Source organism: Bacillus sp. FSL P4-0334, from assembly GCF_038004825.1.
GTDB classification, from domain to species: Bacteria; Bacillota; Bacilli; order Bacillales; family Bacillaceae; genus Bacillus; species Bacillus velezensis.
Genome location: NZ_JBBORX010000001.1, coordinates 519,045 through 746,460 on the forward strand (window position 1 = coordinate 519,045; position 227,416 = coordinate 746,460).

A 227,416-nucleotide genomic window follows, 5' to 3' on the forward strand; every position below is an offset into this window, starting at 1 on the left:
CAGCATCGGCATTTTGGCGCTTCCCCATTTACTGATGATGAGATCGGGAAGCAGCGGATGGATTTCCATTCTGCTTACCGGATTGCTCGTCCAGCTTACATTCAGCCTGTATATGATATTATTTCACCGGTTTCCGAAGCTGAACCTGTACGAAATGCTGGAGGAGGTGTTCGGAACACTTACCGGCAAAGGGGTGCAGGTGCTGTATATTTTATATTTCGCGTTTCTCTGCACGCTCATTCTTTCTGTATTTACACGGATATTGGATATCTGGGTGCTCCCGCAGACTCCGAATTGGGTGATCAGCTTAATGCTGATCCTCGGTTCTGTCTATATCGCCCAGGCTCCGCTGAATGCGATCGCCAGGTTCAGCTTTATTTTAACGCCGTTTTTGCTGCTGATCTCTCTGCCGCTTTTATACACGCTGGGAAAAGCCGATATCACATACATTATGCCGATTTTTCACGGAACCGCAAAAGACATGCTTACCGGGGTGCAGCAAACACTTGTCAGCATTACCGGCTTTCAGGCGGCGCTCGTGATCGGGCCCCTAATCAACTGCACCGTCAGCCAGCGCTACAAAATACTGACGATTTCAAACATCATGATTATCCTTTATTACCTGTATATCACCCTTACTTGCTTTGTCACAATCAGCCCCGAAGAAATAAAAATGATCCCGGAGCCTGTGCTGTACCTGTTAAAAACCGTTTCATTCAGAATTATCGAACGGACGGATCTGCTCTTTTTGACGTTTTGGTTCGTGACCGTCTTTTCAACGCTGGCCAACGTGTTTTACTTGGCAAGCACCGGCATTGCCAAGCTGTTCAATCAAAAAGATCACAGCCGGTTTGTTTATCCGCTGGCCCTGCTCGTCTTCCTTCTGTCTATTTGGGCCACAAGCACAGATAAAACGATACAGCAGCTGGATCAGTTTTTCCGCATTTCCGATATTGTGTTTGTGTATTTGTTTCCGTTGTTTATGGTATTGATTGTCCTTGTACGTAAAAAGGGTGTCCGCCATGCGCATTAAAAAAGCGGTTCTTATCAGTCTCATGTGCGCAAGCCTGACACTTGCGGGCTGCTGGGATCAAAATTTGCTGAAAGATATTTCTCTCGTGCTGACCGCAAGCCTTGATGTTGATCATGACGGTAAAAATAAAATCGGCATCACCTATCGGAAGGTTCAGTCCTCCCAGGCGGAACAGGAAACGGGCGGCTCATTCATTACGACGGTGCTCAGCGCTTCCGGGCACACCATCCGTGAAGCGCGGTTTCAATTGGATAAGCTTGTCGATCAGCGCATTGACACGTCCAAGCAAAGAGTCTTATTAATCGGTGAGAAAATGGCGGAAAAACCGCTTTTTCCTTATCTCGATGTCTTTTACAGAGATCCGAAAAGCCCGCTTCTCGCTCATCCGGCGGTTGTAAAAGACGGCGAGGCGATTGAAGTGCTGAAGCTGATCGTCCGGCAGAAATTGATCGTCAGCAAGTATTTAACGAATTTATTAACAAGCGCTAATGCGGAATCAAATATCAGCATGGAGAATTTGCAATCCATCCGTTCAAGCATGCTGACGGCTGATAAGGATTTCGCCCTTCCTTATTTATCGATTAACGGACAGACGATAAAGGTAGAGGGTTCTGCCCTGTTCAGCGGCCAGCGGAAAGTGACTGAGGTGCTCGGTCAGGATTCGACCCTCCTGACCCTTTTAAGCGGGCAATTTAATAAATCGGCTAATATTAATCTGAAGCTATGGGACAAATACAAAATGGATATTGAAAATTATCTTTCTCTCGGCATCACGGATGCCACGCGAAAGATTGTATTTATAGATACAGATCCGCAGCATATAAAAGTGAAAATCCGTTTAAAACTGAATGCACGCGTCTTGGAATATCCAAAGGACAAGCTGAATTCTTATACGGCAATCGACCAAATAAACAAACAAGCCTCAGCAAATTTGAACAGCCAGGCCAGATCGGTGATCAGCCATATTCAGGAGCACAACTCGGATATCCTCGGCATCGGCCGGAAATATCAAACCCATTATTATGAGCGGGGCAAGCGGCTCAATTGGCGTGGGGTCTATCCTTCCATCGAGATAATCCCTGATATCAAAGTGAATATCTCACAAATCGGCATCGTGAACTAAAAGAGACCCCGGTCTCTTTTTTTGTTGCCAACCGAAATGATTCGTGTTACTCTTTTTATGTAAACGGTTACATAATTGAAGGAGGAGTGTTTGTTGGCAACGATTAAAGATGTCGCAGGCGCTGCCGGCGTCTCTGTTGCCACGGTTTCACGTGTCCTCAATGACAACGGCTACGTGCATGAAGATACACGAACGAAGGTCATGCTTGCCATGGAGAAGCTGAATTATTATCCGAATGAAGTTGCCCGCTCTCTTTATAAAAGAGAATCCAGACTGGTCGGGCTTTTGCTTCCGGATATTACGAATCCCTTTTTCCCTCAGCTTGCCCGCGGCGCTGAAGACGAGTTGCAGCGGGAAGGATACCGGCTGATCATCGGCAACAGCGATGAAGAATTGGAAAAAGAACTCGACTACCTGCAAACATTTAAACAAAATCAAGTTGCCGGTATTTTGGCGGCCACCCATTACCCCGACCTTCCCGAATACAGCGGCAGCCTTTACCCGGTCGTATTTCTGGACCGGACAAAAGAAGGCGCCCCATCCGTATTCAGTGACGGGCGGGCAGGCGGAAAACGGGCGGCTGAGGAAATGCTTCGCGGCAAAAGCACAAGCATCACGCTTGTCAAAGGCCCAGCCCACCTTCCGACCGCTCAGGAACGTTTTAACGGCGCACTTGATGTGCTGCAAAAAGCGAACGCGCAGTTCAATGTCATCTCCGCCGCTTCATTTTCCATCAAGGATGCCGCCATTTTAGCAGAAGAATTGTTTGCAGCATACCCTGAAACCGACGGAGTCATTGCCAGCAACGACATTGCGGCGGCTGCCGTCCTCCATGAGGCGCTGCGGCTCGGCAAAAAAGTTCCGGAGGAGATTCAGATCATCGGATACGACGATATTCCGCAGAGCAGGCTTTTGTTTCCGCCGCTTTCAACCATCCGCCAGCCTGCATATGAGATGGGAAAACAAGCGGCAAACCTGCTGCTGCAATTGATAAAGAAAGAACCGCCGAAAGAGACGGCCATTCAAATGCCCGTGACTTACATAAGAAGACAAACGACGAGAAAGGATGATCAACATGAGTGAAATTTGTGTTATCGGAAGCTGTTCTATGGATCTGGTCGTTACATCTGAACGGCGTCCGAAAGCCGGAGAAACCGTACTGGGCACAGACTTTCAAACCGTGCCCGGAGGAAAAGGCGCAAATCAGGCCGTAGCCGCTTCCCGCCTGGGCGCAAACGTATATATGGTAGGAAAAGCAGGCAATGACAGCTACGGAAAAGCGATTATTGAAAACCTGAAGGCAAACGGTGTCAATACGGACTATATGGAAACGGTTACACATAAAAAAAGCGGAACGGCTCATATTGTGCTCGCAGAAGGAGACAACAGCATCGTCGTCGTAAAAGGCGCAAACGATGACATCTCCCCCGATTATGCCAAAAGTGCGCTAGCAAAACTTCCCGGCATTGATATCGTGCTGATCCAGCAGGAGATTCCTGAAGAAACCGTTGAAGCAGTGTGCAGCTACTGCCGCGCGCAGCAAATTCCGGTTATCCTGAATCCCGCGCCGGCCCGGCCGCTGAAACAATCGACGATTGAGGACGCCGCATATCTTACGCCGAACGAACATGAAGCATCCATTTTATTTCCTGACCGGACGAAAGAAGAAGCGCTCGCCGGCTATCCCGGCAAACTGTTCATTACCGAAGGAAAACAAGGCGTGCGCTACTCAGACGGCACCGCGGAACGGCTTGTTCCCGCCTTCCCTGCAGAAGCGGTCGACACGACGGGAGCCGGCGATACCTTTAATGCGGCACTTGCCGTCGCACTCGCGGAAGGACGGGACATTGAGCAAGCGCTCCTGTTTGCCAACCGCGCCGCCTCCCTGTCCGTGCAGCACTTCGGCGCCCAAGGCGGGATGCCGGCCAGAAAAGAAGTTGAGGAGCTGCTGTCATGAAAAAACACGGAATGTTAAACAGCCACATTGCCAAAGTATTAGCTGATCTCGGGCATACAGACCTCATCGCAATCGCCGATGCGGGTCTCCCCGTCCCTGACGGTGTCCCTAAAATTGATTTGTCCTTAACGGCGGGCGTTCCCGCCTTTCGGGACGTGACCAGCCTGGTAGCCGGGGAGATGGCAGTCGAAAAGGTGATCGCCGCTTCCGAGATCAAAGACGCAAATCCTGAGAATGCAAGTTTCATAGAAAGCCATTTCTCAGCGCAGACGATCGAGTACATGTCCCATGAGGAATTCAAACGGCTCACACAGAAAGCAAAAGCCGTCATCCGAACGGGTGAAATGACACCATACGCCAACTGCATCCTGCAGGCGGGTGTGATTTTCTAGAAAGAAGGGATCCAGCATGCACATCGGCATGACAGACATTCATAAAGCATTCGGCAAAAACCAAGTGCTCTCCGGCGTCTCATTTGAGCTTCTGCCGGGAGAAATCCACGCTTTAATGGGAGAAAACGGAGCGGGCAAATCGACGTTAATGAATCTGCTCACCGGGCTCTACCGGCTCGACAAGGGAAACATTACGATAAACGGAACAAATATGAGCTTCTCCAATCCAAAGGAAGCCGAAAAGCACGGAATTGCCTTTATCCATCAGGAACTGAATATATGGCCGGACATGACGGTGCTTGAAAACCTTTTTATCGGCAAAGAGCTGACGACGGCGTTCGGCGTTTTGGAAACGAAGAAAATGAAAGCGCTAGCAAAATTACAGCTTGAAAAACTGGGAGTCTCTCTTCCTCTTGACCGGGAAGCCGGACAATGTTCCGTCGGACAGCAGCAGATGATTGAGATTGCCAAAGCGCTGATGACAAACGCCGAAGTCATTATTATGGACGAACCGACCGCGGCGCTGACCGAACGGGAAATCAGCAAACTATTTGACGTGATGACGGCGTTAAAGCGGGACGGCGTATCCATCGTCTATATTTCGCACCGAATGGAAGAGATATTTTCGATTTGCGACCGGATCACCATTATGCGGGACGGCCTCACTGTCGATACGGCGCATATGAAAGACACTAATTTTGATGAAGTGGTCAAAAAAATGGTCGGGCGGGAGCTGACCGATCGGTATCCGACTCGCACGCCGTCACTCGGCGATAAGGTGCTCGAAGTGAAAAACGCCTCAAAAAAAGGAAGCTTTTCACAGATCAGTTTCCATGTGAGCGCCGGAGAAATCCTCGGCGTTTCCGGCTTAATGGGTGCCGGACGGACAGAAATCATGAGGGCGCTGTTCGGAATTGACAGGCTCGATTCCGGAGAGATCTGGATTTCCGGCCGAAAAACCGGCATTCGGGGTCCGTACGATGCCATCCGCAAGGGACTCGGCCTGATTACGGAGAACCGCAAAGATGAAGGGCTGCTGCTGGATACGTCCATTCGTGAAAATATCTCATTGCCGAACCTGACCAGCTTCTCTCCGAAAGGCATCATTGACCGAAAACGCGAGGCGGAGTTCGTTGAGCTGCTCATCAAGCGTCTGACCATTAAGACCGCATCTCCGGAAACCGCCGCCCGGCATTTATCAGGAGGAAATCAGCAAAAAGTCGTCATCGCCAAATGGATCGGAATCAGCCCGAAAGTTCTCATCCTTGATGAACCGACAAGAGGCGTCGACGTAGGCGCGAAAAGGGAAATCTATTCATTAATGAATGAACTGACCGATCGCGGAGTCGCCATCATCATGGTGTCTTCCGAGCTGCCGGAAATTCTCGGCATGAGTGACAGAATCATCGTCGTCCACGAAGGGCGCATCAGCGGAGAAATCAATGCGGCCGGCGCAACACAAGAACACATCATGACACTTGCCACGGGAGGGCAGCAGTATGAAAACTGAACCAATGACATCAACTGAACAAAAGCGATTTTCCATTCACACCTTTACGCAAAAACTCGGTCCGTTTCTCGGCTTACTGATTCTTGTGCTGATCGTTTCCGTTTTAAACCCGAGTTTTCTTGAACCCCTCAATATTCTCAACCTTCTTCGGCAGGTTGCGATTAACGCTCTGATTGCATTCGGAATGACGTTTGTCATTTTAACGGGAGGCATTGATCTCTCTGTCGGAGCCATCCTCGCCTTATCGAGCGCATTGGTCGCAGGTATGATGGTCTCAGGCATCGACCCGATCTTAGCCGTCATCATCGGCTGCGTAATCGGCGCCGTACTCGGCATGATAAACGGATTATTAATCACAAAAGGAAAAATGGCGCCGTTCATCGCCACTTTGGCGACAATGACCGTCTTTCGCGGACTGACCCTCGTCTATACGGACGGAAATCCGATTACGGGGCTCGGTTCAAGTTACGCATTTCAATTATTCGGGCGCGGTTATTTTCTCGGCATTCCCGTACCTGCCATTACGATGCTGATTGCATTTGCGGCCCTGTGGGTTCTTCTGCATAAAACACCGTTCGGCCGCCGGACATACGCCATCGGCGGCAATGAGAAAGCGGCGCTGATATCGGGAATCAAAGTGCCCCGCATCAAGATCATGATCTATTCTCTGACAGGTTTATTATCGGCGCTGGCGGGAGCGATTCTGACATCACGCTTAAATTCCGCACAGCCGACGGCCGGGGAATCATACGAGCTGGACGCCATCGCAGCGGTCGTTCTCGGCGGAACGAGCCTGTCCGGCGGTCGAGGGCGCATCATCGGTACGCTGATCGGGGTTTTGATTATCGGTACGCTGAACAACGGCTTGAACCTTCTCGGCGTATCATCTTTTTATCAGCTCGTCGTCAAAGGAATCGTCATTTTAATCGCGGTGCTGCTGGACCGCAAAAAATCGGCATAGTAGGAGGACCATTATGAAGAAAGCCATCATCACGATCGCGGCATTATCACTGTTTTTGCTGTCCGCCTGTTCACTTGAACCGCCACAATGGGCAAAACCGTCAAACACAAAACATAAAAAAGAATTCACTATCGGGCTCTCCGTCTCCACATTGAACAATCCGTTCTTCGTTTCATTAAAAGAAGGCGTTGTAAAGGAAGCCAAAAAACGGGGCATGAAGGTCATTATTGTCGATGCTCAAAATGATTCATCTAAACAGTCAAATGACGTAGAAGATTTGATCCAGCAGGGAGTCGATGCGCTGCTGATCAACCCGACCGATTCATCAGCGATTTCAACAGCCGTCGAATCGGCAAATTCCCTCGGCATTCCCGTCATTGCGCTTGATCGTTCAGCCGAACACGGCAAAGTCGAAACGCTTGTCGCCTCTGACAATGTCAAAGGAGGAGAAATGGCGGCTGACTACCTCGCCGATCAGCTCGGAAAAGGCGCCAAAGTAGCGGAATTGCAAGGGGTGCCGGGCGCATCCGCAACACGGGAACGCGGAACGGGCTTTCATCATATTGCCGACAAAAAGCTGGATGTCGTAACAAAGCAAGCGGCGGATTTTGACCGTACAAAAGGATTGACCGTCATGGAAAACCTGCTGCAGGGACATCCGGATATTAAAGCCGTGTTCGCCCATAATGATGAAATGGCACTCGGCGCGCTCGAAGCGATTAACAGCTCGGGCAAACACATTTGGGTCGTCGGTTTCGACGGAAATAAAGATGCGATTTCTTCCATTAAAAACGGAAAGCTGACAGCCACGGTCGCCCAGCAGCCGGAGCTGATCGGAAAACTGGCGGCCGAAGCGGCGGAGCAGGTGCTCAAAGGAGAAAAAGTCAAAAAAACCATTTCCGCTCCATTGAAACTTCAAACACAAAAATAACCGGCCGATGTTTAGACTTCCGGTAAAACGTGAAAGGATGAAGTAAAAGGAGAGATACAGATGAAGAAAACAGCCAAAGCGGCATCCATTCTGACCCTTGCAGCGGGAATAACAGCGGCTTCAGCTGCCGGAATAACGCCTCTTCCCGAGACACACGCGCAAGAAGCGGTCAAAATTGACGATCTGTACAGCTACCCGCTTGACTCTTATCTCGTTTCCGCGGAAGCATTGAACGTCAGAACAAAAGCATCAGCAGCCAGTCCGAGAGCTGATACCCTTCATTTAGGCGACAGCTTAAAGATCGTTTCATTCCAGAACGCTGACTGGGCTAAAGTACATTATAAAAACGGAAAAACAGGATTTGTATCTACTCATTATATTGTTAAAGAAGCAACAACCGTAAAAACGACGGAAAAAACAAAAGTATATACAGACAAACAAGCGGTCAAAGCTTCCCTTGCTAAAAACACGAGCGTTTCTTTCCTCGGATGGAAAAAGACAGCCGGCGGCGGCATTGACTTCGGCTGGGCGCTTGTCGATTACGGGGGCGCAACGGGATATATCAGCACAAAAGATCTGCAAAAACTGACATAATATCAAAACGGATTTCGCAAATTCAGCGCGAAATCCGTTTTTTCTTTCTTGAGCAGTCAGAAACGTCTAAGGTTCGAAATATTTCTCAGGAAATATTGTCGGATGAAGATGAATGCATACGACTCTAAAATGGCTTCTTTATGTAATCCGCCAGGCGTTTTGCATTGTCACGGATAGCCGCAGCATCGGCGCTGCTTACCCCGTACATCGCGAAAGCCGGCAAATAGGTCATACCCGTAAAATTAGCCATTGCCTGAAACGGCCTTAAGAGCTCGCTCAGTGAAAAATGGTTGGACCCGCCTGCCTGATATGCATCCTCTCCGGCACCTACGGAAACAGCCAGCAGCAATTCTTTGCCGTGCAGCGCCTTTCCTTTGGAGCCGTAAGCCCAGCCATACGCCAGCACATGATCCATCCATGTTTTTAAAAGCGGAGGCGCACTATACCAGTACAGCGGGAATTGAAATACGATCCGGTCATACTGTTCACACAGCTGCCGTTCCTTTTCCGCATCTATTTTCCCGTCCGGATATTCTTTATAAAGCTCACGGACCGTACTTTCATCATGATTTTTTAATTCTTCTGTCCACGCCTTATTGACCGCTGAGTTGTCCATGTCAGGATGAACCGCTAATACCAATACTTTCACAGCTACCACACCTTTCCCTTTTGACTGTATTTTACCTAATCTTTGCCGGTTCAGCCAAATAAAAAGAAAGCCCCCGAGAAAAAATGGGGCTTTCTTTTTATTTTATTCCGGGCTTCCTTCGGTTGTTTCGATATCCTTCGCAAAATTCGGATTATCTAAATTTGCGTTGAAAAAGTCCGCCGTATTCGGAAGCTTGAGGTTCATATTCATTTTTTGAGAAATGGTCACTTTACAATCTTTAATGACATAGTCAAACACGTGTCCGCCGGAATTGCGTCCTTCATCAATGAAGTGCAGGTGATATCCGGAAACAGCAATGCCGTTTGCGTAACCCGGCGTCCAGAAGCCGGCGATTGTACCCTGAATGTCGTCAAAGTTGAACACAGGCTGTGTTTTCACCGCTTCGATCATCGGAACGTACGGTTTCTCCTGGCGTTCTACCGTTCTTGTCTGCACCTTTTTAAATACGCCGTCTAAACGGATCGCATAAAATAAGTTTTTACTAGGCAGAAGGCTGGCGATTTCCTGCTCGAATTCTTCACGGGTCATTTCGCCGTCGATCGTATGCGTCATATCCGGCGTGAAAAATGTGAATGAGCAGAATGGTGACAGGTCTCCGCCTTTAACAGGCGTAGCCGTTCCGTCGCCGCGAAGACGGTAAAATTCTCCGTCAAATCCGATTAATTCGCCGTCCAGTTTATTGAACGTGCCGATTCCGAAATCACCGAACTTCGGAATGTCAGCCATATCAAAATCTCCGTCATATACTCCGTCCAGCAGAGATGTCATTGTTGAGACTTGATAGATCTGATCCTCAGGTGAGCCTTTTTCTCCGCGGCTCATCATATGGATGTCACTTGCGTTTTTCATATTCCCTTCACTCCTTTTAAATTGGGCTGTTTTAGAAAACAGGTCATGGTGCGCAGAGTGCTAGAGAGCTTTTGCTTTCATTTTTTCTTTGAATTGCTTCGGAAGCATGTCGCTTGATAAATGGACATTGTCACTGTAATCGACAGGAATGTCAATGATGACAGGGCCTTCTGTGTTCAAGCCTTTTTGCAGCACGTCTGCCAGCTGTTCCGGTGACTCAACGCGCAAGCCGGTGGCGCCGAAGCTTTCTGCATATTTTACGATGTCAATGTTTCCGAAATCTACGCATGATGTACGGTTATATTTTTTCATTTGCTGGAATGCGACCATATCATATGTGCTGTCATTCCATACAAGGTGAACGATCGGCGCTTTTAAGCGGACTGCCGTTTCCAATTCCATTGCAGAGAACAGGAATCCTCCGTCTCCTGAAACGGATACGACTTTTTCACCCGGATTCACCAATGTGGCGGCAATCGCCCAAGGAAGCGCTACGCCCAATGTCTGCATGCCGTTGCTGATCAACAGTTTCAGCGGCTCATAAGCGCGGAAGTAGCGGGACATCCAGATCGCGTGAGAACCGATATCGCAAGTGACGGTTACGTCGTCATCAATTGCATTGCGCAGTTCTTGGACGATTTGCAGAGGATGCACTCTGTCGGATTTATGGTCGCTTGGCGCCTTCTCGCTGTCTGTGAGCATCTGTTTTAATTCGCTCAGCACTTCTTGTTCACGGCTGCCCATATCAAATGTCACAGCGTCGTGTTCAATTTGTTTAATCGTAGCGGCGATATCGCCTAATAATTCTAATTCCGGCTGATAGGCATGATCGATATCGGCCTGGATTTCGTCAAGATGGATAATAGCACGGTCACCGTTTACGTTCCAGAACTTCGGATCGTATTCAATCGGATCATAACCGATCGTTAATACGACATCCGCCTGTTCAAGCAGAAGATCGCCCGGCTGGTTGCGGAACAGTCCGATCCGGCCGAAATATTGGTCTTCCAGCTCTCTGGACAATGTGCCGGCCCCTTGGTACGTTTCTACGAAAGGCAGTTTTGTTTTGGCAAGCAGTTTGCGGATTTGTTTTACCGCCTCCGGTCTTCCGCCTTTCATGCCGACTAACAGAACGGGAAGTTTCGCCGTCTGGATTTTCGCGATAGCCGCGCTGACCGCTTCTTCCGGTGCAGGGCCTTGTTTCGGCGCCGGCACGCTGCGTACGTTTTTCACATTTGTGATTTCATTCACAACATCCTGCGGAAAGCTCACGAAAGCCGCGCCTGCCTGACCTGCTGACGCTGCCCTGAAGGCGTTTGTTACCGCTTCTGGTATATTCCCTGTTTCCTGTACTTCTACACTGTATTTTGTAATCGGCTGAAATAGCGCCGCATTGTCCAATGATTGGTGTGTCCGTTTTAACCGGTCTGCGCGAATTACGTTACCCGCCAGCGCCACTACCGGATCACCTTCTGTATTAGCCGTTAACAAGCCGGTCGCCAAGTTGGATGCCCCCGGGCCTGAAGTAACGAGACAAACGCCTGGTTTTCCAGTCAGTCTTCCGACAGCCGCAGCCATAAATGCAGCGTTCTGTTCGTGACGGCATAAAACCAGTTCAGGTCCTTTATCTTTTAACGCATCAAATACTGCATCAATTTTTGCACCCGGAATGCCAAAAACATGTGTGACACCTTGCTCCACTAAGCAATCAACAACAAGCTCCGCCCCCCGATTTTTTCCAGAGGTTTTTAGTTCATTTGTTGCTTTTGCCAACACCCTCACTCCTTATTATGCATATTAAATATAAAATTTTAAGTAATTTGTGATATTATTCACTATACACTCTTTGGAAATTGACCTCCAATATCAATTCGCCGTATGATTAATATGTTTCACGAATAATTAACAAAGAGAAAGGAATGGATAAGGATGGAGCTTCGCCATCTTCAATACTTTATTGCCGTTGCCGAAGAACTTCATTTCGGCAAAGCTGCGCTTCGGTTAAATATGACACAGCCGCCTCTCAGCCAGCAGATCAAACAGCTTGAGAAGGAAGTCGGCGTGACCTTATTAAAGCGCACGAAACGGGTTGTAGAGCTTTCAGCTGCCGGAGAAAGTTTTTTAAAACACAGCAGAAACGCGATCGAAGAAATAGACAAAGCGATTGAAATGGCGCAGAGAACGGCGCGGGGAGAGCTCGGCCGCCTTGTCGTCGGTTTTGTCGGCTCGGCCACATATGAATTTCTGCCGCCGATCATTCGGGAATTCCGCGAAAAATTCCCCTCCGTCAAGCTTGATCTGCGTGAAATTTCTTCTTTCAGACAGCAGGAAGAACTTCTGAAGGGGAACATTGATATCGGCATCCTTCATCCGCCTTTACAGCATTCCGCGTTACATATGGAAAAGGTGCAGAGCAGTCCGTGCATTCTGGCTTTGCCGAAGCAGCACCCGCTTACCGCTAAACAGACAATCGACATTCAGGATTTAAAAAATGAACCGATTATCACACTGTCGAAAGAAACATGGCCGACTTTATACCTAGAGTTTGTAAACTACTGCGAGCAGGCGGGCTTCAAACCGAAAATCGTTCAGGAAGCGACGGAGTATCAAATGGTGATCGGATTGGTTAGTGCCGGCATCGGTGTGACCTTCGTGCCTTCTTCTGCTAAAAAGCTGTTTAATCTCGAAGTCGCCTACCGCGGCATTAATCAGGTGCAGCTCACGGCCGAATGGGTCATTGCCTACCGCAAGGATAATCAAAATCCGATCCTGAAACATTTTCTGGATATTATGAATAAACGCCAGGCTTTATTGCAGGCGGATAAGGAAAATGCATAAAAAAGAGGGCCGCCGAAAGCAGCCTCTTTTTTTTGTGCTTTTATGGATTTTTACTAAATTGGTAGAAACGCTCAGTACACCTTACGACCTGTACCCGTATACATACAGTACAACTGATCAGGAGGGATAAAAATAACGGGGCGGCAATGACCCATCTAAAAGGAGGCAGAACACATTACACATATTACCGTCATTTTGACCCTGATTTCTTTCTTTGTGACCATTATTTTTATATTTTGGAGACCCGGGGGATTAAATGAAGCCGTTCCGGCGTCGCTGGGCGCCATTCTCGTTTTGTTATGCGGAACCGTTTCCTTTCATGATTTGGGGGATATAGGGTCAAAAGTCACCGGAGCCTCAATAACCATTATCTCCACAATGATTATGGCGATCGCGCTGGAAAGCTTCGGTTTTTTTAACTGGGCGGCGGCCAAACTGCTTCACCGCGCCAAGGGATCGGGCATCCGGCTTTTTTGGCTGACCAACCTGCTCTGTTTTTCAATGACGCTCTTTCTGAATAATGACGGCAGCGTCTTAATCACCACTCCTATTTTACTATTGGTCTTACAATATCTCGGACTTAAAAGACATCAGAAAACACCGTATTTAATAAGCGGCGTATTAATTGCGACGGCGGCAAGCACCCCGATCGGCGTCAGTAATATCGTCAATTTAATTTCTCTCAAAATGATAGGCATGGACCTTTATTTGTACACCAATATGATGTTTATCCCCGGCACGCTGGGACTGGTGTTTATGGCCTTTCTGCTGTTTGCCGTTTTTTACCGCCGTTTGCCGAAACAGCTCCCCGATATTCCGGTTCATTTTGACTCGCTGGAACATAAACGATATCATCCGCTTCAGCCTCCGCCAGACCCGACCCAAAACAGCCGTACGAACATCATGTTTTGTGTTTTGGCATTTGTATTGTTCGTCCGGATCAGTCTGTTTGCAGCTTCTTACAACGGCATATCCGTTTCGCTCGTGGCTGTCATCAGTTCAGTCATCCTGCTTGGCTGGAGATGGTTTTATTTAAAAATCGGACCGGCAGATTTATTAAGGAAAGCGCCTTGGCATATCTTTATTTTTGCCTTCACGATGTACATTATCATCTACGGACTGCATAATATCGGACTGACGGCGCTGCTTGTTCAGTCTATTGAGCCTTATGTCTCACAAAGCATTGCCCACGCTGCATCTATTATGGGCATTGCTACATCCGTCCTCTCTAATTTGTTCAATAACCATCCCGCCTTAATGATCAGCACTTTGACCTTAACTGAAATGTCCATCGACCCATTAACCGTAAAAATCATTTATCTGGCTAATATTATCGGCAGTGATATCGGATCATTGCTTCTGCCGATCGGGACATTAGCCACGCTGATCTGGATGCATATCATCAGACAGCACGGCGAAAAAGTTTCTTGGTCAGAATATATCAAAACGACCATTATCGTTGTCCCTCTCACTGTCGTGTTTACCATTACCGTTTTATATGTTTGGATCAGTTGGATTTACCTTTAGCTCCCATGAAAAAAAACTGCCTGCTGTATAAGAGAGGCAGTTTTATCATTTATGGCAGGTGCATGGTTTTTAAATGATTCAATTTCCAAAAAACAGTATCGCCGTCTGCATTGGTCAATTCAAGAATATTATCTGAGACATCCTGCAACAGCCCCACTTTATTCGGTATATCTCCTAAATCCAGAATAATCAGCTTCCCGATATATCTTTTTAATTGTTCCTCAAAATTCCGGACAAGGGGCACATTAGCGGGAACAACCGGCAGCTCTGAACTGTTTAATGTATACGGCGTCTGCTCATCGGAATAGGGTGTCAGCCATTTCAAATGATGCATCGAGATGAAAAGAGTCTTATAAACCGGAGAGAAGAAAACAAAATAATCATTTAAAACACTTGTCACATACCCATGAATGGAACGGTCTCCCGTAACAAATATTTCTGTGAATCTGCCTTTTATATGCTGGAGGGTATTCCGGTAAGAAAAGGAATGTTCCTGTTTTTCGGGATGCGGACTTTTTTTTCTTGCGTACGGTTCTTTATTCTCTTCGTCCGGGAGCGTCAATGTCATCCTCTGAAGATGCAGCAGCGGAATATAAAGAAACGTCCGGCCGTCATGAATCACAATGATATCCTGACCGATATCCAAAAGAGTTCCTGAAAATGTCGTATTCCCCGATATCTCAATATCGACTTGTTTATCCAGAAATCTGCTTAATCCAGCCATTTCATTCCCCCCTCTCCCGCGTTTACGGACAATCTTTCCAATCATTTACGGCCGTGTTTCCACCGATAATCTATTGTCCTTAATACAGTGGCGTAGCTATAAGAGTTCTCTTCCTCCCGTTTTGAGGATCGAACGGATCTTGATGATCTTTTCGACTTTTTAGAGGAAGTACGCTGCTCTTCGCGTGATTCTTCTTCATGCGGCTTTTCTTCTTCGGCGCTCTCTTTCTCACCTTTATTCTCGTCGTCTTTATTCTCCTCTTTTTTAGCTGCTCCTTTTGCCCCTTCGCTGATGCTCTTGATATGAAAAGGATAGATCCGCAGCACTTCTTTATCCTTCACAAGAGTGTAGTGGCCGTCGGAATTATCCACAAGTATACCTTCAACGGCTTCAGGACCTCCGCGGTTGATGGATACCCATTTGTGGATCAGGCGTTTAAATATGCCGTGAAAATCATCAGCCATTTCAAATTCCGGGCGCTCCTCCTCTTGGCCGTCCTCTTCTTGTTCCGCGCTGATGCTTTTGACATGGTCGGCGTTAAAATATACAATTCCGTCATCTTCTGTTTCCAGCACGAGAAAATCATCCCCTGTTTCGTGAAGCTTTCCTCTTTTCGATTCCGGACCTCCCTGATTCAATTGCACCGTGCGATTGGTCATCCGGCTGATCAGGTCTTGAAAATCATCAGCTTTTTCACATTCTGCCGCTTCGGCCGGCGATACGGTTTCACTCGTATTTTCCGTCACACTTTTCACGTGTTTCCATTGATAATAAACGATTTTATTATCAACCTGAAGAGCGATATAATCCGATTGAATGTCTGCTAATCTCCCTGTCTTGGACTCCGGGCCTCCCCGGTAGACAGTAATCACTTTTCCTTCCATTGCATGCAAAAAGTTGTCATCAGACCGCTGCCGCTTCGTATTGCGTTTCATCTATTGTCCTCCTAGTCATTTTTCTCATAATGTAAAAAGCATAATGCATATATACGTATCACGATTATTTTCGGGAACTGATTCACCAGCCTATTTGTAAAAAATCTTTCTTCATTTCCAAATCAGATATTCCACCGCTCTAACTCACTGCTGATGAAGGCTGACCGCTCCTTAATGTATTCGCAAATCACTTCAGGCTCCCGGTCAAAGCAATCAATCTCTTCTTTCTTATATGGATCCTTCGCGACATGCGGCCTGATCTGCTCATACAGTGACATGACCTTCGGCTTCATATGTTCAATAGTAAACCGGGTCTGAAGCGTCTCTTCCAAAAGCCGTTTGTACGCTTTGCGGAAATACGGTTCATCCAGAAGCCTTGCAGTCAAGGTATTAAACCCTTGTATTCTGACATAATCGGCCTCCATCCGATCACCATGAATGTCTCTTCCCCACGTCGCATCGTAATCCCACGGAATGACTTCAAAAAGTCCCGTTTCATGATTCCGGTACAAAGCGTAATTATGAACAAATCCATCGTAGTTTGAGGTAAACACGATGCCCGCAAGCCACCGCAAATACTTATCGGCGTCCAAGTGTTTGACGATCTCCCCCTTGAACTCTGACTTCGGCACGGTATTAATTTTATAGATCATATCCTGCAAGTATAAATCGTCTTCTTTCGTTCCCGTTTTCTTTTCATAACCAAGTTCGAGCGATGTTTTCGTATCCCGCTCCAGATCACTGACGAGGGAGAAATTGGCGTCGTCATCAACCGCGTAAAAAACAGCGCCGTCCGCCAAATTCCGTTTCGCCAGAAAATATTCATCCACTGACTCCAGCTCAAGATACACCCCCTCATGTCTGCCATTGATTTGCAGGGTTACGAAATTCGCCTTTGGTGACAGCGTCCCAAGCTCCGCGAAGAAATCGAGAGACAGCTTATTCCGCATCATCGACGGATCTTTGTATTCAGCGTTTAAATGTATCTCTTTCGCCCTGCGAAATGTTTTCGGCGAATAAAAAGCGATATGATACGATTTTTTCTTAAAATCTCTTATATGAGAGCCGCGGTACGCCAGATCAATGTCAAGCCGTTTTTGATTCACTCTCAGCACCGCGGGCACCGGATCATCATCCCAAATGTCTTTTTTCAGCTCCATTAAGTCTTTCGGGTGAATAAACAGCTGGTATAGAGGCAATGTTGATTGGTCTTTCATCGGTAAACCTCCCTGTATTAATTTAGGCTGTGCTTTTTATATAAAACTCAGCGAATCACACATACACTTTTTTCATTCATGCGTACTATGTGGTAGTAAGGATCGCATCCTTAAAACATATATCATGAGGAGGTTTCAAAATGGGCCACTATTCCCATTCTGATATCGAAGAAGCAGTAAAGTCCGCAAGCACCGAGGGATTGGAAGATTATTTGTACCAAGAACCAAAAAGCAGTAAGAAGAGAAAATCTCGCAAGCATAAAAAATCCCGTTCTCACAAAAAATCTCGCAGCCATAAAAAATCGTGCCGCTCTCACAAAAAATCTCGCAGCCATAAAAAATCGTGCCGCTCTCACAAAAAATCTCGCAGCCATAAAAAATCCCGTTCTCACAAAAAATCTCGCAGTCATAAAAAATCCCGTTCTCACAAAAAATCTCGCAGCCATAAAAAATCCCGTTCTCACAAAAAATCTCGCAGCCATAAAAAATCCCGCTCTCACAAAAAATCTCGCAGCCGTAAAAAATCATGCCGGTCTCACAAAAAATCTCGCAGCCACAAGAAATCATGCCGCCGCAAGAAAAAACGCACGCAGAAAAAACCTTATCGTCCTCATAAAAAAGACCCTTGCAAAAAAGACGATTACTGCAGCAAAACAGAGTACTGGAAAGACGGGAACATCTGGGTTGTAAAGAAAAACTACAAGTAACACCATTCGTAAATAGGCTGCCGGCTAAACGGAAGCCTTTTTCCTCAATCAGATATATGCCACGTGATAAGATATGCAGCCGGTTTTCTTTTGTTGTGTTTCCGAATTTTCTTTCTGTATAATCAGGTCATACGATAAAGAAAGGCGGCCGAAATCATGCATATCTTACGAGCAGACGAACTGAACGCAAAAGACACTTACAAATTGCTTTCGGGCACAGTTGTTCCCCGGCCGATCGCATTTGTCACTACGCGGTCATCCATCAACGGCGCCGTAAACGCGGCGCCCTTCAGTTTCTATAACGTTGTCTCCGCAGAACCGCCGCTTCTGGCCATCTCAGTCAGCCGCGCGGACGGTCGGCAGAAAGACACCGCGAGAAACGCAATCGCTCATCGGGAATTCGTGGTGCACGTCAGTGATGAGTCCATTATTGAAGACATTAACAAAACGGCGGCAAGGCTTGATCCTGATGTCAGTGAACTTGGCATGACAGACCTTTCTGTGACAGACAGCGCTTGCATCAGCGTTCCCGGTATAAAAGAAGCAAAAGTGAGGTTTGAATGTATACTCGAACGCCATCTTCCGTTCCAAAATGACAGCGGAGAAACGACGACAGACCTCATCATCGGCAGAGTCGTTTGTTTTCATTTGAATGACCAAGTATATGACGCCGATAAAGGCTACATACGGACAGATGAGCTGAAGCCTGCGGCAAGGCTCGCGGGGAATGAATACGCCAGACTCGGGAAGACATATACGCTTGTCCGCCCGACCTGAAGCAGGGACCATTATAATAGAAGAAACTAGTCAAAAAGACCCCTTTCGTAAGGGGTCTTTTTTGAGTCTTTTACCATGTAACTCAGCCTAATGTCTTATAGAATGCCGAAACTTACAAGGCCCTCACCCGTATGAAACGAGTGACACATTTTTAGGAGGCATACGATGGATTTCATTCAGTTACTGATTTTTTCAGCCGTATTTATTTTGCTGAGCCTTATGTTTCAAGTATTTGCCGTCAAAGTTCTCAATATCGATTAATCGAAATCACACTGCTTATTACGGGCATCGCAGCGGTGACTTTTTTCAATGAAATGTACGTATTTGCGGGAGTTGTTTCTATTTTGCTGCAGCGGCTTAATGGAATGGCGGCACCGGCGGGAGGAAAAGCAATATGTGTACGATTCGTTTTACGCGGGTCTTTCTGCCGCGCTTGGCGTGCTTATTTTTTTCATCAGTCAGCGTAGCTCTATACTCCTGTGGCCGCTCCGTCGCCGCGCGGGTCGGCCCCTCCTTGGAGAAAGCCTTCTTCATCAATGACGATCGCTGCCGCATGGCCCATAAGCCCGTCAAAATCACCAACGGTCTCGACGCGGTGGCCGCTCTGCCTTAGGGCTTCTCTCGTTTCAGGGCTGATTCTGCTTTCAACCCTCAGCCCTTCATACTCCTCTCCCCATGTCCGTCCCCAGACCCAGCGCGGCTCATTGATTGCCTGCTGGGGGTCCATTTTGTAATCAATGATGCGCGTAATCATCGCTGTCTGAGTTTGCGGCTGGCCTTCTCCTCCCTGGGTTCCGTACAGGATGTGAGGCTTTCCTTCTTTACAGGCCATCGCCGGCATGAGGGTGTGGAACGTCCGCTTGCCGGGTTCAAGTGTATTGACATGGGATTCGTCCAGCGAAAAAAATGACCCGCGGTTTTGCAGCAGAATGCCCGTCTCTCCCGCTGTAACGGCAGATCCGAACTCGAAATAGAGGCTCTGAATAAAGGAAACGGCATTTCCTTCCGCATCTCTGACGGCGGCATAAGCTGTGTCGCTTCCGACCGGCCGGCTTACCGCCGGCGCAGCCACGTTACCGATTTCTTCCGCAAGCTGCTTTGCATACCGTTTATCAAGCAGCCGATCCAGCGGAATATGAGAAAATGCCGGATCAGTCAACACTTCATTCCGGTGCAGAAAACTCTTCTTCAGCGCCTCGATGAGCAGATGATAATAGTCAAAGGAACCGTGTTCGATCTGAGAAAAATCATAGTTTTCCAATATATTGAGCGTCATTAAGCCTGTAAAACCCTGTGAATTCGGCGGAGCCTGATAGATTTTGCACCCGCGGTAATCGGAGGATACCGGGTTCGTCCACTCGCCGCGGTGGGCTTTAAAGTCATCAAGTGTCAGACGGCTGCCGTTGTTTTGCAGAAAGGATGTGATGCGTTGAGCGAGGTCTCCTTCATAAAAAGCGCTTCTGCCTTTCTCGGCAAGCTGCTCCAAGCTGGCCGCCAGATCCTTTTGGACAAACCGTTCACCGGGCATGGGCGCTTTTTTGTTTCTCGTAAAAATGGCCGAGGTGTAAGGCATCGAGGCTAAAAGAGCGAGATTGCGTTCTGTGTGGGCGCATTGGTCGGCGGACACCGGAAATCCGTTTGCCGCATAATCAAGAGCTGGCTTCAGCACCTCAGCGAGCGAATGACGCCCGTACGCCGAAAGCACGGCATCCCAGCTGTCCGCCATTCCTGGAACGGTAATGGCGCTTTCTGTCCCGCGCAGAGGGATCGCTTCTCTGCCCCGATACAAGTCTCTCGTCACATGCTTCCCTGAACGGCCGCTCCCGTTATAAGCTTTGATTCGTCCCGTTTCTTTATGGTAAGTGAGCCAAAATGAATCCCCGCCAAGGCCCGTCATATGCGGATACACGACTGCCAGACAGGCGCTGACCGCCACTGCCGCGTCAAACGCGTTTCCGCCCTTTTCCAGAATGCCGGCCCCCGCCTGAGAAGCGAGATAATGCGGACTGACGACCATTTGTTTCGTTCCGATGGTTGAAGTATTCATGGCAAGCCCCTTTACAAATTTTCTCAATTATAAAAAGCGGCTTCGCGGCCATCCACATTCCTGAAAGAAAATCTCACACACTATTTACTTTTCGATAAGAAATAATTCTAAGTCATTACGTATCGAAAACAATAAAAAATTTCTGCCTTCATACCGTAATGTTTCATGATACAATAATGTCTACCAAATGAAGGAAGGTGAAGCGGGTTGGAACATGAATACAGCATTCCGAATCTTGTCCTTGATGAAACGGATAAACAGATTCTTTCGATTTTGCACGAGGAAGGGAGGATTTCCTATACAGACGTAGGAAAGCGGGTTAACCTGTCGCGAGTGGCGGTTCAGCACCGCATTCAGCATTTACTGGATGCCGGTGTGATTGAAAAATTCACCGCTGTCATCAACCCGGCGAAAATCGGCCGTCATGTGTCCGTGTTTTTTAATGTGGAGGTGGAGCCGCAGTATTTGGAGGAAACCGCATTAAAGCTTGAAAAGGAACCGGCCGTGACAAGCCTTTATCATATGACCGGACCGAGCAAGCTGCATATGCACGGCATTTTCGCAAATGATCAGGAGATGGAAGAGTTTTTGACAAAACGGCTCTATACGCAAAAAGGCGTCGTCAGCGTCGACTGCCAAATGCTGATTAAACGGTATAAAAGCAGAACGGGCATGAAGCTGTAAGGAGGACATAGCCATGAGACATCCCTATTGGGACATTACGGCGGCGATGGTCCGAACGGGCATTCTCGGATTCGGGGGCGGCCCGTCGGTGATCCCGCTCATCCGCCATGAAGCCGTCAATAAATACAAATGGATAGATGATGATGAATTCGGAGAAATATTAGCGATCGCAAATGCGCTTCCCGGACCGATTGCCACAAAAATGGCCGCGTATCTGGGCTTTAAGCTGAAAGGCACGTTAGGCGCAATCTTGGCAACCCTCGCCCACATTCTGCCTACATGCCTTGCTATGGTAGGCTTGTTTGCGGCTGTCAATGTCTTAAGCCACTCAGCAATTGTTGCCGGCATGATTGGCGCCGTAACACCGGTAATCGCCGTCATGCTCGGCATTATGGCGTACGAGTTTGGCCAAAAAGCGCTTAAAGGTTTCGGCTGGGTCACGGGCATCCTATTTTTTATCATCGCTTTTATCGGCCTGCAAACGCTGCAGATCAATCCCGGCTTTGTCATTATCATTTTCTTAGCGTACGGCGCGTTTCATTTTAAATTGAAAGATAAAATCACAAATAAACGTTCAAAAGATAAAGGAATGTCGGCCTCATGATCATGATTTATGTATTTATGGCGTTTTTTGTCGCAAACGTACTCGGATATGGAGGCGGACCGGCGTCGATCCCGCTGATGTTTGAAGAAGTCGTCAACAGATACAGCTGGCTCTCAAACGATCAATTCTCAAATATGCTCGCACTTGCGAACGCATTGCCAGGCCCGATCGCCACCAAAATCGCGGCGTATGTCGGCTACAGCGCAGGCGGGTGGCCCGGGTTCCTGATTGCGCTGATCGCCACCGTCGTACCGTCGGCGCTCGCATTGATCGTCCTCTTGCGCATCATTCAGCGCTTCCGCCAATCTCCCGTCATCAAAGGTATGACGCTGTCCGTCCAGCCTGTCATCGCCGTCATGATGCTCATTCTTACCTGGCAAATCGGCGCAGACGGCATCAAAGCGATCGGCTGGGTTCAAGCGATAGTGATTGCGGGGATTTCCCTCCTTGCCTTGACAAAATTCAAGATGCATCCGGCCTTCCTGATTATCGCGGCGTTTTTGTATGGAGGTCTTGTGGTTCCTCATTTATAAAGAAAAGCACCTGGATAGGTGCTTTTTGTTTCAGTCCCGATATGTTGTTCGATATAGATAACTGTTTCTTCGTCTATGCTTCTTACATGTGGTTCCTGTCATCCTCCCAGATGGCCTGATCAATAAAAAACATTTGCAGCCTCCCGGACTGCAAGTGTTACACGTGATTTTTCCGATAAAACGTTCGCAAAACATGCGTTTCAAGGTCAGCCAGACGGACAGGGATCGGCAGCCTGCTGTCTCGATTGATCATTTTCATTGTGATCTGATAGCTGATTTCTAAATCAATGTTATGTCCGCAAGACAAGAAGATAGGCTTCACGTCCCGCCGTGTCCGAAGCGCCCGGCCATATACCTCGCCGTCAATGAGAATATCGGTGTAGGCGCCGACTTCATTTTCGGGCATCTCAAAATCGCATCCTTTGATTTTGAGATAGGTTTTCGCAATCCCAATTGTAGGCTTACCCAGAAAAAAAGCCGCATGGGTGGCAACGCCCATATGATTGTAGTGCAGATACCCGTTGCCATCAAACAAAAACACATCCGGCTCCGCCTCCAGCTTTTCGGCCGCTTCAATGATCAGCGGCAGCTCGCGAAACGCAAGAAAACCGGACACATACGGCACGCTGATTTTCCCCATGCTGTGCACTTTTTCAATCACTTCTTTTGTATCAGCGTCAATCACGATGATACTGCATACGCCGTACGGTTCCCCGTCCTGCTCCCAATAAGCGAGGTCGACGCCTGCGCATGTGTTGACGGAGTCTGGATGGATGACGGGGGATAGGTTGATTTTATGTATTAGGGATTGTTGTGTTCGAATAAAATCCGATTCATCATTTAGATCAAAATCGTGAATTTGATGTATTTTCATTTCATTGGTTTTCCTCATTTTCATTTCTAAAATCGTCTTTTCAGTTCAAGTTCTTCATTTCGATATACAACGCAATAAAACTTCCATAAGGATAATCTCCATCCCAGCCACATGGAAAATAGCCCGCTTTATAAATTTTGAAAAGTTTTTCAAAAATTGTCTGTTTTCCCGTTTACTGCTCTATTTATTGCACAATTATTTAGATCTGCTACGATCTCTTCAAGAAAAGTATTAAATTCAGTCGTAGCACTTCTGACATTTTCCGAAAAAATTTTCAGAAGCATGTCTAGGTTTTGTGGTTTTTGATCATCGTTTAATTCATAAAATTTTCCCCATACCTCACTCATCTCGTTTTCTTTTATATCTTTCCACGCATATTCATCTTCACCAATTACATCTTCGTAAGCATAGTACTTAGCTTTTTCTTCATCATTAATAATTTTAGTAAAATAAGAGATATCATGTGATGCAACTGCTTTAAAGGTTTTGGAAAAATTAATAACTTCTTTTACCTGATTATGATAATGTCCGTATTTCATTACTTTATACACCTTTCCTAAGTACAACCGTAGGGTTACCAACTCTCCGGTAACCGGAACGCAGCCTAAAGCCAAATAAATTATTCAGAATTTACAAAACAGAAAACAACAATTCACCTATGAAAAAACCTTGAAAGGCTTCAGCAGCCATCAAGTTTAATTAATTTTTCTAACCATTCCCTCTTATAAGTCTAATCCTCAATTAAATCAAGATAATATTTATCATTTTTCATAAGTTCTATTAAAAACTCTTCTAATGAATCTGCAATTTTTATATCATCGTAATATATTGAATTGTTTTGTTCATTGCCTAATGCAATTAACAATAAAGCACTTTCATTCGCTTCAAAAAAAATCAATTTATCTTCTTCAAGTTCCTCATAAACTTCTATATCTGGATAAAACTCAAAGTCATTAACTTTTAATCTTGCATCTCTAATTGAAGCGGGTCCAAGAATGCGATTAATATTATATTCTGATTTTTTCAGAAAGCCGTATCCAACCTCAAGAAGAAACTGTCTCAAATCATAAGGTAACCTTAATCCTAACTTATTTTCTACTTCTAAAATTTCATTCTCACTTACTGGATAAAATGTATTTTCTTTGTAAGTTTTAACAAAATCATATTTCACAATTATTTACCTCCTTTGAGTGGGAGAGTTTTTCTCCTGTGACGGGGTTCATAGCCCAACAGACATTTAAGTCATTTTAAACAGAAAATAACAATTCATTCGTAAAAAACCTTGAAAGGCTTCACTAGCCAATCAAGGTCAATTAATTCTTCTAACTATCCCATTTTTAAGTACCATTAAATTTATAAGTTTTTGGTAACAGTATGACACCATTTATATGTCGTGACAACTACTACGTTAAAACTTACGAGTTTGTACGAGTTCGTTAGTTTCATATACATTCCATGTGTTTATCTTCATCACCCAGTAAAAAGTGATCTCGCCTAAGCTCGTACTTCGTTTTCTATTCTATCATTGCACACAGTACTCCATGATGTTACAACCATCAATGAGTTTTTACTTTTAGCAGCCTATTTTAAATTGCAACATCCTGATAACCTACTTCAATTATTTTTTCATTTAATAGACGAAGCCCTAATCCATTTTCTGTATCCCATGAACAGTTAAATGTCATTCCAATATCTCGTCCTTCAAAAATATCCGCATATGGAACAACAATTCCATCTAAAGTTATCATTTCTAGTATTTGATCAGGTGTTTCAATTAATGGATAATTTTCATTTAATTCAATATCATAACCCAGTTCATGTCCTTCTGTTTGTAATAGTCTAATATTGATTGCAATAATTTTGGCTGTAAATCCTCCCAATTCTGCATTAATGCTTGATATGCCATATACTGTTCTTCATCAAACTCCCCATCTTCTTCACCATCTATCATCAAAGAGATCTCAGATTCTTTTCCAAAAAAACGAATAATGGTACCCTTAACCCAACCATACTCATATTCAAGTTCACCAAAAATTGGATCGTTTATAGCCATTTTATATCTCCCCTTTTTGTTTATTAGCAAACCCTCCAGGTTTAAAAGCTCCTGCGTTTATTTCTCCTACACCACCAAGGTGTCCGAATTCACTATTTATTTTTGTTGGCACAAGTTGCATTGTTTTAACATCATTTAATTCATGCCATGTTAATTTATTTTTTTCTCGATATTTTTTTATATCTCTTGCACTAATTTTACCAGATTCCATCCCAAATTGACTTGCTAACTCAGGTGATCCATTAATTTGGTCAGCTAATTTTTGATCTGATTGAACAAAATTAGCTCGTCTGACTTTCCCCCCATAAGTTCCTTTTCCTCCAAGCATATAGTTGATTTCAACTTGTGCTTTTGCTATTGGTGAAAAATCAGGAACTCCATTTTTATATTGAATACCTTTTATACCAGCCTCATCTAATATGCTTTTCAATTTAGGGTCTGGTGGAGGTTTAAGCGTACTTAAAGATTCTCCCCTAATTCCTTCAAATTCAATCTTTGGATTGATCTGTGCAGGTGTTTGATTAATCCTTGATTCATACGATAGGGTATACATTTTAAAGTTATTTGTACGCACTCTATAATTTGGTAAAACATCATATAAGGCTTATAAGGATCACCTCTACTCTCTAAATAGAAAACAGTTTATTCGGCACTCACCCCCACTAAAAAAGCCTTAAAAGAAAATAAAAATCTTTTAAGGCTTTTCATTACTAGAGGTTATTGATTTTGTCTTTATAAACTTTTAAAATTGTTGTGTTTAAATCACTGATTTCTGAGAAATGCCATTCAAACGTCGTTAGAATTCTATGAAGTTCAAATAACATTTTCTCTATTTCATCACCATCGTTCTTATCCAATGAACCAAAATTGTTTAGTATAATATCTAAATCTCTAGTTAACACCCTAAAATCCTCAAGGTTCTCGTACTGTTCATCTAAATCTTCTTTATTTACAATATTAATACTTGAATTAAGTTTATCTAGTATGTCCAATATTCCTTCTAACTTTTTATCCATATAAATTCCTCCACTATTATTTCCAACCCTTAACTACTCGTCCAAGTGCTTTCTTAGTCTTGTCAGGGTTTAAAGTACCATCTAAATTCAATACGTATTTCACATTTCCCGTCTTATCTATTACTTCTAAATGGTCTTTGTGTAATGCGTCAAGATAAACTCCATAACCCTTTTTCAGATATTGGTTATCAGTTTTCTTTTCCACCTTATAAATTGATTGTCCATCGTACTTTACTTTTGATTTTGATAAGGAATTACTTATTTTTTCCAAATTCCATATCAAAAAACTCATTCATATTTGAAACAGGTTTAACAATACCCTTAATACCTTTACCACTACCAGCCATCTTCACAATCCCAAGATCTTTCACAGCTTTGGTTTTCACATCAGCATGAATCATAAAACGGTTCAGCGCATTATGCAGAAGAATCAGTGGCAATGCCGGGTTAAGGTGAAAAAGCGCAAGAAGAATGGGCAGCCATATGCCGTGGCCGAGAATATATTAGATCGAAACTTTCAGTATGATCGCCCTCTGGAAAAGCTAGTAACGGATATCACATATTTGCCTTATGGGCAGAAACAATTGTACCTTTCCAGTATATTGGATTTATACAATGGAGAAGTGATTGCTTTTACGATTGGCGATAGACAGGACACAGACTTTGTCTTACACACACTTGATCAGCTGCCCGCACTGCCAGAGAACTGTGTGTTACATAGTGACCAAGGTTCTGTTTATACATCTTATGAGTATCAGAAAGCTGTTAAAACAAAAGGCATTACCATGAGCATGTCCCGCAAAGGGACGCCCGCTGATAATGCCTCCATCGAATCGTTTCATTCCTCACTAAAGTCTGAAACGTTCTATCTTAACATTGATCGAACTACGACGGCCATCGTAGAACGCACTGCCATAGAATACATTCATTATTATAACAATATTCGTATTCAAACGAAACTAAACAGCCAATCGCCGATACAATATCGGCAATTGGCTGTATGAAGGTGTTTTGATCCCTGTCTCAAAAACAGGGGTCAGTCCCAATATAACTACTTGCTTTTTTAGTTAAATTTTATTACTAAAGTTAATTTCTTTTACAAGGATAGCTTCGTTTCCGTACTCTTCAATGTCGGCCTTTAGCCAACCGCTTTCCTCTTCTCTATATTTATGAAATCTAAGTGTCGCAAAACCTTCATCAATACTTATAATTACAACAAATTTATGCTCAGGAAATTTTTCTTTTAAATATTGTTCCCAACCGTCTACTACCTGAAACGCATAAAGTGAAATCTCTTCATCAGACAAATCACTGCAGTCTAAATAATCGTTTATGCGGAGCTCATTACACGATGCTTCATACCCCGTTTTATCCCCGTACATTTTCAAAATTCTATTCCAATTTATCGTTGTATTATCAGTTAACTCATACTCTAGATCTAGAATATAGCAATCGTCTACTTTAACTATATTAGGTGAAATAATATCCTTTAATTTAGATAGGTCAACTTTATTTGCATTACTCCGATCTTCAAGTCGTTCTTTTAGTCTTTTCATATTTTTATTTGTATATTCCATATATAATCTTCACTCCTATACTAAAATACAGGATCTTCACCTAAAAATTTCAATCCCTTATTTATAGCTTTCTGAACACTCTTGTCTTTAAGTACTTTTTGAATTTTGCTAGGTGCATCTTCACCTGTTTTTTGGTCATAAAACTTTTTTGTTTCTACATCAAAATACCATTTTTTATTATTTGGCTCGTGATAGTGAATTTGACCTTCTCTTTGTCCTGGATTTGGGTTTTCAATGTCTATTCTTTCTGTCTTCCCATTTTGCCATGTTGTCTTACTTGCAATTTGAGTTCCATTTTGACCGAAAAGTTTCTTACTATTCCCGCTGCCACTACCCGCCATCTTCACAATCCCAAGATCTTTCACAGCAGTCGTTTTCACATCAGCATGAATGATTGGGAAAGTTGCGCCATCCGGTGTGACAGTCTTGTGGACACGAATTTTTACATTCGTCGGTACTTTGAATTCTTTTACTTGGTCTAGAATCTTTTTCCCTTTTTCAACTTTTGATGCTTGTGGCGATTTTGCAAGCGGTATGCCTTTGTTTACATGCTTCGCCAATGCACCGGCTCCAACCAAACTCAGCGTAGCTTCCAGCGCCCCTTGCTTCCGCTTCTCCTCGGACACTTTGTTTCCGAACATATCCCGGCCTGTGACGGCTTCGGTGAATCCGTTTGAGGCGACAAGGCCGTATGTGCCCATTTCTGTCATTTTGAGAATGTCTAAGGATTTTCCGGTTTTATAGGCATCTAAAGCATGTTCTGCGGCAATGACGGTTTTCCCGGTTTTGTAAATGGCTTTTCCCCCTTTGAAAGCGCGGCCCGCCCAGCCGACGACCGGTATGAATCCGGCGGCGGCCATCGCTCCTGCTGTGACGCGTTCTGCGGTGGAGAGCTTTTCTCCGGTCACCGGATCAACGCCTTCGGCTGCTCTTTTATAATCATAATAGCCGGTGACTTCGCCGGTAAAGTTGCAGATTCCGTCCCATGTTTTTTCGTACCATGGTTTATTGGCTTCTTCTTCAGCCTTTTCCTGAAGCCGTCTTGCTTCGGCCTGCTGGGCTTTTGCGTCAATATAGTCCGTTCCCTGTTTTTCTGTCGCCGTGACGCTTTTGTAGATTTCATTGCTGTGGAAGGCTTTTTTGTCATAGTACATAGGGGATGCGCTTTTCCCGTTGCTGGTGGCCTGCATGAGAACAGAATATTTGCTGAGCACTGCGTTGTCCAGAGATTCTAAGTTTTGATATTCAGCAGTCAGGGATTCATCAAGCGTATCGACTGCCGTGATTGTGTCACGTCTGGTTTTCTGGGCATCGCCCATTTTATCAGCGTAATCATCCAGCGTATATGTGTCGAGATGAATAATATCGCTGATGCCTGACAAAATTGAATCGATTTCTGCTTTATGAGCGGAGACAATCTCTGAAGCTTTCAAATCCGCGTTGGGCAGCTCATGCTCCAAAAATGAAGTCTCCACATATGTATCGCTGAGTTCTTGATCTTTAATGTCACCTGAAATGCCATTTAAAAACGCAATTTGAGCAGAGACAAGCGTCAGCCAGCTGTCGGCGATTTCCGCTTGTCCCTGAAAAAAATCTTTTATATTGTCTGCGCCTTTCCCTTTCAAAGCATCACCCAGATCGGCCACGCCTTGAAAGGCTTGTTTGAGCGCACGCAGCTGCTCTTCAAGGGCTTCGTATTGTTTCTTTCTCTTATCTGCTTCGTCCGTTAACGATTGTGATTCAAACACTTTGCTCATCGGCAAGTCCTTTCTTTCGTTATTTTACGGCGATCGCCTCGTCCTGTTCTTTCAATGAATCTACGTTGTCTTTAACGTCCGCGATATTCTTATGAACGGCCTGCTTGTATTCGCTGATCATCGATACAAGCTTTGCCTCGCGGGATTGGTACTTGGAGGTATAGTCGAGCTTGTTTTTTCCGTTTGAACCGGCGTTCCCGATCGAAACAGCCTCCAAAGCGCTGCTGACGGATTCAAGCTGCTTCATGACGGTTCCGTATTTGAGTTTTATTTCTGCCATTAAAACCAACTCCAGCTTCTTTTGATTGATTGTATTTTTTCTCCGACCGTGTCAAGGGCTTCTTCTCCCAGCGTCAGCAGGTGCTCTGCCTCTCTCGCGATGCTTCTGGCGGCAAGGAGCCCTCCTTTTTCAATTTCAAGCTGTGTCATCTTTAAGCCGATTCGGTAAATATAACCGTCGTATTTGTCTGTGACGATTCTGTATGCTTCTGTATGGGCCTGATCGCGCCGGTCATCAAATTCTTCAGCAAAAGTGCCGGTCCAATGATGGTCCAGGTGCGGCCTGAGGATGTCCCTGATTTCAGATACGCCCTCTTCCTGCAGAGATTCTATCTCTCTTTTCGCTTCTTTTAATTTATCAATTTGGTGTTCAACCTCGCCCAGTTTATGGCTGATCGTGCTGTTAATATGGCTTAATGTGCTTGAATGGCTCATCTGTTTTCACCTCGTCTTACGCAAAAAGTCGTACAAAAAGCACAGACTTTTCCATACTATATTTCCATATATTATATTTTAAAATAGACAGAAAGCAGCTTAAATAGGTTAAATGGCTTATTTTCAACAGCCGAGATGCTCATCATTAACGCCAAAAGACTCACATAAACGGCATATCCATTCATCGATCTCCTCTATGTATCCATGATAAATTCCCTAAAAAAAAGGAGACAGTGATTAACCGTCTCCTTTGCCTTGTATCATGATCATCATACTGTCGTTAACTGCAGTCCCAGTTGTACAAAACGTTTGAGAAATCTTTTTTCTTCAAATCTTCCGGTCTGATAAAGAAATTGGCGATTCCCACATCTCCCCACATCGAATCAATGTCATCATCTGAATCAATTTGCAAAAGCAGAATCGTATGGTTTTGATGGGAGTAAGACCGCGGATCTTCCTGGGTGAAGGACGCATAGCCGCCGATTTTATGGCCGAATGCGTTCGCCGTATATTCGTCATACACCTCATCGTCAAACTGCTCGAAATAGTCAAAGGCATCCATCCCGGCATACTGCCCGAATTGAAAATCAGACGGGAGCACCCATTCAGCAGACAGCTCAGGGGTGATCAGCGCTTCGGATTGAATCGGAAAATCGTACTCCTCTTCAACCTGAACGAAAGAAAAATCATCCATGAGCTCCGCTTCTTCTGCTGTCACATGTTCAAAATATTTGACGCAGAAACCCGTTTGCGCGCACCCGTCGTCAAAATTCAGACCGTATACGTCATCACTGACCGATATGTAAAACTGAAGAATGCCGGTGTCCGGAAAATCAGGAAGTCTGGGCATATCCGCAAAATTGATTTGAGCGAGAAGCTTCATCGGCCTGCCGCTTTCATCTTTAGGATATGGTTCATGTTTCGGAAAATAGGGGTCTCCTGCAATTTTACTGTCATACCGTCCCGTTTCAGCTTTTTTGACGTGCAGTTTGATAAAAGGCCGTGCTGACGTTTCCAGCAGACCGCGGGATGATTCCATTTGCTTCGGCAATTTCCATGTTTTTTCCACGATAAATATCTCCTTCGTCTCTAAAGATTGTATGATAAAAGGCCGGCGCGGTCCGCCGGCCTTTCAAGTGACAGAATCAGTCTGAGGCACGACGGCTCTTCTTCCGATTGAGATATATTCCACGCCCGCCTGTTCCGCTTCCTCAAGCGAGTGGCAGTTTCTCCCGTCGAAAATAACCGGGGTTTCCATCAGCTCTTTGTACGCTTCAAGCGGGAAGTGTTTAATTTGTTCCCAATCTGTCAGAATCAGGACGGCATCCGCTCCCCTTACGGCTTCTTCTATGGACTCCCGATAGGAAACCGCAGCCGGAAGCAGTCCGGAAGCCCGGAATGAAGCGATCGGATCGTACGCTGTCATCCGGGCGTCAAGAGCCGCCAGACGATCCGCAATGACAATGGACGGCGCGTCCCGCATATCATCTGTATTCGGCTTAAAAGACAGCCCTAATAACGCGATGGTCTTCCCCGTCACACCACCGAGCCTGTTCAGCACTTTATCAACCAGCATGGACTGCTGGTTATTGTTGACTTTAATGACGGACTTCAGCAATTCAAAATCATGCTCCACATGTCCCGCGATCTGCACGAGGGCGTTTGTATCCTTCGGAAAACAGGAACCGCCGTAACCGATGCCGGCTCTTAAGAATTGATTGCCGATCCGTTTATCCAATCCCATTCCGTGTGCGACTGATTCCACATCCGCACCGACTTTTTCACATATATGAGAAATTTCATTAATAAAACTGATTTTCGCCGCTAAAAATGCGTTTGACGCATATTTGATCATCTCAGCGCTTCTGATGTCCGTATGATATACCGGAATCGCAAGCGGCGCGAAAACCCGGTCAAGCGTTTCCCGCGTCTGCCGGTCTTCAGCCCCGATCACGATGCGGTCTCCGTGAAAGGTATCGTGAATTGCCGAACCTTCACGGAGAAATTCCGGGTTCGAGGCGATTGAAATGTTCACGTCCGCTTTCAGCCGTGAATGAATAACTTCGCTGATCCTGTCATTCGTTCCCACGGGAACCGTGCTTTTTGTCACGACGATCGCATCTTTACAAATATGTTCGGCAATCCGTTCGGCGACATTTTCAATATAAGTAAGGTTTGCGTGCCCGTCTTCTTTTTGCGGTGTTCCGACCGCTATAAAAATAACGTCCGCTTCCGCAAGCCCTTTTTCGTAGCTCGTTTCAAATGCCAGCCGATGCCGGCCGATATTTCGTTTCATCATATCTTCAAGGCCCGGTTCAAAGATAGGGGACAATCCCTTTCTCATCTGCTCAACCTTACGTTCATCAATATCTATGCATGTTACGTCATGGCCGATTTCTGAAAGAGACACTCCTGTCACAAGACCGACGTAGCCTGTTCCGATCACTGTTATTTTCATCGTGTTCCCCCAACCGTTTAGAAATTGCTGCTGGGCAGCTTACCGTTATTATCATATGATCCCGGCACCGGCTGAATGCCGGAAGCCTGAGGTCATGATAGGAAAAAACGGCGCCGGCCGCTGATAATAGCATAAGCATAAAAGAATCATCTTGCAAAACAGCCGCTTACGCTTCATTTAAACGGGATGGAGACGACGATTAAAAAAGACCCCAGCGCTTACGGCGGGCCACAGGCAGCGGAGGTTCCTTATAAACGGCTTTGTTTTCAGCGAGAAGCGCCGCATTTTCCGTGAGCATGTAAATCAGCTCCGCCCCTGCTTCTTTTTTCAGAACGCCGAGCGCCTCCTGATAATAAAAATTTCTCGGTCCGAGATTATGGGCGTCAGATGCGAGAAAGTGGATCAAATTCGCTTCAATCAGCTGCAGCGAAAAGGATTTCGCTTTCCGCCCGAATGCTCCGGCAATGCAGCCGGCCGTCACTTGGGCGACCGCGCCTTTCTTCACAAGACTGTATAGGACGGAAGGGTTTTCGCGAATTTCCCTGTTCCGCTCCGGATGGGCGATGACGGGGACATATCCGTTCAGCTGCAGTTCATAAAACAGCCTTTCAGCGTAGGCCGGGACATGATCCGCCGGAAATTCCGCCAGCACATACTTTGTATTATGGAGCGGGACAAGCGAGCCGCTTTGAAGACCTGCCAGCAGATCTCCGTCTGTTCTGATTTCCTGGCCGGGCAGAACAGTCAGCGGAATGCCTTCCTTGTTCAAACGTTTGTTTAACAGGCTGACCGCTTCGTTGACCGTATGCCGGTCCGTGTCATAGCGGTATTTCACATGATGCGGCGTCGCGATGATCGTATCAATCCCCTGTCTGACCGCTTCTCTCGCCATCTTCAGGCTTTCTGTATCATCCGCCGCGCCGTCGTCTATGGAAGGAAGGATGTGACAATGGATATCTATCATATTTCAATCCCTCCTTAAAAAGAATGGACCGCGCCCATTATGACATTATTGTCCGTAATAGGCGTAGTCCGAGTGTTTCGTTTGTTTCTTCCCGTTCATCACGGCCCCAAGGAGCTTGCACGGGCAGTAATCGAGCGCTTCTTTCGCCTTGGCCGCTTTTTCCTTGTCCGTTTTCCCGCTTGAGATCACCATAATGGCCCCGTCAGTGTAGCTGCCTAATATTTTCGTATCGGCTACGGCCAAAACGGGAGGCGTATCCAAAATCACCTTATCATAAACTTCGGCGGCTTCTGACAGAAGATCTTTCATGGCACCCGTCGATAAAAGCTCCGCCGGATTGGGCGGGATCGGCCCGCTCGTTAAAATATCCAGGTTTGCTTCATCAGCCGGCAGGACGGCTTTCTGAAACGGCATCTGTTTTAACAGCAGTGACGTTAATCCGGTTCCGTTATCCAATTTGAAGGTGAAATGAACCGTCGGTTTGCGCAGATCCGCATCAATTAAAAGCACTTTTTTCCCCTGCTGTGCAAATACGACGGCAAGGTTGGCCGCGGTTGTCGATTTTCCTTCTTCCGGACCGGCGGATGTGATCAAAAGGGACTTCACCTCCGTATCAACGGAAGAAAATTCAATGTTTGTGCGGATCGTGCGATATTGTTCTGAGTTGATGGATTTCGGCTCAGACATCGCAATCACGCTTCGTTTTCCGGGTTTGTCTTTTTTACGCGTCAACATGTCCGCCCCCCGCTTGTTTGGTTTCCGCCATCCTCAAGTTTTTGGCAACGCTGTCTTTAGTACTGATTGAAGTAACCGTTCCCAGGATCGGGATGCCGAGCAGCGATTCCAGCTGTTCTTCCGATTTGATCGTATTATCCAGATGTTCCAGCAAAAAGGCGAGACCGATTCCGCCCAAAAGTCCGGCGGCAAACGCAATCGCGATGTTCAGCTTACGGTTAGGCTCTGCCGGTGACTGGCTGTCCGCCGCTTCGGCCTTTGAAAGGATGCTGACATTATCCACGTTCATAATGGCAGTGATCTTGTCCTGAAAAACGGCTGCAACCGCATTTGCCATAACGGCCGCCCGCTTAGCATCCGTATCCCTCACGGCAATCGTCACGACTTGTGAATCCTGCTCGCTGGATACCGTAATTTTCGATTCCAGCTCTTTCGAAGTCATGGACAGATGCAGCTGTTTAATCACTTCGTCAAGGATGACCGGGCTTTTGATGATGACATTATACGTGTTGATTAATTGGAGGTTGGTTTGAACGTCATTGAATTGGACTTCTTTTTGATTGTTTTTGGATTGGCTGACCAAAATTTGAGTTGAGTTTTCATAGACCGGCGTAAGAGCGAAGAAACTGATGAGTCCGCCTGCGGCAGATGCCGCCGCGGTAATAATAAGTATAAACAGCAGACGCTTTCTCAGTATTGCGAATATTTCCTTTATGCTTGTAGATTCTCCCATATAACCTCCATATCACTTTCCGCGTATTCCCATTCCCTCCAATGATCTTTTCCAATTACGATTATACAGTTTTAAACTGTCATTTCTAACCTTTTCAAATGACAAAATTCGACAAAAATAGACAATCACTTCAATCTGTTTTATTTTTGTAAGCGCTTTAAATACTGGTGTCACAGGAAGATTAAAAAATCCCGCGGCCAAGAGCCTGCGGGATTTTATGTTGCATATCCATTTTTAATATAAGAAATCAAATTCTCAAGCATTTCTTTTGTGGTCATCTCAGAGGACTGCTCACCAATGTCGTGCGCATGCATTAAAATCTTCAGAAACTCCTCTTGATCTAACTTCGTTTTCTTCATCATTCGTTTCCTTTCGGCTTCCATTAAATTGAAAACAAGATTATTATATGCTGTCGGGTGCTGTTTTGCAATCTCTAATACATCATTCGACACATTCGGGTTTTTATGTCCTTTTTTAGGAAAAACTTTTTCCGGGCCATGTGTTGCGATATAATAGAGGAATTGGAATCTTTTTATTTTGTGACTCGTTAGGAGCGATAATCATGCTTCAGGATATGATTGCTAAAGAAGATGTGCTCGCAGCGGCTGAACAGCTTAAAGAACTTCTTCCTTACAATGAAGACAATGTTCAGCTGATGAAGAAAGCACTCATTTTATATCGGCAGGATTCCGTCTATCGTATACAGGTTCAAACCCCGACAGAGATTTCCGCATATGTGCAGGATGTTGTGCCTGTAAGGGTCACGCTGAACTTATTTTTCATGGTGAAAAGCGGCTGCGCATGCCCGTCTGAGGCGATCTGCCGCCACGTGCTGGCCGTTTTTCTTTACGTATATGCCCAATTCGAGCGGGTCGGTACCTTTACCGAACATTGGCTGGAAAGAGAAAAGCTTGAGGAAAGCAGGGAGCTTGTCCGCCGGCAGTTTCAGGAAAAAGTGCTGCCGAATGAAGAGTCGCTGTCAAGCTGGCTCGCTTTTTTTGATTCGGAATTCTCGCTGTGGGAGGCGCGGACGCCGGCCGGAAGCCAGACGATGCAGGGCCTTTATTACGGCTATCTGTCAGCGCTCAAAAAACACGCCCCGAAAAAACCCGAGCTTAAAAGCTTATATCAGATTCATTCGGCGCTTGCCGTCTGGCTTCACATGTTCACTTTGATTGAGTCAGGCAGATTGGATGCCGAAAAAGATTATTACAGCATCAATCCATACGTGGAACAGCTGATGGATACGATTTATTCCTCCATTGACAGACTGAAAACGTACGCTTTGTCTTTTTCACTCGATCCCTTTTTAGACCGGACGCCCCCGGTGCTCCGCAGACTGCTTGTGAAAGAAGAGCTTTTTCAATACGAACGCCTCCGGGTATTCGGTGAGATGTGGAGCGCGCTTTTGAACCGGCCGAAATGGGTTGCGCGTGAACAGGAGATTCTCGAACAGGAAAGCGGGCGCCGTTTTTCGCCGGAAGTGCGGTTCGGACGGCTTCATCTGGCCTTTTTGCAAAAAAATGATGAAGCGGTCTTCCAAGATATGTCCCGCTTCCCTCCTGAAGCGCTGCCGTATACCTTTCAATGGCTCGGTGAACTCACCGCGAAAAAAGACTGGAAACGGCTGAAAGCTTGGTATGGCCGGATCGAACCGCTTGCCGTGAACTATACGAAGCTTGATAAGCCGTTTAAAGAAATGCGCGACATCATCGGAGAGCTGTTTGCGCTATTGGCGGATTATGCGCGGCACTCACGGGATGATCAGCTGTTTGAACGGTTTGCTTCCGGCTGCCTTCCCTATACCTTTACCGAATACAGCCAGTACCTGTACGAAAAACGGCGGTACGCGGAGTGGGTGGAGATTCACAGCCTCGTCGGTTTTTCCGTCTGGGAAATCGAAAAGGACATCCTAAAGGAAATTGCCGCCAGTGATCCGGAAGCGCTCATCCCCTCCTATCACCGGGCGGCGGCCTTTTTTATCGACCAAAAAAACCGCAGCGCCTATAAAGAGGCTGCGCGCCATCTGAAAAAACTGCGGACGCTTTATAAAAAGGCAAAGAAACAGCAGGTATGGGAGCGGTATATCAGCCGGCTGAGCGCAAGCTACAAGAGGCTGCGCGCCCTTCAAGAAGAATTGCAGAAAGGAAAGTTGATTGATGGCGAGTCTTAAGGAAATTTTCATTCATGTAGAACAAATGGAAGATTGGACATTTACGCTGTCAAGCCATAATGAGAAGGAGCAGCCGCTTACTCTCAGTCAGATGAAGACTCATTTGTTCCAATGGCATGAGTCAACCTTTTACGGAACGTTTCTTGAAGACGTCAGCTTCATCGGCACCCCGGCCGTTCTGCTCAGCCCGTGGATGACCGTCGAGCTGCTCGGAAAAAACTCGTTCAATTCATTCAGCACCGTGCAGCTGACAAAGGAAACGGAACCGTTAATCGAAGCGGCTTCGACGATATACGAATTTATTGCCGACGGCGATTTTCTTCCGGATTATGAGGCTTGGCAAAATGGCGTCCTGCGCTTCAAAGACCGCGAGCTTTTGCTGGAAGGCTTTACGGCAGACTGGTTCTCAGCCGCGGTCCAGGACTACATTCAGTACAATGATGACCTGCTGGAAAAATGGCGGCGGATCGAAACCCGCTCGCCGGCCGTTCGAACGTTTAAAGGCTCCTTTTTGGATGAAGATGATTTTCTGGAGGGAATCGGCTGGCATGACGATCTGACGCCGTTTACCGTCGGGCTCCGATTAAACGAGCCTGATTTCGACGGTGACGACTGGAAAATCGAAATGTTTTTACGTGAGAAAAAAACCGGCTCCATCACCTTTTTTGACGGACTGAAGGGACTGAAAAAAGCGTGGCAGGCATACAGCGGAAAAATCGCGCGCGAACAGGACCGCTTCCGCAGAACGGTTCCCTGGCTTTCGTTTGATTCAGGAACGACGCTGATTTCTGAAGAAGAGGCTTGGATCTTCTTATCGGAAGCGAGTGAGACGCTTGTCGATATGGGTGTGGAGATTCTTCTCCCATCATGGTGGCAGATTGTCCGGGACAGCAATATGATGCTCAAGGCGAAAGTGTCATCCTCGCCGCGGGGCGAGTCCTTCGTCGGCATGAACGCTCTGCTTGATTTCAACTGGAGATTCGCCACAAACGGAATTGAGCTGACAGAGGATGAATTCAATGAGCTTGTCGCAAACAACAGACGTCTCGTCAACATCCGCGGCCAATGGGTGAAAATTGATCCTCAATTCATTAAACAAATGAAAAAACTGATGGAAAAAGCGGAATCTGAGGGCCTCCACATGTCCGACGTGCTGGCGCGCGAACTGATGGATCACGGGGAAAACGGTGCCGAGGACACGGACATCATTGACTCATCGGCATTTGCCGGGATCAAGATCGAATTATCAAAGCAGCTCAGAAGCCTGATCCGCAAACTGACGGATGCCCGGGATCTGCCGGAGCATGAAGTCAGCGCCGCGTTTCAGGGCCAGCTCCGCCCTTATCAGATGTACGGCATGAACTGGCTTCTGTTTTTACGGGAAAACGGCTTCGGCGCCTGTCTCGCAGATGACATGGGACTTGGAAAGACGATTCAGATGATCGCTTATTTTCTCCATGTGAAGGAAAGCGGCCGGCAAAAAGCGCCTGCCTTAATCATTGCGCCGACATCGGTGCTCGGCAACTGGCAGCGTGAGCTCCAGACCTTCGCGCCGCAGCTGAAGGCCGTGCTTCATTACGGCCCCCGCCGGCCGAAGGGGGAAGCATTTGTCCCGGCCTATCAGGACGCGGATGTCGTTCTTACTTCTTACGGCCTGTCGCACGCCGATCAGGAAGAGCTTTCTTCCGTGACATGGAGCACCATCTGCCTTGATGAAGCGCAAAATATTAAAAACGCGCATACGAAGCAGTCCCGCGCGATCAGAAAGCTGAAAGGCGTCCATCATATCGCGCTGAGCGGAACACCGATGGAAAACCGCCTGACAGAGCTTTGGTCGATCTTTGATTTTATGAACAAAGGCTATCTCGGCAGTCTGACCGGCTTTCATAAACGCTATGTGCTGCCGATTGAAAAAGACCGTGACGAAAAAAGAATCAACCAGCTTCAGCAGTTAATCCGGCCGTTTTTACTGCGCCGGACAAAACGGGATGAAGAAGTGGCGCTTAATCTTCCTGACAAGCTGGAACAAAAAGAGTTTATCCCGCTCTCAGCCGAACAGGCATCCCTTTATGAACAGCTTGTCAAAGATACATTTGAACATATGGCTTCTCTGACCGGGATGCAGCGGAAAGCGCTGATTCTGAGCATGCTCGGCCGCTTGAAGCAAATATGCGACCATCCTGCGCTCTATTTGAAGGAAGAACAGACAGAGCTGTTAAACGGGAGATCCGTCAAACTGGAAAAGCTGCTTGATTTAATGGCGGTGATCCGCGGACAAGGGGAAAGCTGCCTCATTTTCACCCAATACATTCAGATGGGCAATATGATGAAGCGCCTCCTGGAAAAAACATTCGGAGAACCGGTTCAGTTTTTAAACGGAAGCCTGTCCAAGCAGGAACGCGATTCTCTCGTCGAACGGTTCCAGAAGAAAGAATACCCGACGCTGATTTTGTCACTGAAAGCGGGCGGAACCGGCCTGAACCTGACGGCTGCCAATCATGTCATTCACTATGACAGATGGTGGAATCCGGCGGTGGAAAACCAGGCAACCGACCGCGCCTACCGAATCGGCCAGGAACGGTTCGTCCACGTTCACAAACTCATTACGACGGGAACGATTGAAGAAAAAATTGATGCCATGCTTGAAACGAAACAAACGCTGAACGATCAGATTATCCAAAGTGAAAATTGGATTACCGAGCTGTCATCCGCTGAGCTTGAAGAGCTATTCACCCTCAGCGCATCGGCGCAATCACATTAAACGCAAAAAGGCCGGCTCTCTCAGAAGAGCCGGTCTTTTATGTCGTCCTTACTGTTACGCCGCATTTGCCATGAATGCGTCACGCCAGTCATGAACAGTATCGCCATACCTTTCACAGTAAATTCCTGATCATATGCGCAACGCCGTTTTGATCATTTGTCAATGTAACGGCATCAGCGATCTCTTTAATATCTTCTCTCGCATTCCCCATCGCTATGCCTTTTCCGGCCGCCTGAAGCATTGAATAGTCATTTAAGCTGTCACCGACCGCGGCGGTTTCAGCCATCGGAATGCCGAGCTTTTGCGCCAGCCGTTTGAGCGCCTGCCCTTTAGAGGCGTTTCGAGACGCCAGTTCAAAGTTGTGATCGGCAGAGCTGACAAGGGTGAGATCTTTATGACCGCTGAATCGGTCCCAGCCCGCTTTCAGCTTCCGCTCATCAAACGAAAATCCGAGAATATTATAAAAATCCAGATGCTCTTCTTTCTCAAAGAGCTCACGGTATGAATGAATGTAAGCAAAGCCGGACTGGCTGTACTGCACTGAAGCCGCCTGTTCCAAAACGGAAAGATCGGTTTCCGGATTGGCGCTTTTCACCCGGTCCATTTCGATATCGAGCAGCTGCCTGCCGGTTTCAGGCGTATAGATGGCTTTGTTTGTAAACACCTCATAGTAATATTGATTCTCTTCAAGCCAGGACAAAATGCCGCGGGCTCTTGTTTCTTCAATCGCATCACAGTGGTACAGGCTGCCGTCAGGAGCATAAATGGCGGCTCCGTTTGCGCTGATGACCCACGTTTTTATGCCGAGCGGTTCGAATATGGAGTGCACGTCAAAATGCGCGCGTCCCGTGGAAACCACGATTTCAATTCCCGCTTGCCGGGCTTCCCTTAAAGCCCGCTCATTTTCATCGCTTACTTGATGACTGCTGTTCAGCAGTGTGCCGTCCAGATCTATGGCAATCAGTTTCACATGTCCTCATCCTCTTCTTCAGATTCAGTTACAAGCAATTCTACGCCGTGCCGGTCGAGCAGATCGCAAAAATCCTGATCAGGCAGCTGATCGGTAATCAGCAGGTCAACCTCGTGCAGGTCTGCATACTGGTAAAAACTCGTACGGCCAAGCTTGGAGTGATCGCTCAGCGCAATCACCTGTTCAGCCTGTCGGATCATTTTACGCTTTACCATGCCGTCTTCTTCATGCGGAATCGTCAGGCCGTTTTCCGAGATGCCGACAACGCCGATCAGCACCTTATCGGCGTGATAATCCCCCAGTTTTTCTACAACGGAAGCCCCGTATAAAAACCGATGTTCCTTCTGGAGCTTTCCGCCGAGCAGGTGAATATCAATTCCCTCTTTTGCGGAAAGGATATCGGCCTGATTGATCGAATTTGTAATAACAGTGCAGCCGGTGACATTTAAATGCTCCGCGCAGGCCTGCACGGTTGTCGAAGTGTCCAGGATGATCCGGTCTCCTTTATGGATCAGGGATGCGGCCAGCTTGCCGATTTTGTTTTTCTCTTCAGAAACAGTTTTCAGCCGGCCCGAATAGCCAGGAACCTCCTGATTCACCGACGGCAGAATCGCGCCGCCCCGTGTTCTGATAATGGCCCCGCGCTCTTTCAGCTTTACAAGGTCCCTTCTTGCGGTATCTCTTGAAATATGAAGCAGCGAACATATCTGTTCAGCGGTGATTCGCCGATGCTGTTTCAAATATTCCATTATCGCAATCAGTCTTTCTTCTTGATACACGTCCTCATTCCCTTTTTCGTCACTTATCTGTAAGTAATTATAAGTTTTTATCCCAATATATTCAATGTTTTTAAGCATTCATAAGCGAAATCACTTCTTTTTAACCATTTTTTAGCTCCCTCACAAAAAAACCAGTCTTTCGACTGGCGAGTGGGAAGGAGGTATTGCGGGGCCCGCTGAAAGGCGGGAAATCGAGGAAAAAAGAATGCTATTCAGCCAGCGGCTCTTTCCGTTTTTGATCCATAAACCGAACGGTATCAGCCATGACCTCGGTCACATAAACTTTTACGCCGTCTGTCTTTTCATAGCTTCTCGTCTGGATTCTGCCGCTTACACCGACCATTGACCCTTTTTGGCAGTACAATGCCGTATTTTCAGCGTTTTTTCTCCAGATGGTGCAGTTGACGAAGTCGGTTCCGGTTTCACCCGACGCGCTTTTAAAATTGCGGTTTACCGCCAACGTAATATGCGCGACGGGAATGCCCGCTGATGTAAAACGGAGCTCCGGGTCTTTCGTCAGCCGGCCGACAAGCATAACGTGGTTAAACAAGCCGTATCCTCCTCTCTTTTTCGAGGCTGGCTTCATTGTAGTACAAGGGCTCGTGAAAGCAAAAAGCGGAAAAAGCCGTTATTCGTTCAGGCTGCTCTTATGTTTTCGTTTTTCTTTCTGATAAAAAAAACTTTTGTTTTTGACCGCTTATGTAATATGTATTTTTGAGCAGCCGCGAGAAAAGTTTCGTTTTGAGCCAGTCTTTCTCAAACATGCGGACAAACTTTCCGCCATCCCATGCGAACCAGTAAAAACTCAGCTTTTTATCAGTCAGTGAAAGCTGAATTTTATACTGTTCCATGCGGTCTTTTGTTTCATATAAAAAGACGACATTTCCCCTTCTGTTAAGATGCACCTCACAATCTTCCTTTTTGCATACCAAGTAGGAATGATCGTCTTTTCGCCTTGAACCGTCTTCTATATAGATTTCCTTCAGGCGCAATTGATTCATAAGCATCTCTCCATGACCATATTCTTTTACATTATAATGAAAAAATAGAAATGATTAAATGTTGACCGCCTACAAAAATGATGAAGCATGTCTTACAGCATTTTCCCGGGAAAAATGATATGTGTTATAATAAATGAACGAAAAACATGGACAACAGGGGTGAAAATAAGAGATGAAAACCTTTAAACTGGTTGATCTGAATGTGGAACGTTTAGATAAAGACGATCAGCCAATTGAGCAGTTTCCCCTTTTAGACGGATTGATTATCAATAAAGAGGACGGAGAAAATCATTGGTTAATTGAAGCACTGGTCCCGGCCGAACACTTGTCTTTTTTTGACATGCTGATGAAAAGCCAGAAAGAAGCGAAGGTGTTTGTAACGATTACGAAAAAAAGCAACCGCCCCGCCCAGCTGACGGGAAGCATCAAAAATATCGTCGAGCTGGAAAGAAGTATACAAGTTTTAATTTACGGTCAAATGGTGTCTAGAAACCACCCCGGATCAGAAAGCATTCTGGAGTCGCTCGTGAAAGAAGGCTACTCGGGCAGCCGGCTGATTGAAGCGTTTAAACAAAAATTATAATCATATGAAAAAGGCCGGACGTTAATCATCCAGCCTTTTTTTGTGCCCTAGTCATTGTGAGGAGCCCGCTGTTTCAGCAGATCTCTGATTTCAGTCAGCAGTTCTGTCTGCTGATCTGTTTCCTTGGCTTCTTCAGCCTCTTCTTCTGCTTCTTTTTTACGTCTCAGCTTGCCTATTGTGCGGATCACGATAAAAATAGAAAATGAAATAATAAAGAAGTTCACAATCGTTTGAATGAAGCTTCCGTACTTGATATGAGCATCGCCGAATGTCACGGCCAGCCCTGAAAAGTCAAGACCGCCAAGAAGCAGGCCGACCAGCGGCATGATGATGTCTTCAACGAGCGACGTCACGATTTTGCCGAAAGCGCCGCCGATGACGACACCGATAGCCAGATCCATGATATTGCCCCGCATCGCAAAGCTTTTAAATTCTGACCACATCACATTCACCCCTTTCTATACAAAATGGGCTTTTTATAAGCCCATTTGTTTGCTTTTATTCTCCGAGCGCAAAGGTTAATTCAGCTTCACACACGAGCTCGCCGTCAACTTTGGCAACGCCTTTGCCGCGTCCGATCGTACCGCGCGCGCGGGTAATATCAACCTCAAGCTCCAGCTTGTCACCCGGTTTTACCTGCTTTTTGAAACGGCAGTTATCAATCCCCGCAAAAAATGCGAGTCTGCCCCGGTTTTCTTCTTTAATCAGCATCGCAACCGCTCCGACCTGCGCCAAAGCCTCTACGATTAATACGCCCGGCATAACAGGGTATTCAGGAAAATGGCCGTTGAAAAAATCTTCATTCGCCGTCACATTTTTATATCCCGCCGCCCGTTTTCCTTCTTCGACTTCCGTAATTCTGTCTACCAGAAGAAACGGATAGCGATGGGGAATAATTTCTTTAATTTGCTGAGTATCAAGCATTCTCTTGACATCTCCTTCATCGACAATAGTATGTATAGAAGGCATATGTGGCAACCAATCTGTACATTTGGAAGTATATTATGAATCAATTTCTTTTTCAACCGCGCTGTAAACTGTAACCAGCTGGCAATGAGCCTCGTCCATTAATGTGTTATGATAAATAAAGATTTTTACCCTATGCAAAGAGGTTGGAAGATGATTGCTAAGTTTACTGAAAAACGTACGCTGGTGATGCTGAATGAGTGGTATGACGCCATGGGAAAACGCCAATTCGATCTAGCCCGTTCCCTTCACGAACAAATCAATCAGCATCTCCCCAAATTACAAAAGAATGCAAAGCTCAAACTCAGATATCAGCTGTTTTTCGCACGGTTTCAGCTGCTGTTTGAGAAAAAAGACGGTCTGAATAAGCTGTTCTGCGAGCTGAAGCGGCGCAAAGATGAGATGGATCATGAATTAACTTATTATTTCTATTTTTTCAAAGGGTTATTCCATATGGTGAATGGCGCTCCGAACCGTGCTGTCTGCCGCTTTAAAGAAGCTGAACAGTACCTGCCGGCCATTCAGGACCGTTTCGAAGCCGCTGAATTTTATTATAAAACAGCGGGTGCATATTACATGATGAAGTCGCCTGCGCTCTCCATTCAATATGTCAATAAAGCGCTGGAAATCTATCAAGATGAAGCCGGCTACATCAAAAAAACGCTCAGCTGCCGGCTGCTTCTCGCCGTGAATTATATAGACGAGGCACGCTATGACGACGCAGAACAGCTCTTCAATGAATCCATAAAGATAACGGACCGGATCAATGACAATAACCTGCTGTGCCACGCCTATTATAATTTTGGTTTTTTAAAGACCGCCCAGAAAAAAGATAAAGAGGCCCTCCCTTTTTACAAAAAGGTATTGGGCAATCAGCGTTTCGAGAAAGAGTCTCCCGTTTCCTACCTGCATTGTGTGTACGAAGCGGTCAGAGCACTTTTTAAAACCGGCTCTGCCGCCGAAGGACAAACCGTGCTGCAGAAAGGTTTATACATATCTGAAAAAGTGCAGAACAAGATTATGAAATTGAAGCTGACCGCGCTCAACATACTGTACACCGCTCAGGAGGACCCGTACGACCGATTGCAGAAGCTCGTGCTGGAGCTGCAGAAAATTGAAGCGTGGGTGGATTTGGAAGTGCTGCTTCAGGATATTACTGATTACTACAAAAAAAAGGGCGATTTTGAGAAAGCCGCATTTTTTATCATGCGCGGCTGATCAAAACGCCCCTTCTTTTATCTGACTGAGTTGATTAAGCCCAGCATTTGGTCTCCCAATGTAATCGTGCGGCTGTTCAGCTGATAGGAACGCTGAGACACGATTAAGCCGGTCATTTCTTTTGACATATCGACATTTGAACCTTCAAGCGCGCCCTGCTCCATGCCGATTGCCTGCCGGTTTGCGCCGGTAAGCTCTTCAATCGCTGAAGCCCCCGCGCCGTTCACGGAAAACAGATTATCCCCTTCCGCATGAAGCGCCTGCGGATTATTGACATTGACGATGCCGAGATTAAACGTCTGCGAACGGGTTCCCGCCTGGTCTGAAGCCGTCAGCGTTCCGGTTTTGCTGATTTTCAGCTGAGTCAGCGAACTGTCAATTTGTATGGGCTGACCGTTCTCATCGAGAATGGGATTGCCTCCCGCTGTCATTAGCTGAAGCAGCCGGTCATTTCCGCCGGCCGGCTTGAGGGAAAGTGAGCCGTCCCTTGTATACACCCGCCGTCCGTCCGCTTCTGCCTGAAGATATTGATAAGGTGATGTGAACGCGATATCAAGGTCACGGTCGGTTTTTTTGATGCTTCCCTGCCCTGAGTCCAGCTGCGGAGTCATGACCGTTCCGGCGCCGAGACGCAGGCCGGGCGGCGTTTTCCGCATGTTCGGCGAATTTTCCTTTTTGTCATCTATATGGTCATACTGCTGTCTGATCAGCTCGGAAAAGCGGGAGTCCCTCGCTTTATAGCCTGTCGTATCACTGTTTGAAAGGTTGCTGCTGACTGTATCCATCTGCTGCTGAAGCTGATGTAAGGCTGTTGAAGCCGTCAGCATTGATCTGAGCATCATAATTGAATGTCCCCCATTTTGTTACACTTTGCCGATTTCATTTGCGGCTTTATCCATGCTTTTATCGTAAGCCTGAATGACTTTTTGATTGGCTTCAAATGATCTGTATGCTTCCGTCATTTCTGTATACGTGCTCGTCACGTCCACGTTCGAAAGCTCCGAGACGCCTTGCTTTAATGAATACGAGACTTGGGGATTCGCCGCCGCGCTCGGCAGTTCAGAGCCGTCGGCCGTGCTGTATAGGTCATTGCCGTCCCGTTTCAGATTGCGCACGTCTTCTTCCATTCTGATATCAATCTGCCCCGCCGGCCGGCCGTTTGTCGTGACCGTTCCGTTTTCTGATACGGTGAATTTTTCATTGTCGACTGTAATCGGCTGTCCGTTTGTTGATAACACAAGGTTTCCGTTTATCGTAAGCTGATTGTTTTCATTTAATGAGAAAGTGCTGCTTTTTGAATAGCGGACGCCGCCTGCGGTCTGCACGGGATAAAACAGCTCGGCGTTTTCATTCGTTTCGGCATTCTTGGGAACCTGATTCTCCATCAGCGCGATATCCGTCGGCTGATCGGTCGTTTTCAGGCTTCCCTGCGTAAACAACGGTTTCAGCTCCTGCATGTATACGCCTGTGTTGACGGAACCGATTTTCGTTTTTTTATCGCCTTCTATTCGGCTCAGAAGCATCTCGGGAAAGGCGCGGATTGAACCTTGATCCTCTTTGTACCCTGATGTATTCGCGTTTGCGATGTTATTTGACAGCATTTCCGTTCTTCTCTGCTGTGTAATCATTGCGGACGTTGCGGTATATAATCCTTTTAACAAGTCTTCCACCTCTGAAATAGCATTATTTCCAGTTGCCTCACCGGAACATTTGTTCTATAATGAAAATCAGCATTTTTCTTATTATCGGATTTACATTCCCGTTCGTGAAGGGTTTGACAGAAAAAAACCCCATTCTTTTTCAGAATGAGGTTTTATCATCAGCTCAGTTTGCGTTTTGGAAGCTTGTCCATGTTATCCAGCATGACGCCGGTTCCGACCGCAACACAATCCATCGGGTTCTCAGCAACAAGAACAGGCACCCTCAGCTCTTCGGCAAGAAGCTGGTCAAGCCCGTTTAACAGCGCTCCCCCGCCGGTAATGATAACGCCGCGGTCGATGATGTCAGCGGACAATTCAGGCGGTGTTCTTTCAAGAACCTGCTTGGCGGCCTGCACAATGACGGCAACTGATTCACGAAGGGCTTCTTCTACTTCTTTGCTGTTTACTGTAATCGTTCTCGGCAGACCGGAAACCATGTCACGGCCGCGGATGGTGATTTCTTCATGACGTGCGTCTGGGAAAACCGTTGCGACCTTCACCTTAATATCTTCAGCGGTACGTTCACCGATCAGCAGCTTATACTCGCGTTTGATATAATTTAAGATTTCCATGTCAAACTTGTCCCCAGCCATCTTAATAGAAGAGGAGGTGACAATATCGCCCATAGAAATAACTGCGATATCTGTCGTACCGCCTCCGATGTCAACAACCATGTTACCGCTCGGCTGGAAGATTTCCATACCCGCGCCGATAGCGGCAACTTTCGGTTCTTCTTCAAGGTACACATGCTTTCCGCCGCTTTTTTCAGCTGCTTCTTTAATCGCTTTTTGCTCAACGGATGTAATATTCGTCGGGCAGCAGATCAGCATGCGCGGTTTTGAGAAAAGTCCTTTTACATTCAGCTTATTAATGAAATGTTTCAGCATGGCTTCTGTTACTTCGAAGTCTGCGATTACGCCGTCTTTCAGCGGACGGATCGCAACAATATTCCCAGGTGTACGTCCAACCATTCGTCTGGCTTCTTCACCGACAGCCAGCACTTTGCCGCTGTTTTTATCAAGTGCCACAACGGAAGGCTCATTCAGAACAATTCCTTTTCCTTTTACATGGATCAGTACATTTGCAGTACCGAGGTCAATTCCAATATCCCTTGCAAACATCTATTTATATCCTCCTTGATATCTGTTTCACAGTAAAATATCCACATTGTGCCCTAATTATATATATTATCATAATTTATCAAAAAAAAGCTGCTGAACGATATAAGTTCTTGACAAAATTTTGCGGATATTCGCGAAACCGCCCGGGAGGAGAAAAAAGGGCCCGGCAGACGTCAGGCGCTACGGCTGCTGAACGGGCTCCCCTTCAAGAATTTCATCCTTCTTGTACTTTAGTTTCGTCGCCTCTCCCCCTCTTAAGTGTCTGATGGATTTATGATAATCGAGTATTTCTTTTACTTCATTCGCCAAGTCAGGATTGATTTCAGGCAGGCGCTCTGTCAGATCTTTGTGTACGGTACTTTTGGAAACACCAAACTCTTTCGCAATGACACGAACGGTTTTTTTCGTCTCCACGATATACTTGCCAATCTTGATTGTTCGCTCTTTGATGTAATCGTGCACACCACTCGACCTCCCCAGTTGGATGTGAGAAGTGTGAAATGAGATCCGTATTCTGTAACAGATTCACTGATGATGCAGCTTCTTCGTTGTCCGATTATATAAGAAGGTTTTAGAAATATGCCCACGATCCCTCACCTCAAACACTCTCTTTGATAGGTTTGTAACAGTGTATTAGCAATGAATTGGGAATATGCTAAAAACTCAATAAGGACAAGGGGCGGGTCATAATTTTCTGCTTTTTGATCGGGGGGTTTACATCCGCGCGATCCTGCTGTAGAATGAAACAGCACAATTAGTTACTTAGGTAAGTTTTTTGAAAAGGAGAACGGAAATGATCCACGTCAACAGACGCCTCATTCACCAAATCAATCAATGCGCCCGCCTGATTACGAAGAAAGCCAATGAACGGCTGGAACCATTCGGCCTGTACTCCTCTCAATGGTCAATCCTATATTGCTTAAAAACGATCGGACCGATGACCCAAAAAGAAATCTGGTCCTACCTGAACGTAGAGGCGCCGACCGTTACCAGAACGATCAAACGCCTTGAAGAAAACGGCTGGATTCAGCGGGAACAGGGAGAAGACAAGCGGGAAAAGCTCGTCGTCCTGACGAAGGAAGCTGAATTGAAATACGACAGCATCAATCAAGAGATGCTGAAGTTCGAGGAAGACATGCTTGCGGATTTCCAAGATGGAGATAAGGAAGCTTTTTCTGAGTTTCTGAATGTGTTTTTAACGAAATAGAAAAGAAAGGGAAGTGCTGTACTTTTGAGTAAATCTGACTCGATCTGGACCAAAGATTTTATTATGGTCGTACTCGTGAATTTATTTGTCTTTGTGTTCTTTTATACATTTTTGGCCGTGCTGCCTATCTATATGATTCAGGAGCTTGGCGGCAGTGAATCGCAAGGAGGGCTTTTGATCAGCCTGTTCCTGTTATCTGCTATTATCACCCGTCCTTTTTCAGGGGCGATTATTGAACGGTTCGGCAAGAAAAGAATGACGATTGTATCCTTGGCGCTGTTCGCCCTGTCTTCTTATTTGTATTTGCCGCTACACAATTTCTATCTGCTGCTCGGACTGCGTTTTTTCCAAGGCATCTGGTTCAGCATTTTAACGACGGTTACGGGCGCAATTGCCGCTGACATTATTCCCGCCAAGCGGCGCGGCGAGGGGCTCGGTTATTTTGCGATGTCTATGAACCTTGCCATGGCGATCGGTCCTTTTCTCGGGCTGAGTCTTGTGAAAGTCATTTCGTTCCCGGTTTTCTTTACGATTTTTGCCGTATTTGTTTCTTTAGGCTTGCTGATTGCTTTTATGATTCGTGTGCCGGATCAAAACAACAGCGGAACGACTGTCTTCCGTTTTTCTTTCTCCGACATGTTTGAAAAAGGCGCGCTTAAAATCGCGATTGTCGGGTTGTCCATTTCTTTCTGTTATTCAAGTGTGACTTCATATTTATCCGTTTATGCCAAGACGATCCACCTGTTAGATGTCAGCGGCTATTTCTTCGTCTGTTTCGCCGTGACGATGATGGCCGCCCGTCCTTTCACAGGAAAGCTGTTTGACAGAGTGGGGCCGGGAATCGTCATCTATCCGTCGATTATCGTGTTCTCCGCGGGGCTTTGCATGCTGGCGATGACAAACAGCGCCCTCATGCTTCTCTTGTCCGGTGCCGTAATCGGTCTCGGATACGGCTCTATCGTACCGTGTATGCAGACGCTGGCGATTCAGAACTCGCCCGGACACCGTTCAGGCTTTGCGACGGCTACCTTCTTCACTTTCTTTGACAGCGGGATTGCCGGCGGATCCTATGTATTCGGCCTCTTTGTCGCTTCGGCCGGATTCCATTCGATTTATCTGGCAGCGGGGCTGTTCGTCCTGATTGCTTTGCTCCTGTATGGCTGGAGCCAGAAAAAAAGAACGCCGCTTGAAGCGGACGGAAACGTTTCAATCGCAGACTGATATGACAAAAAGCCGGGGGCAGCCCCCGGCTTTTTTTATTCGGCCGCTCTTTCCCGCACGATTCGTCCCGCCGCTTTTACATAAGGAGGATGAATATACATAAGCGCCGTATAACCGAGACATGACAAAATGACACCCGCAAACCAGGAGATATCATAGATGCCGGCGAACGCCGGGACGTACATCCCGATTAAAGAAATAAACGCGCCGAGAAAAGTCGCGGCAAAGGCCCGGTAATTATAGCCTTTGTAATAAGTGTACTGTCCGGTTTCCGAATAAAGGTCTTCAACTGAGAGCTGCCTTTTTCTGATGATAAAATAATCAGCCATCATCACCCCGGCCACCGGTCCGAGCATCCCGCCGATGAGCCCGAGAAACGCATAAACATTCGTGGCGCTCTCCATCAGCTTCCACGGTATTGTGAACAGAGCCAAAACGGCGGCCAAATACCCTCCCCTCCTGAATGTAATATACTTCGGCAGGACATTCGCCAAGTCATAGGCCGGTGACACGATGTTTGCCGCCACGTTAACCGAGACGGCGGCGATGCAAAGTGTGATGACCGAAAGAGCGATAACGAAAGGATTATCAAACCGGGCCAAAATCTCCACCACATCCCAAATCGGTTCTCCGAATGCTACTTGTGATCCGGATGTCACCGTGATGCTTGCAAACGCGAACAGCGCAAACGTTCCCGGCAGCCCGTAAAACTGGCCGCGAATCTGTTCTTTTTGCGACGCGGCGAACCGGGTGAAGTCAGGGATATTCAGAATCAGCGTCGCCCATATTCCGATAATGCCCGTCACTCCGGCGGCAAACGGCCAAAACGTTTCAGAAAAGGTGTGGAACTTTCCCGGCTGTGAGTAAATCGGTCCGAGCCCGCCGGCAATATCTATCGCCCACCAGACCATGCCGCCGAAGACGAGATAAACAAGCGGGCCCGCCCACACTTCAAATTTTTTGATCGATTCCATGCCGTGCCGCAGCACAAGCAGATGAATGCCCCAAAAGAAAATGAACGACAGAAAACCCGGCAGATGAAGCCCGAGTATATTCCAATCTCCGCCGAGACTCCCCCAGCCCGGCCATATGTTCAAAAGCAGAATGTGCAAAGCCGTGCTCCCGGCAAATGTTTGAATTCCGAGCCACATGATGGCTGTAAACGCCCTGAGAAGCGCCGGAATGTTAGCCCCGTATATTCCGTAAGAAGCCCTGATAATGACCGGAAAAGGCAGTCCGTATTTCGTTCCGGCATGGCCGTTCAAGGCCAAAGCGGCGAACAAAATGAGTGACGCCGTCACGATAATGGCGAGCACCTGCCACGGAGAAAGACCGATCGCAATGAGCCCGCCCACAGTCGCGTAGGTCGGGATATTATGAATACAACCCATCCAGATGGATGCAAAATTCACCGCTTTCCATGTCCGTTCGCCGTCTTCTAAAGGCAGTAAATCTTTGTTGCTTAGCCGATCACTCGTTGTTTTTTTCATTTTCTCCCTCCCCTATGTGCGTTTTCCTTACATCACATGTGAAAAAATATAACTGAAAATTCCGTAAATAACATTGGTCGCTGTCGACAATAATCGTTTTGATTTTTGAGCACATTACACAAAAAAAGAGACGGGGAGAGCCCGTCTCTTTTTGTTGCGCCTGTTAAGAGGCTTTTTTGAGGAGAACCGAAAACCGGAACGCCATCAAAAGGCTTACAGCGCCGACAACGATAAGAATCGTCCCAAGCATATGAAAATGGCCGGCGGTAATTTCTTTTCCGAAAAGAATGCCCAAAATGACAGAAGACAAAATCGAACCGAGATACCGGCAGGTCTGAAACAGGCCGGACGTTGTTCCGACCATGTCGGCGGGGCTCGTAGTCAGCATGGCCGCCTGAAACGTGACATTTCCGAAGCCGTAGCCGACACCCAGCACGGACAGGATCAGTCCTTTTCCTATCATGGGCGCCTGAAGAAAGAAAAACGTTAACAGCACCGCCCCGATCGCGGTCAGGCAGGTTCCGGCAACAATCGGCTGAAGAAGCCCTTTCTTATCTATCCATTTTCCGGTCAGAGGCGACACCAGAATACTCATGCCCGACATAAACAGCATAATCAATCCGCTTGTCTGAACGGACAAATGCATTTCATCCTGAAAATAGCTCGGAAGCCCGAAAAAGATGCAGTAAAAGAATATATTCAGCAAAATAAATTGAATATACACCGACGATAGTTTCCGATGCGTTTTAAACAGCCTGACATCAATAAACGGCTTCTCTGTTTTCAGCTCGCGCCAGATAAACAGCCCGACAAACAAAAGCCCGAATACGCCTTCTGTATAGTGAGGCTTCGTACTGAAGGACAATAAAAACGACAGGAGAAGGATAATCGTCCCGGCAAACAGGAGTATCCCGATCGTATCAAGCTGGCGGAGCACGCCTTTCAAGCCGCCGATCTCGCGTTTTTCATCTTTCGGAAACATATACATTCCGAGAAAAAAGCTGAGAATGATAAACGGCAGATTGACGAAAAAGATCGCCGGCCACCCTCCCCAAACGATCAGAAAACCGCCGAGAGTCGGACCGAGCGCCGTCATGGCTGATGCAAAGATTGACAGGACGGCCAGCGCCGAAGCCTGCTTCTCCTGTATATTGGAACGGATCAATCCGACGCCGGACGGATATATCGCACTGCTTCCGATCGATTGAAAAAGACGCATGATCAGCAAAGTCATAAAAGTCGGCGCAAACGGCGCGCCGACCGCCGAGACAGCAACAAGCAGAAGCCCGATCAAAAACAGCTTCTTCCTGCCGAGCATATCACCGAGCTTCCCGGTAACAGGCTGCGTCACCGCGCTGGCCAGATAAAAGGACGATATCAGCCAGGACACCGTTGTAAACGACAGGTGAAATTCATGCTGAATACTGTGAAGCGCAAGAGAAATCATCGACGAGTTCAATGGGTTCAGCATCGTCCCCGAAGCCACGGCCGTCAAGAACAGGACGCGGCTTTTTTTGGAGATTGTCATTTTGTCTGTGCGATAAATTCTTCCGTCGTCCGGCTTCTGCCGATTTTCGGGAAGATAAACTTGAGTGTCGCTTCGTGCTGTTCATCGCTGAATGTCGCCATCGCGTCAGTTACGAAAACTTGCTGATACCCGAGCTGAAAAGCTTCTCGCGCCGTGCTTTCCACCCCGATGTTTGTCGCAATCCCGCATAACACAATCGTGTCGATTCCCCGTCTTCTGAGCTGAAGGTCCAGGTCCGTGCCGAAAAACGCGCCCCACTGCCGTTTTGTTACCGTATAATCGTTTTCTTTCACTCCGATGTCAGGCACAAATTCAGCCCAGTCCGCCGGCGGAGCCGAATGGCCCGCCACCTCTTCATCCGTCAGCGGCTTCAGCGCATCCGCTCCGTCATGAAAATCCACGTTCACAAAGCTGATAAATCCGCCTTTTTCCCGGAACACATCAATTAATTTTTTCGCGTTCGGCACAACGGTACCGCTTTTATCAATCGGCACAATGCCTTTTTGTAAATCAATAAGGACCAAAGCCGTTTTTTCAAATTGCAGATTTAATGATGTTGTCATAATGATTCCTCCTGATGCAGTTAGTGTTTCTCACCCCGTTTATTTTACTCTTTCCCGGACAGGATTTCTTCCGCCGTGCTCCGGCGCTCTTTTTATGGATATAAAGTCGCACGACACCCATTTGAAAAAGCAGCATTATGAACGCAAAAAACCATGTCAGAAAACCTTACACGAAAATGTTTTATCGTTCTTTTTTCTCTATAATAATGAATTAATCACAATTACATTCTGAATGATACGGAGGAATACAACATGCAGATGGGCGATACAGTATTTATGTTCTTTTGCGCTTTACTCGTGTGGCTGATGACCCCCGGGCTGGCTTTGTTTTACGGCGGAATGGTAAAAAGCAAAAACGTGCTCAGCACGGCGATGCACAGTTTTTCTTCCCTCGCCATCGTATCCGTCGTTTGGGTTTTGTACGGATATTCACTTGCTTTTGCCCCCGGCAATACATGGCTTGGCGGGATTGAATGGGCAGGGCTGAAGGGGGTCGGCTTTGAACCCGGAAGTTACAGTGATACGATCCCGCATTCATTGTTCATGATGTTCCAAATGACGTTTGCCGTACTGACAACGGCCATTATTTCCGGAGCATTTGCTGAACGCATGAGATTCAGTGCTTTTCTTGTATTTTCCTTTTTGTGGGCTTCCCTCGTATATACGCCCGTTGCGCACTGGGTATGGGGCGGCGGCTGGATCGGCCAAATGGGCGCTCTTGACTTCGCAGGCGGAAACGTCGTCCACATTTCTTCCGGAGTCGCTGGGCTTGTGCTGGCGATTGTGCTCGGGAAACGCAAGGACGGCACGGCGGCTTCGCCTCACAACTTAATTTACACGTTCTTGGGCGGAGCGCTCATCTGGTTCGGATGGTTCGGCTTCAATGTCGGAAGCGCCCTCACGCTTGACAGTATCGCGATGTTTGCCTTCATTAACACAAACACCGCGGCTGCAGCCGGAATTATCGGCTGGATTTTAATCGAATGGATGCTGAATAAAAAACCGACCATGCTGGGCGCTGTATCAGGCGCTATCGCCGGGCTTGTCGCCATTACGCCGGCTGCCGGGTTCGTTACGCCGTTCTCTTCCATCGTAATCGGTTTCATCGGCGGGCTTGTCTGCTTTTGGGGCGTTTATTGGCTCAAAAAGACTTTCGGTTATGATGATGCGCTTGACGCTTTCGGCCTGCATGGGATCGGCGGCACATGGGGCGGCATCGCGACCGGTTTATTCGCCACCACTTCCGTCAATGACGGCGGGGCAAACGGGCTGTTTTACGGCGATCCGGGACTGCTCTGGAAGCAGATTGCGGCCATTGCGGCAACCTATGTATTTGTATTTATTGTCACTTTCGTTATCATTAAAATTGTAGGTCTGTTCATTCCCCTTCGCGCCAGTGAAGAAGAAGAGTCACTTGGGCTTGATTTAACGATGCACGGGGAAAAAGCATATCAGGACTTATAAAGTGAGGAGTGGCTTAGATGAGCGGTCAAATGTTCAAGGTAGAAATCGTTACGCGTCCGGCTAAGTTTGAAACATTGAAACAGGAACTCGGTAAAATCGGAGTCACATCGCTGACCTTCTCCAACGTACACGGCTGCGGCCTTCAAAAAGCCCACACCGAACTGTACCGCGGAGTCAAAATTGAAAGCAATGTGTATGAACGGCTGAAAGTGGAAATCGTTGTCAGCAAGGTCCCCGTTGATCAAGTCGTGGAAACGGCGAAAAAAGTGCTGAAAACGGGAGAGCCCGGAGACGGCAAAATATTCGTCTATGAAATCGGAAACACGATTAATATCCGCACCGGAGAAGAAGGACCAGGAGCTTTATAAACAGGCAGAACGCCCGGAGACAGAAATGTCCCGGGCGTTTTTTCAGCTTCATTAAAAAGAAGAAACCTTTTTTTCATGCGGGACAGGCCGCTTATGCCGTACGGGTTGTTTTTTCGCATATGTACTGATATTGACCAGTATGCCGCACAAAAACAGCGTCATAATTAATGAAGAACCGCCGTAGCTGATAAACGGAAGCGGCACACCCGTAACCGGGAGAAGTCCGCTCATCGCTCCCAAATTCAATACAACCTGAAACATTAATTGAAACGTAATTCCGATGGCAAGAAGCTTCCCGAACGGGTCATCAGCCCGCACGGCCGTTTTTACGCCGAGAAGCATTAACGCAAAATATAATCCCAAAACGATCAGAACACCGAATATCCCCAGTTCTTCGCTGATCACGGCCATAATGAAATCGGTATGCGCCTCAGGCAGATAGTTCATTTTTTCAACACTGTTTCCAAGCCCTCTTCCGAAAAACCCGCCTCCGGAAATAGCAAAATAGGATTGAATCAGCTGATAGCCGTCCCCGTTCGCGTCACCAAACGGATTGGTAAAGGAAACGAGGCGCTTCACACGATAGGAAGCCGAAAATGCGAGATAAACAACCCCGGACACCGCCGTCGCGCCGAGCACGAACAGATGGCGCTTTTTCAAGCCGGCACATAATAAAATCGACCCGCACGCCGCCAGGATTAAGGAAGCCGTCCCTAAATCAGGCTCCGCCAATGTCAGCAGAAAAGCAGTTCCCAAAATCACTAAAGGCGGCAGAACCCCTTTCACAAATTGATGAATGTACGGCTGCTTTTTCGTATAAATCGAAGCGAAATACAAAATCATCGCGATCTTAGCCAATTCAGACGGCTGTACGACAAGCGGGCCCGCTCCCAGCCACCTGCGGGAAAAATTCCGCTCCAGCCCGATTCCCGGTATCAATACGAGCAGCAGCAATACCAGCGAACCGACCACAAACAGCGGTACAAGCCGCGCATACCGCTTATACGGCAGACAGGCGGCAAATAGAAATAAGCATAATCCGATCAGTAAAGAGGTACTTTGTTTATGGAAGAAATAGGATGGATCTCCATACCGCTGAGACCCCATCACATCACTGGCGCTGTACACCATTAACAAGCCGAATCCGCAAAGCAGCATAATGACAAACACAAGCGGCAGATCGGCGTTTTTCAAACGTTTCAGCAACGGACAAAACTCCTTCGGCTATTCTTTTCCCGCATACTTGACGCACAGTAATACAGTCACGTTTCATTCTGTTTACTTTTTTATGATTATTTTTAATACCAATTGTGTCTCATAGAAAAAAGCATTACACTGTTCATATAAAATAAAGATAAAAGGTGATATTTGTGAATTACGAACTATTTAAAGCGATCAATGGTTTGTCGCACCATAGTGCCATTCTCGACTCTATCATGGTATTTATTACGGAATACGCCATTTACGCCTACGCCCTTTTCCTGCTTGCCATGTGGCTGTTCGGAAGCACAAAAGGCAGACAAAACGCCCTGTACGCGGGCTTCACGGGTGTTGCAGCGCTTATCATCAACTACCTCATCACGAAAGTCTATGTCGAGCCGCGCCCCTTTGTCGAGCATACGGTTCATACGCTGATCCCCCATGCCGCGGATGCTTCATTTCCGAGTGACCATACGACAGGCGCTTTGGCGATTTCAATTGCGATTCTGTTCCGCAACAAAAAACTCGGCTGGCCGCTTGTGATTTTCGGCCTTTTGACCGGCTTCTCAAGAATTTGGGTCGGCCACCATTATCCGATCGATGTGCTCGGAAGCATTATCGTTTCCCTCATTGTCGGATTCCTGCTGTTCAGATTTTCAAATGTGCTTCGTCCGATTGTCGATCTGATCGTGCGAATCTATGAAAGTATCGTTCATAAAAGCAAATCGACAAACCATAATATATAAAAAAAAAAGCCGGCGTCTGTCACAGACTGCCGGTTTTTGTATGTTTGGCTGTGTGCTTTTTCCTTTGTAAAGCACAGAATGCGGCAATGCCGAGACTGTCAATCAGCACATCGCGGAGGCATCCGTTTCTGCCGAAAAAGAGCTGGACGATTTCTGTCAGGAAAGCGGCGGCCAATGCATACAGCACCGCCCTCTTCATGCGCCTGCGCTCCCTGAAAAACAAATAGGCGAGCACAAAAAATGAAAACGCGTGCCCGAGCTTTTGAATCGCCGCTTCCGGTATGGCGAGCTCCGCCATATCGAACACAAAGAAACCGGACACATCCGGATGCGGCGTGAAACGGAAGGACACCGTCTGCGACACAATCATATCGTGAAAGCTTTCCGTCAAAGCCGAAACGAAAACAAAGACGAGCCACCCGGCCGCCAGACATTTATTCATTCAGCATCTCCTTCGTTTTCTACTAGTATAAAGGCACATGCGGCAATATGAAAAGCGCCTATCAGAGCTGATAGGCGCTTTGGGATCAAGATTACTTGCCCGAATCTTTCATTGAGCCGTCATCTTTACCATCTGTCTTGTCTTTTGTGCCGTCCTCTTTGTCACCTGGTTTTTCTTCGGTTTCTTTTTTAGGCGTCACATCTTTTTTCTCGGAAGACTGCTGAATTGACCCTTCCGTTTCTTCTGTCACAGCGTTTTTCTCTTCAGCCGCCGCTTTTTCAATAGATGTTACCGGCTTGTCCATAAAATTGAGCGGGTTCATCGCTACGCCGTCCTTGCGGATTTCAAAGTGCACGTGATTTCCGCTTTCTTCACTGTAAAGGTTTTTTCCGGATTTACCGATGACCTGGTTCTGCTTTACTTTGTCGCCCTGATCGACGCTGACTTCAGATAAAGACTGATAGACAGTAGACAGGCCGTCTGAGTGTTCAATTTCAACCACATATCCCAGTACCGGGTCTTTAGCAGCTTTAACAACCGTACCGCTCAGAGAAGCAGAAACATCAAATGATTTTCCGTCTTTCTCAGCTAAGTCAATTCCTTTACTGAGGCTGTACGTGTTATTATAGTTAACAAGTGCTGCTTCTTTCTCTTTTTTTGCGGCATCAGTTTCATAAAACTTTTTCACAACAGAAACATTTTCAGAATGAGCAGCCGGCATTGCGACGTTTTCCATTGACTTGCCTACTTCGACGGCATCGTCTTTGCCGCTGTCATACGCGGAGTTTCCGCCGTTGTTCGTCAGATTGTCCTTCACATCATTCGAAACGGATTGATACCAAAGGACAGCTGTTAAAATGACGGCCGCACTGACTAAGTAGATTGCAGGGAATATCCAGCGTTTGCGAAAAAACCGCTGAAGTTTTTTGACTTGAGAAGTTTTCTTTTCTTCCTCTCTCATTTGTTCATCACCTCAGCAACATTCTGAACACTTTTCTGAAAATATATACACATCCATAAAAAACTTTTTTGGAAATAGTATGTGCAGATTGCACTTGATTATGTAATAAAATGTGAAGGGAGATCCCGGAATATGAATTTGACCCTGCGCAAAGCCGTATTGGAGGATTTAGATGCGGTGGTGGCCATATACAACTCGACGATTGCCTCACGAATGGTAACGGCTGATACGGAAGAAGTGACGCCCGAAGACCGGATGGATTGGTTTTTGCGGCACACGGACCGGCGCCCGCTGATGGTCGCGGAAGATGAGACCGGCAAAGTGGCGGCCTGGATCAGCTTTGAAACGTTTTACGGCCGTCCGGCCTATGACAAAACGGCGGAGATCAGCATCTATCTGCATCAGGATTGCCGCGGCAAAGGAGCAGGAAGCTTTCTGCTGAAAGAAGCCCTGGCACTAGCTCCGGCAATCGGCATCCGCAGCCTGATGGCTTTTATCTTCGGACATAATGTGCCGAGCATTAAGCTGTTTGAAAAATTCGGTTTTACCGAATGGGGCGTATTCCCGGGTATCGCCGAAATGGACGGAAAACGATATGACTTGAACATTTTAGGGAGAGAACTGTCATGATCACCATCGATAAAGATAAAGACAAAGACGAAAACCAGCCGCTCAATAAAAAAGCCCGTTCCCTTGCCGACATCGCCAAATGGGGAAAGATCACCGCCGTGTTTCTGATCATCACGGGCTCTCTTTCCGCTCTGTCAGCCATTGTGACACTGCTCGGAGCCATTCCGGGGGTTCTGCTCATCATTTCCGGCGTCATGCTGATGCGCTCGGCAAAAGCGGCTGCCGCCCTTCAGGAAGGACTAGAAGAAAACGCGGAAGAAAATATGCTTGCACATTACGCGTCATTTATCAAAATGCAGTTTTTTTACGCGGCATCCAGTGTGGTATTGGGCATTCTCGCTTTTATTTCAGTCGTCATCTTCGCTGTCATCGGAATTATCGCTTATCACAGCACTGATACGTATGACACGCCTGATTCATATTACTATGAGAACGACCCGGTGTTTGAATGACAAAAAGAGCTGATCGCGCGTCAGCTCTTTTTTAATAAAGCATTTCTTTTTTCCGGTCTTCTTCCGTTAAAAATTCAATAAAGCTCTTCATCGCAGACGGCTCCTCGGCAATCAGCCGGGTATAGGCGCTTTTCCGTTCCTCGGACAGAATGTCGCTTTTTCTGATTCTGTTCAGCATATAAAGGCGGATCGTTTTTTGCACCTGTTTCCGCTGATAGCCGGCTTCCTTAAAAAACGCAAGACCCAGAGCCGCAAGGAGGGCAAAAATGCCGGCCGATACGAGAGCTCCTCTCCCGGAAGGGGCCTGAATCAAAAGCGATGCCAGATGAAACAGACTAAAAGCGGCGAGCGGGAAAGCAAGAAAACGGTAAATGATGCTTTTTTTCATCAGCGGCGCGATGGCGATTTGTATTTTCTGAATTTCTTTTTTTATGAATCCCGGCAATTGTTCCGCATGCTCCAGCTTCATGCCCTCTCCCCTTTGCTGTCATTTTTGTCTTCTTTTTCATTTATGCATATTTTACCGCACCCGGAACTTTCTTTGAAAGAAAACTGCATTCATCTTTGATTCCGGCTCTTTATTCTTTCAAAATGTCAATGTTATAATTTGAAATGGGAATCAGATTGCTGCACTTGTCGGAATACTAATGGGCACAGTCTTGATAAATATGATATAGCGGGGTTGCAAAGTGAGCATTTCATTTATTTTATTCGGATTTTTTTTCGTTTTAAATATACTTTTGGCCGTCATCATGATTTTCAAAGAAAGACGCGATGCCAGCGCTTCATGGGCTTGGCTCTTGGTTCTTTTTTTTATTCCCATTTTAGGGTTTATTTTATACCTGTTATTCGGCCATAACCTGAGACGCAAGCATCTGTTTCAGTGGGAAGACCGTAAAAAAATCGGGATTGAAAAGCTGCTGAAGTCTCAGCTGAAGGATCTGAAGTCGAGGCAATTCCAATTTAACAACAGGGCGACTGTGGATAATAAAGACCTCATCTATATGCTTGTCATGAACAACCACGCAGTCTTTACAGAGGATAATTCGGTGGAGATTTTGACGGACGGGCGCGATAAGTTCAAACGCTTAATGAAGGACATTTCCAACGCAAAAGATCATATTCACCTTCAATACTATATTTATAAAGGTGATGAACTGGGAAAAAAATTGCGCGATGCTTTAGTGAAAAAAGCACGGGAAGGCGTAAAAGTCAGAGTGTTATATGATGAACTCGGTTCAAGATCACTCAGAAAAAAATTCTTCAAACCGCTGCGGGACGCCGGCGGCCATGTGGAAGTCTTTTTTCCTTCCAGGCTTCGTCCGATTAATTTGCGGCTCAATTACCGGAATCACCGCAAGCTCGTCATCATTGACGGCGAAACCGGCTATGTCGGCGGCTTTAACGTCGGAGATGAATATCTCGGCCTGAATCCGAAATTCGGCTACTGGCGCGATACGCACCTCAGGCTTCAAGGCACGGCGGTACACGCCATTCAGACACGGTTTATCCTCGATTGGAACCAAGCCTCCCATCATCATACGCTCACATACGTTCCGAATCATTTTCCGGAATGCGAGCCGAAGGGCAACGTCGGGATGCAGATTGTCACGAGCGGACCGGACTCAGAATGGGAACAAATTAAAAACGGCTATATCAAGATGATCTCAACGGCCAAACGGTCGATCCTGATTCAGACGCCTTACTTTATTCCTGACTCAAGTCTTTTAGATGCCCTCAGGATCGCCTGTCTGTCAGGCATCGACGTCAAAATCATGATTCCGAACAAGCCGGATCACGCTTTCGTTTACTGGGCGACTTTATCTTACATCGGCGATCTTTTGAAAGCCGGAGCCTCAGTCTACATTTACGATAACGGCTTTATTCATGCAAAAACGATTGTCGTCGATGATGAGACGGCTTCAGTCGGTACGGCGAATATCGACGTCAGAAGCTTCAGACTTAATTTTGAAGTCAACGCCTTTATTTATGACGTCACCATTGCGAAAAAACTCATTTCCTCATTTAAAGAAGATCTGCTCGTCTCCAGAAAATATACGTATGAAGAATATCAGGAGCGTTCGCTGTGGATCCGCATTAAAGAATCGATTTCAAGACTTCTTTCGCCGATTTTGTAATTCCCGGGGTGTTTTCTCGGGAATTTTCTGATATAAAAACGGACACGGCATGAAAAAACACATTTTATATTCAAAAGAATGACCGAATAGTGTATAAATGAAAAGTGAGTATTTTTTTGTAAAGGAGTGCCATAGTTTGAAACCTGAATCAGTGAATCGTTCGCTTATTTCTATTTCGAAATGGGGAAAAGCGACAGGTATTTTATTTATTATCGTGGGTGCGTTTGCGGCGCTGTCGGGCGCGTTTTTCTTTTTAATCGGAGCCATTCCCGGCGTTCTGCAGATCATTGCCGGCATTTTTCTGATGCGCTCGGCAAATGAAGCGGGACAGATGGCGGAGCAGTTCAATGAACTGACAGAGGAACATATGCTGGAGAATTATGCAAAGTTCGTGAAAATGCAGGGGATCTACCTGATTGTGACGGTCGGCTTGTCCGTTCTCGGTATCGTTCTCTTCATTGTCCTCATGACGCTCGGCATCGTGGACGGCGTGTTTAATAATATTGATGCCAATACATATTAAAAAGGAAAATCCCGGCGCATCCGCCCGGGATTTTTTCTTATTCCGCTTCTTCAATAACGGTAAAGCGTTCGTTTTTGTGCTTCGGATTTGCCAATACGGCGATGGCATAATGGCGCAGCTGATGCAGCTGTCTGCAAATATTCTTTCAGACATTCCGGCTTCAGCTCAAAAAAGTTTATTCAAATAAAGCTTTTCCTCAGAGTTTCAACTGAAATCACTCAATTGTTCGACTGTTCCTGATCAGGTTTAGAAGCAAGAATTGTGATTCTGCAAAATAAGGATAAAGGCCCTGATGGAACAAGACCACTTATCATACAGTTTTTTGGGTCTTTGTAATTAAATTACAATTGTTCTTAATATTCACTCATGTATTCATGCTATTATATTGAAAGGAACGATCAAAAGCGTTGGCGTTCGTTAAATATTTACGAGTGCTGCCTCATGTCAAAGTCAGAAAAAATAGTATAGGAGGTAACATATGTTTAAGTTTAAAAAGAAATTCTTAGTTGGATTAACGGCAGCTTTCATGAGTATCAGCATGTTTTCGGCAACCGCCTCTGCAGCTGGTACAGATTACTGGCAAAATTGGACTGATGGGGGCGGAACAGTAAACGCAGTCAATGGATCTGGCGGGAATTACAGTGTTAATTGGTCTAATACCGGAAATTTCGTTGTTGGTAAAGGCTGGACTACAGGCTCGCCATTTAGAACAATAAACTATAATGCCGGAGTCTGGGCGCCGAATGGCAATGGATATTTGACTTTATATGGCTGGACGAGAGCACCTCTCATCGAATATTATGTAGTGGATTCATGGGGTACTTACAGACCTACCGGAACGTATAAAGGGACTGTAAACAGTGATGGAGGTACATATGACATATATACAACGACACGTTATAATGCACCTTCCATTGATGGCGATAACACTACTTTTACGCAGTACTGGAGTGTTCGCCAGTCGAAGAGACCGACCGGAAGCAACGCTGCAATCACTTTCAGCAATCATGTTAACGCATGGAAGAGCCATGGAATGAATCTGGGCAGTAATTGGGCTTATCAAGTCTTAGCGACAGAAGGATATAAAAGCAGCGGAAGTTCTAATGTAACAGTGTGGTAACAGCTCATCTTTAATTAGGGGCAGCTAACGGGCTGCTGATCGTTCCTAGAGAAATTTTATAATGATTGTTAAGAGGCGAACGGTTTTGGCATTGCTGGAGGCAGGATATCATTTTTTGTTTAACTTGCTCACAGCTGACACCTTCACATAAGTCTTAAGCAAAATAAAAATATCCCGGTAACCACCTCCTTTAGTTTCGGAGGATTCTTCATTAAACAGATCGCAATCCCGCATCCAGGCTTGTCTGAATATGGAGCCAAAACCGTGATTTCCTCATTATAACTTGTAACCATTTTTGTTACACCTATAGCGGCATGAACCCATCTCTTTTTAACAAAAGAGATGATTCATTACATCATAAAGGGACTTGCTCGCAAGTTCATTCTCCATTGCCCGCTGTACGCTTCCGAACGTCTCATCGAGCGCGCGCTGAATATTTTTGCCGACCGGACAGTCGGGGTTCGGATTGTCGTGAACCGCAAAAAGCTCTTCCTTATTCTGCACCGCCCTGTAAACCTCTAAGAGGGTGATCTCCGACGGATCTTTTTTCAGGCTGGCTCCCGGAACACCCGCTCGGGATGTCAGAATACCCGCTTTTTTCAGCTGGCTGATCGTTCTCCGCACGACGACGGGATTAGTGTTTACGCTGCCCGCAATCATATCCGATGACGCCCGTTCATCCGTTGAGATCAGCGATAGAATGTGAATGGCCACAGCAAGACGGCTGTTAATCATGTTTTTCACCACCGTTGTAACCGCAATAGTTACATTTCATTTGTTTGTCAACTACTAATATACACTAAAACGGGCGGCAGGATGAAATCAAGTTGACAATAGAGGTGTAAACAGGCCGGCGGGAAACCGGCCGAAGAGGGATTAAAATAAGAAATAACGCTGTCCGAGCGGAACATAGCTGACGGGCTGGCATGCCAGCTCTTCTCCGTCGGCGAACACCTGATAGGTTTTCGGATCGACTTGTATATTCGGCATCGCGTCATTCAGCTTCATGTCGAGCTTACTCAGCTTACGGATATTCCGTACGGGAGAAATCATTTTTTCAAGGCCGAGCTTTTCCGGCACACCGTTTGCGATACCGGCCTGGGACATAAATGTAATAGAGGTATTTCGGTTTGCTTTACCGTATGATGCGTACATCTGCCGCATAAACACGGGCTCAGGCGTCGGAATGGAAGCATTCGGATCTCCCATCTGGGCGCGGGCGATCATGCCGCCTTTGAGCACAAGTTCAGGTTTGACGCCGAAGAAAACCGGGTCCCATAGTACAAGGTCGGCGAGCTTTCCTTTTTCAACGGAACCGACTTCATGGCTCAGGCCGTGAGTGACGGCCGGGTTGATCGTGTATTTGGCGATATAGCGTTTGGCGCGCACATTGTCATTGCCGTTTTCTCCTGATAGAGCGCCGCGCTGTTTTTTCATTTTATCGGCCACCTGCCATGTCCGGATAATCACTTCTCCCACCCTGCCCATCGCCTGCGAGTCAGATGACGTCATGCTGATCGCGCCGATATCGTGCAGAATATCCTCCGCCGCAATGGTGGCCGCTCTGATGCGTGAATGACTGAACGCCACGTCTTCAGGCACTTTTGAATCTAAATGATGGCAGACCATCATCATATCAAGATGCTCGTCCATCGTGTTGACGGTATACGGGATCGTCGGCGTCGTAGAGGACGGCAGGATATTGGCGTAAGATGCGAGTTTCATAATATCCGGTGCGTGGCCTCCGCCGGCTCCCTCTATGTGATATGTATGGATAACCCGGTCGCCGATCGCATCAAGCGTATTTTCTAAAAAGCCCGCTTCATTTATCGTGTCTGTATGGATTGCCACCTGAATGTCCGCCTCATCCGCCGCTTCCATGCAAGCTTTAATGGCGCTTGGCGTTGATCCCCAATCTTCATGCAGCTTCAGGCCGATCGCGCCTGCTTCCACCTGCTCGATCAGCGGCGCTTTATCGGATGCATTCCCTTTTCCTAAGAAACCGACGTTGATCGGAAACTCCTCGGCCGCTTCCAGCATTCTCGACATGTACCATGCACCGGATGTACAAGTCGTCGCTTTACTTCCCGTCGCAGGACCCGTTCCGCCGCCGAGAAGCGTGGTCACGCCTGAAGAAAGCGCGACTCCCATCTGCTGCGGGCAGATAAAGTGGATATGCGTATCCACCCCGCCGGCCGTTACGATTTTCCCTTCGCCGGAAATAACTTCTGTTCCGGCACCGATAATCATGTGCGGGTCCACCCCATCCATAATATCAGGGTTGCCGCTTTTTCCGACGCCGACAATCCGGCCGTCCTTCACCCCGATATCCGCCTTGACGATTCCGGTATAATCCAGGATAACCGCGTTTGTAATGACCAGATCAAGCGCTCCGTCTTTCCCGGTGATACGCCCGTTCTGCCCCATGCCGTCCCGGATTGTTTTCCCTCCGCCGAAAATCATTTCTTCACCGTAATTCGTGAAATCTTTTTCGACTTCAATCCATAAATCCGTATCTCCGAGTCTGACTTTGTCTCCCGTTGTCGGTCCGAACAGTTCTGCGTATTGCTCACGTGACATTTTCATCGGATCGCCTCCTCCATCCATCCGGCTTTTTTAAGATTTGACAGAGTCTTCTCTTTTCCCCGCTCATCCATATACGTATCGGCCATGCCGTTCAGACCTCTGACCGTTTTTCGCCCTCCGATTTCCACGAGCGTAACGGTTTTCTCTTCTCCCGGTTCAAAACGGACAGATGTGCCTGACGGGATATCAAGGCGCATGCCGATTGCTTTGTCCCGATTGAAGGAAAGGGCGCCGTTGGCTTCGGCAAAATGAAAATGCGATCCTACCTGCACTGACCGTGTTCCGTTATTGGTGACTGACACCTCCAGCGTCTTCCGGCCTTCGTTAATGGTGATGATCCCCCTTGCGACTTGAATCGCTCCCGGCTTCATGACTTCACCTCCGCTTTGATCGGCTGATGAACGGTGACAAGCTTAACCCCGTCCGGGAACGTCGCTTCCACCTGAATGCTGTCCAGCATTTCCGGAACGCCTTCCATAACATCTTTTTCCGTCAATACATTGCGGCCGGATTCCATCAGCTCAGCAACGCTTTTTCCGTCTCTCGCGCCTTCCATCAGATAACAGGTCAAATATGCGGCGGCTTCGGGATAATTCAGCAGAACGCCGCGCGCCTTCCGCTGCTTAGCGAGCTCTCCCGCCGTAAAAATAAGCAATTTTTCTTGTTCAACCGGTGTCAGTTTCATCTGTATTCCCCCTTAGTGATAGTCAAACACAATCCGCATGGTCATACCGAAACGATGCAGGCGGCCGTCACCCCCTTCACCTCATGAAATGTTAAGTGATAAAAGTTATTCGACGGTGAACGGCCCGATTCCTTTTGCAGAAATTACCGATTTCTCATTTTTTTCTTCAACAAACGTTTAATCAAATGTGAAGAAAGGTTACATTCTATGTGAATATTATAAAGAAATCGCCGGGGAATTTATAGAATATTTAAAAATTTAGTGAATATTAACCAAATGAACTGGAATTTTTGTCATTTCTCATAACAAAAAGCCCAAAATATTTTGGGCTTTTGCTGTGTTTCACTATCAAATTAATCATCACTGAGTTTATCTTTCGTTTTGCCGACACCCTTTTGCAGGCTGCCTTTCGCTTTGTCTTTTTTACCTTCCGCTTTTAAGTCGGACTTGTTTGCCATGTCGCCTGCTTTGTCCTTTGCTTCCCCTTTCATTTTGTTCATGCCGCCTTTTACTTTGTCTTTTAAACCGTTATCTTGACTCATGATCTCTTCAGCTCCTTTTTTGTTCTGTGTACTTGTTTTCTTCCCTTTCAGCCTGATAGCAAACATGTAAACTCTCAATTATTGATTTCACAGCGTTCCCCGTAGCGGAGCACTTTGTAAACAGCCAATCCGTCTGACAGCTTATTATCCCCGTATTGCACCGGCAGAAGCGCAAAGAAAACATAATAAGTTGAAAAATAGACAAATTGGTAAAAAAATAAGTTTGGCTCGAGGACATCTTTTATGATCAGCAGATTTATTAAAAAGATAGAAGCGAGATTAAACAGACAGCCTCCGGAATAGACGAGCGCGCTCGTCAGACGGTTATCTATCCGCAATTCGCCGAACTTGCAGAAAGAATCTATGAAGTAGATACGCCGAACCTGAATCGGCCCTACTTTTAAAAGACGTTTCCCCATTCCGATATCCAATGATGCCTTGCCTCCGAACAGCATGGCCATAAAGCTGTGTCCCGACACATGGATGACAGACACCATCGGCAGAATGATGAGAAATGATACGAAAAACTTTATCATATCATTGAATCCGAACAACAAATCCCTCCTTCCCATCATACTTTTTTCTCTCTTTTGCGATTTTTCCGTTTTTTTCTATGGTCAAACGTTATAATGTGCATAAAAAAATAACCATCTGCTGATCAGATGGTTAAGAAAATTATATATCGTATAAACATTGTTCTTTTTGAATGTTTTCTCTCATGCGAATCGCTTTTTCATAAAAATACGCCGCTTCTTTATATTGCTCATGTGCGCTTGTGTAAACGGCGGCCTCCAAGGCGAAATCTTCAATATACACATACAGCGATTTTTCATTCATATAGTCAAACACTTCATGGATTAAATCCATATTGAGTGACTCCAAATAAAGCGCTTGTAAAAACTTATACTTCTCTAAACTGAATCGATCGCCCCGTTCTTTCGCGATCATGACCCCTCTTTCATAATAGGTAAGGGCCGCTTGGTCATCATGCAGCCTGAAAAGGGTGTGCGTTAAGCTGAACAGCGCCTTCGGAAGCTGTTCAAGCTGATGCTCTTCAAAAACGGGAACCGCTTTTCTAAAGTACCGGGCCGCTTCATCCAGATCTCGCTTTTCAGAATAACAATTCCCCAGATTGTAAAGCGAAGACCCGATCAGGCGGGGCTGTCCTTCAAGCAAAGAAAGGCGGAGGGCTTCGTCTAAATGCTCAAGCGCTTTGTCGTAGTTTTTGCAGTCGATGTAGTTTCCTGAGATGACGAAATGGCATTGAATTCTCCGCACTCTGTAGAAATCGTGTTTCATATACGTATCCAGCGCCTGAATCCCGTGATTCATGGAAAAATGAGTCTGCTTCATGACATAAAACACTTCAGACATCTTGAAATGGAATTCCGCCCTCTCTATATCATCCTCGACAAATGAAAGGAGTTTTTCCGCTTTCCGGTAAAAAGAAATAGCCGCAACATAGTTATTGTGATCGAATTCATACATCCCTCTGAACAAATGGAAATAATACTCAGACAGTCCCGATATGCTGTCCGTGCTTTCGATCGTCTTTTGCAGCTCGCTGTACTGAATCTGTGATTGTTCGGTGCATTCCGGCTTGACGTAATCAAGCATAATATGATGGCGGTAGCTGATCAGCTGATAATATAACAGCAGCAGCTGGTCTTCCTCCATACGTTGTATATCCTCATCAATTTCCTCTTTCAGCTTTATGGCATCAGCCGCTTGAAACGCTAAAATGTGCTTGTACCATTTGTTGATCTTGACTCCAACTTGAGATGACGGAATCTCGTATGCGGTCATGCCCCTTTCACAACCTTTTCTAATTTCTATTGGTTATATTTTAACATATTGTATGGCTTTGGAATTGCATAACTTGATTGTCCTGCATCAAAATTCCTATCATATATTTCGGCTGTCATCGGTATTTTTTGAACAGACCGCTCTCATATTGTGAATAAAAAAGCCTGCCCTTGTCCGGGCAAGCTTTTCTTCATCCGCCTATATAAGACATTTCCACTTTCTTTTTTCCATCCGTTTTAGAAAGCGCGCGGTCAATTGAATACTGATCCGTGCGATTTCTCCAGACAGAAGCGATGGATTCCGTCAATTCATCATCGGTCAGACCGCCGCGCACGAGTTTCCGAACATCATAGCCGCTTGACGCAAACAGGCACGTAAACAGCTCGCCTCTCGCCGACAGGCGCGCTCTGTTGCAGGAGGCGCAGAATGCATCCGAGACGGAGGAAATCACGCCGATTTCGCCGGAACCGTCAAGATAGCGGAACCTGGAAGCGACCTCTCCTTTATAATTCGCTTCTATCGGCTCCGTCGGCATGTGCTGGTTGATCAGATCAATAATCTCTGCCTTCGTGATCACGTCTTTTTTATTCCATTGATTCGTATTGCCTACATCCATAAATTCAATAAACCGGAGAATATGACCCTTTTCTTTAAAATAGCGGGCCATCGGCAGGATATCTTTTTCATTGACGCCCTTTTGAACAACCATATTGATTTTCACACCGAGTCCGGCCGCTTTTGCCGCCTCAATGCCCTCAAGCACCTTGTTCACCGAAACCCCGCGGCCGTTAATGGCCTTAAACCGCTCATCCTCTAAAGAATCGAGGCTGACTGTCACGCGATGCAGCCCCGCCTGCTTCAGTTTTTCCGCATACACGGGAAGCAGAGAGCCGTTTGTCGTCATCGCGATATCTTTAAGTCCGGGGATGCGCGCAAGTTTTTTGATCAATTCAGGCATATCTTTTCTCATGAGCGGCTCTCCGCCCGTCAGCCTGATTTTTTCAACGCCGAAGCGGCCGACAAACAGCTTCGCAAGCCGCTCAAGCTCCTCGAAGGAGAGCAATTCCGTCTTTTGTAAAAATGGATAATCCGGTCCGAATAATTCGGCTGGCATACAGTACGTGCATCTGAAGTTGCAGCGGTCGGTTACAGAGATACGAAGATCCCTGAGCGGCCTTTCCCTTTTGTCTGTCACCCGGCGCGTTTCTGTATTCATAAGCCCAAGACCCCTTTCTATTGTTCAACCCGTTCAGGATGTGTGTATACGTTAAATGATCCGTTTCTGACAAAACCTATCGCGGTTATGTTCAGCTCTTCCGCCATTTGCAGCGCGAGCTCCGTCGGCGCCGATTTTGAAATGACAATCGACACGCCGATTTTTGCGGCTTTTAATAAAACCTCTGAGGAAATCCGGCCGCTGAAGACGATCAGCTTGTCACGGACCGGCATTCCGTTTTTCAAACAGCAGCCGTACAGCTTATCCAGCGCGTTGTGGCGCCCGATATCCGTCCTCATAAAGAGCAGCTTTTCCGTATCGCACAGCGCCGCATTATGGACGCCGCCCGTTTCCCGGAAGGTGCCGCTTCCTCTTTGCATCTCCTTCATCAGGCGAAGACACGTCTCAGGAGTTATAGTGATACGGCTGACGGCGGTTTTGGCCGTTTTCACATCCTGCTGAAAGTAAAAATGGCGGCCTTTCCCGCAGCATGAACCGATGACCCTCTTCGTATAGTCTTTTTGCTCAAGCACTCCGGGATTCGTCAGTTCAACATATGCAAACCCGAGACTTTCATCTATAGTAAAGCTTTTGATTTCTTTTTCAAAACGAATGACGCCTTCTGATGCGAGAAATCCGATGACGAGTTCCTCTAAATGGTCAGGCGTGCAGACGAGCGTAACAAATTCCTGCCCGTTCACCATGACGGTCAGCGGATACTCTGAAACCATCCGATCTGCCGTCTTTGTTAATACCCCTTTTTCATAGCGGTATATGTCTCTTACCGCTGTTGTTTTTTCATCCACTGTTTTCCCCTCCGCAGTATCCTTCTCTTTTATTCTTCCACAATCCCTGTATTTTGTCGAATTTGCGGTTTAAAAAAAGAGCCCTCTTAGGACTCTATGTTTCATTGCGATGATGTCTGCTCAGAATGGTGAATAAAATAACTGCGGCGATAATGGCCAATATACTGACGAATATGAAGGCGGCAAGCTTCAGAAAAATTCCCATCAGAACAAAAACGACTGCCGCCAGCACTAATATAATGCCTGCTCCTTTTAACAACAGCGTTCATCTCCTTTTATCCGTATCATTCCCGCGGTTCCGTTTTCTAAACAAAAAAGACGCCGCGCGGGCGTCCTTTTTTAACCTATTCTTTTGCTAAATCCTTTGCAGCGTCTTCCCAAGCCTGTTTGAACTCGTCCGCGCTGTCAGCTGAGACATATGTGCCGCCTCCCGCTTCCGCCGCTTTTTCAAGGCTTTCGCTTCCTTTCATGCCGAAGTTGAAGCCGATGATATTGACGATCGTGTTGACGTTCGCTTTACGGAGCTTTTGAATTTCGGCCTGAGGATTACCGCCGCATGTTTCTTCACCGTCTGTGATCAGATATACGACGTTTTTCCCCGCGGCGCCGGCCCGCTCAAATTCTTCACGCGTATCAGAGAGCGCTTTCGCTATCGGTGTCCAGCCGGTCGGTTTAATCTTGCTGAGTGATTGCTCAAATGGAGTCACGGCGTACGGCTGAAGGCCGTATAACGTTTCTGTCGCATTACATGATACGGCTTTGCCTGAGTTTTTATTATTGCCCTTATGCCCGAATACCCGAAGCATCAGATTCGTGTCTTCAGGAAGAACTTCCGCAAAAGAAGTGACAGACTCTTTCGCGACATCTATTTTACGCTCTCCCCCTGTTTTTTGTATCATGCTTCCGCTTGCGTCAAACAGCACGGCAACGTTTGTTTCTTCGTGCTTTTTCTCAGCTGCAAAAACAGGTGATCCGAGTGAAAGCGTCAAAAGACCGACAATCCCCGCAGTGAACATTTTTTTCATTTCCTTCATTCCTCTCCGTTTGTTTTTGGCCGATGGGCCCCCGGCTCTTCTCTATGCTAGATGACGAGTATGCAAAAAGATATAGGGCGGGATTCCTTTTGTATAAGCGGCGGTACGCCGTTAAAAATGAACAGAATTATGCGCATCATCCTAAAAAGATTGGATAAATGATGACAGATTTAATGCCTTTTTCGCCCTTTTTGTAATATAAGTCCGGAATCTGATTCTTTTTACAGTTTTCTCTTCATCTTTTCTTGAAATTTTTGTTAAATAAAAATAAAAAAAAGGGCCGATAAACGGCACCTTTTCTTATTCCGCTAATGAACTCGCTGCCATTGTAAAGATGCGGTTCATATCCTTTTGGCTGTGAGCTTCGTAATATTTTCCTCCGCCCGCTTTGGCAATCTCGTGAAGCTGGCCGTTGAAGCCTTCCTTAAAGTCAAAGCCGATCACGTTGACTTTAATATGCTGTTTACGAAGTTCTTTCGCTGTCTTAACAGGATCTCCTCCGCATGTCTCCTCGCCGTCCGTCAACAGGAAAACGGATTTACTGCCAAGTTTGTGCAAACCGGTAAAGGAAGCCTTCGCATCCTCTAATGCTTTTGCAATCGGTGTCCAGCCCGTAGGCCCGATTCCGTTAAGAGAGTTAAGGAAGCTCTGTCTGTCAAACCTTTGGAATCCGTACACACCGCGAATGGATTCACAAGATTGAACCTTTCCGGAGTTTTTATTATTGCCTTCCGAACCGAAAACCGTCATTCTGACCTGTGATTTAGATTTAATTTGATCCGCAAAACGGACAATTTCTTCTTTTGCCATGTTGTATTTAGAAACACCGTCAATCCGTTTTGCCATACTGCCGCTCGCATCAAGTAAAATGGCGGTATTGTTTTTAAATGAAAGAGTCTTCTCGTTTGCATTCTCGGCAGCAAAAGCAGGAGATGCAGCAGTCAGCATCAATCCGAGCATGAGTATGAGTGAAAATGTTTTTTTCATTGCTTTTTCCCCTTTTCAATAGATTTACGTTCAACGCCGAACAATATTTATCGTAAATGAGATGAAAAGGGAAATAAATAGGACGGCGTTCCTCATTATTTTTGCGTATATTCACATAGAAGCGGCATTTTTATCAGTGATTTACACCCGGCGCTCAGCCTTCAATCGACATTTGTCAGCCTTTAGGCTTTCGTTATATGAGTCTGTTGGTTGCTTTACCGTTTATGGAATAGTTTTCAAAAAAAACAGACGCTCATGAAAGCGTCTATTTTTTCGCCATATATTTGTTTAAAAATGAATCTGCTTCGGAAATGTCTACTCCCTGATAATAATGCTTGACGATGTCCGCCACTGATTTTCCCTGCTCCGCCATGTAATTGGCCCCGTACTGGCTCATGCCGACGCCGTGGCCGAATCCTTTTGTCGTAATGGTGATGCTGCCGCCGTTTCGTTTCCATTCAAAGTCGGCAGAACGGAGTCCGAGTTTTTCCCGGATGTCTCTTCCCTTCAGCTTTTTGCCGTTGATGACGGCCGTTGCCACTTGATGGCCCGGCGTTCTGGCTGTAATCTGTCCCACCGTGTTTTGTCCCGAGAGCTGTACGCCGAGCTTTTGCTGAAACTCCGGCACACTGAAGGTCTGGGTGGCAAGATATTTCGGCGATTGCTTATCCCACGGACTTTTCACGCTTTTTAAATAAGGAATGGCGCTTGTCCAATAGGCTTCCGCATTTTCCGTATACCCGTTGCTCGTAGAGAAGAAAGATGCCTCAATCGGCTTGTTATCGTACGTTAAAATCTTTCCTTGCGTGCCGGCCACCGCGTTTGTGATTTTCTTGAGGTTGTGTGCGTACTTAGAACCCCATTCTTTTTTCAGCTGGCTTTTGCTTTGATAGACTTGGAACATTTGCGTATCATCCACCAGTGATCCTTTCGGCGCCTGAACGGCTGAGTCAGCGACCATCAGTCTGACGATGAATGTACGGGCGGCGAGCGCCTGGGCTTTTAAGGCCTCCGGTTTAAAGTTTGCGGGCATTTCGGAAGCCACGACACCGATCACGTACTCTTCAAGCGGAATATTTTCTACAGAATGATTGGATGTCCGATAAACCGGAATGGATACAGGTGATTCTTTCAATGTTACTGCTCCTTTTGTTTCTCGTGTGGTGTGTGCTGTTTTGTGTCCGGGCTCTCTGTTTACGGCTGCTCCTTTTTCTGCCTGAAACGGAAGGACGAGAATGGTGGGGACTAGAAGAATAAGTATACACAGCCCGGATAGTAGAAATACAATCGGTTTCATATATCAGCTGCCTCCTGCTTGGGATTCGACTCTACTTCATCTTATGGGCAGGGACAAGCTAATATGACTTCCTTTTGGACAGAATCTTTATTCCATTTTTCACGCGAAAAACGTATTCTTTTTTGGAAATCAGAGCATAATAATGATGATAAACCATAAAAAAACAGTATGCCAGATTGACATACTGTTTTTACAGCCATTATGCGTTTAGGTCAGTTACGACTTCTTTGTTTTCTTGTTCAGCGGCCGTTTCATCAACGACACGCTCGATGTCAGCGCCGAGAGCCGCAAGTTTTTGATGGAAATTCACATAACCGCGATCCAAGTGCTTCAGTTCCGTGACGCGTGTATGACCTTCAGCCACTAATCCCGCAAGAATCAGCGCCGCGCCCGCACGCAGGTCCGTAGCGGCAACTTCTGCGCCTTGCAGCTGTACAGGACCGTTAATGATCACAGAACGTCCTTCAATTTTAATGTCGCCATTCATCCGGCGGAATTCTTCAGCATGCATAAAACGGTTTTCAAACACAGTTTCAGTAATCATGCTTGTTCCGCTCGCACGGAGAAGCAGCGCCATCATTTGCGACTGCATATCAGTCGGGAATCCTGGGTGAGGCATCGTTTTAATGTCGATCGGCTTCAGCTGGGCAGGACCGATGACACGAAGGCCTTCTCCTTCATCCGTAATTTTGACTCCCATTTCTTCCATCTTCGCAATTAAAGACGTAAGATGCTCTGGAACCGCACCTTTGACTAATACATTTCCTTCCGTGATCGCCGCAGCCACCATGAAAGTACCCGCTTCAATACGGTCAGGAATGATGTTGTGTCTTACGCCGTGAAGCTTCTCGACACCTTCAATTTTAATGGTGCCTGTGCCGGCTCCGCGGATTTTTCCGCCCATCGCATTGATATAGTTCGCTAAGTCAACGATTTCAGGCTCTTTTGCCACGTTTTCAAGCGTTGTTGTTCCTTCAGCTAAAGCAGCTGCCATAATCAAGTTTTCTGTCGCACCCACACTTGGGAAATCTAAATAGATTTTTGCGCCCTGCAGACGGCCTTCCACTTCTGCTTCAATAAAGCCGTTGCCTACTTTGATTTTTGCACCCATTGCTTCAAAGCCTTTTAAATGCTGATCAATCGGTCTTGAGCCGATTGCGCAGCCGCCCGGAAGCGCTACTCTTGAATGACCCGTACGGGCTAACAGAGGGCCCATAACAAGCACTGACGCGCGCATTTTGCGCACATATTCAAAAGGTGCTTCTGTTTCTAAAGCGTAAGAAGCGTTTACGGTAACTTCATTATTCTCAAAATGCACATCTGCTCCTAAATGACGCAACACTTCATTAATTGTATATACATCGGAGAGCGTAGGTACATCACATATTACGCTTTTTTCTTCACTTGCTAATAAAGATGCAGCGATAACTGGTAAAACGGCATTTTTTGCTCCTTCAACTTTCACTGTGCCGTTTAACTTCTGACCGCCGCGGACGATGATTTTTTCCAAGGTATTCCCCTCCGCGTCCCTATATTCTCTATATTAATATTCAGTCGTCACGATTGGTGTGCCAACCGTAACGGTATGTTTTTCGCCCATTCCCGCACTTCTAAGCGCAACTTGCACATTCATCTTATGTTTCGATGTCATGATGTAATCTGTCCACTTATATGTAAATGCAGAAACAGAAACGAAATGAGGCTCAACTACATGTTCAACTGGACTTGCTTCAAATTCTTTCATGAGCTGTTCTGCTTTTTTTTGCAAAACAATACTCATATTATCATTTAAATGACCCTTTAGACAAGTAAAAATAAATACTTTATTTTGAAATATGTCATGTGCCTGCCGTTCAAACTGTTCATATGTATCATTCCAGTTTTCCGGTTGCTCCGGGCTCATTTGCTCATATAATAAATACGAAGTTGGGTTCTGGTTTTTGAGGGTAGTGACGAGCTGCAGTTTAAAAGTTGTGTGATTTTTTTTGTCAGAATACGTGCCGACGGCCTTTACGATTTTATCTTCCCGCGCGGATTCCCAATGATATTGCGGATACTGCGTCTTCAGTTCTTTTACCTTGTCATCAAATTCACTCAGTGACAGGTTCAGATTTTTTTTCGCATGAAGCGTCCATTCATCTACAGTGACCTGTTGCCGCTCCATTCCTTCGGCAATCTGGGCAAGCGGAGACAGCTCACTTGCATGAATGGAATGAAATACCGCTATTAAGGCGCTTAAAAAAACAAAAAATAAGATGATGCGGCCTGCTCTTTTTTTCTTCATATCGATCTCTCCCCCTTACTCCCATTTTTGCCGGAGCCGGGGAAAGCAATACATGGAAAACTTCGTCAAAACTCGCCAAGCGGGTGAAGAAAAATTGGTTTCTCACCCAGCGATTCCCTTCATTTCAACAGACGAAACATCTTAAAATAAGTATGGAAGCTGTTTCGAATAGGTAAGATAATCTAAAAAGAAGTCAGCGACTGCCGTACCGATCGCAATGGTAAGAAGAATGATCAGCAGCCTCGCCTGCACTATTTTTCCTTTTCGGATCAGCGGATCAAAGTTGACGGCCTGAAGCGCCCACCATGTCACCGCAATGCATACTAGGTGAACCAGGATGCTGATTGCGGCCTGCTGCCCCAATACATTCACAAATTCCATCTCCTTTCATTTTTTCCGCCCCTCATATCCTCTCTTATTATATAAGAAGAAGAGAGAAAGATGATCATTTTTACATCAGAATTTTTATCCAAAATTAGGGGCAATCCCCGCTTAAATGTCCGTTCTCCGGCATGATATACTTTTTTGGAAAGGAGATGGGAATATGAATCATTCCTTTTTTCATCCGGAAAAGCAGTATGGAGAAACACTTCCCGTATTTGACCACGAGTGGGAAGCGATAGCATTCTACTATGATTATAGACAGTCTCAAACAGAGGAACTGAAAGAATTATGTCAGTTTTTCAACATTTCTCTTGATTATTCACGCGGCAGCCTGCTGGAAGTGGAAGCTCTTTACTTCCGCAGCATACAAGAGCTGCTTTTGGCGGATTGGAACCTGCCGATTGACGAATTTGAGAAAATGCTCAGTGTGTATGTCATCGATTGCGCCATCAGACACCATGACGATGCCGAATGGGTCGTCAAACCTTATCCGTATACGGACGGCGCCTATACGACGGGTGTGCGGAGAGGAAACAAAACGTGGCACACCGACAACTGCTGCGAACATTTATATCTGCAAAAAGAAGAGGATCATCCGCTTATCGGCGTCTATGAATCTCTTATGCGTTAATATAGAAAAAGAATCCTTCTCAGACAGCCGAGAAGGATTCTTTTTTAGTTTCCTGCAACATCCAATCTGTTTACAGCCCGCTGTAGCGCAAGCTCAGCCCGACGAATGTCAGTATCATCTGATCGTTTGTTCAAACGGTCTTCCGCCCGCTTTTTCGCAGCAAGGGCGCGCTCTTTATCAATGCTTTCCGCTGTTTCAGCGGCTTGTGCAAGGATAGTGACCTGATCAGGACGGACTTCTAAAAATCCGCCGCTGACAGCCGCCAATTCGGTCTGTCCGTCTTTTTTAAGGCGGACAGCGCCGATTTTAAGCGGAGCCACGGTCGGAATATGGCCAGGCAAGATACCGAGATCACCGCTCTCGGCTCTTACACTTACCATTTCAATATCAGCATCATATACTGGGCCGTCGGGAGTAACGATATTGACTTTAACGGTCTTCATGCTTTTACCCTCCTAGGACCAGATTAAACTTCTACACCCATCTCTTTTGCATTCTCAATGACTTCTTCAATGCGTCCCACAAGACGGAATGCATCTTCCGGAAGATGGTCATATTTACCGGAAAGGATTTCTTTAAAGCCTCGTACCGTTTCTTTAACAGGCACGTAAGAACCCTTTTGTCCCGTAAACTGCTCAGCTACGTGGAAGTTTTGAGAAAGGAAGAACTGGATACGGCGTGCGCGGTGAACGACAAGCTTGTCTTCTTCACCTAATTCGTCCATACCGAGAATCGCGATAATATCCTGAAGTTCTTTGTAACGCTGAAGCGTTGACTGGACTTCACGCGCCACCGCATAATGCTCTTCTCCGACAATTTCCGGAGCAAGCGCGCGGGAAGTGGAAGCCAGCGGATCAACCGCAGGGTAGATACCCATTTCAGTTAATTTACGCTCAAGGTTAGTCGTCGCATCCAAGTGAGCGAACGTTGTCGCCGGAGCCGGGTCAGTATAGTCATCGGCAGGCACGTAGATCGCCTGGATAGATGTAACTGAACCAACGTTTGTAGACGTAATACGCTCTTGAAGCTGACCCATTTCTGTCGCAAGCGTCGGCTGATAACCAACCGCAGAAGGCATACGGCCGAGAAGCGCGGAAACCTCTGAACCCGCTTGTGTGAAACGGAAAATGTTATCGATAAAGAACAGTACGTCCTGTCCTTGTTTATCACGGAAATGCTCAGCCATTGTAAGCCCCGTCAGTGCTACACGCATACGTGCGCCCGGCGGCTCGTTCATTTGTCCGAAGACCATGGCTGTTTTCTTGATAACGCCTGAATCGCTCATTTCGTAGAAAAGGTCGTTCCCTTCACGAGTACGCTCTCCTACACCGGCGAATACGGAAATACCGCCGTGCTCTTGCGCGATGTTGTTGATTAATTCCTGGATTAATACGGTTTTACCTACGCCGGCGCCGCCGAACAATCCGATTTTACCGCCCTTGATGTAAGGAGCGAGCAGGTCAACAACCTTAATTCCCGTTTCAAGAATTTCAACCTCAGTTGAAAGCTCATCGAATGAAGGAGCTGATCTGTGGATCGGGTCCTTTTGAGCATCCGCAGGCAGCGGTTCATTTAAATCAATTTTATCTCCCAGTACGTTAAATACGCGTCCGAGAGTCACATCACCGACAGGAACGGAAATCGGCGCACCTGTATCAACAGCTTCCATTCCGCGCTGAATTCCGTCCGTTGATGCCATGGCAATTGTACGGACTGTATCATCGCCTAAATGAAGAGCAACCTCTAGCGTTAGGTCGATGCCTACTTCATTTTCGCCTGTAGCTGGCTGTGAAACTTTAATCGCATTATAAATCGCAGGCAAGTGGCCGTCCTCGAAACGTACGTCGACAACCGGTCCAAGCACCTGACTTACGCGTCCTTTCTTCATCGCTATCCCTCCTGACAAAATCTTTCTATTCTAAAGCGGCTGCACCGCCGACAATTTCGGTAATTTCTTGTGTAATCGCCGCTTGACGCGCGCGGTTATATGAAAGCGAAAGTGAATCAATGAGTTCTTTCGCATTATCAGTCGCATTTTTCATTGCTGTCATTCTCGCAGCGTGTTCACTTGCTTTACTGTCAAGAAGCGCGCCGTAAATTAAGCTTTCCGCATATTGAGGAAGCAGCACTTCGAGCACCTCTTCTTCATCCGGTTCGAACTCGTAAGAAGCCGTGCGCTTCCCGCCGCTCGTTCCGAAATCCGTTAAAGGCAGCACTTTTTTCTCCGTCACTTCCTGTGAAATCGCACTGACGAAATGGTTATACACCAAATGCAGTTCATCAAAAGCGCCGTCGATAAACATTTGAACCGTCTGACGGGTCAAATCTTTAATCTGAGCAAAAGTGACCTCGTCGCCAAGCCCCACTAACTCAGACAAAATCGGCATTTCCCGTTTTTTGAAGAAATCGCGGCCGACTCTGCCGATTGCAATCACCGTGTATTCATCTTTAGACTGATGGCGTTCTTGAATGGTGCGGTAAGCGTTTCGCAAAACCGAACTGTTAAACGCACCCGCAAGCCCGCGGTCAGACGTAATGACGAGATACGCCGTCTTTTTCACTTCTCTTGAGACAAGCATCGGGTGTTTCGCGTTTTTCGCGCCTTTTCCGACGTTAAACACAACCTCCTGGATCTTATCCATATACGGAGCAAATGACTTCGCGTTGGTTTCCGCACGGTTCAGCTTCGCAGCGGATACCATCTGCATGGCTTTTGTAATCTGGCTTGTTTTTTTCGTTGACGTGATCCTTGACTTAATATCGCGTAATGAGGCCAAAGATTTCACCACCTTTATTCTTCATTTGCGTAAAAAGAGAGAAAAAGAGAACCTTTTTCTCTCATCTTCTAAGGGTTAGTTGCTTGGTGCAAATGTGCGTTTGAAGCCTTCGATTGCAGCTTTGAAGTCTTCATCAGCAGGAAGGTTTCCTGTTTTCGCAATGCCGTCAAGCAGATCTTTATGGTTTTGATCAAGGTACATGTAGTACTCTTCTTCAAAACGTCTGATATCCGCAACCGGAATATCATCAAGATATCCTTTTGTCAGCGCATAAAGAATGGCTACCTGTTTTTCAACCGGAAGCGGTTTATTCAAGTCTTGCTTCAGCACTTCAACTGTACGCGCACCGCGGTTCAGTTTCGCCTGAGTCGCCTGGTCAAGATCAGATCCGAATTGGGCGAACGCTTCAAGTTCACGGTATGAAGCCAGGTCAAGACGCAATGTTCCCGCTACCTTTTTCATCGCTTTGATTTGGGCTGATCCGCCGACACGGGATACGGATAATCCGGCATTGATCGCAGGACGCACGCCTGAGAAGAATAGGTCGGATTGAAGGAAAATCTGTCCGTCAGTAATGGAAATGACGTTTGTCGGGATATAAGCGGAGATATCTCCTGCTTGTGTTTCGACGAACGGCAGCGCCGTAATTGATCCTGCGCCTTTTGCGTCACTCAGCTTAGCTGCGCGCTCAAGCAGACGGGAGTGAAGATAGAATACATCCCCAGGGAATGCTTCACGGCCCGGCGGACGGCGAAGAAGCAATGACAGCTCACGGTAAGCGGCCGCTTGTTTGGATAAATCATCATATACGACGAGAACGTGCTTGCCGTTGTACATGAATTCTTCACCCATTGTCACCCCTGCATACGGTGCAAGGTACAGAAGCGGAGCCGGCTGTGAAGCGGACGCTGTCACGACAATCGTGTAATCAAGCGCGCCATGCTTACGAAGTGTTTCCACTACGCCGCGCACTGTAGATTCTTTTTGACCGATCGCTACGTACACACAGATCATGTCTTGATCTTTTTGGTTTAAGATTGTATCAATCGCAACAGATGTTTTACCTGTCTGACGGTCACCGATAATCAGCTCACGCTGTCCGCGGCCGATCGGAATTAACGCGTCGATCGCTTTGATACCCGTTTGCAGCGGCTCATGTACCGATTTACGGTCCATTACGCCTGGAGCCTGGCTTTCGATCGGACGTGTTTTGCTTGTCAGAATCGGACCCAGTCCGTCTACCGGCTGTCCGAGCGGGTTGACGATACGTCCGATTAATTCTTCACCTACAGGAACTTCCATGATGCGGCCCGTTCTTTTGACCTCATCACCTTCACGGATATCTCTGTAAGGTCCTAAGATAACGATACCTACGTTGGATTCTTCAAGGTTTTGAGCCATACCCAAAACGCCGTTTGAAAACTCAACAAGTTCACCGGCCATACAATTGTCAAGGCCGTGCACACGCGCAATACCGTCTCCGACTTGGATGACTGTACCTACGTCATGAACTTCAATTTCAGATTGGTAATTTTGAATTTGCTGCTTTATCAGCGTGCTAATCTCTTCAGCTTTGATGCTCACTTAGGTTTCACCCCTTCTATCGATTTCCTCCGGCAAGTTGACGTTCCATGCGCTCAAGCTTTCCGCTTACGCTTCCGTCATATATCCGGTTTCCAATGCGGACTTTAATGCCGCCTATTAAATCCGTCTGCACTTCATTTCTGATTCTGAGCGAAGCGATTCCGGCTTTTTTTGCAAACACTTGAGACAATGATAACATTTCCGCTTCTGACAGCGGTTTTACTGAATAAACAACCGCGTCCTCTGTCTGACGGGCCTGATTGGCAAGTTTGATAAACTCGTCTGTGAGATCAGGCACAATCGAAGACCGGCGGCGGTCAATCAGAAGAAAAATCGTATGCAGCACAGACTCAGACAGTGCGCCGAACGATTGCTGAATCAGCTCTTTTTTCTTAGCGGCCGATACCTTCGGATGGCTTAACACTTCCTGTAATCCGGCTTCGTTCCGGAACACTTCTTTTAGTACGGTAAGCTCTTCTTCGATTTCATTGATTTGAGAAGTCTCAACGGCAATGTCGAAAAGCGCTGACGCGTATCGTTTAGAGACAGCAGATCCACTCATCGGCTTTCTCCTACCTCTTTAAGATAGTCCTGAATCAGTTGTTCCTGGGCTTGTTCATCAAGCTCTTTTTCAATCACTTTCGATGCGATTAAGACAGAAAGTGATGCGACTTGCTCGCGAAGTGCGGAAACCGCTTGTTCTTTTTCTTTAACAATTTCGGTTCTCGCCGCTTCTTTCAATCTTTCAGACTCGGCGCGTGCAGCCTGGATAATGTCTTCCTTCTGCTTTTCACCCAGTTTTTTCGCATTTTCAATGAGTGATTGTGATTCCTGTTTCGCTTCTTTTAAAAGAACGCGCTGCTCTTCAATCAGCTTCTGCGCTTCTTTATTTCTTTCTTCAGCGGACGTAATTTCGCCGGCGATATGATCTTCACGCTGTTTCATTATATTTAATAGCGGTCCAAGAGCGAATTTCTTGAGAAGCGCTAATAAAACTAACATAGCTAACAATTGGAATAGGATATCTCCGCCGTTAAACGACAGTCCTAATTCAAGAGGTAATTGAGACATCTACTACGGCAACTCCCTTCTGCAGGTTTTCTCTGCTGATAAAAAGCCGTTTCGGGACGGCCTGCTTATCAGACATAAAGCAATGGCGAAGGTTCTCTTAGAGTGATCTTCGCCATTTTTAGTTCATATAAGGCTTTTTTGCTTAGCCAAAGAACGCTAAGAACGCGATAACGACAGCGATAATCGGAAGGGCCTCAACCAATGCGATACCCATGAACATAAGAGTTCTAAGTTCTTTTCCTGCTTCCGGCTGACGGGCGATTCCCTCTACCGTACGTGAAACGATCAGACCGTTACCAATACCTGCACCAAGTGCACCTAAACCGATTGCAATTGCAGCTGCTATTAAATTCATGAAAAAGTTCCTCCTTTAAAATGTTATCCGAATGGATATATGATTTTAATGATCATGACTGATTTTGTGTGACATGTACACCATCGTCAGCATCGTAAAGATAAATGCCTGGATGGTACCGATGAACAAGCTGAACGCCTGCCATGCAAGCATCGGAAGAATGGCTCCGACTGTGCCGACCAAACCGAGAAAGAAGCTGTTTGAGTAGAAATTCGTCGCCAGATTCGCAAGCAGGCCAAGAAGAATTTCCCCGGCGAAAATGTTACCGTAAAGACGAAGTCCGAGTGTCAGCGTATTCGCAAACTCCTCAATGATCTTCATCGGGAACATAAGCGGAACCGGTCTGAGGTAATCCTTAGAGTATTCCTTCAAACCTTTCATCTTCACGCCGTAATAGTGCGTTAACGACACAACCATAACGGCTAGAGTCAGAGTAATAGCCGGATCGGCCGTCGGTGATTTCCACCAAAGCTCGTGTCCGACCGTTACAGAAAACGGCAGCCCCAGCATATTTGATACAAATATGTACATCAGCAAGGTTACACCAAGCGCCAAGAAGTTAGCCCCTGTTTTTAAATCCATTGTACTGCCTATAATATTGCGGACAAAATCAACAATCCATTCCATGAAGTTCTGGGCTTTTCCCGGACGGATAGACAGCGTTCTCGTAGTGAGAATCGCAATCAGCAGCACAATCACACTTGCCACAGTAATCATCAGAATGTTTGTCAGATTAAAAGTAAGACCAAACAAATCAATAGTTCTGTAATCGTGATTCAATGGGTTTTCACCTCTCTTCCATTGATGAACGTTTGAGCTGAATAATGGAATCTATCATAATGACGGGATAAATTGTCATTAATCCAATAATCACACTTGCCACACTGACTTTATCGGGATATTTAAAGGCGACAGCCATCGCAAGTATCGCATTGCACCAACGCGCTGCGCTCCCGAGTGATCGTATGGACTTTCCTTTCGCCACGGCCTTGTCAAAAGCATTCATTCTTCTGGTCAAGAGCCACAAATTAAACAAACTGAAAACAGTTCCCAAAAAGAGGCCTAAAAAAACAGTTTTATACGCCGTAAGACCATATCCCAGCAAATAGATTGCTAAGATTACAAATACATATCTCCGTTGTCTGCTGAATGTAAGATTGGGATCGTCCATCAACTATCTGTCTCCTGATGAAAATGTAATATAATTCCTGGATACGGCAAAACATGCGGTTAACCCTTTGCAGAAGGCCTTTTTTTGTCCCGCAAAACGGCCTGTTCGAAAAAACCACTCATCCTCCTGATGCCACGGGATGCTGTTTCATTCGCTTAGATAAATCCTCATATAACGGGTTTTTTGGAGGATTTAAAATGAGGATGGATACTAGAAATGAAAGGAATGAAAACCTTCTCATAATACCCTCGTTTAGCATACAATAGCCCCTAACATGTGTCAATCTGTTTAAAGTTAAAAAACTTTTTATACCGGAAGCATACACAGAATGTTCACAATTTCACCTATAAATGTATGAACTCTTCCCATTCAGCAAATATCTGGATAAAAAAAGAAAACCCCTGAATGAGGTTTTCCGATTTATTTGGTTCCGTACAGTCTGTCACCCGCGTCACCGAGGCCCGGAACGATATAGCCTTTTTCATTCAGTTTTTCATCAAGGGCTGCGATGTAAATATCAACGTCAGAATGATGTTTCTGCAGCTCTTCCACGCCTTCCGGAGCCGCTACAAGACACATAAAACGAATGTTTCTCGCGCCGCGCTTTTTCAGGCTGTTTATCGCTTCCACCGCAGAGCCTCCCGTAGCAAGCATCGGATCCACGACAATAAATTCGCGTTCTTCTACATCAGAAGGAAGCTTGACATAGTATTCCACCGGTTTTAAGGTTTCCGGATCACGGTATAATCCGACATGTCCCACTTTAGCGGCCGGGATTAATTTCAGCATGCCGTCAACCATTCCGAGACCCGCTCTCAGGATCGGCACGATACCGAGTTTCTTCCCTGAAATCACTTTGGATGTCGCTGTTTGAACAGGTGTTTTCACTTCCACTTCTTTAAGAGGAAGATCACGTGTAATTTCAAACGCCATCAGTGATGCGACTTCGTCCACAAGGTCTCTGAAATCCTTTGTGCCTGTATTTTCATTCCGAATATATGTCAGCTTATGCTGGATTAAAGGATGATCAAATACGTAAACCTTTCCCATACTGTGTTCAGCTCCTTTTTTGTTGTCCGAGTGACTTTTTCACACTTCTATTGATTCTACAGAAAAAGACAAACAGTTTCAAGAAAATCATAAAAAAACCCGCCGGATTAAGGTTCCGGCGGGTTTCTTCCTTATTAATAGTCCAGTTCTTTATATAAAGGAAACTTTTCAGTCAAGGCAGATACGCGCTGTCTCGCTTCTTCAAGTTTTGCTTCGTCTTCATGATGTTTCAGCGCGAGGCCGATGATAGCGCCGACTTCTTCAAGCGCGTCACCGTCAAAGCCGCGGCTTGTCACAGCTGCCGTACCGAGACGGATTCCGCTTGTGACGAACGGTTTTTCCGGATCGTAAGGGATCGCGTTTTTATTAGATGTAATGCCGATTTCATCAAGAACGTGTTCAGCGACTTTTCCGGTCAGACCGAGAGAGCGGAGGTCGACAAGCACAAGGTGGTTATCCGTTCCGCCTGATACGAGCTGAATGCCCTCTTTGTTCAGAGACTCAGCCAGGCGCTTCGCGTTCGAGATGACGTTTTGCGCATATGTTTTGAAATCATCTTCAAGCACTTCTCCGAAAGAAACGGCTTTGGCCGCGATGACATGCATAAGCGGTCCGCCTTGGATTCCCGGGAAAATGGATTTATCAATCTTTTTGCCGAACTCTTCACGGCAAAGGATCATTCCTCCGCGGGGTCCGCGAAGTGTTTTGTGAGTCGTTGTCGTTACAAAGTCAGCGTAAGGAACCGGATTCGGATGAAGGCCGGCTGCGACAAGACCCGCGATATGCGCCATGTCGACCATGAAGTAAGCGCCGACTTCATCAGCGATTTCGCGGAATTTTTTAAAGTCGATCGTGCGGGGGTACGCGCTCGCTCCGGCAACGATCAGTTTCGGCTTATGCGCCAGCGCTTTTTCACGCACATCTTCATAATCTATATATTGCGTGTCTTTATCGACACCGTATTCTACAAAGTTGTATTGAACGCCGCTGAAATTAACCGGGCTTCCGTGTGTTAAGTGGCCGCCGTGGGAGAGGTTCATCCCGAGCACCGTGTCGCCGTGCTCTAAAATCGTGAAGTAAACAGCCATGTTCGCTTGAGCGCCTGAGTGCGGCTGAACGTTTACATGCTCAGCTCCGAAAATCTCTTTCGCGCGGTCGCGGGCGATGTCCTCAACGACATCAACATGCTCACAGCCGCCGTAGTAGCGTTTGCCGGGGTAGCCTTCAGCATATTTGTTTGTTAAAACAGAGCCTTGTGCTTCCATTACCGCTTCCGTCACGAAGTTTTCAGAAGCAATTAATTCGATCTTAGTCTGTTGACGCTTACGCTCATCTTTGATGGCGTTAAACACTTGTTTGTCTTGTACAGGTAAATGTTTCATCAGCGAGATCCTCTCCTATCCGTTTCCTGTTCTTTATTTTTACCACCCTTATTGTACATGGTTTTTCAGGTGAATGTAACAGCTTATTTAAAAAAATCACAAAATTTAATTAGAAAACACGAACATTATACAGGAAAAGCATTTTCATCATTCGCATTCATAAACGGCGCGAATTCCGCCTATCAGCTTCGGCCTTGTCCGGGCCATCGTCACATGTGCTTCTCCAAGCTCACGGCTTGATATCCGGACAGGGACGGCAACGGGTTTCAGATGCATGCCGATGAACGTATCGCCGATGTCGATCCCGGCGTCAGCCTGAATCGATTCGGCGAGCACGGGAGAACGCATCTGCCGGTATGCATAAGAGGCCATTGCTCCGCCCGCTTTCGGGACGGGGACGGCTGAAACAATGGGGAGCCTAAACCGCTCGGCCGTTTCCGCTTCAATGACAAGCGCCCTGTTTAAATGCTCGCAGCATTGAAAAGCAAGATGCACACCCGTTTTTTCCTTAAACCGGTTAAGTCCGCCGTATATCAATTCAGCCCAATCCCCGCTTCCGGCGGTGCCGATCCGGCTTCCGGCGGCTTCACTTGTACTGCACCCGATCACCAGCAGACTGCCGTCCGTCAGTCCTGCCTGCTCTTGAAACTCAGTCAGCATGTCCGTCCATTTTTGCTTCATCTCTTCCATTGTCCAGCACCTCTTACAGATTTTTTTCTTCGTAATCTGCGATTTTGCCGATCCGCCGTTCGTGGCGGCCGCCCGTAAATTCAGTCGTCAGCCAGACTTTTGCGATTTCGCGCGCCAGCCCCGGGCCGATGACGCGTTCGCCCATCGCAAGAACATTCGTGTCATTGTGTTCACGCGTCGCTTTTGCGCTGAAGGTGTCATGGGCAAGCGCACAGCGTATTCCCTTTACCTTATTTGCGGAGATGCTCATGCCGATGCCTGTGCCGCAAATTAAAATTCCCCTGTCAGCTTCGCCGTTCACCACTTTTTCCGCTACCGGAAAAGCGTAGTCTGAATAATCGACAGAGCCGGCGCCGCATTCACAGCCCATATCAATGTATTCAATCTGCAATTCATCCAAAAGACTTTTTATTTCTTCGCGGATATGGACGCCGCCGTGATCTGACGCAATAGCTACTTTCATTCATTTACCTCCTAGGTGTGGCTGGGCGAAGACAGCCCAGTGTGCTTGTCCTTTTTATTACGAAATCCGTTGATTTCATTCTACTCTTTCACATTCGTTTTGCAAATGACCTGTTTGCAGATTTTCTGACAGATTACTTGCTTTTTCCGCCAAGCAATTGATCAGCCAAAAGGGTCAGCAGCTCCTCCAGTTCGTCCCGCGTTTGTTTATAAACATCAAGCGGACCGCCGAACGGGTCAGAGATATCGCCGTTTTCTCCCGTTACGTATTCTTTAATGGTAAAGACTTTGCCCTGACTGTTTTGATATCGGCCTGCAATCAGCTGTTTGTGCTGTTCCGTCATCGCCAGCACCAGATCAGCCGTCTCGATATGTTCTTCCGATAAGGGAGATGAACTGTGATTGAGAGCGATCCGTTTTTCAAACAGCGCTTCCACGGCATGGGCTGACGCTTTTCCGTTCGGAGACGCGAATACGCCGGCCGAACTTACGCTGACGTCCAGCCCTTTCGTTTCTGCAATGGATTTAAAAAGAGCCTCAGCCATAGGACTGCGGCACGTATTGCCTGTACATACAAAGATTATTTTCATGTCCGTCACCTCTTACTGCCTATTATAAATGAAGAAAAAAGAAACGGCATCTTCGTTTCTTTTTTTACGTATCTTATATCGGTAAAAGCAGTTTCAGCCCGAATCCGATCAAAATGGCTCCGCCAAGCGCTTCGCTGTAGGAGCCGAGCCACGACTGCACCTTTCTTCCCGCCAAAAGGCCCGCCCATGTTAAAACGGTGCTGAAAACCCCGAACAGCGTAACGGCCAGAAACGGATTGGAACCGTTCATCCCGAGACTGAGCCCGACAGAAAAGCTGTCCAGACTGACACCGACCGCAAACAGCAACAGTCCCGAGCCTGCCGGAGATATGAGCGGCCCGTCTGATTGTTTAAACGCGGCGATGATCATCTGCACCCCTAAAATGAAAAGAAGAGATCCGCCGATGTAAACGGCGAGCATCCCCAGAAAACCGGACAGCAGATGCCCGGCCGCCATTCCCGCAAGCGGCATCATGACATGAAACAGCCCGATGACAACCCCTATATGAAAAATCTGTTTTTTCTTCAGCTGAATCATTCCCATTCCGAGCCCGACGGAAAAGGCATCCGTCCCCAAAGCAAATGCCATGATGCTTAAGGAGACAAGTTCCCCGATGAATAGATTCGACATGAAATAAAAACCCCCTTGGACGTGCCCGCTTGTTTAGCTTATGCATGTCCGATAAGGGGTAGAACAAGTTAATGGATAACGGTGCCGCCTGCGGCTTTCATCAGCCTGTTCATAATGGCAAGCCCCACTCCGGTATCCGGAAAGGACTCAGAAATAATCATGTCCACTTCCGCTTCATCAAAGCTGCGGAGCGCATCGTATAAGGCGGACGCCACTGTTTCAAGGTCGGCGCGTCTGCCGCAGACCTTGATATAATCAGCCTGGTAACTATCGGCGTTCTCTTCTGTTGTCAGAATGCCGATTCGTTTCCCCCGGCTTTTATATGCGTCTGCCAGTTCTTGAATTCTCCGGGCGCCGCCGTCGGCAATAGCCATCGGCGCAGAAGGCGCGTAATGTGTATATTTCATACCGGGAGAAATAGGAACTTCATCTTCTTCGGTCAGCCCTTTATCCACAAGAATCGGACCGGCGGCGGATTCAATCTGCTCTTTTGTCACGCCGCCCGGACGAAGCAGCACGGGCTGTTTCCCCGTACAGGACAGAACGGTTGATTCCACTCCGATTCCCGTCGCGCCGCCGTCCACAATGCCGGCAATGCGGCCGTTTAAATCATGAGCTACATGCTCGGCCTTCGTCGGGCTCGGTTTTCCTGATAAATTGGCGCTCGGCGCGGCGATCGGCAGTCCGGCCGAACTGATGAGGGCTAACGCTACCGGATGATCAGGCATTCTGACCGCTACCGTCTCAAGTCCCGCGGTGACACGGGGTGACAGCACACCGGGCTTACACGGCAGAACAAGGGTCAGCGCCCCCGGCCAGAATAGCTTCATAAGCTTTTTCGCCGTCTCAGGAATATGGCTGATAAAACGATCAAGCTGGCTGATATGGGATATATGCACAATCAGCGGGTTATCGCTCGGCCTTCCTTTCGCCTCATATATTTTCGTTACGGCTTCCGTATTTTCAGCGTTAGCGCCCAGTCCGTAAACGGTTTCTGTCGGAAAAGCCACAACCTCATTCTGCCGCAGCAATTCCGCGGCTTGTGTAATCTGGGGATCGGTTGTGGATAATTCTGCGGAACAATCCACAAACCATCTTCTTGTTTTCATGTATAACCAAACTCCTTATTTTAAAGCGGTAAAACTTTATTTTCTCTCGTGTATTCCTTTTGAAAGTATAAAAGATGTCCTTTAATAAAACAAGTGTTATCCACAAACTGTGGACAACACTTTTTAATAAGTGGATAACCTTGTGTATAAGTTAGATTAGGCAGAGGTTTTCACCATTAAAAACGAACCTTCTGTGCATAACGAGTTGCGGAAATGTTCGGACGTATACAGTTCATCAGGCGCATCGGCGCACGCTTCAAATCCCATCACATTCAGAAACTCAGCAGATGAGGGCTGATTGGCGACTAAGTAGACATCTTGAATCTCATGTTTTTTGCACAGCACATCCATACTTTGAAACAGTGTAACGATATGGCTTTGATTCAGCCTGTCCGACATGACGAGTGAACGGAGAAGCCCTTTTCCGCCGCTGAATTTTTCGATCCCGAGACAGGCGGCAATCATTTTTTCGCTGTCTTCCAGTACGATAAACCGGCTGATCTGCTGATCGATTTCCGCATGTGCCGTATCAGCCTTTTTCAAAAAGGCCTCCAGCGCCTCCGTATCTTGATCTCTTGCCACTCTCAGCTGATAAAACATATATTTCCCTCCGTTTCGATCAACTCTTTCTTCCAATCTATGAATCGAATCCGGATTTATGCCTTTTACTTCAGGAAAATAGATCTGAAATCCAATCGACGAGGAAAAACTTCACTTCGGTATCATCATCATCTTTATTTTCTTTCTTCGCTTTATCAGCCTTTGTTTTTACGTCATCCAGCACTTTTTTAGTCTGTTTCTGCGTTTCTTCCTGCTTCTGTCCGCCGTCTTCCTGATCTTTCACCGCTTCGCCGTTTGAGAAATCAAGGAAGCACAGCGGCGGAAACAAGACGCACCACCAGTTGGCGCCCTCGCCATTGCCGAGTGTAATTAAAATCGCTTCATATTTTCCGGCCGGATAGACCATATTGCCGTAAAGCTTTGTCGGAAACGAGATTTTATTGAATTGAACTGAAACGGATTGATGCGCACCCTTTTCTTTCATCGTTTGTTTGGCGATTTCTTTAATTTCAGGAAGCTTCGAACGAATGAGCCGCCGCGCTTCTTCAATGGAAGTGATATCTTTCACCCAGTCCGTAATTTGCTTGTTTACAGCATCTCTGATCTGGCGCTTGAGCTTTTGATCCTCATCGTTATCACTGTTGGCCAAAATTCTGAGCCGGATCGCTTCATCCGGTATGACGACGGGCTCATCGGCTGATGCCCGCGCCGTTTCTTCTTTTGTCAAACCCGCAAGCGCTCCTGATAATAAAAGAAAAATATATATGCAGATCATCATTGTCTGTTTCATCGGTCCCCACCGTTCCTCTCCGTGCTTTTTTTATCTAGTCCCATTATGGACATGACGGAAAAGGTTTAAACCGGCGGGAAGAAAAAAATCTAGCAAGCTGATAATCTGCATTGACAGATTCAAAATATGGTACGATATTATTTTGATAGGAGGTTTTCAGATGAAATATAATTACACCGTGCTGCTGTCGGCGGCATGTATGTCTGTCATTTATTCTATTTTGTATGTTCATCAATTCATTTTCGCGGCTTTCATTTCGATGGCGTTTTATTTTTTGTTTCCTTATTTGATTTTTGCGCTGCCGCTTCAATACTTTCTGAATAAAAAGCCGAAGAGATTTCATCCGCTGTATCTTCTTTATTATTTAGGGGTGTCATTCATTGCAAACGGGATCATCTTCGGTCTTTTGCAGCCGTCAGGCCAATCTCTGTTTTCTAATTCAGCCTTTTATATCTTTGCGGTTTTAACAGCCGTCGTCTATTGGGTATGGGATTCCGTATTGCTTCAAAGACAAAATCCGGCTACAGAAGCGTAATCAGCAGACAGCCGGCTGAAGGGAGAGCGGCGCAAAAGAAAACGGCGGCCATCTTTAAACGGGCGTGCCGTCCTTCTTCTGTTTCAGAATGATAATTGGCCCGCTGCTCCGCTCCGCTTACGGCCAACCCGGAAACGATGATCGCTGTGACGATAAGAACAGCCGTAACGGCGCCGAAAATGATGTCAACGCCAAACGGCAGAACAAACCCCGCCGCATAAGCTGCGGCGGCGAGTATACATCCGAAGGCGAACGCTTTTTTCAAGGCGGATGCCCCTTTCATTTTCTTTCCATTGTAACAAAAGCCCGCCGTGTGCGTCACCGGCGGGCTTTTTTCATGATGTGATGACCGCGGATACGGTTCTGTCTTTTCCGTTGATGTCCTGTACGACTTCCACTTCCGCATTCGGAAAGGAATGACGGAACAGGTCTTTCACGGCTTTCCCCTGATTATATCCGATTTCAAAGACGACAAGCGCTTTATCTTTCATGACAAGAGGCAGCTCCTCCATAAACCGCTTGTAGAATTTCAAACCGTCACCGCCGTCCGTAAGAGCATGAAGCGGCTCATGGAAACGGACGATATCCGACAAATCCGCCATTTCTTCTTCAGAAATATACGGCGGATTGGAAACAATAATATCCGCTTTTTTCCCTGATGAAATAAAAGGAGTTAACAGATCTCCCTGCAAAAAACAGACGTCCGCTCCGAGGTTTTGCGCATTTCTTTCCGCCACCTGCAGCGCTTCTTTTGAAATATCCGAAGCCGATACTGAAAAATGTCCGCATTCAAGCGCGAGCGTCACCGCAATGGCTCCGCTCCCCGTACCGATATCAATGACGTTCAGTCGTTCTGCCTCGGAAAATGCCCGCTTCTGTCTGTCCAGCAGATGAAAGACGACTTCTTCCGTTTCCGGACGCGGAATGAGAACATCGTCATTCACAAAAAATTCCCTGCCGTAAAACTGTTCTTTCCCGATAATATATTGAATCGGAATACCTTCTTTATGCATCTCCACGTGCCGTCTGAATCGATAAAGCTCGTCCTCGCCGACGGGCTCCTGCAGACTTGCGAGAAGTTTGCTCCGATCCATTCCGGTATCATTTAACAGCAGCAGCTCGGCCGCGTTTTTTTCTCTTCCCGCTTCGGTTAAATAAGAAGAAGCCCAGCTTAGGGCTTCAAAAACGGTCTTCATCTTAATTTTCCGCCTGCTGGAGCTTGCTTGACTGGTCTTCTACGATTAACGCTTCAACTACTTCATCAAGCTTGCCTTCCAGGATTTGATCCAGCTTTTGAATCGTCAGGCCGATGCGGTGATCCGTCACACGGTTTTGCGGGAAATTGTATGTGCGGATACGCTCGGAACGGTCGCCTGAACCGACGGCTGATTTACGGGTCTGATCATATTCAGCCTGAGCTTCCTGCTGGAATTTGTCATAGATTCTGGCGCGGAGCACCTTCATCGCTTTTTCTTTGTTTTTAATCTGAGATTTTTCATCCTGACAGGATACGACGACACCGGTCGGTAAATGCGTCAGGCGTACGGCCGACATCGTCGTGTTTACGCTTTGTCCGCCCGGTCCGCTTGATGCGAATGTATCGACGCGGATGTCTTTTTCGTGGATGTCCACTTCTACTTCTTCCGCTTCAGGAAGACACGCCACCGTCGCCGTGGATGTATGAATACGGCCGCCTGATTCCGTTTCCGGAACACGCTGTACGCGGTGCGCGCCATTTTCATACTTCAGCTTGGAGTATGCGCCTTTTCCCGTAATCATAAAGATGATTTCTTTGTAACCGCCTGTTCCGGTCACGTTTGCTTCCATGACTTCAGTCTTCCAGCCTTGGATTTCGGCATAACGGGAGTACATTCTGTAGAGATTTCCCGCAAACAGCGCGGCTTCTTCTCCTCCCGCTGCTCCGCGGATCTCCATGATTACGTTTTTGTCATCGTTCGGGTCTTTCGGGATGAGGAGCACTTTCAAACGCTCTGATAAGGTTTCCGTCTCTCCCTGCAGTTCGGAGATTTCTTCCTTCACCATTTCTCTCATATCGGCATCAAGCTTTTCCTCAAGCATCGCTTTCGCATCGGCAAGCTGTTCTGATGCGTCTCTGTATTGTCTATAGACTTCAACGGTTTCTTGTATATCAGATTGCTCTTTCGAATATTCTCTAAGCTTTTTCGGATCGTTGACCACTTCCGGATCACTTAAAAGCTCATTTAATTTTTCGTATCGTTGTTCAATTGACTGTAAACGGTCTAACACGGTCTTCACCTCTGTTTTCCTGTGCGTAACATTCTCATTATAGTATAGGGCTTATCGCCAGTCAAAAGCAATTCGCCTCTGTTATACTGAAGCAAAAAAGGAGGGGCGGATATGCTGAAATCCATCCACCATATAGCAATCATATGCTCTGATTATGAAAAGTCGAAAGCTTTTTACACCGAGATTCTCGGTTTCGGCATTATAAAAGAAACATACCGAAAGGAACGGGAATCTTATAAACTTGATCTTGCGCTGGACGGCGCGTACGCGATTGAATTGTTTTCCTTTCCCGATCCGCCCGAACGGCCGACCAGACCGGAAGCCGCGGGTCTCCGGCATCTCGCCTTCACCGTAAACGATCTTGAAGCAGCCGTCAGGGAGCTAAAGGAAAAGGGCGTCGGCACAGAACCGATCAGAACCGATCCGCTGACGGGGAAACGGTTTACCTTTTTCTTTGATCCCGACAAGCTTCCGCTTGAATTGTATGAAGCGTAAGTTTTTTGAAGAAATGCCGCTTTCTTTGGCGAATTCCTTCTTGTTTTGTCTAACATGAAGGGAACGCCGCCTCATGGTCGAATACCTAGCAAAAAGGAGGTATGTGATCATGAATACAAACATGGCCGCGAAAGAGCTCGGCGTCTCCGCAAAAACGGTGCAAAGGTGGGTCAAGCAGCTGAATCTTCCGGCTGAACGGAATGAGCTCGGACATTATTCCTTTACACCTGAGGATCTTGATGTGCTGAAATCGGTCAAACGGCAAATTTCTGAAGGCACTGCCCTTCTGGACGTTCAAGTGCCCCGGCAGCCGAAAAAACGGACGGGCTTCATTTTGCAGCGTCCGAAAATCAATGGCGGCGCTGAACAAAGATTGGCAGAGCTGGAGCGCAAACTGGACATTCTCACGAAAGAGAAACAAGGTGAGAGCCATCTGCTTTCAAGGATAGAGGAGCTTGAACGCCAGCTGAAACAAAAGGCGGATGAAGGGGTGTCTTATCAGCTTCTTCAGCACAGGCGGGAAATTGACGACCTCAATACCGAATTGCAGACATTGGCCTCCCGCATCCAGGAACTTGCCCAGACAGCTCCCCTCTCAGAAACAGCCGCTTCTTCAGAACATAAGAAACCCAGAAAAAAAACGAGATTTTCGCCTTTTAAATTTCAATTCTAATCAAAAAAGCTCCCTGAAACAGGGAGCTTTTCATTATGCAGTCAGCGCAATGATGATCGGCAGTGAGATGAGAGATAAAATCGCACTGATCACGAACGCGGACGCAGTTTCTTCCTCTTGTTTTTCGAAACGTGTGGCAATCATCGCCGCTACCGCAGATCCAGGGAATGCAACGAGCAATACCGCTTTAGTGATCTGGTCAGCCGGAAGTCCGACTGCAAGAGCGATCAAGTACATCAGCGCAGGCTGAACGGCAACTTTTAACAAAGCGATACCGAAAGCCGGCAGACTGAGCTTAATGTTGCGGATACCGACAGTTACACCGACGGCGAAGAGCGCAACACCTGATGTTGTGCTTCCGAGCTGATCAAGCATTTTTTCTCCCAAGCCAGGGAGTGTTACACCGCAGAGTACCAGAATGATACTGATAAGCGGTGCAGCCGCAAGCGGTTCGGAAAGACCGTGAAGAATAGACTTACCAGTCATTTTCCAGAAGTTCTCGTTTTCAGTGTCTTTTTTCTTAGATGACTCACCGACAGTAGCGATAATGATCGCAAGCGGGTCAAGTATGGCGTTAACCACGATACCCGTAACGGCGATAGGAATCGCTACTTCGCTTGCTCCGAATAAGCTTCCTAGTACGGGAATACCCATAAAAGCAAATGTCGGCTGTGCAGAGTTTAAAGAAAATACAGATGAATTCGTTAAATCATACTTGAAGATAAATTTGCAAACCAACAGAATGACGATAAAGAATCCGACAATCCCAATGATCAAAGCGACCATTAAAGGAACCTGTGATAAAAACGCACTTCTTGAAGTGGTTAAAATACTAGCGATAAAATGCGCCGGAAGCGCGTACTTCGTAACTAAGGTGCTTACCCCTTTTGCTGACTTCGCGTCATAACTTCCGAAGCGACCTGCGAACCATCCCAGCACGATCACGAAAAAGATCGGCGCCAGGAGGATTAAAATATCTAAGAAGCTCAAAATGTTCTCCTCCAAATCCTTAATGTCCGTATACTTTAGCCTTTACATAAAAGCTTTCCCTCGGACTGTAAAATTAATCGTAAAAATTATTTAGCGACAACTTGTTTATATTGCGGTTTCCACATTGCATCAAGAACGGCTTGTTCTACATTTTCAGGAATGCGGTTTGCCACGCCTTCTTTAATGGCAGTTTCCGCTACGGCGATCGCAACTTTAATTGAAACTTCTTGTAAGTCGCTCATGCTCGGCAGAAGGCCTGCACCCGGTGTTTCAAAATCAACGCTTTCTGCGATTGCGTCAGCAGTTGCCGCAAACATTGCAGGAGTAATCACTTTCGCTTCTACAACGATTGAACCGAGACCAAGTCCAGGGAACGCGAATGCGTTGTTAGATTGTCCGATTTCATGAGAAACGCCATTGTACTCTACATTGTCAAACGGGCTTCCTGTCGCCACAAGCACTTTGCCGTCAGTCCATTTGAAAAGATCGCTAGGAACGGCTTCAGCAAGCGGTGTCGGGTTAGACATCGGCATGATGACCGGACGCTCAACGTGTTTTGCCATTTCTTTGACGATTTCTTCACTGAACGCGCCGCTTTGGCCTGATGTACCGATTAAGATTGTCGGTTTCGCTTGACGGATCACTTCAATGAAAGGAATTTGTCCATTTTCATCGCGTTTCCAATCTTTAATTTCTTCAGCTGTGCGCAGGTACGGCTCTTGGAAATCAAGAATGTTTTCCATACCTTCAATTAACAAGCCTCTGTAGTCCATTGTGTAGAACGCTTTGTTGGCTTCTTCTTCAGAAAGACCGGCAAGCACCATAGTGTCGCGGATTTGGTCAGCGATTCCGATTCCGGCAGATCCCGCACCGAAGACAACCACACGCTGGTCTTTAATAGACGCGCCTGTTTTCTTCATAGCCGCAAGCACACCTGCAAGCGTAATCGCGCCTGTTCCTTGAATGTCATCATTGAATGTAAGAATTTCATGGTTGTATTTCTTCATGATATTGCGCGCGTTTTTGTTTCCAAGGTCTTCCCAGTGAAGAAGAGCTTTAGGGAAATATTTAAGCGCAGCTTTTACATAAGCGTCAACGAAAGCTTCGTAACGTTCGCCTTGGATACGTTCATGGCGGTTACCGATGTATAAAGGATCGTTCAGAAGTTTTTCATTGTTCGTACCGACGTCAAGAACGACAGGAATAACACGGCTTGGGTCAATACCGGCGGCAGCTGTGTATACCGCTAATTTACCGATGGCGATGTTGATACCGCCTACACCCCAGTCACCGATTCCGAGGATGCTTTCTGAGTCTGTCGCAACGATCAGATCAATATCTCCGGCAGTGGCATGAAGGTTTTCAAATGCCTCTTCAATCCCTTCCACGTTATCGATAGAAAGGTAAATCCCTTGAGGTCTTCTGTACTCATGGCTGTATTCTTGAATCGCTTCACCGACAGTCGGTGTGTAAACAACCGGCAGCATTTCACGAAGATGGTTTTGAAGCAATTTAAAGAAAAGAACTTCGTTACGGTTTTGCAAATCATTCAAATATACGTTTTGGCGAAGGCGGTCCGGCTGAGCTTGAAACTGCTCGTATGCGCGTTTTGCCTGCTCATCAAGAGACAGAATTGTCGGAGGAAGCAGCCCGTCTAATCCAAGGCTTTTTCTTTCTTCTGCTGAAAACGCAACACCTTTATTTAAAGTAGGGATAGATAGAACTTCTTTTCCTCTTAAAGTAGTTTCTAAGTTGCCTTCCTTCGTTACTTTAATATTATTCAAGAAAATCTCCTTCTTTCTTCAAATAGTTAACAAAGTTAAGTAATTACCCATTTTGGCTAGTGTGATCGCGATCTGCTATATCTTTTTTTGACAATTATTCGAACAATGTCTCATAACTATTTACATTACTTAGTCATTTTATGCCTGTAAAAATGAAAATTCAAGAGATGAAAATTACTTAATTTTTTCATACTCTTTTTTAAGTTATTTAACTACAATTTTTGAAAAAACGTCAAAAAAACACCGGATTTTTTACCGATGTTTTCATGAAAAGGGTTATTTATCAGTCTGTTTTTTTCGGCACTTCGTGATGATGTCTGCATCTCGCTTCGTATGACTCCGACGCGCCGACTAAAATGACCGGATCATCATAGGAAGCGGGCTTCCCGTCAATCAAACGCTGCGTACGGCTTGCCGGCGACCCGCAAACGGAGCAGACCGCCTGCAGCTTCATCACCGATTCGGCAACCGCCATCAGATTCGGCACCACGCCGAAAGGCTCTCCCCGGAAATCCATATCAAGTCCGGCCGCGATGACACGATAGCCTTTATCCGCAAGCGAGGATAAGTCGCCGATGATCGATTCGCCGAAAAACTGCACCTCATCTACCGCGATGACGTCCGTGCTTTCACTGATATGATCCCATATTTCAGCCGAAGACGAGATGACGTGGCTTGTCATGGATGTGCCGTTGTGAGAAACGACGGCCTCCTCACTGTAGCGATTATCAATGGCAGGTTTGAATACCTTAACCTCCTGCTTCGCATATGTCGCTCTTTTCACTCTGCGGATCAGCTCTTCTGATTTCCCAGAGAACATGCTGCCGCATATCAGCTCAAGCCATCCGCTTTGCTTCATTATGTACATAGGCTATCCGCTCCCCTTTTTTTCCTGTTTATGGGCATAAAAAACAGGCAAGAAGCAATTCTTGCCTGCCTGTAAAATCTATTATTACTTAAGACCGTATTTTTTGTTAAAGCGATCAACACGACCATCAGCAGAAGCGAATTTTTGACGTCCAGTGTAGAATGGGTGGCATTCAGAGCAAATCTCAACGCGTACCTCTTCTTTTACTGAGCCTGTTTCAAATTCATTTCCGCAAGCGCATTTAACTGTTGCTTTTTTGAAATTAGGATGAATTCCTGCTTTCATTGTATCCATCTCCTTCCGCCCTGAATCCCGTGTGGAAACAGAGTTATTATTCCGGAGTAATCCGGAACGCATATGAGAGAATTATATCAGTCATTTACTGCATTTGCAAATACATTTTTTATCAGCGGCGGGCTGATGATGAAAGGTTTGCCTGCTTCCATTCTTGGTTGATCAGATCAAAGAATTCCTGATTCGTTTTTGTTTTTTTCATTTTTCTCATAAACTTCTCTGCGAAGTCCGGAGAATCAGACATCGATTTGCGGATCGCCCATAGACGGTCAAGATGCTCTTTCGGCACGAGCAGCTCTTCCTTCCGTGTGCCGGAGCGGCGGATATCGATCGCCGGGAAAATCCGTCTTTCCGCAAGAGAACGGTCAAGGTGAAGCTCCATGTTGCCCGTTCCTTTAAACTCTTCATAGATGACGTCATCCATCCGGGAGCCCGTGTCTACGAGCGCCGTCGCCAAAATGGTCAGGCTGCCGCCCTCTTCAATGTTTCTCGCGGCACCGAAAAAGCGCTTCGGACGATGGAACGCAGCCGGGTCAATCCCGCCGGAAAGCGTACGTCCGCTTGGCGGGATAACGAGGTTGTAGGCCCGTGCCAGGCGGGTAATGCTGTCCATCAGAATGATAACGTCTTTTTTGTGTTCAACGAGACGCATCGCCCGTTCAAGCACAAGCTCCGCTACCTTAATGTGATTTTCCGGCACTTCATCGAACGTCGAGCTGACGACATCGCCCGCTACGGAACGTTCAATATCCGTTACTTCTTCCGGTCTTTCATCAATTAAGAGAACAATCAATTCAGCGTCAGGCTGATTTGTCGTAATGCTGTTAGCGATTTCTTTCAACAGCATGGTTTTACCGGCTTTCGGCGGCGCTACGATCAGACCGCGCTGGCCGAAACCGACGGGAGCCATCATATCGAGAATTCTTGTTGAGAGATAATTCGGTTTCGTCTCAAGCACCATTTGGCGGTCCGGATAAAGCGGAGTCAGCGCAGGAAAATGGACGCGCTCTTTCGCAGATTCCGGATCATCTCCATTTACCGCTTCAACGTGCAAAAGTCCGTAATAGCGTTCGTTTTCTTTCGGCGGACGCACCTTGCCGGATACTTTGTCACCGTTTCTTAAATCAAAGCGGCGGATCTGGGAAGCAGAAATGTAGATGTCTTCTGAGCTTGGCGAGTAATTAATCGGTCTGAGGAAGCCGAATCCTTCCGATTGGATGATTTCGAGCACGCCTTCCATAAACAGAAGATCCTCCTGCTCGGCGTTGGCTTTCAGAATGGCAAAGATTAATTCTTTTTTAGTCAGTTTGCTGTAGTAGGAGATTTTATAATGTCTGGCCAGTTCATATAGTTCTTTTAATTTCATATTTTCCAAAGAGGAAATAGATACGTCTTTCATAAAAACACCACGCTTTTCATAGTCAATGTATTGCTGTTTTCATTCAAATCGGCTGCTTCGCATGATTCCGCCAAAGCACATTCTTTTATAAAACGTTCAGGAACTTCTATCGGTAACACTTCCACCCATGATCGGCGCTTTTTTAAAAAAGGAATGTCTTAATGAGTTTTGAAGGAAGCGAGGACAAAAACTTGAGAAGATCAATATTTATATCGTCTGTATGCGGTAGAATTTGAAAATTTCCCAGTACTCAAAAGAAGGAATGACACAGAAAAATCGCAGCACTCTTTATTTTTACCTCATTTCAAAAAATTATTCAACTTAAATAATGCTTTGACATATAAATGATAGGGTTGACTCTTTATTGCAAAAGAAAAGCGGGACTTTCCGTCCCGCTTTTATCTATTTATGGCCGGATCACAAGATTTGGTTTTTTCTTCAGGCTGTGTCTTCCGTCAACGAATCGGACCGTTCCTGATTTCGCCCGGATGACCAGACTTTCAGTCGTGCCGACGGAGCCTTTGAACTGAACGCCTTTCAGCAGCTCTCCGTCCGTGACGCCCGTTGCGGCAAAAATGGCGTCATCCCCTCTCACAAGGTCCTCCATCCGGAGCACTTTGGATACATCAAGGCCCATTCGCTCACAGCGGGCTTGCTCTTCCGCACTTTGCGGCAGAAGCCTGCCGATGATTTCGCCGCCGAGCGCTTTTAACGCAACGGCAGACAGCACGCCTTCAGGAGCCCCGCCTGAACCGAAGAGAATGTCTACTCCCGTATGGTCAAAGGCCGTATTGATGGCGCCCGCGACATCACCGTCGTTGATCAGTTTGATTCTGGCGCCCGCCTCACGCAATTCAGAGATGATCTTTTCGTGTCTGTCACGATTTAAAATGGTTGCCACGACATCTTCAATGTCTTTGTTTTTCGCTTTCGCAACGGCTTTTAAGTTATCAATGACAGGCGCTTCAATATCGATGCAGCCTACCGCTTCGGGACCGACCGCGATTTTTTCCATATACATATCCGGGGCGTTCAGCAGTGTTCCATGGTCGGCGACCGCGATCACCGTCAGCGCATTCCAGCCGCCGCTCGCTACGATGTTTGTGCCTTCAAGAGGATCGACGGCGACATCGACGCGCGGGCCGTATCCGTTTCCGAGTTTTTCGCCGATGTAAAGCATCGGCGCTTCATCCATCTCGCCTTCCCCGATCACGACCGTGCCTTTCATCGGCACCGTGTCAAACACGTCACGCATTGCGCTTGTCGCCGCATCATCAGCTTCATCTTTTTTCCCGCGGCCCATCCATCTGGCAGATGCTAAAGCCGCCGCTTCAGTGACTCGAACCAATTCCATCGATAAGCTTCTTTCCATTTCAACACGATCTCCTCTCAAAAGTCCGCATTTCTATGAATTTTGGAGCTGTTCTATCTCTTCGTCCGTCAGCCTTTGCCGCCAGATTGTGGCGCCCAGACCTTCGAGTTTTTTCTCAAGATTGCTGTAGCCGCGGTCTAAATGCTCAAGACCGGTAATTTCGGTTACGCCGTCAGCCATGAGCCCGGCGACGACCAGACAAGCACCTGCACGCAGATCGCTCGCCTTTACTTTTGCGCCCTGAAGCTCGGCCGGACCTGTGATAATGGCCGATCTGCCTTCCACTTTCATGTTGGCCCCCATCCGTCTCAGCTCATCTATATGTTTAAATCGGGCCGAGTAGATGGTGTCGGTTACGACGCTCGTACCGCTGGCTCTCGTTAACAGAGATGTCATCGGCTGCTGAAGATCAGTCGGGAATCCCGGGTAAACAAGCGTTTTTACGTCGACCGGTTTTATCTGCTTCTGCCCGCCGAGCATAAGAAGCTGATCGTCACTCGTCTCAATGTGAAAACCCATTTCCCTGAGCTTCGCCGTTAATGACTCCAGGTGAGTCGGTATGACATTATCAATAATGACTTCTTTCCCCATCGCGGCGCCGGCGATCATAAAGGTGCCCGCCTCAATTCTGTCCGGAATGATCGTATGCCTGCATCCGTGCAGCTCTTTTACGCCGTCGATTCTGATTACATTGGTTCCCGCGCCTTTGATCTTTGCGCCCATGCTGGTGAGCAATGTGGCAACATCAATAATCTCAGGTTCCTTGGCGGCGTTTTCTATCACGGTTTTACCTTCAGCCAGTACAGCGGCAAGCATGATATTGATCGTCGCTCCGACGCTGACGACATCTAAATAAATCCGTGCGCCTCTCAGCCTTTCGGCGCGCAGATAAATCGCGCCTTGTTCATTGGTGACTTCCGCCCCAAGCGCTTCAAACCCTTTGATGTGCTGGTCAATCGGCCGCGGCCCGAGATGGCATCCGCCCGGCAGTCCGATGACCGCCTGTTTGAAGCGGCCCAGCATCGCGCCCATTAAGTAATAGGAAGCGCGGAGTTTTTTCACTTTGCCGTTGGGAAGCGGCATGCTGATCATCGGGGAAGGGTCGACGACCATTTCTCCTTTTTCAAAATGGACGTTTCCGCCGATTTCTTTCAGCAGGTCACGCAGCGTTTCAATATCTGAGATCTCCGGAAGCCCTTCGATCGTTACTTCGGAATTTGCCAGAATGGTTGCGGGTATCAATGCGACGGCGCTGTTTTTCGCGCCGCTGATATGTACGGTTCCGTTTAACGGATCGCCGCCGGCAATATTCAACTTTTCCATGATAGTCTCCTTCCATAAGAAGATAGCTGCGGAGCGTAAATAAAATGGCATTTTATTCTGTCTCTGCAAATAAAGCTCTTGTCCAAAATGTAGCCAATTCGAAGAGAAAGAATACAAGGACATTATAAAATAACAGGAAGAAAATAGCGAAGCTTTGCGGGGCATTTTTAACACAGGATGCACAGAGGCCCGCCGGGTTCACATTCCGGGGAAACACACTCTTCACTTTGATACTTAAGGCCCGCTGCCAAACAGGAAAACATAAGGGTGCGGCAAACGGATGCAACCGGTTTGCCGCCCTTTTCACCCTTATTTATTCCAGTCTGCCAAGAATTGCTCGATGCCTTTATCCGTTAACGGATGTTTCGCCAGCTGGTGAATGACTTTCAGCGGCATCGTACCGATATGTGCACCGCGTAAAGCGGCTTCAGTCACGTGCTGCGCATGACGGATGGAAGCTGCGATGATTTGTGTATCAATGTCATGAATGTCAAAAATCTGTCTTATTTCTGAAATCAGTTCAAGACCGTTATGGCCGATGTCATCCAGACGGCCTAAGAACGGAGATACATAAGTCGCCCCGGCTCTTGCCGCCAAAAGCGCCTGGTTGGCACTGAAGATGAGCGTTACGTTTGTTTTAATGTTCAGGTCGCTCAGCGCTTTTACGGCTTTTAACCCTTCAGACGTCATCGGTATTTTCACCGTGATATTCGGTGCGATTTTCGCAAGTTCTTTACCTTCTTCAATCATTTCTTCAGCATTCAGGGAAATGACTTCCGCGCTTACTGATCCGCTCACGACTTCCGTAATCTCACGAAGTCTGTCATGGAAAGACACGTCAGCTTCTTTCGCCACTAAACTAGGGTTTGTCGTAACTCCGGCAAGAACGCCAAGTTCATAAGCTTCTTTAATCTCGTCAATGTTTGCTGTATCAATGAAAAATAACATAAGGAAAGCCTCCCCAGTAATAAATTTTCAGAACTGTAAAACATGATTGCGCTTTCTAAAGGTAAGACATAAAACCGCCTGTCAATGCTGTCAGGCGGTTTATGGATGTTACATTGGATTAAGCTTGGTTTGAAGAACCGAACTCACGCATTTTGCCGATAACCGTTTCTTTGATCGCTTCACGAGCAGGTCCAAGATATTTACGAGGATCGTATTCGTTCGGCTTAGCTGCCAATGTTTCGCGGACAGCTTTTGCAGAAGAAATTTGGTTTTCAGTGTTTACGTTGATTTTAGCCGTACCAAGTGAGATTGATTTTTTAATGTCGGCAGTCGGAATTCCTGTACCGCCGTGAAGTACTAATGGAAGGCCGGTTGATTTGCCGATATCTTCCATTTCTTTGAAACCGAGGTTCGGTTCGCCTTTGTAAGGGCCGTGAACAGAACCCAGTGCAGGTGCAAGGCAGTCGATGCCAGTGCGCTCTACAAGTTCTTGACACTCTTTAGGGTCAGCATAGATTACGCCTTCAGCGATCACGTCATCTTCCTGTCCGCCTACAGTTCCAAGCTCAGCTTCAACTGAAACGCCGTGGAAATGAGCAAGCTCAACCACTTTAGCTGTAGTTGCTACGTTTTCCTCAAACGGGTGGTGAGATGCGTCGATCATTACAGAAGTGAAGCCTGCATGAATCGCTTTCGCACAAGATTCAAAGCTTGAACCGTGGTCTAAGTGAATGGCGACAGGAACTGTCACTTTGTATTCTTCCATAAGAGCTTTAACCATGGCAACCACTGTTTTGAAGCCGCCCATGTAGCGTCCCGCGCCTTCTGAAACACCAAGAATAACCGGGGATTTTTCCTCTTCTGCTGCTTGTAAAATAGCTTGAGTGAACTCAAGGTTATTTAAGTTAAATTGTCCAACAGCATATCCTTTTTCTTTAGCTGTATTCAACATTTCCGTCATTGAAACTAAAGGCATGTCGAAAGTCCTCCTTATGTAGCCTGATTTGCTTCTTCTCGAAAAAAGCTTTCCACCTATAGCATGACCATAAAAACCTGTCATATGTAAAACAACAGATCGCTTTTTCTCCATCTCTAGGATACCAACTTTTCGACAAATCGGCAACACAATGACATAATTGTTTCTAATTTTATTAATTCGATTTTAGAGGTAAATATTTTTTCACCGCGTCTCTGATCTCATCAATGTCAAAAGGTTTCGCAAAATGAGTCAGCGCTCCGAGCTCTTTTGATTCCTTAATCATATCGAGTTCTCCGTAAGCGGTCATGATAATGACGCGGATAGATTCGTCGATCATCTTCATGCGCTTGAGAATTTCGATTCCGTCCATGCCGGGGATTTTCATATCTAAAAGCACGAGATCGGGCCGTTCTTTCGTTACGATGTCCAGCGCCTGTATGCCGTTGGCGGCCTGAAACGTCTGGTACCCTTCTTTATGAAACACTTCATTGAGCAATATGCGTATACCGTATTGGTCATCTACGATTAAAATCTTTTCATTCATCATTTTACACCCCAATATTATCATTTTCGTCAAAAGGAAGCAGTTGTTTATGTATTCTGTTTGATTTTCACATTTCCTTTAATTATAATAGTCTACTTTCCGACATTTTCTGAGCATTTTCTCTTTTGTTGTATACTGTTCTTGTATGTGTAAAGGAGGTTTCACTCATGTTAAAGATATTTACGACGCAGCTTGCAGGCATTTTTTCCCGCATTCAGGATAAGGAATCCGAAGCAATAGAAGACGGCGCGCGCCTGCTGGCGCAGGCAGCCGTCAGCGGCCATACCATTTATTTATACGGCGCAAATGAGATGCAGGGCATTTTGTGCGAGGCGGAACTCGGCTCAGAACCGATGCCTTCCGTCAAAGCGTTTCCGGATACAGCTGATTCGATTACAGAAAGCGACAGGGTGCTGATGTTTTGTTCAGGTCCGGGCACGGCTGAAGAACAGGAGCTGGCAAAAAAGCTTTATGAAAAAGGGATCGGCCTCGTTGGCGTATCTCCTGTCATCAAAGATCAAACCGGGATTGAGGAATTTTGTGATGTTCATATTGACAGCAAATTAAAAATGCCGCTTCTGCCTGATGAAGACGGGACAAGATACGGCTTTCCTTCATTAATGACAGGCCTGTATGTCTATCACGCACTGTCCTTTACGTTAAAGGAAATGATGCAGGAATATGCCTGATGCAGAAAAAAGACTTGCCGCTTTTAAAGGAGGCAAGTCTTTTTTTATTACTTCTGTTCTGCAGCTTGTACGGAAGCGCCGATAAAGTCTTTGAATAAAGGCTGAGGTCTTGTCGGTCTTGATTTGAACTCAGGGTGGAACTGGCAAGCGACATACCAAGGATGGTCTTTAAGCTCGATGATTTCCACAAGACGGCCGTCAGGGCTTGTTCCTGAGAACACAAAACCGTTCTCTTCCATTTTCTGTCTGTATTCGTTGTTGAATTCATAACGGTGGCGGTGGCGTTCGTATACCACTTCATCCGCATACGCTTCGAAGGCTTTCGTGTCTTCCTGAAGCTTACAAGGGTACAGTCCGAGACGAAGCGTTCCTCCAAGATCCTCGACATCTTTTTGTTCTGGCAGAAGGTCGATGATCGGATAAGGAGTGGACGGATCGATCTCCGCAGAGTGAGCCCCTTCCAGACCTAATACGTTTCGCGCATATTCAATGGATGCAATCTGCATACCGAGGCAGATGCCGAAGAACGGAATTTTATTCTCACGCGCATACTTGGCGGCGATGATTTTCCCTTCTACGCCGCGGTCTCCGAAACCGCCGGGCACGATGATTCCGTCTGTGCCGCTAGTCAGCTCTTGAATATTGCTTTCTGTCACTTCTTCGGCGTTAATCCATTTGATCTTCACATCAGCGTCAAACGCATAGCCGGCGTGGCGCAGTGATTCAACGACTGAAATGTAAGCGTCCTGAAGCTCGACGTATTTACCGACGAGGCTGATTGTAATGGTTTTAGACAAGTTTTTCACTTTCGTGACAAGGTCTTTCCATTCCGTCATATCCGGGTCTTTGCATTCTAATTTCATATGATCGCAGACAAGCTTATCGAGTCCCTGCTCCTGAAGGTTAAGCGGGATGGAGTAAAGGTTGTCCGCATCTTCGCACTCGATGACCGCTTTCGTGTCAATATCGCAGAAGAGCGCGATTTTATCTTTCATATCTTGAGAAATCGGCATTTCCGTGCGCACGACGATGATATTAGGCTGAATACCGAGGCTTCTCAGCTCTTTTACGCTGTGCTGCGTCGGTTTTGTTTTCAGCTCGCCCGCCGCTTTGATGTACGGAACAAGCGTACAGTGAATGTACATCACGTTTTCGTGGCCGATGTCGCTTTTCATTTGACGGATGGCTTCAAGGAACGGAAGGGATTCGATGTCTCCCACTGTTCCGCCGATCTCAGTAATGACTACATCTGCGTTTGTTTCTTTGCCTGCACGGTACACGCGGTCTTTCAGTTCATTTGTGATGTGCGGAATGACCTGAACCGTTCCGCCGAGGTAGTCCCCGCGGCGCTCTTTTTTCAATACGGCGGAATAAATTTTACCGGTCGTCACGTTGCTGAATCTGTTCAGATTAATGTCAATGAACCGCTCATAATGCCCTAAGTCAAGGTCAGTCTCAGCGCCGTCATCGGTAACGAATACCTCACCGTGCTGGTACGGGCTCATCGTTCCCGGGTCAACGTTGATATAAGGGTCAAATTTTTGGATGGTGACGCTCATGCCTCTGTTTTTCAAAAGGCGGCCAAGTGACGCAGCCACAATTCCTTTTCCGAGTGATGATACAACTCCCCCGGTTACAAAAATATATTTCGTCATTTCGTTTGCTCCTCTCTTCGGTCTGCGCTACATTCCTTAAAATGTGCCGTTTTATAGAAAATCATTTCACTAAAAACAAATGATGTGTAAAAGAATTTGGGAGATGAAAATAAGAAAGCTCCCTTTCAATTTCTTGAAAGGGAGCGTAGCACTCTTATGAATTCTCTTCTTTTTGAAGAGCCCAAAATACATACTACATAGTTCGACAATGAAAGTCAAGATCGTTTTGCTGATATAAAATCAGTCTTTGCGATCCTCTTCCTCATCATCATAATCTTCCTCATCTTCTTCAATCATCTCGTCTTCGATCTCAAGCTCGTCGTCATCTTCTTCATCGATATCTTCGTCGTCAAAGCTGTCTGCTTCAAGGTCAATATCTTCTTCTATTTCATCGAGATCGATGTCATCTTCGTCAACTTCCTCGAATTCATCAAGGTCGAGATCTTCCTCAACGACTTTTTTCGCTTTTTTCTTTTTCGCTTTTACAGTCGGCTGTGTTTCTTCGTCCAGCTGATCGTACGGATACCAGCTGCGAAGCCCCCACGTCTGGTCTGACAGAGCAATAAAGCGGCCGTCAATGTTCAGGTCTGTATAAAATTGGGCGATACGGTCGCCCAGTTCCTCTTTCGTAACACCGAGCAAGGAGATCATTTCATTCAGCAGCTTCTGGAACGGAACCGGTTTTTTATGTTCTGAGAAAATTTCGTGAGCGATTTCAACTAAAGCCATCTGCTTCAGCTGTTCCTGAGAATATTGTTTGATACTCAAGGTCGGACACTCCCTTTCTATTACTTATATGTATCTGTTTCTATCCTATAATAAGAACGAATTTGTATTGTTTTGTTCATAAACCATACCTCTCATTATAAACAAATTAAAACAGAATATGCTACCCTTAACAGCGTAATTTAAGAAATTTTAGAGCTGTCCCTTCATAAATCGGCTGATGTGCGAAAACAAAGCCGCCGGCATATGCACCGGCGGCCCGCTTCTTTCTATAAAGACTCTTGTTTTTCGGCGCCGAATACAGACATGGCGAGCAATTCACTGACATCATAAGTGCCGATCGCGTCTTCGGCTTCTTTCGCTTTCGTACCGTCACCGAGCATGGTCAGACAGTAAGGACATCCGGAGCTGATGACCGTCGGACTGACAGAAAGCGCCTGCTCAGTCCGGGCCGTGTTGATTCTGGCCCCCGTTTCTTCTTCCATCCACATGAGCCCTCCCCCGGCGCCGCAGCACATCCCGTTTTCGCGGCTGCGCTCCATTTCCTTCAATTGAACGCCCGGAATGGCTTTTAAGATCGCTCTCGGCGGCTCATACACTTCATTGTATCTTCCTAAATAGCACGAGTCATGGAAGGTAATCGTTTCATTCACCGGGTGAAGCGGTTTTAGTCTTCCCTGTGACACAAGCTCGGCTAATAATTCAGTATGATGATAGACTTCGGCCCGGAATCCGAAATCAGGATATTCATTTTTGAACATATTATAAGCGTGCGGATCAATCGTGACGATTTTTTTGATCCCGTGTTTTTCAAATTCGCCGATGTTGTGTTCCGCCAGCTCTTGGAACAGAAACTCGTTGCCCAAACGGCGCGGCGTATCGCCTGAGTTTTTTTCCTTATTGCCGAGAATCGCAAAGGATACGCCCGCTTCATTAAGCAGCTTTGCAAATGAGACGGCAATCTTTTGGCTCCTGTTATCGTAGGAACCCATTGAGCCGACCCAAAACAAATAGTCGAACTCTTTGTCTTGTTTTTTCATTTCTTTCACTGTCGGAATCTCTGTATCAGCCTGCTCCCGCCAGTTCTCCCGCTCTTTCCGGTTTAAGCCCCACGGGTTTCCCTGTCTTTCAATGCTTGTCATGGCCCGCTGCGCGTCGCTGTCCATCTTCCCTTCTGTAAGCACAAGATAGCGGCGCAGATCGATAATTTTATCAACGTGTTCATTCATGACCGGACATTGATCTTCACAGTTGCGGCAAGTGGTGCACGCCCAAATCTCCTCTTCTGTGATGACCTCGCCGATTAAGCTCGGGTTGTAATCAATGGCTGCCGCCGCTTCACGCGATCCTCCCCCTGAGGAAGCCGCGGCGAGCTGATTCGCCTTCGTGTGCTGAAAAACGGGCGCGGGCACCCACGGAGATTTTGACGTCACGGCAGCGCCTTTTTCCGTCAAATGGTCTCTGAGCTTTAAAATGAGGTCCATCGGCGAGAGCATCTTGCCCGTACCGGAGGCCGGACACATATTTGTACAGCGGCCGCATTCGACGCAGGCGTAAAGGTCGACAAGCTGAGAGCGGCGGAAGTCTTCAATCTTTCCGACGCCGTAGCTTTCTTTCGTCTCATCGGTGAAATCGATTTTTTCCAGCTTTCCTTTTGAATCCAGCCTGCTGAGGAACACATTCGCCGGACCCGCAATTAAGTGCGCATGCTTTGATTGCGGCACGTACACTAAAAAGCTGAGCAAAAACAACAGATGAAGCCACCATGAAACATAAAACACGGCGGCGGCCGCCGGCGCTGAAAGACCGCCGAGCACAAACGCAATGGAGGAGGCGATCGGCTCCGTCCAAGACAGAGAATGATCGTGCCATAAAAGGTTCATGGCGTTCCCGAGAAGCACCGTCACCATCAGTCCGCCGATAAACAGCAGGACAAGCCCCGCTTTAAACCCGCGTTTCAGTCTGACGAGTTTTTCAATGTAGCGCCGGTAAAACGCCCAGACTACGGCGATTAAAATCAGAAACGTGACGATTTCCTGAAAAAAAGTAAACGCCGGATAAAGCGGACCGAACGGCAGATGGCGGTCAGGAAGCAGCCCTTTCAGAATAAAATCAATTGCGCCGAACTGAACGAGTATAAAACCGTAAAAAAACAGAACGTGGATGATGCCGCTCTTTTTATCTTTCAGCAGTTTTTTCTGTCCGAACACATTCACCCATATCTTCTGAAGACGTTCTTTCAGGCGTTTATCAAATTCTTCCCTTTGGCCGAGCTTAATATAAGCGATCCTCGTTCTGATCAGGTAAACGAATAAATAAACGGCGTAAGCGGTTACAGCTGAAAACAGCAGCGCGTTTACCATGAGAAATGCGTTCATCTTGTCTCCCCCTTTGTTCTGATACCCCTCTTCATTGTCATATCTTTACTTTATCATAAATAATGAATGAGTGTTCAGTCAATAATTAAATTCACATTCTCAGGGCACACTACGAATACTTCGGAAAGGAGCGTCGGTATGAAGGTCATTTTTGTGTTGCTTGTCATTTTTATCATATTGATCGCACTTATGCTGCTTGATATGCTGCTTGGCCGGGCGGCGTACAAAAAACAGGCGTATGAGCCCGTTTTTGACCCGAAAAAGAGTGATATCACACTCATTCACTGCGGCAGCGAGCTTGTGCGGCAGATGACGGCCGATATCCGCCAAGCCGTCTCTTCTATTCATATGATGTTTTTTATTATGAAGAACGACCAAGTCAGCCATGAGATGTTTCATTTATTGAAGGAAAAGGCCCAGGCCGGCGTCTCCGTATATCTATTGCTCGATTGGGCGGGCAGCCGCCAAGTGAAAAAGCCTTCCATTCAAACGATGAAAAAAGCCGGCGTTCACGTTCATTTTCTAAATAAACCGGCATTTCCGTTTCTATTTTTCAGGCTGCAAAAACGGAATCACCGGAAAGTGACCGTCATTGACGGCAAAATCGGCTATGTCGGCGGTTTTAATATCGCTGAAGAGTACCTCGGCAAAAAAGCGAAGTTCGGAAACTGGGAGGATTATCACCTGCGGATGACCGGCGAAGGCACGGCGGATCTTCAGACTCTTTTTGTAAGCGATCTGAAACGAAACACCGGAAAGGCACCCGGATCACCCGGGGTTTATCCCGCATTATCCGAAGGGAATATCTCTCATAGGACATATGCATCTGACGGTTTTTCGCTTGAATCGCATTATGAAAACTGCATCCGTAAGGCGGAGAAAAAAATCATTATCGGCACGCCTTATTATGTACCGAGCAAAAAGCTTCAGGAAGCGCTTATTTCAGCCTGCCGAAAAGGCGTCAAAGTCATCTTGATCGTGCCGATGAAGTCAGACCACCCGCTCGTTCGGGAAACAGCTTTTACCTATTATCCCGAGCTTCTGAAGGCCGGCTGCCTCATCTATCGGTATTATCAAGGCTTTTATCATGTCAAAGCTTTCATTATTGATGACCGCATCAGCATTATCGGCACGCCGAATTTTGATAAACGGAGTCTGTTCTGGAATGAAGAGGTGAATGTCATCATTCATGATGAAACCTTTACAAAGGAAGTGCTTTCAACCATAAAGCAGGACATTGAAAAATCCGAGCTTCTCACATTAGAAAAAGTGAAACAGCGCTCCGTCAGACAGCTTCCTGCAGAATGGCTGGGAAAGGCCATATCTTACTTTTTATAAAGGAGAAACCATATGCTGTTCAGATTCGGATTCGTCGCAAACGCCATGTGCCTTTGGGACGCGTCCCCCGCCAAAACCTTAACATATGCGCGCTATACCAAGCTTTCCCGCAGTGAGCGGAAAGACGCCCTGCTTTCTGTGACGAAAGCAAATCTTACCAATACACTGCGCACCATCCACTATGTGGTCGGCCACGGCATCCCGCTGTACAGGTTCTCAAGCTCGATTGTGCCGCTCGCCACCCATCCGGATGTGCTGTGGGATTTTGTCACGCCGTTTCGCCAGGAGTTTCGTGAGATCGGCGGGCTGGTCAGAAAATATGATCTCAGAACGAGCTTTCATCCGAACCAATTCACGCTTTTTACAAGCCCGAAACAGGAGATTACCGCAAATGCGGTCAAGGATATGGCCTATCATTATGACATGCTGGACGCAATGGGTATCGCGGACCGTTCCGTCATCAACATCCATGTCGGAGGCGCTTACGGTGACAAACAAAGCGCGCTTGGCCGTTTCCGCGTGAATCTGAAAGAACTTCCCGATGTCATCAAACAGCGGATGACTTTAGAAAACGATGATAAAACATATACGTCCGAGGAAACACTCAGTGTATGTGAACAAGAAGGCATTCCGTTTGTGTTTGATTATCACCATTTTTACGCCAATCCGACCGATGACGCTGATTTAGATGACATTCTTCCGCGGATGATCAAAACATGGCAGCGGATCGGCTTAAAGCCGAAGGTCCATCTCTCCTCGCCAAAATCAGAATCAGCCATACGCAGTCATGCGGACTATGTGGATGCGAATTTTATTCTGCCGGTGCTGGAGCGGTTCAGACAATGGGATACGGACATCGATTTTATGATTGAGGCGAAAGAGAAAGACCGGGCGCTGCTCCGGCTCGTCGAAGAATTAAGCGCCATCCGCGGAGTCAAACGCCTGGCGGGCGGAGTGCTGAAGTGGAAGGCATAACCAGGTTTATCACCCGTTTATATGGGGAATTTCCGAAATAACAGACCATCAGACGGAGGAGAAAACATATGAAAAACATTACATCTTTGAAAATAGCAGCTAAGAAGTTCACTTTACGAAACATGCTTCAGCTTTATCAGCTTTGCCACACAGGAGGCCACGAGCTGTATATCTACTCTAAAAAAACGATGTGCAAAATCAAAGATATCATTGAGCTGGAAACGTTCAGAATGGCCCATAAAGAACAAGAATATTTAATTGTAGTGGAAGGAAAGAAAGCGGTGCAGCTTGTTGACCGTTTCAAACATATCATCGAACCTGCGCAAAAAGAAGCCCATTAAATACGGACTACATAAAAAAAAGGATAGACAGGAGGCTGCCCGGCCCCTTTTGTCTATCCTTTTTCTTTTATTGATGTATCAGCTCGCCGAATTGGGCCTGATGAAGTCTCTGGTACATGCCGCCGGATGCCAGCAGTTCCTTATGATGACCTTGTTCAGCGATGCCATCTTTCGTGACGACGACGATCCGGTCCGCATCCTTAATCGTAGCCAGCCGATGGGCGATCACAAGCGTTGTGCGTCCTTCAGACAGCTCTTGCAGCGATTTTTGAATGGCGGCTTCCGTTTCTGTATCGAGGGCTGATGTAGCCTCGTCTAAAATTAAGATCGACGGGTTTTTCAAAAACATTCTGGCGATGGAAAGCCGCTGCTTCTGCCCGCCTGACAGCTTCACGCCGCGCTCGCCGATCACCGTGTTTAAACCGTCGGGATACCCGTTTACCAAGTCCTCTAAATGCGCCTGGCGGACGGCCTGCCAGATTTCTTCCTCAGACGCGTCGAGCCGCCCGTAAGCAATGTTTTCCCGCAATGTGCCGGAAAACAGAAAGACATCCTGCTGGACGACGCCGATTTGTCCGCGCAATGATGACAGCGTCATGTCCTTAATATCGATTCCGTCGATGGAAATCACGCCTTCAGACGGCTCATAAAAGCGCGGCAGCAGACTTGTCAGCGTTGATTTTCCCGCTCCCGAAGGCCCGACGAATGCGACTGTCTCCCCGGCATGAATGGACAAATTGATTCCCGACAGAACAGGACTGTTTTCTTCGTAACCGAACGACACACCATCATAACGGATATTCCCTTTTAAACCGGACACATGTCTCGCGTTCGGGGCGTCCTTGATATCAGGCTCCGTTTCCAGTATTTCTATAAAGCTTTTAAAACCGGCAATGCCTCTCGGATACATCTCAATAATCGCGTTGATTTTATCAATCGGACGGAACAGAACGTTCGTCAGCAGCACAAAAGCGACGAATTCCCCGTAAGATAACGATCCGCGGATCACGAACCATGTGCCGCACAATAAGACGAACAGCGTGACGAATCTTGTCAGCATGTAACTGATCGAGCCGTTTTTCGCCATGATTTTATATGACGTCAGCTTTGTTTTGCGGAAACGCTGATTGTTCACGTCAAACCGCTGCGTTTCAAACGCTTCATTGCTGAAAGCCTGAACAAGACGGATGCCGCCGATATTGTTTTCAACCCTCGCGCTGAAGTCTCCGACGTCTTTGTTCAGTTTTGTAAACGCAGAGGTCATTTTTTTATTGAAATACAAAGCAAGCCAAATGACGACCGGCATAATGATAAAAGTCAACAGCGCGAGCTGCCAGTTAATAAACAGCATCACACCGAACGCGCCCAAAATCGTCATGATCGCGATAAACAGGTCTTCAGGCCCGTGGTGGGCGGTTTCTCCGATATACATCAAATCATTGGTGAGCTTGGACATTAAACTGCCCGTTTTGTTGTTATCGTAAAATTTGAACGAAAGCTTTTGCAGATGGTCGAAAAGCTTTTTCCGCATATCGGTTTCAATGTTAATGCCGAGCATATGGCCCCAATACGTCACAACATACTGAAGTGCCGAGCTGAGGGCGTAGACCCCGAATAAAGCAGCGGAAGTCAAAATAATCAGACTCCAATCCCGCCCCGGAAGCAATGTATCGATAAAGTAATTGACAATCAGAGGAAAACTCAGCTCCATTAATCCGCCGGCGATGGCAGAAAAGAAGTCGAGAAAAAACAGCTTTTTGTACGGTTTATAATAAGAAAAAAATTGTCGCAGCACGATTCCGTCCTCCTTGTGCCTCGTTCTTAATGATAATATTTCTCAATTATACTATACACAAGGAGTTTTAAAAGCGTTTTTTATAACACGCCGGAAAATAACCGTGCGAAGGATTCCTTCGTTCTTTCCCATAATGTGCGCTTATAGAAACGGACGGGGCTGATTTTTTCAGACTCCTTCATATCCTCCAGATAATGCGCTTCAAGATCTTTGATCGCCTCTTGATCTGTAAAAAAGACATTGACTTCAAAGTTCAGCTGAAAGCTTCTCATGTCCATATTCGCCGTCCCGACAGAGGCGAGGTTTCCGTCAGTGATGAGCACCTTTTGATGCATAAAGCCTTTTTGATAAGAATAGACTTCGATTCCTTCGCGAAGAAGCTCGGGGAAATACGATCTCGTTGCGTACTGGGTTAAAAATCCGTCATTGGTTTCCGGCACCATGACACGCACCCGGACGCCTCTGGCAGCAGCCTCCTTTAGCGCTGTGCGGATCGGCTCATTCGGCACGAAATAAGGCGTCGCGATCCATACAGACGATTCGGCCGCCGCTATCATGGCATAATACAGATCGCTCATCCGCTCCTTCATATCGGGGCCTGTCGGCACGACTTGATAGACGCCGCCGCTTTCTGCCGCAACCGGGCGGGTATATGCTTTCCGATCAATCAGCACCTCATCCGAAACGTATTCCCAATCAAGCATAAAAATGCTGTGGAGCGTCTGAACGATTTCTCCTTCGACTTTCATATGAGTGTCCCGCCAAAAGCCGACATCTTGGTCTTTGCCGATATACTCCTTGCCGACATTCAGCCCGCCGACAAAACCGACTTTCCCGTCAACGATGACGATCTTGCGGTGATTTCTGAAATTGAATTTTTGGTTGAAAAAACCGTATTTCAGCGGCAGAAACGGGACGATGTTCACACCCGCGCGTTTCAGTTTTTTAATATCTTTTCCGGCCAGCTTCAGGCTGCCGGCCGCGTCGAACAAAAACCGCACTTCCACGCCTTGACGCGCCTTTTCCATCATAATGTCCATCATTTTGTGCCCGAGCATGTCTGATTTGAACATGTAATACTCAATATGTATAAATGAGGCGGCCTCCCGGAGCGCCTCAAACAGCTCCGGAAATGTTTCGTCCCCGTTTTTGAGCACCTTCAGCCTGCTTTTTGTATTGATATTCATATGGGACGCCTTGATTGAATATTGAAAGAAACGCTTCTGATTTCCTTTCAGCCCGGTCAGGTCGGGAGTTTGTTCCATATCAAATATCGTTCTCAGCTTTTCCCGGTTGTATGTCCGTTTCGACCTGAACAGCTTGCCTTTTTCATAAAGCTGGCCGGAAAAAAGGTAAAATAAGTACCCGGCGATCGGAAAAAACACAAGAATATGAATCCATAACAGCGTGTGCTGCGAGGTGCGGTTTTCAAGAATTAACGAATAGATGCTGAACAAAATAATGCTTGCATAGCAAAGCACCCCTCCGTAAAACTCAAGCCTGGAAACCGGAAAAAACCATATGACATATGCTCCCATAAGCATCATATATAAAAAGCAAAATTCCAGTCTCCTTTTCAGCATCCCGACTCTCTCCCATCTGATCCGATATCTCTGTATACCCTCTGTTTTCCGGCCTGTAAACATATGAAAAAGCCTCTCCGCATGAGCGGAAAGGCTTATGATGAAGCTTCCTGTGATTGGCCGGGTGTGATGTTCTGAAGCAATGCCGGATTGAGCGAGCAGCTGCCTTTGATTTTATTTTTGAAGATGCCGATGATCAGACCGGTGACCGCTATCGACACTAAGGAGAAGAGCCCTTTCAGCAACCCGACGGAAAAAATGCCGGCCAGCACGACGCCAAAATCGAAGAGGAAATTAACGGCACCCGGATTCCATCCGCAGCGCTTTTGCAGAAATAAAGCGAGGATATTGGCGCCGCCGAGCGATGCCTGATGATAAAACATGAGCGACAAGCCCAACCCGATCAGCGCCCCTCCGCAAATCGCCCCGGCAAGCGGTGAAACAGAGACCGGCGGCAGCCAGTGATCCGTGCCGGTAAACAGAGTCAGTACTGTGACTGCAAAAACGGTGGATAGAGTGAATTTGATTCCCATTCTGATGAGAGAAAATATATAAAACGGGATATTAATCAGAAAGAAGATAATCGCAAACGAGGAATGAAACAAGTATGACAGGCTTAGTGACAGTCCCGCTGTTCCGCCGGTTAATACATGAGAATGTCTGAGTGTCAGGACGCCGGCGCTTGTCATCAGACAGGCGGCTAAAATGAGGAAAATCCGCTTCATTCTTCACTCTCCTTTTGTTGCTGTTATTTCCAAATAAAACATAACAGGAATCCCGGCCGCCCAGCCATTACCTTGGCAGAAAATATCTTATGTTTTTATTTTTTCACCATAAAAAATCCCCCTCTTGCAGGGGGGATTTTTACGTGCGTTTCCGATAAACAACATAGCTGCGGGTCAAATACTTGAGGGGCAGGCTGAACACGTGAACCAATCTTGTAAACGGCCAGAGGATAAAAACGACGTACCCTATAATGATATGAAACTTAAACCATAGCGGGACACTTTCCATCAAAGAAGCGTCAGGCCGGAACAAAACAATTTCCCTGAACCACGGCCCGACTGTTGCCCTGTAATCAAATCCTTTCGAGTCAATGTTGAGGAACGTGGCCGCAACGCCCGACAGCATCATGAACAGCAGCAGAATAAGCGTCAAGATATCCGATGGCGAGCTGGTTTTGCGGATTCTTTTGTCAAACAGCCTTCTGTACGTCAGGATGACAAGTCCGGCACATGCAGCAATCCCCGCCGGCAGGCCTGCGCCGATCGCCATTTTGTGATACATATGCTCGGAAATGCCAAGGGAAGCATACACGCCTTCCGGGATCAGAATTCCCATGACATGTCCGCCGACAACGCACAGCAGTCCCCAATGAAAAAGTGTGCTGCCAGCGGCGAGTTTTTTCTTTTCTAACAGCTCGCTTGATTTCGCCGTCCAGCCGAATTGGTCATGCTGATAGCGGTAAATATGCCCGCCGATAAAGATCGTCAATACAATGTATGGCATAACGCCCCACAGGATCTGCCCGCTCATGCCTGAACAGCCCCTTCTTCAATGCTTTCACGCACATCGATGTTTTCCAGTGCGGCCTGCAGCACGTGCAGCAGCTCAGCATAGATGCTGTTATTTTTTTCGAGGCGGGAAGCCAGCTCCCTCACATTGGACAGGTATTTCTCAAACACGCTTCTCGCCGCTTCAATCTCCGCAACCGCGGCGAATTCCAGCATCAGCGGCAGGTAATCAGGCAGTTCTTTCTCTGTCGGCAGGAAACCGGATTGCTGGTAGGTGTTTTTTAAATGCAGCAATTCAATGCCGCGTTCCCTTTGTTCGCCTGAGTTAAAGTAGGTGACGTACATATTCGTTTTTTTTCCGAAATCGAACGTATACACATAGTGTTCAATCAGCGCTTGCGGAGAAAAGCCGGCTGCCGCCTCTAAAAAGTGCAGCAATTTCTCCCGGATTTGCCGGTTGGTGATGTCATGGATAAGAGCCTTCCAATCGGGAATCTCGGCTCTCCACTCTTCCTCCGGATATGAGAGAAGAACGGAAAGAGCGGAGAACGTCATTTGCCGGTCTGTGGTGTTCATGTTATTACACCTCATTTATGAAAAGTTAGAAACAAGAGCCCGGGCCGCCTGAAAATGATAAGCCGCAGCTCCCTTGTTCAGCATATAAATCTGACACTTCTTCTCGATGGCTGCTCGGGATCACAAAACGGTCATCATATTTGGCGATTGCCAGCAGCCGATACATGTCTTCAATTTGCTGTTCTGTTAAGCCGACACTGGAGACCAATGCCGGGTCGATGGATTTATTTGTCTGAACCGCCCTCATATACTGGCGCATGACAGACATTTTCTTTAACGTGGATCGAATATGATCCGTATCCCCCGCCGTTAACAGCTGCGCCAAATAGTCAATCGGAATTCTCATTTGGTCGATAGCCGGAAAAATCGCTTCCGCCGTTTGCCGGCTGCCTTTTCCTTCAAAGAGATTCATAATGGGGCTGAGCGGCGGAATGTACCACACCATCGGCAGCGTACGGTACTCAGGGTGAAGCGGAAGCGCAATCTTCCAGTCAATGATCATTTTATAGATCGGCGATTGCTGCGCAGCCTCTATCCATTCAGCCGGGATGCCTTGTTCTTTTGCCAGTTTGCCAATCTCAGGATCATTCGGATCAAGAAAAACGTCCAGTTGGGAATGGTAGAGATCCTTTTCATTTTCAACCGATGCCGCTTCCTCCACTTTGTCCGCGTCATACAGCATGACGCCGAGATAGCGGATTCTGCCGACACACGTTTCAGAGCAGATAGTCGGCAGCCCCGCCTCCAAGCGCGGAAAGCAGAGTGTGCATTTTTCCGCTTTGTTCGTTTGCCAGTTAAAATAGACTTTTTTATAAGGACAGGATGAGACGCAATATCTCCATGAACGGCATGCGTTTTGATCCACAAGCACAATGCCGTCCTCCTCACGTTTGTACATGGCGCCGGACGGACAGGATGAGACGCACGCCGGGTTGATGCAGTGTTCGCAAATACGCGGCAGATACATCATAAAGACTTCATCGAATTCTGTTTTGATCGATTCCTCCATCTTTTGTACGTTTGGATCTTCAAGACCCGTAATATGCCCGCCCGCGAGATCATCCTCCCAGTTCGGGCCCCATTCGATATTCATAAAATCCCCCGTCAAGGACGATTTCGGGCGCGCTACCGGCTGGTGTTTTTTCTGCGGGCTGTTTGTTAATGTTTCATAATCATAGTTCCAAGGTTCATAGTAGTCATCAATCGTCGGCTGGTTCGGGTTATAGAAAAGGCCTGCGAGCCGATTCGTTTTCGGGCCTGATTTCAGTTCAAGCTTTCCTTTTTTCAACGTCCAGCCGCCTTTATATTTGTCCTGGTCCTCCCATTGCTTCGGGTAGCCGATGCCCGGCTTTGTTTCTACATTATTGAAGTACATATATTCCGCACCGGAACGGTTTGTCCACGTGTTTTTGCAGGTGACGCTGCACGTGTGGCAGCCGATGCATTTATCCAAGTTCATGACCATCCCGATTTGCGCTTTAATCTTCAAGCCAATCAACCTCCTTCAGCTTGCGGATGACGACATTCAGATCGCGCTGATTCCCCGTCGGACCGTAATAGTTAAAGCCGTAACTGAGCTGTGCATAGCCCCCGATCATCTGGGTCGGCTTGACGTGAATCCTTGTCGGGCTGTTATGGGTGCCTCCGCGGTTATTCGTCAGTTTTGTGCCGGGCACATTGATGTGGCGGTCCTGGGCATGGTGCATAAACGCCATTCCTTTAGGAATCCGGTGAGACAAAACCGCTCTCGCGACGACAACGCCGTTTCGGTTGAAGCATTCAATCCAATCGTTGTCTTTGATATCCGTGTCCTCTGCGTCATCTTTATTCATCCACACAGTCGGCCCGCCGCGGAACAGCGTCAGCATCGGCAGAGAATCAAAATACATGCTGTGGACGGACCATTTATTATGCGGCGTCAAATAATTAAGAACGATTTCTTTGCCCTCTTGATCAGGCCGCTTGCTTAGGAACGGACGGTGCTGGAGGATCGGTTTAAATGTCGCCATCGTTTCACCGAATTCCATCATCAGTTCATGATCGACATAATAGGATTGTCTGCCTGTCAGCGTCCGCCACGGAATTAATTTTTCCACATTCGTCGTAAACGGCGAGTACCTGCGCCCTCCTTTTTCTGAACCGGTAAAGGCCGGAGAGGTGATGACCGTTTTCGGCTGGGCTGTAATTTGCTCGAACGTAAAGCATTCTTCCTCGCGCTCTTCCGCCAGGTCTTTCAGCTCCAGATTGGTAATGTTTTCAAGTGATTCCCATGCTTTCACGGCGACTTTTCCATTTGAGGTGGACGACAGGGTTAAAATCGCTTCCGCCGCCTGCTTCGCTTCACTTATATTCGGGCATCCTTTGGCAACGCTGTTTGAATCGGTTTCTCCCAGTCTCTGTTTGAGTGATTCATATTCATCCGCAATCGACCAGCTCATCCCTTTTGTTCCGCTCGGTTTTAAAGCCGTATTAGGGCCAAGCGCGGTCATTTTATGAAAAATGTGTTTGTAATCCCGTTCAACGACATGGATGTTCGGCATCGTTTTTCCCGGAATGGGTTCACATTCACCCTTGCTCCAGTCATTGATTTTGCCGAACGGCTGGGCCAATTCCTGCATCGTGTCGTGGAGGAGCGGCGTTGCGACTATCTCTTTTACCGGCTCCATATCGACTTCTTCCGCCAGATCGGAAACGGCTTTTGACAGCGCCTTAAAAATATCCCAGTCTGACTTCGATTCCCACGGCGCCGAGATGGCCGGAGCAAATGGATGAATAAACGGATGCATATCCGTGCTGCTGAGATCGTGTTTTTCATACCATGTCGCCGCCGGCAGCACGATATCGGAATACAGCGCCGTACCCGCCATTCGAAAATCAAGATTGATTAACAAGTCGAGCTTGCCTTCCGGCGCCTGCTCCCGCCATTTGATTTCTTTAGGGCGGATGCTGTCGCTGTCGTCATTCATCAGACCGTTCGTCGTCCCCAGCAGATGCTTGAGAAAATATTCATGCCCTTTCCCTGAGCTTGAGATCAGATTTGCCCGCCATACGAAGAGATTCCTTGGGAAATTCACTTCATTGTCAGGGTCTTCAATCGCGAATTTCAGTTTTTTTTCTTGAAGCCGTGAGGCCACGTACGCACCTACGTCTTCAGGTGTCGCCGCCCCCGCTTTCTCAGCTTCTTTGTACAGATCAATGCCGTTTTGATTGAATGTCGGGTAAGACGGAAGCCACCCTAATCGCGCCGCCAGCACATTGTAATCGGCGTGATGCTTGTAGCGGGATGACGCGGCGATCGGTGAAGCCAAGTCACTGATCGGCTGGTCTTCATAACGCCACTGGTCTGTCGCAAAGTAAAAAAATGAGGTGCCGTTTTGCAGCTTAGGCACGCCTTCCCAGTCCTTTGCGGTTGCAATCGTCTGCCACCCTTCAGCCGGACGGAGTTTTTCCTGCCCCACGTAATGGGCCCAGCCTCCGCCGTTTACGCCTTGGGCGCCTACGAGTAAAACAAGATTTAACACCGCACGGTAAATCGTGTCGGAGTTGAACCAGTGGTTAATGCCCGCCCCTACGATAATCATGGATCTGCCGTCTGTATCGATCGCATTTTGGGCAAACTCCCTGGCAATCTGTATAACGGCTTCTCTTTTAATTCCCGTAATCTTTTCCTGCCAGGCAGGTGTGAACGGACGGGGATCATCATAGGATGCGGCTGATTGTCCGCCGATGCCCCGGTTCACGCCGTAGTTGGCCAATATCAAGTCAAACACGGTCGTGACGTACGTCTCTTCACCGTTCAGGTCCAGTTTTTTAATAGGAAGATCCCGCTCAAGCACTTTGTTTCCGTCATCTGAAAAATACGGAATGCGCACTGAGCCGATTTCGTCCTCTATTCCGAGCACGGAGAGACGGGGCTCAATCTGTTCCCCGGTGTCTTCGTCGATCATGTGCAGATTCCATTTCTGCTGCCCGTCCCAGCGGGAGCCCATTGTGCCTTGCGGTATGGCAAACGCACCTGTCTGTTCATTCCAGACCGCCGGCTTCCACTGATCATTTTTTGTCTGCCGCCCGATGTCTTTTGCATGCAGAAACCGTCCCGCTGTATACACGCCGTTCTCTTTTGAAAGAGTGACGAAGAATGGAAAATCGGTGTATTGCTTCGCGTACTCAATAAAACGTTCAGTTTCTTGGTTCACGTAAAATTCCTGCAAAATGACGTGACCCATCGCCATCGCAAGCGCCCCGTCAGTCCCCTGGCGGATACTCAGCCAGTCATCTGCGAACTTTGAGGATTCCGCAAAATCGGGACTGATCGAAATGACTTTAGCGCCTTTATAGCGGGCTTCCGCCAGAAAGTGCGCATCAGGCGTTCTCGTTAACGGAACGTTGGAGCCCCATGTGATGATATAGCCTGAATTGTACCAATCACTGCTCTCCGGAACGTCCGTCTGGTCGCCCCAAATTTGCGGGGACGCCGGCGGAAGATCCGCATACCAGTCATAAAAACTGAGCATTGGGCCGCCGATTAACGACATGAATCGCGAACCTGATGCGTGGCTGATCATGGACATCGCCGGGATCGGAGAAAAACCGACATTCCGGTCAGGCCCGTATTTCATCACTGTATACAGCAGAGAGGCTGAAATCAGCTTCAGCACCTCCGGCCATTCCGCGCGGACAAAGCCGCCTTTCCCCCTTGCCTGTTTATAGGACTTCGCTTTTTCAGGGTTTTCAACGATCGATTTCCAGGCATCCAGCGGATTTTGATGCGCCTGCAATGCTTCCCGCCACAAATTGATCAGCACACCGCGCACATATGGATATTTCACACGGAGCGGGCTGTAGATGTACCAAGAAAAACTGGCCCCCCGCGGGCAGCCTCTCGGTTCGAAATCAGGCATATCCGGGCCTGTTGATGGATAATTCAAGTTTTGTCCTTCCCACGTGACAATTCCGTTTTTTACATAAATATTCCAGCTGCAAGAACCCGTGCAGTTGACGCCGTGGGTGGAGCGAACGACTTTGTCGTACTGCCATCTGTTTCTGTATACATTCTCCCAATCACGATCTTCGCTTGTCGTTTGGCTATGGTTATTTGAATGATGTTCGATAGGAGAAAAATAGTTTAATCTCCTGAGCAACGGACTCATTTTCTTTTTCTTCATGATCGTTCACTCCTTCCGAGTCAGGTGATGCTATGTACACTATAAACAGAGACGGCGCGTTTCCTTGTGAACTATGTCACACACTCTGCTTTTTTCACAAAACGTTCACACAGAGCAGCAGGAAGGATTTTCAAACGATATGGGGACGCCCGGCGTCATCAAAAAAAACCGGTTCTGTTTAAGAACCGGGTTCGGCGTTTTCATCCCGTGATGTATGCAGATACCGCAAAAACAACTGATAGGAACAGAAGACATTTTGCTGAAGCATCGCCAAAAAGTTCATTTGCAGCCGCGGATGGTAAGACATCATTTGCTTAAATACGGAATATGGAATATGGAGTACCAGGATATCCGGTGAGGCATTGACTGAGATAAAAGGCGATAAAGAGAGCCCGCCTTTTTCATCAATCGGAAACACATCGCCTTTTTCCCACAGCGCAACGGTTTGCGACCCTTCAGGGAGCCTGCTGTCCGTAAAACGGATATTGCCTTTTAATACAATATAAACGGATTGTGAATGAAGAAAGGATGGAGATTGGTCAGATGAGCCGCGGATAAACGTCCCGTTTTTCAGCAAGGTTTCGACAATGGACAGAGGCACTTCATTAAACATAGGAAGTTGTTTCAGAAATAATAAATAGTCACACTGATTCATAGGAAAGCCTCCTGTGCTAAGGATAGCTTTAGTGTAGCCCGATTGAGCCTGCACGGCAGTGATGTATTTCACAGCTTGTATGATAAAAGTCACTTATCAGGAGAGTGTATGTACTTATAATGAAATAAAAAGGAGGGTTTCGATGAAGGCGATGATTCCGAAGCAGCACGGCGCATGGGCGATGCTGCTGATTCCATTTTTACTCGGCATGATCAAGGGAGGCCCGGTTTTCTGGCATGTTCCGCTCTTTCTAGGCTGGCTGTTCCTTTACTTAGCGGTTTATCCCGTTTCGCTCGCTTTGAAAAAGAAACAGCTTCAGCCCTATCAAAAGTGGATATGGTATTACGGTTTTCCGGCCTGCTGCTTTTTGATCATTTCTGTCTATCATAAGCCGCAGCTCGTCTGGATCGGCGTTTTTTTATTGCCGCTGTTTCTCATACATACGCATTATGCCCGCCGAAAAAACGAACGGGCGCTCACGAATGATATTGCAGGTGTTCTGTTCTTTTGTTCAGGCGGGCTTGCGAGCTGCTGGCTGGGAACGGGAACCCTTGACGGCTGGGCCTGGTTTCTATTCTTGCAATCCGCTTTATTTTTTGTCGGGAGTTCTTTTTATGTGAAATCGGTCATACGGGAGAGAAAAAACAGAACCTTTGCATACTGGTCGTGGGGATATCACCTCTTGCTCCCCTTTTTATCGGCTCTTCTTGGGGCAGGCTGGGCGTTTCTCGCTTTTATCCCAAGCAGTCTGCGGGCCTGGTTTTTTCACGGAAGAGACTGGCCGGTGAAAACGCTCGGCATTCTGGAAATCGTAAATGCCGGCTTCTTTTTCGCCGTCATGTGTATATGTATCACAAGCTGAAAAACAAGGACACCGGCTGCCCTTGTTTTTTTCAGTCAATATTGCAGATCTCCAGCGGACAATTTTCACACTCGATCTCGCATCGTAAATAGTCCCGCTTGTGCAAAATAATTTTTCCGGTTTCGTCTATCGAAATAACCCCTTGTTTGCGGAGGTCTCCCAGCATGCGGTTGACGCTCTCCCTTGCCGCCGCGCAAAACTTGGCCAAATCCTGATTTGTCAGCACAATGTTAATCAGAATCCCGTCACTTCGTTCCACCCCGTAGCTGTTTGATAAGCGGATAAGGGTGGAATAGAGCGCCCCCTTTTTGCCGTGAAGAAGCAGGTCCCTGATCTTGGACTGGATTTTTCGAAGATGGGTGCTCATCCATTTCATAAATTCAAACGTCAAAACACCGTTTTGGATCAATTCCTTCTCCAGCTTGTTTTTATTAATGACGAGCACCTCGCCATCCTCTAACACTTTCGCACTGAGCATATATCTCGGCTCATCTGTGAATAGCGTCAATTCCCCGACAATATCGTTTTTTTGGCAGATTCTAAGCGTCAGGTCTTTTCCGTCAGATGTCAGCTTGCCGATTTCAATGAGTCCTGACTGAATCAGATAAAGCTCTTTTGCATCCATTCCTTCTTGAAACAAATAAGTGTGTTTTTTCATTTTCCTTTTCGTACTGATCGATTCCAGCAATTCATGCAGTTCGCGGGAAAGAAGTTCTTTATCAGATTTTCGGACAGAGAGAATATTCATGAGCTCACCTCGAAGAAAGTCACGTTGCGTATGTATATTGTAACGTGACTTGATTTGCACTCACCCAGAAAAAACTAACAATCTTGTGAATGGATCATTATGAATTGAGGCTCTGACTGTTTCTCTCCGTATGTGTTTTCATTCTTTCCTGCCAATACATCCAGATCACAAGAACAAAGCTGGCTAACGCGACCTCTGAAAGCGCCATAAACCCGATCGCGTATTGGCCTGTTGCCTGAAATACACTTGCCAGAATCAGCGGAGGGAAAAAACCGCCCAGTCCGCCCATAGCAGACACAATACCGTTGGCAATCCCCGCTTGCTTCGAAAAATAGAAAGGCACCAGTTTAAATACCGTCCCGTTTCCAATCCCTGAGCAGACTGCCACCGTCAGCGATCCAAACGCATAAAGGCCGATCGTCGGGGAGAATGACAGCATGACCCCTGACAGCGTAAGCCCTGCGAAAACGAACATCAGAATGCGGAGCGGGCTCAGTTTATCTGCAAGAAACCCTCCCACAGGCCTGAGCAGCGTAGAGACCGCAATAAAGCCGGCCGTCCGCAGACCGGCGTCCGCAGGGCTCAGCCCAAAATGCTCAACCAAAAAATTCGGAAGATAGATGGTAAAGGCGACAAAGGCGCCGAACGTAATAAAATAAAACAGGCTCAACATCCACAGCACATGATTTCGGTAAACGGCTTTCATTTGTGTCTTTATGGAAACTTTGACTTTCTTCTCATGCCGGTCGCCGAACAAAACGTGCAGTAATGCGAAAACAGCCAGCAAAACAAGATACATCTGCACGGTTGCTTTCCATCCCGCGGCTTGAGCGATAACCGGCGCCGCAAAGGTAGTAACGGCGGTCCCGATGTTTCCGGCACCGTAAATCCCATTGACGACTCCGTGCTTTTCTTTCGGATAATATTTCGGGAGGGACGTCACTCCGATGGAGAATACCGCTCCCCCGATCCCTAAGAAAAAGCCGCCCGCGATTAAATCAAATAAAGAATCCGCGATACTGATCCAAAATACAGGAAACAAAAGCAGGATGAAGCTGATCATAAACATCAGCCGCGCCCCGTACCTGTTCGTTAAATATCCTAAAGGAATACGGAGAAGCGATCCGAGAATAACGGGAATCGCCGTCACCAATGAAATTTCGCCTTTGCTTAAATGAATATCTGATGTCATTTGAGAAATGAGCGATGAAATCAGCACCCACACCATAAACCCTGCCACTAAGCTTAATGACTGCAACGATAATTGAATATGTTGACGATTGATCATTCGGCTTGCCCCTTTCACTGATTCAATATCAGTCTTATCATACAAAAACTCAGTGTGCGGGATTGTGAATTACATCACACGCTTTATATACAAAAAAAGAACAAAGCCCGAAGACTTTGTCCTTTGATCATCATTACATTTTTTCCGGAGCCGATACGCCGATCAGCTGAAGCGCATTGTTCAGCGTAATTTGCGTCGCCTTCATTAAAGCGAGACGCGCGCGGCTCTTCTCTTTATTTTCCGGATCGATGACTTTCTCCGCATTGTAGAAGCTGTGCAGAGCGGAAGCCAGATCATAAATATAGTTTGTGACACGGTGAGGAATGCGTTTTTCCGCCGCTTCTGCCACTGCCTCAGGGAAGCCGCCGATCGTTTTCAGCAGGTCATATTCTTTTTCTGATTGAATATGGCTGAAATCAAGATCTGCCGCCGGTTTAAGTCCCTGCTCCTCCCCTTGGCGAAGCATGCTGCAAATACGTGCATGTGCGTATTGTGCATAATACACAGGGTTTTCGTTAGATGTGGATACGGCAAGATCCAAGTCAAAATCCATGTGCGTATCAGCACTGCGCATCGCGAAGAAATAACGCACGGCATCCAAGCCGACTTCTTCAATCAAGTCGCGCATCGTTACGGCTTTCCCCGTACGTTTGCTCATCTTCATTTTTTCGCCGTTTTTGTATAAATGAACGAGCTGAATGATCTCAACTTCCAATGTGCCTTTCTTGTAACCGAGCGCTTCAATTGCCGCTTTCATACGCGGAATATACCCGTGGTGATCCGCGCCCCATACATTGATGAGCTTGTCGAATCCGCGGTCAAGTTTGTCTTTATGGTATGCGATATCCGGCAGCAAATAAGTGTATGAGCCGTCTTTTTTGATCAGCACACGGTCTTTATCGTCGCCGAACGTTGTGGAGCGGAACCATGTCGCGCCGTCCTCTTCGTATACATGGCCCTTTTCGCGAAGCGCCTCAAGCGCCTGATCAATTTTTCCGTTTTCGTACAGTGACGTTTCAGAATACCATACGTCAAACGGTACGCGGAAATTTTCCAGGTCGGAGCGAAGTTTATCAAGCTCGTACTTTAAGCCGTATTCACGGAAAAACGCCTGACGTTCGCTCTCCTCTTCATGTACGAAACGGTCGCCGAAATCTTCGGCAAGCTTTTTCCCGATGGCGATAATATCCTCGCCGCGGTAGCCGTCTTCCGGCATCGGTTTCTCGAGACCGAGCGCTTCAAAATAACGGACTTCAACGGAAAGCGCCAGGTTGTTAATCTGGTTGCCCGCATCATTAATATAGTACTCGCGGCTCACATCATAGCCCGCTTTAGAAAGAACGCTGCACAGCGCGTCACCTACCGCCGCGCCGCGCGCATGGCCTAAGTGAAGATCTCCCGTCGGGTTGGCTGATACGAATTCGACCTGAATCTTTTCGCCTTGTCCGATGTTTGTCTCTCCGTAATGTTCACCCGCTTCAAGCACGGACGGAATCAGTTTTGTTAAGTAGCTGTTGTTCATGTAAAAGTTGATAAAGCCAGGTCCCGCAATATCCATCTTTTCAATGGAAGCTTTGCCTTTATCAAATGACGCCACGATCTCCTCAGCGATTTGGCGCGGCGCTTTTTTTGCGATTCTCGCCAGCTGCATCGCCATGTTTGTGGAATAATCACCGTGTGTTTTTTCTTTCGGCGTTTCTAACAGTACGCTTGGAATCTGGCTTTCGTCCGCCAGGCCCGCTTTCAGAACGGCCGCTTTGATTTCTTCCTTCAGCACGTCCTTCATTTGTTCCGCAATGTTCATGCGTGAGTTCCTCCCTCATACGTGATCGTCATATTATGTAAATGCTGCTGCCCGTCTCCGACATGCATGTCATATGCGATGCTGATTCGGCCTTTTTCTTCACCGAGATCAGATTGAATCGATTTTGTGCTTGTTTCCAGCTCAAGCTCACCAAATGACATTTTATATTTCGCAATTGTGGAAGCTCCCGTTATGAAACGCTGATTCATTTTAACAGCGCCTGACCTCATGATCAGGACTTCGCCTTCGCTCACCTTCACAATCGTTTTTACTTTGCCTAGGTCGTGTTCTTCATAATAAGATAGATACACTTTTTGTTGTTTTACATAGTAAAATCCGGTAGTACGGAATTCGATGACTTCATCATTTCCGTCATCCTCGATCACAGACTTCACATGGAGTGTTATCGGTGTCTCTTGCTTCATTTTGACACGTCCTTTTCATCATTCCACTTTGACTTGAATAGTATAATCATTCAGCTTGTAAACTTCAACTGCTTCTATCTTACCATCATTGCTCATTAGATTTGAAGATAAACCTCATAAAAAGCAGTTCCTTATGAGAAGAGAAAATCATATCACTATGTCACCCAATCCGTAAAAAACATGACAGCAGCTTTTCAGAAACTCACACAGTCTCATCGAAGCTGCTGCGACTTCCGGCAACATAGATTGTGCAGCAGAAATGCCAACGATGTCAAAGCGCTGCGTGACAGCTATAAAAACGTCCGCCAAACACACGTGATTGCTGCTGTATTATGCCAAGTCATCATATTCGGCTGCGTGTTCGAAATCGTCAAAGCCGTCCCTTTCCGCTTTCACACGCCCCTTGCCGTATCAATGGGACTCGCGGTGTTACTGATTTTGTATTTATTGTATTTTATGCGGACGTACTTGCTGCAGCTTTTCCAGCATGTCAGCCTGTTCAAAAAAGGGCATGCGGGAGCGCTGACAGGAGCCGGGGTTTGGCGGATGCTCAGTTTCACCATAAGTGAACTGCTGTTTTTAATCATCCTGGCTGCCATCCAGCAGATCGGCTCATTTATTTATAAACGATTTTTTTATCGCAGCTCTGCTTCTCTCAACCTGTGAAATAAGCTACATCGCAATCGCTGACGGACCAGTCCCAACCGGAATCACCGTCATGGCTGTATAATCACTCGTGCGGTACACGGTTACGGTATTGTCGCCGGGCTGTGCTGCATAAATGTACTGATTATCAGGTGTTACGGCGAGGTCAAAGGCGCCGGGCAGAGACACGTTTGCAATGATCCTCTGTCCAGCCGTATTAACTACGTATAAGTTATTAATGAGAAACGGTTCACTATATGGCTCTAGAAAATAAGCCCTAGTGCTATCGCGAGAAAATACAATCGTCCTCAGCGTTTCAAATAAACGGTTGAAGTCGCCTCCCCTGCTTAATGGTGACAAACTGATCTCCGTTACACCTTTCGGCAGCAGCTCACCATTCAACACATACGCAAAATTTCCAGCGTAAGGAGTGGCAATTAAACTGGGAAATTCAAATGTATCTATGATACTTTCTACCAACTGCCCAGTATTTACATCATATTTATCAACCGACCAACTGCTTCCATTAGCGGTATAGACATACTGTCCATTCGGATCAAGAGCAAAGTCTAAAGCGCCGGGTATCGGAATGACATCAATGACCGATTGAGAGGCCATGTTGATCATATATATAGAGCCGGCGGCCATCACGTACGCGAACTCATCTGTTGAATCAAATTCAACCTTTCTCGGCCCTCCTCCAACAGTGATGGTATTTATGATGGTTAATGTTTTATTATCTAGCACTGAGACAAGGTTGGTATTCCCATGGAGGACATACGTGAAAGCTTTATCGAAAGTAACGCCTAGATTAGTTGGCACGTCAGAAAAAGGGATTGTTTTTACAACAGTGTTTAAATCTGAATCAATAACCGAAACCGTGCTGTCTCCTGAATTGGCTGTAAACACATACGATTGAGGGTCTGGCGGTGGCGGTAAAACAAGTGTCCCGGCCACCGTAAGCGGACTGCCGTAGAAAGGCGGTACAATGAGAAGATCTTCCACTGTTATTTGACTGAAATCAGGACAGCGGCCAGACTGCGCTGCATAATAAACAACTTGATCAATCTCTTCAGTATGAATCACAGAAACAGACCCGTCCCCTTGTCCATATTGATTTCGTACAGGCGACACACTGACAAGAAGCGTAACGGTCCCTTTTACTCTCACGGCATATCGAACACCGATATCTTCTGCTTCCGGCCCAGTCTGGATTAAGCAAGGCTCACTGATACATAATAAATGATCAGTACTCCATGTAACCGTCGCAGCTGCTTCGGCAGAATCAATGGTGAACCCATCGGGAATGTCAATCGGCACTTGAAACGGCGCTTCTCTGCTAATTTCCTCATCACAAAAACAGAAACAATTTTCCTGTAAAGCAGACAGATCATTCTTTTTCATGAATTCACGTCCTTTTAGAAATGTACAGCATGCAGTTGGTTAAATCACAATATCTCCCGGTGAAACCCCAAGAGATATCACAGTTTCCACAGAATAATCATCCGTGTTGTAAACAGTGATGTTCTGCTCTAAAAAATGAGCAGCATACAGAAATTCGCCATTCGGAGTAAACGCAAAGTCTCTTGCCGATTGCGGAACATTTCCTATAACGCCTGCACCATTCGGACTGACAGCATATAAATTGCCAGTGAAGCTGTCATGTAAATACACCTCTGATCCACTCGTAAACATTACATATTGGCCATCAGGCTCCAGCTCTTGGGTAATGCTGATCGTAAACGTATTTAAGTCAATAACCGTCAAATAATTGAATAAGAATTCTTGTTCTAAGACATACGCATACCGCTCCGGCCAATTTGTTTCTATGGATGATACGATAAGCTCTCGTTCAATCGTTCCTGTGACTTCACCGGTGAATAGGTCCACTTTTTGCACTAAACCAAAATCAAGAACATAGGCGAATAACCCATTGGGATCAATTGCAAAATCAAATCCTTCCACAGGAATCGACCTATCCACAGTTAACGTATCAATTCCAATCACATAAATCGCAGTATCGCCGAGAACATAAGCAAACTCATGATTTGGGATACATTTTATCGATCCAGGCGGCTGATCCAGCAGTATGGATGCTGTCACTGTTAAAGTGTCATAATCGATGACAGAAATCACATTATTGTTGAAGTGCAAAACAAACACAGCGCTTTTATCCGGAGTTATTTCAATACCTGTCGGCCGGTACGGTAGAGCAATCGTTGTCACAACAGTATGAGTGTTTGTATCAATCACAGAAACTGATTGATCATTTGGATTCGCTGTAAACGCATAAACGGGTTCCGGCTCAGGAACAAACACAATCGTGCCCGTCACCGATAAAGGACTGCCATAGAATGGCGGAACGACAATAAGGTTCTCGATCGTAATGTCACTGACATCCGGGCAATCATCGGGTTCATCAGAATAATAGACGACTTGGTCAATCTCTGCATTGCGGATGACAGAAACAGACCCGTTCCCTTGTCCATATTGATTTCGCACTGGTGAGACACTGACGAGAAGCGTAACAGTTCCCTGCAGGCGCACTGCGAATTGAACACCGATTTCATCAGGCTCTGGCCCCGTCTCAATGAAACAGCGTTCAATGACACAAGAAAGGCTGTCTGCATTCCACGTCACGTTTGCAACAGCTTCAGCCGGATCAACAACAAACCCCTCAGGCAATTCAATCGGCGCTTGAAACATCGCTTCACGGCTTGCTTCTTCCTCGCAAAAACATAAACATTCTTCTTGTGCGGCTCCTGCTTTTTCTTTAAAGGAAAGCTTGTTATTTCTCATATCTTCACTTCCTTTTCAGACATACACTGCTCACGCAGATACAACAGAATATGGGAAGGTGGATTTGTTTGCTTGTACAAATTGTGGGGATAATAGTGGATTTTTGAAATGATATCCGCAGACATGCGGTTTTAACGAAAGAAAACATTGCGGTATTTTTGCGCTATCCTTCCGAATGAAAATGATAAAATATGTCATATACATAACGTGGAAGGGAGGGATTGGGAATAGTGGCGAGTGTTTTATCATCTTCAGCGGTTGGAGAAAAAATCAACGAATGGTATATGTACATTCGAAGGTTCAGCATCCCGGACGCCGAGTACTTGCGGAGAGAAATCAAAGAAGAACTTGCAGGTCTGGAAGATGATCAGGATCTTCATCTATACTATTCTCTCATGGAATTCCGCCACAATCTGATGCTCGAATACCTCGAACCGCTGGAATCGCAGCGGATAGAAGAACAGCCGAGACTATCGGATCTGCTCGCGGATATTGATAAAAAGCAGGCCCGGCTGACCGGACGTCTTGATTATTATTTTAATTTCTTCCGGGGGATGTATGAGCTGGAATGCCGTGAATATCTTTCAGCGATTCAGTTTTTTAAGAAAGCTGAATATAAGCTTGATTTTGTCAAAGATTGTATCGAGAAAGCTGAATTTTATTTTAAGATGTCAGAGTCCTACTATTATATGAAACAGACATATTTTTCTATGGATTATGCCCGGCAGGCTTATGAAATTTATCATAAGCAGGAGGCATATAATATAAGGGTGCTTCAGTGCCATTCATTGTTCGCTACCAACTTTCTTGACTTAAAGCAATTTGATGAAGCAATTCAGCATTTTAAAAAGGCTTATGCCATGGCAGAGGCAGAACAGCAGCCACAATTAATGGGCCGGACTCTATATAATATCGGACTTTGTTTTAACAGCCAAGAAAATTACAAACCAGCCATTGATTACATAAAACGGGCAATAGCTGTTTTTGAAGATGGGAACATCATCACTTCTCTCCCGCAAGCCTATTTCTTAATCACACAAATACATTATAAAATCGGAAATATGGCCATAGCCAGACAATATCATGACAAAGGGGTATCTTATGCAGAGGAGGCAGAAGATTCCCTATATATAGTCGAGTATGAATTTTTGGAATCTTTGTATGTCGGTGAGCCTGATGAAGAAGCAATCATGGAATGTTTTGACTTTCTCAGAGATAAATCGATGTATGCTGATCTTGAAGATTTTGCCTTAGATGTGGCAAAATATTATCATGAAAGAGAAAATTTCGAGAAGGCTTCCGCATATTTTTTAAAGGTGGAAGAAACAAGACAGCAGATTCAAGGAGGTGTGAAGTTGTATGAAATTGAAGTATAAATTAGCACTTACTTGCTTGGCAATAAGCACTGTTTTTGTTTCAGCCGACATCGCAAGTGCACCGAAACATCAATTTGAAGTTGCTCAGCGCGGAATGATTTAAATGATGATTACTTTTAGGCTTGCAGGTTAAACTGCAAGCCGTTTTTTATATAAACAACTAATTTGCAAAAACAAAAAGTATACCTTAAAATTCAAATGTGTAAAAAGTATTTGACACATATACATATATTATTTAAAATAAATATATATAAATTTGAAAATTTAAAATAAAAACAAAAATATTTAAGGAGGGTTTTAGTGGATAACAATATTAAAAAACTTAGAACAGCAGCTGATATTTCACAAAATGATCTGGCTAAGCTCTGCAATGTGACCAGGCAAACCATCAATGCAATTGAAAATAATAAATATGACCCGACTTTAAGTCTGGCTTTTTCGATAGCTCACGCATTAAATACGGGAATAGATAAAGTATTCAACTATAACGCCAAAAAAAAGTAAGGGAGCGGTTCTTATGAAGAAAATGGATGAGATGCAAAAACACCAATCGGGTATAGCCGCCAGAATAGCATTTAGTTTTTATACTGTCGCTTTACTGATATGGTCATTAATAGATTATTTTAAAAACGGAAATACAGGATGGCAATTTCCAATACTTTTAATAGGCTGCGCGCTCTATTTATGGATTCAAGTTTATCATAATCGAAAAACAAGGTAACAATTCCAATACACTTCCGGAGGATTATACAGCAATGTACGAATATAAGTTCATAAAAGTAGAAGTAAACCGATGGAAAGGAAAGCCTAAAGAAGACTATAAAGAAATTATTGAAAAGTATTCTCAGCAAGGATGGAAGCTGGTTCAAATATTTGCTCCTCCTATTTCAGGTTATGGGGCAGCCGATTATTTTGATATTATTCTTGAAAAAAAAGTATAAATGTTTCAGTACAAAGAAAGCCGGATCATACATATGGTCCGGCTTTCTTTGTACTGAAATAAGCCAGCAGATACCTTAACGGATTTCACCTCTTAAATATTTTTTCGGAAATCCGCAATTCAAATAGCTTCCAATATATTTTATTATTTAACTTGCTGGGGATATTGAAAAAATTGGAGGAAAAAATGAGTCTACTTTTAAAAACACAAAATAGTAAAGCGATTTTTACATTAGTAGCATCAGGAATCATTGTTCTCGCTCTTTTCAGTATAAAACATAATCATTTAAGCATGGATGTCATCGATATTTTAAACAGAGCTGGAATAATAGCTCCTAGTTGGATTGTCAGTGCTATCACTGCAACGGGTTCAGTCCTGGCTATCATTACTGTTTTAGGATCTCTTGGTGCAGGCTTGCCATTAGCCGTTTTAGAACAATTGGCTGCAGCAAGCACAGCAGCAGCTTAATATAAAACATTAAATTCAATATCCCTGGCAGTCCCTTAAACGAATGGATGAAAATACTTTGTTTAAAAAGAACGTTTTAGTCAAATTGTACATACTCTGTCTGATCTTATTTTTAATTGCTTTATTTACAGCATATTTTTATACAGATCCCGCTTCAAATGTAAATAATCTAAATCGAAATATCCGTCCGGATTTTTTTCAGATTTTCTTTAATAATATTAAAGTAGCGAGTCTGCTTGTTTTTTTAGGCCCGTTGACGCTGTCACTTGGCACGATTGCAGTTTTAATTATTAATGGATTAATTTTAGGAAATGCCATAGGAAACATCAAAGACAATTTAAACCTTTTACTGCTTGTTATACCCCATGGAATAATTGAAGTCCCGGTATTGCTTCTTGCAGCTTCTGTAGGAATGAAATTAACTTTGGATTTATTACTCCTCAAAATAAATTTAAAATTCACTTTTAAATATATTGGTATTATATTTCTCGGTTTAATGATAGCAGCTATGTTAGAAACATTTCTTACACCTATCTTTATAAAAGGAGTCTCTTAGGATTATGCAAATTGAATTATCTTCATTTAAGGACCGAAACATTAATTTTTTGTCCTCATTTTTGTTTTATATTATCGGGTTAGCTTTTTATTTAAGTTCCCTATTACCTTTTATGAAAAGTTTAATTCCCAAAAACATCCCTATACAAGTTGTTGAGCAAGTAAAACATTTAGATTATATCATTGCGATAGCCGCACTGTTACTTTTAATGTTCGGGGTGATTTTTGAAGGATTTGTATTATTTCTCATTATAAATTTTCTTGGCGCTCAAATTAAGATTAAAACCTTTTATTCCCTATTTATGTTTTCTAACATCCCGGTCGCAATTAAGTTTTTTCTTATATCATTCAAAAACATTTTCGCAGAACATCCAAACACTAGTTTATTTTTCACAAGTAATCATTTGATTTTTTCTATCTTTGATTTGTTCAATATTGCATACTTATTTCTTTTGTTTATTCTTCTGAAATGGAGAACAAATTTGAACTACCTGACAATCTCAGTTTTTATTTTTACGGCATTCCTGTATAGAATGTTTTTTTAGCATATATAAATAAACCCCCTCAATAGGGGTTTTTCTTTCATTTCGTTCACTGTATACAATTCCTTTTATATGCTTCCGAAACAATACCGACTCTAGTACTCACATTCCACTTTTTACAGAGACCGGCTATGATATATTCGACATTACGCTGCGAGTAGTTTAATGACTTAGCGATCTCTTTATTAGGTTTTTCAGCAATTATCAGTTTAATTACTGAAATTTCAATCTTTTTTAATTCCAATTCATTTTCTACTGCTGTTTTCATTCTAACTTCCTTTCTAAAAATGTATTTACTAAATAATACCCTATTATATAATTTTTATCAATAACATCAATTATTAATGGTAAAATAATATGTTGCTTTTACTAACTTCTAAGTAGTTTATATACAATATAAAAATCCCCCGCATGTTTCAAGCGGGGGATTTTCTTTTATTTCACAAACCCAAGCAGCATTTCACGAATCATCTTGCTTGCCGTGTTTGCGGTTTGTTCTGAGTGGTCATAGACCGGCGCGACTTCTACGAGGTCAGCGCCTTTTACATTGACTTCTGAGCGCGCGATTTCATGGATGGACGCGAGCAATTCTTTAGACGTGATGCCTCCTGCGTCAACCGTGCCCGTTCCCGGCGCATGAGCGGGATCAAGAACGTCGATATCGATGGTGACATAAACAGGGCGTCCCGCAAGCTGCGGCAGCACTTTTTTCAGCGGCTCAAGCACTTCAAACTTAGAAATGTGCATGCCGTTTTCTTTCGCCCATTCAAATTCTTCCTTCATTCCGGAACGGATGCCGAATGAAAATACGTTTTGCGGCCCGATGAGCTCGGCCGCTTTGCGGATCGGAGTAGAGTGGGAAAGCGGTTCGCCTTCATAATCCGTGCGCAGGTCGGTGTGCGCGTCAAAATGAATGATGGCAAGGTCCGGAAATTTCTTATACATGGCTTTTATGACAGGCCATGATACAAGGTGCTCCCCTCCCATGCCGAGCGGGAACTTTCCTTTTTCTAAAATGCTGTCCACGTATTCTTCAATCATATCAAGGCTTCTTTGCGGATTGCCGAACGGAAGCGGAATATCGCCGGCGTCAAAGAAATTCAAATCAGCCAAGTCACGGTCGAGATACGGGCTGTATTCTTCAAGACCGATAGACACCTCGCGGATTCTCCCCGGGCCGAAACGCGAACCCGGACGGTAGCTGACCGTCCAATCCATCGGCATGCCGTAAAGGATGGCGTCCGCCTCTTTCCAGTCGGGGCGGCTTGCGATAAATACTTTTCCTGAATATGCTTCATCAAACCTCATGATAAAACCCTCGCTTTCCTGTAAAAAAGCGCAAGATTCGCTCCTGCGCCGTACGTTTTTATTTGATTAAGTCGCTCACAAATTTCGGAAGAACAAATGCCGCTTTGTGAAGCTCTTTCGTGTAATATTTCGTGTCGATGTCAAAGAAACGGCTGTCCTCCACTTCAAGCGGATCGTACTTTTTAGAACCGATCGTAAATGTCCACAAGCCGCTCGGGTACGTCGGGATATTAGCCGTATACAGGCGGGTGATCGGGAAGATTTCTTTCACGTCACGCTGTACGTTTGTAATCAGTTCCGGTGTAAACCACGGGTTGTCCGTCTGCGCGACGAAGATGCCGTCTTCTTTTAACGCCTTGGAAATTCCGGCATAGAAGCCTTTTGAGAACAGATTGACGGCCGGTCCGACCGGTTCTGTTGAATCAACCATGATGACGTCATACTCATTCTCTGATTTCGCAATGTGCATGAAACCGTCATCGACTCTCACGTCGACGCGCGGATCATCAAGCTTGCCCGCAATGGACGGAAGGAATTTTTTAGAGTATTCAATAACCTTGCCGTCAATGTCGACAAGCGTCGCTTTTTTTACGCTTGGGTGCTTCAGAATCTCTCTGATAACACCGCCGTCTCCGCCGCCGACAACGAGGACGTTTTCCGGATTCGGGTGCGTAAATAACGGGACGTGCGCAACCATTTCATGATAGACAAATTCGTCTTTTTCAGAAGTCATGACCATTCCGTCTAAGAACAGCATGTTGCCGAATTCTTCTGTCTCCACCATTTCCAGATGCTGAAATTCCGTCTGTTCCGTATGTAATGTTTGTTTCACCTTTAATGTAATGCCGAAATTCTTCGTCTGCTTCTCCGTATACCAAAGCTCGCTCAATTGTCATCTCCCTTTCAAGGCTTATTTCATTTATTGTAAGCGTCTGTATCGCTTTTATTCCGGTTAAAATCTCATTTTCACCTAAGGAAAAAGTATAGAGGATGGAGGGGAAAAAGTAAAGAAGTGTCCGGTTTGATATGTTTAAAAAACCCCCTTTTTTCACATAATAATAGAATCATGAAAAAGGGGGTCCCCAAAAGTGGATAAAGTATCTGGAAAACAGCTCAGAATCACATTCAAAATCATCCGTGCCTGCATCTTTCTGACACTGATCGGCGGAATGCTGGCCGGCGTCTGCTTCACATCCGTTCTTCTTGCAGCGAAATGGCAGGGGGCCCCCTCCGTCCGGGTTCCTCAGTCTACGATTCTTTATGCAAATGACGGCTCAAAGCTAGGTGAGACCGATTTCGGGGAAAAGCGCTACTGGGTCCGGTTAAAAGATATCAATCCGATAGCGGTGCAGGCCGCCATAGCGGTGGAGGATCAAAACTTTTACAATCACCACGGTTTTGATTACCGGCGGATGGCCGCCGCCGCGCTGGCTGACATAAAGGCAATGGCCAAGGTTCAGGGCGCAAGCACCATCACCCAGCAATACGCGAGAAATCTCTACCTTGAGCATGATAAGACATGGAAACGAAAATGGAACGAAGCATTTTACACGATCCGCCTTGAACAGAACTATTCTAAAAACGAGATTTTAGAAGGTTATGTAAATACGATATATTACGGCCACGGCGCATATGGAATTGAAGCCGCCTCGCGCCTGTATTTCGGCAAACACGCCAAAGATCTGAACGATGCGGAAGCCGTGCTTTTGGCGGGCATACCGAAAGGCCCGTCCGGCTATTCGCCATATGTCAGCGAAAATAAGGCCAAACAGCGCCAGGAAACCATTCTCCGAATGATGATCGGCCAAAAAATGATCTCAAAAGAAAAGGCGGAAAGGCTTAAGAAAACGCCGCTTGCCTATCAGCCGCTGAAAAACAGAACCGCGGCGAAAACGGCGCCTTATTTTTACGATGATGCGATGAAAGAACTCGAGAAAAAGCTCGGCATGACGCGCGAACAGCTGGCAACGAGCGGATTGCGTGTTTATACGACGCTTGATAAGCGCATGCAGCGGATTGCGGAAAACACTGTGGCACATACGATCCGTACCGGCTCTGACATTCAGGTCGGCTTTTCCGCGATTGATCCGGCAACAGGGCGCGTGCTTGCGCTTCTCGGCGGACGTGACTACGAAAAAAGCCCGTTTGACCGGGCGACACAGGCGAAACGGCAGCCCGCTTCCACGATCAAGCCGCTTTTGTACTACAAAGCGATTCAAAGCGGCTTTACACCGGTCACGCTGATGAAAAGCGAAGCCACAGAGTTCCAGATTGACGACAACGGAGATACTTATTCTCCAAGCAATTACAACGGCTACTACGCCAATAAACCGATTACGCTGCTTCAGGCGCTTGCGTTATCAGACAACATTTATGCCGTGAAGACCCATCTCTTTCTCGGCATGAATAAGCTCGTGTCGGCGGCAAAGGAATTCGGCATCAGCGAACATTTAAAGCCTCTTCCGTCTCTGGCGCTCGGAACTGAACCCGTGCGCCCGATTGAGATGGTTAATGCCTACGCGATGCTCGCAAACGGGGGAAAACAAATCACCCCTTCCTTTATCACAAAAGTGACGGATACCGCCGGCAACGTCTTGTATGAACAGCCGCGCGGACATCAGCAGACGCTTGATAAAAAAGCCGCTTTTGTGACGGCGAGCATGATGACGGGCATGTTTGATCAGGATTTAAACGGCTATACTTCCGTCACTGGACGCACCATTTCTGACCGGCTGACCCGAACCTATAGCGGTAAATCAGGCACGACGAGCGCAGACAGCTGGATGATCGGCTTTAATCCCGCTCTTGCCGCCGGTGTATGGACAGGCTATGACAAAAGCAGCACGATTGATTCAGTAGAGGAAAAAAGCTATGCGAAGACGATTTGGGCGGACTTTATGGAGAAGGCGCTCGAAGGAGAACCGGAAATAGCGCTTAAACCGCCGAAGGGCGTCACGGGCGTCTATATCGATCCCGCTTCCGGCTACACTTCGGGACCCGGCTGCGCCGCAAAGCATTATACGTATTTCATCGCAGGCACTGAGCCCGCGGATGTGTGCTACGGACCGGAACCTTCTAAAAAAGAAAAGGAACACGCCCCCGCCCGCAAAGAAGCTCCGCGCAAAAAATGGTGGGATAAGTGGCTCGGCAAAAAAGACTGAGCCCGGTGCATTGCGCGCCGGGCTTTAATCCGCGTCTTCCTCAAGCACCCACGGGAGCAAGAGTGAAAAGTCGAGATGGATAATAGGGTCAGGAAAACCCTTCGGTATAAAAAATGTTGTACTCGGCAATGAAAACGAAAAGCGGTTATCTCCCGCCCTCTCGATATGAAAATTCGGCCAGCCTTCCCTAAGCCTGCCGACAATCGGATAGCTGCCCGCATAATGATGCAGGCCGTTTTCCTTTCCATGCTCCCCCAAATCGTGACAGACAGCCGGACGAATCCCAAACTGCGTAAACAATCTTGTTTTCTCGGCGGGAAGGAGATTCACCGCCTCGGAAAAGTTCCGGCAGCTCCCGCAATCGCAGGGATCAGGCCATGATTTTTCATATTGTTTTCTCGTTTCCTCCGCATCTGCTTCAATGACCCATGGCCCGATTTCAAAGACGGTGAACATGATGAAACCTCCGCGTAAACATGAAAAACCCCGAGTCTTGGTTCGGCTCGGGACTTTCCATGTCCTGATTCTGTATCAACAGTTTACTCAGTACAATTGCAAAATAGTGCAAATATTTATAAAGTTCACAAAAAGTTCACAAATTATTTTTCTTCCGGAAGCAGTCCTGTTTTCAATTCATCGGATGAACGTTCCCAGAGCCCTTGGTCATGCTTCTGCAGAAATTCAGCAAGCACCTGCTTTGAGCTGGCGTCCATTTTGTCCACGATAATGCAGCGCTTCATTGATTTATCCATTAAATTCACATGCTCCGGCAATGACTTATAGCCTCTGCGGATACTTCTGTCCACGGTCATTTCACAAGCCGTCACACCCGCGTAATAAGGGCCTTCTTCTTTTCTGTCGATGGTGACCCACACGAGCCAGTACGGTTTTCCGTTCGGCACTTCATCTTTGTTCGGCAGGAATTTGATGCCTTTTTCAACGACACTGCGGGCATGCATGGCGCCGATGTCAACGAAGGCTTCCTTCTCTTCCACATCGACAAATACCGGAGAAATATTGTCAAGGCTCAGCGCCCCGGCGCCAAAACCGCCATGTCCGTCGGTCGGATCACTTTTAATAATATTAAATCCGATTGTTTTCTTCTTTTTTTCTTCCATGAAAATACCCTCCTACAAAAGCGGTTGAAATATAATGGCAAATACCTTGAGAATCCAGTCTCTCCCCTCGCTTAACAGCGGCCACACGACATAGGAGCCGACCGGTGTCACAAACAGCACGAGAAACACGATAATCCCGTAGCTCTCAAACTGAGTCATTTTGGCGCGCACCCGCGGCGGCACGAGATCCTCAATAATCCGGTAGCCGTCAAGCGGAGGAAGCGGCAGCAGGTTGAATAAACACAGCGCGAGATTCAGCTGAATCCAAATAGAGAAAAAGCGGTCAAGCCCCATGCTGAATGCAGAAAGCAGCTCCATTCCGTAAGCATGCATCAACACTAGCAAAAAGAAACCGATAAAGGCAAGAAGCAGGTTGCTTACAGGCCCGGCGACGGAAACCAGCACTCCCGCCAGCCGCGGTCTTTTAAAGGCGCGGCGGTTCACCGGCACCGGACGGGCCCAGCCGAAACCCGCGACCAAAATTAGAATCGTTCCGAAAACATCAAGATGTTTAATCGGATTGAGCGTTAATCTGCCCTGCCTCGCCGCGGTATCGTCTCCGAACCGATACGCGACATACGCGTGCGCCAGTTCATGCATCGTAAATGCCACAATCAGCGTAATCACGACATAGGGCATAAGCTCCAGCGGATAATATAAAAATCTGTCCAAATGTAAAAATCCCCTTTTTTAAAAAATGCAAGATTGTCCTTCATTCAGTATACTATAAGTGACCTCTCTTCCAAAGTGAGGAAACGATAAAGGAGGATCAGCACCATGCCGCTCGTAACCGTTAAAATGCTTGAAGGCCGCACAGATGAACAAAAACGGAATCTGGTTGAAAAAGTGACAGAAGCCGTAAAAGAAACGACAGGCGCAGCCGAAGAAAAGATCATTGTCATGATTGAAGAAATGAGAAAGGATCATTACGCCGTCGCCGGCAAACGGATCAGCGATACGGAGTAATCCTTGATAATGGCCGGCGCTGCTATGTCAGGCCGGCTTATTTCATTACTTTTTCAACGAGGCTGAAAAAGGTATTCTTTTCTTCTTCTGTCAATGCTTCGAACAGCTCGTCAATGAGCATCTGCCGGTTTTCAATCATTTGCATGGCCGCCATTTTTCCCGATTCGGAAAGCGTCATCCATACCGTGCGTCGGTCTTCGTTATTTCTCGACCTTTCCACGAAACCCTCTTTTTCTAAATGATTCAGAGCGGTTGTCGTGGCTGAAGGCGATAATGTGACTTCCTGCAATATATCTTTAATCGTGCACGTGCCGTGCCGGTAAATAATCCTGAGAATAAATCCTCTGATATTGTTTATACTCTTCGGAATTGTCGCCTCATCAAGCTTTTTCGTGCTCTTTAAATATTTCGTGAGCGCGTAATCCAGTACATTTGCTTGTAATATATCGTGCTTCATGCAGAAACTCCCCATTTCAAGATGCATCCATCATCATTGTTTGTTTTTTATTACATTTTACTGATACCTTACGGAGAAAGTCAAAATTCCGGCCGGAAAGCCCACAACTTTTATCCTGCCCTATACAGACTATTATCTCCTGCTTTTTTACCCATCCCTTTTATGCAATGCTGGTTTTATAGACATGATTCAGGTAAAATCATTAAGGGTGACTGCGTTTGACGGAAAGGATAATCTGATCGGATGCGGCAGACAATATGACTGGAAAAGAAACGGAACAGACGGGGAAACAGAACACAGGATTGTCGATTACACAGAAGATGTGACACGGGTAAAAGCCAAAGAGGCCCTCTTGGCTTTTACTTTTGGATGGAGGGATGCGTGTTGCGGAATATCCTACAAAAAAAAGACATCACCCAGCTGCTTGAACAAAGCAGAAACAGGCAGACTGCCAAAACGATGGGTGGATTTGATTTAACATTACTGGGCATCGGCGCCGTCATCGGGACGGGCGTCATGGTTCTTACAGGCATTACGGCCGCGAAAAACGCCGGGCCTTCCGTAATCTTTTCTTTTATCATTGCAGCCGTTGTCTGCAGCCTTGCAGCATTATGTTACGCCGAAATCGCTTCTGTTCTCCCGGTTTACGGAAGTGCCTATATTTACTCTTACACTACCATGGGAGAAATTGTCGGCCATTTAATGGGCTGGACGCTCTTATCCGTTTATATGGTGACGGCGTCGGCGGTGGCAAGCGGCTGGTCAAGTTATTTTAATAATCTGTTAGCCGAAATCGGCATGCCTTTGCCGGACAGTCTGCTGCACGTGCCGAGCCAGGGGGGCATCGTCAACCTTCCTGCCATCATCATTACTCTATTAATTGCCGTCGTTCTGTCACGCGGCTCTAAAGAGAGCAAAACCTTTAATAATATAATGGTTCTCGTAAAAATCGGAATTGTTTTGCTGTTTATCATCACAGGAAGCTTTTTTGTAAAGCCGGGCAATTGGCATCCTTTTATGCCTTTTGGAATCAAAGGCGTCATTACGGGGGCTTCTGCCGTCTTTTTTGCGTTTCTCGGATTTGACGCGATTTCCGCTTCGGCTGAAGAAGTCAAAAAACCGCAGCGCAACCTGCCGATCGGTATTATCGGTTCACTGGTGATCTGTACATTGGTATACGTCATCGTCTGTCTCGTCATGACGGGGATGGTTCCGTATTCACAGCTTAATGTGCCGGAAGCCATGTCTTATGTGCTGCAGTCTGTCGGACAAAACGCGGTGGCGGGCGTTATCGCTGCCGGTGCGGTGATCGGACTGATGGCCGTCGTTCTCGCCCATACCTATGCGGCGACCCGTATATCTTTTGCGATGGCAAGAGACGGAATGCTGCCGAAAGTCTTTACCATTGTCGGAAAGAAATCGGGAGCGCCGATCTTTAATACGTGGCTGATCGGACTGATCAGCGCCTGCATCGCGGGTTTTGTTGATCTGAAAGAGCTGTCAGATCTCTCAAACATCGGCGCATTATTGACATTCGCCATGGTCAGTCTGTCCGTGCTGATTCTGCGCCGCACCCATAAGGATCTGCCACGGGGATTTAAAGTGCCTTTTGTACCCGTACTGCCGATTTTGGCCATTATCTGCTGTTTGTTTTTAATGGTCAATCTGCCGCTGAAAACGTGGCTTTATTTTGCCGTCTGGCTGATCATCGGCGTGATCGTTTACTTTTTATATTCGTACAAGCACAGCAAATTGAGACAATAAACAAAACCAGGCCCGCTTTATCGCGGCCTGGTTTTTTCATCAAAAAAGACGAAAGCCATCGCCTTTAACAAATGTGTTTCAGCTCTTCTATGTAGTGAAGCGCCTCATCATATTCTTCATCCGTATATTTCTGTTTGCTTTTTATCGTAAACACTTTCTCTTTCTTTTCCTCAGCTTCAAGGCCGTCAAAATACAAAATCGTAGACACCAGCTCCAAAAACCGGGATGAGCGGCTGTTGACGCTGTCGATGTACTTCTTCATATCCGGCATCGTAAGCTCCGCATGATGTAAAAACTCGGCTCCCGTCTCCGTCAGCGAGTACCGGTATTGAAAGTAGCCGCCCTTTTTTTCCTTCACCTCATCCAGAAACCCAAGATTGCACAGCTCTTCAATTCGAAGCGTCAGTTCTTCGGAATACGGGCCGTAAAAATGAAAATCATATTTTTCGTAGAAAGGATACTGCATTTTCTTCGCGATATAAATGATTTTCTGCAGCTTTTTCCGCCCGATGATTTCTCCAGAATCCGAGAACACCTTCATCAGTTTTGCATGTTCTTTCAACAAATTCCCGACATCTCCTTTTCCTTCTTTACCAAAATCCTTCTATGTCAGTCCCAGCAGCTGCCGGATTTTTAATTTTGCTTCAGGGTTTTCTGAATCGTCACAAATGAGGTCCATCGGATAGTAGAGCTTATGGTCCGTCCGGCGTTTGCCCGAAATGGATTCGACAATGGCGGACTGCCTGGACAGCTCTTTGATCTGGCCCTTCTGCGTTAACAGGTGAATCGGCAGACGCTCCTCCTCTTCACCCGGCCGGTAAAAATCATACGGCAGATCCGATGAAGAATCGACCACTAAATAGTAATTGGGATCAATTCCCGCCTCTTTAAACAGAGCGGTCAGTTCAAAATAAGCCGACATTTCCTCATTGGGGTTAAATTCGGCATATTGAAACAGCTGGCGGTTAATGAAGCGGCGGCACAAGTCGGACAGAATCGGGTCCTCTTCTTCCTCCCAAGCCTGGAAATAATATAAAATGATGGCTTCATCAAGCTTCAGATAATCCGCAAGCGTCAGCTTCCCTTCAAAAATGGAATAAAAATGAACGGGAGCATGAGTGAAGATATACCCTTCTTCATGGAGCTGCTTCGCACGGTGGAGAATTTTCGTCAAAATGACTTCAGCGCTTCTCGTCACGGGATGAAAATACACCTGCCAGTACATTTGATAGCGGCTCATAATATAGTCTTCGACGGCGTGCATGCCGCTTTGCTTAATGACGATTTGGTCCTCTCGCGGACGCATCACCCTTAAAATCCGTTCCATATCAAAATGTCCGTAGCTGACGCCCGTATAGTATGCGTCCCGCTGAAGGTAATCCATCCTGTCGGCGTCAATCTGGCTCGAAATCAGGCTGACCACCTGTTTGTTTTTGTATGTTTTGGCAATGACTTCGGCAACATCCTGCGGAAATCCCGGTCCCGCCTTTCTGAGAACCTGATTCACCTCGGTGTCGCCGAGAATGATTTCCCTCGTATAGTCTTCATGATCCAGATGAAAAACCTTTTCAAAGGAATGCGAAAACGGCCCATGTCCCAAATCGTGCAAAAGCGCGGCGCTGAGACAGAGTTCGCGTTCATTGTCATCCCATTCAGGACGCCCTTTAAAAACATCATCAACCATTCGTCTGACAATCTCATAGACGCCGAGAGAATGGTTAAAACGGCTGTGTTCCGCGCCGTGAAACGTCAAATACGTCGTACCGAGCTGTTTGATCCGGCGCAGCCGCTGAAATTCACGGGTGCCGATCAAATCCCAGATCAGCTTGTCCCGCACATGAACATAGCGGTGAACGGGATCTTTAAACACTTTTTCTTCTGATAATTTTCCGTTTGGATACGCCATCGTCATTCCCTCTTTTTTTTAGCCGTGATTCTATTATATCGGCTCTGTAATTTGAAAACATCCTTGAATTTGTCCGGCGTTTTGTTCCAGTTTTCCGTCATTGATTTTTTGAAGCAAAAAAGCCTGACCCATCGGGCGAGGCTGTCGTAAAAATACACATTTACTTTTTGATCTTCTTTTTCACTTTCTCAATCAGCTCGTCCTCAGTCGGCGCCGACAGCGGGCGGTTGTTTACGAAAGCAAACGATTTTTTGCGTCCGGGCCCGCAATATGACTGACATCCGACCTCCACTTTTGCATCCGGGTCAGCTTCTTTCAAACGCGGCAGCAAAGTCTTAATATTGGTGGCCTGGCAATCATCACACACTCGGAATTCATTAGCCATGATGTACGCTTCCCTTCATTCAATGTTCCTCTATGTTAAATCTTAATTTTAAAAACGAAAAAAATCACATCACATCTCATTGTACAAGGATTCATCTTATCCTGCAAGGCTCTGCGTATCTCTCATTCTTTCAGCCAATTTGTATAAATATTTTCCAATCTGGACATTCTAATACCATCAAAGATATTGGGGGTTGAGAACATTGACAAAACAAAGACAGGACGCCTGGTCGGAGGAAAATGACCTGCTGCTTGCGGAAACCGTGCTCCGGCACGTCCGGGAAGGAAGCACGCAGCTGAACGCCTTTGAAGAGGTAGGCGATAAATTAAACAGAACGTCGGCAGCGTGCGGATTCAGGTGGAATGCCGTCGTGCGCCATCAATACGAAAAAGCGCTTCAGCTTGCCAAAAAACAGCGGAAACAGCGGATGCGCGCGCTCGGAAACGGCCAGCCGGCCAAGAAGAAACTATTATATCAGCCGCCTGCGCCGGATGCGGACATCATGCAGGAAACCGCAGCCGAAGAGACGGTTCAAACGGAAGCGCCAAAAGAGGATCGGCAAGCCGTCATGTCCGGCGAACATATGCCTTATGTCGATGAAAGCTTCAAGGAAGAGTTAGCTAGTTTATCACATTTGCTGGCGCCTCAGCAGCCGAGCCAAAAGGCGGAGCTCACAATGGCAGACGTCATTCAATTTCTGCAGAGCTATGAAGGCAGCGGAAAGCAAACTTCCGCCCTGCAAATGGAAAATGACCGTTTAAAACGGGAAAACCAAGAACTTCAGTCTAAAACCGAGCAGCTGGAAGCGGCCGTCGAAAAGCTTGAAAAAGATCAAAAAACCATTCAGGAAGACTACGAAACCTTGGTAAAAATTATGAACAGAGCCAGAAAACTAGTTTTATTTGAAGACGACGAACATGCCTCTCCGTCCTTCAAAATGGACCGGAACGGCAATTTAGAAAAAATGGCCGAATAACTCAAAAAACCCCTTTCCTTGTCATGGAAAAAGGGGTTTTTGCCATTTGTCAATGACGCGCATCCTGATCTATATTAATGTAAACATTGTTCAGGGGCCTTCTTCCCGCAAGGGCTGCGCATCTCGGTCCCCGCCCGCACATAAGCATAAAGATTCAATTCCTCATCCCAAATGGTTCTTGGGAATTATTGATCGATTAGCTACTGTGCAATACACTGTATAGAGAATACAATTATTAGATATGATGGGAATGATAGTAAATGAGTAGCCAATTACGAAAAGGAGCGTTGGAACTTTGTGTGTTGTCCCTGCTTCTTTATGAAGATTTATATGGTTATGAATTAATCAAGATCATAAGTGAAACGTTCCCTGTATCGGAGGGCACCATCTACCCCATATTACGAAGACTCACAAAAAATAACTACCTAAAAACGTATACAGCAGCTTCCGATCAAGGCCCATCACGCAAATATTACAAAGTAACAGAAGAAGGCGCCTTATATCATCACACATTAAAATCGGAATGGCTTGACCTGTCCGAAAAAGTGAACAGCATCATTAAGGAGGGAAAATGAATGTGTAAAGACCAATATTTAAAACATCTCCGGCGGGAAATAAAAGATCTGCCGGAACTTGAGCAAAAAGAGATACTCGCCGATATCGGCGAAATATTCCAAATGGGCGGCGCTGAAGGAAAAAGCGATGAACAAATCGCGGGCAATTTAGGAAACCCCAAAACACTTGCGCGCGCCTTAAAAGCGGATATTTTCATCAGCGATGCCGAGGAGCAGAAAACATGGCGCTCGTTTTTCAAAGCATTCGGCCTGATGCTGGGGATGGGCATGTTCAACTTCATGTTTATGCTGACACCGTTTCTTTTTGCCTCTGTTGCGGTGTTAAGTTTGATGGCGATCGGCCTGATGCTGATGACCGGATCATTCTTTCTCCTCGTAAAAGTGCCGATTGTAACAGCCATTTTTAACGGATGTATGGTTCTTGGAGCGGGTATGGCGGTGTTTATGGCCGGATTTGATCTTTCGAAACTGATATTCCGCATCTTTTTGCGCTATTTCAAATGGAATGTCAGCGTTGTAAGGAGGGAAACCATTGAATCGAAAAATGTGGTATAGCATTGCTCTCATTTTAATCGCTGCCGGCCTGATCGGAAGCATGTTCTTCGGTTTTGACGGCTTTTACCCTAAATCATAAGGAAGGTGTGCAAATATCATGACTGAACCAGCCCTGATATTAAAAGATGTCTCTAAAACAATCAATCATACCCCTATTGTACAGTCAATTTCTTTCGATGTGAGAAAAGGCGAGATTTTCGGCCTTTTAGGGCCGAACGGCTCAGGAAAAACCACTATTTTCAGAATGATCGTACAGCTTATTAAAAAAACAGAAGGAGCCATTTCATTCAGAGGCAGACCGGACAGCGACTTTGAATATTTTATGAGACATATCGGGGTTATCATTGAAGGCCCGGATATGTATCCGAATATGACCGCTTTGCAAAACCTAAAATATTTTACTAAACTGCGCAGCACCTCGCTGCGAACGGATGACCTTATGAATACCCTTGCAAAAGTCGGGCTAGAGCAGGCTGCCCGCAAAAAAGTGAAACATTTCTCATTAGGTATGAAACAGCGCTTGGGGCTCGCTTATTCTCTTCTTCACAATCCCGGATTATTAATTCTGGATGAACCGATGAACGGCCTCGATCCTAAAGGAATGAAAGAATTGCGCACCATTCTTTCCGATTTAGCGAAGCAAGGGGTTTCCATTTTATTATCAAGCCATTTATTGTCGGAAATGGAGGAGATTTGCGATAGGGTTGCCTATATTAAAAAGGGACGGATTTTAGGAATTGAAGACATGAAGAACAGACATGACCTTGGTCAGAAAAAACTGTTTACCGTCACGGTCGATCATCCGGCAAGGGCGAAAGAAATATTAGAGCAGGACGGTATTCTTCAAGTACAGCAAAAAGACAGCCGCATCATTGAATTGGAAGCGGAAGAAGATACCATCCCGTATGTCATTAAATCTTTGGCAGAGAAAGAGATTCTGATTTCCCGCGTTTCTGCAAGAACTTTATCATTGGAAGAGAAATACATGATGATTACAGATCAGGAGGACGCGGTATGAGCATATTTCATCTGGCGCAGAACGAATTCATAAAAATAACCCGAAAAAAAGGCACACTTTTATCTCTTTTTTTCCTGTTTCTCATCGTTTTGCTGGCCGGCCTTATTATGAATCATGAGTTAGATGCTTCCTCGGATAACAATTGGAAAGAACGGCTTCTCGCCGAAAAAAAACAGGAAGAAATTGATAAACCCGCTGAAACGACAGGCGTTTATTATTCTGCTGATGTTAAGAATAAAGACTATTATTTGGAGCATAACATCAACCCTTATGAATGGAACGGCTGGAGGTTTTTCGGCACGGTTACTTCAAACGGGCTTGAGATTTTCGTCAGCTTGACCGCGATTTTAACCGTCAGCGGGGTTGTTTCTAAAGAGTTTGCCCTTGGAACGATTAAGTTTATCGCTACAAGCCCGAACCGAAGATGGCGGATTTTAACATCGAAATTTCTGGCCTCCCTTCTGTTTACCGGTATGATTTACTTATTTTACTGTGTGAGCTGTTTGCTGATCGGCGGCGTGTTATTCGGTTTTTCCAATGCTTCATATCCGCTCGTCTATACTCATTTAAATGACAGTCTGTATACCATCAGTTCAATCAAAGCATCCGGAATCATTCTGCTTTTGCGTTTCATATCAATTATAAGCATTGTCACCATTGCGTTCACTTTGTCAGTATTGTGCAAAAGCCAGGCGCTCTCCCTTTGCTTATCGATTTTACTGCTGTTTGCCGGCAGTATATTGGGCGGAACTGATTTGCTTGCCCAATTTACGTGGTATAAATTTACGCTCTTTCCGCATTTAAATCTCGTTGCTTATGTAAATAAAAGCGCGGGTGATGCGATTTCAACGTTAAACATCCCCTATTCCATGACGGTTATAGCGATCTACTTTCTTATTTGTTTATTGATTTCTTTTTCCGTCTTTCAAAAGAGAGACATTACAGCATAGACAGAGAGGCGGCGGCATAATGAGCGGACGGCAGGAAATACTGCCGGTCCAGCAATTTGCCGCTGGCCGCCCCTTGGTCCATCGCTAATGGATTCAAATAACCGAAGCTCCCGCTGCTTCGCTGCTGAAAGTGTAGAAATTCCCGCCCTTCCCGTATAAAAAGCGCCTCATCGAATTGGAGAAATTTCATAATGGCAGTGTATTTTGCAACGGCGTCAATGTGATACTTTCTGCACTCGGCTAACATTAAACCTGAAAAAGCAAAGTCTGATGTTTTGTACCATTCCGTGAGAAAAGGCTGCAATTCATTCATTTGCAAATAAGTGACGGCATAAAGGGCATCCGCCTGTTCTTGCTGGATGCTGCCCGGCGCCATGAGCAAATCGGCCTCACGTTTCATCCCGGTTTCTAAGAACACGATCAGTTCTTCCGGAGTCACCGCCCCAAAATAAGCCCCTAACACCATGAGGATCATAGAGGAGGACTCTGATTTCAGTTCCTCTTGTAAACCGCGGGCCATTTGTTCAAGTCCGTTATGAAAAAAGATGCTTTTTGCGGCATCTATCCTGCGGTACACATGATACGCATACGCGAACAGGACCGGATGGCATTCGTGTGTTTTTTCTCCGAAATAACAGTCTAGGAATAGAATAACTTCTTCTGTATCCTTTCTGCTTTCAACATGATGACATGCCGCTAAACCGCAAAACAGGTGCATGAGATCATCTGCTTCCATTTCTTCCGGCTGCAGCTGAATGTTCTTCCAAAAACCCAGCAGCCATTCTTCTGTTTTTTTTATATTAAAATGTTCCTTGACTATCTGCATGTTCCACACTCCAGATTCAGAATCTCAATCGCCGGCAGAAGAGCCGGCGCACAATGAATGGATGGATTCTCGTTATTTATTTGATGAAGAGCCGCTTGACAGCCATAAAAAAATGGATCGATACACGATTGGATAAATAACATATTGCACAGCTGTTTCATTTTTCGGCTGCCGAGACAAAACACAAGCCATTTTTGAATGGACACTTTCAAGCCGGGATGAAGCAGATGCTCTCCCTCATTCAAATGAAGAAGACAGTACTCGACAAACTCCAGCTCGTTTTCAGCTGTTCTTTTCCATGCGTCATGGAGCAAAGGCTGAAACATCGAATTCTTGTAAAAGCGCACTTTTTCATGGTCAGTTGACATTCCCAGCTCGCTCAGCAAACCGACGAATTCGGCGTATTTAAAATAAGGCCATTCTTTTTTTATAAGATAGCCGTTTTGCAATCCGTGACGTATGACCTGATCATCCGAATCCATTCCCTGCTTCTTTTTATAAGCTTTTGCCGTTAAATAGATATGAATCAACTCATTGACAATGGCCGTGTTACAGTGAAACAGATCTTCCCAGCATGACTTATCAACGAAAGCGGAGGCAATCCTTTCAGTATGTTCTTTTACAGCGGAAGAATGGCTCGTCTTCCTGTAGTACTTGCAGAAGCCGGCAAACAGCTGAATGCTCTTTTGATCCGGAAGCGATTGTTCAGCAAAAGATAATAAAAATTGGTCTGTCTCTTCAGCTAATCTATTCAAGTTAATCGTTCCTTTCTGCTCTAAGACAGGCATGCGCGGCACCAGCGGCGACAAGTGTTGTATGATAGCAATGTTTGAACACATCTTCTCTTCGCTGTTCACCTGTCAAACCGGGTTTATGTTGATAGGTGATGCTCGGGACATTCCCCTCTTTCATTCGGCCCTGATAGATTTTATTCCAGGCTGCTTCATAGAGCGGTTTATGGTTGTCCTTATCCATGTTGATATGTAAAAAAGAGCTGCACATCAATAATTCACTGGTAATATCTAAATTCTCAAGACAGATATAGATCCCGAGAAATTTCAGGACCTTTTCTTTTAACGACGGCAGATGATACTCTTTATCCGTAAGCGAAGAACATCCCATGTCTGTTATATAAAAAATCGTATGAGTGATGCTGTACGCATCATGATCCGTCATATATGTATTTGGGATATCCTGACCAGCTGCTGTGTAGTGATATAAGTCAGAAAAATCCGTTATTTCCGAGGTTACGCCTGCTCTTTGCAGACTGTACTTCAGATCCATTTTCCGAAAGGGAACTTTAGCAAGGCTGCAATCAAAACGCGCTGCCGTGAATTTTTCCAGCTCCCATATCACCGAAGCCCGTGACGGATGATCAGTCAAGGTAAGAAATTCACCCGCAATAGCCAATCCGGCGAGACCGTCCGGATCAAAATGAATAAATTCTTCAAGCTGATCATTACGGAGCCTTTCTGTAATAAACTCCGTTAAAACAGCAACTTCCTTATCATCTGCCTGATTTCTGATCAGGTAATTGGTAAGAAAAATGAGTTCTATAAATGTTTTAAGGCGCCACCTGAAATCATTTGCTACTTTATGATTCATATCGAAATAATGGATATTTTTAACAATCCATGACAGTGCTCCCCGCTTAATTTCTGTTATATACTCTTGTGTCAAACTCTCACCGCCTCGTCTCAGATGTGTAGGCTCCAAACAGTGATTATCCTACTTTTGAGCGGCTAAATCAGAGAAATTCAAATTCGGGTTTTGATTGTCTTCTTGGCTCGGCACTACAAGCACCCAGCCGCTCCAAGCGAAAGAATTGCCTGATTGTTCCGCATCTCCGGCTAACAAATGTGTCGGGATCGTGATTCTTTTTTCTTCTTTTATTTTTTTAAAGTTCATATCTCCATCTCCTTTAGTTTATAGAATTATTTGGAACCTACATAAATATATTAATCAAATAAGGTATATAATGTAAACTAGTTTTGATATAACGATTCTTTTTCACTATAACTAAATAGTATATAATTACCAAAAAAAAAAAAAAAAAAAAAAAAAAGCCCGGACTTAGTCCAAGCTTTCCTGCGTGCCGAACACCTTCTCATTCCGTTCCAGCATTCGGGTCAGATTTTTTTCAAATACCATTTCCTCTTCCGGCGATAATCCGGCTGCATACAGGCGTCCGCTGAGTTCCTTCAGTTCAGTCAAAAGCGCCAGCATTAAGTCTTGCACGGTAATGTCCGTTCGCAGCAATTCGCTTAATGAAGCCATCGTTTCGGGCCGGATATCGGGATATACGCCTTTTGTATCGTTGCTTTTGTCTTTTAAAGCGGCTTGATAGAAACGTCTGATCAGATCGGCGCGTTCGCTTCCGCTTTTATCGGCGCAGAGGTAAATCTGAACCGCGGTTCCGCCCCGCAGGCGTCTTTGTGAAATTCCCGCGAATTTTCGGCCGCCGATGCTGAGATCATAGCTGCCCGGACAGTACGATCCTTTAATTTCATATGCTTCAATTTCGGCATGGTGCGGACGCAGCATCCGCCGCACCAGCTCTGTCATCGCCTCGTAGCCTCTGTCGATGTCGATGCCTTTTTTCTCGTCTTCAAAAATAAGCGAGATATTCAATACGCCTTCGTCCAGTACGACGGCGAGGCCTCCGGAATTGCGGACAATGACACGGTAGCCTTCGTCCTCCAGCAATTTCACGCCGTCCTCTAAAAACGGCAGGCGCGTGTCCTGAATGCCGAGCACGATCGTCCGGTGGTGCACCCAAGAGCGTGCTGTCGCAGGCGATTCCCCTTTGCCTACGGAGGCGCACAGCGTATCATCCATTGCGAATGACTGCTTCGCATCAAAATAAGGGCCGAGGCTGGATTGGTCAATGATTCTCCAGCTCGGCTGCATCAGTAAATCAATCGGTTGCTTTCCCATCTATTTTAAATCCCTTTCGTCATAGGCTTTCCATGCATTTATTATATCACTCCGCTTGTGATGATTGAAATTGGCTGTTCAATAGAGTGATGAAGATTTCTTTGTTTTTTGTGTTCTCCATAATGGAAGATTGGATGATAGACAGTTTCCGTTTTAAGGAGAATCCTTTTATCTCAAGCACGGAAATGCTGCCGTGAAGCAGATCCTTTTGCAGCACGCTTTTTGACAGAACGGAAAGACCCATTCCGCTGATCACGGCTTCTTTGACGCCCTGGTTGCTGCTGATCGTCATCATGGATTTCGGCCGCAGTCCGTTTGATTGAAGAACGTGGTCTAAATATTCCCTCGTTCCCGAACCCTTCTCCCTCGTCACCCATGCTTGATTTTGCAATTCGGCAGCCGGGATGTTTTTTCTGCCGGCGAGCGGGTGTCCGTTCGGTGCGGCAATGCACAATTCATCCTCCATAAACGGCTGAATGTCCAGCTCGTTTTTCCCCGTATGCCCTTCAATTAATCCGATATCGGCTTGAAGCATCCGAACCGCTTCGCTGACCTCCTCCGTGTTTCCGATCATGACGTCCAGGTTCAGCTCGGGATACTCGTTATGAAGCTTTGCGAGAAGCGGCGGCAGAATATATTCGCCGATGGTAAAGCTCGCGGCGATTTTGAGCTTCCCTTTGACATAATGATGATGGGCGTAAATTTCGGATTTCGCCTGTTCGTACAAAAAGACCATCTGCTTGGCGCGCTGATAGAGAATGTCCCCCGTCGGCGTAGTCGTAAAGTGCTTCGGAGAGCGGTTCAGCAAAGCGGTTTGAAATTCTTTCTCCAGGTTTTTAATGTGAAGACTGACGCTCGGCTGAGAAATCATCAGCTTCTGCGCCGCCTTTGTAAAGTTTTTTTCTTCCACGACGGCAATGAATGTTTTCAGTTCCCCATAATACAAAAAGCATCGCCCCTAATTATTATTTTTCCTAATCGTTTAGATCATATAAATATATTTTACTAATGATTAAGACCGCAGTAAAGTGGACTTATCAAGATAATGGGAAGTGACTGAGATGAAGATGGTAAAAGGTGTTTCAGTTACCGCAGGAATTGCGTTTGCGGCTTTCTATGTCAGCCGCCTGCCGTTTTTTCATATGTTCGGAATGCTTGTCCTTGCAATGCTGATCGGCATGCTCTGGCGCGCCGTATTCGGACAGCGGGCGGCATTAGAGCCGGGGATCGCGTTCTCAGGCAAATACTTGCTGAAAGCAGGCATCATCCTGCTTGGCATGAGACTGAATCTGGCGGATATCTATCATGCGGGCTGGCACGTATTTGCAATTGCCGTCTGCTGTATGATGTTTGCGGGTGCCGTTGTATACGGACTGTCCCGGCTGTTCCGTATAGATCAGACACTCAGCACGCTGACAGCCTGCGGCACAGCGATCTGCGGGGCGGCTGCCATTGCCGCGATCGCGCCGCAGATCAGATCAAATGAAAATGCAGCCGCCATCAGCGCGGCCGCCGTTTCGTTATTAGGAACCGTTTTTACTGTTGTATATTCTCTTGCTTATCATGGATTGGGCTTTTCTCCTGCGGCTTACGGAGCCTTTTGCGGGGCAACGCTTCACGAGGTGGCGCATGCGGCGGCGGCCGGCAGCGCCGGAGGAAAAGCAGCCGTCGAGATGGCGGTGATCGTCAAACTGACCCGGGTCGCGCTGCTCGTCCCGGCCGCATTCATGCTCGGAATGCGGGCTCGCCGCAGCGGAAAGTCAAAGACGGCTTCTGCCGCTTCGCTCCCCATCCCTTGGTTTATCTTCGGATTTCTCGGAATGAGCGCCATCCATACATCAGGCGTTATTTCAGCCTCGTTTTCCGCGTTTCTTGTTCAAGTGTCTTATGTTTTAATCGGCATGGCGATGGCGGGTCTCGGTTTGAAAGTCCATATATCGGCGTTTCGTCATAACGGCTGGCGGGCGCTCGCAGCAGGCTTGATCGGTTCTCTCTGTTTGTCCCTGTTCGGCTGGGCCGCAGTGACGTTTTTTCTATAAAAAAAAGCCGGCCCTCGTAAAGGCCGGCTTTTGCGGATTACAGCGCTTGAGCAGCCGTAATTAACGCAAGATTGTAGACGTCTTCCGCATTACATCCTCTGGAAAGATCGTTTACAGGCATATTTAATCCTTGCAGAATCGGTCCGACCGCTTCAAAGCCGCCTAAGCGCTGAGCGATTTTGTAACCGATGTTTCCTGCTTCAAGGCTTGGGAATACAAATACATTCGCGTCTCCTTTAATGTCGGAGTCCGGCGCTTTTTTCTCCGCGACAGACGGCACAAATGCAGCGTCGAATTGGAATTCGCCGTCAAGCGTAAGCTCAGGCGCTTTTTCCTTCGCAATTTTCACGGCTTCAGCCACTTTGTCCGTCTCGTCTGATTTCGCCGATCCTTTTGTAGAGAAGCTGAGCATGGCAACGCGCGGGTCAATGTCAAACATTTGAGCCGTATTGGCGCTTTCAATGGCGATTTCGGCAAGGTCCTGGCTGTCAGGAGCAATGTTGATCGCGCAATCAGCGAACACATACTGCTCGTCACCGCGGGCCATGATGAAGACGCCTGATGTTTTTTTCACGCCTTCTTTTGTTTTGATGATTTGCAGTGCAGGGCGCACCGTATCAGCAGTAGAATGTGCAGCTCCGCTGACAAGTCCGTCTGCGAGACCTTTGTACACAAGCATCGTGCCGAAATAGTTTTCGTCCAGCAAAGCTTTGCGGGCCTGTTCTTCCGTCGCTTTGCCTTTGCGGCGTTCTACGAAAGCCTGAACGAGTTCTTCCATGCCTTCATATGTATGCGGGTCAAAAATGTCCACGCCGTCAAGCGTAAGATTTAATTCTTTCGCTTTTGCTTGAATGTCTTCTTTATTGCCGACTACGATCGGCTTTAATACCTTGTTGCCCGCCAAGTTGTTGACCGCAACCAGGATACGTTCGTCCAACCCTTCAGGAAATACGATTTTCACATCTTTTCCTGCGACTTTTTCTTGTACTTTTGTAAATAAATCTGCCACGATATACCCTCCTCTATGTTGACAAAAAACGCTTACTTTTACAGCATACTCTTCTTCCAGCTAAATTCAAATAACCAACTTCTATTATAGCGCTTTCAAAAAGAAATCTTATTTTTCTAACTAATTTAATTGACCGTTTGTTCACGGCATAGTTTCTGACACAAGGCTTCGGATTATTCAAGGTTTCTCCACAGCCGAAACGGTTAAACTGTGATATAGTGAAGGCATCAATGTAATGAAAAGATATAGGAGTGAAGATACATGAGTGAGCAGCAAAAAACGAACGAAGCCGCCCAAACGCTTGACGGCTGGTACGCGCTTCACGATTTCCGCACAATGGACTGGGCGTCATGGAAGATGTTATCCAGCGATGAGCGCCTGTCGATTATTCACGAATTTACGGGACTGCTTGAAAAATGGGGCGTCGCCCAAAAAGAAGGCAAAGGCTCGCAAACCATCTACAGCATCGTCGGACAGAAAGCTGATTTTATGCTGATGATTCTTCGCCCGACAATGGAAGAGCTGAACGAAATCGAGCTTGAATTTAACAAATCAAAGCTTGCTGAATTCACAATCCCGGCTTATTCTTACGTGTCCGTGGTTGAACTGAGCAACTACCTCGCAAGCGGAGAAGGCGATCCGTATGAAAATCCGCATGTCCGCGCCCGCCTGTATCCTGAGCTGCCCGAAGCGAAATACGTCTGCTTCTATCCGATGGATAAAAGAAGAAGCGGCAATGACAACTGGTACATGCTTTCTATGGATGAACGCAGAAACCTGATGAGAAGCCACGGCTTGATCGGACGGAGCTATGCCGGCAAAGTCAAACAGATTATCACGGGATCTGTCGGTTTTGACGATTACGAATGGGGCGTCACGCTCTTCAGCGATGATGTGCTTCAGTTCAAAAAACTTGTTTACGAAATGCGCTTTGATGAAGTCAGCGCGCGCTACGGCGAATTTGGTTCATTTTTTGTCGGAAACCGCTTGTCTCTCGACACGCTTCCGAAGTTTTTGCACGTGTAACACCCACCCGCCTGTCCGGCGGGTTTTTCCTTTGTCAGAATTTAAATAAAATTTGCTATTTTTATCATTTTTTTTTACGATGTAAAGGAGATTCCATTTTGGTAAAGGGGTGCAGACAGTTGTCAAAACGAACCGCGTTTATTATGGGAGCCAGTCAGGGGATCGGCAAAGCGATCGCTCTGAAACTGGCGGACAATGGCTTTCATACCGTCATTAATTCACGAGTTCCCGAAAATATCGAATCGGTAAAAGAAGAGATCCTCGCCAAACATCCGGATGCGGGCGTCACCGTTCTGGCCGGGGATATGTCGGACCAGAAGACAAGAGCCGGCATTTTTGAAGAGATCAGATCACAATGCGGACGGCTTGATGTATTGATCAACAACATTCCGGGCGGCTCGCCGGATACCTTTGAAAACTGCGATATAGAGGATATGACAAATACCTTTACGAATAAAACGATCGCCTATATCGACTCTATGAAAACGGCCGCAGCAATCATGAAACAGCACGAATTCGGCAGAATCATTAATATCGTCGGAAACCTATGGAAAGAACCCGGCGCCAATATGTTTACCAACAGCATGATGAACGCCGCTTTAATTAATGCCAGCAAAAACATCGCCATTCAGCTTGCGCCTTTTCACATTACTGTCAACTGTCTGAATCCCGGGTTTATCGCCACAGACCGTTATCACCAATTCGTGAAGAATGTCATGAAGCAAAACGGCATTTCTAAAGCGGAAGCGGAAGAACGGATTGCCTCAGGCGTCCCGATGAAGCGTGTCGGAACTGCGGAAGAAACCGCGGCGCTGGCTGCCTTTCTTGCCTCTGAAGAAGCCTCCTATATTACCGGACAGCAAGTGTCAGCCGACGGCGGCAGCATGAAAAGCATATAATAAAAACATCCCGCTCTCAGCGGGATGTTTCTTGTAATGAAGGAAAGGACAAACCAAGCTTTTGAATCCGCAGCACGAATTCCCTTAAATCGCCCTGCTTGGCCACCATTGATATCCTGACATAACGCTTTCCGCCGCTGCCGAAAATCTCTCCGGGCGTCACGACAACATGGGCATGCTCCAGCAGATAGTCCGAAAACTGGTGTGAAGACTCGAATTCATTCGGAATTTCAGCCCATACATAAAAAGTCCCTTTCGGTTTTTCAATGCTCCAGCCTAATTCCTTTTCACATAACGCCGTGAAAAAGTCAATCCGTTCTTTATATGTGCGCTTCAGACGCTCGGTATGCTCAGGATTTCCTGACAGCGCCGCCGCTGCCGCCTGCTGAAGACCGCCGAACATGCCGACGAAGACGTGATCCTGAAACTCATTGACCGCCTGAATGATTTTCTCATTCCCCACGGCAAATGCCATTCTCCAGCCTGCCATATTGAAGGTTTTCGAAAATGAATAAAGCTCCGCGCCGACCGTTTTCGCTTCTTTCGCCTGAAGAAAGCTGGCCGGATTCTGATCAAATTCGAACGCGCCGTATGCAAAATCGTGAATAAGGTGGATGTCATGTTTTTTTGCAAACGCTGCCGCTTTTTCATAAAACGCCTGATCCGCAGTCGCGCCCGTCGGGTTATTCGGGTAATTCAAAAACATCAGCTTGGCTTTTTTCAGGACGGCAGGATCAATCCGCTCAAAATCCGGCAAATAGCCGTTTTCCGGATGAAGCGGCATCTCATGCAGCTCCGCTCTGGCCATTGTAATGCCCGATAAATACTCAGGGTAGCCGGGGTTCGGGACTAAGGCGATATCGCCGGGATTCAGCAGGCATTGCGTCAAAACGTACAAACCAGCTTTCCCTCCGCCGAACAGCGCGACTTCTGTCTCCGGATTGACCGATACCCCGTACTCTCTCTCATAAAATTCCGCGATGGCTTCTTTCAGAAACGGATAGCCTCTGAACGGGCCGTATCCGTGATACGAAGGATTCAGCGCAGCCTCCCGCAATGTTTCAACGATATGCGGCGGTGTGGGGAGATCGGGATTCCCCTGCCCGAGGTTAATGATCTGGGCTCCCGTTTTCTCCATCTCTTTTACCTTTTGAAAAACGAGCGAAAATTCCTGTTTCGGAAGTGTCTTGATGACGTCGGACGGTATGATTTCCATCTGAAAGGCTCCTTATAAATGAATTTGCTCTGATTCGTTATTCCGTTCTGAAAAGGATTTATTGACCAGTTTTGTATGCAGAAACAGCCCGCTGACCAAAAGGACGATAAACGCCATGATGACTGCCGCGTCTACAATGTTGATCAGCATGGAACCGACGGCGATGCACAATCCGATGGAGGCCTCCGCCACCGAAAAAATCCGGCCCTGAATCTGGTTCGCCGCGTTCTCCTGAACTTTGACCTTCGCCAGCACCTCACCGTATTCCATTGCGATAAAGAAAAGAATGGCGGCAATGACTGACACGGCGAAAATCGGGGTAAACAAAAACAGCGCAAGCGAGACGATCGATAACACTGTAAAATACATCAGCCCTTTATTGTTGTTAAAGCCCCATTTGCTGACAAGACCGGCGCCGATAAAGCCGCCGAAGCCGATACAGAACGTCAGGATGAAATTTCCGATTTCCCCGTCGCCTAAAAAGCGGCTGACAATCGGGAAATAGCTGTAGACGACACCCCACAAAAGCGCCATCGTAATCATCGTGAACATGGCGTTTAACACAAAAGCATTTGTTTTGATTTCCTTCAGGCCTTCTTTAAACGACTGAAAAGCTTCTCTCACGTTTTCTGACTGAATCGGCACGTATTGAAGCTTAATGCGGCTGATGAAAAACGCGGAGACAAGATAGGTCACCCCGTTAAAGGCGACGGCAAGCTCCACAGAACCGCCTAACAGAAAAAGTCCGCCGGCTGCAGCGCCGACAATAATCGAAATCGTCGTGGCTTTTGCAAACAAAGTGTTGATATTTTTAATATCCGCTTCTAAAGACGACATGACCGCGAGACGTGCCGGGTTAAAAAACACGCCGCTTCCGTAAGAAACAAACAGCAGCGCCAGAAAAAGCAGCGGATATTCGCCTTTCGGGAGAAATGTCAGCCCCAAAAAGATGACACCTCTGATCACATCCGTCCACAGCATGATTTTCACCCTGTCGAGCCGGTCCACGAGCACGCCTAAAAACGGCTGAAACACCATCGGAATACTGCGGACCGCGATGACGCCGGACGTCACCCAGTAGTCGTGATAGTATGTAGACAAAATGAGCAGAGCCGGGAGAACGCAATAGTCTCCCATAAACGAAAGTGCCTGCCCGAAAAGCAAATACTTAGAGTTCGGTTTCAGCTGTTTCATACCGGTAACGCATACTTTGCAGTCAGCTTCGCCTGCTGCTGAATTTGTTTGATTGATTCGGCCACGTCGCCCGAATTGCTTCCTTTCAGCTCGAACGCCGCAATGCTGTTGAACGCTTCGAACAGCCGCAGATCCACGGATGTACCCGCCTCGGCCGCCGAGAAAGAAACGATTTCGGTGTCTCCCTTTAAGACGCCGTCGGGAATGTCAATGCTTTCAATGACGAAATCGACAGCCGTCTCAGGCAGCTGGCCGTTTTCTTTGAAATGCTGAGGATACAAGTGGCAGTCGGCGACATAGCATGGCTCCTGCTCCAATAATCCTTTCGGCAGATCGGCTTCTTTTCCGAAACAGAGAACATCCAATAACAGCTGCGCCATATCGACGCCGAAGACCTTTTTAATATTCGGAATCATGTTCCAGCCCGCAAATCGTGCCGCTGATTCAATCAGTCCGGCTTCCCGGTTTTTCATTAATTTAATCTCTGTATGTGTTGCGCAGTTTTCGAGGCCGAGTCCTTCATTCGCCTTTTTGGCTGCTTCGACGATTTTCCGCTTCGCGTCATCATCCAGGATGGACGGCGTAATATGCGATGTCTCCGTGAATCCGATTTGCGGTGTTTTATCATGAATTGCGACAGGGAAGTATTCTCCGTCGGCCATGATGCCTTCTATGCTGATATAGTCGGAATAACCGCTTGTTTCGTACCAGTCGTCATACTCGCCCTGCAAAAATTCTTCCGCGATAAACGGCGCTTCAAACGTGACCGCTTTCGGTACGTTAATCGACTTCAGGTATTCATTGACTCTGTTAAATTCGGCTTCTGCCGTTTCCCTCTCTTTGATGAGCGTCACGCCGATGGAGCTCGCCAGATATGTAGGCTTCAGAATGAGCGGCGTTCCGATTTCCTGAAGCGCGGCGCGGAAATCTTCCAGCGTCGTCACCCGTTTGTTTTTGATGGATTTGACGCCGGCCCGGTTGAAGGCGGCTCTCATTTTGTTTTTATCTCTGGCATTTTCAGCGGCCTGTACGCCCGCTCCCCGCAGGCCGAGACGTTCACACGCTTTTGCCATCGGAGCGATAAACAGTTCATTGTTGGTCGTAATGGCGTCAACCGCGAACATGCCGGCCACCTTGACGATTTCTTCGACTACTTCTTCCTCAGGTTTGTCATGATCTTCATGAGCCCAGTAAATCGAATCGGGATGCTCAAAATCAGCCAGACTCTTAAAATAGTCTTTATCTTTTATGACCGCTACCGAGTATTTTTCAATTAATGCCGCATGAGAGGCTGTAATTGCAAAAGGTCTCGGGATAAAGCTGACGAGGTTGTATTTTTCGGCTGCGCTTTTGTAAAACATATGCGGCGGGCATCCCCCAAGGTCAGCGATAACCAATACTGTTTTTCTCTCCATATGTAAACACTCCTTCTCTATTGTGCGGTGTATCCACCGTCTGCGGTGATCGCGCTTCCGGTCATATAGCTTGATAAATCCGACGCGAGAAACAGCATGACGTTCGCTATTTCTTCAGGCTTGCCGAGTCTCAGCAGCGGATTGACTTTCGCTTTTTCTTTTTTGATTTCTTCAAGCGTGCCTTCGTTGTTTTCAAGGAACGACTTTTCATTCAAAGGTGTGTCAATGATTCCCGGGCACACGCAATTGACGCGGATGTTGTGTTTGGCGTAATCGACGGCCATCGAACGCGTCAGCTGCAATACGCCGCCTTTAGAGGCGTTATATGCGGGAATGTCGGGCCATGCAACGACTCCTCCGACGGAGCACGTGTTAATGATGTTGCCCTTGCCGCTTTTGAGCATATACTTGAGCGCGTGCTTGCTCATAAGAAACATGCCCGTCAGATTGACGTTGAGCACCTTGTTCCAATCGCTCAGCTCCATCTCATGAATCGGCGCGACAATTTCGATGCCGGCGTTATTGATTAACACGTCCAATCCGCCGAACTTGTCCGCCGCTGACCGGATGGCGTTTTGACATGCCGGCTCATCTGTAATATCCGTCTGCACAAAATGCAGCCTGTCATTGTTTTCTTTCCTGATCATCGCTTCTCCCTGCGCCTCATCAATATCCGCGACGACCACATTCGCCTGCTGATTCAGAAACGCCTGAACCGCGGCATAACCGATGCCTGATGCGCCCCCTGTGATGAGGACGGTTTTATCCGTCAGGTTCATGACTCTTTCGCCTCTAATTTTTTCGCTTTTGCTCTGTTATAGCGCGGAGGGAAAAAGATATTGACTGATTTTGAATCTTTTTCAAATCTGTTGATGGCGCCGTGATCTTCTCTCGGATCGCAGAAATAAGCTGTGCCGAATGTCATATCCACTTTGCAGCCTTCAATGGTCATATCATAGCCGCCGCCGATGCAGATGCCGATCTGTTCATTGCGGTGTTTATGGAACGGCATTTCTCCCCCGTTGCCCGGAATGTTGGCAAGCATGATTTCCACCCAGTCTTCCACGAAGAACGTGACTTCCATACCGGGCATTAAGTCTCTCGTTTTAAAAATATTCAAAAAATAATCCTCAGGGCTTGTGTAGGTTTCACCGGCTTTCAGGCGTTTAATATCAATGGCGATCACTTCTTGATCCGTCTCATTTCTTGCGCCGTGAGGCACATTAGGAGGCGCGATATAGGCTGATTCCAGCGCTGTCATCTTTCTTGTGACATCTCCGACAGTCATGGACAGCTCGCCGGAAACGACAAGGCCGATTTGGACTTCCTTATGCTGATGCGGTTCCACGTTTGTATGCGGCGGAACGTAAGAAAGCAGAACTTCCGTATCTCCTCTGACGGACGAATATTGTCTTACTCCGTTATCCCATTCTATTAATTTAGGCGTCGGGAAATAAAGTTCCTGCAAATCTTGTTCAGTTTTCATCATGAATCTCTCCTTTTCCGAATAATGACCAGCTCATGGGAATGCTTTTAAATGTTTTGACAAAGTGAAGGCCGTACTTTTGTCTGGCCAGCTCATTTGTCAGCGCGATGTCGGACAAACCGTCCTTCACTCTTTTCGCGGCTGCGCTCGTTGAGTTCACCAGATCAAACGTGACATCTTTACGGGTAAAATACTTAATCAAATTGATAGGAGACGGGTGGGATACGATGACAGTCTGATCAAGCATGTCATCCGTATATTCAAAACCGGGCCGGACAGCCAGGCCGTACATCGGGGTGTCGCACCTGAAAATTTGCAGAAGCTGCAGATCCGGTCTCATGTAGAAGTGCTTAATGCCGTCATACGCGTGAGGCACAATTGTGTATTCCAGCGGACTTTGAAGCGTTTTTTCAATGCACGATTCAAATGTATCATGCAGTGATAATTTACTGTTCACCCCTTGGAGAAGGGTAAAATTGGTGATGAAGTTTTTTGCTGCGTACTCACTGCTTGTCCCTTCAGGACCGAGCGTGTTGATCGTAATCAGTTTAGATATTGAATAAGCCTTGCTTTTCGTTTGAATGCTATTATCCAATATAATCATGAGCACCAACCAATCTGTTAAATTTTAAGTAAATATTATCCATAGACGTTCAAGCTGTCAATATTATTTGAAAATATTGATAATTATTCCTATATATTAGAAAACACCCTATGAAATAGGGTGCTAAAAATTAACATTTACAAAATTATAGAAACTTTATTTTACCGATACAATGATTGGTCGGCCTGATGCTCATATTTCCCATACCTTCTGTATGCGAAAACGCTGAGGACAAAGCCGATGAGGGTGACGGCCGCACAGATAAATCCGACAGCTGCATATCCGTATCCGACATAGACCGGACCCATGACAGCAGAACCCAAGGTGACGGCCAAATTGGACGCCAGGCTGTAAAATGCCATGATTTTGCCCCGGCGGCTCTGTGAGCAATCACTTAAAATGGTGCTGAGCAAGGTCACCGTCAGGCTTTGCATCAATCCCCAGACGAATAACCCGATGACCAAAAACGGCATTGATGACGGCGCATAGGCGAGACAGGAAAGCCATATGCTGATCACGGCCAATGCCGCGATCAAAGAGCGCATTTTCCCCGCCTTATCTGCGATTTTTCCGGTGAACACGCTCATGGAAAAACCGATTCCGTACACCATGATCAGCAGCCCTGAAGCTGTATTCCCCCCCGGCAGCACGCGGTGAAGATATGTGCCGAGAAAGGAATACATGCCGTAAAAACCGATCATGTTGCAAAAAGTGATCGTGAGGTATACAGGGACACGGGGCACCTTCAGCGCATCCCGGAAAGTGCCTGCCTGCCGTCCGTTTTCCTCTTCTGTTTTATCCCCATCCGCCGTGCTGCGGCGCGCCTCAATGAAAATGAGCGAAGCAACGAGGACAGACATGAGGGCGAAAATCCAAAACGTCCACCGCCAATTTAAAACGCCGCCGATAAAAGAGCCGATCGGAACGCCGAAAATCAAAGCGAGCGACCAGCTTGACACGATCAGGCCCATCACCTTGCCGCGGTACGCATAAGGCACACGGTCGCCGACCACCGCATAAGCTGTCGGCACAAACGCACCCGCCGCAAGCCCGGAAAGCGCCCTGCCCAGAAAGAAGAAAAAGAGATTGTGCGCCAACGCGCAGATCACCGTGCCGGCCGTAAATATAAGCAGCCCCGTCATCAGGCTGAGTTCCCGGGAATATTTATCTCCCAGCGGAACGAGAAGCGGCGCGCCGATAAAAATCATCACTCCGTAAATACTGATGGAAAGCGCCAGCACACTGACATCCGAGCTGAAAGCCCGCGCTAAATCCGGAAGCAGCGGAGAAATCACCAGCTCTTCAGAACCGGCGGCAAATACGCCTAATGTCAAAGCAAGCGCGAGACAGATCGGAAATCGGCGTTTCGTTTCGATGTGATCGGTTTGTTTGCTGTTCATGCTCTTTGAACACCTCTTCCGTAAAACTTTTCTACCTTTTGTTGTTTTATAGTTTAGCATCCTTATGTTTCATTTTACATTTCACATGAAAACTAATTCTGTTTTTTTATTTACATTCAGATTTTAAATAAAATATTTAGTTTGTATTCAATAAATGATATAAAATACGCCGTCCGGTTATGCTATAGTGATAGAATCATTTGTTAAGGTGGGGGTCATGGAATGAATAACACTGATTCAAAGGCCGCCCGCGCAGGCCTCGGCATGGTACTGATTCTCGGAACGCTCGCTTCATTCGGGCCGCTTTCGCTCGATATGTATCTGCCCGCTTTGCCTGAAGTGGCGGCCGATCTTCATACGACAGCGTCACTTGCGCAGCTGAGCCTGACGTTTTGTCTTTTGGGGCTGGCGGTCGGGCAGATCGTTGTCGGGCCGCTCAGTGATATGATCGGGCGCCGGAAGCCGCTCATTCTGTCATTGCTGCTTTATACGCTGTCTTCTTTATTATGCGCCTTCAGCCCTTCTGTTTCGTTTTTAATTGTCATGAGGTTTATTCAAGGATTCACCGGGGCGGCCGGAATCGTCATCGCACGGGCGTCCGCGCGCGATATGTATTCCGGAAAAGAATTGACGGCTTTTTTCTCATTACTGATGCTCGTCAATGGGGCGGCGCCGATTTTAGCGCCGATTACAGGGGGATTTATCCTTCAGTTCGCCGGCTGGAAAATCGTATTTGTCGTGCTGGCGGTGATCGGCTGTATCATTTCTGCCGCCGTGCTTACGGCGTTGCCTGAATCACTCCCGCCGGAAAAGCGGACAAGCGGCGGACTCCGGGAGACGCTGATGACGTTTCGCGGCCTGCTTGGCGACCGGATGTTTATGGGATTTGCGCTCAGCCAGGCATTTGTGATGACCGGCATGTTCGCATATATTGCCGGGTCGCCGTTTGTACTGCAAAACATCTACGGCGTATCGGCGCAAATGTTCAGCCTGCTGTTCGCCGTAAACGGTGCGGGAATCATATGCGCAACCCAAATCACCGGACGGATGGCCAAAACACATGATGAACGGAAGCTGTTTGTCTCCGGGCTGTTGATCGCCGTCATCGGAAGCATCGCTTTGCTTTTATCACTTGCGTTTGGTTTAGGCCTGACGGCGGTCTGCATTTCATTATTCATCATTGTTTCTTCTGTCGGGATCGTCACGACGACGGGATTTTCTCTGGCTATGCAGAAACAGGAGAAAGGCGCGGGAAGCGCTGCAGCTCTTCTCGGACTCCTGCCCTTTATCGGCGGTGCGGCTGCCGCTCCCCTGGTCGGTATTGCCGGAGAAGAAAATGCCTGGCCGATGGCCGTCAGCATTTTCGGTTTTGAGTTCTTTGCCGTTCTATCCTATGTCCTGTCGGCCAAACGAAAAACAAAGTAAAGCCCGCCGCTTTTTGCGGAGGGCTTTTTTTCTTATCCGGCAGCGCCTTTTTCCGAAGAAGCCTGCTCACGCTTCAGGCGTTTTTTAATACCGAAGTGATAATACGCGTAACAGATGATCATCAGCGGGACGCCGCAGTACAGACCGATACGCTGGTCGGGGATAAAGATGAGACTGATTAAGATAAGCCCGTAAATCGAAAATCCGAGAATCGGCACGATCGGATAAAGCGGCGTTTTAAATGCCAGGTCTTTCAGATTTCCTCCTTCAGCGAGAAAGCGTCTCCGGAAAACGAATTGTGAAGCGCAGATTGACATCCACGCGACGACGGTAATCATACCGGAGATGGAAATGAGCCATACATACACCGTTTCAGCCGCGAATACACTTGTCAGCAGGGATAAACCGGAGATAGCGATGGTGATGGAAAGAGCTTTCAGAGGCACGCCTTTTTTCGTCAGTTTCGTTAAGGAAGCGGGGCCCATCTTAGTTTTTGATAGGGACCACATCATTCTGGATGAAGCGTACAGCCCGGAATTCGCCACCGACAGCATGGCGGTCAGAATGACAAAGTTCATGATATCAGCCGCATAGGGAACGCCGATTTTATCCAGCACAGCCACAAACGGGCTTTCGATGACGCCTGCCGTTTGGTACGGCAAAATGGACACGAGAACAAACATCGCCAGCACGAAGAAAAACAGCGTCCGCCATATGACGTTTCGGATTGAGCGGGGAAGCGTCTTTTCCGGATTTTCGCTTTCTCCCGAGGCGATTCCGACCAGCTCGGTGCCCTGGAATGAAAAATTCACCATGACAAGGGTAAACAGCACGGCTTGGGCACCGTTCGGGAAAAGCCCTTTGTCCGTCGTAAAGTTTGACAGATACGGAGCCGTCTGCCCGCCGTTAAAACCGACAAAGCCGAATACCGCAGCGCAGCCGAGAATAATAAACAATACAATGGCCATGACCTTAATGCTGGAAAACCAAAATTCCATTTCCGCAAAACTCCGCGCAGACAGCGCGTTAATGGAAAAAATGACGACGCCGAATACAAGGCACCACACCCAAATCGGAACGGCCGGAAACCACCGCTGCATTAAAATCCCCGCCGACGTCAGTTCAAGCCCCACTGTATTGGCCCAGCTGAATGCGTACATCCATCCGATCGTAAAACCCGTCGACGGCCCGAGAAACTTTGCGGCATACGCTTGAAATGATCCTGCGACCGGCATGGCGACCGCGAGCTCCCCCAAACAAAGCATCACCAGATACATTAAAAATCCGCCGATCACATAAGCCAATATCGCGCCGATCGGTCCCGCTTCACTGATCGTAAAACCGGAGCCCAGAAAAAGCCCCGTCCCGATCACGCCGCCGAGGGCGATCATAAACAAATGCCGGCCCTTCATCGTGCGCTGCAATTCAGTTTGATTGGTATCTCCCTGCATATACATCCTCCTTATTCCGTTATGTCAGCCATTTGTGCGTATGTCTAATCGGTAGCTGTGCAAAAGGTGCATTGTCGTCTGCTGAATGAGCTCCGGCAGCACATGGAATGTGTACGGCTTGTACACGCGTTCCGTCCATTTATGGCCGTCCTTTCCGTATACCCCTATATTGACCGACGGAATATTCAATTCCCTGATTTCTTTAAAAGGAATCGTCCCGATGACATCCCAGCCCGGAAAATTATCGGTAAAGGCGGAGACCTCCTCGTCTGTTTCATGCAGCGATAAAAAGCTTCCGTCCGCTAAATAAGGGAAAAACTTTTTAAAGACGAATGTTTCTCCGGTTGATGCCGCTGTTTTATCGACCGCTTCTTGAATGACATGCTGCAAAAGCCGGTCCCGTGAGCTCTCTTCTTTCAGATAATTGTGCGGAAGGTAAGGCGGCGCATAGAAAATAATGACCTTGGCTCCCTGCTCAGGATCGAGTTTTTGCAGTTCCTCGACGGCTTTAAAGCATCTCATCCGCAGTTCAAGATGTTCATATGTTTTAAATGCCTGCTCGATACACTGTGCAGGGTCTATCCCGCGGCTTCTAAGCCTTTTCAGGTAATCTTCCAGACTGTACACTTGAACGTTCCATGACATCTCTTTTTTCGGCAGGCTCGTTCTCTCACAGTATTCGTCGTAATAATCAGATAATTTTCGTTCTGTCTCTTTGCAGGCTTCGTCAGCCACGGCGGTCAGCTGATCCATGACTTCTTTGGCGGTTTTCTCGTAAATAAAATAATTAAAATAGACATAGCTGCTGACGGCGGTCTGCACGTTATACGCTTCCTTGTTGTCACGCTGGTACAGGCAGGTCGGCGGAAGCACAAGCTCCCCTTCAATGTTTTCCGCCATATGAATATTGTTGTGAATTCTTCTGGTGATTTCTGATGCGATCAAATTCGGATCGATGCCGGACAGCGTATCACCGACATGCACCTCCCGCCCGTAAATCGCAAAGCAAGGCAAAAGCTTCCCTGCCGCGCCCGTGTAGATGTACCTTGTCGTGTCACCCTCATACAGCGGCGTGATAAAATCGTTATTAATCGCTGCTAAATAACGAAGCTGCTTTTCTTGTTTCAGCCGTTTTAATTCAGAAATGCTGGTTAAAATGCCGGAATGCTGGCTTTCTTCATCCGGATTTGCCATGAACAGAATATGGCCCGGCAGCTGATCGCGCCGTTCAGAAAAGTGAAGCAGATTGGCGAGATGAACGGCAATACCGCTCTGCATATCAACCGAACCCCTTCCGAACATCCACTCGCCTGAGCGGGCGTCCCGCTGCACATCCCGATCAAATTCATAGTTTGAGAAATATTCCGCGAGACGGTCGGAATCAAAAGCGATATCTTTTAAAGGGCCGAAATCCTCGATGCCGACCGTATCAAGATGAGCGTGATAAATGACCGTATTCAGGCTTTCGCCGTTTCCCTCAATAAATGCGAAAATATTTTTGCGGCCGTAAGGGTCCTCAGGAATCGCCTGCTCCCACACATGTGACGGATTCTCCTGAAAGTAGGGAAAGCTCTTGATCATATCTTTGATATAGTCGGCTTTTTTTCCTTCTCCCAATGTGCCGTTGATGCTGTTTAACGCCACCAGTGATTTCGTAATGGCTTCTATTTTCTCCTCCGGAAGCATTTTGCTGAGCTGCTGATACATGTTCCATCCTCCTTACCCTCATATAGAGAAAATAGCGCGACTCTCTTTTTCATCGCGCTATTTCCGAAAGATTAATAGGCTTCAGACGTTGTTTTTGCCTGCATATGAAGAATCAGATAGTCAGGTCCTCCGGCTTTTGAATCGGTTCCTGACATATTGAAGCCGCCGAACGGCTGGTATCCGACAATCGCTCCCGTACATCCGCGGTTGAAGTATAGATTCCCGACGTGAAAATCTTCGCGGGCGCGTTCAATGTGCGCGCGGGTTTTCGATAACAGAGCGCCCGTCAGTCCGTAATCGGTATTATTGGCAATCTCAAGCATATGGTCGAAATCACGGGCTTTTGAGATCGCGACGACCGGCCCGAAAATTTCCTCCTGCATCAGGCGGGCGTTTTCATCAACATCCGCAAAAATGGTCGGCTGAATAAAGTATCCTTTTGAATCATCACCTTCGCCTCCCGTCAGGAGTTTTCCTTCTGTTTTGCCGATTTCGATATAACTCATGACTTTATTATAAGATGCTTCGTGGATGACCGGCCCCATGTATGTATCAAAATCTTCCGGACTTCCGACGGTGAGTGATTTTGTTAAAGCGACGGCTTTTTCAACAACTTCATCATAGACGTCCTGATGGATGACCGCACGGGAACCGGCTGAACATTTTTGGCCTGAGAATCCGAAGGCGGAATACACGATTGAGGAAGCGGCAAGATCAAGATCAGCATCTCTGTCTACAAGCACCGTATCTTTCCCTCCCATTTCGGCAATGACCCGTTTCAGCCACTTTTGGCCCGGCTGTACTTTTGCGGCGCGTTCATAAATACGGCATCCAACCGCGCGGGAACCTGTAAACGACACAAATCTCGTCTTCGGATGCTCAACCAGATAGTCGCCGATTTCTCCTCCGTCGCCCGGTATGAATTGGAGCACGCCGTCCGGCAGGCCCGCTTCTTTCATCACTTCAACGAATTTCGCCGCCACGACAGGCGCCGCATCCGCCGGTTTCAGCAGTATCGTGTTGCCTGTTACGATGGCTGCCGCCGCCGTTCCCGCCATAATCGCAAGCGGGAAGTTGAATGGAGAGATGACGATCCCCACCCCAAGCGGCTCATAGTGATACTGATTATATTCTCCGTCACGGCTCTTTACAGGGGAACCGTCTTTCAGTTTCAGCATCTGACGGGCGTAATACTCTAAAAAGTCGATCGCTTCCGCCGTATCCGCATCCGCTTCCTTCCACGGTTTTCCGGCTTCTTTCACTAGATACGCGGAGAATTCGTGCTTTCTTCTGCGGATGATCGCCGCCGCTTTAAACAGCACATTCGCGCGGTGTTCCGGCCGTACTTTTTTCCATGTTTGAAATGCCTGCAGCGCAGCCTGCATGGCCTTTTCCGCAAGTTCTTTTCCGGCGGCCGATACAGAACCGATCACTTCTTTTTTATCTGCCGGATTGACGGAAATGATCTTTTTATCCGTTTCAATCGCTTCACCGTTGATGATAAGCGGATAATGCTTGCCGAGCTGTGAATTCACATAAGCCAGCGCTTCCTGAAACGATTGTTTATTTGTCTCTTCCTGAAAATTTGTAAATGGTTCGTGTGCGTATGAAACTGTCATTAGAATTCCTCCCCGTATTTTGTAATGTGTGCTCACGCTTTATAAAGATGCAAGAAGCATACCAGCATAGCAATTTGTGATAAAAATAAGAAAATCTTTGCCGAAAGCGGACGAAGCTTGTCCGAATCTGTCAGCTGCAATCTGAAAACGCAAAGAAATTTTGCGATCTGCTATATAACTGATGCAAAATCTCTTTGCGGATAACACTTATACCCAGCCGCGGAACCGGGCCGCTTCAGCCGATTTTCTGATGCCCGTCATATAGGCGGCCAAACGCATATCGACTTTGTGGGTATGCGCTGTCTGATAAATGGATTCAAACGAATTCACCATGACGCTGCGCAGTTTTCCGGCGACTTCCTCCTCAGACCAGTAAAAGCCTTGATTATTTTGCACCCATTCAAAATAAGACACCGTCACGCCGCCGGCGCTTGCCAAAATATCCGGCACGAGAAGCACGCCTCTTTCATTCAGAATTTTCGTGGCATCTATCGTTGTCGGGCCGTTTGCCGCCTCCACAATGATTGAGGCTTTAATGTGATGGGCGTTTTCAGCCGTAATCTGATTGGAGATTGCGGCGGGCACGAGAATATCACAGTCCTTTTCCAGCAGCTCCCTGTTCGTTATGACATCCGAGAAGAGATTCGTCACCGTGCCGAAGCTGTCCCGCTTATCCAGCAGGTAATCAATATCAAGGCCGTCAGGGTCATACAAAGCGCCGTGGGCGTCTGAGATGCCGATCACCTTGGCGCCGGCGTCATGCATAAATTTAGCGAGAAAGCTCCCCGCATTTCCGAACCCCTGAATGATGATCCGCGCATTTTCCAATGGAATCCCTTTTTTCTTAACGGCTTCCTCAATACAAATCGTGACGCCTTGCGCGGTCGCCGTCTCCCGCCCCTGTGAACCGCCGAGAACGATCGGTTTGCCCGTAATGAATCCTGGTGAATCAAATTCTCTCAGGCGGCTGTATTCGTCCATCATCCATGCCATAATCTGCGAGTTGGTATATACGTCGGGAGCCGGAATATCCTTTGTCGGACCGACGATCTGGCTGATCGCACGCACATATCCGCGGCTCAGCCGTTCCAGCTCTCCGAATGACATCGTCCGCGGATCACAGATGATGCCGCCTTTTCCGCCCCCGTAAGGAAGATTTGTGATGCCGCATTTTAAAGTCATCCAGATGGAAAGCGCCTTAACCTCTTCTTCACTGACTTCCGGATGAAACCGCACGCCCCCTTTTGTCGGGCCGACTGCGTCATTATGCTGTGAGCGGTAGCCCGTGAAAACCTGTACTGAGCCATTGTCCATTTTGACAGGGATGCGGACGGTTAAAAGCCGCATCGGCTCTTTCATCAATTCATACATATTGTCAGGGTACCCCAGTTTTCGCAGGGCCTCTTTTATGATCGATTGTGTTGACAAGAACAAATTAAGAACTTCTTTTTCTTCATCTTTCTGATTGCTTTTAGAAAGCGGGTTGGCTGACATGTTTTATCACCTCATCGTATTTTACGTGTAAGCTTCAATTACCGGCAGAACAAAATGTAAGCGCTTTTACACCAAAACCCATCAATCCCTTTCACATTGTCGTTACGCCCCTTTTTATATGCAAGATTCATGCCAGGTTTTTGTGTATAAAAAAAGAGGCTGTGGTCAGCCTCTTTCATCCCCGATTAACGCGGGTCAATAACCAGCTTTGTTTCGGCATAAAGACTGCCGGCCCCCAAACCGTTTACGTAATCGCCTTTAATTGTATACGCGCCCGCGCGCGGAAGGTTTTTACGCACTAGGACGAGATTGTATTCAGACGCGCCCAATAAGTCAAGGGTAAGCGGAAGTCTGACCGTTTTTCCGTAGTTGAGAATTTGCGTTTCTTTCAGTGTTCTTCCGTTTACAGAGTCCCTCACAGTGGCGTTGAACCCGTCAGGAAATTGAAATTCAACGGCGCCGACGGCAAGCAGCGCATTCGGCTTGTATGTGACTTCAATATCAGACGTCGCGTATTCTCTCGTACTATTGACGGTTTTCGCTTCAATAACGGCAGATTGCGCGTTCGCATGAAAAGATGGCAAGAACACAGATGAAAATACCGCAGCACTGATGAGAAAGGCCGAAAATGATTTTCTTTTTAACATCATGAATTCCTCCAGATCATATGGGATTCAGAGCGTCCTCTGCCGGAAAAGCGTGTCTGATGGTTCCATTCGCGAATTGGGTTTCTCTTTTCCTGAGAATAATCTACCACCTTTATCCATGGAAGTAAATTATTTTTTGGAATATTCAATCATTTATTTTTCACGAGATGAATCAGCACAAAAAACGAAGACATCCGCTGTCTTCGTCTTGTGCGCTATCGGTGAGCCGTCTGCCAGTCAAATCCGATGGTGTCATCATTCCACGGGATTCTTTTTTCGTCAGGCTGATCCGGATTGTAGGACATCGTCGTGAAATAAATAATGGTCAGCGGGGTTTCACCCAGCACTCTGTACCCGTGTGCGACGCCTTTGGGAATGAGAAGGAGCATCGGATTGTCTTCTCCCATGTAGTAGACATCCGTTTCTCCCTTGGTTGCAGACTCTTCGCGAAGGTCATGCAGCACGACCTGGGCGTGGCCCGTCGGAAAAAACCATAGGTCATCCTGTTTCTCATGATAGTGAAATGCTTTAATGACGCCGGGATAGCTTTTGGACCAGGAAGCCTGCCCGAAACGCTCTAAGAGATGTTCATCGTCACGGACGAGTTCTGAGAAAAAACCCCGGTCATCGCTGTGTTTGATCAGCTTTTTGACTTTTACGCCTTCGATCACTTGCACTGTCCCTCCCTTTGTAAATAATCATGCAGCGCTTCCCGCCAATGCCTCATCCCGAGCCCCTGCCGTTCAATCGACTCAAGACTCAACACCGAGTAAGCGGGGCGCGGCGTCTCATTTCCGTATTCCTCCGTCGTGACGGGCAGCACGGCGGCGGTTCTGCCGCTTTCTTCAAAAATAGCCTTGGCAAATTCATACCAGCTGCACACTCCGCTGTTTGCGGCGTGGTATAAGCCCGGCGGCCTGTCAAACAGACCGATCACCGTTTCGGCTAAATCTTTTGTATACGTCGGTGCGCCGACTTGATCGTTAACGACACGCACCTGATCATGTGTATCCGCAAGCTTCAGCATCGTATTGACAAAGTTGTGCCCGCCGCTGCCGTACACCCACGATGTTCTGATAATGGTGTGATTTTTTCCCGTCAACCGGATCAGTTCTTCGCCGAGTTTTTTGCTTTTTCCATAAATTGTGCCCGGATCTGCGGGATCATCGGTCTGGTATGGCCGTGTTCCTTTGCCGCTGAAGACGTAATCGGTGCTGATGTGAATGAATTTCGCGCCGGTGTTTTCAGCCTCAAGCGCGGCATAATAAGCGCCGATTCCGTTTATTAAATACGCTTTGTCGAGCTCCGTTTCACATTTGTCAACGGAGGTGTATGCCGCCGTATTGACGACGATATCCGGCTTGTAATGGCTGAACGAGTGCCGCACCGAACGCTGGTCGGATATGTTCATCATCGCTTTTGTCAAGGCGATCACTTCATACCCTTCCTGCTTCAGCTGACGGCATAACTCCCGCCCCAGCTGGCCGGCCGCTCCGGTTACTAATACCTTCGTCAATCGGATCCCCTTCTTTCCGATTAGTCTTGGCTGTCTGTATACCAGCGAATGGTTCTTCTCATTCCTTCTTCAAATGTGACGTCCTGCCGCCATCCCAGCTCATTTTTCAGCTTTGAAGCATTGATGGCGTAACGGCGGTCATGCCCTTTTCTGTCTTCGACATGAGCAAACCGTTCCTCGACACCGAGCTCCTTCATGATAAATGACGCAAGCTCTTTATTCGTCCGTTCATTTCCTCCGCCGATATTGTAAATGTCACCGAGTGTTCCTTTTTCCAGCACGAGCTTAATGGCGCGGCAATGATCTTCGGCAAACAGCCAGTCTCTGATCTGCATCCCGTCGCCGTACAGCGGAACCGGCGTGCCGTTTACGGCATGCCTGATAATGGTCGGAATCATTTTCTCGTGATGCTGGTACGGCCCGTAATTGTTGCTGCATCTTGTAATGATGGCAGGAAGCTTATGGGTTCTCACATAAGACATGACGAGCAGGTCTGAGCTTGCCTTGCTGGCCGAATACGGATTGTTCGGAGAAAGCGGCGTCGTCTCTGTAAAAGCGGGATCATCCGGCGCCAAATCTCCGTACACCTCATCTGTGGAAATGTGAATCAGCCTGCCGGCTTTTCCCTGTAACACCGCGTCCGCCAGTCGGTATGTGCCCATTACATTTGTTGTGATGAACGGCTCTGCCTGATTTATGCTTCTGTCCACATGGGATTCAGCCGCAAAATGAATGACAGCGTCATACATTTGGGAAAAAACTTTGTCAATGTCCTCTTTTTCCGAAATGTCACCTTTGATAAAACGAAAACGGCCGTTCTTTTTTAAGGCTTCTATTTCAAGCGGCCTGCTTGCATACGTGAGATTATCCAGGACGGTAATCTGCGCATCTGTTTCTTTCAGCATCATCTTTGTAAAGGTAAGGCCGATAAATCCGGCGCCCCCTGTAATTAAATATGATTTTGGCATGATTAATGCTCCTGTCCTTTCTGTAATGCCTGATGCGCCAGGCTTCCGGCGAGGTAGAGCGATTCATGCGTGCCCGCATCCACCCACCAGCCCGTTAACACATCATACGTCAGCTCACTGTGTTCAATGTATAAATTATTGACATCCGTAATTTCCAGTTCGCCGCGTTTTGAAGGGGAAATTTGTTCAATATAAGAAAACACTTCTGCGTCGTACATGTAGATCCCTGTGACGCATAGTCTGGTCGGCGGCTGCTCCGGCTTTTCAATGATCGACTTGATCCGTTTGTTTTCCTCATCAATCTCGGCGATGCCGAAGCGCTCCGGGTCGTCCACTTCTTTCAGCAGCACTTTCGCTCCTTTTCCCTGCTTTGCGAAACGCTCCGTATAAGGTTTTAATGAATCTTCAAAAATATTATCTCCCAAAAGCAGAACGAACGGATCGCGACCTGTAAATCGCTTTGCGTATGATAAACCGTCGGAAATGCCGGATGCGGCTGGCTGAACCTGATATGTGATTGAGACGCCGAGCTCTTCTCCGGTTTCGAGAAGTTTATGAAATTGCGGAATATATTCTTTTTGCGTAATCAGCAAAATATCTGTAATCCCCGCTTCTTCCAGCTTCATGATCGACCAGTAAATCATCGGATATGGACCGACAGGGAGTAAATGCTTATTGACCGCTTTTGTCAGCGGCATAAGGCGTGAGCCGGTGCCTCCGGCTAAGATAACACCTTTCACATGAACACTTCCTTACGTGTGGTTTTATCACAAATCATAAAGAATCGCCGCCGCCCGTTTGATGCCCCTGCCGTCAACCAGCGGCTTTCCGTTTTGATGAAGTCCGGTCCGCATCGGATAATCAGCGGCCATGTCAGACATATGCCGCGCGAGAACGTCCGCTGATATGCATTCACCAAGGCCGAGATGAACGGCGGCCCCCCGTGCGGCGAATTTTTCCGCCGTCTCAGTTTGATGCTCCACTTGAGAAAGAACGATGCAGGGCACACCTGTACAAATGGTTTCATATAAAGTGATCCCGCCGGACACGACGGCCATATCAGCCCTCGTGAGAAGCGCGGCCATGTCATTTGTCTGCCTGACCATCTCGGCATAAGGCATTTGTGTAAGATGCGCGCGCACGTCATCAGCATGAGGCGCGGCGCCGCCCATGACGATGATCACTCGTTTTCGATGAATGTCGGGGATGCGGCGGCATGCTTCCATCACTTTAAAGACAAGCTTCTTCGGGTCGCTTCCTCCTAATGAAACCAATATGGTCCGGCATTCTTTTCTCAGCTGATAGAGCTGCTTTGCTTTTTCAAAACCCGGATGAAGAATCATATAATCCGGGCCTTCATATACCGCGGCGCTGCCCATTTGAACCGTCCGGCTTTTCAGCCCGCCGTAAATGCCGTTTATAACGGCATCGCATAAATGAATGACATGTTCCCGTTTTTCTTCAAATAAGACGATGCGTGCCGATGAATGCTTTTTGACTTCCTCTAACCAGTCACACGGCATATCGAGCAGATCGAATATGAGAAGGTCAGGAGCCTGCCTGTTTATTTCCCGGACAATAAATTCCTTCTGTCCCTTGTCAGGCTTGATGATCACTTCCCATTGATCAGATGACAGATAAGAAGAAGCCTCTTTATTTGCGTAAAACGTTATTGAGCAATTGTTCTTAATGGCACCGGCAAGCAGCTTCATCCGCACCGCGTGCCCCATGCCGATGTCACGGCCCCCGTCCGCGAAAATCAAAATCCGCATGCTAATCAGCCTCTTTTTGCCGGATCATTTGATTAATGGCCCTGAGCTCCGGATCACGATTCAGCAGATGGATCAATTCTTTTGCCGGAATATCAGGACGCGAGCCCGCTTTTACGTACAGCTCGCGGGCCAGCCTGTAGTCCTCTTCGGTATCGACGGTCATCCGCAAGTGAGGAGCCCGGAGTTCCTGCGGAGGCTCAGGAAAGAGAAGCCGGTACTTCTCAGGAGATTCTCTTATTAAAAGCGTGACATGCTCCTGGTATTTGTCCGCCAGCGTTTTGTCGGCATTGATCTCCGTTAAAAGTCGCGCGTTTACCGCCTCGCCGCCGATGCCGAGCGGTGTACCGCAGATATACGTGTAGTCTGCGTGCTGATCTAAATGCGATTGAATCAGAAAATCAAGCAGCGAAGGGTCGACAAACGGGTTATCCCCCGTCAGTCTGACTGCGATGTCCGGTTTTACTTGTTCGATGACTTGTGCAAACCGGTCAAGCACACACTGCTCGCTGCCGCGGTGCACACGGTAGTTCTTGCTGATGCAGTGCGCAGACAGAATGTCGTCGGTCTTGCTGTCAGACGAGGCGACGATCAGATTATCCCGCGATTGATCATAATACGCGCTTTGCCGCACCCTTTTGACAATCATATCGAGGATCGTATACCCGCCGATCGGTTTCAGCACTTTACCGGGAAGACGCCCGCTTCCCATCCGCGCCTGAATGATAAACAAAATGTCAGTCATCATATGGGCTGCCTTTCGTCAAAAGGTCATCCCAAGTGATGCCCGTGTCGGCGGGGATATCCCTGACCGCACGCGCGCCGTCAGTTAAAAGCTCAAAATATCTCGGGTGGAGCCCCTGCGGTTTTTGGCCGGGACGAAGGACGGCAAGGTTTTCCGCCGTAAAACATTCGCCTTTTTGAATCGGCGCTGTTGAAAAAATGCCTCTGTAAGCGAACCTTCTGATATCCCCTTCAATCGGTGTCGTCGTTTTATGGGAACTTCCCGACAGCACTTCCGGCACCGGAGCGTGATGCCCCTGCCGCAGCTCCGCTTCAACTGAGCGGATCGCCGCAACCATTTCTTTTAATTCATCCGGATTGAGGGCGAAGGAGTGATCAGCACCGGGCAGGTTTTTATCGATCGTAAAATGCTTTTCAATCAGTTTCGCTCCGAGCCTGACAGCCGCGCACGGCACATCATACGGATGGGCGCTGTGATCGGAGAAACCGATCACAGCATCCGGGAATGCGGCGGCAAGCATGGGAATGACGCTCAGATTGCTGTATTCAGGCGGCGCGGGATATTTCGCCACACAATGCATGATCGCAATTTCTGTGTTCCCCTCGCCGGTAATGGTTCGATAAGCCTCCTGAATATCTGAAATATCAGCGCCCGCGGTGGAAAAAATAATCGGTGTCTTCAGCCCCGCGACATATTTCAATAACGGCAGATGGTTCAGCTCGTAGGAGGCGATTTTAAAGGCTGAAGGCGAAGTCGCATACAGTAAGTCGGCAGAGCCTTCATCACAGACAGTGCTTAAAAACAGCACGCCTTTTTTCTTACAATATTCAAGCAGCGGTTCGATCCACTCGGCGGGCATTTCCATTGATTGCACCAAAGAAAAAATAGAGACGTTTTTTCCCGCAGCGGTTTTGTACAAGCCGGGGTCTTTCTGATACATTTTGTCAGCCTGAAACATTTGGAACTTGACCGCGTCCGCGCCGGCCTCACTGGCCGCATCTATCAATTCAAACGCCTGGCTCAGTTTTCCGTCATGATTAATTCCGGCTTCGGCGATGATAAATACGGGCGAACCTTCGCCGATTGACTTCGTTCCGATTTGGCATGATGCCATCAGTCCGCCTCCTTCCCGGGCCACACATGATAGTAGTAATAGGACGCATCCGCTTTAAATCCCATTCTTTCATACAGGCGGATGGCTCTTACATTGTGGAGCTGCGTTCCCGCTGATACAGTCTTATGCTGAAAGCGCAATGATTGTTCAATCACGTGCGCCGCTAAATGGAATCCCGCTCCCTTTCCTTCAAATCCCGGCTTTACCGCCATCAGATCAAGGACGAATTCATCGCCTTTAGACAGCCCCTGAACAAAGCCCACAGTCTCTCCCTTATATGTGGCGGCGAATTGTAACGAAGCTCTGCCTTCCGCATTATTCCGCGCCCACTCTTCAAACAGGCGGTTTGCACTTTCATAGCTGAGATGGGGGTCTTGGTAATACCTGCTTTTTGTAAATGCGTCGCGGGCCAGCCGGCTGATCGCTTCCGTGTCGCCGGGTCCGGCTTCTGTAATCTCAAACGGCGGCGTGCTGTTATATACACGCACCGGACTGACGAGCTTGAGCAGACTCCCTACAAAATAAGCGTTCGGAAGCTGCTGAACGACCTGCATCGCGCCGATATCTTCAGCCGGTATTTTAATAAATATAAAATCAGTGCCTGCCGCCCGCCTTGCCGCGTAAAATTCCTGAAACAGCCTTTTGAGCTGTCCGGCGCTGTTTGCGGCTGCAAGCTTCACATTGATGATATTTTTTCGGAACAATTGACTTTCCCACGAAGAGTTTTCATATAAAATCACGCCTTGAAGGCTGTTTTCTTCCAATAAACAGAGCGACGATTCATAGGCTTCCGGCTGGATGCCCTTCTGATGCAGGAAGGTATGAATCATGTCCTGCGCAAGATTTTCCCTCAGTCTGTACACCTAATCAGCCCCTTTGACGATATCCGTAACGGCTGCAATGACGTATTCAACGTCGTCATCTGTCATTGACGGATAAAGAGGGAGTGACACGGTGCGGTGATAATACGCGGCCGCGGCCGGAAAGTCAGTTTCCTTATACCCGTACGTTTTTTGATAATACGGATGGAACGGAACCGGAATAAAATGAACACTTGTGCCGATATTATATTGGTCTTTTAAAGCGGAAATCAGATCGTTCCGGCTGACCCCGGCCTCCTGCTCCTCTATTTGAAGAACATACAGATGCCATGCATGCCGCCCGTCATCACTGACATGCGGGATGGTCAGCCCTTTCATGTGTCTGAAGGCGTCCTGGTAGCGGCTCGCAATGTCGGCTCTTCTTTGCTGCATGCTGTCAATCCGTTTCAGCTGATGAAGCCCAAGCGCTGCCTGAAGATCAAACATATTCATTTTATAGCCGGGCGTTTCGACCTCGTAGTACCAGCTTCCGTTTGAAGAATAGCGGTTCCACGCGCCTTTGCTCATGCCGTGAAGGCTGAGCACCCTGATCTGATCGGCAAGCCCGTCATCGTCCGTCGTCAGCATGCCGCCTTCACCGGTTGCCAGGTTTTTTGTCGCGTAGAAGCTGAATGCCGTCGCATCGCCGATTGATCCGATCATTTTCTGTTTGTAAGTGGTATACACGGCATGTGCGGCATCCTCTAAGACAAATAACTGATGCTTTTCGGCAATGGCCAGAATCTGATCCATATCACACGACTGGCCGGCGAAATGAACGGGTACAATCGCTTTTGTCCGCGGGGTGACGGCCGCCTCAATTTTTTCAGGGTCTGCATTCAGCGTAAGCGGATCGATGTCAACAAACACCGGAACGGCGCCTGTGTGCACGATTGTATTGGCTGTTGAACTGAACGTCACGGCAGACGTGATGACCTCGTCGCCGGGACCGATCCCTTTCGCCTTCAGGGCCAAAAACAAAGCGGCGGTACATGAGTTCAGCGCGATCGCGTGCTTTGCCCCCGTCCAGGCGGCAAAAGCTTTTTCAAACGCCTCTACTTTCGGTCCCTTTGAAAGCCAGCCCGATTCAAGCGTATCAATAACCTCCTGAATTTCGTCCTTCCCGATCATGGGCAATGAATAGGGAAGAAAAGCTGATCTTTTTTGCACCATTTTCTTTGCGCTCCTATCTTTTTTATGAAGGGTCAACCCGTCTAAAGCTGACTCCGGTTTTTTCCTGAAGCACTTGGCATAAAGCGGCAAGCGAATCCTGAACCGGGTAGTTCGCGGCGACAAAAGCACGGCGCGCCTGTTCCGCTTTTTGATATCCTGCGGGGCTTTCGCATATCCGGATTAATTCCTGAGCGAGTGCCTGCGGGTCCTCAAAGACAAATTCTCCAAGTGAGTGATAATAAGGGTATCTGCGGGTTCCCGCTGATTTTCCGATCAGCACGGGCTTTTGAAACAGCATCGCTTCAAGACCGACCGTTGATGTCTGTGTCACCGCAGCGTCAACATACGGGAGAATATCATACAGCTCCATCTCTTTTTTGATGATTTTGCCTGCTTTATATTTCCGCAGCACCTGATTGTAAGCATCCAGCTTGTTTTTGCCGATTTCCCACGGATGCGGTTTAATAATGAGCTGCATGTTCTTTTGGCCGGCAAGCTCTTCAAGCACGCCCGTATAAAATTCATCAGAAAACGGCTGCGTGGCGATCAGCACCGTCCGCTGTGACGGGAGAAAAGAAAGTTTGCGGTAAAACGTGTCCTGATCTATCGGCTCTCTTGAGAAAATCTCGTCGAAACGGGGATGCCCCGTGATGATGATTTGTTCATCCCTGCAGCCTTTTGCTTTATACCACTCCGCTTCATAAGTCCCGAATACGGCCTGATAGTCCGTAAATACGGGCAGAAACGCTTCATCTCCCATGAGCGCTCCGTGCTGAAGACAGATGCTGACGGCGTTTTTTTTCGCGGACATCAGCGCCAGCACACGGCTGTAAATATCCTCCGTCGTGCCGACTACAACGGCGGAAATCTTTTCGGCCGTAAACAAAATATCAATGGCGTCAATCGCTTCAATAAATAACGGGATGTCTTTATACAAACGTTCCTGAAATTCTCTGTTTCCGAAAGCGGGATGGCTGTGAAGCTCTTTCAAAATGGAATGGGCTTTTTCAATATAAGGGACGGGGTTCCCTTTTTGCCCCATTCCCGTCAGCTCCAATTTGCAGATAACGGGCAGCCCGTAATGGTCAGGCAGACTCCATCTGGCCAGTACCGCTGTTTTTGCCGGATCAAACTGCCGGTAGTTTCCCTCGGTGAACCGAAGATGATCGAAATGCAGAATGACTTTTCCGTTTACCGGTTTCTCATCTGTTTTCTTAATGTTTTGCCTTTTTTGATCATAATATGGCTGTATACCGGCTTCAGGAATATGCTGATCAGCCGGACCGAAAAGCTCTGGGTTCTGCTCCATGCTCTCCCGAAGCGCCGGACTGATATATTGATAAAAATTACTGATCAATGCGAGCGGGATGTCTTTGTAGCGAAGTGACTGAAAAAGGTCAATATACTGCCGGTACAGCACCCAATAGTTCGCTAAGTATGCCGACAAGCCCTCACCCCTTTCCAAGCTTTTTTAATGATTCCCTCAGCTCCCGGCACGTGGTCTGCTGCGGAAGGCTGTTCACAAACTCGTTTTTCTCCGCCGCGAAAAGCTGATAATGGATGGATTGATCGGTAATATAATTGATATCAAGCTCCTCAGAAATCGGGTAAAACGGATAAAAATGATTCACTCTCCAGAAGAAACGGGCGTCACCGATCCGGTAAAACGCCGGGCTTTCATCCCAATAGGAACCGAATGCCGATTTGACCTGTTCCAGCACGGAAAACCGGTGCATGACCGAACAATGGTCAATGGCGCACGGCGCGTTCCACACGATCCGTTCGGCGGGCCTGGCCGTCTCCTTCACCGTCTCTTTCCGCTGATTCAGATGATAGGTTTTGGAACTTGAATACACGACGGCTTTTTCCGGGTCTTCATCAAGCTCTTTCACCATTTTCTCAAGCCGTTCCGGCACATACGTGTTGTCGTCGGTCGCATACGTCACGTACTCGCCCTCCGCCATTTCTATTGCCTGATTAATCAAGGCGGCGTAGCGTGTTTTTTCCGTTCTTTCTTTGACGCCCGATACATCGCTTTGATAAAACCGGACGCGGTCATCCGTGAGAAAAGGACGTATTTCCGCCAATGTCGCTTCATTTGAGTTGTCATCCATAATGAACAGCTCAAAGTCCGTAAACGTCTGAGACAGAATACTTTTAATAGAGCGGGCCACATAGTCACTTTTGTTATAGCTCGTCATGATCACTGACACTTTAGGCAACTCGTCACCCCCTTTTCGCACCTGAAACTACCGCTATCATATGTTCCTTATGCGGAAGATGCGCTAGGAATACAGACTATTATGTGAAAAGTCAGCATTGCGCGCACAAAAAAAGCCGGCTCTGATGCCCGGACTCATTGGAGCGTATTTTCTTTTTTCGCATAAATCTTTCTTTGGGCTCATATGGTGGAATAGATAAAAACAGCAGCCGCTCTGTCGGCTGTCTGATACTTGTCAGGAGGTTTCAGCATCAAGAGGTTTTCATCAAAGGAGGAACAATATGAAACCGAAAAAGAATCAATATCAGCAAATGCAGGGGATGGGGATGGGAATGGGAATGGATATGCAAGGATACCAGCCGCAGCTCGGGCCTAATCCTTATCCGCAGCCTCAGGGCCAAGGATCACAAATGATGCCGATGCAGCAGCAAATGACAATGCCGATGCAGCAAGGCCAGCAGAGCTTCGGCGGGGGGTTCCCCGGCCAGCCGCAGCAGCAGGGCGGCGGCAGCTTTCAGATTCCGTCAGGCCCATCATCGTCACAAAACGTTCCCGGCATGCTGCCGATTGAAGAGTCATACATTGAAAATATTCTGCGGTTGAACCGGGGCAAAACGGCGACGATTTATATGACATTTGAAAACAGCAAAGAATGGAATTCAAAGATTTTCCGCGGTGTGATTCAGGCGGCGGGACGTGACCATATCATCATCAGCGACCCGAAAACGGGCACCCGCTATCTGCTTCTGACCATTTACCTTGATTACATCACGTTTGATGAGGAAATCGCTTATACTTATCCGTACTCCATGTCTTCTTATTCTCCGAGATAAATCAAAAAGCCAATCGCTCACTTGACAGAGGATTGGCTTTTTTTCTTTATAAATATTTGACGGCCGCGACGATAATCATAATCCAAGAGATGATAAACGCCACGCCGCCGAGCGGTGTAATCGCGCCGAGAATGGAAATCTGCGTCACGCTCAATACGTACAGGCTTCCTGAAAACAGAACGATGCCCGCAAACATCAGCCAGCCCGCAACAGAAACACTGCCTGCGCCAGAAAGCTTTTCGGCCAAAAACGCGACAGCCAAAAGACCGAGCGCGTGATACATATGATATTGCACGCCTGTGTGCCACACCTGCAAATATTTATCGGGGATTTTCCCTTCAAGCCCATGCGCGCCGAAAGCGCCCAGCGCCACGGCCAATAAAGCGTTAATCGCACCAAGAATAATAAACACTTTCATCTATTTTTCTCCCGCCTTTTCGTTAAAGTTTCCAATTCAATCATAACCCAACATCGGCAAAATTCAACGTCCGCCGTCCGATGACACGAGATTGTCGGATTTTTTCTTTTTGATAAGCTGGATTCGGTCAATCGCTATCGCCAGCAGCGTCCCGAGCACAAGACCGTTGCTTAAGAGCGAAATCAGGATCGGGTGCATCCCTGATAACGCGCTCTCCGGCACAAACATTACGCCGACCCCCGTCAGGAGCGCCAGACCGATAATGGAACGGATTCGTTTTTGCTCCTCTCTCTCATAAGAGTCAAACTCCGTAAAGGCGAGACCGGCCATCGTGGAGAAAACGACGAAGTTTACCGCAAAGCCGACCGGTGAGGGCAGACTCGCAAACGCATTCATAAATAGCGGGATCATACTGATGATCACGACAAATACACTTCCCAAAAGAAACGGCTTTTTCGAAGGAAGCTTCGTCGTCTCAATAAAACCGGCCGCCCCTGAAATCGGCACAGGCGCAATGCCCCCTGACAGTCCGCTCAAAAGGTGGCTGATCGAAGCCGCAAACCCAGCCGGACGCTCACGCCGCTTCCCGACGGTGCCGCCGAATTTTTTCACCGCCGCTTCTACAACCCGGATGCTCGCGAGCATGTTGACAATCAAAAGCACGGTAATGAAGAGTGACGTAATGATCAGGCCGCTGTCAAACACGGGTTTTCCAAACGGAAAAAGAGCCGGCAGCTGAATCACGCGGTCCGGTATTTGAATCGGTTTGGCAGCGCCGAAGACGGCGAATAAGATCCATCCGCCGGCAAGCGAAAGGAGAATCGCATACTGTCTTAAGAACGTAACATTCGATCGGGACATGATGAACATCGCCGCCGTCACAACCATGGCGAGCCCGAATACAAGGCCGTCGACGCTGTTTTTTAAATAGCCGATGCCCAAAAGGCCTTTCACAATCGGCTGACTCAGCTGCATGACCAACAGCAGCAGATACACACCGGTCACAACTGGCGTAAACAGCACGGCCAGCCGTTCAATCACTTTAAAAAGGCTGAACAAAAAGAAAAAGACAGCGCTTAATAACAGCGCCCCCTGCAGCGCCCGCAGCGTCTCGCCGAATGTCGCGAACACCGTGCCAGTCAGTCCGCCGTAAATCGTGTATACGCCCCACCATAAGCCTGCCGGGCTTTCATTAATCGGCAGACGATGTCCCTGGAGACATTGGATGACCGCGGCGACGCCAAGCACAAAAAATGTGCTCTGAATCAATGCGGCAGAATCGGCATGGTTCAAGTGAAATGATTGTGCGATGGCGACAGGAACCACAATCGCAGCCGCAATCATAAATGCCGTCCATTGCAAACCCCCGAGTATCAGTTTCAAGTCAATCAACCTCTCCTGTTAAAAATCGAAAATGGAATCCCCGTTTCCGTCTTCCTCACGTTCGTCTTTCGCTTTTTTCTGATATTGGTTCAGCCCGGCGCTGCCCATCATTTTTTCAAGCAGCAGCGGGTCTGTCGAAGGAGACGCGGAAGGTTTCGGCGCCGCTTTCGGAATCGGATTCTGCACAGGCGCCGGAGCGGTGTGCGTCTGAGTGCCGAGCACGACATCACACAGAGAGCGGATGGCGGCCGCGTGCATTTTGACCTCCTCGGTGCGGGTCGCCGTTTTCGCCTGCCTCAGTTCTTCTTCCATCTTCTGAATCAAAGCAGAGATATGTATGTTCATGAGTAAATCCTCCAGCAGTAATTTGTCTTCTTCCTGCATTTTATCAAATTTCTGAGCGAATCGCAGAATTGAGTTTGTTATTTTTTCTGACGGCATACCGCCCTGAACGTCAAAAAAGACGCTTCCGCCGGGCGGAAGCGCCTCAAAAAAACCGTTTATTGCGGCAGGTCGGGGATGCACCAATCGATCGGCTGCTCCCCCATTTTTTCAAGGGCGGCGTTTGTACGGGAAAACGGTCTGCTCCCGAAAAAACCGTTCCTTGCCGAAAACGGGCTCGGATGAGTCGATTCAATAATAATGTGTTTCGATGTGTCAATGCGCTCTTTTTTCATCTGCGCGTGACGCCCCCATAGGATAAAGACAATCGGCTTCTCTCTTTCATTCACCACATCAATGATGCGGTCAGTGAGCCGCTCCCATCCCTTGCCCTTGTGGGAATTGGCCTGACCGCGGCGAACCGTAAGCACTGTGTTTAACAAAAGCACTCCCTGCTTCGCCCAGCTGACGAGCGATCCGTGGTTTGGTACGGAGCAGCCGATATCGTCCTGAAGCTCTATGAAAATATTTTTCAAAGACGGCGGCTGTCTGACCCCGGGCTGAACGGAAAAACTAAGCCCGTGCGCCTGTCCTGGCCCGTGATACGGGTCCTGTCCGAGAATGACCGCTTTTACATCCTCATAGGGCGTATAATGCAAGGCGTTAAAAATATCATGGCTGTCAGGATAAATCGTTTGGCTGCTGTATTCTTGTTTCAGCATTTCTCTCAGCTCTTGATAATACGGTTTGTCAAATTCATCTTTCAGCTGATTCCACCAGCTGTCTTTTAAAAGCTGTTTCAAACTGTCCGTCCCCCTTATGAACTGTGCAGTCTTGAATGGACGGGCTTTCCGTCCCACACAATGTCAGTCGGCGCCTCCCGCCTCTTCATGTCCGGCTCTTCAAGAAGAACCGCGAAGTTTTTCGTCGGGAGCTCCCCAAGCCCGTGCTTTTCGCTTAACCGGTCTAAGTACCTCTTCCGTTTGCCGCCGAGATCCGCGGACTGATTGCCGCCTCCCTCAAAAAACGCATATATGACGCTCGCGCAAGGAACACGCTTCACACGGTGCTGTTTTGCGGCGCGCAAATAAAAGTCCCAGTCCCAATAATTATGGACATCCGGATCAAAATACCCTAACGTGTCATGCAGAGAACGCCTGTACATGCTGCCTGACGGAACGTACGTGGAAAATACCCGCATATCCGCATAATCTGCCGTATAGGCGAACGGCTTTCGTGACACCGGGTATCTCGTGCCGCCCCGTTCTTCAAATGACACAATTTCCGCGTCAGAATGGACAAAATCCGCATCAGCAAGTGCAGCCGCCATTCTTTCCAAATGGCCCGGCGTAATGAAATCATCATCATCGCACAGCATGATACAATCACCCGACGCTTTTTTCACACCTGCGTTCCGCGCTTCCACATGTCCGGCATTCTGTTCTAAATCAATAATCTGAATCGGCAGATCGCTGTACAGCTGCTTCGCTTGTTCGACCGATTCTCCGGCATCATTTACAATGATCACTTCATAAGGCTTTATGGTCTGCATGGAAATCGACTCCAGCAGCTCACACAAAGCCGGAATCCGATTATACGTGACTATGACAATTGATATATTCATGATCCGCTCCTTCTGCTTTTTCTCATGTTCTATTAAAACATAAAGCGGCGGAGAGATCAGGGGGGATTTTTGATTTCGGCCCATTCAGAAACAAATCCAGGTCATGCCCGTCAGCAAAACGAGAATGATCAGAAGGTCTCCCCAAACAGTGCATACCGCCTTGGCATTAAGTCTGCCCGCCTCCATGGCGTTCCAAAGTTTTGATTGATAAACAGGCACCAACACCATCGCATAGCATGTGCACAAGCAGACAAAAGCCGGCGGGACAAGCGCACATCCATCCTCATGCCAATCATGAATCAGTTCCGGTATACTCACCCCGCTGTCAATGTACAAGTATAATATACCCGCCAGCGGAATGAGCGAACTGATCTGCAGCTCGATAAGTTTCACCTTCCACTCACGCGCAAACGAAACGGCCCAAATCCATCCCAGCGCATAAAATAATAGAAGAAGCAAAATACTGAAAACAACAAAAACAGCGTCTTGCATCCCATTCAGAACCATAATAAAAAGACTTACAACGGGCAATGCAAGAACCAAGCCGCAGACGGTAAATACGGTTACGGCTATTTGGGCGCACGCGCCGTACATCCACGAACCTAATCTCATTTTAACACCCCTATATAGATTCCCTATGTATATAGTGAAAAAGATCAGGCAAGTCTCTGCCTGCCTGCGTAAAAACCTATTTTTCCGCAAAACGGAAAACATACCGTCACAACGGCGCATACTGCCGTAAAACTCGGTGTGACCGCCGAAGGAAACAGCCCAGCCGGAACCAGATTGAACAAAAAGACAAACATAAAACATAGATTCGGCACCATTGAAGCCCATACCGTCCGCTCAGCAAGCTTTTTTCCGCCAGCCCCGAACTCTTTGCCAGCTTGATAGCCGATTTGGAACCAATACAGCACATAACCGATCATAATCAGCCATACTGACACGGAAATCCCTTTCCACAGCGCGTCAACAGCGGGATGAATCCTCCACGCGTGCATCATCGTAATCATCGCCCCCATCACAAAAAGACCGCAGTTGCAGAACAGATAAAAGAGCATAAAAGTCCGCGCGGGCACCGCCGAAGCTTTTTGAAAAGCAGAGATAATCTCAGACGGAGTCCCCACTTCCCGCAGAATAAGCGCCATCGCTTCGCTTTCGGTTTTGCCTTTTTCCAGATGATCACAAATGGCATGATGAATATGGCTTTCGATTTCTTTTAATAATTCACGGCTTCCGGACTTGCCTTCCAGCCCTTTTCTGATTTCCTGCACATAAAGGTCTTTATCCATTCTGCCCGCCCCGCTTCAGCATCCGGTCCATCAGAGCAGAGAACAGATTCCATTCCTTCGTCCGTTCGGCTAGAATGTTTTTTCCTTCATCGGTGATCCGGTAATATTTTCGGTCCGGCCCTTTGGTCTGCTTTTCCCAGTAAGAAGAAATATAGCTTTGGCGTTCAAGCTTATGAAGCGATGGGTACAGCGTGCCTTCCTTCATTTGCAGTTCATTCCCGCTTCTTTTCTCCATTTCTTTCACAAGTTCATACCCGTACATGGGCCGTTCATTCAGCAGCGTCAGCACCAGAATGACCGTGCTTCCCTTTACAAGCTCCCTGTTGAGCATTTATTTTCTCACCCTTACCTAGTAATCTTATGTAGGTATTGTACGCACATCCCCCGCGGCTGTCAAATCATTCCTCTAAGCCTTCCGTATTGTGATCGGAAGAAAATCTAACTATAATGAGATATAAAACACTGATGGAGGCCATTGATATGTCAATGCACAAAGCACTTACTATTGCCGGTTCTGATTCCAGCGGCGGCGCGGGAATTCAGGCCGATTTAAAAACATTTCAAGAAAAAAACGTATACGGAATGACGGCTTTGACCGTGATCGTAGCGATGGACCCGGAGAACAGCTGGGATCATCAAGTATTTCCGATCGATGCCGATACGATTCGCGCACAGCTGGCGACGATTGTTGACGGAATCGGCGTAGACGCCATGAAAACGGGAATGCTCCCTACCGTGGAGATCATAGAGCTTGCGGCGAAAACGATTAAAGAAAAACAGCTGAAGAATGTCGTTATCGATCCTGTCATGGTCTGCAAAGGAGCGAACGAAGTGCTGTATCCGGAGCATGCCGAAGCGCTTCGCACCCAATTGACGCCTCTGGCAACCGTCATCACGCCAAACCTGTTTGAAGCAAGCCAGCTGAGCGGTATGGATGAATTAAAAACGGTGGAAGACATGAAAGAAGCGGCCAAGAAAATTCACGAACTCGGCGCGAAATATGTATTGATTACAGGCGGAGGCAAATTGAAACATGAAAAAGCGATCGACGTGCTGTATGACGGAGAAACCGCGGAAGTATTAGAAAGCGAAATGATTGATACACCTTATACGCACGGAGCCGGATGCACATTCTCCGCCGCCGTGACGGCAGAACTGGCCAAAGGCGCTGAAGTGAAGGAAGCCATCTATGCGGCAAAAGAATTTATCACCGCGGCAATCAAAGAATCCTTCCCGCTGAACCAATACATCGGACCGACTAAACATTCGGCGATGCGTCTTAGCGGAAAATAAAATAAATATCCCCCTCATTACCCGAGGGGGATTATTTCATTTTTTTCGCGGATGACCGCAAAAACATCTCAATAGACTGCACAAACAGCGCATATTCCTTCATCTGTTCATATGTATGCATCAGCCGATCACTCCATTCATTGTGCGGCTCAGCTCTCTTGAGCATGCGATTCAGCTGAAGCAATACTTCTTTATATTCTTCCCGCTTATCTTCCACTTGCTCTGCGGCTTTGACAAGTAAACATTTCGGCGTCATCTTCTGATTTTTCAAAACTGAGAAAACAACTCCTTTTATTCCTGGAATCATAGGCTTTCGTTTGAAGAATAGCACAGATGGCATAGGTTTCACATAAGAAAAAAGAACGATTTTCTATAAAAGTGTCCAAATTGAGCCATTTATTTCCGTTTTTCCTGCCGAAGTGACGGTTACGTCATCATTTCCCGGGAAAGGAAAATATCTGGCGCTGAATACCTCTTCTCCATCATTCAAAAACAATTCAATCGAGGATGCATCCAGAAAGAGCTGCACGGAATGCACCTCGCTAATGGCGCAGCTTCTCTTTTCTTTTTCTTCTCCGCTGAAAGCGGTGCGCTCCAGCACAACCAGCCCCTCTTCCTGATGAAATATAAACCGGGCTGCGCCCCGAATTGAGATTTCAAAACCGGATTCGCAAGTGATGTCCTCCAGCAGCACTTCAGCCCGGGACGCATCTTTCACCGGGAGGCTTACAGACGAGCAATTCAATTGAAGACGGTGCTTTTGTTCATCCGTGCGGCGTGATTTCATTTCCGGGAGCGGGCGCTGTATGATTCTGCCGTTGGACAGTGACAGCTGTCTCGGCATCGTTAAGCAGTGAATCCAGTGATACGCATGTGTCGGATGTTTGTCCTCATGCTGATCCGGAACGCCCATCCACGCGAACAGAATCCTCCGTCCCTTATCATCTTCCAGCGTCTGCGCCGCGTAAAAGTCAAATCCTCTGTCAAGCTCCGTAAATTCACCGTGCTTAAATTCTGGCGGCTCTGTATGCAGCCTGCCGAGGAAATAGCCCGCCTGGTGGCTGTTATGATATTCTATCCCGTCAGCTTCAAGCCCCTGCGGACATACGAGCAGCACGTCGGTTCCGTCAAGGGAAAACAAGTCGGGACATTCCCACATATAACCGAATGACCCGAGACCGCCGGAGTCCGCCCCCGCAATCGCACCGAGAAACGTCCAATCCGTCAAGTTCTCTGATGTGAACAACACAGCGCTTCCGGTGAGCTTTTCTGTCTGCGCGCCAAGCACCATGTAATACGCTCCGTCTTTCTTCCAAACCTTCGGATCACGGAAATGAGCGGTATAGCCTTCCGGGAGACGCGCGACGACTCCTTTTTTTTCAAATGCGATCCCGTCTTCGGATTCGGCGAGGCATTGATACGTTTCCCGATTGCCTTCTCCGTCACGGACATTGCCTGTGTACATCAGGCAGAGCCGCCCGTCTTTTTCGATGGCGCTTCCGGAATAACAGCCGTTTTTGTCATACCACTCACCCGGCGCAAGCGCGATTTCTTCCTCTTTCCACTCAACGAAATCCTTCGTCGTCACATGCGCCCAAAATTTCGCGCCGTGCCCCGTATGAAATGGCTGCCATTGAAAAAACAAGTGATATACGCCGTTCCATTGGATCACGCCGTTCGGATCATTTAAAAGCCCGACCGGCGGCATAATATGATAGTTCTGGCGGTATGGATCTGACGCGGCTGTTTCTCCCCGCTTCTTTTTCGCTTCCTCAGCCTGCAGGCGCAGCTCTTGATCCGGTGTCCTCATTTGACGGCCTCCTTTTCTTTAGCTCCCATAATGTAAGCGGCAATAAACGCCGAGACAGAGGCGATGCCCATTCCGATCAGATAGTTTATAAGATTTCCTAAACCGAGCGGAGCCGTGATGGCAATCATCGGAATTCCGGTCAGACCGTAGGCATTGGCGGCGACACCGGTCACCACGACATAGGCTCCTCCCAGCGCTCCGCCGATCATTCCCGCGATAAACGGCTTGCGGTATCTTAGGTTCACACCGAAAATGACTGGTTCGGTTACACCGAGAAAAGCGGAAAATGCGGCCGGCAGAGCGATTTCTTTCATTTTCGCTTTTTTCGTCAGGAAAAATACAGCCAGTCCCGCCGCGCCCTGAGCGACATTCGCCATCGACCAGATAGGAAGGATATAGTTTCTGCCCAAATCAGCGATGAGGCCGGCCTCAATCGCATGAAAGCTGTGATGCACACCGGTAAGCACAATAAGCGGATAAAGACCGCCGAAAAGCAGTCCGGCAACAATGCCCGCATGATCATACACATATGTCAGCGAGACGGTAATGCCTGATCCGATCGCCCTGCCAAGCGGACCGATTGCGATAAAGGTGATAAATCCCGTGACAATCACCGTGACAAACGGCGTGACCAATAAATCGAATGCGTGAGGCACAATTTTTCTCGTGCCCTTTTCCACTTTGCTCATAATGTAAACGGCTAACAGTACGGGGATGACCGTCCCTTGATAGCCGAGCAGCGCAATGTCGAAGCCGAAAAGCTGCATAAAATCAGGCGATGCATCCGCAAGCCCCCACGGATTCAAAAGCGCCGGATGGATCATAATTCCCCCGAGCACGGCACCGAGATAGGCATTACCGCCAAATTCCTTCGCCGCGCTGAACCCGATGAATACGGGCAGGAAGATAAACGCCGCGCTTGAAAACATGTCTAAAAGCTTAAACAGCGACGATTGTTCAGACACCCAGTGAAAAGCCTTCATCATGCCGAGCAGCCCCATTAAAAGTCCGCTTGCCACGATAGCCGGAATGATGGGAACGAATATGTTAGACAGTGTCTTCGCAAATCTTGCGGCCGGATTCAGCTTTTTTTTCGCTGCGTCCTGATGTGTCTCACGATCCTCCCGCCCCAAATCGGCTTCTTTTGAAAAAGCGTCATACACTTTATTCACGAGGCCGGTGCCGAATATAATCTGATATTGCCCCGAGCTGCTGAAAGCCCCTTTTACGCCTTCTATTTCTTCAATGCCGGCCTGGCTGATCTTCTGTTCATCTTGAATGACGAGCCTGAGCCGCGTCGCGCAATGTGTCGCGCTGATGATATTTGATTCCCCTCCGATATGTTTGATAAGCTGTTTTGCCGTTTCTTGATAATTCATGATGTATCCCCCTTTCTAAAATCAAAAAAGACCTAAAATTCGCCAACGAAAAAGGTCAGCATAATCCCTTTTTCATGTACGCAAATTTTAGGTCTTGCCTGCATTACCAGTCACAATCCCGCCGGATTCAGTTTTTTAATGCGCTTTCATTCTATTCCATGATAGCGCTTTCGTCAATATGTTTTCAAAAAAAAAGTCTGTTTCTCGAAACAGACGCGTTATTCCGGGTTTTTTTGCAGACGCTGGACATGCAGCGTGATATAGCCGGCCTCGGATTCCGGCAGTTCCAAATCATATTCAGTTTTTAAAAACGCCGCCAGTTCAAGCGCACACCGATAAGCAAACGGATACTTTTTTTGGATGAAATAAAGCATCTCCTCGTCCATGGAATGGAGTGCTTCATTTGAGTCCAACCGGCTGACCGCATACCGTAAGTGCGTGACGAGGCGCTGATAGGAAATACTGTCTTCATCCACCTTCTGTTCGAAAAAGGATTCGATCTTTTCGATCATTTCTTTGATCATGGTTGTATGCTTCATCGCCGAATACATGCTTTTGGCATCCGCCTTGGCAGTGTGGATATGAAGCGCGATATACCCCGCCTCATCATCAGGCAATGATATACCGAGGGTTTGTTTCACGTGTTCAACCGCCCAGCGGCCGATCTCATATTCTTTTTTATAAAGCGCCTTAATTTCATGAAGCAATCGGTTATGCACCTGAAGGCCGTTTTGAATCCTTTCGATCGCAAAGGATAAATGGTCCGCCAGCGCAATGTGGATGTGATCGCTCAAAGGTGCCGCAAGCTCTCCCTCCGCATGGCTGATGATATCTTCAGCCGCCTCTATATGCTCTTCGGGAAGCGTTTCTAACACTTGTTTGAACTTTTCATTTTCGTCGTGCACGACAAATATTTTTTCAATTTTATGTTTTTGAATCACATCATTTTTTCTCTTTTGAAAAGCGATTCCGGGACCCATTACGATCTTTTCCCGTCCGTCTTCTTTTATTAACGCCGCATTGTTATTTAATACTTTGTCTATTCTCAAGAGGTTCGCTCCCGTTCATATGTTTAGTGGGATTGTACCCTCTTTTTCATATGATGTAAAGGTGCCGGACCCGCGCGCTCCCGTTTCGGCAATTCTTTGCGGACAGGCGTCCATCGGTTTTTATCCAGCCTGCCGCGGGCCGATTTCGTTTCATCGGTCAAATCCGCCGATCGGACACGGCTCACAAACGAAAAAGCCCCAGCCGTCCGCTTCGCTTTCTTATAATAAGCCGCTTGGTTTCCGTACACGGCAGCTAATGGATATCTTCCGTTACCCGGCGCCATCCAGTTCATCAGAAAGACCATCCACACCCGTAAAGATACTAGCAAACGTTTCATTGCAAATCATCCCTCCGCTTCTTTTTGACAGACAGCTTGTTCGCAGGCCTGTTTTTCTCTCCGCTTTAACGGAAAAGGCGGCCGATCCTTCTCCGCTAAAAACTAGCGGGTCTAGCAACCCTATGACTCTATGATAGACGTGGCCGGGCGAATTGTTTGTCACAATATGAGTGAAAAAACAAACTAGTTTTCAGAAGTTTTGTTGAAAGCTGATGGAAATGACCTGAAAAATGGAAAAGCCGATAAAAAAAGTTATACACACCTTATCCCTTGGTTAAGCACAGCTTAAACACAGGGTATATCCACATATCCACAAACTCGATCTATATTTTGTATAGGAACACTCGTTCCCAACAATATATATACACAAATTTATTCAGTTATACACAGGATTCTGTGTATAACTCCCTCCTTATTCACAGACCAATTTCCATAAATGAGTCATATGTCACAAGGATTATTTTGAATTTTCAAGAAATATATACTAGATTTCTAATTTAGATAAAGAAAAAGGGGGAAACACGATTGAAAAAAGGAATCATCCGTTATCTGCTTCCGGCTTTTGTCTTATCCTTTACCTTATCCACAAGTTCACAGGCTGCGCCGGCTTCAAAACCGCAAACTCCTGATCTTGAGAAGGCTGAGGTGTTCGGTGACATTGATATGACCACCGGCAAACAAACGACAGTCATCGTGGAGCTCAAGGAAAAGTCACTGGCGGAAGCAAAGGAACTCGGCAAAGCACAGACAAAAAGCAAGCTGAAAAGCGAACGCGCAAAAGTGAAAAAGAAAGCGCTCAAAACCATTAAACACGGAAAAATCAACAGGGAATATGAGCAAGTGTTTTCCGGCTTCTCCATGAAACTCCCGGCAAATGAAATCCCCAAACTGCTGAGTGATCAGGATGTCAAAGCGGTTTATCCGAATGTCACCTATCATACCGATCAGCTCAAAGATAAAGACATCACCCTATCTAAGGATGCCGTGTCTCCGCAGATGGATGACAGCGCGCCTTATATAGGGGCAAATGACGCGTGGAAGCTCGGCTATACGGGTAAAGGCGTCAAGGTTGCCATTATTGACACCGGTGTCGAATATAAACACCCTGACTTAAAGAAAAATTTCGGACAATATAAAGGATACGATTTTGTGGATAACGACTATGATCCTGAAGAAACGCCGTCCGGTGATCCGAGAGGCGCGTCGACTGACCACGGAACCCATGTCGCGGGCACGGTAGCGGCAAACGGAACGATTAAAGGCGTCGCGCCGGATGCTACACTCCTTGCCTACCGTGTGCTCGGTCCGGGCGGAAGCGGAACAACGGAGAACGTCATCGCCGGCATCGAACGCGCCGTACAGGACGGAGCGGATGTCATGAACCTTTCTCTCGGCAATTCTGTGAATAACCCAGACTGGGCGACAAGCACGGCGCTTGACTGGGCGATGTCAGAAGGCGTCACGGCCGTTACATCAAACGGAAACAGCGGACCGAACAATTGGACCGTCGGCTCTCCGGGAACGTCCAGAGAAGCCATCTCCGTGGGAGCGACACAGCTGCCGCTGAACGAGTACGCCGTCTCCTTCGGTTCCTATTCCTCAGCGAAAGTAATGGGCTACAACAAAGAAGATGACATAAAAGCACTGAATAAAAAAGAAACAGACCTCATAGAGGCGGGTATCGGCGAGCAAAAGGATTTTGAAGGCAAAGATCTGAAGGGAAAAGTCGCTGTCGTCAAACGGGGCAGCATCGCCTTTGTGGATAAAGCAGACAACGCCAAAAAAGCGGGCGCGATCGGTATGGTTGTGTATAACAATGCCCCGGGAGAAATTGAAGCCAACGTACCGGGCTTGTCCGTACCGACGATTAAGCTTTCATCAGAAGACGGCGAAAAACTCGTCAGCCAATTAAAAGCGGGCGGCACAAAAGCGACATTCAATTTATCCGTGGCTAAATCGCTCACTGAACAAATGGCAGACTTTTCGTCACGCGGTCCGGTTATGGACACGTGGATGATTAAACCTGACGTCTCCGCTCCCGGCGTAAACATCGTCAGCACCATTCCGACCCATGATCCGGCCGACCCGTACGGCTACGGATCGAAGCAGGGAACGAGCATGGCTTCCCCGCATGTAGCCGGCGCAGCTGCCGTCATCAAGCAGGCCAAACCGAAATGGAGCCCGGAACAAATAAAAGCCGCTCTCATGAACACGGCGGAAACCTTAACGGACGCGGACGGTGACGTATACCCGCATAATGCGCAAGGCGCCGGAAGCATCAGAATCATGAAGGCGATCAAAGCAGACTCCCTTGTCGCCCCGGGAAGTTATTCTTACGGAACGTTTATGAAAGACAAAGGCAATGAAACGAAAAAAGAAACCTTTACGATTGAAAACCAATCGTCCATCAGAAAATCATATCAGCTCGAGTACTCTTTCAACGGCACGGGCATTACCGTTTCGGGCACAGACCGGGTCGTGATCCCCGCTCATCAAACCGGAAAGGTCAATGCGAAAGTAAAGGTCAATGCCAAAAAAGTAAAGGCAGGCACCTATGAGGGAACCGTCACAGTGCGAGAAGGCGGAAAAACAGTCGCAAAAGTGCCGACGCTGCTGATTGTAAAAGAGCCGGACTATCCGCGCGTGACGTCAATCGACGTGCAGGACGGCACAACGCAGGGAACCTACCAAATTGAAACCTATCTTCCGGCGGGAGCCGAAGAGCTTGCCTTCCTTGTATATGACAGCAATCTTGACTTTGTCGGCCAAGCCGGCATCTACAAAAAGCAGGATAAAGGCTATCAATATTTCGACTGGAACGGCAAAGTCAATGGTGACACCGCACTGCCGGCAGGAGAATATTATATGCTGGCCTATGCCGCGAACAAAGGGAAATCAAGCCAGGTGCTGACTGAAAAACCTTTTATCATTGAATAACCGAACAACCCTGCTGGAGCATCAGCAGGGTTTCTTTCTGATCATTCGGCAAAAGCTTCTCGAAGCAGGCGATATGACTGAAGTTTATCTTCAAAATGATGAGTAATGGTTACAGCCATCACTTCTTCCGTTCCGTATGCTTTACTGAGAGCCAGAATCTGTTCTTTCACTTGCTGCTTCGTTCCGATGATCATTCGATTCCGATTATCGGCAATTCGTCTTTGTTCATACGGTGTATACGTATTCCCGCGGACGGTTTCGTAAGACGGTACGCCGTGAAGCGGAATCCCCTGTTCACCTGCAAGCAGCGTATAATCCATGACGGCCGCGAGTTCCTCCGCTTTCTCCTCCGTGTCCGCGCACAGCACAAACACCGCCACGGCTGTTTTTGGTTCTTTTCCTAATAGAGAAGGTTTAAATCTGCGCTTATACTGTGCTGTCGTGCTTTCTCCGCCTTCTCCATTAATAAAATGGGCAAACATATAGCCTGCTCCCGTTTCTGCGCTCAGAAGCGCGCTTTCCCCCGATGAACCGAGAAGCCAGACTTCCGGCGCCGTCTTAATAAGGGGTGATGCGGTCAGATTCGGAAAACGGTGATTGTCATCAGCTGCATCATGCAAATACATCGCCAGCTCACGAAGCTGCTGCGGATATTGATCAGCATTCCGCTTCCCGCCGTCATTCAGCGCCCATGATGCGATCGGCATTCCGCCCGGCGCTCTCCCTAATCCAAGATCGATTCTGCCCGGCGTCAACCCTTCAAGCACGCGGAAATTTTCCGCCACCTTATATTCGCTGTAATGCGGAAGCATGACACCGCCCGAGCCTACACGAATCTCATTCGTTTTCGCCGCAATATGGCTGATCAGCACTTCAGGGCTTGAACCCGCCAACCGCTCTGAAAAATGATGCTCTGACACCCAAAACCTCTTATATCCGAGCTTTTCCGCCTCCTGCGCCAGTCTTACTGTATTCCGCAGAGCACTTTCCGCGGAACTCCCTTCTGATACAGGAGATTGATCTAATATGCTTAATGAAATCATCACTGTCACCTCATCAACATCGTACCACTGCTAAGCCGTTTTTTCTTTCTGCATGCTTATAAGCATCCCTGATGATAAACATTTATATACCTTGTTCCATTTTGTCGAAATATGTTACACGTGAAACATAAAAACCTCTCCCGGTCAGGAGAGGTTTTTTCTTAATTCTTTTGAAAACCTTTATCTTTTACATATTGATTTAAATAGGTTCTCGGTTTTTGTTTCATGAACTGCAGGATTTGATCAGACCACGTTTCAACCCGCTTGCCGTTTGTCCGTTTATCATAATAAGCGGAAATGGTTTCATCATATTCCTTCATATAACTGCGGAAGTGTTCTTCATTCGTATCGTACGTGTTTTCATGATATACGGCTTGTTTCGGCAGGCGCGGCTTTTGACCGGACGGATGAGCGGGATGACCGACTACCAAGCCGAACAGCGGCAGCACATGGTCAGGCGTTCCAAGCACTTCCGTCACCTGATCAAGTTCATTTCGAATGCCTCCGATATAACAAATGCCAAGTCCCATTGATTCCGCGGCAACACTTACGTTTTGTGCGGCAAGTGCGGCATCAATGACGCTGACCATAAACATTTCTGTATTCTCAAGAAGCTCGGTAATGTTTTCGCCTTTTTCCTCAGCAAGTTTTTTATGACGGTACAAATCAGCGCAAAACACAAACAAGTGCCCATTATTCTCGACGTAAGGCTGGTTTCCGGCCAGTGCCGCCAGCTTCCGCTTTTTCTCCTTATCGGTTACGCCGATGATGGAGTAAGCCTGCACGTAACTGGACGTTGACGCCGCCTGGGCGCTTTTCACTAATGTATCTATCTCTTCTGCTGTCAGAAGCTCGTCAGTAAATGATCGGATCGACCGATGATTAAGTATGGTTTCGATGGTATTGTTCATATAAAAGCCTCCTTCTTTCTATATCATATCCGAAAGGGAATCATGTCAAAAGCGAAATGCTCTAAACAAAAAAAGACAGCCCGAAAAACGAGCCGTCTCACATTAAGAATTGAACAAGTAGCTTTTATATTTCGTCAGCTGCACACTTGCGTTATATACGATCCCGAAGCTGATTAATGTAGAAAGCACCGAGCTCCCCCCATAGCTGACAAACAGCAGCGGAATACCGGTAACCGGCATAATGCCGATATTCATCCCGATGTTCTGGAAGGTGTGAATCACGATAAGTGCAGTAAATCCTACGCAAAAAAACGCGCCAAATCGGTTAAACGCATGCAAGCGGTCAATCAGCACCACAAGTCTGTAAATTAAAAAGAAAAACATGACAACCGCAATGGCGCAGCCTAAAAATCCAAAACTTTCACCCAAAATCGCAAAGATAAAGTCGGTCTGTCCCTCAGGTACGTACACCTTCAGATTATGAACGCCGTTTCCGGTAATGCCGCCCGATCCGATCGCCATAACGGCCTGATCCACCTGCCAGCTTTTATCGCTCTCTGCCTGAGTCGTTGCCGCACTGGAGTCAGACATCCACGATGTAATCCGGTTAATTTGATAATCCGCAATGCCGATTGAATTCGCCACATGGGGAAATTCAATCACCAGCACTAAGAAAAGGCCAAGCACAAGCGCGGCCGAACCGCCGATGATGGTGATCAGCTTCCAGTTCACACCCGACATAAACACCATCACCATAACGATGAACAGACAGATCGCACCCGTTCCGGCATCCTGCAAAACGATCATCCCGATCGGAATAACCGTCCATGCCGCAATTTTCAAAAGCAGATTCACATCTTCCCGAAGTGACCTTTGATCCTTCGGGCCCGCCTTCGATATAATGGACGCGACCATCATCATAATTCCTATTTTCGTGAACTCAGAGGGCTGGAGGGTAAAGCTGCCGATTTTAAACCAGCTCTTCGCTCCGTTTTTAATCGGCGCGATGGATTCCGGCGCCACACGCAAAAGGAGCAGCGACAGCACGCCGGCAATTAACACGTACAGACTCAGTTTTTCAAGCTGCTCTAAATCAAAATACATGATACTGACCATGAGACCGGCTCCGATGACATAAAAGACGATCTGTCTCATCCAGGCATCACTTCCGTACTGCCCGAACTGTCCGGCCGCATAAATCGCCGCAACACTAATTATTAAAAACACACCAAATATAAAAATCAAATCCCCCTGATAATAGGGATTTTGCTGTTTCTTATATCGACTCATTCTATCCCGCCTTACATTTTCATCGGAAGTCACTATTGTTTATTATACATGAACACCGTTCAAGAAAACATGATGAGGTTGCTTCCTTTTTATTTTTTACGGTTTGGGGACTACACGACATATGACGTGTCAGAAAAGGAAATGTTTCGGTCATGATGAAACTTTTCCGATAAAAAACCCCTTCTCGTCAGAAAAGGGGTTTCAGCTTATGTTTAACGTCATAAACAAGCTGTTCGGGTCCTCTTTATAATGTGCAAACGGATCACAATATTGAAACCCGGCTTTTTCATACAGGCGTCTGGCGGGGAGAAAAGCCTCCATAGAACCGGTTTCTAAGCTGATCCGCTGATAGCCCCGCCGCCTTGCTTCTTCAAGCATATGGCGGAGGATCCGGTTGGCAACGCCTTTTCTGACATGATGCGGAGAGGTTTTCATTGATTTGATCTCACCGTGCCGGCTGTTTAGCTCCTTTAAGGCACCGCAGCCGAGCAGGATGCCGTTTTCCCTCGCACTCCAAAACGTAACGTCAGGCTGACGCAGCCGGTCCGCATTGAGCGCATGTATACTTTCCGGAGGAGAATGCATGGTCATGCTCTTCAGATGATCCTGCAAAAGCGCAAAGACATCCGGCGCTGTGACATCTTCTTTCCTTACGTCCACTTCAAACCACCCTTGCTGTGCATATTTTCTTTGACCATAGCAAAGGTTCACAGCCTGCGCCATTCCATTGTCCGGAAATGTGACAGGGTATTTGGCCTTTCCGGTTTCTTGTACCTATCCAAAAATGAGGCAATAGTTGCAATACATTTCTCGAAAAAGCGGTATCAAAAATTGGAAAACATGGTATAATAATTGTAACAAAATGTTCAAAAAACGACCACAAAACAGACACATTTTATTCTCTGTATTTCATTTTGGAAACGCTCCCATAAAATGAAAGGAGACATGTAAGATGGACATGTTTTTTGCTTATTTACTGGTCGCAAGCGCAACACCCCTCTTTATCTGGCTGGATAACAAAAAAGTCGCTCTTTCGGCCATACCGCCAATTATTCTCATGTGGGTTTTCTTCTACTTTTACGCAACCAGCAGCCTATCCCCTCTCGGCCACACACTTATGATCATCCTGTTTGCCGTCAACGTCATCGTTGCCCATATCGCCGCCTTTATCATTTACGGCCTTCCGCGCCTGCGCCGGAGAAGAAGCCAATAAAGGCACAAAAAACCCTCTTCGCATAAACGAAGAGGGTTTCTTTTTATTCCTGATGTTCGGAATGATGCTTCGCACCGCCAGGAGGGTTTCCATCCATATGGTCACCGTGATGGTAGTGCGCCGCAAAGATCCAGATGGAACCAAGGATGATAACAATCGCTCCGAAAAATCCGAAGAGCGTGTTTCCGACTTGAATTCCGCCGTTTTCGCTTTCTGTCATGTGCATGAACATGAGAAGCTGAAGACCGGCTTGGATAAATGCGAATCCGAAAATGATCCAGAGTTTTGCTGATGAGCTTAAATCCGTATATACCGCAACCCAAAGGGCCAGCAGGGTCAGAATAATAGACAACGCAAAACCTACGATATGCTTCCACGGAAAGTGGCTGTGTTCAGCAGATTTGTTTGCCATATTATAGTCCCCCCAATCCGATGAGATAGACGCCTGTAAAGATGAAGATCCAAACAACGTCTAAGAAGTGCCAGTATAAACTTGAGATAAAGATTTTTGAAGACGTCTGCGGCGTTAATCCGCGTTTCTTCAATTGCAGTAAGATGCCGGCAATCCAGAAGATACCGATCGTTACGTGCGTTCCGTGCGTTCCCAGAAGGACGAAGAATCCAGACCAGAAAGCACTTGTACCGAGAGATGCTCCTTCATGTACATAGTGGATGAACTCGTTAAGCTCACATCCGACGAAGCCCGCGCCAAGAAGAAGCGTAATGATCGTCCAAATGACGACGCCTTTTAAACTTCCGCGACGCATTTCATGAACAGCGATCCCGCAGGTGAAACTGCTGATCAGAAGCAGGAATGTCATGATCATGACAAGCTTCACTTCAAATAATTCAGCCGGTAAGACTCCTCCTGCTGTTCTTCTTTGAAGAACGAAGAAGGTTGCAAATAGTGTTGAGAACAACACAATCTCTGCCCCTAAAAAGATCCAAAACCCGAGAATATTGAGTCTGCCGGTTTCAGATTGATATTCCATAGGCGCGTTAGAATTGCCGTGTTCTGCATGTTCCATAAATCACGCCTCCTTTATTCGGAAATCTTTCTTTCCGTCTCTTTTATTTCTTCAACAGGTATATAGTAGCCATTGTCATATTCAAATGAACGAAGCACCATGCAAAGCAGAATGCCGATCAAGCCGACAATGCCCATCCAGAACCATTCAAATACAAGTCCGAAGCCTGCAATACCGAACGCCACTGACATAATAAGCGGTCTTCCGGAGTTGTGCGGCATATGGATTTTCTTGAACTTGCTTTCCGGATGAATATCCGTTTTGTCTTCTTTCAATTGCAGGTACGCATCTTGAGATTTCACTTCAGGAAGCACCGCAAAGTTGTAATGCGGCGGAATCGCAGATGAAGTCGCCCACTCAAGCGTACGTCCCACGCCCCATGAATCTCCGCTGATCTCGCGAGTAGAGTAGCGGAAGCTGTAGTAGATGTTGTAGCAAAGGATTAAGAATCCGACACCCATCATGAAGGCTCCGACAGTTGAAATAAAATTCAATGCAGTCCATCCGTCATTCGGTCCGTATGTGTAAATACGGCGAGGCATACCTTGCAGCCCCAAGAAGTATTGAGGGAAGAAACATACATTAAATCCGATCATAAAGATCCAGAAGAACCATTTTCCGATTCTTTCGTTCAGCTTGTGGCCGAACATTTTCGGATACCAGAAAATAAATCCTGCGAAACATGCAAATACCGTACCCGCGATCAGCACATAGTGGAAGTGAGATACGAGGAAGTACGTATTATGGTATTGATAATCCGCTGCAGCCATCGCAAGCATAACCCCTGTTACCCCGCCGACAACGAAGTTCGGGATAAACGCGAGCGCCCACAGCATCGGTGTTGTAAAACTGATCCGGCCTTTATACATCGTAAAGAGCCAGTTAAAGATTTTAACCCCGGTCGGAACCGAAATCGCCATCGTTGTAATCGAGAAGAAAGAGTTAACAGACGCACTGTTCCCCATTGTGAAGAAGTGGTGAGTCCATACAAGGAAACTCAGGACGGAAATGGCGATAATTGAGCCGACCATCGCTTTGTAACCGAATAACTGCTTTCTTGCAAACGCTGAAATAATTTCAGAGAAAATACCGAATGCCGGTAAGATAACGATATATACTTCAGGGTGTCCCCAAATCCAGAACAAGTTAGCCCAAAGCATCGGCATACCGCCGGCTTCCAGCGTGAAAAAGTGAGCGCCGAACAAACGGTCAAATGATAACAGCGCCAATGCCACTGTCAAAACAGGGAAGGCGAATACGATAATAACCATTGTAATCAGCGTCGTCCATGTAAACATCGGCATACGCATCAGCGTCATGCCTTTCGTACGCATTTTCAGGATCGTCACCATAAAGTTGATACCCGTCATCAGCGTACCGATACCGGCAATCTGAAGACCGAGCAGGTAGAAGTTCTCACCAGGCCCGGGACTCATGTCGTTGCTTGCCAGCGGCATGTAACTCGTCCAGCCTGCGTTCGGAGAACCTCCGATAACGAAAGAAATATTGAAAAGCATCGCACCTACGAAGAACGTCCAGAAACTCAGGTTGTTCAAGTAAGGGAATGCTACGTCGCGCGCACCGATCTGCAAAGGTACGACAACGTTGATCAGACCGATTAAAAACGGCATCGCCATGAAGATAATCATGATCGTACCGTGAGTCGTAAAGATCTCATTATAGTGGTTTGAGTCTAAAAAACTGTTATTAGGAAGCGCTAACTGGGCGCGCATCATCAAGCCGTCGACCCCGCCGCGGAACAGCATGATAACAGCAGAGATAATGTACATGATTCCAAGTTTCTTATGGTCTACAGACGTCAGCCATTCAGACCAGAGCCATTTCCACTTTTTGAAGTATGTGAGTACAACGATGATAGCGATAGTGGAAAGCGCAATGGAAACTTGTGCGCCCAGAATTAATGGGTCACCTGTTACAAAAAATTCATCCCATCTCAATTTCATTCGGGCTTCCTCCTTTCTTGTTCAATTTCAATCTTGTTTATCGTCGGATACTTTAAATTCGTTTTTCTTTACATTTTCCCACGGATCTGTTTTAGAGTGCGGTGATACGGCTTTGTAGCCAAGGCGTTTGCGCGCCTCCATCGCATATTCGGCATCTTGGCCGTGGTCAACGTATTTTAAGTGTGTAGAAGAGAACGTTAATTTACCGACATTCTCCGGAAGCATCAGTTCGTCATACTTCTCTTTCGTCAGCTTTGGAGAATCGCTTTGGGCTTTTTTCACCCAGCTGTTAAAGTCTTTTTGCGTAACAGCTTTTACGTTGAATTTCTGGTCGGCAAAGTGTTCGCCGGTGAAGTTCGCGTTGCGGCCTTCATATGTTCCCACTTTGTCAGCCTGTAAGTATTGATCCATCAGCATTCCCGCCATCGCGTATTTTTGCCCCCCAAGCTGAGGAATCCATAGCGATGCCATTGAATCGGCTGAAGAAATTTTAAATAAAACCGGACGGTCTACAGGAATGTTCAGGTAGTTAACCGTCTCAATATCCTGCTCTGGGTAGCTGAATACCCATTTCCAGTCTACCGAAGTAGCATAAACAACAAGAGGCTCTTTATCCTTTGTCGCTTCAGGCGCTTTTTCTAACGAATATATCGTCTGTACGGTAGGCACAGAAAGTGCAATAACAATTAAAATTGGGATCACTGTCCAGACTACTTCTAAGAACGTGTTGCCGTGCATCTCGGGCTTGTAATTTCCGCTGTCTTTGCCTTTGCGGTCGCGGTATTTCACTAAAATGATTGTAAATAGTACGAATACGACGCCGACAATGAACAGCATAAATCCGATTGACAAGAGAATCAGATCTTTCTGCTGGTCTGCTACAGGTCCTTTCGGATCTAAAACGGAAATGTCGCTGCATCCGCCCAGTACGAAAACAACAGCCAACATCGCTATTAAAAGTAACGGTTTAAATGCTCTGAACAAGAAGATCACCATCCTTCCTATTGATGTAGTGAATCTGAAATGTACTTTCTCAAAATCTTTTCTCTATCTACCTTGTTATGCTATCAAAATCTGCCCTTATTAGCTTTATTTTTTTCTAAAGTTCATCTTTTTTTCGACCTAATGTCACAAAATCGTCAAAAAATGCATGAACTTTTTCCACTTGCGCAAATCAAACATAAAAAGTTTTAGATCATTTAGCATATATAGAGAAAAAAGATAGTGAGAACGAATAATACCAAATAAAGGTTTACCATAATAAAAAACGCTGGTCAACAAAAAGTTTCATTTTGTTAAACATTCTACAAAAGAAATATTTTTTCCTTTGCTCACACCTTTTCACACGGTTTCCATTTTAACGCAACGCATTATGAAAAAAAAGACCGGAACGCGCCTTGATATGTTCATTATAAAAAACACATTTATATGTTTAATATGGACAAAACGAAGGAAACATATAGGCATAAATAATAAAAAATAGGAAGTGATATTTATGGGTTTTATCGTATCTCTGATTGTCGCTATTATTATCGGCTGGATCGGAAGTTTATTTGTAAAAGGCAGTATGCCCGGGGGAATCATCGGGTCAATGATCGCCGGTCTGATCGGCGCATGGATCGGGCACGGACTGCTCGGCACATGGGGTCCTCACCTTGCCGGCTTTGCCATTATTCCGGCAATCATCGGAGCTGCGATCGTGGTGTTCTTATTCAGCCTGATCGCCAGAAGCAGAGGATAAAAAAAAAAGCCTCGTCCCTTATGGGATGGGGCTTTTTTCCGGTAGAGCGCCCAAATGGCGGATAAACCGCCGGAAAGCCGCTCTGCCTTCTTCTGTTTGTTTAAAGACGCCGGCATGCTCCAGTATCCGCGCAAAGGCATGGCCGATTTCCTCTTTCAGAATCTGTTCCGCGTTTTCTTTCGTTACCTTCCGCTTATGCAGCACACTGAGCGCCCAATCTTTATGCGCTGCCGCAGAAGGGTCTGCCGTTAAGACCGCTTCCGGGTCCGGTGAGCACAGCGCTTCAGCCGTGTATTTCATTTCTTGTTCAAGGCGGCCCGGCAGAATCGCAAGCCCCATTACCTCAATCAGTCCGATATTTTCTTTTTTCAGGTGATGAACTTCCTGATGGGGATGAAAAATTCCCAGCGGATGCTCATCAGAGGTGCGGTTATTTCTGAGGACGAGATCTAATTCGAATAAACCGTTTCTCCGCCGGGCAATCGGCGTAATTGTATTGTGCGGTGTTTCTCCTGAATGGGCGAGGAGATCAGCCGCCTCATCGGAATAACCGCGCCACGCCCGCAGGATGGCATCCGCCGCGCCGGAAAGCTCAGACGCACTCTCGCTTTGCAGGCGGATGACCGACATCGGCCACTTCACAATTCCCAACACCGTTTTCGGATAGTCAGGCAGCCTGTACCGGCTTTCTGTCTCCGCCCGCGCCATCGGGAATTCATAATTGCCCCCCTGAAAATGGTCGTGGCTTAAAATACTGCCGCCGACAATCGGCAGATCAGCATTGGAACCGAGAAAATAATGAGGATACTGGCTGACGAACGACAGCAGCCGGTCAAACGTTTTTTTGCTGATCTTCATCGGTTCGTGCCGGTCTTTCAAAACGATGCAATGCTCCCGGTAATACACATACGGAGAAAATTGCAGAAACCACTGCTCATCGCCGAGAATTACCGGAATGACACGAAGGTTTTGACGCGCCGGGTGATCCGGTCTCCCCTCGTACCCGACATTTTCTTTACAAAGAACACATCTCGGATAATCGGATTGAGGCTGCTCTTTGGCAGCGGCAATTGCTTTCGGATCTTTTTCCGGTTTTGAAAGGTTGATCGTGATGTCCAGCTTTCCGTAAGCCGTCTCAGCCGTCCACCCGGCATTCCGCTTTATTCTGTCCGAACGGATATAATACACATCCTCTGAAAATCGGTAAAACGCCTTTGTCGCCTGCTCCGGTCCGTGCACCGCCTTTGTTTCTTCAAAACGACGGACAATCTCGGACGGCTGCGGGGCAAAGCAGCCCATGATCTTCGCGCTCAGCAGGTCGCGATAGGTGTCTGTATCGGCTGCAATCCGGCCCGTTTCTGCCGCCCATTCATAAATCGGGGCCAATAAGTCCGGCAATGATGCCGCCGATACATTTTCTTTCTGTTCTGAAACCTCCGGATGGGTGATATGCAAAGCTTCATACAAACGGTTTCTCGTATATTCAATATCAAGAAATGAAATCAGCTCTTTTTGCAATCCGTACCGGATTAAACGTTCCACTTGCCGCTCAATTGCCATCGTCATCCCCCTTTAGTTCTCTCGCTCCGGCTCCGACATCCGCCGTGTAAAAGTCAGCTTTTCTCCCTGTCTTTTCCTCATAGCGGGCCCCTGCCGTTTCAATAAAATCCGAAACCGCATCGTCCTTGACGATACTGACTGTACAGCCGCCAAAACCGGCTCCCGTCATCCTTGATCCGATCACCCCGCCGTGGCGCCAGGCCGCTTCAGCCAGTGTATCCAGCTCATGACTCGTCACCTCGTAGTCATCGCGTAAAGAGAGATGCGAATCCCTCATTAATTCACCGATATGATGAAGCTGATTGTTACTGAACATGTCGGCGGCCTCTATTGTGCGGTGATTTTCATAGACGGCGTGTTTCGCCCGGCGTCTGTTCACTTCATTCTGAATCAGCTCCGCATGAGCGTCAAAAGCGGAAGGGGTCAGCTCTCCCAGTGATTGAACGGAAAGATGCTTCTGAAGATCACAAAGCGCTTCCCCGCACTCCTTGAGCCTCGTATTATAGCCTGAGTCTGCAAGCGTTCGTTTTTTATTGGTATTTGCAATAACGATCGACAGCCCCGACAGCCCGAGTTTTGTATATTCAAAGCTGAGCGTCCCGCAATTCAGCAGAATGGCATGATGTTTCTTTCCCATTCCGATGGCGAATTGATCCATTATTCCGCAGCTGACGCCGATAAAGGAATTTTCCGCCGTCTGAGCGAGCTTCACCAAGTCGAGCATATCCGCCTTAAGCTCATGGCATTCCTTGAGAATGACCGCCGTAACAAGTTCAATCGAAGCCGAAGATGACAGCCCCGCTCCGTTCGGGATATTTCCCCAGAACACAATATCGAAGCCGTGCGGAAGGGAAAAACCGCTGCCGAGACACTCTGCCATGACCCCTTTCGGATAATTGGCCCACCCGTCCTCTTTTTGATAACGGATATTATCGAGACTGCATTCCTTTATGCCCGCATCTTTAAAATGATGAGAGTACATTCTGACGAGCCTGTCCCCTCTCTCCCGAACGGCTGCGTATGTACCGATCGTCAGCGCGCACGGAAAGACGTGGCCCCCGTTATAATCCGTATGCTCTCCGATGAGATTCACTCTGCCGGGCGCAAAGAAAATGCGCAGGTCCTCCGTTTCCCCGAATACATCAGCAAACGCTTTCTTTATTTTGTGCTTCATACGCATCCCCTTTCACTATTACACTTTCCCCCGGGGCGCGGAAAGAAACCGTTATGAAACGCCCTCTTCTTTCGCTTTTCTGAAGACGATCCACTTGCTGGCCGCATAGTTGACGACTACGATAATGACGTTATCGGCGATTTTCGCCAACGTTTCGTTCATATGAAATTGACTGACCAGAAGAATCATCATGGCGAGATCGATGGCGAGAGACAATACCCGCACGCTGAAAAAGGCCGTCAATTCTTTCATCAGACTCCGCATCCCCGCGGTCTTTTGCTGAAATACATACAGTTTATTCGTGACATATGCAAATAGAACGGACAGAACCCAAGCAGCGACAGTCGCCGCCTTGTAATCCATCTCAAATGCCGACGTCAGAAAGTAAAAACTGACGATATTCACGATGGTCGTGAATATCCCCATAATGATATACATCATAATTTCTCTGTAGCGCATGGCAGTTCCTCGCTTTCTGAAAGACTTTTCTAAACCTTTTGTCAAATCAAGAAGAACGTTACCCTGATTTTCTGCCGCTGACAAAAACATAGAGCGCGTCAAACATGCTGCGGAAAGTAACCGGCCTTCCCAGCACATTGGATTGCTTAATCATCCCGTCGATGAGCGCGCACATCATGTTAGCGGTATGCTCGGTATCTATATGGTCTTCTATTAAATTTCTCGATTTGAGCCAATTTATGTACATGGTGCTTTCTTCTATCCATAACTTATAAAGACGGATATAAGCTTCATATTCACTGACGACTTTGTAAGTAGGCATATGGACGGCAAAAGACACAACATTCCAGGCAGGCTTGCTGTTTACAAACCGCATCAGCAGGCTGGCCGCGCTTGCCGCAGCTTCACAAAGCGTCAACGGCTGCGCTTTTTGCTTTTCTAATTCATCGAGATAGCCGGTGATGATCCTTTTTTTAATCTGACGCCTGTCTAATAAATGCTTCAGAAAATCTTCCTTGCTTTCAAAATGAACGTAAAACGCGCCTTTGCTGAAACCCGCCGCTTTACTGATGTCATCGATTGAGACTGAATCGTAAGCTCTTTCAATCAGGAGATGAAGGCCTGCGTCAATAAAACTTTCAAATGTTTCTTCTCTCTTAATTTGAAATTTGTTTTTTTTCATTTTTTACCCCAGCTGTTTGATCATTCACTTTATCTTACACCGAATCATTCTTTTGCGGTATTTTTTATGCAAAAAGAATATGCTAGTCGACGCTTTGAGGGTAAATGTTAATAGGTCATATGATTTATTTTTATTTGCATACTATCCAGTCAGTATTTATTTGTTTATTATTATACGTAAGAATTCTTGAAGGATTTTGGTTATTTCAGTCATTTTCTTAGGGAATAGGTAGGTGAATTCATCTTCAATTTGGGATTACCGGCCAACTATGTGTGATATTTGTTATACATTGGCTGCTGTAGCTGGGCAAATCAATTTTTCAATTGGAGGTTCTTATGAAAACTCATGTAATGAAAGATATAGATCAAGATTGGCAATTGTTAATTCAAGAGGCTAGAATCATGGGTTTGCACATTGACGATGTGAGGCGCTTCTTAAATACTGAAAAAGCGGTGAAGAAAAAAACACCAATGAAAAACACCATCCGCCAGCGGTAAGATTACAGGCGGATCCTTTTACTATATGACCTGCCACAGTCCGCCCGCACCCGAGTTTTCAAAGGAACATCCGCAATAAGAGGGGAATCAGAGAACAAACCGTATACCGGACAACCATTCCCGTCCGTATTCCGCAATTGAACAGCCAAACATGGTGATATGAGATCCCCCCGCTGCATATCTTGTGTATATGCCCATTTATGAGGTGATACACAGATGGATACGAATCCCTATTATGATGAAAAACAACAGAACTACTACGAAGGCCTGAATCCTTATTTATTGAACAAAATAGACGAAAACTGGCGGACAGTGCTTGATGTCGGCTGCGGCACAGGCAATTTAGGAGCGGCGATCGAAGACCGCGGAATAACGGTTTACGGCATTGAAGCGTATCCCGAAGCCGCAAAAAAGGCGGAAAGCAAATTGAGCCACGTGCTTTGCGGCGACATTGAATCCGCCATTCTTCCGTACGAATCAGAACAATTCGACTGCATGCTGTTCGGAGACGTTCTTGAGCATCTTATCGATCCGTGGTCCGTGCTGAAAAAGCTTCGTCCTTATGTAAAAAAAGACGGCACGGTGCTTGCATGCATACCGAATGTCGGCCACATCTCAGTGGTGCTGGAGCTTTTAGCCGGCAAATGGACTTACAGTGACGCCGGATTAATGGATCAGACCCACCTGCGTTTTTTTACCCGTGAAGAGACGCTTTCATTATTTAAAGCCGCCGGTTATGAGGTGAAACGCATTGAGGCGATCCGCGTTGATCACCCCTCTTATCACAAAGCCATCGCAGCATTGCACGAAGTATGCATACAGCTTGGCATAAGGCATGACTTTATGGCAGAAGCATCGGCGTATCAATATGTGATTGAGGCCGAGAGGAGCATGTAATGGATTCACATTCATTTCTGTTTGTCGTCTGTGTGAATGACGAGCCGCTCTACTCCCGGTGCAAGAGCCATATCATGCAGCTTACCGTCCCCCCATCATACTCCGTTGATATCATGCCGATATACGATTCAGCAAGCATGGCCTCGTCCTACAACAAAGCGCTGAGACACCCCTCCAAATATAAAATTTATCTGCATCAGGATACCTTTATCATTCATCAGCATTTCCTTCATGACATGCTTCATATCTTTCAATCTCATCAGGAGCTCGGCCTTCTCGGTGTCGCCGGCTGCAAAACCCTGCCGCCGAACGGTATTTGGTGGGAAAGCGGAGAGCGGATGGGAAAAGTGATTGAATACCGGGGGAATGCTTATCACCCGCTGGACTTTGAGCACGGCGATGAAGACGGCCTGTTTACGCCCGCTGACGCCATTGACGGCTTGTTAATGGCGGCTCAATATGACGTGGAGTGGCGGGAGGATTTGTTTCGCGGCTTTCATTTTTACGACACATCACAGTCGCTTGAATTTCAAAAACACGGCTATCAAGTCGGCGTCGCCTGCCAGAAAGACCCTTGGTGCCTTCATTTTTGCGGCGACTCATTTGACGCCGCGGCATATGAAGCGGACAGACAAACATTTGTCAAACACTATATGGCAAAGCCCTCTCGCTGATCGAGAGGGCTTTTTTCGGGTTAACGTTTATTCAGTTCCCGCTCAATGATTTGTTCAAAGGTTTCCTTTCCCGCCGCGCCAGGGATTCTCTCATCGCCGATGATAAACGTCGGCACTGCCGTAATGCCGGCTTCCTCATAAGCATGGCGGAGCGCTTCCCGCTGTACGTGTCTGTACGCTCTTGTCTCAAGCGCCTCTTTAAAGGGAGCGCCGTCAAGTCCGGCTTCTTCCGCAAGCTTTGTCAGCACGCCAACGTCACCGATATTTTGCTCTTCCTGAAAGAACGCCTGAAAAACGCGTGTATGGTATTCGCTTCCTTTCCCATGTTCCTTTGCGAAATGAAAGCCTTCAAATGCCAAATCCGTGTAAGGATGCGGTGACACGCGGGGGAACGTGATTTCAACGCCTAACGACTGCGCCATCGGCTCAATGGAGTTTTTCCACATCTGCCGCTTGGCGGGATCATTCACCGGATCAAGTTTCGGCGAGGGGCTCGGACGCAATTCAAACGGCATCCATTCCACCTGTACGTCCTTGTCCTTGATTGCTTCTTCAAACGCCGCTTTGCCGACAAAGCAAAACGGACATACATAATCAGAATATACTTTAATCTGCAGTGTCATTGTAAGTCTCCTTTCCTTTTCATTTTAAGTTGTAACACATATAGTTACAAGTGTTTTTTTAAAAACACCCTCCATATGGAAGGTGTCACGATTCCAGCAGCCTTTGGGCGATATATTCTCCTTTTTTACAGCCGCCGGGACAGGCGAATAAGGAAGAGCCGATCGTTTGTGTGTATTCATTCAACGCATCCTTTGCCGCCAAAGCCTTCAGCATCGGGACAAATTGGCGGTCCGGGTCTTTTTGAAAGCAGATAAACAGCAGCCCTGCGTCAACATAGCCCGTCTTTGGATCAATTCCGTCCGTATAGGAAAATGCCCGGCGCAGAATCTGTCTGCCGGTTGATTTTGCCACGCTGACATGCGAGTCGGCGGGAATTTGATTCAGCTTCACGGGATCGGTTTCCTTTTTTTGTCCGAAAGGCGCGCCCGAGCTTTTCACCCGTCCGAACGTGTCCTCTTGTTCCTTCAAGGATGAACGGTCCCATATATCTAAAAACATCTTAATTTTCCTAAACGCCATGTACGTGCCGCCCGTCATCCAGTCCGGCTCTCCTGATTGAACCCAAACGATCGAATTCATCAGGTTTTCATCCTTCGTGCTTTGGTTGCCGGTGCCGTCTTTGAATCCGAAGAGGTTGCGCGGTGTTTCCCCGTTTTTCCCGCCGCTTAAGAAACCTTTATTGAGAAAGCGGACTTCGCACACCCCCGATGCCTGTTTCATCAGGTTGCGCACCGCGTGAAACGCCGTTTGTTCATTATCCGCGCAGACCTGTATGACGATATCACCGCCGCCTTGTTTCTTATCAAGCTTGTCGTTAGGCATCGGCGGAATATCGGCGAGGTGCTTCGGTTTTTTATCTTTCAGTCCGAAGCGGTCCTTCCCGTCTTTCTCGAAAAACCCGGGGCCGAAGCCGAAGGTAACGGTCAAATTCGCCGGTGCCAGATCCTGCGACTCCCCGGTATCCTGCGGAGGCATATATTTATTTTTCTGTTCGCCCGACGGGACGGCGCCTGAAGTCAGCAGCTGCGTCAGGCTTGTCCATTGTTTGAAAAGGGAGATGACATCGGCTTTGTCGCTTGACATGACATTAAGCGCCGCAAAATACACATACGTCTGATGCGCCGTTGTGATTCCTGCTTGGTGCTTCCCGTAAAAAGGAACGATTTGATCACGATCCCTTTTTTCATCATTTTTCTTTGAAGCGGTGGCCGCCGGTTTGAAGAGCGGGGCGAGTCCTCCGAGGCCGCTCGCTCCGACAGCGACGGCGGCGCCCGCGACGGCGCCCCACTTCAGGACATCCCGTCTGTGGATCTGTTTTTCCTTGTTTTGTTCATCGCTCATGCTGCGTCTTAACTCCTTTTAAAGCACATCGGCAATCTTCGACATGGTTTCAGAAAGAGCCGTCAGCTTCGTGCTTATCTCTCTGATTTGATCTGTACTTAATGTATCACAAGACATATACGATTGATCGCACGTTTTGTATTTCGACATCAAAACTTCAAATTCGCTGAATTCCGCATCAAGTTTTTCCGTGATCTCGAAATGATCTCTCACTGCGAGCTTTTCACTGTTTCGTAGAGGGCTTTTAAGCCTTCGGCGCCGGCGGTGATTGGTTCAGTCATCACTTTGAGCGAAGCGATAGAGCCGTCAAACACTTCGGTCGATATTGCAAGCTGATTGCCCTGTTCTTGACATACGGCTTATATTCTCCAAGTCCGTCACTGCCTTTTTGCGCACACAGAAAAAGGGCCGCCCTATCGGGACAGCCCTGCTTTGGAGCGCCGAATTTCCTCTGAAAACTTCCGCGCCGCCGCTTTTGGATCTTCGGCTTGGCTGATGGCGCTGATCATGCTGACGCCGTCTGCACCCGCTTCAATGACGGGCGCCGCGTTGTCAGCCGTAATGCCGCCGATTCCTACAATCGGAATGGTGATGCCCTGACGCCGCACCTCTTCAATCAATGTAACGCCCTGCACGGCTTCAGCATCTTTTTTTGTTTCGGTCGGATAGACCGGGCCCATTCCGACGTAATCGGCTCCGGCTTCTTCCGCCCGCTTCACCTCGGAGACGTTATGTGCCGACACACCGAGAATCATATCGCCGATTGCCGCTCTCGTTTCTTCGGCGTCTGCGTCATCCTGCCCGATATGCACTCCGTCCGCCTCAAGGCGCAAGGCCAATTCGACATCATCATTAATGATGAAAGGAATCCCGGCCTGCCTGCAGACATCCTGCACCCGCTTCGCGAACAGAACACGTTCCTCCCCTGTTAAAGAACCGCTCCCCTTTTCCCGAAATTGAAAAAGCGTAGCGCCGCCCTCAATGGCTTTTTTCACCACGGAAACGGGGTCTGCGCTTGTATTGTTTGATCCCATAATAAAATAAACCGATAACATATCCTTCATCATTTCCCGAGAAATACGCGTCATTTTTCTATCACCCTTTCAATTGCGGCAAGCTCGGCCGCTTCTTGTTCTGAGATGCTTGCCAGCTTGTTTAAAAGCTCAATCTGGAAGCTGCCCGGCCCCTTATGGGAGGTGTCCAGAGCGGCAAGCTGAGCGGCGCTTCCGTATACAGAAACGGCTGAAACGGCCGCTTGCAGAACGTCCTGCTCCGCTGCGCAGAAGGCTCCGATTACAGACGTCAGCAGGCATCCCGCCCCCGTCACCTTCGTCAGCAGTTTATCACCGTTATGTACGGCGTATGTGTCGTCGCCGTCGGAGATGACGTCGGTTTTTCCGGTAATCGCAATGACCGTCTTCAGCCCGCTTGCAGCCGTCTTTGCGAGCTGAACCACATCTCCTCCGGCTTCCCCCGCATCCACGCCTTTTATCTTCCAATCAGGGGCGCCGGCAATATTGGCGATTTCCGCGGCATTTCCGCGAATGGCGGACAAGCGGACCTCCTGTATGATCTTGCTGGCTGATGCCGTCCGAAACGGCGTGGCGCCGGCGCCTACCGGATCAAAAATGACCGGAACGCCGTTTTCATTGGCCGATTTTCCGGCTGCGATCATAGCTTCAACCGACGCCGAACTGAGGGTGCCTATATTCAGGACGAGCGCTCCTGCGATTTTCGCCATGTCGGCTGCCTCCTCAATTGCATAAGCCATAACGGGCGATGCGCCGAGCGCGAGCAGTCCGTTAGCGGTGAAGTTCGTGACGACATTATTGGTGATACTGTGAACGAGCGGGTTTTGATCCCGCACTTTACTCAAGTGTTGAGCTGCGGTTTGTGCGTCCATGCTTAATCATCCTTTTTTCTCTTTTTCGGATTCCATAAATACGATTTCGTATGCTCCAGCCAGGCTCTGGCGGCAAAGGACATATAGCGGTCTTTCCGCCAAATGATGGCTAAATGCCACGGAATGACCGGATGAACGAGCGGAATGGTTCTGACTTTGTCCGGATCAAGACCGCGGCAGATTCTTTCCGGCAAGAGGCCGATACCGAGATTGGCGGATACCATTTCGCTGATAAAGTCCCACTGTGACGTTTCATAAATGACGTGCGGCCTGAATCCGGCTTTCACGCATTCCGTCATAATTCGATTATGAAGGACAAAATCCTCCCTGAAAAATATGAACGGCTCTTCTTTTAATTCGTGAAGACTGCATTCTTTCTCGTCAGCGAGCCGATGTGACGGATGGACGACGAGCATAAGGGTTTCCTTGACGATTGTGAACGTATGAAAAATCTCTTCATTTGCGGGAAGCACGACGACCCCGATATCAAGCGAGCCGTCCTCCACCCCTTGCTGCACTTTAATAGAGCCGTCCTCAACAAGCTGAAACGTCACATCGGGATATGTGACGCGGAAGTCACCGAGCACTCTCGGGAAAAAGCCGGACCCGATCATCGGCGGAAGACCAATGCGGACGTGCCCTTTCTTCACTTCCATAATATCGTTCAGCTCTGACGTCAGGTTTTGGAATGACTTTGTGATTTCCTGCGCCTGCACATACATGCTCTGCCCGGCGTCAGTCAGTTCAACTTGCCGGCCATTGCGGTAAAACAGCTTAATGCCGAGCTCCGTCTCCAGGTTTTTAATCATTTTTGAGATTGTCGGCTGTGAAACATACAGCGACTGTGAAGCCTTCGTAAAGCTTTTCAAACGGGCCACTTCCAAAAAATACGTTAAGTGCCGGATATCCATTACATTTCATCCTTTCTATAGACAAAAGGAATACACATTATTCTTTATATGTATTTTACCTATAGCAAAACCTTCTGTACAATATAAATATAAGGGAGGCATCATTATGAAAAAATTGCTGCTTACCGTTATTCAAATCGCTCTGCTGTTTATATTTGCGCGTCTGATCAATTGGGTCACGGCGGCTCTTCATATAAATATTCCCGGCAGTATAATCGGGATTGTGATTCTTTTCACATTATTGCATTTCAAGATTATCAAACTTGAATGGATTGAGCTTGGCGCAGCATGGCTCCTCGGTGAGCTGCTGCTGTTTTTCATCCCGTCTGCCGTCGGAGTGATTGAATACGGAGATATTATGTCTAAATTCGGCGTAAGCATTTTACTTGTCGTCGTCATCAGCACATTTGTCGTGATGGTTTCAACAGGTACGCTTACACAGCTGATAGCAAAAAGAAAGGAGAAAAAACAAACGTGTTCATCGGAGTCATAAGTTTATTCTTAACTGTCTTAGTATATTTGGGCGCGAAAAAACTCTACATTCGTTTTCCGCGGGTGTATACGTCGCCGCTTCTGATTACGCCCGCTGTTTTGGTCGTACTGCTGCTTCTTGTCAATGTCCCGTATCAGACATACAATCTCGGCGGCGGACTGCTGACCGATATGCTTCAGCCGGCAACAGTGGCGTTCGCCATCCCGCTTTATAAATATTTCCCGATTTTAAAGAAATACGCCGTGGAAATTATTTTGAACGTAGCGGTCGGTTCATGTATCGCCATTCTGTCAACGGCCTTTATCGCGAAATGGTTCCATCTCGGCAGCAGCTTAGTCGACAGTCTCGTGCCGCGATCCGTGACGACGCCGATTGCCATGAACGTTTCAGAAATGATCGGCGGGATGCCGGCCGTTACAGCGGTTTTCGTCATTTTAACGGCTTTATTGGGAACGATCATCGGGCCGATGGTCATCCGCTATTTCCGCATTGATAACGAAATTGCCCGGGGCGTGCTGCTCGGAACTAGCGCGCACGGAGCGGGAACATCTAAAGCATTTGAGCTCAGCTCCGTATCAGGAACGATCTCAAGCGTGTCCATGATTCTCGCCGCAATTATGACGCTGTGCGCGGCCCCGATTTTGCTTTCGTTTATGTCATAAAAGACTGCTCCTTACAGAGCGGTCTTTTTTATTTGCCACTCAGATGGATTTGTCTGTCCTTCATAAAAAGACGAAAACACGATATGATAAGATATGAAGTGAAAAGACTGAAGAACGGATGTGTCATATGAACGGCCAGCAGCGAAGCAGCATCAGAAAAGGACTTGAAGTCGATATCGTCCTGAAAGCCGATCAGCGTTCAGGAAAGCTGACAAGAGGAATCGTGAAGGATATTTTGACGAACTCAAGCTTCCACCCGCGCGGCATTAAGGTCCGCCTTGAAGACGGACGAATCGGCCGGGTGCAGCACATTATTGAATAGAAAAAAGCCGGAGCTTCACGCCCGGCTTTTTTTCTTTAATTTCAGCAATGAAATCCTCATATGTTCTTACTTTATATACAAAAAATCTTTAACCAACTATTGACTCTTACGTTGCGTAATACTTTAGAGTAGCCATTAAGGAGGCGGCAAACGTGATGGGTATGAAAGTAAAAGAAGTAGCTGAACTGATTGGAGTAAGCATACGTACTCTCCATCATTACGATCAAATCGGATTATTGACTCCTCAGGAAACGACCGATTCCGGTTATCGGCTTTATTCTGAAGAGAATCTTGAACAGCTGCAGCAGATACTATTTTTCAAGGAGCTCGATTTCTCCTTAAAAGAGATTAAAGAAATCATTAATAGTCCTTCATTTAACCGAAGGGAGGCATTAATTTTACAAAAGAAAATGTTGATTGAGAAACGGAATAGAGTCGATAAAATGATTGAAACCATCGATAAATCAATCAAACATTTGATGGGAGAGATTAGCATGACGAACAAAGAGCGGTTTGAGGGAATGAACTTCAATCATAATCTTTATGAACAAGAAGCTCGCAAACGGTGGGGTGATCAACCTGTCGATAAGGTAAATATTAGATTGAAAAACATGACTGATGGTGAGCAAAAAGATTTATCTGATAAGTGGACTGCAATGTTCAATAAATTTGCACTCCTTATTAACCAATCTCCCAAGTCCCCAGACGTACAAACAGCTATCAAAGAGTGGTTTGATTTTCTCAATGAAAATTTTGGTGAATATTCTTTTGATGCCTTTTACGGATTAGGTCAACTCTATATTGAAGATAAACGCTTCACTAAGAACATCGATCAGTATGGTGAAGGGTTGGCGAAGCTCATGAGTGATGCCATTACAATTTATATAGATCATCAAAAAAAGGGTGGTACCCATTAAAATCATTATCGAGGATACAATTGGGCAATACGAAACGTTATTTTCAATGATTGAAAATAGAGAAGATTATTATCGGTATTCAATGATGAAACCTTTTGAAGATATGTGGAAAAAGATGAATGTTCCCTTAAAGGCAAAGCAACCTAACGGATATGATGTAATCATGGCTACAAATATGCTGGGCTATCTGAGCATATTTGATACGGAAACCGGAAGAAAAGCATTAGAGAATTTAAAAGAAATTCAAGCTCTTCAAATTGCATATGGCACTTTAACTCATTGTGTAGAATTTATCAAACAAAACCGCTTAAAAATAAATGCTGATGAAATAAGGTTTGGGATGTATCTGGCCAATCAAAAAAAGCTTGAGTTACATAGAGGGTATTGTGGATTCGGAGGAATTCCGGGATTTATTCAAGTTTCAATATTCCCCAATTCTTATAACATACCGAGACTGCCTGCTGTAATCGCACATGAATTTCATCATAATATTCGTTTTTCGTATTTCAATTGGGATTATGGGAACGTAACGGTTGGTGATTACTTAATTATAGAGGGGTTGGCAGAATCGTTTGCCAAAGAACTTTACGGAGAAGCTCTGTTAGGTCCTTGGGTTACTTCTTTTGAAAAAGAAGACTTAGAATACTCAAAAGAAATCATCAAAGACTCGTTAAATAAGAAAGGGTTTGCTGAGGTCAGCAGTTACATGTTTGGTGACACCTTTGCAGCCGAACAAGGTTATCAGCCTGTCGGCTTATCACCGTTTGCAGGTTATGCGGTTGGCTACCAAGCGGTGCAATCCTTCATGAAAGCCAACAATGTGGGGATTAGTGAGGCCACTTTACTTAGCACAGATGAGA

The 227,416-nt window shown here is 47.0% G+C and carries 243 protein-coding genes and 8 pseudogenes (2 of these 251 only partly in view); 74 read left to right on the plus strand and 177 right to left on the minus strand.

Annotated elements, in window-relative coordinates; all coding sequences use genetic code 11:
- The 9 genes from NSQ37_RS02615 to NSQ37_RS02655 all read left to right on the plus strand — a co-directional run.
- Window positions 1–1,033: the 3' portion of a GerAB/ArcD/ProY family transporter gene (locus NSQ37_RS02615; RefSeq protein WP_327943419.1), read on the plus strand. The gene continues 59 nt to the left of window position 1, outside the view; 1,033 of the gene's 1,092 nt are visible here — the last part of the coding sequence; its start codon lies off the left edge, out of view; it ends in the stop codon at window positions 1,031–1,033.
- On the plus strand, window positions 1,023–2,156 hold the full coding sequence (locus NSQ37_RS02620; protein WP_039253592.1) for a Ger(x)C family spore germination protein: 1,134 nt from the start codon (window positions 1,023–1,025) through the stop codon (window positions 2,154–2,156). Before NSQ37_RS02615 ends, NSQ37_RS02620 begins: the two co-directional genes overlap by 11 nt.
- A 93-nt stretch (window positions 2,157–2,249) precedes the next feature.
- The gene (locus tag NSQ37_RS02625; protein WP_327943421.1) at window positions 2,250–3,239 is read left to right on the plus strand and encodes a LacI family DNA-binding transcriptional regulator; all 990 of its coding nucleotides are present in this window, start codon (window positions 2,250–2,252) and stop codon (window positions 3,237–3,239) included.
- The gene (gene rbsK / locus NSQ37_RS02630; RefSeq protein WP_039253589.1) at window positions 3,232–4,113 is read left to right on the plus strand and encodes a ribokinase; all 882 of its coding nucleotides are present in this window, start codon (window positions 3,232–3,234) and stop codon (window positions 4,111–4,113) included. Before NSQ37_RS02625 ends, rbsK begins: the two co-directional genes overlap by 8 nt.
- The gene (gene rbsD / locus NSQ37_RS02635; RefSeq protein ID WP_007407521.1) at window positions 4,110–4,505 is read left to right on the plus strand and encodes a D-ribose pyranase; all 396 of its coding nucleotides are present in this window, start codon (window positions 4,110–4,112) and stop codon (window positions 4,503–4,505) included. The genes rbsK and rbsD overlap by 4 nt, the downstream gene beginning before the upstream one ends.
- A gap of 16 nt (window positions 4,506–4,521) precedes the next feature.
- A complete protein-coding gene (locus NSQ37_RS02640) occupies window positions 4,522–6,015 on the plus strand; it encodes a sugar ABC transporter ATP-binding protein (RefSeq protein ID WP_341123174.1) in 1,494 nt (497 codons plus the stop codon).
- A complete protein-coding gene (rbsC, locus tag NSQ37_RS02645) occupies window positions 6,005–6,976 on the plus strand; it encodes a ribose ABC transporter permease RbsC (RefSeq protein WP_015240722.1) in 972 nt (323 codons plus the stop codon). The genes NSQ37_RS02640 and rbsC overlap by 11 nt, the downstream gene beginning before the upstream one ends.
- 13 nt (window positions 6,977–6,989) lie before the next feature.
- Window positions 6,990–7,907 carry a ribose ABC transporter substrate-binding protein RbsB gene (rbsB, locus tag NSQ37_RS02650; RefSeq protein ID WP_169509935.1) on the plus strand — a complete coding sequence of 306 codons (918 nt, stop codon included), beginning with the start codon at window positions 6,990–6,992 and terminating at the stop codon, window positions 7,905–7,907.
- A gap of 60 nt (window positions 7,908–7,967) precedes the next feature.
- Entirely contained in the window at window positions 7,968–8,501 is a 534-nt protein-coding gene (locus NSQ37_RS02655) for an SH3 domain-containing protein (RefSeq protein ID WP_132105710.1), read from the plus strand.
- A gap of 124 nt (window positions 8,502–8,625) precedes the next feature.
- On the opposite strand, the gene NSQ37_RS02660 is transcribed toward NSQ37_RS02655, so the two are convergent.
- From NSQ37_RS02660 to alsS, 3 genes are all read right to left on the minus strand, one after another.
- Window positions 8,626–9,150 carry an NAD(P)H-dependent oxidoreductase gene (locus NSQ37_RS02660; protein WP_341123176.1) on the minus strand — a complete coding sequence of 175 codons (525 nt, stop codon included), beginning with the start codon at window positions 9,148–9,150 and terminating at the stop codon, window positions 8,626–8,628.
- A gap of 102 nt (window positions 9,151–9,252) precedes the next feature.
- Window positions 9,253–10,020: an acetolactate decarboxylase gene (gene budA, locus NSQ37_RS02665; protein ID WP_003151318.1), complete on the minus strand. Its 768-nt coding sequence runs from the start codon at window positions 10,018–10,020 to the stop codon at window positions 9,253–9,255.
- A gap of 60 nt (window positions 10,021–10,080) precedes the next feature.
- A complete protein-coding gene (alsS, locus tag NSQ37_RS02670) occupies window positions 10,081–11,793 on the minus strand; it encodes an acetolactate synthase AlsS (protein WP_340230456.1) in 1,713 nt (570 codons plus the stop codon).
- A 156-nt stretch (window positions 11,794–11,949) separates the two neighbouring features.
- On the opposite strand from alsS, the gene alsR reads away from it, so the two are divergent.
- Together alsR and NSQ37_RS02680 are read left to right on the plus strand one after the other, a co-directional pair.
- Window positions 11,950–12,858, plus strand: coding sequence for an acetoin biosynthesis transcriptional regulator AlsR (gene alsR / locus NSQ37_RS02675; protein ID WP_007407528.1), 909 nt, complete (start codon window positions 11,950–11,952; stop codon window positions 12,856–12,858).
- Between the two features lie 195 nt (window positions 12,859–13,053).
- Window positions 13,054–14,385, plus strand: a complete 1,332-nt coding sequence (locus NSQ37_RS02680) for an arsenic transporter (RefSeq protein ID WP_012118610.1) — start codon at window positions 13,054–13,056, stop codon at window positions 14,383–14,385.
- 49 nt (window positions 14,386–14,434) lie between these two features.
- Here the strand turns inward: NSQ37_RS02680 and NSQ37_RS02685 are convergent, their stop codons facing one another.
- The 3 genes from NSQ37_RS02685 to NSQ37_RS02695 all read right to left on the minus strand — a co-directional run bounded on the left by NSQ37_RS02685 (window position 14,435) and on the right by NSQ37_RS02695 (window position 17,261).
- Window positions 14,435–15,109 (minus strand): hypothetical protein, encoded by a 675-nt coding sequence (locus tag NSQ37_RS02685; protein ID WP_007407530.1) that lies wholly within the window; start codon window positions 15,107–15,109, stop codon window positions 14,435–14,437.
- A gap of 41 nt (window positions 15,110–15,150) precedes the next feature.
- Window positions 15,151–16,044 carry a hypothetical protein gene (locus NSQ37_RS02690; RefSeq protein WP_007614229.1) on the minus strand — a complete coding sequence of 298 codons (894 nt, stop codon included), beginning with the start codon at window positions 16,042–16,044 and terminating at the stop codon, window positions 15,151–15,153.
- Between the two features lie 122 nt (window positions 16,045–16,166).
- A complete protein-coding gene (locus NSQ37_RS02695; RefSeq protein ID WP_015240725.1) occupies window positions 16,167–17,261 on the minus strand; it encodes a CotH kinase family protein in 1,095 nt (364 codons plus the stop codon).
- A 140-nt stretch (window positions 17,262–17,401) separates the two neighbouring features.
- Between NSQ37_RS02695 and cotG the strand changes: the two genes are divergently transcribed.
- The 3 genes and pseudogenes from cotG to NSQ37_RS02710 form a co-directional block, all read left to right on the plus strand.
- Window positions 17,402–17,968: a spore coat protein CotG gene (gene cotG / locus NSQ37_RS02700; RefSeq protein ID WP_113629819.1), complete on the plus strand. Its 567-nt coding sequence runs from the start codon at window positions 17,402–17,404 to the stop codon at window positions 17,966–17,968.
- 156 nt (window positions 17,969–18,124) lie between these two features.
- A complete protein-coding gene (locus tag NSQ37_RS02705; RefSeq protein ID WP_014419051.1) occupies window positions 18,125–18,745 on the plus strand; it encodes a flavin reductase family protein in 621 nt (206 codons plus the stop codon).
- Window positions 18,746–18,910: 165 nt separating this feature from the next.
- Window positions 18,911–19,204 (plus strand): annotated as a pseudogene (locus NSQ37_RS02710) (hypothetical protein); the annotation flags it as partial.
- Window positions 19,205–19,214: 10 nt separating this feature from the next.
- Here the strand turns inward: NSQ37_RS02710 and ggt are convergent.
- The gene (gene ggt, locus NSQ37_RS02715; RefSeq protein ID WP_341123181.1) at window positions 19,215–20,792 is read right to left on the minus strand and encodes a gamma-glutamyltransferase; all 1,578 of its coding nucleotides are present in this window, start codon (window positions 20,790–20,792) and stop codon (window positions 19,215–19,217) included.
- A 207-nt stretch (window positions 20,793–20,999) separates the two neighbouring features.
- Between ggt and NSQ37_RS02720 the strand changes: the two genes are divergently transcribed.
- From NSQ37_RS02720 to chrA, 3 genes are read left to right on the plus strand one after another with little or no spacing between them, the layout of a single operon-like run.
- The gene (locus NSQ37_RS02720; RefSeq protein WP_007407537.1) at window positions 21,000–21,476 is read left to right on the plus strand and encodes an Lrp/AsnC family transcriptional regulator; all 477 of its coding nucleotides are present in this window, start codon (window positions 21,000–21,002) and stop codon (window positions 21,474–21,476) included.
- 13 nt (window positions 21,477–21,489) lie between these two features.
- A complete protein-coding gene (gene chrB / locus NSQ37_RS02725) occupies window positions 21,490–22,080 on the plus strand; it encodes a chromate efflux transporter subunit ChrB (RefSeq protein WP_319937128.1) in 591 nt (196 codons plus the stop codon).
- Window positions 22,077–22,613, plus strand: coding sequence for a chromate resistance efflux protein ChrA (gene chrA, locus NSQ37_RS02730; protein WP_015418373.1), 537 nt, complete (start codon window positions 22,077–22,079; stop codon window positions 22,611–22,613). The genes chrB and chrA overlap by 4 nt, the downstream gene beginning before the upstream one ends.
- Before the next feature lie 157 nt (window positions 22,614–22,770).
- On the opposite strand, the gene NSQ37_RS02735 is transcribed toward chrA, so the two are convergent.
- From NSQ37_RS02735 to NSQ37_RS21190, 7 genes and pseudogenes are all read right to left on the minus strand, one after another.
- The gene (locus tag NSQ37_RS02735; protein ID WP_341123183.1) at window positions 22,771–23,487 is read right to left on the minus strand and encodes an endonuclease V; all 717 of its coding nucleotides are present in this window, start codon (window positions 23,485–23,487) and stop codon (window positions 22,771–22,773) included.
- A 40-nt stretch (window positions 23,488–23,527) separates the two neighbouring features.
- Window positions 23,528–24,026: pseudogene (locus NSQ37_RS02740) on the minus strand (hypothetical protein).
- A 191-nt stretch (window positions 24,027–24,217) separates the two neighbouring features.
- Window positions 24,218–24,658 carry an SMI1/KNR4 family protein gene (locus NSQ37_RS02745; RefSeq protein ID WP_341123185.1) on the minus strand — a complete coding sequence of 147 codons (441 nt, stop codon included), beginning with the start codon at window positions 24,656–24,658 and terminating at the stop codon, window positions 24,218–24,220.
- Between the two features lie 415 nt (window positions 24,659–25,073).
- Window positions 25,074–25,540: pseudogene (locus tag NSQ37_RS02750) on the minus strand (DUF2004 domain-containing protein).
- Window position 25,541: 1 nt separating this feature from the next.
- Entirely contained in the window at window positions 25,542–26,093 is a 552-nt protein-coding gene (locus NSQ37_RS02755) for an HNH endonuclease (protein ID WP_445661288.1), read from the minus strand.
- A gap of 157 nt (window positions 26,094–26,250) precedes the next feature.
- On the minus strand, window positions 26,251–26,556 hold the full coding sequence (locus NSQ37_RS02760; protein ID WP_012118628.1) for a hypothetical protein: 306 nt from the start codon (window positions 26,554–26,556) through the stop codon (window positions 26,251–26,253).
- 16 nt (window positions 26,557–26,572) lie between these two features.
- Window positions 26,573–26,945, minus strand: a pseudogene (locus NSQ37_RS21190) (T7SS effector LXG polymorphic toxin); the annotation flags it as partial.
- Window positions 26,946–26,948: 3 nt separating this feature from the next.
- Between NSQ37_RS21190 and NSQ37_RS02770 the strand changes: the two are divergent.
- Window positions 26,949–27,560, plus strand: a pseudogene (locus NSQ37_RS02770) (IS3 family transposase); the annotation flags it as partial.
- Between the two features lie 63 nt (window positions 27,561–27,623).
- On the opposite strand, the gene NSQ37_RS02775 reads toward NSQ37_RS02770, so the two are convergent.
- From NSQ37_RS02775 to NSQ37_RS02820, 10 genes are all read right to left on the minus strand, one after another.
- Window positions 27,624–28,133, minus strand: coding sequence for a hypothetical protein (locus tag NSQ37_RS02775; protein WP_341123188.1), 510 nt, complete (start codon window positions 28,131–28,133; stop codon window positions 27,624–27,626).
- A gap of 20 nt (window positions 28,134–28,153) precedes the next feature.
- Window positions 28,154–29,890: a ribonuclease YeeF family protein gene (locus tag NSQ37_RS02780; RefSeq protein ID WP_341123189.1), complete on the minus strand. Its 1,737-nt coding sequence runs from the start codon at window positions 29,888–29,890 to the stop codon at window positions 28,154–28,156.
- Between the two features lie 19 nt (window positions 29,891–29,909).
- Window positions 29,910–30,170 (minus strand): YwqI/YxiC family protein, encoded by a 261-nt coding sequence (locus NSQ37_RS02785; protein ID WP_007407543.1) that lies wholly within the window; start codon window positions 30,168–30,170, stop codon window positions 29,910–29,912.
- On the minus strand, window positions 30,170–30,604 hold the full coding sequence (locus tag NSQ37_RS02790) for a DUF5082 family protein (protein WP_007407544.1): 435 nt from the start codon (window positions 30,602–30,604) through the stop codon (window positions 30,170–30,172). Before NSQ37_RS02790 ends, NSQ37_RS02785 begins: the two co-directional genes overlap by 1 nt.
- Before the next feature lie 280 nt (window positions 30,605–30,884).
- The gene (locus tag NSQ37_RS02795; RefSeq protein ID WP_327943620.1) at window positions 30,885–31,673 is read right to left on the minus strand and encodes a YwqG family protein; all 789 of its coding nucleotides are present in this window, start codon (window positions 31,671–31,673) and stop codon (window positions 30,885–30,887) included.
- Between the two features lie 63 nt (window positions 31,674–31,736).
- Window positions 31,737–33,062, minus strand: a complete 1,326-nt coding sequence (locus NSQ37_RS02800; RefSeq protein WP_015240736.1) for a UDP-glucose dehydrogenase family protein — start codon at window positions 33,060–33,062, stop codon at window positions 31,737–31,739.
- A 199-nt stretch (window positions 33,063–33,261) separates the two neighbouring features.
- Window positions 33,262–34,026: a tyrosine-protein phosphatase gene (locus NSQ37_RS02805; RefSeq protein WP_012118632.1), complete on the minus strand. Its 765-nt coding sequence runs from the start codon at window positions 34,024–34,026 to the stop codon at window positions 33,262–33,264.
- A 45-nt stretch (window positions 34,027–34,071) separates the two neighbouring features.
- Window positions 34,072–34,761 (minus strand): CpsD/CapB family tyrosine-protein kinase, encoded by a 690-nt coding sequence (locus NSQ37_RS02810; protein WP_012118633.1) that lies wholly within the window; start codon window positions 34,759–34,761, stop codon window positions 34,072–34,074.
- The gene (locus NSQ37_RS02815) at window positions 34,748–35,494 is read right to left on the minus strand and encodes a YveK family protein (RefSeq protein WP_007407552.1); all 747 of its coding nucleotides are present in this window, start codon (window positions 35,492–35,494) and stop codon (window positions 34,748–34,750) included. The genes NSQ37_RS02810 and NSQ37_RS02815 overlap by 14 nt, the downstream gene beginning before the upstream one ends.
- Window positions 35,495–35,709: 215 nt before the next feature.
- The gene (locus NSQ37_RS02820; protein ID WP_003151259.1) at window positions 35,710–35,853 is read right to left on the minus strand and encodes a hypothetical protein; all 144 of its coding nucleotides are present in this window, start codon (window positions 35,851–35,853) and stop codon (window positions 35,710–35,712) included.
- A 203-nt stretch (window positions 35,854–36,056) separates the two neighbouring features.
- On the opposite strand from NSQ37_RS02820, the gene NSQ37_RS02825 reads away from it, so the two are divergent.
- Window positions 36,057–37,667, plus strand: a complete 1,611-nt coding sequence (locus NSQ37_RS02825; protein ID WP_085341572.1) for an SWIM zinc finger family protein — start codon at window positions 36,057–36,059, stop codon at window positions 37,665–37,667.
- Window positions 37,654–40,428 (plus strand): DEAD/DEAH box helicase, encoded by a 2,775-nt coding sequence (locus NSQ37_RS02830; protein WP_341123193.1) that lies wholly within the window; start codon window positions 37,654–37,656, stop codon window positions 40,426–40,428. Before NSQ37_RS02825 ends, NSQ37_RS02830 begins: the two co-directional genes overlap by 14 nt.
- 112 nt (window positions 40,429–40,540) lie before the next feature.
- On the opposite strand, the gene NSQ37_RS02835 is transcribed toward NSQ37_RS02830, so the two are convergent.
- The 4 genes from NSQ37_RS02835 to NSQ37_RS02850 all read right to left on the minus strand — a co-directional run bounded on the left by NSQ37_RS02835 (window position 40,541) and on the right by NSQ37_RS02850 (window position 43,178).
- Window positions 40,541–41,398 carry a Cof-type HAD-IIB family hydrolase gene (locus NSQ37_RS02835; protein WP_132105688.1) on the minus strand — a complete coding sequence of 286 codons (858 nt, stop codon included), beginning with the start codon at window positions 41,396–41,398 and terminating at the stop codon, window positions 40,541–40,543.
- Window positions 41,395–42,177 carry a DeoR/GlpR family DNA-binding transcription regulator gene (locus NSQ37_RS02840; RefSeq protein WP_015418394.1) on the minus strand — a complete coding sequence of 261 codons (783 nt, stop codon included), beginning with the start codon at window positions 42,175–42,177 and terminating at the stop codon, window positions 41,395–41,397. The genes NSQ37_RS02835 and NSQ37_RS02840 overlap by 4 nt, the downstream gene beginning before the upstream one ends.
- Before the next feature lie 208 nt (window positions 42,178–42,385).
- The gene (locus NSQ37_RS02845) at window positions 42,386–42,727 is read right to left on the minus strand and encodes a single-stranded DNA-binding protein (protein ID WP_003151249.1); all 342 of its coding nucleotides are present in this window, start codon (window positions 42,725–42,727) and stop codon (window positions 42,386–42,388) included.
- Window positions 42,728–42,824: 97 nt separating this feature from the next.
- Window positions 42,825–43,178, minus strand: coding sequence for a hypothetical protein (locus NSQ37_RS02850; protein WP_003151247.1), 354 nt, complete (start codon window positions 43,176–43,178; stop codon window positions 42,825–42,827).
- A 172-nt stretch (window positions 43,179–43,350) separates the two neighbouring features.
- Here NSQ37_RS02850 and NSQ37_RS02855 point away from each other — a divergent pair, with 172 nt between their 5' ends.
- The gene (locus NSQ37_RS02855; RefSeq protein WP_012118638.1) at window positions 43,351–43,761 is read left to right on the plus strand and encodes a YwpF-like family protein; all 411 of its coding nucleotides are present in this window, start codon (window positions 43,351–43,353) and stop codon (window positions 43,759–43,761) included.
- A gap of 47 nt (window positions 43,762–43,808) precedes the next feature.
- Here the strand turns inward: NSQ37_RS02855 and mscL are convergent, their stop codons facing one another.
- Together mscL and fabZ are read right to left on the minus strand one after the other, a co-directional pair.
- A complete protein-coding gene (mscL, locus tag NSQ37_RS02860; RefSeq protein ID WP_341123194.1) occupies window positions 43,809–44,204 on the minus strand; it encodes a large conductance mechanosensitive channel protein MscL in 396 nt (131 codons plus the stop codon).
- A 55-nt stretch (window positions 44,205–44,259) separates the two neighbouring features.
- Window positions 44,260–44,685 (minus strand): 3-hydroxyacyl-ACP dehydratase FabZ, encoded by a 426-nt coding sequence (fabZ, locus tag NSQ37_RS02865; RefSeq protein ID WP_003151242.1) that lies wholly within the window; start codon window positions 44,683–44,685, stop codon window positions 44,260–44,262.
- A 195-nt stretch (window positions 44,686–44,880) separates the two neighbouring features.
- Here fabZ and NSQ37_RS02870 point away from each other — a divergent pair, with 195 nt between their 5' ends.
- Window positions 44,881–45,945, plus strand: a complete 1,065-nt coding sequence (locus tag NSQ37_RS02870) for a tetratricopeptide repeat protein (RefSeq protein WP_007407559.1) — start codon at window positions 44,881–44,883, stop codon at window positions 45,943–45,945.
- A gap of 17 nt (window positions 45,946–45,962) precedes the next feature.
- Here NSQ37_RS02870 and NSQ37_RS02875 read toward each other — a convergent pair whose 3' ends face one another.
- The 4 genes from NSQ37_RS02875 to spoIIID form a co-directional block, all read right to left on the minus strand.
- A complete protein-coding gene (locus NSQ37_RS02875; RefSeq protein WP_012118640.1) occupies window positions 45,963–46,784 on the minus strand; it encodes a flagellar hook-basal body protein in 822 nt (273 codons plus the stop codon).
- A 24-nt stretch (window positions 46,785–46,808) separates the two neighbouring features.
- Entirely contained in the window at window positions 46,809–47,606 is a 798-nt protein-coding gene (locus tag NSQ37_RS02880) for a flagellar hook-basal body protein (protein WP_007614310.1), read from the minus strand.
- 158 nt (window positions 47,607–47,764) lie between these two features.
- Window positions 47,765–48,766, minus strand: a complete 1,002-nt coding sequence (gene mbl / locus NSQ37_RS02885; protein WP_003151237.1) for a cell shape-determining protein Mbl — start codon at window positions 48,764–48,766, stop codon at window positions 47,765–47,767.
- Window positions 48,767–48,946: 180 nt separating this feature from the next.
- Window positions 48,947–49,228 (minus strand): sporulation transcriptional regulator SpoIIID, encoded by a 282-nt coding sequence (gene spoIIID, locus NSQ37_RS02890; RefSeq protein ID WP_003151236.1) that lies wholly within the window; start codon window positions 49,226–49,228, stop codon window positions 48,947–48,949.
- 331 nt (window positions 49,229–49,559) lie between these two features.
- On the opposite strand from spoIIID, the gene NSQ37_RS02895 reads away from it, so the two are divergent.
- Together NSQ37_RS02895 and NSQ37_RS02900 are read left to right on the plus strand one after the other, a co-directional pair.
- Window positions 49,560–49,973: a MarR family winged helix-turn-helix transcriptional regulator gene (locus NSQ37_RS02895; protein ID WP_007407562.1), complete on the plus strand. Its 414-nt coding sequence runs from the start codon at window positions 49,560–49,562 to the stop codon at window positions 49,971–49,973.
- Window positions 49,974–49,997: 24 nt separating this feature from the next.
- Window positions 49,998–51,194, plus strand: a complete 1,197-nt coding sequence (locus NSQ37_RS02900) for an MFS transporter (RefSeq protein ID WP_012118641.1) — start codon at window positions 49,998–50,000, stop codon at window positions 51,192–51,194.
- A gap of 35 nt (window positions 51,195–51,229) precedes the next feature.
- On the opposite strand, the gene NSQ37_RS02905 is transcribed toward NSQ37_RS02900, so the two are convergent.
- From NSQ37_RS02905 to NSQ37_RS02915, 3 genes are all read right to left on the minus strand, one after another.
- A complete protein-coding gene (locus NSQ37_RS02905; RefSeq protein ID WP_072589655.1) occupies window positions 51,230–52,684 on the minus strand; it encodes an NCS1 family nucleobase:cation symporter-1 in 1,455 nt (484 codons plus the stop codon).
- Window positions 52,685–52,847: 163 nt separating this feature from the next.
- Window positions 52,848–54,212: an MFS transporter gene (locus tag NSQ37_RS02910; RefSeq protein ID WP_326365011.1), complete on the minus strand. Its 1,365-nt coding sequence runs from the start codon at window positions 54,210–54,212 to the stop codon at window positions 52,848–52,850.
- Window positions 54,209–54,775, minus strand: a complete 567-nt coding sequence (locus tag NSQ37_RS02915) for an isochorismatase family protein (protein WP_015240746.1) — start codon at window positions 54,773–54,775, stop codon at window positions 54,209–54,211. Before NSQ37_RS02915 ends, NSQ37_RS02910 begins: the two co-directional genes overlap by 4 nt.
- Window positions 54,776–55,027: 252 nt before the next feature.
- Here NSQ37_RS02915 and NSQ37_RS02920 point away from each other — a divergent pair, with 252 nt between their 5' ends.
- Both NSQ37_RS02920 and NSQ37_RS02925 read left to right on the plus strand, forming a co-directional pair.
- Complete coding sequence (locus tag NSQ37_RS02920) at window positions 55,028–56,239, plus strand: ammonium transporter (RefSeq protein ID WP_003151223.1); 1,212 nt, start codon at window positions 55,028–55,030, stop codon at window positions 56,237–56,239.
- A 17-nt stretch (window positions 56,240–56,256) separates the two neighbouring features.
- Complete coding sequence (locus tag NSQ37_RS02925; RefSeq protein ID WP_003151222.1) at window positions 56,257–56,607, plus strand: P-II family nitrogen regulator; 351 nt, start codon at window positions 56,257–56,259, stop codon at window positions 56,605–56,607.
- A gap of 51 nt (window positions 56,608–56,658) precedes the next feature.
- Here the strand turns inward: NSQ37_RS02925 and ftsW are convergent, their stop codons facing one another.
- A complete protein-coding gene (gene ftsW, locus NSQ37_RS02930) occupies window positions 56,659–57,813 on the minus strand; it encodes a putative lipid II flippase FtsW (RefSeq protein WP_015418402.1) in 1,155 nt (384 codons plus the stop codon).
- Window positions 57,814–57,977: 164 nt separating this feature from the next.
- Here ftsW and NSQ37_RS02935 point away from each other — a divergent pair, with 164 nt between their 5' ends.
- The gene (locus NSQ37_RS02935; RefSeq protein ID WP_003151220.1) at window positions 57,978–58,553 is read left to right on the plus strand and encodes an undecaprenyl-diphosphatase; all 576 of its coding nucleotides are present in this window, start codon (window positions 57,978–57,980) and stop codon (window positions 58,551–58,553) included.
- Window positions 58,554–58,572: 19 nt separating this feature from the next.
- Here the strand turns inward: NSQ37_RS02935 and NSQ37_RS02940 are convergent, their stop codons facing one another.
- Both NSQ37_RS02940 and NSQ37_RS02945 read right to left on the minus strand, forming a co-directional pair.
- Window positions 58,573–58,995 carry a VanZ family protein gene (locus NSQ37_RS02940; RefSeq protein ID WP_007407570.1) on the minus strand — a complete coding sequence of 141 codons (423 nt, stop codon included), beginning with the start codon at window positions 58,993–58,995 and terminating at the stop codon, window positions 58,573–58,575.
- A 91-nt stretch (window positions 58,996–59,086) separates the two neighbouring features.
- A complete protein-coding gene (locus NSQ37_RS02945) occupies window positions 59,087–59,956 on the minus strand; it encodes a M23 family metallopeptidase (protein WP_007407571.1) in 870 nt (289 codons plus the stop codon).
- A 138-nt stretch (window positions 59,957–60,094) separates the two neighbouring features.
- On the opposite strand from NSQ37_RS02945, the gene NSQ37_RS02950 reads away from it, so the two are divergent.
- A complete protein-coding gene (locus NSQ37_RS02950; protein ID WP_089072492.1) occupies window positions 60,095–60,586 on the plus strand; it encodes a GNAT family N-acetyltransferase in 492 nt (163 codons plus the stop codon).
- Window positions 60,583–61,038 carry a DUF5362 family protein gene (locus NSQ37_RS02955; protein ID WP_341123195.1) on the plus strand — a complete coding sequence of 152 codons (456 nt, stop codon included), beginning with the start codon at window positions 60,583–60,585 and terminating at the stop codon, window positions 61,036–61,038. The genes NSQ37_RS02950 and NSQ37_RS02955 overlap by 4 nt, the downstream gene beginning before the upstream one ends.
- Before the next feature lie 31 nt (window positions 61,039–61,069).
- On the opposite strand, the gene NSQ37_RS02960 is transcribed toward NSQ37_RS02955, so the two are convergent.
- Entirely contained in the window at window positions 61,070–61,507 is a 438-nt protein-coding gene (locus NSQ37_RS02960; RefSeq protein WP_007614328.1) for a DUF5392 family protein, read from the minus strand.
- Between the two features lie 220 nt (window positions 61,508–61,727).
- Between NSQ37_RS02960 and cls (NSQ37_RS02965) the strand changes: the two genes are divergently transcribed.
- The 3 genes from cls (NSQ37_RS02965) (at window position 61,728) to xynA (ending at window position 64,819) form a co-directional block, all read left to right on the plus strand.
- A complete protein-coding gene (gene cls / locus NSQ37_RS02965) occupies window positions 61,728–63,176 on the plus strand; it encodes a cardiolipin synthase (RefSeq protein ID WP_012118648.1) in 1,449 nt (482 codons plus the stop codon).
- 136 nt (window positions 63,177–63,312) lie between these two features.
- Entirely contained in the window at window positions 63,313–63,699 is a 387-nt protein-coding gene (locus NSQ37_RS02970; RefSeq protein ID WP_007407576.1) for a DUF5362 family protein, read from the plus strand.
- 478 nt (window positions 63,700–64,177) lie between these two features.
- Entirely contained in the window at window positions 64,178–64,819 is a 642-nt protein-coding gene (gene xynA, locus NSQ37_RS02975) for an endo-1,4-beta-xylanase XynA (protein WP_020956463.1), read from the plus strand.
- A 330-nt stretch (window positions 64,820–65,149) separates the two neighbouring features.
- On the opposite strand, the gene NSQ37_RS02980 is transcribed toward xynA, so the two are convergent.
- The 16 genes from NSQ37_RS02980 to NSQ37_RS03055 form a co-directional block, all read right to left on the minus strand.
- On the minus strand, window positions 65,150–65,554 hold the full coding sequence (locus tag NSQ37_RS02980) for an Rrf2 family transcriptional regulator (RefSeq protein ID WP_003151203.1): 405 nt from the start codon (window positions 65,552–65,554) through the stop codon (window positions 65,150–65,152).
- Window positions 65,555–65,695: 141 nt separating this feature from the next.
- Window positions 65,696–67,405, minus strand: coding sequence for an urease subunit alpha (ureC, locus tag NSQ37_RS02985; protein WP_032869481.1), 1,710 nt, complete (start codon window positions 67,403–67,405; stop codon window positions 65,696–65,698).
- The gene (ureB, locus tag NSQ37_RS02990; RefSeq protein ID WP_341123196.1) at window positions 67,402–67,776 is read right to left on the minus strand and encodes an urease subunit beta; all 375 of its coding nucleotides are present in this window, start codon (window positions 67,774–67,776) and stop codon (window positions 67,402–67,404) included. The genes ureC and ureB overlap by 4 nt, the downstream gene beginning before the upstream one ends.
- Window positions 67,773–68,090, minus strand: coding sequence for an urease subunit gamma (gene ureA, locus NSQ37_RS02995; protein WP_007407581.1), 318 nt, complete (start codon window positions 68,088–68,090; stop codon window positions 67,773–67,775). Before ureA ends, ureB begins: the two co-directional genes overlap by 4 nt.
- A gap of 353 nt (window positions 68,091–68,443) precedes the next feature.
- Window positions 68,444–68,632 (minus strand): CsbD family protein, encoded by a 189-nt coding sequence (locus tag NSQ37_RS03000; protein WP_012118653.1) that lies wholly within the window; start codon window positions 68,630–68,632, stop codon window positions 68,444–68,446.
- 74 nt (window positions 68,633–68,706) lie between these two features.
- Window positions 68,707–69,186 carry a hypothetical protein gene (locus NSQ37_RS03005; protein WP_007407583.1) on the minus strand — a complete coding sequence of 160 codons (480 nt, stop codon included), beginning with the start codon at window positions 69,184–69,186 and terminating at the stop codon, window positions 68,707–68,709.
- Between the two features lie 121 nt (window positions 69,187–69,307).
- Complete coding sequence (locus tag NSQ37_RS03010) at window positions 69,308–70,438, minus strand: response regulator aspartate phosphatase (protein ID WP_007407584.1); 1,131 nt, start codon at window positions 70,436–70,438, stop codon at window positions 69,308–69,310.
- A gap of 190 nt (window positions 70,439–70,628) precedes the next feature.
- Entirely contained in the window at window positions 70,629–71,654 is a 1,026-nt protein-coding gene (gene moaA / locus NSQ37_RS03015) for a GTP 3',8-cyclase MoaA (RefSeq protein ID WP_012118655.1), read from the minus strand.
- Between the two features lie 17 nt (window positions 71,655–71,671).
- Entirely contained in the window at window positions 71,672–72,460 is a 789-nt protein-coding gene (gene fdhD / locus NSQ37_RS03020) for a formate dehydrogenase accessory sulfurtransferase FdhD (RefSeq protein WP_063094035.1), read from the minus strand.
- A gap of 94 nt (window positions 72,461–72,554) precedes the next feature.
- Window positions 72,555–72,719 (minus strand): hypothetical protein, encoded by a 165-nt coding sequence (locus NSQ37_RS03025; RefSeq protein WP_007407587.1) that lies wholly within the window; start codon window positions 72,717–72,719, stop codon window positions 72,555–72,557.
- A gap of 85 nt (window positions 72,720–72,804) precedes the next feature.
- The gene (locus NSQ37_RS03030; RefSeq protein WP_015240755.1) at window positions 72,805–73,485 is read right to left on the minus strand and encodes a VWA domain-containing protein; all 681 of its coding nucleotides are present in this window, start codon (window positions 73,483–73,485) and stop codon (window positions 72,805–72,807) included.
- Window positions 73,486–73,794: 309 nt separating this feature from the next.
- Window positions 73,795–74,481 carry a VWA domain-containing protein gene (locus NSQ37_RS03035; RefSeq protein WP_007407590.1) on the minus strand — a complete coding sequence of 229 codons (687 nt, stop codon included), beginning with the start codon at window positions 74,479–74,481 and terminating at the stop codon, window positions 73,795–73,797.
- Window positions 74,482–74,746: 265 nt separating this feature from the next.
- Window positions 74,747–75,778 (minus strand): stage II sporulation protein D, encoded by a 1,032-nt coding sequence (gene spoIID / locus NSQ37_RS03040; RefSeq protein ID WP_085341575.1) that lies wholly within the window; start codon window positions 75,776–75,778, stop codon window positions 74,747–74,749.
- Between the two features lie 199 nt (window positions 75,779–75,977).
- Window positions 75,978–77,288 carry a UDP-N-acetylglucosamine 1-carboxyvinyltransferase gene (murA, locus tag NSQ37_RS03045; protein WP_052827950.1) on the minus strand — a complete coding sequence of 437 codons (1,311 nt, stop codon included), beginning with the start codon at window positions 77,286–77,288 and terminating at the stop codon, window positions 75,978–75,980.
- Window positions 77,289–77,321: 33 nt separating this feature from the next.
- Complete coding sequence (locus NSQ37_RS03050; RefSeq protein WP_007614364.1) at window positions 77,322–78,062, minus strand: YwmB family TATA-box binding protein; 741 nt, start codon at window positions 78,060–78,062, stop codon at window positions 77,322–77,324.
- 141 nt (window positions 78,063–78,203) lie between these two features.
- Entirely contained in the window at window positions 78,204–78,434 is a 231-nt protein-coding gene (locus tag NSQ37_RS03055; RefSeq protein WP_007614366.1) for a DUF1146 family protein, read from the minus strand.
- Between the two features lie 172 nt (window positions 78,435–78,606).
- Here NSQ37_RS03055 and NSQ37_RS03060 point away from each other — a divergent pair, with 172 nt between their 5' ends.
- Window positions 78,607–79,077, plus strand: a complete 471-nt coding sequence (locus NSQ37_RS03060) for a hypothetical protein (protein ID WP_007407595.1) — start codon at window positions 78,607–78,609, stop codon at window positions 79,075–79,077.
- Between the two features lie 44 nt (window positions 79,078–79,121).
- On the opposite strand, the gene NSQ37_RS03065 is transcribed toward NSQ37_RS03060, so the two are convergent.
- From NSQ37_RS03065 to spoIIR, 18 genes are all read right to left on the minus strand, one after another.
- On the minus strand, window positions 79,122–79,520 hold the full coding sequence (locus tag NSQ37_RS03065; RefSeq protein WP_003151176.1) for a F0F1 ATP synthase subunit epsilon: 399 nt from the start codon (window positions 79,518–79,520) through the stop codon (window positions 79,122–79,124).
- A 23-nt stretch (window positions 79,521–79,543) separates the two neighbouring features.
- Window positions 79,544–80,965, minus strand: coding sequence for a F0F1 ATP synthase subunit beta (atpD, locus tag NSQ37_RS03070; protein ID WP_003151173.1), 1,422 nt, complete (start codon window positions 80,963–80,965; stop codon window positions 79,544–79,546).
- 25 nt (window positions 80,966–80,990) lie between these two features.
- Complete coding sequence (atpG, locus tag NSQ37_RS03075) at window positions 80,991–81,854, minus strand: ATP synthase F1 subunit gamma (RefSeq protein WP_003151172.1); 864 nt, start codon at window positions 81,852–81,854, stop codon at window positions 80,991–80,993.
- Between the two features lie 75 nt (window positions 81,855–81,929).
- Window positions 81,930–83,438 (minus strand): F0F1 ATP synthase subunit alpha, encoded by a 1,509-nt coding sequence (atpA, locus tag NSQ37_RS03080; RefSeq protein ID WP_003151170.1) that lies wholly within the window; start codon window positions 83,436–83,438, stop codon window positions 81,930–81,932.
- Window positions 83,439–83,454: 16 nt separating this feature from the next.
- Window positions 83,455–84,000 carry a F0F1 ATP synthase subunit delta gene (locus NSQ37_RS03085; protein WP_003151169.1) on the minus strand — a complete coding sequence of 182 codons (546 nt, stop codon included), beginning with the start codon at window positions 83,998–84,000 and terminating at the stop codon, window positions 83,455–83,457.
- Window positions 83,997–84,509, minus strand: a complete 513-nt coding sequence (gene atpF / locus NSQ37_RS03090) for a F0F1 ATP synthase subunit B (protein WP_003151168.1) — start codon at window positions 84,507–84,509, stop codon at window positions 83,997–83,999. The genes NSQ37_RS03085 and atpF overlap by 4 nt, the downstream gene beginning before the upstream one ends.
- Window positions 84,510–84,651: 142 nt before the next feature.
- Window positions 84,652–84,864 carry a F0F1 ATP synthase subunit C gene (gene atpE, locus NSQ37_RS03095; protein WP_003151167.1) on the minus strand — a complete coding sequence of 71 codons (213 nt, stop codon included), beginning with the start codon at window positions 84,862–84,864 and terminating at the stop codon, window positions 84,652–84,654.
- A 45-nt stretch (window positions 84,865–84,909) separates the two neighbouring features.
- Window positions 84,910–85,644 carry a F0F1 ATP synthase subunit A gene (atpB, locus tag NSQ37_RS03100; protein WP_014419099.1) on the minus strand — a complete coding sequence of 245 codons (735 nt, stop codon included), beginning with the start codon at window positions 85,642–85,644 and terminating at the stop codon, window positions 84,910–84,912.
- Between the two features lie 7 nt (window positions 85,645–85,651).
- Complete coding sequence (gene atpI / locus NSQ37_RS03105; protein WP_003151155.1) at window positions 85,652–86,035, minus strand: ATP synthase subunit I; 384 nt, start codon at window positions 86,033–86,035, stop codon at window positions 85,652–85,654.
- A gap of 420 nt (window positions 86,036–86,455) precedes the next feature.
- A complete protein-coding gene (gene upp / locus NSQ37_RS03110; RefSeq protein ID WP_003151154.1) occupies window positions 86,456–87,085 on the minus strand; it encodes a uracil phosphoribosyltransferase in 630 nt (209 codons plus the stop codon).
- A 134-nt stretch (window positions 87,086–87,219) separates the two neighbouring features.
- The gene (gene glyA, locus NSQ37_RS03115) at window positions 87,220–88,467 is read right to left on the minus strand and encodes a serine hydroxymethyltransferase (protein ID WP_015418416.1); all 1,248 of its coding nucleotides are present in this window, start codon (window positions 88,465–88,467) and stop codon (window positions 87,220–87,222) included.
- A gap of 147 nt (window positions 88,468–88,614) precedes the next feature.
- The gene (locus NSQ37_RS03120; protein ID WP_007407598.1) at window positions 88,615–89,157 is read right to left on the minus strand and encodes a TIGR01440 family protein; all 543 of its coding nucleotides are present in this window, start codon (window positions 89,155–89,157) and stop codon (window positions 88,615–88,617) included.
- Between the two features lie 13 nt (window positions 89,158–89,170).
- A complete protein-coding gene (rpiB, locus tag NSQ37_RS03125; protein ID WP_003151149.1) occupies window positions 89,171–89,620 on the minus strand; it encodes a ribose 5-phosphate isomerase B in 450 nt (149 codons plus the stop codon).
- A gap of 133 nt (window positions 89,621–89,753) precedes the next feature.
- Window positions 89,754–90,209: a low molecular weight protein arginine phosphatase gene (locus tag NSQ37_RS03130; RefSeq protein WP_064115296.1), complete on the minus strand. Its 456-nt coding sequence runs from the start codon at window positions 90,207–90,209 to the stop codon at window positions 89,754–89,756.
- A gap of 73 nt (window positions 90,210–90,282) precedes the next feature.
- Window positions 90,283–90,840: a manganese efflux pump MntP gene (locus NSQ37_RS03135; protein ID WP_015418417.1), complete on the minus strand. Its 558-nt coding sequence runs from the start codon at window positions 90,838–90,840 to the stop codon at window positions 90,283–90,285.
- Window positions 90,841–90,908: 68 nt separating this feature from the next.
- Entirely contained in the window at window positions 90,909–91,949 is a 1,041-nt protein-coding gene (locus tag NSQ37_RS03140; protein WP_052827951.1) for an L-threonylcarbamoyladenylate synthase, read from the minus strand.
- A gap of 156 nt (window positions 91,950–92,105) precedes the next feature.
- Window positions 92,106–92,549 (minus strand): hypothetical protein, encoded by a 444-nt coding sequence (locus tag NSQ37_RS03145; RefSeq protein ID WP_007407603.1) that lies wholly within the window; start codon window positions 92,547–92,549, stop codon window positions 92,106–92,108.
- Window positions 92,550–92,619: 70 nt separating this feature from the next.
- Entirely contained in the window at window positions 92,620–93,300 is a 681-nt protein-coding gene (spoIIR, locus tag NSQ37_RS03150) for a stage II sporulation protein R (RefSeq protein ID WP_059367634.1), read from the minus strand.
- Window positions 93,301–93,460: 160 nt separating this feature from the next.
- Between spoIIR and NSQ37_RS03155 the strand changes: the two genes are divergently transcribed.
- Window positions 93,461–93,835, plus strand: coding sequence for a UPF0715 family protein (locus NSQ37_RS03155; RefSeq protein ID WP_253612751.1), 375 nt, complete (start codon window positions 93,461–93,463; stop codon window positions 93,833–93,835).
- On the opposite strand, the gene NSQ37_RS03160 is transcribed toward NSQ37_RS03155, so the two are convergent.
- From NSQ37_RS03160 to prfA, 3 genes are all read right to left on the minus strand, one after another.
- On the minus strand, window positions 93,822–94,100 hold the full coding sequence (locus NSQ37_RS03160; RefSeq protein ID WP_020954349.1) for a DUF5316 family protein: 279 nt from the start codon (window positions 94,098–94,100) through the stop codon (window positions 93,822–93,824). The two genes, NSQ37_RS03155 and NSQ37_RS03160, sit on opposite strands and share 14 nt — an antisense overlap.
- 70 nt (window positions 94,101–94,170) lie before the next feature.
- Entirely contained in the window at window positions 94,171–95,031 is an 861-nt protein-coding gene (gene prmC / locus NSQ37_RS03165; RefSeq protein ID WP_015240760.1) for a peptide chain release factor N(5)-glutamine methyltransferase, read from the minus strand.
- A 1-nt stretch (window position 95,032) separates the two neighbouring features.
- Window positions 95,033–96,103: a peptide chain release factor 1 gene (prfA, locus tag NSQ37_RS03170; protein WP_003151139.1), complete on the minus strand. Its 1,071-nt coding sequence runs from the start codon at window positions 96,101–96,103 to the stop codon at window positions 95,033–95,035.
- A 111-nt stretch (window positions 96,104–96,214) separates the two neighbouring features.
- Here prfA and gloA2 point away from each other — a divergent pair, with 111 nt between their 5' ends.
- Both gloA2 and racA read left to right on the plus strand, forming a co-directional pair.
- Window positions 96,215–96,598, plus strand: a complete 384-nt coding sequence (gene gloA2 / locus NSQ37_RS03175; RefSeq protein WP_003151138.1) for an SMU1112c/YaeR family gloxylase I-like metalloprotein — start codon at window positions 96,215–96,217, stop codon at window positions 96,596–96,598.
- Window positions 96,599–96,707: 109 nt separating this feature from the next.
- The gene (racA, locus tag NSQ37_RS03180; RefSeq protein WP_012118668.1) at window positions 96,708–97,271 is read left to right on the plus strand and encodes a chromosome-anchoring protein RacA; all 564 of its coding nucleotides are present in this window, start codon (window positions 96,708–96,710) and stop codon (window positions 97,269–97,271) included.
- Between the two features lie 33 nt (window positions 97,272–97,304).
- Here the strand turns inward: racA and NSQ37_RS03185 are convergent, their stop codons facing one another.
- From NSQ37_RS03185 to spo0F, 11 genes and pseudogenes are all read right to left on the minus strand, one after another.
- On the minus strand, window positions 97,305–98,261 hold the full coding sequence (locus NSQ37_RS03185) for an AEC family transporter (protein ID WP_007407608.1): 957 nt from the start codon (window positions 98,259–98,261) through the stop codon (window positions 97,305–97,307).
- Window positions 98,262–98,347: 86 nt separating this feature from the next.
- On the minus strand, window positions 98,348–100,045 hold the full coding sequence (gene malS / locus NSQ37_RS03190; protein WP_007407609.1) for an oxaloacetate-decarboxylating malate dehydrogenase: 1,698 nt from the start codon (window positions 100,043–100,045) through the stop codon (window positions 98,348–98,350).
- A gap of 283 nt (window positions 100,046–100,328) precedes the next feature.
- Window positions 100,329–100,913, minus strand: coding sequence for a thymidine kinase (locus NSQ37_RS03195; protein WP_015240762.1), 585 nt, complete (start codon window positions 100,911–100,913; stop codon window positions 100,329–100,331).
- An 84-nt stretch (window positions 100,914–100,997) separates the two neighbouring features.
- Window positions 100,998–101,198, minus strand: a complete 201-nt coding sequence (gene rpmE, locus NSQ37_RS03200) for a 50S ribosomal protein L31 (RefSeq protein ID WP_003151132.1) — start codon at window positions 101,196–101,198, stop codon at window positions 100,998–101,000.
- A 121-nt stretch (window positions 101,199–101,319) separates the two neighbouring features.
- Window positions 101,320–102,606 (minus strand): transcription termination factor Rho, encoded by a 1,287-nt coding sequence (gene rho / locus NSQ37_RS03205; RefSeq protein WP_003151107.1) that lies wholly within the window; start codon window positions 102,604–102,606, stop codon window positions 101,320–101,322.
- Window positions 102,603–102,811, minus strand: a pseudogene (locus NSQ37_RS21195) (hypothetical protein). Before NSQ37_RS21195 ends, rho begins: the two are co-directional and overlap by 4 nt.
- A 201-nt stretch (window positions 102,812–103,012) precedes the next feature.
- Entirely contained in the window at window positions 103,013–103,978 is a 966-nt protein-coding gene (gene glpX / locus NSQ37_RS03215) for a class II fructose-bisphosphatase (protein ID WP_003151105.1), read from the minus strand.
- A gap of 33 nt (window positions 103,979–104,011) precedes the next feature.
- Window positions 104,012–105,301 (minus strand): UDP-N-acetylglucosamine 1-carboxyvinyltransferase, encoded by a 1,290-nt coding sequence (locus tag NSQ37_RS03220; RefSeq protein WP_007407612.1) that lies wholly within the window; start codon window positions 105,299–105,301, stop codon window positions 104,012–104,014.
- A gap of 309 nt (window positions 105,302–105,610) precedes the next feature.
- Window positions 105,611–106,249 (minus strand): fructose-6-phosphate aldolase, encoded by a 639-nt coding sequence (gene fsa, locus NSQ37_RS03225; RefSeq protein WP_007407613.1) that lies wholly within the window; start codon window positions 106,247–106,249, stop codon window positions 105,611–105,613.
- A gap of 118 nt (window positions 106,250–106,367) precedes the next feature.
- The gene (locus NSQ37_RS03230; protein WP_003151102.1) at window positions 106,368–107,225 is read right to left on the minus strand and encodes a class II fructose-bisphosphate aldolase; all 858 of its coding nucleotides are present in this window, start codon (window positions 107,223–107,225) and stop codon (window positions 106,368–106,370) included.
- Window positions 107,226–107,400: 175 nt separating this feature from the next.
- Window positions 107,401–107,775, minus strand: coding sequence for a sporulation initiation phosphotransferase Spo0F (spo0F, locus tag NSQ37_RS03235; protein WP_012118670.1), 375 nt, complete (start codon window positions 107,773–107,775; stop codon window positions 107,401–107,403).
- Window positions 107,776–107,939: 164 nt separating this feature from the next.
- On the opposite strand from spo0F, the gene NSQ37_RS03240 reads away from it, so the two are divergent.
- Complete coding sequence (locus NSQ37_RS03240) at window positions 107,940–108,461, plus strand: DUF2529 domain-containing protein (protein WP_163114086.1); 522 nt, start codon at window positions 107,940–107,942, stop codon at window positions 108,459–108,461.
- Window positions 108,462–108,508: 47 nt separating this feature from the next.
- Here the strand turns inward: NSQ37_RS03240 and pyrG are convergent, their stop codons facing one another.
- The 3 genes from pyrG to NSQ37_RS03255 form a co-directional block, all read right to left on the minus strand.
- Window positions 108,509–110,116: a glutamine hydrolyzing CTP synthase gene (pyrG, locus tag NSQ37_RS03245; protein ID WP_341123205.1), complete on the minus strand. Its 1,608-nt coding sequence runs from the start codon at window positions 110,114–110,116 to the stop codon at window positions 108,509–108,511.
- 240 nt (window positions 110,117–110,356) lie between these two features.
- On the minus strand, window positions 110,357–110,884 hold the full coding sequence (rpoE, locus tag NSQ37_RS03250) for a DNA-directed RNA polymerase subunit delta (RefSeq protein WP_341123206.1): 528 nt from the start codon (window positions 110,882–110,884) through the stop codon (window positions 110,357–110,359).
- Between the two features lie 227 nt (window positions 110,885–111,111).
- Complete coding sequence (locus NSQ37_RS03255) at window positions 111,112–113,220, minus strand: heterodisulfide reductase-related iron-sulfur binding cluster (protein ID WP_044802905.1); 2,109 nt, start codon at window positions 113,218–113,220, stop codon at window positions 111,112–111,114.
- A gap of 138 nt (window positions 113,221–113,358) precedes the next feature.
- Here NSQ37_RS03255 and cls (NSQ37_RS03260) point away from each other — a divergent pair, with 138 nt between their 5' ends.
- From cls (NSQ37_RS03260) to NSQ37_RS03270, 3 genes are all read left to right on the plus strand, one after another.
- Window positions 113,359–114,558, plus strand: a complete 1,200-nt coding sequence (cls, locus tag NSQ37_RS03260; protein WP_257726766.1) for a cardiolipin synthase — start codon at window positions 113,359–113,361, stop codon at window positions 114,556–114,558.
- A 12-nt stretch (window positions 114,559–114,570) separates the two neighbouring features.
- Window positions 114,571–115,533: a UV DNA damage repair endonuclease UvsE gene (gene uvsE, locus NSQ37_RS03265; RefSeq protein ID WP_308973319.1), complete on the plus strand. Its 963-nt coding sequence runs from the start codon at window positions 114,571–114,573 to the stop codon at window positions 115,531–115,533.
- A gap of 68 nt (window positions 115,534–115,601) precedes the next feature.
- Complete coding sequence (locus NSQ37_RS03270) at window positions 115,602–115,874, plus strand: hypothetical protein (protein ID WP_003151087.1); 273 nt, start codon at window positions 115,602–115,604, stop codon at window positions 115,872–115,874.
- Window positions 115,875–115,941: 67 nt separating this feature from the next.
- Here NSQ37_RS03270 and NSQ37_RS03275 read toward each other — a convergent pair whose 3' ends face one another.
- The 8 genes from NSQ37_RS03275 to NSQ37_RS03310 form a co-directional block, all read right to left on the minus strand.
- On the minus strand, window positions 115,942–117,669 hold the full coding sequence (locus NSQ37_RS03275) for an ABC transporter ATP-binding protein (RefSeq protein WP_025285416.1): 1,728 nt from the start codon (window positions 117,667–117,669) through the stop codon (window positions 115,942–115,944).
- An 80-nt stretch (window positions 117,670–117,749) separates the two neighbouring features.
- Window positions 117,750–119,252 carry a cardiolipin synthase gene (cls, locus tag NSQ37_RS03280; protein ID WP_132105661.1) on the minus strand — a complete coding sequence of 501 codons (1,503 nt, stop codon included), beginning with the start codon at window positions 119,250–119,252 and terminating at the stop codon, window positions 117,750–117,752.
- Window positions 119,253–119,347: 95 nt separating this feature from the next.
- Window positions 119,348–119,977, minus strand: a complete 630-nt coding sequence (locus tag NSQ37_RS03285) for a YitT family protein (protein WP_015240768.1) — start codon at window positions 119,975–119,977, stop codon at window positions 119,348–119,350.
- A gap of 139 nt (window positions 119,978–120,116) precedes the next feature.
- The gene (narI, locus tag NSQ37_RS03290) at window positions 120,117–120,788 is read right to left on the minus strand and encodes a respiratory nitrate reductase subunit gamma (RefSeq protein ID WP_007407624.1); all 672 of its coding nucleotides are present in this window, start codon (window positions 120,786–120,788) and stop codon (window positions 120,117–120,119) included.
- Window positions 120,785–121,342 carry a nitrate reductase molybdenum cofactor assembly chaperone gene (gene narJ / locus NSQ37_RS03295; RefSeq protein ID WP_076424662.1) on the minus strand — a complete coding sequence of 186 codons (558 nt, stop codon included), beginning with the start codon at window positions 121,340–121,342 and terminating at the stop codon, window positions 120,785–120,787. Before narJ ends, narI begins: the two co-directional genes overlap by 4 nt.
- 25 nt (window positions 121,343–121,367) lie before the next feature.
- Window positions 121,368–122,831 carry a nitrate reductase subunit beta gene (gene narH / locus NSQ37_RS03300; RefSeq protein ID WP_076424664.1) on the minus strand — a complete coding sequence of 488 codons (1,464 nt, stop codon included), beginning with the start codon at window positions 122,829–122,831 and terminating at the stop codon, window positions 121,368–121,370.
- Complete coding sequence (locus NSQ37_RS03305) at window positions 122,821–126,507, minus strand: nitrate reductase subunit alpha (protein WP_160223329.1); 3,687 nt, start codon at window positions 126,505–126,507, stop codon at window positions 122,821–122,823. Before NSQ37_RS03305 ends, narH begins: the two co-directional genes overlap by 11 nt.
- A gap of 178 nt (window positions 126,508–126,685) precedes the next feature.
- Window positions 126,686–127,162, minus strand: a complete 477-nt coding sequence (locus tag NSQ37_RS03310) for a Crp/Fnr family transcriptional regulator (RefSeq protein ID WP_007407629.1) — start codon at window positions 127,160–127,162, stop codon at window positions 126,686–126,688.
- Between the two features lie 142 nt (window positions 127,163–127,304).
- On the opposite strand from NSQ37_RS03310, the gene NSQ37_RS03315 reads away from it, so the two are divergent.
- Window positions 127,305–128,024: a YwiC-like family protein gene (locus tag NSQ37_RS03315; protein WP_160223330.1), complete on the plus strand. Its 720-nt coding sequence runs from the start codon at window positions 127,305–127,307 to the stop codon at window positions 128,022–128,024.
- A 31-nt stretch (window positions 128,025–128,055) separates the two neighbouring features.
- Here the strand turns inward: NSQ37_RS03315 and NSQ37_RS03320 are convergent, their stop codons facing one another.
- The 4 genes from NSQ37_RS03320 to NSQ37_RS03335 all read right to left on the minus strand — a co-directional run bounded on the left by NSQ37_RS03320 (window position 128,056) and on the right by NSQ37_RS03335 (window position 132,289).
- Window positions 128,056–128,772 carry a Crp/Fnr family transcriptional regulator gene (locus NSQ37_RS03320; RefSeq protein WP_007407631.1) on the minus strand — a complete coding sequence of 239 codons (717 nt, stop codon included), beginning with the start codon at window positions 128,770–128,772 and terminating at the stop codon, window positions 128,056–128,058.
- 97 nt (window positions 128,773–128,869) lie between these two features.
- A complete protein-coding gene (gene narK, locus NSQ37_RS03325) occupies window positions 128,870–130,060 on the minus strand; it encodes a nitrate transporter NarK (protein ID WP_007407632.1) in 1,191 nt (396 codons plus the stop codon).
- A gap of 133 nt (window positions 130,061–130,193) precedes the next feature.
- Window positions 130,194–131,864 carry an arginine--tRNA ligase gene (gene argS, locus NSQ37_RS03330; protein ID WP_007407633.1) on the minus strand — a complete coding sequence of 557 codons (1,671 nt, stop codon included), beginning with the start codon at window positions 131,862–131,864 and terminating at the stop codon, window positions 130,194–130,196.
- A complete protein-coding gene (locus tag NSQ37_RS03335; protein WP_007407634.1) occupies window positions 131,861–132,289 on the minus strand; it encodes a DUF1934 domain-containing protein in 429 nt (142 codons plus the stop codon). The genes argS and NSQ37_RS03335 overlap by 4 nt, the downstream gene beginning before the upstream one ends.
- 153 nt (window positions 132,290–132,442) lie before the next feature.
- Between NSQ37_RS03335 and NSQ37_RS03340 the strand changes: the two are divergent.
- Window positions 132,443–132,955, plus strand: a pseudogene (locus NSQ37_RS03340) (bacteriocin biosynthesis protein AlbG); the annotation flags it as partial.
- Window positions 132,956–132,961: 6 nt separating this feature from the next.
- Here the strand turns inward: NSQ37_RS03340 and NSQ37_RS03345 are convergent.
- Together NSQ37_RS03345 and NSQ37_RS03350 are read right to left on the minus strand one after the other, a co-directional pair.
- Complete coding sequence (locus tag NSQ37_RS03345; protein ID WP_341123216.1) at window positions 132,962–134,338, minus strand: YncE family protein; 1,377 nt, start codon at window positions 134,336–134,338, stop codon at window positions 132,962–132,964.
- Window positions 134,339–134,377: 39 nt separating this feature from the next.
- A complete protein-coding gene (locus NSQ37_RS03350; RefSeq protein WP_015240776.1) occupies window positions 134,378–135,733 on the minus strand; it encodes a YncE family protein in 1,356 nt (451 codons plus the stop codon).
- Window positions 135,734–135,963: 230 nt separating this feature from the next.
- Between NSQ37_RS03350 and NSQ37_RS03355 the strand changes: the two genes are divergently transcribed.
- The 7 genes from NSQ37_RS03355 to NSQ37_RS03385 all read left to right on the plus strand — a co-directional run bounded on the left by NSQ37_RS03355 (window position 135,964) and on the right by NSQ37_RS03385 (window position 139,073).
- On the plus strand, window positions 135,964–137,109 hold the full coding sequence (locus NSQ37_RS03355) for a response regulator aspartate phosphatase (protein WP_136396687.1): 1,146 nt from the start codon (window positions 135,964–135,966) through the stop codon (window positions 137,107–137,109).
- Window positions 137,093–137,212 carry a PhrC/PhrF family phosphatase-inhibitory pheromone gene (locus NSQ37_RS03360; RefSeq protein WP_015240778.1) on the plus strand — a complete coding sequence of 40 codons (120 nt, stop codon included), beginning with the start codon at window positions 137,093–137,095 and terminating at the stop codon, window positions 137,210–137,212. Before NSQ37_RS03355 ends, NSQ37_RS03360 begins: the two co-directional genes overlap by 17 nt.
- A gap of 197 nt (window positions 137,213–137,409) precedes the next feature.
- Window positions 137,410–137,613: a helix-turn-helix transcriptional regulator gene (locus tag NSQ37_RS03365; RefSeq protein ID WP_007407640.1), complete on the plus strand. Its 204-nt coding sequence runs from the start codon at window positions 137,410–137,412 to the stop codon at window positions 137,611–137,613.
- 13 nt (window positions 137,614–137,626) lie between these two features.
- Entirely contained in the window at window positions 137,627–137,830 is a 204-nt protein-coding gene (locus tag NSQ37_RS03370) for a hypothetical protein (RefSeq protein WP_007407641.1), read from the plus strand.
- A 34-nt stretch (window positions 137,831–137,864) separates the two neighbouring features.
- Window positions 137,865–138,050, plus strand: a complete 186-nt coding sequence (locus NSQ37_RS03375; protein WP_007407642.1) for a DUF4177 domain-containing protein — start codon at window positions 137,865–137,867, stop codon at window positions 138,048–138,050.
- A gap of 185 nt (window positions 138,051–138,235) precedes the next feature.
- Window positions 138,236–138,517, plus strand: coding sequence for a hypothetical protein (locus tag NSQ37_RS03380; protein WP_007407643.1), 282 nt, complete (start codon window positions 138,236–138,238; stop codon window positions 138,515–138,517).
- A gap of 43 nt (window positions 138,518–138,560) precedes the next feature.
- Window positions 138,561–139,073, plus strand: coding sequence for a stage II sporulation protein M (locus NSQ37_RS03385; RefSeq protein ID WP_023357177.1), 513 nt, complete (start codon window positions 138,561–138,563; stop codon window positions 139,071–139,073).
- 590 nt (window positions 139,074–139,663) lie between these two features.
- Here the strand turns inward: NSQ37_RS03385 and NSQ37_RS03390 are convergent.
- The 3 genes from NSQ37_RS03390 to speE form a co-directional block, all read right to left on the minus strand.
- Entirely contained in the window at window positions 139,664–139,882 is a 219-nt protein-coding gene (locus NSQ37_RS03390) for a helix-turn-helix transcriptional regulator (protein WP_003151056.1), read from the minus strand.
- Between the two features lie 167 nt (window positions 139,883–140,049).
- The gene (speB, locus tag NSQ37_RS03395; protein WP_007614448.1) at window positions 140,050–140,922 is read right to left on the minus strand and encodes an agmatinase; all 873 of its coding nucleotides are present in this window, start codon (window positions 140,920–140,922) and stop codon (window positions 140,050–140,052) included.
- A 58-nt stretch (window positions 140,923–140,980) separates the two neighbouring features.
- Window positions 140,981–141,811: a spermidine synthase gene (gene speE, locus NSQ37_RS03400; protein WP_003151052.1), complete on the minus strand. Its 831-nt coding sequence runs from the start codon at window positions 141,809–141,811 to the stop codon at window positions 140,981–140,983.
- 199 nt (window positions 141,812–142,010) lie between these two features.
- Here speE and NSQ37_RS03405 point away from each other — a divergent pair, with 199 nt between their 5' ends.
- Complete coding sequence (locus tag NSQ37_RS03405) at window positions 142,011–144,083, plus strand: transglycosylase domain-containing protein (RefSeq protein ID WP_341123218.1); 2,073 nt, start codon at window positions 142,011–142,013, stop codon at window positions 144,081–144,083.
- Window positions 144,084–144,107: 24 nt separating this feature from the next.
- Here NSQ37_RS03405 and NSQ37_RS03410 read toward each other — a convergent pair whose 3' ends face one another.
- The 3 genes from NSQ37_RS03410 to NSQ37_RS03420 form a co-directional block, all read right to left on the minus strand.
- Window positions 144,108–144,539 carry a hypothetical protein gene (locus NSQ37_RS03410; RefSeq protein WP_085341583.1) on the minus strand — a complete coding sequence of 144 codons (432 nt, stop codon included), beginning with the start codon at window positions 144,537–144,539 and terminating at the stop codon, window positions 144,108–144,110.
- A gap of 143 nt (window positions 144,540–144,682) precedes the next feature.
- Complete coding sequence (locus NSQ37_RS03415; protein WP_007407649.1) at window positions 144,683–145,201, minus strand: YwhD family protein; 519 nt, start codon at window positions 145,199–145,201, stop codon at window positions 144,683–144,685.
- Window positions 145,202–145,213: 12 nt separating this feature from the next.
- Window positions 145,214–145,873 carry a site-2 protease family protein gene (locus NSQ37_RS03420; protein WP_003151043.1) on the minus strand — a complete coding sequence of 220 codons (660 nt, stop codon included), beginning with the start codon at window positions 145,871–145,873 and terminating at the stop codon, window positions 145,214–145,216.
- 105 nt (window positions 145,874–145,978) lie between these two features.
- On the opposite strand from NSQ37_RS03420, the gene NSQ37_RS03425 reads away from it, so the two are divergent.
- A complete protein-coding gene (locus tag NSQ37_RS03425) occupies window positions 145,979–146,167 on the plus strand; it encodes a 2-hydroxymuconate tautomerase (protein WP_003151042.1) in 189 nt (62 codons plus the stop codon).
- Between the two features lie 37 nt (window positions 146,168–146,204).
- Here the strand turns inward: NSQ37_RS03425 and NSQ37_RS03430 are convergent, their stop codons facing one another.
- On the minus strand, window positions 146,205–146,624 hold the full coding sequence (locus NSQ37_RS03430; RefSeq protein ID WP_012118692.1) for a MarR family winged helix-turn-helix transcriptional regulator: 420 nt from the start codon (window positions 146,622–146,624) through the stop codon (window positions 146,205–146,207).
- Window positions 146,625–147,008: 384 nt separating this feature from the next.
- Between NSQ37_RS03430 and NSQ37_RS03435 the strand changes: the two genes are divergently transcribed.
- Window positions 147,009–148,388: an amino acid permease gene (locus tag NSQ37_RS03435; protein ID WP_032865071.1), complete on the plus strand. Its 1,380-nt coding sequence runs from the start codon at window positions 147,009–147,011 to the stop codon at window positions 148,386–148,388.
- A gap of 64 nt (window positions 148,389–148,452) precedes the next feature.
- On the opposite strand, the gene NSQ37_RS03440 is transcribed toward NSQ37_RS03435, so the two are convergent.
- The 3 genes from NSQ37_RS03440 to NSQ37_RS03450 form a co-directional block, all read right to left on the minus strand.
- Window positions 148,453–148,953: a YwgA family protein gene (locus NSQ37_RS03440; RefSeq protein WP_007407653.1), complete on the minus strand. Its 501-nt coding sequence runs from the start codon at window positions 148,951–148,953 to the stop codon at window positions 148,453–148,455.
- Window positions 148,954–148,992: 39 nt separating this feature from the next.
- The gene (locus NSQ37_RS03445) at window positions 148,993–150,294 is read right to left on the minus strand and encodes an HD domain-containing protein (protein ID WP_007407654.1); all 1,302 of its coding nucleotides are present in this window, start codon (window positions 150,292–150,294) and stop codon (window positions 148,993–148,995) included.
- Between the two features lie 160 nt (window positions 150,295–150,454).
- Window positions 150,455–150,679 (minus strand): DUF1450 domain-containing protein, encoded by a 225-nt coding sequence (locus NSQ37_RS03450; RefSeq protein WP_003151034.1) that lies wholly within the window; start codon window positions 150,677–150,679, stop codon window positions 150,455–150,457.
- A 202-nt stretch (window positions 150,680–150,881) separates the two neighbouring features.
- Here NSQ37_RS03450 and NSQ37_RS03455 point away from each other — a divergent pair, with 202 nt between their 5' ends.
- The 5 genes from NSQ37_RS03455 to NSQ37_RS03475 all read left to right on the plus strand — a co-directional run bounded on the left by NSQ37_RS03455 (window position 150,882) and on the right by NSQ37_RS03475 (window position 154,753).
- Window positions 150,882–151,655, plus strand: coding sequence for an RsfA family transcriptional regulator (locus NSQ37_RS03455; protein WP_012118695.1), 774 nt, complete (start codon window positions 150,882–150,884; stop codon window positions 151,653–151,655).
- 260 nt (window positions 151,656–151,915) lie between these two features.
- A complete protein-coding gene (locus tag NSQ37_RS03460; RefSeq protein WP_015418447.1) occupies window positions 151,916–152,230 on the plus strand; it encodes a PadR family transcriptional regulator in 315 nt (104 codons plus the stop codon).
- Window positions 152,231–152,785: an HAAS signaling domain-containing protein gene (locus tag NSQ37_RS03465; RefSeq protein ID WP_012118697.1), complete on the plus strand. Its 555-nt coding sequence runs from the start codon at window positions 152,231–152,233 to the stop codon at window positions 152,783–152,785. It abuts the gene before it with no gap.
- A gap of 97 nt (window positions 152,786–152,882) precedes the next feature.
- The gene (locus tag NSQ37_RS03470; protein WP_020957981.1) at window positions 152,883–153,803 is read left to right on the plus strand and encodes an ATP-binding cassette domain-containing protein; all 921 of its coding nucleotides are present in this window, start codon (window positions 152,883–152,885) and stop codon (window positions 153,801–153,803) included.
- On the plus strand, window positions 153,800–154,753 hold the full coding sequence (locus tag NSQ37_RS03475) for an ABC transporter permease (protein WP_012118698.1): 954 nt from the start codon (window positions 153,800–153,802) through the stop codon (window positions 154,751–154,753). Before NSQ37_RS03470 ends, NSQ37_RS03475 begins: the two co-directional genes overlap by 4 nt.
- On the opposite strand, the gene NSQ37_RS03480 is transcribed toward NSQ37_RS03475, so the two are convergent.
- The 6 genes from NSQ37_RS03480 to NSQ37_RS03505 form a co-directional block, all read right to left on the minus strand.
- The gene (locus tag NSQ37_RS03480; RefSeq protein ID WP_085341586.1) at window positions 154,743–155,579 is read right to left on the minus strand and encodes a hypothetical protein; all 837 of its coding nucleotides are present in this window, start codon (window positions 155,577–155,579) and stop codon (window positions 154,743–154,745) included. The genes NSQ37_RS03475 and NSQ37_RS03480 overlap by 11 nt on opposite strands.
- Window positions 155,570–156,367, minus strand: coding sequence for a hypothetical protein (locus NSQ37_RS03485; protein ID WP_025285431.1), 798 nt, complete (start codon window positions 156,365–156,367; stop codon window positions 155,570–155,572). Before NSQ37_RS03485 ends, NSQ37_RS03480 begins: the two co-directional genes overlap by 10 nt.
- Window positions 156,336–157,259: a DUF6895 family protein gene (locus NSQ37_RS03490; protein ID WP_085341587.1), complete on the minus strand. Its 924-nt coding sequence runs from the start codon at window positions 157,257–157,259 to the stop codon at window positions 156,336–156,338. The genes NSQ37_RS03485 and NSQ37_RS03490 overlap by 32 nt, the downstream gene beginning before the upstream one ends.
- A gap of 48 nt (window positions 157,260–157,307) precedes the next feature.
- The gene (locus NSQ37_RS03495; protein WP_003151018.1) at window positions 157,308–157,487 is read right to left on the minus strand and encodes a hypothetical protein; all 180 of its coding nucleotides are present in this window, start codon (window positions 157,485–157,487) and stop codon (window positions 157,308–157,310) included.
- A 165-nt stretch (window positions 157,488–157,652) separates the two neighbouring features.
- Window positions 157,653–158,516, minus strand: coding sequence for a lipoate--protein ligase family protein (locus NSQ37_RS03500; protein ID WP_012118702.1), 864 nt, complete (start codon window positions 158,514–158,516; stop codon window positions 157,653–157,655).
- 46 nt (window positions 158,517–158,562) lie between these two features.
- A complete protein-coding gene (locus NSQ37_RS03505) occupies window positions 158,563–159,462 on the minus strand; it encodes a LysR family transcriptional regulator (RefSeq protein WP_341123225.1) in 900 nt (299 codons plus the stop codon).
- Between the two features lie 115 nt (window positions 159,463–159,577).
- On the opposite strand from NSQ37_RS03505, the gene NSQ37_RS03510 reads away from it, so the two are divergent.
- Window positions 159,578–160,555: a YeiH family protein gene (locus NSQ37_RS03510; protein WP_253612741.1), complete on the plus strand. Its 978-nt coding sequence runs from the start codon at window positions 159,578–159,580 to the stop codon at window positions 160,553–160,555.
- Between the two features lie 37 nt (window positions 160,556–160,592).
- Here the strand turns inward: NSQ37_RS03510 and pta are convergent, their stop codons facing one another.
- Complete coding sequence (gene pta / locus NSQ37_RS03515; protein WP_003151012.1) at window positions 160,593–161,564, minus strand: phosphate acetyltransferase; 972 nt, start codon at window positions 161,562–161,564, stop codon at window positions 160,593–160,595.
- A gap of 261 nt (window positions 161,565–161,825) precedes the next feature.
- Between pta and hemQ the strand changes: the two genes are divergently transcribed.
- Both hemQ and NSQ37_RS03525 read left to right on the plus strand, forming a co-directional pair.
- Complete coding sequence (gene hemQ / locus NSQ37_RS03520; protein ID WP_052827970.1) at window positions 161,826–162,590, plus strand: hydrogen peroxide-dependent heme synthase; 765 nt, start codon at window positions 161,826–161,828, stop codon at window positions 162,588–162,590.
- Window positions 162,591–162,709: 119 nt separating this feature from the next.
- Window positions 162,710–163,489 (plus strand): SDR family oxidoreductase, encoded by a 780-nt coding sequence (locus tag NSQ37_RS03525; RefSeq protein ID WP_007407669.1) that lies wholly within the window; start codon window positions 162,710–162,712, stop codon window positions 163,487–163,489.
- A 16-nt stretch (window positions 163,490–163,505) separates the two neighbouring features.
- On the opposite strand, the gene NSQ37_RS03530 is transcribed toward NSQ37_RS03525, so the two are convergent.
- The 7 genes from NSQ37_RS03530 to NSQ37_RS03560 all read right to left on the minus strand — a co-directional run bounded on the left by NSQ37_RS03530 (window position 163,506) and on the right by NSQ37_RS03560 (window position 170,804).
- Complete coding sequence (locus NSQ37_RS03530) at window positions 163,506–164,705, minus strand: pyridoxal phosphate-dependent aminotransferase (protein ID WP_021494772.1); 1,200 nt, start codon at window positions 164,703–164,705, stop codon at window positions 163,506–163,508.
- A gap of 12 nt (window positions 164,706–164,717) precedes the next feature.
- Complete coding sequence (locus NSQ37_RS03535) at window positions 164,718–165,899, minus strand: MFS transporter (protein ID WP_012118705.1); 1,182 nt, start codon at window positions 165,897–165,899, stop codon at window positions 164,718–164,720.
- Complete coding sequence (locus tag NSQ37_RS03540) at window positions 165,896–167,314, minus strand: ATP-grasp domain-containing protein (RefSeq protein ID WP_007407672.1); 1,419 nt, start codon at window positions 167,312–167,314, stop codon at window positions 165,896–165,898. The genes NSQ37_RS03535 and NSQ37_RS03540 overlap by 4 nt, the downstream gene beginning before the upstream one ends.
- A 17-nt stretch (window positions 167,315–167,331) precedes the next feature.
- Entirely contained in the window at window positions 167,332–168,093 is a 762-nt protein-coding gene (bacC, locus tag NSQ37_RS03545; protein ID WP_007407673.1) for a dihydroanticapsin 7-dehydrogenase, read from the minus strand.
- Complete coding sequence (locus tag NSQ37_RS03550) at window positions 168,090–168,800, minus strand: cupin domain-containing protein (RefSeq protein ID WP_060673865.1); 711 nt, start codon at window positions 168,798–168,800, stop codon at window positions 168,090–168,092. Before NSQ37_RS03550 ends, bacC begins: the two co-directional genes overlap by 4 nt.
- Window positions 168,790–169,404 carry a bacilysin biosynthesis protein BacA gene (locus NSQ37_RS03555; protein WP_015418458.1) on the minus strand — a complete coding sequence of 205 codons (615 nt, stop codon included), beginning with the start codon at window positions 169,402–169,404 and terminating at the stop codon, window positions 168,790–168,792. Before NSQ37_RS03555 ends, NSQ37_RS03550 begins: the two co-directional genes overlap by 11 nt.
- Window positions 169,405–169,565: 161 nt before the next feature.
- On the minus strand, window positions 169,566–170,804 hold the full coding sequence (locus tag NSQ37_RS03560) for an MFS transporter (protein ID WP_007407675.1): 1,239 nt from the start codon (window positions 170,802–170,804) through the stop codon (window positions 169,566–169,568).
- Window positions 170,805–171,026: 222 nt separating this feature from the next.
- Here NSQ37_RS03560 and NSQ37_RS03565 point away from each other — a divergent pair, with 222 nt between their 5' ends.
- Entirely contained in the window at window positions 171,027–172,229 is a 1,203-nt protein-coding gene (locus NSQ37_RS03565; RefSeq protein ID WP_007407676.1) for a multidrug effflux MFS transporter, read from the plus strand.
- 32 nt (window positions 172,230–172,261) lie between these two features.
- Here the strand turns inward: NSQ37_RS03565 and NSQ37_RS03570 are convergent, their stop codons facing one another.
- From NSQ37_RS03570 to NSQ37_RS03645, 16 genes are all read right to left on the minus strand, one after another.
- Window positions 172,262–173,680 (minus strand): amino acid permease, encoded by a 1,419-nt coding sequence (locus NSQ37_RS03570; RefSeq protein WP_007407677.1) that lies wholly within the window; start codon window positions 173,678–173,680, stop codon window positions 172,262–172,264.
- A 24-nt stretch (window positions 173,681–173,704) separates the two neighbouring features.
- Window positions 173,705–175,387, minus strand: coding sequence for a M20 family metallopeptidase (locus tag NSQ37_RS03575; protein WP_160242395.1), 1,683 nt, complete (start codon window positions 175,385–175,387; stop codon window positions 173,705–173,707).
- Between the two features lie 71 nt (window positions 175,388–175,458).
- Complete coding sequence (gene pruA / locus NSQ37_RS03580; protein WP_003150992.1) at window positions 175,459–177,006, minus strand: L-glutamate gamma-semialdehyde dehydrogenase; 1,548 nt, start codon at window positions 177,004–177,006, stop codon at window positions 175,459–175,461.
- A gap of 207 nt (window positions 177,007–177,213) precedes the next feature.
- A complete protein-coding gene (locus tag NSQ37_RS03585; RefSeq protein WP_003150991.1) occupies window positions 177,214–178,500 on the minus strand; it encodes a Glu/Leu/Phe/Val family dehydrogenase in 1,287 nt (428 codons plus the stop codon).
- Between the two features lie 185 nt (window positions 178,501–178,685).
- Window positions 178,686–179,147, minus strand: coding sequence for a biofilm surface layer hydrophobin BslB (gene bslB / locus NSQ37_RS03590; RefSeq protein WP_326365012.1), 462 nt, complete (start codon window positions 179,145–179,147; stop codon window positions 178,686–178,688).
- Between the two features lie 215 nt (window positions 179,148–179,362).
- A complete protein-coding gene (locus NSQ37_RS03595) occupies window positions 179,363–179,818 on the minus strand; it encodes a dTDP-4-dehydrorhamnose 3,5-epimerase family protein (RefSeq protein ID WP_015240798.1) in 456 nt (151 codons plus the stop codon).
- Window positions 179,815–180,663 carry a dTDP-4-dehydrorhamnose reductase gene (gene rfbD / locus NSQ37_RS03600; RefSeq protein WP_012118721.1) on the minus strand — a complete coding sequence of 283 codons (849 nt, stop codon included), beginning with the start codon at window positions 180,661–180,663 and terminating at the stop codon, window positions 179,815–179,817. The genes NSQ37_RS03595 and rfbD overlap by 4 nt, the downstream gene beginning before the upstream one ends.
- Window positions 180,664–180,683: 20 nt before the next feature.
- Window positions 180,684–181,631 (minus strand): dTDP-glucose 4,6-dehydratase, encoded by a 948-nt coding sequence (gene rfbB / locus NSQ37_RS03605; RefSeq protein WP_007407684.1) that lies wholly within the window; start codon window positions 181,629–181,631, stop codon window positions 180,684–180,686.
- 2 nt (window positions 181,632–181,633) lie between these two features.
- On the minus strand, window positions 181,634–182,371 hold the full coding sequence (locus tag NSQ37_RS03610) for a sugar phosphate nucleotidyltransferase (RefSeq protein WP_003150981.1): 738 nt from the start codon (window positions 182,369–182,371) through the stop codon (window positions 181,634–181,636).
- 27 nt (window positions 182,372–182,398) lie between these two features.
- Window positions 182,399–183,403 (minus strand): PseG/SpsG family protein, encoded by a 1,005-nt coding sequence (locus NSQ37_RS03615; protein ID WP_326365007.1) that lies wholly within the window; start codon window positions 183,401–183,403, stop codon window positions 182,399–182,401.
- Window position 183,404: 1 nt separating this feature from the next.
- The gene (locus tag NSQ37_RS03620; protein WP_015240801.1) at window positions 183,405–184,145 is read right to left on the minus strand and encodes a cytidylyltransferase domain-containing protein; all 741 of its coding nucleotides are present in this window, start codon (window positions 184,143–184,145) and stop codon (window positions 183,405–183,407) included.
- Complete coding sequence (locus tag NSQ37_RS03625; protein WP_015240802.1) at window positions 184,138–185,259, minus strand: N-acetylneuraminate synthase family protein; 1,122 nt, start codon at window positions 185,257–185,259, stop codon at window positions 184,138–184,140. Before NSQ37_RS03625 ends, NSQ37_RS03620 begins: the two co-directional genes overlap by 8 nt.
- Window positions 185,259–186,122 (minus strand): GNAT family N-acetyltransferase, encoded by an 864-nt coding sequence (locus NSQ37_RS03630; protein WP_032868197.1) that lies wholly within the window; start codon window positions 186,120–186,122, stop codon window positions 185,259–185,261. Before NSQ37_RS03630 ends, NSQ37_RS03625 begins: the two co-directional genes overlap by 1 nt.
- Window positions 186,123–187,292: a DegT/DnrJ/EryC1/StrS family aminotransferase gene (locus NSQ37_RS03635; RefSeq protein WP_012118727.1), complete on the minus strand. Its 1,170-nt coding sequence runs from the start codon at window positions 187,290–187,292 to the stop codon at window positions 186,123–186,125.
- 22 nt (window positions 187,293–187,314) lie between these two features.
- The gene (locus NSQ37_RS03640; protein ID WP_150941496.1) at window positions 187,315–188,739 is read right to left on the minus strand and encodes a capsular polysaccharide export protein, LipB/KpsS family; all 1,425 of its coding nucleotides are present in this window, start codon (window positions 188,737–188,739) and stop codon (window positions 187,315–187,317) included.
- A gap of 4 nt (window positions 188,740–188,743) precedes the next feature.
- Window positions 188,744–189,514 (minus strand): glycosyltransferase family 2 protein, encoded by a 771-nt coding sequence (locus NSQ37_RS03645; RefSeq protein ID WP_003150972.1) that lies wholly within the window; start codon window positions 189,512–189,514, stop codon window positions 188,744–188,746.
- Window positions 189,515–189,794: 280 nt separating this feature from the next.
- Here NSQ37_RS03645 and gerQ point away from each other — a divergent pair, with 280 nt between their 5' ends.
- Window positions 189,795–190,346 (plus strand): spore coat protein GerQ, encoded by a 552-nt coding sequence (gene gerQ / locus NSQ37_RS03650; RefSeq protein ID WP_007407693.1) that lies wholly within the window; start codon window positions 189,795–189,797, stop codon window positions 190,344–190,346.
- A 46-nt stretch (window positions 190,347–190,392) separates the two neighbouring features.
- Here the strand turns inward: gerQ and NSQ37_RS03655 are convergent, their stop codons facing one another.
- From NSQ37_RS03655 to NSQ37_RS03690, 8 genes are all read right to left on the minus strand, one after another.
- On the minus strand, window positions 190,393–190,764 hold the full coding sequence (locus tag NSQ37_RS03655) for a DUF423 domain-containing protein (protein WP_003150969.1): 372 nt from the start codon (window positions 190,762–190,764) through the stop codon (window positions 190,393–190,395).
- Window positions 190,765–190,827: 63 nt separating this feature from the next.
- On the minus strand, window positions 190,828–192,147 hold the full coding sequence (locus NSQ37_RS03660; protein WP_012118730.1) for a purine/pyrimidine permease: 1,320 nt from the start codon (window positions 192,145–192,147) through the stop codon (window positions 190,828–190,830).
- Window positions 192,148–192,165: 18 nt separating this feature from the next.
- A complete protein-coding gene (locus NSQ37_RS03665; protein WP_015387535.1) occupies window positions 192,166–192,588 on the minus strand; it encodes a YwdI family protein in 423 nt (140 codons plus the stop codon).
- 59 nt (window positions 192,589–192,647) lie between these two features.
- Window positions 192,648–193,331 (minus strand): uracil-DNA glycosylase, encoded by a 684-nt coding sequence (locus NSQ37_RS03670; RefSeq protein ID WP_012118732.1) that lies wholly within the window; start codon window positions 193,329–193,331, stop codon window positions 192,648–192,650.
- 14 nt (window positions 193,332–193,345) lie between these two features.
- Window positions 193,346–194,152: a glycosyltransferase family 2 protein gene (locus NSQ37_RS03675; RefSeq protein WP_007407698.1), complete on the minus strand. Its 807-nt coding sequence runs from the start codon at window positions 194,150–194,152 to the stop codon at window positions 193,346–193,348.
- Window positions 194,153–194,236: 84 nt separating this feature from the next.
- A complete protein-coding gene (locus NSQ37_RS03680) occupies window positions 194,237–194,764 on the minus strand; it encodes a hypothetical protein (RefSeq protein WP_332286361.1) in 528 nt (175 codons plus the stop codon).
- Window positions 194,765–194,808: 44 nt separating this feature from the next.
- Window positions 194,809–195,444: a permease prefix domain 1-containing protein gene (locus tag NSQ37_RS03685; protein ID WP_332286360.1), complete on the minus strand. Its 636-nt coding sequence runs from the start codon at window positions 195,442–195,444 to the stop codon at window positions 194,809–194,811.
- A complete protein-coding gene (locus NSQ37_RS03690) occupies window positions 195,437–195,775 on the minus strand; it encodes a PadR family transcriptional regulator (protein WP_003150960.1) in 339 nt (112 codons plus the stop codon). Before NSQ37_RS03690 ends, NSQ37_RS03685 begins: the two co-directional genes overlap by 8 nt.
- A gap of 149 nt (window positions 195,776–195,924) precedes the next feature.
- Between NSQ37_RS03690 and NSQ37_RS03695 the strand changes: the two genes are divergently transcribed.
- Complete coding sequence (locus tag NSQ37_RS03695) at window positions 195,925–196,737, plus strand: bifunctional hydroxymethylpyrimidine kinase/phosphomethylpyrimidine kinase (protein ID WP_025285456.1); 813 nt, start codon at window positions 195,925–195,927, stop codon at window positions 196,735–196,737.
- 31 nt (window positions 196,738–196,768) lie between these two features.
- Here NSQ37_RS03695 and NSQ37_RS03700 read toward each other — a convergent pair whose 3' ends face one another.
- The 5 genes from NSQ37_RS03700 to NSQ37_RS03720 form a co-directional block, all read right to left on the minus strand.
- A complete protein-coding gene (locus NSQ37_RS03700) occupies window positions 196,769–197,044 on the minus strand; it encodes a hypothetical protein (protein ID WP_042635591.1) in 276 nt (91 codons plus the stop codon).
- Between the two features lie 63 nt (window positions 197,045–197,107).
- Window positions 197,108–198,547, minus strand: coding sequence for a sucrose-6-phosphate hydrolase (locus NSQ37_RS03705; RefSeq protein ID WP_341123231.1), 1,440 nt, complete (start codon window positions 198,545–198,547; stop codon window positions 197,108–197,110).
- Window positions 198,544–199,926 (minus strand): sucrose-specific PTS transporter subunit IIBC, encoded by a 1,383-nt coding sequence (locus tag NSQ37_RS03710; RefSeq protein ID WP_007614557.1) that lies wholly within the window; start codon window positions 199,924–199,926, stop codon window positions 198,544–198,546. The genes NSQ37_RS03705 and NSQ37_RS03710 overlap by 4 nt, the downstream gene beginning before the upstream one ends.
- A 218-nt stretch (window positions 199,927–200,144) precedes the next feature.
- On the minus strand, window positions 200,145–200,975 hold the full coding sequence (locus tag NSQ37_RS03715) for a PRD domain-containing protein (protein ID WP_007407705.1): 831 nt from the start codon (window positions 200,973–200,975) through the stop codon (window positions 200,145–200,147).
- A 23-nt stretch (window positions 200,976–200,998) separates the two neighbouring features.
- Window positions 200,999–201,313: a hypothetical protein gene (locus NSQ37_RS03720; RefSeq protein WP_327943578.1), complete on the minus strand. Its 315-nt coding sequence runs from the start codon at window positions 201,311–201,313 to the stop codon at window positions 200,999–201,001.
- Between the two features lie 525 nt (window positions 201,314–201,838).
- On the opposite strand from NSQ37_RS03720, the gene NSQ37_RS03725 reads away from it, so the two are divergent.
- Window positions 201,839–204,250, plus strand: a complete 2,412-nt coding sequence (locus tag NSQ37_RS03725) for a S8 family peptidase (RefSeq protein WP_012118739.1) — start codon at window positions 201,839–201,841, stop codon at window positions 204,248–204,250.
- A gap of 41 nt (window positions 204,251–204,291) precedes the next feature.
- Here the strand turns inward: NSQ37_RS03725 and NSQ37_RS03730 are convergent, their stop codons facing one another.
- From NSQ37_RS03730 to NSQ37_RS03745, 4 genes are all read right to left on the minus strand, one after another.
- The gene (locus tag NSQ37_RS03730) at window positions 204,292–205,293 is read right to left on the minus strand and encodes an LLM class flavin-dependent oxidoreductase (RefSeq protein ID WP_341123232.1); all 1,002 of its coding nucleotides are present in this window, start codon (window positions 205,291–205,293) and stop codon (window positions 204,292–204,294) included.
- A 161-nt stretch (window positions 205,294–205,454) separates the two neighbouring features.
- A complete protein-coding gene (gene nfsA / locus NSQ37_RS03735) occupies window positions 205,455–206,204 on the minus strand; it encodes an oxygen-insensitive NADPH nitroreductase (protein WP_007407708.1) in 750 nt (249 codons plus the stop codon).
- Window positions 206,205–206,306: 102 nt separating this feature from the next.
- Window positions 206,307–207,494: an FtsW/RodA/SpoVE family cell cycle protein gene (locus tag NSQ37_RS03740; protein WP_007614568.1), complete on the minus strand. Its 1,188-nt coding sequence runs from the start codon at window positions 207,492–207,494 to the stop codon at window positions 206,307–206,309.
- Between the two features lie 201 nt (window positions 207,495–207,695).
- Window positions 207,696–208,154 (minus strand): GNAT family N-acetyltransferase, encoded by a 459-nt coding sequence (locus NSQ37_RS03745; protein WP_042635595.1) that lies wholly within the window; start codon window positions 208,152–208,154, stop codon window positions 207,696–207,698.
- 292 nt (window positions 208,155–208,446) lie between these two features.
- Between NSQ37_RS03745 and ywcE the strand changes: the two genes are divergently transcribed.
- A complete protein-coding gene (ywcE, locus tag NSQ37_RS03750) occupies window positions 208,447–208,707 on the plus strand; it encodes a spore morphogenesis/germination protein YwcE (protein ID WP_003150937.1) in 261 nt (86 codons plus the stop codon).
- 43 nt (window positions 208,708–208,750) lie between these two features.
- On the opposite strand, the gene qoxD is transcribed toward ywcE, so the two are convergent.
- From qoxD to qoxA, 4 genes are read right to left on the minus strand one after another with little or no spacing between them, the layout of a single operon-like run.
- On the minus strand, window positions 208,751–209,119 hold the full coding sequence (gene qoxD / locus NSQ37_RS03755; protein WP_007614576.1) for a cytochrome aa3 quinol oxidase subunit IV: 369 nt from the start codon (window positions 209,117–209,119) through the stop codon (window positions 208,751–208,753).
- 1 nt (window position 209,120) lies between these two features.
- A complete protein-coding gene (gene qoxC, locus NSQ37_RS03760) occupies window positions 209,121–209,735 on the minus strand; it encodes a cytochrome aa3 quinol oxidase subunit III (protein WP_003150930.1) in 615 nt (204 codons plus the stop codon).
- Between the two features lie 14 nt (window positions 209,736–209,749).
- Entirely contained in the window at window positions 209,750–211,699 is a 1,950-nt protein-coding gene (qoxB, locus tag NSQ37_RS03765) for a cytochrome aa3 quinol oxidase subunit I (RefSeq protein ID WP_012118743.1), read from the minus strand.
- Window positions 211,700–211,726: 27 nt separating this feature from the next.
- Window positions 211,727–212,692, minus strand: coding sequence for a cytochrome aa3 quinol oxidase subunit II (gene qoxA, locus NSQ37_RS03770; protein WP_087920812.1), 966 nt, complete (start codon window positions 212,690–212,692; stop codon window positions 211,727–211,729).
- Between the two features lie 502 nt (window positions 212,693–213,194).
- Between qoxA and NSQ37_RS03775 the strand changes: the two genes are divergently transcribed.
- Window positions 213,195–213,440, plus strand: a complete 246-nt coding sequence (locus NSQ37_RS03775; protein WP_003150926.1) for a GlsB/YeaQ/YmgE family stress response membrane protein — start codon at window positions 213,195–213,197, stop codon at window positions 213,438–213,440.
- 18 nt (window positions 213,441–213,458) lie between these two features.
- Here the strand turns inward: NSQ37_RS03775 and galT are convergent, their stop codons facing one another.
- The 4 genes from galT to NSQ37_RS03795 form a co-directional block, all read right to left on the minus strand.
- Complete coding sequence (gene galT / locus NSQ37_RS03780; protein ID WP_341123234.1) at window positions 213,459–215,000, minus strand: UDP-glucose--hexose-1-phosphate uridylyltransferase; 1,542 nt, start codon at window positions 214,998–215,000, stop codon at window positions 213,459–213,461.
- A complete protein-coding gene (locus NSQ37_RS03785; protein WP_169509900.1) occupies window positions 214,990–216,174 on the minus strand; it encodes a galactokinase in 1,185 nt (394 codons plus the stop codon). Before NSQ37_RS03785 ends, galT begins: the two co-directional genes overlap by 11 nt.
- Before the next feature lie 51 nt (window positions 216,175–216,225).
- The gene (locus NSQ37_RS03790; RefSeq protein WP_042635745.1) at window positions 216,226–216,612 is read right to left on the minus strand and encodes a GtrA family protein; all 387 of its coding nucleotides are present in this window, start codon (window positions 216,610–216,612) and stop codon (window positions 216,226–216,228) included.
- 79 nt (window positions 216,613–216,691) lie between these two features.
- Window positions 216,692–217,315, minus strand: coding sequence for a TetR/AcrR family transcriptional regulator (locus NSQ37_RS03795; RefSeq protein WP_015240820.1), 624 nt, complete (start codon window positions 217,313–217,315; stop codon window positions 216,692–216,694).
- 335 nt (window positions 217,316–217,650) lie between these two features.
- Between NSQ37_RS03795 and NSQ37_RS03800 the strand changes: the two genes are divergently transcribed.
- The 3 genes from NSQ37_RS03800 (at window position 217,651) to NSQ37_RS03810 (ending at window position 219,383) form a co-directional block, all read left to right on the plus strand.
- On the plus strand, window positions 217,651–217,812 hold the full coding sequence (locus NSQ37_RS03800) for an anti-repressor SinI family protein (protein WP_003150917.1): 162 nt from the start codon (window positions 217,651–217,653) through the stop codon (window positions 217,810–217,812).
- A gap of 216 nt (window positions 217,813–218,028) precedes the next feature.
- The gene (locus NSQ37_RS03805; RefSeq protein ID WP_337681131.1) at window positions 218,029–218,709 is read left to right on the plus strand and encodes a class I SAM-dependent methyltransferase; all 681 of its coding nucleotides are present in this window, start codon (window positions 218,029–218,031) and stop codon (window positions 218,707–218,709) included.
- Window positions 218,709–219,383: a glycosyltransferase family protein gene (locus tag NSQ37_RS03810; RefSeq protein WP_020958014.1), complete on the plus strand. Its 675-nt coding sequence runs from the start codon at window positions 218,709–218,711 to the stop codon at window positions 219,381–219,383. The genes NSQ37_RS03805 and NSQ37_RS03810 overlap by 1 nt, the downstream gene beginning before the upstream one ends.
- 20 nt (window positions 219,384–219,403) lie before the next feature.
- Here NSQ37_RS03810 and NSQ37_RS03815 read toward each other — a convergent pair whose 3' ends face one another.
- From NSQ37_RS03815 to cidR, 6 genes and pseudogenes are all read right to left on the minus strand, one after another.
- Entirely contained in the window at window positions 219,404–220,006 is a 603-nt protein-coding gene (locus NSQ37_RS03815) for a DsbA family oxidoreductase (protein ID WP_326146375.1), read from the minus strand.
- 85 nt (window positions 220,007–220,091) lie between these two features.
- Complete coding sequence (gene efeB, locus NSQ37_RS03820) at window positions 220,092–221,348, minus strand: iron uptake transporter deferrochelatase/peroxidase subunit (protein ID WP_059367556.1); 1,257 nt, start codon at window positions 221,346–221,348, stop codon at window positions 220,092–220,094.
- An 18-nt stretch (window positions 221,349–221,366) separates the two neighbouring features.
- Window positions 221,367–221,686 (minus strand): annotated as a pseudogene (locus NSQ37_RS03825) (Efem/EfeO family lipoprotein); the annotation flags it as partial.
- 75 nt (window positions 221,687–221,761) lie between these two features.
- Window positions 221,762–222,436, minus strand: a complete 675-nt coding sequence (thiE, locus tag NSQ37_RS03830; RefSeq protein WP_039063815.1) for a thiamine phosphate synthase — start codon at window positions 222,434–222,436, stop codon at window positions 221,762–221,764.
- On the minus strand, window positions 222,433–223,251 hold the full coding sequence (gene thiM / locus NSQ37_RS03835) for a hydroxyethylthiazole kinase (RefSeq protein ID WP_167340923.1): 819 nt from the start codon (window positions 223,249–223,251) through the stop codon (window positions 222,433–222,435). The genes thiE and thiM overlap by 4 nt, the downstream gene beginning before the upstream one ends.
- Window positions 223,252–223,253: 2 nt before the next feature.
- Window positions 223,254–224,162 (minus strand): cidABC operon transcriptional activator CidR, encoded by a 909-nt coding sequence (gene cidR / locus NSQ37_RS03840; RefSeq protein ID WP_003150908.1) that lies wholly within the window; start codon window positions 224,160–224,162, stop codon window positions 223,254–223,256.
- A 106-nt stretch (window positions 224,163–224,268) separates the two neighbouring features.
- On the opposite strand from cidR, the gene NSQ37_RS03845 reads away from it, so the two are divergent.
- The 5 genes from NSQ37_RS03845 to NSQ37_RS03865 all read left to right on the plus strand — a co-directional run.
- Window positions 224,269–224,655 carry a CidA/LrgA family holin-like protein gene (locus NSQ37_RS03845; RefSeq protein WP_007407725.1) on the plus strand — a complete coding sequence of 129 codons (387 nt, stop codon included), beginning with the start codon at window positions 224,269–224,271 and terminating at the stop codon, window positions 224,653–224,655.
- On the plus strand, window positions 224,637–225,317 hold the full coding sequence (locus NSQ37_RS03850) for a CidB/LrgB family autolysis modulator (protein WP_015240826.1): 681 nt from the start codon (window positions 224,637–224,639) through the stop codon (window positions 225,315–225,317). Before NSQ37_RS03845 ends, NSQ37_RS03850 begins: the two co-directional genes overlap by 19 nt.
- Before the next feature lie 127 nt (window positions 225,318–225,444).
- Window positions 225,445–225,639, plus strand: a complete 195-nt coding sequence (locus NSQ37_RS03855) for a YwbE family protein (RefSeq protein WP_003150901.1) — start codon at window positions 225,445–225,447, stop codon at window positions 225,637–225,639.
- A 155-nt stretch (window positions 225,640–225,794) separates the two neighbouring features.
- A complete protein-coding gene (locus NSQ37_RS03860; protein WP_099567293.1) occupies window positions 225,795–226,556 on the plus strand; it encodes a MerR family transcriptional regulator in 762 nt (253 codons plus the stop codon).
- Between the two features lie 46 nt (window positions 226,557–226,602).
- Window positions 226,603–227,416, plus strand: partial view of a DUF2268 domain-containing protein gene (locus NSQ37_RS03865; RefSeq protein ID WP_326133998.1) — the 5' portion only. 29 nt of this gene lie beyond the right edge of the window; 814 of the gene's 843 nt are visible here — the first part of the coding sequence; its start codon is at window positions 226,603–226,605; its stop codon lies off the right edge, out of view.

Bases quoted from the DNA above. Each gene is read 5' to 3' on its own strand.
- rbsD (WP_007407521.1), top strand. From the start codon at position 4,110: ATGAAAAAACACGGAATGTTAAACAGCCACATTGCCAAAGTATTAGCT.
- thiM (WP_167340923.1), bottom strand. From the start codon at position 223,251: ATGGACGCACAAACCGCAGCTCAACACTTGAGTAAAGTGCGGGATCAA.
- rbsB (WP_169509935.1), top strand. From the start codon at position 6,990: ATGAAGAAAGCCATCATCACGATCGCGGCATTATCACTGTTTTTGCTG.
- spo0F (WP_012118670.1), bottom strand. From the start codon at position 107,775: ATGATGAATGAAAAGATTTTAATCGTAGATGACCAATACGGTATACGC.
- NSQ37_RS03465 (WP_012118697.1), top strand. From the start codon at position 152,231: ATGTGTAAAGACCAATATTTAAAACATCTCCGGCGGGAAATAAAAGAT.
- NSQ37_RS02655 (WP_132105710.1), top strand. From the start codon at position 7,968: ATGAAGAAAACAGCCAAAGCGGCATCCATTCTGACCCTTGCAGCGGGA.
- atpI (WP_003151155.1), bottom strand. From the start codon at position 86,035: ATGGACGATCCCAATCTTACATTCAGCAGACAACGGAGATATGTATTT.
- NSQ37_RS03690 (WP_003150960.1), bottom strand. From the start codon at position 195,775: ATGCTCAACAGGGAGCTTGTAAAGGGAAGCACGGTCATTCTGGTGCTG.
- thiE (WP_039063815.1), bottom strand. From the start codon at position 222,436: ATGACGCGTATTTCTCGGGAAATGATGAAGGATATGTTATCGGTTTAT.
- bslB (WP_326365012.1), bottom strand. From the start codon at position 179,147: ATGTTAAAAAGAAAATCATTTTCGGCCTTTCTCATCAGTGCTGCGGTA.
- rpiB (WP_003151149.1), bottom strand. From the start codon at position 89,620: ATGAAAGTAGCTATTGCGTCAGATCACGGCGGCGTCCATATCCGCGAA.
- NSQ37_RS03385 (WP_023357177.1), top strand. From the start codon at position 138,561: ATGGATGAAAATACTTTGTTTAAAAAGAACGTTTTAGTCAAATTGTAC.
- ywcE (WP_003150937.1), top strand. From the start codon at position 208,447: ATGGACATGTTTTTTGCTTATTTACTGGTCGCAAGCGCAACACCCCTC.
- narK (WP_007407632.1), bottom strand. From the start codon at position 130,060: ATGATCAATCGTCAACATATTCAATTATCGTTGCAGTCATTAAGCTTA.
- NSQ37_RS03145 (WP_007407603.1), bottom strand. From the start codon at position 92,549: ATGTTTTATCAGCTGAGAGTGGCAAGAGATCAAGATACGGAGGCGCTG.
- NSQ37_RS03625 (WP_015240802.1), bottom strand. From the start codon at position 185,259: ATGGCATCATGCCAAATCGGAACGAAGTCAATCGGCGAAGGTTCGCCC.
- cotG (WP_113629819.1), top strand. From the start codon at position 17,402: ATGGGCCACTATTCCCATTCTGATATCGAAGAAGCAGTAAAGTCCGCA.
- NSQ37_RS03035 (WP_007407590.1), bottom strand. From the start codon at position 74,481: ATGAAAAAAACATTTTCACTCATACTCATGCTCGGATTGATGCTGACT.
- NSQ37_RS03485 (WP_025285431.1), bottom strand. From the start codon at position 156,367: ATGCCTGTCTTAGAGCAGAAAGGAACGATTAACTTGAATAGATTAGCT.
- NSQ37_RS03140 (WP_052827951.1), bottom strand. From the start codon at position 91,949: ATGAAAACAAGAAGATGGTTTGTGGATTGTTCCGCAGAATTATCCACA.
- NSQ37_RS02960 (WP_007614328.1), bottom strand. From the start codon at position 61,507: ATGAAGCTGGAGCATGCGGAACAATTGCCGGGATTCATAAAAAAAGAA.
- NSQ37_RS02830 (WP_341123193.1), top strand. From the start codon at position 37,654: ATGGCGAGTCTTAAGGAAATTTTCATTCATGTAGAACAAATGGAAGAT.
- NSQ37_RS03155 (WP_253612751.1), top strand. From the start codon at position 93,461: ATGAAATATAATTACACCGTGCTGCTGTCGGCGGCATGTATGTCTGTC.
- NSQ37_RS03785 (WP_169509900.1), bottom strand. From the start codon at position 216,174: ATGAAGCACAAAATAAAGAAAGCGTTTGCTGATGTATTCGGGGAAACG.
- spoIIR (WP_059367634.1), bottom strand. From the start codon at position 93,300: ATGAAACAGACAATGATGATCTGCATATATATTTTTCTTTTATTATCA.
- qoxC (WP_003150930.1), bottom strand. From the start codon at position 209,735: ATGGAACATGCAGAACACGGCAATTCTAACGCGCCTATGGAATATCAA.
- NSQ37_RS03445 (WP_007407654.1), bottom strand. From the start codon at position 150,294: ATGGCGTATCCAAACGGAAAATTATCAGAAGAAAAAGTGTTTAAAGAT.
- NSQ37_RS03375 (WP_007407642.1), top strand. From the start codon at position 137,865: ATGTACGAATATAAGTTCATAAAAGTAGAAGTAAACCGATGGAAAGGA.
- NSQ37_RS03475 (WP_012118698.1), top strand. From the start codon at position 153,800: ATGAGCATATTTCATCTGGCGCAGAACGAATTCATAAAAATAACCCGA.
- NSQ37_RS03410 (WP_085341583.1), bottom strand. From the start codon at position 144,539: ATGTTCACCGTCTTTGAAATCGGGCCATGGGTCATTGAAGCAGATGCG.
- NSQ37_RS02695 (WP_015240725.1), bottom strand. From the start codon at position 17,261: ATGAAAGACCAATCAACATTGCCTCTATACCAGCTGTTTATTCACCCG.
- glyA (WP_015418416.1), bottom strand. From the start codon at position 88,467: ATGAAACATTTACCTGTACAAGACAAACAAGTGTTTAACGCCATCAAA.
- gerQ (WP_007407693.1), top strand. From the start codon at position 189,795: ATGAAACCGAAAAAGAATCAATATCAGCAAATGCAGGGGATGGGGATG.
- prmC (WP_015240760.1), bottom strand. From the start codon at position 95,031: ATGAAGACCGTTTTTGAAGCCCTAAGCTGGGCTTCTTCTTATTTAACC.
- NSQ37_RS03790 (WP_042635745.1), bottom strand. From the start codon at position 216,612: ATGTATATCATTATGGGGATATTCACGACCATCGTGAATATCGTCAGT.
- ureC (WP_032869481.1), bottom strand. From the start codon at position 67,405: ATGAAAATGTCACGTGAGCAATACGCAGAACTGTTCGGACCGACAACG.
- NSQ37_RS02820 (WP_003151259.1), bottom strand. From the start codon at position 35,853: ATGAAGAAAACGAAGTTAGATCAAGAGGAGTTTCTGAAGATTTTAATG.
- NSQ37_RS03720 (WP_327943578.1), bottom strand. From the start codon at position 201,313: ATGAAACGTTTGCTAGTATCTTTACGGGTGTGGATGGTCTTTCTGATG.
- rho (WP_003151107.1), bottom strand. From the start codon at position 102,606: ATGAAAGACGTATCTATTTCCTCTTTGGAAAATATGAAATTAAAAGAA.
- racA (WP_012118668.1), top strand. From the start codon at position 96,708: ATGAATACAAACATGGCCGCGAAAGAGCTCGGCGTCTCCGCAAAAACG.
- hemQ (WP_052827970.1), top strand. From the start codon at position 161,826: ATGAGTGAGCAGCAAAAAACGAACGAAGCCGCCCAAACGCTTGACGGC.
- NSQ37_RS03730 (WP_341123232.1), bottom strand. From the start codon at position 205,293: ATGATTTCATTAAGCATATTAGATCAATCTCCTGTATCAGAAGGGAGT.
- budA (WP_003151318.1), bottom strand. From the start codon at position 10,020: ATGAAAAACGCAAGTGACATCCATATGATGAGCCGCGGAGAAAAAGGC.
- NSQ37_RS03740 (WP_007614568.1), bottom strand. From the start codon at position 207,494: ATGAGTCGATATAAGAAACAGCAAAATCCCTATTATCAGGGGGATTTG.
- NSQ37_RS03195 (WP_015240762.1), bottom strand. From the start codon at position 100,913: ATGTACATAATGAAGCAAAGCGGATGGCTTGAGCTGATATGCGGCAGC.
- NSQ37_RS03085 (WP_003151169.1), bottom strand. From the start codon at position 84,000: ATGAGTGGATCTGCTGTCTCTAAACGATACGCGTCAGCGCTTTTCGAC.
- NSQ37_RS02905 (WP_072589655.1), bottom strand. From the start codon at position 52,684: ATGAAAAAAACAACGAGTGATCGGCTAAGCAACAAAGATTTACTGCCT.
- NSQ37_RS03230 (WP_003151102.1), bottom strand. From the start codon at position 107,225: ATGCCTTTAGTTTCAATGACGGAAATGTTGAATACAGCTAAAGAAAAA.
- NSQ37_RS03810 (WP_020958014.1), top strand. From the start codon at position 218,709: ATGGATTCACATTCATTTCTGTTTGTCGTCTGTGTGAATGACGAGCCG.
- NSQ37_RS03425 (WP_003151042.1), top strand. From the start codon at position 145,979: ATGCCGCTCGTAACCGTTAAAATGCTTGAAGGCCGCACAGATGAACAA.
- upp (WP_003151154.1), bottom strand. From the start codon at position 87,085: ATGGGAAAGGTTTACGTATTTGATCATCCTTTAATCCAGCATAAGCTG.
- NSQ37_RS03555 (WP_015418458.1), bottom strand. From the start codon at position 169,404: ATGATTATATTGGATAATAGCATTCAAACGAAAAGCAAGGCTTATTCA.
- NSQ37_RS03000 (WP_012118653.1), bottom strand. From the start codon at position 68,632: ATGAGTCAAGATAACGGTTTAAAAGACAAAGTAAAAGGCGGCATGAAC.
- ureB (WP_341123196.1), bottom strand. From the start codon at position 67,776: ATGAAGCCGGGAGCGATTCAAGTCGCAAGGGGGATCATCACCATTAAC.
- NSQ37_RS02895 (WP_007407562.1), top strand. From the start codon at position 49,560: ATGATCCACGTCAACAGACGCCTCATTCACCAAATCAATCAATGCGCC.
- rbsK (WP_039253589.1), top strand. From the start codon at position 3,232: ATGAGTGAAATTTGTGTTATCGGAAGCTGTTCTATGGATCTGGTCGTT.
- argS (WP_007407633.1), bottom strand. From the start codon at position 131,864: ATGAACATTGCGGAACAAATGAAGGACGTGCTGAAGGAAGAAATCAAA.
- NSQ37_RS03685 (WP_332286360.1), bottom strand. From the start codon at position 195,444: ATGGATAAAGACCTTTATGTGCAGGAAATCAGAAAAGGGCTGGAAGGC.
- NSQ37_RS03680 (WP_332286361.1), bottom strand. From the start codon at position 194,764: ATGAGATTAGGTTCGTGGATGTACGGCGCGTGCGCCCAAATAGCCGTA.
- pruA (WP_003150992.1), bottom strand. From the start codon at position 177,006: ATGACAGTTTCATACGCACACGAACCATTTACAAATTTTCAGGAAGAG.
- NSQ37_RS02800 (WP_015240736.1), bottom strand. From the start codon at position 33,062: ATGAAAATAACAGTGATCGGAACAGGCTACGTCGGTCTTGTGACAGGA.
- NSQ37_RS02805 (WP_012118632.1), bottom strand. From the start codon at position 34,026: ATGATAGATATCCATTGTCACATCCTTCCTTCCATAGACGACGGCGCG.
- ggt (WP_341123181.1), bottom strand. From the start codon at position 20,792: ATGAATACTTCAACCATCGGAACGAAACAAATGGTCGTCAGTCCGCAT.
- NSQ37_RS02640 (WP_341123174.1), top strand. From the start codon at position 4,522: ATGCACATCGGCATGACAGACATTCATAAAGCATTCGGCAAAAACCAA.
- NSQ37_RS03860 (WP_099567293.1), top strand. From the start codon at position 225,795: ATGGGTATGAAAGTAAAAGAAGTAGCTGAACTGATTGGAGTAAGCATA.
- xynA (WP_020956463.1), top strand. From the start codon at position 64,178: ATGTTTAAGTTTAAAAAGAAATTCTTAGTTGGATTAACGGCAGCTTTC.
- NSQ37_RS03030 (WP_015240755.1), bottom strand. From the start codon at position 73,485: ATGAAAAAAATGTTCACTGCGGGGATTGTCGGTCTTTTGACGCTTTCA.
- atpF (WP_003151168.1), bottom strand. From the start codon at position 84,509: ATGTCTCAATTACCTCTTGAATTAGGACTGTCGTTTAACGGCGGAGAT.
- NSQ37_RS03120 (WP_007407598.1), bottom strand. From the start codon at position 89,157: ATGGAAGAGATGAAGCAAAAATGGACGGACATGCTGACTGAGTTTCAA.
- mbl (WP_003151237.1), bottom strand. From the start codon at position 48,766: ATGTTTGCAAGGGATATTGGAATTGACCTCGGTACTGCAAATGTACTG.
- NSQ37_RS02690 (WP_007614229.1), bottom strand. From the start codon at position 16,044: ATGAAACGCAATACGAAGCGGCAGCGGTCTGATGACAACTTTTTGCAT.
- NSQ37_RS03565 (WP_007407676.1), top strand. From the start codon at position 171,027: ATGAATAACACTGATTCAAAGGCCGCCCGCGCAGGCCTCGGCATGGTA.
- NSQ37_RS02620 (WP_039253592.1), top strand. From the start codon at position 1,023: ATGCGCATTAAAAAAGCGGTTCTTATCAGTCTCATGTGCGCAAGCCTG.
- NSQ37_RS03345 (WP_341123216.1), bottom strand. From the start codon at position 134,338: ATGAAAAAGAATGATCTGTCTGCTTTACAGGAAAATTGTTTCTGTTTT.
- NSQ37_RS03500 (WP_012118702.1), bottom strand. From the start codon at position 158,516: ATGGGAAAGCAACCGATTGATTTACTGATGCAGCCGAGCTGGAGAATC.
- NSQ37_RS03370 (WP_007407641.1), top strand. From the start codon at position 137,627: ATGAAGAAAATGGATGAGATGCAAAAACACCAATCGGGTATAGCCGCC.
- NSQ37_RS03620 (WP_015240801.1), bottom strand. From the start codon at position 184,145: ATGACTGACATTTTGTTTATCATTCAGGCGCGGATGGGAAGCGGGCGT.
- NSQ37_RS02980 (WP_003151203.1), bottom strand. From the start codon at position 65,554: ATGATTAACAGCCGTCTTGCTGTGGCCATTCACATTCTATCGCTGATC.
- gloA2 (WP_003151138.1), top strand. From the start codon at position 96,215: ATGCTGAAATCCATCCACCATATAGCAATCATATGCTCTGATTATGAA.
- cls (WP_257726766.1), top strand. From the start codon at position 113,359: ATGAAGGTCATTTTTGTGTTGCTTGTCATTTTTATCATATTGATCGCA.
- NSQ37_RS02920 (WP_003151223.1), top strand. From the start codon at position 55,028: ATGCAGATGGGCGATACAGTATTTATGTTCTTTTGCGCTTTACTCGTG.
- NSQ37_RS03775 (WP_003150926.1), top strand. From the start codon at position 213,195: ATGGGTTTTATCGTATCTCTGATTGTCGCTATTATTATCGGCTGGATC.
- NSQ37_RS03470 (WP_020957981.1), top strand. From the start codon at position 152,883: ATGACTGAACCAGCCCTGATATTAAAAGATGTCTCTAAAACAATCAAT.
- NSQ37_RS03615 (WP_326365007.1), bottom strand. From the start codon at position 183,403: ATGCGGATTTTGATTTTCGCGGACGGGGGCCGTGACATCGGCATGGGG.
- NSQ37_RS03305 (WP_160223329.1), bottom strand. From the start codon at position 126,507: ATGAAGAAAAAGAAAATGAGTCCGTTGCTCAGGAGATTAAACTATTTT.
- NSQ37_RS02945 (WP_007407571.1), bottom strand. From the start codon at position 59,956: ATGAGAGAGGAAGAAAAGAAAACTTCTCAAGTCAAAAAACTTCAGCGG.
- NSQ37_RS02875 (WP_012118640.1), bottom strand. From the start codon at position 46,784: ATGCTCAGATCAATGCTGACGGCTTCAACAGCCTTACATCAGCTTCAG.
- mscL (WP_341123194.1), bottom strand. From the start codon at position 44,204: ATGTGGTCAGAATTTAAAAGCTTTGCGATGCGGGGCAATATCATGGAT.
- NSQ37_RS03550 (WP_060673865.1), bottom strand. From the start codon at position 168,800: ATGAAAACTGAACAAGATTTGCAGGAACTTTATTTCCCGACGCCTAAA.
- alsR (WP_007407528.1), top strand. From the start codon at position 11,950: ATGGAGCTTCGCCATCTTCAATACTTTATTGCCGTTGCCGAAGAACTT.
- glpX (WP_003151105.1), bottom strand. From the start codon at position 103,978: ATGGAAAGAAGCTTATCGATGGAATTGGTTCGAGTCACTGAAGCGGCG.
- NSQ37_RS03415 (WP_007407649.1), bottom strand. From the start codon at position 145,201: ATGGAAGAAAAAAAGAAGAAAACAATCGGATTTAATATTATTAAAAGT.
- NSQ37_RS03665 (WP_015387535.1), bottom strand. From the start codon at position 192,588: ATGCCGTCAGAAAAAATAACAAACTCAATTCTGCGATTCGCTCAGAAA.
- NSQ37_RS03460 (WP_015418447.1), top strand. From the start codon at position 151,916: ATGAGTAGCCAATTACGAAAAGGAGCGTTGGAACTTTGTGTGTTGTCC.
- atpE (WP_003151167.1), bottom strand. From the start codon at position 84,864: ATGAATTTAATAGCAGCTGCAATTGCAATCGGTTTAGGTGCACTTGGT.
- NSQ37_RS03335 (WP_007407634.1), bottom strand. From the start codon at position 132,289: ATGAAGCAAGAGACACCGATAACACTCCATGTGAAGTCTGTGATCGAG.
- galT (WP_341123234.1), bottom strand. From the start codon at position 215,000: ATGGCAATTGAGCGGCAAGTGGAACGTTTAATCCGGTACGGATTGCAA.
- NSQ37_RS03450 (WP_003151034.1), bottom strand. From the start codon at position 150,679: ATGGCTAATGAATTCCGAGTGTGTGATGATTGCCAGGCCACCAATATT.
- speB (WP_007614448.1), bottom strand. From the start codon at position 140,922: ATGAGGTTTGATGAAGCATATTCAGGAAAAGTATTTATCGCAAGCCGC.
- NSQ37_RS03390 (WP_003151056.1), bottom strand. From the start codon at position 139,882: ATGAAAACAGCAGTAGAAAATGAATTGGAATTAAAAAAGATTGAAATT.
- NSQ37_RS02940 (WP_007407570.1), bottom strand. From the start codon at position 58,995: ATGAATAAATGTCTGGCGGCCGGGTGGCTCGTCTTTGTTTTCGTTTCG.
- narJ (WP_076424662.1), bottom strand. From the start codon at position 121,342: ATGAACACCACAGACCGGCAAATGACGTTCTCCGCTCTTTCCGTTCTT.
- rpmE (WP_003151132.1), bottom strand. From the start codon at position 101,198: ATGAAAGCAGGAATTCATCCTAATTTCAAAAAAGCAACAGTTAAATGC.
- NSQ37_RS02955 (WP_341123195.1), top strand. From the start codon at position 60,583: ATGATCACCATCGATAAAGATAAAGACAAAGACGAAAACCAGCCGCTC.
- NSQ37_RS02815 (WP_007407552.1), bottom strand. From the start codon at position 35,494: ATGGGAGAATCTACAAGCATAAAGGAAATATTCGCAATACTGAGAAAG.
- NSQ37_RS02850 (WP_003151247.1), bottom strand. From the start codon at position 43,178: ATGAATCAATTGCGCCTGAAGGAAATCTATATAGAAGACGGTTCAAGG.
- NSQ37_RS03575 (WP_160242395.1), bottom strand. From the start codon at position 175,387: ATGTATCAGCAGCTCAGCAAAATGCTTCCGGAGGAGAAAATAGAAGCC.
- moaA (WP_012118655.1), bottom strand. From the start codon at position 71,654: ATGAATACAGAAACGCGCCGGGTGACAGACAAAAGGGAAAGGCCGCTC.
- NSQ37_RS03570 (WP_007407677.1), bottom strand. From the start codon at position 173,680: ATGCAGGGAGATACCAATCAAACTGAATTGCAGCGCACGATGAAGGGC.
- NSQ37_RS02735 (WP_341123183.1), bottom strand. From the start codon at position 23,487: ATGAAAATACATCAAATTCACGATTTTGATCTAAATGATGAATCGGAT.
- NSQ37_RS03430 (WP_012118692.1), bottom strand. From the start codon at position 146,624: ATGAAGCACGATATATTACAAGCAAATGTACTGGATTACGCGCTCACG.
- qoxB (WP_012118743.1), bottom strand. From the start codon at position 211,699: ATGAAATTGAGATGGGATGAATTTTTTGTAACAGGTGACCCATTAATT.
- cls (WP_132105661.1), bottom strand. From the start codon at position 119,252: ATGCTGAAAAGGAGACTGGAATTTTGCTTTTTATATATGATGCTTATG.
- NSQ37_RS03540 (WP_007407672.1), bottom strand. From the start codon at position 167,314: ATGGAGAGAAAAACAGTATTGGTTATCGCTGACCTTGGGGGATGCCCG.
- NSQ37_RS02780 (WP_341123189.1), bottom strand. From the start codon at position 29,890: ATGAGCAAAGTGTTTGAATCACAATCGTTAACGGACGAAGCAGATAAG.
- efeB (WP_059367556.1), bottom strand. From the start codon at position 221,348: ATGAGCGATGAACAAAACAAGGAAAAACAGATCCACAGACGGGATGTC.
- fsa (WP_007407613.1), bottom strand. From the start codon at position 106,249: ATGTTATTTTTCATTGATACAGCAAACATTGACGAGATTAAAGAAGCT.
- NSQ37_RS03635 (WP_012118727.1), bottom strand. From the start codon at position 187,292: ATGGTGCAAAAAAGATCAGCTTTTCTTCCCTATTCATTGCCCATGATC.
- fabZ (WP_003151242.1), bottom strand. From the start codon at position 44,685: ATGCTTGATACTCAGCAAATTAAAGAAATTATTCCCCATCGCTATCCG.
- NSQ37_RS03585 (WP_003150991.1), bottom strand. From the start codon at position 178,500: ATGTCAGCCAACCCGCTTTCTAAAAGCAATCAGAAAGATGAAGAAAAA.
- atpD (WP_003151173.1), bottom strand. From the start codon at position 80,965: ATGAAGAAAGGACGCGTAAGTCAGGTGCTTGGACCGGTTGTCGACGTA.
- NSQ37_RS03855 (WP_003150901.1), top strand. From the start codon at position 225,445: ATGAACGGCCAGCAGCGAAGCAGCATCAGAAAAGGACTTGAAGTCGAT.
- NSQ37_RS02755 (WP_445661288.1), bottom strand. From the start codon at position 26,093: ATGTATACCCTATCGTATGAATCAAGGATTAATCAAACACCTGCACAG.
- pyrG (WP_341123205.1), bottom strand. From the start codon at position 110,116: ATGACGAAATATATTTTTGTAACCGGGGGAGTTGTATCATCACTCGGA.
- narI (WP_007407624.1), bottom strand. From the start codon at position 120,788: ATGAGCGGGCAGATCCTGTGGGGCGTTATGCCATACATTGTATTGACG.
- NSQ37_RS02855 (WP_012118638.1), top strand. From the start codon at position 43,351: ATGAAAACCTTTAAACTGGTTGATCTGAATGTGGAACGTTTAGATAAA.
- rbsC (WP_015240722.1), top strand. From the start codon at position 6,005: ATGAAAACTGAACCAATGACATCAACTGAACAAAAGCGATTTTCCATT.
- NSQ37_RS02915 (WP_015240746.1), bottom strand. From the start codon at position 54,775: ATGACAACATCATTAAATCTGCAATTTGAAAAAACGGCTTTGGTCCTT.
- NSQ37_RS03130 (WP_064115296.1), bottom strand. From the start codon at position 90,209: ATGAAAATAATCTTTGTATGTACAGGCAATACGTGCCGCAGTCCTATG.
- chrA (WP_015418373.1), top strand. From the start codon at position 22,077: ATGATCATGATTTATGTATTTATGGCGTTTTTTGTCGCAAACGTACTC.
- NSQ37_RS03065 (WP_003151176.1), bottom strand. From the start codon at position 79,520: ATGAAGACCGTTAAAGTCAATATCGTTACTCCCGACGGCCCAGTATAT.
- NSQ37_RS03800 (WP_003150917.1), top strand. From the start codon at position 217,651: ATGAAAACTCATGTAATGAAAGATATAGATCAAGATTGGCAATTGTTA.
- NSQ37_RS03805 (WP_337681131.1), top strand. From the start codon at position 218,029: ATGGATACGAATCCCTATTATGATGAAAAACAACAGAACTACTACGAA.
- NSQ37_RS03675 (WP_007407698.1), bottom strand. From the start codon at position 194,152: ATGAATATATCAATTGTCATAGTCACGTATAATCGGATTCCGGCTTTG.
- NSQ37_RS02790 (WP_007407544.1), bottom strand. From the start codon at position 30,604: ATGAGCCATTCAAGCACATTAAGCCATATTAACAGCACGATCAGCCAT.
- NSQ37_RS03695 (WP_025285456.1), top strand. From the start codon at position 195,925: ATGTCAATGCACAAAGCACTTACTATTGCCGGTTCTGATTCCAGCGGC.
- NSQ37_RS03495 (WP_003151018.1), bottom strand. From the start codon at position 157,487: ATGAACTTTAAAAAAATAAAAGAAGAAAAAAGAATCACGATCCCGACA.
- NSQ37_RS03360 (WP_015240778.1), top strand. From the start codon at position 137,093: ATGAAATTGAAGTATAAATTAGCACTTACTTGCTTGGCAATAAGCACT.
- chrB (WP_319937128.1), top strand. From the start codon at position 21,490: ATGAGACATCCCTATTGGGACATTACGGCGGCGATGGTCCGAACGGGC.
- NSQ37_RS03270 (WP_003151087.1), top strand. From the start codon at position 115,602: ATGAAAAACATTACATCTTTGAAAATAGCAGCTAAGAAGTTCACTTTA.
- NSQ37_RS02870 (WP_007407559.1), top strand. From the start codon at position 44,881: ATGATTGCTAAGTTTACTGAAAAACGTACGCTGGTGATGCTGAATGAG.
- NSQ37_RS03700 (WP_042635591.1), bottom strand. From the start codon at position 197,044: ATGATTCCAGGAATAAAAGGAGTTGTTTTCTCAGTTTTGAAAAATCAG.
- cidR (WP_003150908.1), bottom strand. From the start codon at position 224,162: ATGGATATCCGGCACTTAACGTATTTTTTGGAAGTGGCCCGTTTGAAA.
- NSQ37_RS03655 (WP_003150969.1), bottom strand. From the start codon at position 190,764: ATGAAAGTGTTTATTATTCTTGGTGCGATTAACGCTTTATTGGCCGTG.
- NSQ37_RS03315 (WP_160223330.1), top strand. From the start codon at position 127,305: ATGAAGGCGATGATTCCGAAGCAGCACGGCGCATGGGCGATGCTGCTG.
- NSQ37_RS02825 (WP_085341572.1), top strand. From the start codon at position 36,057: ATGCTTCAGGATATGATTGCTAAAGAAGATGTGCTCGCAGCGGCTGAA.
- bacC (WP_007407673.1), bottom strand. From the start codon at position 168,093: ATGAACCTGACGGATAAAACCGTCCTCATCACAGGGGGCGCATCAGGC.
- NSQ37_RS02775 (WP_341123188.1), bottom strand. From the start codon at position 28,133: ATGGAATATACAAATAAAAATATGAAAAGACTAAAAGAACGACTTGAA.
- NSQ37_RS03705 (WP_341123231.1), bottom strand. From the start codon at position 198,547: ATGAGGACACCGGATCAAGAGCTGCGCCTGCAGGCTGAGGAAGCGAAA.
- qoxD (WP_007614576.1), bottom strand. From the start codon at position 209,119: ATGGCAAACAAATCTGCTGAACACAGCCACTTTCCGTGGAAGCATATC.
- NSQ37_RS02910 (WP_326365011.1), bottom strand. From the start codon at position 54,212: ATGACAATCTCCAAAAAAAGCCGCGTCCTGTTCTTGACGGCCGTGGCT.
- NSQ37_RS03845 (WP_007407725.1), top strand. From the start codon at position 224,269: ATGAAAAAATTGCTGCTTACCGTTATTCAAATCGCTCTGCTGTTTATA.
- NSQ37_RS03010 (WP_007407584.1), bottom strand. From the start codon at position 70,438: ATGACCGCATACGAGATTCCGTCATCTCAAGTTGGAGTCAAGATCAAC.
- NSQ37_RS03510 (WP_253612741.1), top strand. From the start codon at position 159,578: ATGAAGATGGTAAAAGGTGTTTCAGTTACCGCAGGAATTGCGTTTGCG.
- NSQ37_RS03535 (WP_012118705.1), bottom strand. From the start codon at position 165,899: ATGAAACAGCTGAAACCGAACTCTAAGTATTTGCTTTTCGGGCAGGCA.
- NSQ37_RS03350 (WP_015240776.1), bottom strand. From the start codon at position 135,733: ATGAGAAATAACAAGCTTTCCTTTAAAGAAAAAGCAGGAGCCGCACAA.
- uvsE (WP_308973319.1), top strand. From the start codon at position 114,571: ATGCTGTTCAGATTCGGATTCGTCGCAAACGCCATGTGCCTTTGGGAC.
- NSQ37_RS03060 (WP_007407595.1), top strand. From the start codon at position 78,607: ATGAATCATTCCTTTTTTCATCCGGAAAAGCAGTATGGAGAAACACTT.
- NSQ37_RS03220 (WP_007407612.1), bottom strand. From the start codon at position 105,301: ATGGAAAAGTTGAATATTGCCGGCGGCGATCCGTTAAACGGAACCGTA.
- ureA (WP_007407581.1), bottom strand. From the start codon at position 68,090: ATGAAACTGACACCGGTTGAACAAGAAAAATTGCTTATTTTTACGGCG.
- NSQ37_RS03050 (WP_007614364.1), bottom strand. From the start codon at position 78,062: ATGAAGAAAAAAAGAGCAGGCCGCATCATCTTATTTTTTGTTTTTTTA.
- NSQ37_RS03815 (WP_326146375.1), bottom strand. From the start codon at position 220,006: ATGACACTGCAGATTAAAGTATATTCTGATTATGTATGTCCGTTTTGC.
- NSQ37_RS03380 (WP_007407643.1), top strand. From the start codon at position 138,236: ATGAGTCTACTTTTAAAAACACAAAATAGTAAAGCGATTTTTACATTA.
- NSQ37_RS03710 (WP_007614557.1), bottom strand. From the start codon at position 199,926: ATGAATTATCAAGAAACGGCAAAACAGCTTATCAAACATATCGGAGGG.
- NSQ37_RS03480 (WP_085341586.1), bottom strand. From the start codon at position 155,579: ATGCAGATAGTCAAGGAACATTTTAATATAAAAAAAACAGAAGAATGG.
- NSQ37_RS03310 (WP_007407629.1), bottom strand. From the start codon at position 127,162: ATGAATCAGTGTGACTATTTATTATTTCTGAAACAACTTCCTATGTTT.
- NSQ37_RS03255 (WP_044802905.1), bottom strand. From the start codon at position 113,220: ATGAACGCATTTCTCATGGTAAACGCGCTGCTGTTTTCAGCTGTAACC.
- NSQ37_RS03240 (WP_163114086.1), top strand. From the start codon at position 107,940: ATGTTAAAGATATTTACGACGCAGCTTGCAGGCATTTTTTCCCGCATT.
- NSQ37_RS02760 (WP_012118628.1), bottom strand. From the start codon at position 26,556: ATGGATAAAAAGTTAGAAGGAATATTGGACATACTAGATAAACTTAAT.
- NSQ37_RS02810 (WP_012118633.1), bottom strand. From the start codon at position 34,761: ATGTTGACGCGTAAAAAAGACAAACCCGGAAAACGAAGCGTGATTGCG.
- spoIID (WP_085341575.1), bottom strand. From the start codon at position 75,778: ATGAAACCGATTGTATTTCTACTATCCGGGCTGTGTATACTTATTCTT.
- NSQ37_RS03530 (WP_021494772.1), bottom strand. From the start codon at position 164,705: ATGGAAATCATACCGTCCGACGTCATCAAGACACTTCCGAAACAGGAA.
- NSQ37_RS02685 (WP_007407530.1), bottom strand. From the start codon at position 15,109: ATGGCTGGATTAAGCAGATTTCTGGATAAACAAGTCGATATTGAGATA.
- NSQ37_RS03285 (WP_015240768.1), bottom strand. From the start codon at position 119,977: ATGAAGCGGATTTTCCTCATTTTAGCCGCCTGTCTGATGACAAGCGCC.
- NSQ37_RS03795 (WP_015240820.1), bottom strand. From the start codon at position 217,315: ATGAAAAAAAACAAATTTCAAATTAAGAGAGAAGAAACATTTGAAAGT.
- NSQ37_RS02705 (WP_014419051.1), top strand. From the start codon at position 18,125: ATGCATATCTTACGAGCAGACGAACTGAACGCAAAAGACACTTACAAA.
- NSQ37_RS02925 (WP_003151222.1), top strand. From the start codon at position 56,257: ATGAGCGGTCAAATGTTCAAGGTAGAAATCGTTACGCGTCCGGCTAAG.
- NSQ37_RS03135 (WP_015418417.1), bottom strand. From the start codon at position 90,840: ATGTCGAATCTATTCATCGGGGAACTTGTCTCCTTAAGCATCATGGCA.
- NSQ37_RS02785 (WP_007407543.1), bottom strand. From the start codon at position 30,170: ATGGCAGAAATAAAACTCAAATACGGAACCGTCATGAAGCAGCTTGAA.
- nfsA (WP_007407708.1), bottom strand. From the start codon at position 206,204: ATGAACAATACCATCGAAACCATACTTAATCATCGGTCGATCCGATCA.
- rfbB (WP_007407684.1), bottom strand. From the start codon at position 181,631: ATGCCAAAATCATATTTAATTACAGGGGGCGCCGGATTTATCGGCCTT.
- NSQ37_RS03320 (WP_007407631.1), bottom strand. From the start codon at position 128,772: ATGAATATTCTCTCTGTCCGAAAATCTGATAAAGAACTTCTTTCCCGC.
- NSQ37_RS03560 (WP_007407675.1), bottom strand. From the start codon at position 170,804: ATGAACAGCAAACAAACCGATCACATCGAAACGAAACGCCGATTTCCG.